This is a genomic window from Marinobacter sp. F4216 (assembly GCF_019931195.1).
Lineage (GTDB): Bacteria > Pseudomonadota > Gammaproteobacteria > Pseudomonadales > Oleiphilaceae > Marinobacter > Marinobacter suaedae.
Genome location: NZ_JAIOUO010000002.1, coordinates 861179 through 1071357, shown reverse-complemented (window position 1 = coordinate 1071357; position 210179 = coordinate 861179). Strand labels below are relative to the sequence as shown.

Sequence of the window (210179 nt, the reverse complement as noted above, 5' to 3'; positions counted from 1 at the left end):
GCCATGGGAATACCTGGCGAAACACCAACGGGCGGAAAACTCTAATCAGCGGTGCAACTGAAACAGGGGTGTTTACATTATGGCTTCAATCCGTTTGATGTTCTGCTCTTTGGTTTTCGATGAGGTGTTTTCCTTCCAGCGAATTCGAAGAACAATGTTACCGACATCCATTAGTACCCTCCAATGTAGGATGATCAAGCGTGGTAACGTCCGTGGCCCCAAGTAGGCGCGCCACTATCTCTCGGGCAATCCGATCAAGCACGCGATCACCGATCGGCCCTCTGAGTGGGGACTTGCCCCGAACAATTGCTTCTTAAACGTCCTTTGCAAAGCCGGCGCTGAGTTCACGGAAACAGGGGATTCCGCACTTTCGGAGAATCCGCCGGCAGCGATTATGTTCTGTTCTGTAGAAGCCAATCACCGTGTCCGTTTTCGACAGCAGGCAAGGGCTCCCTTCAGGCAGGGCGGCTGGAGCAAACTCCAGTGCTTCGAGTTTTGCGGCCTGCAAAAAACAACACTATGATGGGCCATTTCTCTTGCGGAAGGGGGCAAACGCTTTATTTGCCGGGTTGCTGAATAGCGTTGGAAGGTTAGCTTGAGCTACCTCGTGCCTGTCGAATGTCGACGGCAATTATTAATCTTGCTGTTTCATCAAGCGAGCCAGCTACACGCCCAGACTATGCCTGGATTATGAGGCTAGTATCAAAAACTGATTTGGTGATGTCCAGTTGTCTAAACGCGGATTTTTGGCAATTTGACCGAGAAATGATGGGAGGGGTGTTGTGACGCAATTTTCCTCTTAGAGCAGGATAAGTCTGCTGAGCGTTTTGATTTCATACCTCCTTGGAGGGGCGTATGTGAACCAACACCGGGTTTTGATAAATGCTTGGGGCTTTGGGCGGTTTAGGAGAAATGCGCTGCTAAGATTCATCTAATAGGGAAATTGGATCGTGCTGAGTGTGGATTATTGTGGGCTACCTTTTCTTGGTTTTGTTCGTGGCTGCATTTTTTTTGGTGGCTCGACATTCGATTCTAGCCGCAATTTTTGCGGTGTTTTTTTCAGTAATTGGTTTTCGATTTGGTTGGCCTGGTTTGCTTTTGGGATTTTTTTTGGGGGGCGCTGTTGGGAGTTCTCTTTCCTCGAAGAAAGCTGAAAGTATTAATAGTATACAAATACCAAAAAATCTAGATGCGCCGCTCGAAGCCAATACAAGAAAGATTGCTTACATTGAGTTTTTTATTTTTGCTATTGGGGTTATTTCGTTATTAACGGTGGCTTTTTATTTTGGGCGGTTAGTTTTTGCTTTTTCACTCCTTTTTTGCATCTGGTTTTTTTTATTAATTTTACGGTCCGATCTGGGACCGCTAGATACGCTTAAACGTGTATTTATGAAAATAGTTAGGTATATGTTGGCGTCGGTGCTTTTTTTGGCTTTGTTGTATGGGTGGGTTTCGCACAGCATGAAGCCGAAAGAGTACGATTATTCGAAAATCATCGATATTGTTAGGTATGTGGATCACCCGCTTAAAATTGTATTAAAGAGCATTAAGAGAAGTAGAAAGGGTAAAGATGAGAAAAAAGAATAGTCTAAGGTGACTCTATATAATGTGCTATTGGATTTCTTACGATTGATTGATCACTAGAGTACAGGGGTGAAAAAAGGTTGGTCAGAATGAGTACCTGCCGGTACGTTGATTCGTATCAGGTGTTTTTTAAATGGGCTATATGGAGCTAACGGTATTGGTTGGGTTGATCTTCCTCGTTCTTGGGTGGCGGCGTCATTTTGAGTTGGAGCAGGGAGGATTTCAGCTTGATTTAGTGCTGGTATTGGGTGGCCGAGGGTGGGGTATTTCAATCATGAATTTGGGGCAAGATTGGGGCGAATCTTCGTCCAAAAAGGTCCGACCGGTTCCAGTTTCCTGATTTTAAGGTTCTGAAATTACTAGCTATTCCTTTTCTTTCCTTCCGTCCTGTAGGGTTCGAATCCCTCCGTATCCGCCAATACAAAAACCCCGTCAGAAATGACGGGGTTTTTTATTGCCCAAACGAGAGGCAGGGGCACATTTCCGAACAAAACAGCTTCAGCTCACAACCATTGACTATGGCCACCGACTACCAAGGCAAGGGAAGTGAATGCTCTTCGGCTATCGTCGATAACTGGTCCAAAAGCCACGGCTCCAGCTCAATACCTTGTTCCGTCAGGGCCCCATAGGTTTGCCATCGAAGCTCGCCGGGGACTCGCCCACCGGCCTGATGAATCTCACCAATCACTCCTTCAAGACGTGCATAAAAGCAATCGAGGCTCATCAATCTTTCGATATGGATAGCCATCATCAAATGGCCGTTTCCGGCAGGGCCAGACATGTCGTTATGCATCGAACGCAGTTCGTGAGTGATTCCGGCGCCTGTGATCAGGGCGCTCAGTAATTCCACCGCAAAGCCAAGAGCAAAACCTTTGCCGCCCGCCATGGGGCTGGTGCCACCCGGGGGAAAAGGATCAGGCTGCAGGGTGCTTCCACGATTTCCCTTTCCGCCACTGTGTTGGGCTGCCTGTTCTGCCTTGGTCATAGTTGAGCCGGCTGTGGCTGCCGTGGCCATATCAATCAAAACATGCTGGCCATTCTGTCGTGGACAGCCAATAGCAAGGGGATTGGTGCCCCATACTTTCCCGGTTCCGCCGGGAGGCACCACCCTGGGAATGGAGTTACTGAAACACAGCCCCACCATCTGTCGCTCGGCGGCTTGAAAAACATAATAACCCGCAGCACCAAGATGGCTGCTGTTCGCCACAGCCACGCACCCAATGCCCTGGGAAGCAGCCAGGTCGATAGCTTTATCCATGGCTTGTGTGGCGACCACATAGCCAAGGCCTGCCTGACCATCGACCCTGCACAAAGACGGCGCCACTTCCTCGAATTCGAGCGACACAGGCGTAGTATGTAACCCGTTCTGCAGTCGCTCCACCATCATGGGCAACCGCCAGACGCCCTGCGTATCCCGGCCCATGGCGTCGCTCCAGACCATGATATCAGCCTGCGTTTCAGCTTCTTGCCAATCGGCACCGGCGGTCACCAGGGCATCGACAATAAAGCTACGTAGGGCGCGGGTGGATACTGTCATTAACGAGCGGGCCTGCTGGTAAAAATTCTGGAAAAGCGGGGCATTACGTTCTTTTTGAACATAAACAGGAAGGGCGGAAGATCGACCCAGGACCAGTAGGGAAACACTTTGGGATGTTGCCAGCTACGAAACCATTCAAAAAACGTTATCTCACCGGATTTTCTCAGGTCCCTGTACGCATCAAAATCATCATCCCAGTACCAGTAATACAAGTGCTCACGGTACCCCTCAATCTCCTGGCATTCCTGCCCCGTCCGGTGTCGGTATATTAACTCGGCAATGTCGACGCCGCTTTGAAGGACGTGTTCCTGAGCGGCGGTGAACCGGGCGTTGCACTCGATGATTTTCAGTTTGCCGTCACGGGGATCCCGCTTGAACTCGACATTACCCAGCCCTTTGAAATTGATACCCCGGAAAAAGCGCTGGCCGGCTTCAGCCGTTTCAGGTAACCACTGGGTTGCATGCAGGGAGCCCCGGCCAAAGTTTTTGGGTGAACGTCTGATGATTCGCTTGGTGAAGGCAAAGTACTCTTTCGAGTCGTCGTCAATATAAGTGTAATAACTGCTCAGCAAGCTATCGGGGCCCGGAATGTGCTCGCACAACATGAAGGCGATGCCGGCAGAGAGAACTCGTTCAGCCTGCCTGAACAGCTCTTTTGGTCCATTCACAAGAAGAAGTTTTACGCGAAACTCTGATTCGAATTTATGGGAGTGTATGGGTTTGATCAGCACTGGAAAGGTAATCGAAGTAATGTGCCGCTCAATATCCGAGATTGTTTCGATGTGCCAGTAGGCGGGAATGTCGCAGCCGGCTTCCTTGGCCATAGCCAGTGTTGTTTGCTTGTCCAGCAGGGAGTTGTGGAGCTCGGGCGGCGTAATCTCCAGTTCAAACCGATTTTTTAATTCATTCTGAAAGTGAGCGACAAACGTGATGGCTCGGTCGCTGCAGGTGAAAACAAGGGCGTTCGACAGCTCCGTGGGAATGTGACTCTCAAGCAATTGCTGCCGATAAAAATCTTCCTCAATCGTTCCCTCGGGGACAACCCAGCTTTTTCTGCAGTATCGTGAATAGTGCGCTGCGCAGTTTTTCGGCGCCATCACATAGACAGGAACCCCTTTTTTCCCGAGGCTTCTCGTCACCGACAGGGTGTTTTCCCGGCCACCGAGCAACAGTAGTGGCTTGTTGATTCGCAGCGCAGGTAGCGCCGACACGTTTCTCACAACTGTTACTCCCTTAGACAGTTGCTGCTGTCGAGGACCTGGTCGACCCACTCATTGTTAAATTCACCACGTCGGACACTGGCCTCGTATTCTGCACGCTGTTCCCTGGAGTGCTCCAGATGGGCGAGCAGGTCGCCTGCGAATTCTTGCCGGACAATAACAACACCGGCCATGTCGGCGACCACAATATCCCCTGGATTGACAACAATGCCGCCACAGCTGATCGCGTAATTGACTTCACCGGGGCCTCTCTGGAGAGGGCCAATGGGTGAGATGCCCTTGCCGAACACAGGCAACCCGACTTCTTTTAATCCCTTGATGTCTCGAACCAGGCCGTCGACAACAACGCCGGCTGCACCTCTGTGTTTTGCCTTGGAGGCAATCAAATCGCCAATGACTGCATTGCTGTCGGAGCCGCCTGCGTCGATCACTAACACGTCGCCGGGCTGAATGAGATCCAGTGCCTTGTGCAGCATCAGGTTGTCACCCGGGAACACCTTGATCGTTATGGCTGGCCCGGCAAAGCCAAGGTCATTGACCAGATTGTGAATGTCATGAGACAGGGTATACAGGCGATTGAGCTGGTCGGAAATATCGGCCGTTTCAAACTCACCCAACTTCTGGCTGATATCTCGCCGTGGACGGGATGGGTATTCACGAATGCGAAATCCGGGACCCAGGTGCATCGCTGCTGAGGCTGGCTTCTCCGTCATGATAAATCCCTTTACCTAATGCTTCCTTCCTATGCCGTTTTAAGTGTAGCAGGGATAAACATTTCCACTCGGGTTATAAGTGGCTGGAGAAGGCCTGGCTAGGCCAGTAACTAAGCGAGAGGAGTTCGTTGTTGAGAGCGGATGGGGTTCGGGGCAAGCGACTTCGATGCGCGTTTCATGCATTGTCGAAGCCTGTTCAACTAATGCCGGATTCCAAAGCCAGAAAACTCCCCGGTTGCGGCCAGCTTGTCAATTTCTATGTCGTCGACTCTGGCCGCTGGCGGACCTTGCTCGCACCACTCACGCAGCTTTGTAAGTTGCTCCTCGGTACCTTCTGCAACGACTTCAACCCGGCCATCTGGCAGATTCCGGGCGAAACCGGAAACTCCAATCTCGTTTGCAGTGGACTCTGTCGAGGCACGGTAATAGACACCCTGAACTTTGCCCGAAATAATCAAGTGCCAGCGCTTGCGTGCCATAGTTTGTCCCTCCAGGCGGTGGATGTCAGTCTATAAAACGACTGTAGTTCGCTCAGGTTAGTGACTCAAGGAGGCAGGACGTAATGGCGGAGCGACACCTGAAGATTAATACCACCGGTTATGCGGATGCCTTGCTGTGCGAGGCAGAAGGACTGGAAAGCCTTCGCTCGGCCCTCACACAGGCTGGCGTTTCGACGGTTCGGATTCCTGACGTCTTTTCTGTGAGTGAGAGAGGGCTTGAGATGGCGGAGATAAGTCCTTGTCCTGCTAAGGAACGCACACTGGCGCTTCTGGCCGAGGGATTAGCGTCGCTGCATAGTGTTGAGCAGTCCCGGTTCGGCTGGGAGAGTGATAACTACATTGGCTTGTCACCTCAACCCAATGGTTGGCATGAAACCTGGGGGGATTTTTTCGTTGGTCGTCGTCTCAAGTACCAGGTGGATAAGATCCGGGATACCAATCTTAAGCGACGATTCAGCCATCGGCTTGCCGAATACGGTCCCGGGCTGGCGGACTGGCTGGATGCCCATTGCTCGCATCCCAGCCTGCTGCATGGTGATCTATGGAACGGTAACGTCCTGTTTGATGATGCCGGCGCCTGGCTGATCGATCCGGCGGTCTATCACGGGGACCGTGAGGCGGACGTGGCCATGACGGAAATGTTCGGGGGCTTCGGAGAGGCGTTTTACCGCGCCTACGATCGGTGTTTGCCACGCACGGCTGTCTACGACCAGAAGCGGGCGATTTACAACCTGTACCATTACCTCAATCACTATAATCTGTTCGGACCCGGCTATCTGTCCGGATGTGAATGCGGGTTTGCCGCGATTGAGGAGCTGGGCGTCTAGATCACGCCGGCACTTCGAAGCGCAAATACCCCAAGGGTCACGGTTACACTGGCCATCAGGGTCGTCAGGGCAATGATGTTGGCAGCGAGCTTTTCGTTGCCGCCAAGTGCCTTCACCATCACAAAGCTTGCGGCAGCGGTTGGACTGGCAAAGAAGGTAAACATCAGCCCGAGCTGCTCGCCACGGAAACCCAAAAGCCAGGCGGCCCCGGTGCAGAGTACTGGCAAAATGATCATCTTCATCATGCTGCTGCTGGCGGCGGTTGCCGTATCCGCCCGGATGGAAGTGAGTGAAATGGTCGCGCCCACACACAACAAGGCCAGAGGCAGGGTAAGGGAAGCGAAGTAGTCACCGGAGGTCAGCACCCAGCTGGGTAGCTGCACCTCGAACCAGGCGAACGGGATGGCTACTACCACGGACAGGATGAGCGGATTTCTGGCGATATCCCGAAGGATCTTCTTCCAGCTCGCGGACTGTCCCGGACGATAGGCGGTGAGTACGATCACCGAGAGAACGTTGTAAGCCACGATCACCAGTCCGAGCAGCAGGGCCCCGGCGGAGAGCCCGTAATCGCCGTAAAGGCTGGCGGCCAGAGCCAGGCCGACAATACCGCAGTTCCCGCGAAACGCACCCTGAACATACACGCCACGATCTTCCGGCCGAACGCGCCAGAGCGCCCACAGCCAGGCAAACCCGAACCCGGCCAGGGTGGCAAGGGCGTAAAACAGCAATAATCCGGGGTTGAGGGTGGTCTGAAGGTCGGCCCGGATTATTCCGAGAAATACCAGTGTTGGCAGGGTTCCCTTGAACACCAGCCCGGAAGCCGTATTTACGAAGGCACCGTCGATCCATCCGATCCGGCGTAAGCCGATGCCAATGAATACCATCACGAACACGGGCAGGGTGGTTTCGAGGGTCTGAAGGAAAATGGTTGACAGGTTCATGCCGGTGACGGGTGCGTGTGAATGGAGGTCAGCGACATAGTTTACAGCTCAGCTAGGTAGCAAGCTATCGTAAGAAAGAAAAAGCAGGGGCCTTGCGGCCCCGGGTAGATCGACGAAACGTTTCTCAAGCCTTCAACTGATCTCCCACCGGCAAGCTTCGGATTCGCTTACCGGTTGCAGCATAGATGGCATTCACCAGGGCCGGCGCAACCGGTGGCAGGCCCGGCTCACCAACCCCGCCCATGGGTACATCTGGGTTATCAACCAGATGAACGCGCACTTCCCGGGGTGCTTCCGTCATTCGGGGGAGCAGATAGCGATCGAAGTTGGATTGTTGAGCCACGCCGTCCTGGAACGAGATTTCGTTCTGTAGCGCAATGCCAATCCCCATCACGCATGCCCCTTCCATTTGGGAACGAATCCGCTCGGGATTGGCCTGCGGCCCACAGTCGAAAGCGATATCCGCGCGATGAATAATCAGTTCGCCGGCGTCATCCACCTCGACATCGAAAACGACCGCTGTGTAGGACACAAAGCTGTGGTGGAACGCGAGCCCCATACCTCGACCCTTGGGCAGCTCTTTTCCCCAGCGGGCTTCGTCCGTTGCCCGCTCGATTACCCCTCTCATTCTCCCGGTATTAATGGTGTAAATGTCCGGATCTTCGCCGTAGTTCCAGGTGTCACCCACCGAAGGATTGGGGATTTTTCGATCCTCTCCGAGCAGTTCAAGCAGATAGTCCCGGTGATCACGTCCTGCGGCTACTGAAAGCTCGTGGGCAAAGCTCTGGATAGCCCAGGCATGGGGCAGGTTGTACACGGCCCTGAACCAGCCGATACGAACGTGCGCAGAGGCCGGCGGATTCTCCAGCTGCAAGGCAGGGATATTGAATGGCGTGGTGTTCAGGCCCATGCCCAGCTCAAAATCGACCTTGTGTTCCGGATCGGGCGCGAACAGTGAGCTGATACTGGGGGAGAGGGAACGGTGCAGCCAGCCTATGGTCTTGCCATTCTCATCGAGACCGGCTTCCAGATGGTCTACCGACACGGTGTGGAAGTAACTGTGCTGAAGGTCGTCTTCCCGCGTCCATTGCAGGGTTACTGGCTGGCCTTCAAAGGTTTGGGCAATGCTTGCCGCTTCTATGGCAAAGTCTGGCTTGGACTTGCGGCCAAAACCGCCTCCGAGCAGGGTGACGTTCACGATGACGTTGGCCGGGTCGAAGCCGAGTCTTTCGGCAACGGTGTTGCGGGTGGCTTCGGGGTTCTGTACCGGAGCCCACACTTCGGCCCTGTCTTTCTCGATACGAACGGTGGCGTTCGGGGGTTCCATGGGGGCCTGCGCCATGTGCGGCATGTAATAGGTCGCAGATACTTTCTGGGCCGCGGATTCCATAGCCTTGGCAAGGTCGCCTTCTTCCCGGATGACCTTGCCGGGAGATTGGGACCGTTTTTCGAGCGCCTCACGGTATGAGCCGGATGTGTAGGCGCTGTTATCCTCGGCCGGGCCGTTGTCCCAGTCGATGCTCAGTGCTTCACGCCCTTTTATTGCAGCCCAGGTGTTAGTGGCTACCACAGCCACGCCTCCGAGTGGCTTGAAAGCGGCCGGTTGGCCGGTGCCCTCAATGGACATGACCTTTTTCACGCCTGGCACCTTCAGTGCAGCGGCATCGTCAAAGTTCTTCAGCGTGGCGCCATAAACCGGGGGGCGGGCAATCACCGCGTAAAGGCGGTCACCCACGTCAACGTCTGCGCCGAATACGGCTTTTCCGGAAACAATATCCTCACCATCAATCGCCTTCGGAAAGGCGGATTTCAGCTCTCCGTTGATGATTCCCGTTTCCTTACCCAGGAATCTCAGATCGCCATCGGATTTCAGTTTCAGGCTGGTGTGATCAGGTACTTCCAGTCCCCTGGCGGCTTCTGCCAGTTCACCGAAGCCGAGCGTACGGCCGGATGGTTCGTGGACGACCTCGTGAACACCGGCCCTGACCTCCTCGACTGGCACCAGCCACTGGTTTGCGGCGGACTGTTCGAGCATCTGGCGCGCAGCCGCTGCAGCTCGCCTCAGAGGACCGTACCAGTGCCGCATACTGCGGGAACCGTCGGTATTCTGGTTTCCGTAGCGGCTGTGATCGCCAACGGCTTGCTGCACTTTGACCTGATCCCAGTTGGCGCCCAGTTCGTCCGCCATGACCATTGCGACACTGGTGCGGATACCCTGGCCCATCTCGGAACGGTGATTAACAAGCGTAACGGTGCCGTCGGCATCAATCTGGATGAACACATTCGGATCGTCGGTCCAGCCACCAGGCATGCCGGCTGCACCATATTTCTGTTCTTCCTCAGTGTTGGCGTGTGCCCAGTCCCACCGGGCGGCAAGGACCAGTGCGGATCCGCCGGCCACCCCCAACATAAACCGGCGGCGGCTGACGTTGGCAAGGAGCACCGGGTCTTTGGTATCAACAGTCATGCCTGTTCCTCCCCGCCGGCTGCGCGTTCGATCGCAACGAGAATGCGATTGTAGGTGCCGCAACGGCAAAGGTTGCCGGCCATGGCATTGATAATCTCGTCTTTACTGGGTGCGGAATTCTGCTTGAGGAGGGAGGTGGCGTTCATAATCTGGCCGCCCTGGCAGTAGCCGCACTGGGCGACACCCAGGTCAAGCCACGCCTGCTGGACCCGTTTCCCAACCGGGTCCTGCTCCATGGCTTCAATGGTTGTGATTTCACCAGCCGCGGCGGAAACGGGAGTGGTGCAAGATCGGATCGCGGTGCCATCCATGTGAACGGTGCAGGCGCCGCACTGGGCGATGCCGCATCCGAATTTTGTTCCTTTTAACCCAACGACATCCCGGATTGCCCAGAGCAAGGGCATGTCATCGGGAACATCCAGTTCGTATTGCTCGCCATTGATGTTGAGGGTAACCATAGAGCTTCTCGACGGTTGAACGGTTAGCGGATTTGATCACCTTCAATGTAGTTGCGAGCCCGGCAAACGCCAATGACGAAAAACGTGAAGAACCAGCAAGAGATGTCTACGGGAACGTAGGATAGGGAACCGGGGGGCGGGCCGAAAAAGGCTTAACCCTTGAGCTGATCTCCAACGGGCAGTCTTCGGATTCGCTTGCCGGTCGCGGCGTAGATCGCGTTAACCAGGGCCGGCGCAACGGGAGGTAAACCGGGTTCACCAACACCGCCCATGGGTTCATCCGGATTCTCCACCAGATGGATTCGGATCTCTCTGGGGGCGTTGTTCATCCTCGGTATCCGGTAGCGATCGAAATTGTCTTGCTGGGCGACGCCATTCTCGAAGCTGACTTCGTTAAGAAGCGCGACACCAATACCCATGATGCATGCGCCCTCCAGTTGCGACCGAATCCGCTCAGGATTGGCCTGGGGCCCGCAATCGAAGGCAATGTCAGCCCGGTGAATGGTCAATGAGCCTCCCTCGCTCACTTCAACATCAAACACGACCGCAGCGTAGGAGCCAAAGCTGTGATGGAAGGCGAGACCGAGCCCGCGTCCCCGGGGCATCTCCTTGCCCCAGCCCGACTCGGCTGCAACACGGTCAATCACGCCCCGAATGCGTCCGGTGTCGATGAAATAGATCGCGGGGTCTTCGTCGTAGTTGTAGGTGTCACCCACCGAACGGTTGGAGATTTTTCGGTCTTCCCCCAGCATCTCAAGGAGGAATGCCCTGTGGTCCTTGCCAGCGGCTATGGCCAGCTCATGGGCAAAGCTTTGAATAGCCCAGGCGTGGGGCAGGTTGTATACGGAGCGAATCCAGCCAATACGGACATGAGCGGTCGCAGGAGGGTTCTCAAGAAGAATGGCGGGGATATCGAAAGGAGTGGTGTTAAACCCCATGCCCTGTTCAACTTTGGACTTGTGCTCGAAATCCGCTTTCAACAGGGACATGGTGCTGGGCGACAATGAGCGGTGCAGCCACGCAGTCGCACGGCCACGCTCATCCAGGCCTGCTTCAAGGTGGTCCAGGGATACCGTCTGGTAGTAGCCGTGTTGCAGATCATCTTCGCGTGTCCACTGCAAGGTTACCGGCCGGCCCTCAAACCATTGGGCAATGGCAGCGGCTTCAATCGCAAAGTCCGGTTTTGCCTTGCGGCCAAACGCGCCCCCGAGCAGGGTAACGTTGACGGTCACATTGGTCACATCCAGCCCTAATCGTTCCGCCACCTTGGTGCGAGTGGCCTGTGGGTTCTGTGTGGGGGCCCAGATTTCCGCGTTCCCCTTCTGGACTCGAGCGGTGGCTACAGGGGGCTCCATCGGCGTCTGAGCCAGATGGGGCATGTAGTAGGTGGCTGAGATGCGTTGGTGGGCGCCTTCCATTGCCTTGCTGAAATTGCCTTCCTTCCGGATTACCTCTCCTGGAATCTGAGCACGCGCCTCAAGTATTTCCCGGTAGGCGGAGGACGTGTATGAGCGGTTGTCCTCCGCAGGGCCATAGTCCCAGTGTATCTTCAGGGCTTTCCGGCCCTGCATGGCAGCCCAGGTATTCGTCGCCACCACCGCTAGCCCGCCCAGAGGATTGAACGCCGCAGGCAATCCCGCGCCCTCGATCCGCACGACCTTCAGCACTCCGGGAACGTTCAGCGCGTCGCTTTCATGGAATCTTCCCAGCTCTGCTCCGTACACAGGAGGGCGAGCAATAACTGCGTACAGGGGGTTATCAAACGGGACATCGGCGCCGTAGACTGCAGTGCCTGAGACAATGCCCTCTCCATCAATGGCTTTGGGACGGGACGTTTCAAGCACGCCGTTGATCAGGCCGCTTTCCCTGCCAATAAAGCGAAGTTCGTGATCTTCCCTGAGAATCAGCGAGGCAGGATCGGGTACCTCCAGAGTGCGGGCGGCTTCTGCCAGCTCGCCGAACCCAAGTTTTCTCCCTGATTGTTCATGCCAGACCTCGTGGACACCGGTCTTTACCTCACTGAGGCGGACCTGCCACCGATCTGCTGCCGCCTGTTCAAGCATTTGTCGCGCGGCGGCGCCGGCCCGGCGTAATGGGTCGAACCATTGGCGCATGCTTCGGGAAGCTTCCGTGTACTGATTGCCGTAAACGCTGTGATCGCCCTCGGCCTGCTTAACCCTGACCCGATCCCAGTCAGCCCCGAGTTCATCCGCAATAACCATGGCATTGCTGGTACGAATTCCCTGGCCCATTTCGGAGCGGTGATTGACGACGGTGACTGTGCCATCGGGATCGATGTGAATGAACACGTTCGGGTTGTCGGTATAGCCACCGGGCATACCTTCGGCACCGTATTTCCGTTTTTCGGCGGTTTCTACCAGGTCCCATCGGGCGGCTATCACGAGCGCTGCTGCTCCAGCGAGGCCAGTGAGGAACCGTCGGCGGCTGACGTTGGCAATTTGTAGCCGGTCCTTCGGCCCAGATTCCATTCGGTTTCCCCTTGTCCCTATGCCCGCTGGATCGCAGCAATGATTCGATTATAGGTACCACATCGGCACAGATTGCCCGACATGGCATGGATGATTTCATCCCTGCCAGGCGCCGGGTTTTGCCTGAGGAGAGATACGGCATTCATGATCTGACCGCTCTGACAGAAGCCGCACTGCGGCACGCCAAGGTCAAGCCAGGCCTTCTGAAGCCGTTGCCCGATCGGGTCGTTTCCAATCGCTTCGATGGTGGTGATTTCGCCAATGGCACCAGATACTGGCGTTGTGCAGGAGCGGATGGCCACACCATCCAGATGCACTGTGCAGGCTCCACATTGCGCTTTTCCGCAGCCGAACTTGGTTCCTTTTAAGCCAAGAACGTCCCGGATGACCCAGAGCAGGGGCATCTGATCGGGAACATCGAGCTGGTATTCCTTACCGTTGATGTTCAGGGAAGCCATGTTTTTTTGCTTTTTTAAGTTATTGGAAGCGGATGTTTGTAATTTCACTTTAGCTGTACTAGCAGGAAACGCCAGCAATTCAACCGCCTGAGAGCCTGTAAGAAAGGTAATAAAAACGGTTTGTACCGAAGGGCCTTGGCTGGGCTATAGTGACAAGCCGTAAAACAAGAGAATAAGAGGAACCGGATGAGCGCCCTGAATGCCTGCCCCCAACCACTTCAGAAAGTGCTTGCAGAAACCCCCAAAGACCAGCCCATTGTCATGCTCGACCCCAAGCGTTTTGCCGACCACAAACGTCAGAGTAGTTATCCCGAGCGGACGGCACCGCCTCCAGTCCAGACTGATATCCAGAAAGCCGCAGACTGTGTCAAAACGGTCGGTGCCGAGGTGGTTTGGTGGGGAAGTGGGTGTGAGGCTTTGATTGCGCCCCCTGACGATCCTTCGGATCAGGTAGTTCTGGTGCGCTATCCGTCGATTGCCGCTTATATGGCAATGATCGAACAGCCGGCGCTTTGATCGGCTTTGCCCAACGTGCTCAGCGCTTCGGCGAGGACATCCGACCTCGAGTTTTGCGAACTAACGAAGCCGTTAACTTCTGCAAAATCTCTTCTCTGATTGGGTCACAGCCCCTACCATGCTGTTGTATAAAGGAGGGGTTATGACCGACCAACGTGATGCAGGACAACCGGATCCCCGACAGCAACCGTTTGTCGTGGACACCGAACTGCTGAGTGAGGATCAGATCAGTGGCCTGGTGGATGAGTATTGCACCCGGTATCACGGCCTGAACGAATCGGAAAGCCCGCTGGGCGAACGGAATCGGGTGCTCGCTGCTGTCAGGCGAGGGGAGCTGGTCGTCTGGTTTGATCCCGTGGAGAACACCGCTGGTCTTGGAGCGCCGGCGTAGAGAGCTTTACCCGTCATAAGGATTTCGGGTTTTACTTATAACAATGGTATGGTTACGGTTAAAATGCCACTGTTTTAGCGTAGTCCGTGTGCGAGGTGAAATTTGATCAGGGTATTGGTTGTTGATGACCATGAGCTGGTGCGTTCCGGAATAACCCGGATGCTCGCGGATAACCCCGATCTCGAGGTTATCGGTCAGGCGTCTTCCGGAGAAGACGCTATCGAATTTGTCCGAAAAGAGCGTCCGGACATTGTCCTGATGGACATCCGGATGCCGGGTATCGGCGGGCTTGAGGCGACGCGCCGGATTCTTCGAATTGATGACAGCGTCCGCGTTATCGTGGTAACTGCCTGCGCGGATGATCCCTATCCCACGCGCGTGATGCAGAGCGGGGCCACGGCCTACATCACCAAGGGCGCGGACATCAAAGAGATGGTTCGTGCCATCCGCATGGCCCACTCTGGCCAGCGTTACATCAGTCCTGAAATTGCCCAGAAAATGGCGCTCAAACAGCTTAGTGGCGACCATGACGAGGGCGCGCTATCCCTGTTCGAACGGCTTTCCGAGCGTGAAATGCAGATCGCCATGATGGTTGTGGATTGCCAGAAGGTTCAGGATATTTCCGACAAACTCTGCCTGAGCCCGAAAACCGTCAACAGTTACCGCTATCGAATTTTTGAGAAGCTGGAAATTTCCAGCGACGTGGAACTGGCCTTGATGGCTGTTCGGGTCGGATTGCTGGATGCCGACAAAGTCTGACTCTGATTCACTCCCCGCTGAGTTCGACAGCGCACATTTCCTCAAACAGCTCACCGAAAGGCCCGGCGTCTACAGGATGTACGACCGGGTCGGTGACGTTCTTTACGTGGGCAAAGCCCGCAATCTCAAAAAACGAGTCAGCAGCTATTTTCGTAAAAGCGGCCTCGCACCAAAAACCGAGGCCCTGGTTGGCAAGATTGCGGCGATTGAAGTAACCATCACCGGCAGTGAAACCGAAGCGTTGCTGCTGGAACAAAACCTGATCAAGTCGTTACGCCCGCCCTACAACATCCTGCTCAGGGACGATAAGTCCTACCCCTATATCTACCTCTCATCCCACAGCGATTACCCTTCGCTGACGTTTCGTCGGGGGCGGACGAAAAAGGGCGGCGGAACCTGGTTCGGCCCTTTCCCGAGTTCGGGTGCGGTCAAGGAAAGCCTTAATGTTCTTCAAAAGGTTTTCCGCATAAGAAATTGTAATGAAAGCTATTTTAGAAACCGTACGCGTCCCTGTCTGCAGTATCAGATTAATCGCTGCACCGCGCCATGCGTGGGCTACATCACCCCCGAGCAGTATCAGGAGGATATCCGTCACGCGACCATGTTCCTCGAGGGCAAGAATCCCGCAATTATTCGCGATCTGATGGATGCGATGGAAAAAGCCTCACAAAATCTGGAGTTCGAAAAAGCGGCGGGCTATCGCGACCAGATTAACCATCTTCGCCATGTTCAGGAACAGCAGTCCGTGGAAGGGGGCTCCGGCGATGCCGATGTGGTTGCTATTGCTCAGGACGCCGGTGTGGTGTGTGTTGTGGTGATCGTGGTGAGAGGCGGTCGTGTGCTCGGTACCAAAAATTACTTCCCCAGGTTCTCCATTGAGCAGACCGAGGGGGAACTGCTGGGCGCGTTCCTTGGGCAGTACTATCTGGGCGGAGACGCGCATCGGGAGATTCCAAAAGACATCCTGGTGCCCGTCGAGGTTGATGGGCAGGCCCTGATCTCTGAGGCTCTGTCAGAAGCGGCCGGACGGGAAACGCGAATCCGGGGCAATGTGCGGGGCGAGCGCCGGGGATGGCTTGAGCTGGCCATGACGAATGCCCGCCAGACCCTGCTGACTCACCTGGCCAGCAAGGAAACGGTTTACCGACGCCTTCTGGCGCTGAGGGATTTGCTCGAGCTGCCCGAAACACCAGCACGCATGGAATGTTTCGATATCAGCCACAGCCATGGTGAAAATACCGTCGCATCTTGCGTCGTTTTTGACGAGAATGGCCCCCTGAAAAGCGATTACCGTCTATACAACATTGAGGGCATCACTGGCGGGGACGACTACGCCGCGATGCGTCAGGTATTGGGGCGCCGATATAAACGCATGGTGTCCGACCAAGGTAAGCGACCGGATCTGGTGTTTATTGACGGGGGTAAGGGTCAGCTCAACATAGCCCGGGAAGTATTTGACGAGCTGGGGATTTCAGATATCCCACTGATTGGCGTTGCCAAGGGTGTGACTCGCCGGGCTGGTATGGAACAATTGATCGACGCCATGACCGGGGACATCTTCCGCGTGCCGGCGGATTCACCCGCACTGCATCTCATTCAGCATATCCGGGACGAGTCACACCGGTTTGCCATTACCGGGCACCGGGCCAGGCGAGACAAGAAGCGTCGGCAGTCTACCCTTGAGGGCATTGAGGGGGTAGGCCCTAAACGTCGGCGGGAATTGATTCGCTACTTCGGTGGAATACAGGAAATCCGCAAAGCCAGTGTGGATGAGATCGCCAAGGTTCAGGGGGTCAGCAAGTCACTGGCGGAAAATATCTACGCTGCACTTCATAACGAGTAAGGAAACGATGAACTTACCCAATATCCTCACCCTGTCACGGATCATCATGATCCCCGTTTTTGTGGTGATTTTTTACCTGCCGGTGGATTGGAGCTATCTGGTGAGTGCTTGCATCTTTGCACTGGCGGGAATGACCGATTGGCTGGATGGGTATTTGGCCCGGAAGCTCAACCAGAGCACGCCGTTCGGCGCCTTCCTGGACCCGGTGGCGGATAAGTTGATGGTGGCAGTAGCCCTGGCGGTGCTGATTGAAGAACACGCCAATTTCATACTGACCCTTCCGGCATCGGTCATTATTGGTCGGGAAATCGTGATTTCCGCATTGCGTGAATGGATGGCGGAGATCGGTAGTCGGGCCAGTGTGGCGGTGTCTTACATCGGGAAAATCAAAACCACAGCCCAGATGGCGTCCATTGTTGGTTTGCTGGCGTTCCCTCCGGGCAATGTCTGGTCGAACGTATCCATTGCGTTACTCTATGTGGCTGCGGTGCTGACCTTGTGGTCCATGGTGCTCTACCTTAGGGCTGCCTGGCCGGATCTGTTTCCGTCTGAAGAATCCGCAGACTCTCCACAGTGAACAGCCCAGTCGGCAACTTCGCCTGCAATGGCTGCGCCCGCCTGGTTGAAGGTCTGGACGATGGCCTCAATATCGCCGGCTGGTGAAATTTCGACCACGCTGAAGGTGCGGGTACAGAGCTTTTCCCTTGAGCGGTTTGCCACAAGCTGGCTGTGCAATTCGATCATGATGGCCGGGGTGGGCCGGCCGTTTTCCGTATGAAACGCACTCAGTTCGCTGATCAGGGTCCAGTCGGTATCTACCGGATTGGTTTCACCGACCACGGACTCGAACGCGTTGGCCGATCGAAGTGTCTGAACCAGTAAGTCCCGCACGATGACTGGAATGGTATCCCGCCAGCGAACGTCTTCGTATATGCGGAACTCCCAGGGCGTAGGCTTGGCAAGAATACGGCTGCCATTGAACGGATCAGACGCGTAGGGCGTGTCGACACGCAGACTGTAGGGTCTCTTTTCGGCCGCGCGGAAATCGACCGTAGCGGCGGAAAAATCCATTACCCGGCGAGCCTCCGGATTCGGAAAGACACTACACCCGTGCAAGAACGCCAGTACACCGGCGCACAGGGTTAATTTCCTTATCACTCTGAATACTCCTTCATCGATTCACCGCCCCAGATGGCTCGGGTCGGATCTTCGCTGACACGGCGCGTAATCTGATTCAGGTTACGCAGGGTGGAACGCAACTCCCGAAGCGCTGGCGCGAGCTCGCCCATTCCCTGCAGGCCGGACGCAAGCGCACCTTCGTTTTCAATCGTCAGTCGATCGACTCGATTGGCCGTGGTCTGTATGGTTTTCAGGGCGCTGTCTAATGCCTCCAGCACACTTAGCCCCTGATTGTTGAGAATGGAACTGGCGTTATCGGATACCTCCGATACCTTGACTGCGGCTTCGCGGGCACTGAGAGCGGCGATCTCCATGCTTTCAAGAAGATTACTCAACTGTTCCCGTTGCTCCATCAGACCGCTGGTCATTTCCCGGGTATTGGCCAGTATGACGGTCAGGTTTTCTGCATTCCGGTCCGAGAAGGCCCGATTGGCGTTGGAAAGCAAGCTGTCAGCTTTGCTGAGGAGATCCTGACCGCTGGAAAGTAAAGAATCGAACGGAGATGGCTGGGCCATGATCAGGGGCGGGGACTCCCTGCTTCCCCGAAGTTGTGGGCTGTCCGGAGTGCCCCCCGTAAACTGGATGCTCATGCTGCCGGTAATGTTAGCGAGCACCAGGCCGGCTTCGGTGTTCTCGCGAATGGGTATATTGTCATCCACCCGGATCAGGACCCGCACGTGGCTTGGGTTGTTGGTGTCGAGGGTCATGTCCACGACATCGCCCACCTGAACGCCACTGTAGAGTACTGGATTGCCGCGTGACAGTCCGCTCACCGGATGGTCAAAACCAATATGGTAATAAGCCCAGTCCCGATCGGTGGCGGATTTTGTCAGCCAGAGTGCGAAGCCTAGCGCGGCTGCAAATGCTGTGAGCGTGAACAGGCCAATAATCACGTGATGAGCTTTGGGTTCCATGGTGTTACTCCTGGCCGTGTTCCGGATGAGCCGCTGGTGTGGCGGCCGCTGCGCGACCTCTCGGGCCATTGAAATAGTTTTGTATCCACGGATCCTGTGTGGCGGCGACCTTTTCCAAACGGTCTGCCACAAGGACCTTCTTCCTGGACAGGACAGCAATCCGGTCGCAGCTTGAGTGGAGCGTATCGAGGTCGTGGGTGACCAGAAAAACAGTCAGTCCGAGGGCGTCACGAAGCGTTACGATCAACTCGTCGAAGCCTGCCGCGCTGATGGGATCGAGTCCTGCTGTTGGTTCGTCCAAAAACAAAATCTCAGGATCCAGGGCCAGCGCCCTCGCTAATCCTGCCCGTTTGACCATGCCGCCTGAAAGCTCTGACGGGAATTTTAACGCGGCATCGGACGGCAGGCCGGTGAGCGCGAGTTTCATGCGGGCGAGGTGATGCGCGTCTTTTCGGGTAAGCCCCGCGTGCTCTATCAGGGGAACGGCCACGTTGTCCTGCAAATTCAGAGAGGAAAACAAGGCGCCACCCTGAAACAGAACGCCCACGCGCTGCTTCACTCGTGACCGTTGTTCAGCGGACAGCTCTTCGAGGTTTTTACCAAACAGACGAATCTGGCCTCCGGCGGGTTTGTTCAGACCAACGATGGTTCGGAGCAGGACCGTTTTTCCGGTTCCCGATCCGCCCACAACACCGAGTATTTCACCGGTTTGCAGGTCCAGGTCCAGCTGGTCGTGGACCACCTGAGTGCCAAATCGGTTGCACAGTTTTCTCACCTCGATAACAGTCTTGCCAAGGGAGTCGGGGTGGGGTTCCAGATGGTGATGTCTGACCATGGTTACCACCCCATTTCCATAAAAAACAAAGCGGCTATGGAGTCGAACAGTATCACCGTGAAAATGGACTGAACCACGCTGGATGTCGTGTGCTCGCCCACAGACTGGGCGCTGCCACTGACCTTGAACCCTTCCAGACACCCAATGACGGCAATCAGGAACGCAAACAAGGGAGCTTTGGAAAGTCCCACAAGGAAATGGCGAAGCTCAATATCTCGCTCAACGATGGCAATAAACTGAGGGGGATAGATGTCCAGCGTAAGGGCGCACACCGCAGCACCGCCAACCATGCCGGCCATCATGCCGACGAAAGTGAGGATCGGCAGACTGACCATCATCGCCAGCACCCTGGGTATGACCAGAAGCTCAATCGGGTTCAGGCCCAGGGTTCGGATCGCATCGATCTCCTGATTCACTTTCATCGCGCCGATGTGAGCCGTAAAGGAACTGGCGGTGCGTCCGGCGAGCAGTATGGCGGCCAGAAGCACACCAAATTCACGGAGGAAGGAGAAGGCCACCAAGTTTACGGTGTAAATGGTCGCACCGAAGTCCTGCAGCACGGTAGCGCCAAGGAAGGCAACAACAGCACCAACCAGAAATGTGAGCAAGGCTACGATGGGCAGCGCGTTTAGCCCGGTGTCCTGAATGGCCGACACAAAGGGTGTCAGGCGCCAGCGCCAGGGACGGGGGAGTAACCAGAAAATAGCCGCCAGTGTTTGCCCAATGAACGCATTAAGCTCCTTGAGTAACTGGAAGAGGCTATCTGTACGCTGGCCAACTTCAGATAAAAAGCGCAGGGGCGCGACCAGTTTCAGTACCGGAGGCGTCGGCTCTTGCTCCAGCGCCTTGCATACGGCCGCCAGAAGCGCGGACTTCTCTTCCGGTAAGGTTTTTGCGAGGGTTCGGAGGCGCGTTGCGCCAAGAAGTGAGGCGAGTTGGGCCGCGCCGGCGGTGTCAACGTGTCCCAGTTCGGATATGTCGACGGTCAGTTGATCAGGGTTCCGTGGAGATGCCCGGCTAACTTCCTGTTGCAGTGATGCGTAATCGGCAAGTGTCCAGTCACCCCGAATCGTCATGGAGTTCCCGGATATCACGGCTTCGCCAGGTTTTGGCCTATGCGCCGCGAACACCGGCTTTTCATCGCTGGCATGGCTGGTCACGTCTTGGGTTCAGTCCGTTGTTTTAGTGTTGTCCTTCCTCTAGCTTATAAACTCAATTGCTTATCTGCCAGTATGGTTCGGTCCTCTTGATCGTGGCTCGCCAGAATCAGTGTGACTCCCTTCGCTTTTTGGGCCAATAGCAACTCGCGAACGGTGCTGCGGGTGACGATATCCAGCCCGGTCATGGGTTCATCCAGCAACAGAATGGGCTGTTCGCGGAGAATGGACCGTACGATGGCCACTCTCTGGCGCTGTCCCCCAGATAACTCCCCCGGCATTCGTGTTCCCAACCCTGAAAGCCCAACCCGTTCCAGATATTCTCCAATGGACTTTCGCTGCTTGACCGACAGCTTCAGCCCCGGGTGAATGCCGAGACCGATATTGGTTTCAATATTGAGGTGTTCAAACAGATTGTGTTCCTGGAAAACGCTGGTCATGGGGCGGTCCCAGGGCTGGAGCCTGCTGATCGAGACGTTGTTCCAGCGGATGTCGCCGGACGACGGCTCGAGAAACCCGGCAAGTAACGCCAGCAGCGTTGATTTTCCGGATCCGCTTGGCCCGTCTATCGCCAGGCATTCACCCGTGTGGACCCGAAAATCGAATTGCCACAGGCGGCTCTCGGAGTTGTAGGCAAACTGGATGCTCTCAACATCAAGCACGGGCGGACTCCATTGCCTGGTCGGTTTTGGACACATTTTTGGGCGAACGTGTAATAAGGCCAGTGACTAAAAACAGACCGAGTAAAAGGACCAGTAGCCACAGGCCGGTGGTCGCAGCAGCTTGCATCTGGTAGCTGCCCAGCTGCTGGTAGAGCAAGACCGGAATGGTAGGCTCATTAGGCGTTCCAAACAGGGCTATAACGCCAAAGTCACCCAGGGACAGACCTGCACCATAGGCAATGCCAAGGCCCAGAGGGCGACGAAGGCGGGGCCAATACAGCAGCCGCCAGCGATACCAGCCACGGATATTCAGTTGGTCGGCCTGGCGCAGGGACATGGCATCCATCGAATCCAGCGGAGCCCGAATAATCTGAATCACGAATGGAAGCGCCATCAACGCATTGACCAGGGCAACCAGACCAAACGCTTCCACGTTCATGCCCAGCTTGGGCCGAATGGCCAGAAACAAACCGGTACCAAGTACCAGCGGTGGAATGAATAAAGGCACATGAGCCAGCGTGGCTGGCATACGGGCCAACCAACGGTTCCTGGTGGTCCGATAACCACCAAGTATCAACAGCGAAGCGGCGACCGAAACAAAGCCGGCGGGAAGAGCAATGACCAGGCTGCGAAGCGTGGCTTTCAGTAACGCCGAGTCTGCCAGGGGGAGGAGGGAGTCAGGTAAGCCCGGAAGGCCCCTGAACACGACGAAGGCCAGCGGAAAAAGGAGAAAGCTGGCGAACAGTGTGATCAGCACCGAATCTCCATAGCGGCTGATGCCCCGGCTATCCTTCCGTTTTGGTGCGAAGGACAGCTGGCGCCCGGGAACCAGGGCACTGTCCATGCCTCGATGGAGCGCGAGATACCAGAGCGTGCCACAAATGACCAGCTGAACGATCGCCAGCATGGCTGCCCTGGATGAATCAAATTCGAACCTTAATGCTTGATAGATTGCCACTTCCAGCGTGGTGGCCCCGGGGCCGCCTCCGAGGGTCATCACAATTGCGAAGCTGGTGAAGCATAGCGTAAAAACCAGGGTGGCAACGCCGGGCAAAACATTTTTTATGGCGGGCCATTCCAGTGCGCGCCAGAGCCAGAGGGATCCGAGACCCAACTGGCTGGCAATTCGTCGTTGGGGAGCCGGTACGCGATCAAACGCCATGAGCAGGATGCGAGCAGCCATTGGCGCATTGAAGAAGACGTGAGCCAGAACGATACCGTTGAGACCGTAGAGCGACCAGCCAGCATCCAAGCCTGCTGCCTGAAGCCACTGGGTAAGCCAGCCCTGGCGGCCGTAGATACCTACCAGGCCGGAAACCGCCACGATAGTCGGAATGACCAGACTCAATTCCATCAGGCGCAGCAGAAGGGAGCGCCCCGGAAATTGGCGGTGGCGGACCAGTGCTCGCGCGACAGGGATTGCCAGCAAGATGCTGAGCAGTGTTGATAGCACAGCTTGCCATACGGTGAAATGAAGGACGTTTCGTAGGTAGGCGCTTTGCCATAAGTCCGGCAATGGCAGGTTCGGCGATTGCCAGAGCAGGGCACCGACGCCGCCGAAGGCCAAAACAAGGATTCCCGCGCCCACCATGAGACCGGGCCAGCGAAGCCAGTTAGGGTTACTCAGGGGTGGGGTGGTTTTCAATTCCAAAGCTCGCATCCGCCAGCGTCAGCGCGTCATGGCATCCAGCCATTCGTCCACCCAGGCCCGCCGGTTTGCGGAGACGGTGGCGGGCTGGAAATACCGTGTGGTGCCGGGATTGATTAGTTTATCGAAGACCTCTGGCATGGCGTCGCCCAGTTCGATTGCCGGATACATGACATTTTTGAGCGGGATATGAGACTGAAATTCCGGGGTCAGCATAAAGGCCAGGAATTCTCTCGCCAATTCCTTCTGATCCGATGCTGCGACCAGGGCTGCAACCTCCACTTGCAGGTAGTGGCCCTCTTGAAATTTTGCGGCCTGATAGCGATCGGTCTTGTCGATTGCCATATGGTAGGCCGGTGACGTGCTGTAGGAGAGAATCAGGGGGGCCTCACCGTTCATGAACAGCGAAAAATAGCCATCGCTCCAGCTCTTGGTGGTGGTGAGAATCTTATTACTGAGTAACTGCCACTTCTGCGGCGCCTGTTCGCCGTAGATGTGGCGCATCCAGAGCAGCAAACCCAAACCCGGTGTGCTGGTTCGCGGGTCCTGGATAATGATTTTCAGGTCTTCCGGCGCGTTTACCAGTTCCTCCATGCTTTGAGGTGGCTCGGACAGCTGTTCTGTGTCGTAAACAAAGGCGAAATAACCCCAGTCATAGGGCACGAACAGCTCATCCTGCCATTCAATTGGCAGACTTAAGGGAGCAAGGTCGGTGTTGTGAGGGGCGAGCAGACCGGTTTTTCGGGCAGCCTCCATGGTCCCGGTGTCCAGGCCGAGCACCAGGTCCGCCTCGGTGGTGTCGCCCTCGAGGCGAAGGCGCTGATGGATGTCGCCACTGCTGCCCAGTGCAATGAAATTCAAATCACACTGACAGGTTTCTTCAAACGCTTTCTCAATGGCTGGGCCGGGCCCCCATTCTGCATCGAAGGATGGGTAGGTATAGATATTCAGAGTAGCTGTCTGAGCGGTGGGCGAATATAAAAATGACGTAGCCAGAACAAGGCTCAGTGCGCGAATGACCATACCTCAAACCCTCCAGATACTTGGTGGGGTATGACCATACAGCGTGTTTCAGCCTTAAAGCGGTACTCAATCCCTTCGCCGGCATGACCCGGATCAGGTTCCGCGGGTATGGTCTCAGCCCTACGTTTAAAGTTCGGGCACCCCGTTGAGAAAAACAAAGTCTAACATGGCTTTAGGGGGAGTGGTGGTTATTCCTCCTGCACTCATATCGGCCCGGCAGGACGAAAATTAGGCAAAGTCGAAGACGGAATAAAAACTTCAAAAAAGTGGTTGACGCGTTCGGCCGAATCCGTAGAATACGCCCACGTTGTCGAGCGGGAATAGCTCAGTTGGTAGAGCACAACCTTGCCAAGGTTGGGGTCGCGAGTTCGAATCTCGTTTCCCGCTCCAATTTTTCTCCGGCCAGGCTGGTAGAAAATGAACGGCGACAACCAAGTCTCTCACAGCCCACCTGAGAGCAGCTAAGCCTAAATCCTTCAGGCTTTTCCCCGGCGCGGTGGCAGAGTGGTTATGCAGCGGACTGCAACTCCGTGTACGCCGGTTCGATTCCGACCCGCGCCTCCATTACTCCCCTTTGTAGTGAGTCTCATCAAGCAAGACTTCATCGAGTGTCGTAACATCCGGCATGAGGTTTAGTAAGGATCCAGCGGTCTCATTCTTCTAATATGGCAATGACGTGGATTAGTGCTTACCTCGTCGCAAGCAGGTGGTGATCCACCAAATCCGCTAGCTCTTCGGTCCTATCCTAAATTCATTTGATATTTCAGGCAGTAGTTCCTCACTTTTCCTTTATTTGCTAAAGTTCGAACCTTTGGTGGCGCCTCTGGCGCTGCGCACGCTTGCGGGAGAGATCGGTCCATGTAAACAGGGGATCGGCGCCGAAGGAGCAACTGCCCCGGAAACTCTCAGGCAAAAGGACCGCTCGCGTGAAGAACTTTCCGAAGAGTTGCCGGCGACTGCGTCATCCGGCACACCGAAGGAGCAAGCGGGCCACGCTGTTATTGGTGGCGCGTGAATCTCTCAGGTCCCGTGACGGAAGGGGTGCTTTCTGCCTAACTTGAGGACGGCAGAGAGGGAACCCTGGGCGCGTCATGGAGACTTTAATGAAACGTATTGCTGTTATTGGTGGTGGTATCACGGGTATCACTACGGCTTATTCTCTCGCCAAGCGCGGGCTCGACGTTACCGTTTACGAAAAACACCGCTACGCCGCGATGGAAACGTCTTTCGCAAACGGTGGCCAGCTGTCTGCCTCGAATGCCGAGGTATGGAACAACTGGGGTACGGTCATGAAAGGCATCAAGTGGATGTCCCGCCGTGACGCCCCGTTGCTGGTAAACCCCAAGCCGTCCTGGCACAAAATGAGCTGGTTTGCAGAATTCATCGCTGCCATTCCCCAGTACGAAAAGAACACCACTGAAACAGCTCGCCTTGCGATTGCGGCACGCGATCATTTGTTTGCCTGGGCAGAGGAAGAGGGCATCGATTTCGATCTCAAGAAGCAGGGCATTCTTCATATTTATCGCAATAAGGAAGGGTTCGATCACGCTGCCAATGTTTCCCGACTTCTTGCGGCGGGCGGACTTGAGCGTCGCCCGGTAACTCCGGAAGAAATGCGCTCTATTGAGCCAACGCTGGCGGGCACCTATTACGGCGGCTTCTACACCGAGAGTGACTCTACGGGTGACATTCACAAGTTCACCAATGGTCTTGCAGATGCCATCAAGCGCTTGGGCGTGAAAACTAACTACGGCCACGATGTGATTGAAGTCAGCGCGGATGAAAAGAACGTCTGGATTACCGCGCACGATGGCACCGAGCAGACCCGCGATACTTTCGATGGCGTGGTTATCTGCGGTGGTGTCGGCAGTCGTGCACTTGCCGCCAAGCTTGGCGACCGCGTCAACATCTATCCGGTTAAGGGTTATTCGATCACTGTCGAGCTTGATGATGAGGCTTCAAAAAAGGCGGCTCCGACGGTTAGTTTGCTTGATGACGAAACCAAGATCGTGACCAGCCGTCTTGGCGATGGTCGATTCCGGGTAGCGGGAACGGCTGAGTTCAGCGGATATAACCGCGACATTCGTGACGACCGAATCCGCCCGCTGACCCGCTGGGTCGAGGAATGCTTCCCCGGAGTTTGTACTCGCAAGGTGGTTCCATGGGCAGGTCTTCGCCCGATGCTGCCTAACATGATGCCCCGGGTAGGCGGTGGCAAGCTGCCGACCGTGTTTTACAACACCGGTCACGGACACCTCGGCTGGACCCTTTCTGCCATCACCGCCCATATGATTGCTGATGAGGTGGAGAAGAAAAAGGCGTAATCCCTTGAGGGATTGAATGTTCGCACCAAGACTCCGGCCCGCCCCTCGGGCCGGAGTGGTTTTGAATCGATTACTGCCCCTCAGAAGGCGTAAGTGACTGCGCCAAACCCCTTTAAAACCCGGTCATCTGCCACGATTGGGCTGTCAGTGATGTCGTCACCCAGTTCTTCCACCCCCAGATTCAGGACAACGCGCCAGCTTTCGGTGATCTCATAAAAAGCCCTGACGCCAACTTCCGTTGTAAACGTGTTTCCGACATCGTAGCCATTGAGGCCTGCTCTTGACGCACCGGTTGCGACACCGAAATCGTGATTAGCCAGGTCTGCGCTAATCCAATTAATGCCCAATTCCGGTGTCAGGCGCAGGTTGCCAATCTGGAAGCCGCGGGACACACTGGCGGACGCGGCGCCACCACCAATTCGATCCAGCACATCGTGTTCGTAGCCCAGATTAAACTCCAGCCCATAGGCCCATTCATAAATAAGCCCGAAGCCAGCCATCAGGGTGCTGTCACGATCACCCAGCCCCGCCAGAACCGGGCTGTCTTTCTCTTCATACGCGCCAACCCGATAAGAGGCTGTCAGGGCCAGTCGCAGGTCGTCGCTACCCAGGATGCCGAATCTCAGTTCGGGCCCAATCCATTGCAGACGTTCGCCAAAGTACGTGATGGCAGGGATAGGCTGAATCACGTTGGCATCTGAACCCACGTAGGGACTGCTGCGACCAATCACGCCGAGACCCAAACCCCATTGCCCGAATTCCCCCAGTACCCGATATAGCTCAATATCCAGATTGGCGGTGCCGGCTTCTTGCAGCGCAAAACTGGCCTGACGGAACGTTGGAGGGCCTTTCGGCTGGTAGTTGTTTGAAAGCCCGACTGGCTCGCGGGGAATGCCAATAAAATTCCTGTCGAGTGCCCCGTTTTTGTTCTCATCCAGGTAAACCAGAACCGCGACTTCTCCAGCTGGTGTATCTGGGATCAGAAAGGTCCTCGCATCCTGAATTGGGTAGCGAACTTCCCTGGCCGGGTTTCGAAAATCGCCAAAGGCGTCCGCATCATCGTATACCTGCAGTACAACCGTGCCTTCGTCCGGCAGGCCGCTCACCGTAACAGAAATGTCTGCACCAGAACTTGCGGACGCAAAGAGCAGGGCGCAGAGCCCGCAAAATCCGGAAAGGTGTTTTGCGCAAGGGGATCCGGTTCGCCTGGCGCAAGGCTTTGCCTGTATGGAGGGCATCTTAACCAAAATGGAAGAAAGCCAGTTTGTTGCCATCAGGGTCCCGGACATAGGCGCCGTAGAACTGTCCTGGAATCCGCTGACCGGGTTCCCCATCGCAGGTTGCGCCCAGCTCAATGGCTTTCCGGTAGTGCGCGTCAACGGCATCTTTCCCGGGGAGCTGAATCGAAAACATGTTGCCGTTGCCCGGGTGGTTTGGTTCCTGATTGTAGGGGATGCACACGGCCAGCATCGGGGAGCCCATGTTTTTTCCAAGGAACGCGATGCGATCCATGTCGAGCAGAACCTTGGCGCCAATGTCGCTCAGCAGCTCCGTATAAAAGGCCTTCGCACGAGCCATATCACTGACGCCAATGGTGACGTATCCAATCATTTTTGTTTTCTCCAGACTATTTACGGGGTTTGTTCTATCTACGAGCGACTTTATAAAAAGATCCCTTCGCAAATAATTCGCGATGAGGGGGCGCTCCAACTAGGATTTTCTAAATCGCGTCAGCAATGTAACAGGAAGAAGACAATGCATAAACGTGCTGCTTTTGTTTTGCTAGCGGTGTTGTTCGCCGGATGCTCGACAATGGGAGAGGATGCTGAAACAGGAGTCGATGAAGCCATGACTGCCGACCTCAATGAAAACGAAGTGGTGTACTGGGTGAATAGTTTGAAGAAGGAGTGCGTGGGTGTTGGCCCCATGCAGTGCCTTCAGATTCAGAAAGGAGAAGACCTGGAGCCCGGTGGCTGGTCGTTGTTTTACGACAATATTGCCGGCTTTGAGTACGAGCCCGGCTACATTTACCGCCTCATTGTTCGTGAGGACGAAATACCGCCTGAGCAGCGCCCGGCAGATACCTCGTCCATCCGCTACACACTGGTGAGCGTCCTCGACAAAGAACCAGACACCAAGCTGAGGCTCAATGACCTTTGGGTCCTGGAGCGCGTCGGCGGCGAAACGCTGGTGCTGGAAAACGAACGGATGCGTCCCCGCATGGAATTGAACCTGCACGACATGGCCGTTATGGGGTTCGATGGCTGCAACAATTATCGAGGAGCCATTCAGCGGGTTGACGCTTCAGAACTGGTATTCGGACCTCTTGCGAGCACCAGGAAAGCCTGTATCGATATGCGCATTCCGGCGCAGTTCGGCGCAAATCTGGACCAGGTTCGCAGCTACACCATTAAAGGCACGCAGCTGTCTTTGAACGATGGCGAGGGTCGTGAGCTCCTTGGCTTCCAGAAAACCGATTAGTCAGGGCGGGGCGACGCTCCTGTACGGCGGGGTTTCGTAGTGGCCTTCACGGAAGACGAACCTGCGTAAAAAATGGATAATGGCCGCCCTGTTTTTCGAACCCCGCCAAATTCTCCAAACCGGGTGCCCTCGCCATGGAAATCAAAGTTAACTTTCTCGACAATCTCAGGCTTGAAGCCAAGTTTGACGACTTCACCGTCATTACGGATCAGCCCATTCGCTACAAGGGCGACGGCTCAGCTCCCAGCCCCTTTGATTATTTCCTGGCATCGTCGGCTCTGTGTGCCGCCTACTTCGTGCGGGTGTATTGCCTCGCTCGGGACATCCCGACGGAAAATATCCGCCTGTCCCAGAACAACATCGTTGATCCGGACAATCGCTATAACCAGATTTTCCGGATCCAGGTGGAGTTGCCAGAGGATATTTCCGAGAAAGATCGGCAGGGAATTCTTCGCTCAATAGATCGCTGCACCGTCAAAAAGGTTGTTCAGACCGGGCCTGATTTCCAGATTGAGGTGGTTGAGAGCCTGGATGAAGACGCCCAGGCACTGCTGATGGTTGAGCCAGACGGTGAACACCGCACGTTTATCGAGGGTAAGGACCTGCCGCTGGAGCAGACCATTGCCAACATGACGAAGATTCTCGAAGACCTGGGGATGAAAATCGAGATTGCGTCCTGGCGGAATATTGTTCCCCACGTCTGGTCCCTGCACATCCGGGACGCGGCTTCACCAATGTGTTTTACCAACGGCAAGGGCGCCACCAAGGAAAGCGCCTTGTGCTCCGCGCTCGGGGAATTCATCGAGCGCCTGAACTGCAACTTCTTCTACAACGACCAGTATTTCGGGGAAGAGATTGCCAATGCTCCGTTTGTTCATTACCCCGACGAACGCTGGTTCCAGCCGGGCCCCGATGACGAACTGCCGGACGGGATATTGGACGACTACTGTCTGCCGATTTACAACCCGGATGGTGAGTTGGGCGGGTCAAACCTGATCGACACCAATTCAGGCAATACCGAGCGCGGGATCTGTGCACTTCCGTTCACGCGACGTTCTGACGGTGAGACGGTGTATTTCCCCTCCAACTTGATTGAGAACCTGTTTCTCAGCAACGGCATGAGCGCGGGCAACACGGTGTACGAAGCGCAGGTTCAGTGTCTGTCCGAGATTTTTGAACGCGCCGTGAAGCGTCAGATTATTGAAGAGGAAATCGCACTGCCGGACGTGCCACAGGAGGTGCTGGATAAATACCCCGATCTGGTGGAAGGTATTCGCGCACTGGAGGCCCAAGGATTCCCCGTATTGGTGAAGGATGCGTCGCTGGGTGGCCAGTTCCCGGTTGCCTGCGTAACGCTTATGAATCCGCGTACGGGCGGTGTGTTTGCCTCGTTCGGGGCGCACCCCAGCATGGCGGTTGCCCTCGAGAGAAGCCTGACTGAATTGCTTCAGGGGCGAAGCTTCGAGGGCCTCAACGATGTTCCGCCGCCCACGTTCAACAGCCTGGCGATTTCGGAACCCAATAACTTCGTGGAGCACTTTATTGATTCCACCGGCGTGGTGTCGTGGCGGTTTTTCAGTGCGAAATCCGACTATGAATTCAGCGAGTGGGATTTCTCCGGGACCAATGAAGAAGAAGCGGAAACCTTGTTCTCTATCCTGAGTGAGCAGGGTAAGGAAGCGTACGTTGCAGTTTACGAAGAGCTGGGGGCGCCCGCCTGCCGGATACTGGTTCCGGGGTATTCCGAAGTTTACCCGGTTGAAGACCTGGTTTGGGACAACACCAACAAGGCACTGGATTACCGGGCTGACATTCTCAATCTGCATTCTCTGGCGGACGATCAGCTGCAAGGGCTGCTCGATCGTCTGGAGGAAAGCCAGATTGACGACTACACCGATATCATCACCCTGATTGGCATTGAGTTCGACGAGAACACCGTGTGGGGGCAGCTGACGGTTCTTGAGCTGAAACTGTTGATAAATCTGGCGCTGAAACAGCATGAGGAAGCACTGGAACGGGTAGAAGCGTTCTTGCAATTCAACGACAACACCGTCGAGCGAGGCCTGTTCTACCAGGCCATGAATGCGATTCTCGAAATCGTCCTCGATGAGGACTTGAAGCTGGAGGATTACGAAGCCAATCTGCGTCGAATGTTTGGTGATGAGAAGCTTGACGCCGCTATTGGCTCTGTGACAGGCGATGTCCGCTTTTACGGGCTGACACCAACCAACCTGCGCCTGGAAGGGCTGGAAAAACACCTCCGGCTGGTTGAGAGCTATAAAAAACTGCACACGGCTCGTGCCAGGCTGGCGGGTGTGAGCCTCTAGGGGCAGAGCTGGCTGGGAGTTGAATGAGGTGGCGGGGCAGATGTGTGGTCAATGGGGAGGCGGCAAACCTGCTCCAACTCCGAGTCGTCAGAGATTCAGCGATTCCGTCAGCCGCTCATTCAGCGCCTGCCACCGCTTGAGTTTTTCCGGCTCACCAATTCGTTCGTCACCGCCTGACTTGGTGAGCCAGAGACCATCGCCGTTAAAGCTGTAAACGGGTTCCAGATCAGACCGTTGTGACGCAGGTTTGATGTCGTTTATCAGATTGTCGAGAATCAGCGGATCGCTGTCTGGCTGTTCGTACCAGGCTAGCACCATGTGGGCCTGGTTCAGCTCAAGTGCCTTAACGTAGACGATTCTGAGCTGGTCATCCGGTACCCCCAGGGCTTTGAGGGTCAGGTATTTTGCGATTGAAAAGTCCTCACAATCCCCGCCGTTTGTGGCCAGCAACTCGATAGGCGTGGCCCAGTAGTCTTCCTCGCCCCAGTGGTGAATGTCACTGACAAATTTCACCCGGTTAAAAAAAGTATTCACCAGCTTTAGCTGTCGCTTAACCGGTGCATTCTGGGCGAGGGTGTTCAATCGCTGCCAGTTCTCCAGGCGCTCTGCTGCCTCGTCACCAAATTCTTCCTGTACGTAATTTACTAAACGGGTAGTGATTTCGATGGCACTGGCCAGTGCTGCGAACAGCATAAGCACGGGCAATAGTCTGGCACGGCGGGGCGCTTGCAACGCGGCCGTGCTCATCTCTGGCCTCAGTTACTGTTGTTCCGCAGCCGTTCCCGTAACTGCTCCAGACGGCGCCGGATTTCTTCACGCCGTTGCTGGTCGTTTTGGTTATTGCTCGGCTGTGACGTGGATTGTGTGGGAGATGGTTGCGAGTTTTGGGTGGATGAGCGAGAGGGCGGCGCACTGTTGTTGGACGCGACAGACAGGCCGGAACGGTTATCGTCTTCAGGGAAAAAGAGGTTCTCGAGTTTTCCAGAACGTTCGATGATTACCCGGTTCGGGTGGACGGAACGCAGGCTGGCGTTCCCGGGCAGCTCATCGCCAACCAGATAGGCGTCCGTATTGCCTTTTGAGTCTTCAATCAGAGCGCTTCCCGGGAACTCGCCATCGGCGGCCAGGACACCACGAAGAAACAGGCGAAGGTTTGTTTTGGGCAGGTTTTCGGTGTCGACCGCTTTGATTTCACCCTCTTTGGAGGCCGTCCCGAATAGCTCCAGTGAGGCCAGGTTGACTTCCGGTGGTTCACGACGCTCCTGAGACGAGTTCATGCTGTCTTGCCCGGATGGATCGACTATCTCCTGCTGGGTTGATTGCCAGAAACTATATCCTTGCCAGGCGGTCACACCAAGCATGGCGCCACCCGCTAAAATGGCTAACAGGAGCGGGAGTCGTTCGTTTTGTACGGGCATTGATTATCCTGATGTTAATGCGGTGAGCCTGTAAAAGGCTCACAGGTTATCAAACTGCAAACCATAAATCGCAGTATAGTGTATAGAGTTGTTCAGCGGTTCCCATTCCTGTGGTAGCCTTTCTGAATTCTTTGAATCCCATAAGAATTTTATACCGGGAAAGACCTTGACTACAGAAACCGACACCCAGCAGCAGGAGGCTCCTCTCGGCCGTCTTCCTTTCACCTTTGCCAAACGCAACGGTGTCATTCTTACCCGCTCAGAGGAAGGTGAGGCAGTCATACTCGTGCGTCCCGGTGCATCTCATTCTGCGCTGGCCGAGGCCAATCGGGTAAGCGGTGGTCGGGCAAAATTCTCGACGATCGATCCAGATCACTTTGATCACGCCCTCAATGCGGCGTACCAGAACGATTCCGCGGAAGCCATGCAAATGGTGGAGGGTATCGGTGATGATATGGATCTGGCGTCCCTCGCCGAGTCGGTGCCTGAAACCGAGGATCTGCTTGAGCAGGAAGACGATGCCCCTATTATCCGCCTGATCAATGCCATCCTGACCGAGGCGGTGAAATCCAGCGCGTCGGACGTTCACATCGAGACCTACGAAAAGCGCCTGGTCGTTCGTTTCCGGGTTGATGGCGTGCTTCGCGAGGTGGTTCAGCCAAAGCGCGCACTCGCTCCATTGCTGGTCTCGCGCATCAAGGTTATGGCGAAACTCGATATTGCCGAAAAGCGGGTTCCCCAGGACGGGCGTATCGCCTTGCGTGTCGCTGGCCGGGAGGTGGATATCCGGGTATCCACCATGCCCTCATCAAATGGCGAGCGGGTAGTGCTACGTCTGCTGGATAAGCAGGCGGGCGCGATTCGCCTCGAGTCGCTGGGTATGACCGGCGACGATCTGAAAGTCCTGCGTAAACTGATCAAGCGACCTTACGGCATCTTGCTGGTCACCGGTCCCACGGGTTCCGGTAAATCCACCACACTGTATGCGTCGCTTCAGGAAATTAATGACCGCACCCGCAACATCCTGACGGTCGAGGATCCCATCGAGTACGACCTGCCGGGCATTGGTCAGACCCAGGTTAACGCCAAGGTGGACATGACCTTCGCCAGAGGACTTCGGGCCATTCTGCGGCAAGATCCGGATGTGGTGATGATCGGTGAGATCCGTGACCTGGAGACCGGTGAAATTGCTGTGCAGGCCAGTCTGACGGGACACCTGGTACTGTCGACCCTGCACACAAACTCCGCCGTTGGCGCGATCACGCGGTTGATGGACATGGGCATTGAACCCTTCCTGATTTCCTCCTCTCTGGTAGGCATCGTCGCCCAGCGCCTGGTTCGGGTACTTTGCAAGGAATGTCGGGAACCCTACACGCCGACCCGTGAGCATTGCGAGTTTTTGCAATTGGATCCGGAGCTTCCCCCGACCATTTACAAATCCAAGGGCTGCGAGCATTGCAATGATCTCGGGTACCGGGGGCGTATTGGTATCTACGAACTGGTAGAAGTGACCGAAGAGATTCGGGCACTCATCCATAGGCGGGCTGGGGAGCTTGAGCTTGAACACGAAGCCCGCCGGCGCGGGCCCAGCATTCACGCCGATGGCGTGAGAAAGATTCTGGATGGTGTGACCACCGTGGAAGAGGTTTTGCGCGTTACCCACCGGAGCCAATAAGCCATGCCCGCATACGAATACAAGGCCCTGGATTCCCGAGGAAAACAAAGGCAGGGTGTGCTGGAAGGTGATGCAGCAAGGGCTGTTCGCCAGCAACTTCGTGAAAAAGGACTCACCCCGCTATCGGTAGAGCCTGCAGCCCAAAAGCAGGCCCGCTCGAACCCTCTCAGTAGCCGGGGTGGTTTGGCAGCGGCTGATCTTGCCCTCGTTACCCGTCAACTGGCAACGCTGATTCAGTCTGGCATCCCCATTGAACAGGCACTGTCGGCTGCGGCTCAGCAATCCACCAAACCGCGCATTCGCAGTATGCTCATTGCCATACGGGCAAAGGTTATGGAGGGCTATAGCCTGGCGGACAGCCTGGGGGAGTTTCCCCGCGCCTTTCCGCGCCTTTACCGCTCTACGGTTGCGGCAGGTGAGCACGCCGGGCACCTGGACCTGGTGTTGAACCGGCTGGCGGATTACACAGAAGGGCGCCAGGAAGCCCGGCAGAAAATTCAGCTGGCGGCTATTTACCCCATCATTCTGAGCATCGTGGCGATCGCCATCGTCGTGTTCCTTCTGACATACGTTGTGCCGGACATCATTGACGTATTTCTCAAGCAGGGACAGGAGTTGCCGGCGCTGACGATGGCCATGCTTTCGGTGTCTGAGTTTCTGGCTGACTACGGCATTTACCTTCTGATTTTGCTGATCATTGCCTTCATCGCCTTTCGGGTGGCGCTTCGAAAACCCGCTTTCCGGGAACGTTTTCATAAGAGCCTGCTCCATATGCCTTTGTTCTCGGGCATGGTGAGGGGCGTGAATACGGCCCGGTACGCCAGTACCCTCAGCATTCTGACAACGAGCGGGGTCCCCCTGGTTGAGGCCATGCGCATTGCCGGCGAGGTGCTTTCCAACGATTTCCTCCGGGGGGAACTCCGCTCAGCGGCAAAATCGGTTAGCGAGGGCGGCTCACTGCATCGATCACTGGATCAGACCGGGTATTTCCCGCCCATGATGCTACACATGATTGCCAGCGGAGAGGCCAGCGGGGAACTCGATGATATGCTGGAGCGGACCGCCAGGATGCAGGAGAACACACTTCAGTCCAAAATAGCGGCCATTGTCGGCCTCTTCGAGCCGCTGATGCTTTTGGTTATGGGCGTGGTGGTTTTGATCATCGTACTGGCCATCATGCTGCCAATACTTAATATGAGTAATCTGGTGGGTTAGGCCTTGCGGAGGCTGACTCAACAGACAGAAAGAGAAAGGACCGTAAACCAATGACGAGTAAAACAGTGATGACCGGAAAAGGAACTGCACGATCAGCCCGACAGCAGGGCTTTACGCTTATTGAAATCATGGTGGTCATGGTCATTCTTGGTCTTCTGGTGGCCATCGTCGCCCCGAACATCATGGGCCGTAGTGACCAGGCCAAAGTAACGGTTGCTGAAACGCAACTCAGCAATATTGCTAATGCACTGGATCTTTACCGGCTGGATAACAGCCAATACCCCTCCACCCAGCAGGGCCTCGAAGCACTGGTCACCAAACCTAGTGGCAGCCCCGAACCCAAAAACTGGAATCCTGACGGTTACCTGAAGAGCGTGCCGGAAGACCCCTGGGGTGCCGAGTACCAGTACGTGAGCCCGGGCACTGAAGGCCCATACGACCTTTACTCCTACGGTGCAGACGGCCAGGAAGGCGGTGAGGGCGATGCCGCCGACATCACCGTGTGGGAAACCAAGGAATAATCGATTGTGCCGCCGGGGAAACGTCATTACGGCTTCACGTTAATAGAGATACTGGTTGTCCTGGTTGTTGTCGGGCTTCTGGCCTCTCTGGCCGTAATGACACTTGGCGGTGGCTCTCAGCAGAGGGAACTTGAGGGGGAAGTTCGGGAACTGTACCTGTTGATGCAGACGGCGTCCGAACAGGCGATCCTGAATAACGCGGAACTTGGTCTTCAAATCGAGTCAGAGGGATACCAGTTTTTCCTGTATGACGACGAAAAAGATGAATGGACGCCTTCAGATGAACGCCTATTCCGGGCTCGCACCTTCCCCGACTGGATGGTCGTAACCCGGTTCAGCGAAAACGAGGCCTCATCCCTATCTTCCGATAATGACACGATCCAGCCAGATTTGATGTTTTTCTCAAGCGGCGAGTCGACCCCGTTCGAGCTGGAATTTAACATCGGCAGGGATTCGGATTACGTGCACGTACTTGCCTCAGACGGATTCTCCGATGTTGAATGGCGCAAACCGGGCGATGAGGACGAACTGTGAAGCGAGAGGCCGGTTTCACGCTTATCGAAGTTCTCGTGGCCCTGCTGGTATTTGCCCTGATTGCGACCGCAGCCGCCGACGTAGGCAGCCAATACATCAGTAGTTATGAACGGGTGAGGGATAAAACCCTGGCCGCATGGCTTGCTGACAACCGTATCAATCAGTTGCGCCTCCAGGAAGAGCTTCCCGGCGTTTCTGAGAATTCACAAGATCTGGATTATGGTCCCCATCGCTGGCGAGTCACGACGAAAGTGATCGGCACAGGAAATCCCTACTTTCTCCGCGTCGAGGTTGATGTCGAACTCTACCGCGGGGCCGGCGAAAAGCCGAGGCAGGTACACACTTTGTCTGCATTCCTGGGAGGATACTGATGAGTTCCTCCTTCCGTACCGGCTCGCATCAGCTTGGCTTTACCCTGATGGAAGTTCTGATTGCCGTGACCATCACTTCCGTGATCGGGCTTGGCGTCTGGCAGATTTTAAGTGGCATCATGACATCCAGAGAACGAGTCGACGTGCTCGCTGAAAGTTTTGACGACCTCCAGCGGGCCATGCTGATGCTCGAAAGGGACCTGACGCAGGCAGTGAACCGGCCGGCGAGAGACATCTACGGTGATTTCCAGTTCTCGCTCACGAGCCGTGAAGACGACTTCGCTCTGATTTTGACGCGCCAGGGTTGGCGCATCCCTCCCATTGACACAGGAACAACCCGAAGTACGCTGCAACGGGTCGCCTGGGAGTTCACCGGCGACGAACTCCGGCGCCGCTTCTGGCCGCTTGTAGATCAAGGCTACGAAGATAACAGCACAGAAATACTACTCTTGGAAGACGTGCTCGCGTTTGACATCCGCTTCCTCGGAGACGAAAACGCCTGGCAATCTGCCTGGCCACCTGACCAGGTACTCGCGAACCTTAATCCAATGGCACGGCCCGATGTTCCGCTGCCGGCAGGCGTAGAGATTACTCTTGAACACGAAAGATTTGGCAAACTCGTTCGCACCTTTGTGCTGCCCGACTTTGAGCCGGAAGCTGCTCAGGCCATGCTGAACCAGACCAATCAGGCGGCGGAGCAGGCGGATGAAGAAACGCCGGAGCCAGAGGAAGGTGCTCCTGAGGGCACGGAGCAGCCAGGTGGAGCCGGGTAATGAGCGTACCGTTGTTTCGCCAGAAAGGTATTGCGTTGATCATGGTGCTGCTTGCCATGGCGCTTGTCGTGATGCTTGCGACCGGAATGACAAAACAGCAGACGATTCGGGTTTTCAAAGCCGGGCACTTTTTGTCACAACAGCAAGGAACCAGTATCGCCCTCGGTGCTGAGGCCTATGCCCGGGTTCAGTTATTTACCGACCATGAGAACGATCAGGAAGACAGCAGTCTGGTCGACACCCCGTTTGAGGATTGGGCGGGGAACTCGGCCATCCTTCCCCTCGATGACGGGCTGGGGGTTGCCCAGGCGCAGATTGACGATTTGGGTGGGCGCATCAACCTGAATGATCTGGTAAACGAGAATGGGGAAGTTGACGTTCTCACGCAACAGCGATTGGAGCGTCTGCTCATTGCACTGGATATAGATTCGATTGAAGTGGCGAAGTTAATCGACTGGATAGACAGCAACGACCAGCCCGTAATTCTTGAAGGCGGGTATGGGGCAGAGGATGGACAGTATCTATCACAGGAGCCCGGATATCGGACCGGAAATCAACCCTTTGCCAACGTATCAGAACTCCTGCTGATCGAGGGTGTGGAGCCGGAGGATGTTGCTGCTCTCCGGGAACATGTTACCGCGCTGCCGGTAACCGGATTGGGAATCAACGTTAATTTTGCGTCTCCGGAAGTGTTGCAGTCACTCCATGAAGACCTGACCCCAGGTCATATAGCAGATATAGAAGAGGCGCTGGAAGAAAACCAAGGTTTTGACGACCTTCAGGAATTCCTTGCCCTGAATCCGTTTGCGGGCCTCGGTCTCAACCGACAAGGTCTCTCAGTCCGCACTCATTTTTTTGAGGTTGCCGCGCGTATTACATACGATAACCGTATTGTTTATTTGCACAGTACCATTTATAGAAATGGCGAAGGGGAGATGCAGACGGTTTCCCGTGACTTCGGCAGGAAGATCAAGGATGACGATTTCAAAGATCCCGTGAATTTTTCAGAAGGATAATCATGTCTTATCGCCTTTATGTGCGGCCCGTCGCTCCCCTGGCGGACCTGAGACAGAACCCTGAGGCCCAGCTGTTCAGTTGGGCATTGCTGGATGCCAGTGGCGATACTCAGGCTCGGGGAACCGCTGATACCCGCGAAACCATTGAGCACACACTTGCCCAGAATGCCCTCGACAATGTTCTGCTGGTGGGCCTGCTACCCGGTGAGGAAGCCTTGTTCTGCGTGGCGGACATTCCCGCCAAGCAGAGCCGCTTCATCCATCAGGCTCTCCCGTTTGCAGTCGAAGAGCAGATTGCGCAGGACATCGACTCGGTGCACCTGGCGCTCGGCAGGCGGAGCGAGGCAGGGTATCGCGTCGCGGCGATTGATGAAGAACGTATGGATCAGTGGGTGGCGCTGTTCACCGGGTGGGATCATTCAAGGCTGGACGCGATTTATCCCGATGCCTCTTTGCTCCCTGTGACGGAGGGTGGCTGGTCTATTTGTCTGGATGGCGAAACCGCGCTTCTGATGAATGAGCGGGAAGAGTGGTTCAGCATACAGTCGTCCAACCTGGCCATTTTCGCCAAGACACTGGCTCTTCCGCCCACGGAAGACGTGGTCGCGGAAGTGCCGGTGGCGCTCTATGGAAGTGAAGATGACTTCAGTTTCCAGCAAGCGGTGATAGGCGAACTCAAAGCAGAAGGCCGCATTGCGGTCCGTCAGGAAACCCTCGAAGTAACGCCGCTCGAACTGCTGGCGCACAGTCTCCACCATCACCTCTCGCACCCTATCAATCTGTGCCAGGGCAGCTTCAGCCCGTCGTCCGGAAAATCCAGTGCCTTCAAGCCCTGGAAGCCTTTGATTGCGGTTGCTGCCGTTTGGTTTGGTATACAGGTCGCCATGGAAGTAGGCATGGGTATCTATCATGAGCAGGAAGCGGACAAACTCAAAGAGCAGGCGATGGGCATCTACCGCGAGGCTTTCCCCGGGGATCGGCGAACCCATTCAGGTAACGTTCGCCGAGTTATAGCTGGCCAGTTAAGAACCGCCGGTGCCGAGGGGCCAGAGCTCGATTTCATCACGCTGATGAAATACACCGGCCAGGAATACTCCGAATTGCCGGGCACCAATTCCGTTCAATTCAATTCGGTGAACTTCAGTCGCTCCCGAGGCGAACTGATCGTCGACGTCAGGGCGGACAGCTATGACCGGCTGAGCGCACTGCGAAATGGCCTGTCCAACCAGGGCCTGGAAGCGCAGATTGGATCTGTTGTGAACGAATCCGATGGCGCTCGCGGTCGGCTCACGGTTTCGGGAGGTTAACCCATGTTTAAAAAACTGAAAGAACAGCCGGCCGTAGGCAAGCTCATTGCCCAGTATGATCAGCTGCCTCGCCGGGACCAGCAGGCACTGACGGTTATGGCGATCGCCATTCTGCTGGGGTTGTTGTATTTCATGGTCTGGCGTCCGGTGTCAGACTTCCACGATCGGGCGGTCGCCGATCACGAGAATTCCGCCGACCTTCTCGCCTGGATGGAGGCCAACGAAGCCACCATTATGCGTCTTGGAGGAGCTGACGGCGACACCGGGGAAGCAGCGGTCGCCGTTGCCGATGGTCGCGCCTTGATGGCGCTCGTTACAAGGTCCGCCCGGGAGGCCGGACTGTCGTTGCAGCGCTTTGAACCCAGTGGCCAGAACGCCATTCGGGTCTGGCTTGAAGATGCCGCGTTTGCGGAAGTGGCAGCCTGGCTTGAGCGACTGAATAGTGGCCATGGCGTTATAGTGGATCAGGCAGCCATGGACCGGTCCCGGGAACCTGGGCGGGTATCGGTTCGACTGACGTTAACCATCTGATGCTGATCGATTGAAGGGGCATCGCTGTAGCCGAGAAAAGGATAATCCAATGCGCAAGAACAGAGCAGACACTCCCACAACAGAGCCTGCCGTTGTTCGGCTGGATGTGACCGCCTCCAACGAGGCTCGCTCCATTCTCTTTCACGCCTATCGGGATGAGCCCACGTTTCAGTACCTTTTCAATCATCGACGCCCCGGATACGAACAGCGGGTGAGGGCAACCATTCGCGAACTGATCGACCTCTACTTCAGCCTTGATCAGGAAGCCGTTGGTGTGATGGTCGACGATGTTCTGGTGGCGGTGGCTTTTATCGGCGATCCCGAACTTCGCATGAACCTGACCGATCAGTTAAGCTGGCGCATTCGCATGGTACTGACCGCCGGTTTTAAGGCCACTCGCCGTTATCTGGATTACCATGAAAAAATTCGGGAAATGCTGCCACAACCCCTCGCTCACCAACTTCCCCTGATGGGAGTCAATCCCAAGTACCAGAACCGTGGCTACGGCCGGCTCCTGCTTAAAGCGGTCGAAAAGCTCTGCGCCGAGAACCCTCGTGGCAGTGGATTGGTTCTCGATACGGGGAATAGCCGGTATCTGCCATTCTATGAATCGGAAGGCTTCCGGAGTCTGGGCAAGATACAGCTGGGGAGTTTCGAGGATCACGTCCTGTTTCGGGAAGTGCATCCGGTAGTGAAGGATGCGACGGCCCAGCAATAACTTTGACTAACAGCAACCAGTACGGGAGAAGTCGTGTCTGACAATCAGCAGTTTGACCTCATTGTTATCGGAGCCGGATCCGGAGGCGTTCGGCTTGCGCGCATGTCAGCTCAGCGTGGCGCGCGAGTGGCCGTTGTCGAGTCCCGGTACCTTGGTGGCACGTGCGTCAATGTGGGATGTGTACCCAAAAAGCTGTTCGTCTACGGTTCCCACGTCCACGACGAAATGGAGGATGCCGCCGGTTATGGTTGGCGCATCCCCATGGAGAATGTTGAGTTTGACTGGCCAACGCTCGTCGCCAACAAGAATACCGAGATCGAACGGCTGAACGGCATTTATGGGCGGATGCTCACGAATGCGGGTGTGTCCATTATTGAGGGGACGGCCAGACTGACAAGTGCGAATACCGTTGTCGTTGGCGACCAGACCTATACAGCGAAATACATTACGATCGCAACCGGGAGCTGGCCGGTGATTCCCGAGATTCCGGGAAAAGACTGCATCCTTACGTCCAACGACATGTTCTATCTGCCCCAGCTGCCGAAACACGCGGTCGTTTGGGGCGGTGGCTACATTGCGGTAGAGTTCGCCGGCATCCTTGCCGGGCTGGGGGTGGAAACGACGTTGATTTATCGCGGTGAACTGTTCCTGCGTGGATTCGACGACGATATTCGTCGGTTCGTACACCAGGAAATGTCCAAGAAGGGCATTAACCTGCGGTTTGGTGTCACGATCGACTCGGTTGAGACTTCGGGCACCCACTACCGGGTGAACCTCAGTGACGGTAACAGTCTGGAAACCGGTCTGGTCATGGCCGCCACAGGCCGCAGGGCGTTAACGGAAGGCCTGGGTCTTGCCGAGCTGGGTGTTCAGTTTGATGACGCTGGCAACATTGCCGTCAATGATCATTTTGAAACTTCGGTTCCGGGCATTACCGCCCTTGGGGATGTGATTGGAACGCCCCAGCTAACGCCTGTTGCGCTGGGCCAGGGGATGGTGCTATCCCGCCGCCTGTTTGGTGACGGTCAGGGGGAAATGGACTATTCCGCCATTCCAACGGCCGTGTTCTGCCACCCCAACATCGGCACGGTGGGCCTGAACGAGGCCGAGGCAAAAGACGCTGGACATACCCTGAGCATTTTCCGCTCCGAATTTCGCCCCATGCGGCACACCTTGAGCGGACGGAATGAGCGCTGCCTGATGAAGTTGGTTGTCGATGCTGACACGGACCGCGTGCTGGGAGCGCACATGGTAGGACCGGATGCCGGGGAGATCATCCAGGGTATGGCGGTGGCCATCAAAGCGGGCGCAACGAAAGCGCAGTTCGACGCAACCCTGGGTATTCATCCCACCTCGGCGGAAGAGTTTGTCACCATGCGTGAGCCGGTCGCCTGACGGCCGTTGAGCGAAACCCGAGTCGCCAGTGGTTCTCAGGCTTCGAGCTCGAACCACTGGCTGAGAACTTTTTCCAGTCGTTCACGCTTTACCGGCTTGGCCAGGTAATCGTTCATTCCGCTCTTCAGACAGTTGTCCCGCGTTTCTGGCAGCACATCCGCGGTCAAGGCGACGATAGGAACACCGTGTTGCCCCACGTCTTTCTCCCAGCTTCGTATTTGCCGGGTCGTTTCGTAACCGTCCATCACCGGCATATGGCAATCCATCAGAATGACGTCGTAGCCAGTGTGATTCCGCCGAATCTTTTCCAGGGCTTCATTGCCGTTGTTCGCGGCGTCGGTTTCGAACCCTAGACGCCTCAGCATAGCGCAAGCCACTTTCTGGTTTACCGGGTTATCCTCGACGACCAGAGCATGAATAAGTTGCCCGTTCGGGGTTGTTGTAGGCCGCACGGGTTGTGGCTTTACAGGTGACGCCAGTTCAAATGGCAGCTCGAAACGGAACGATGAACCCTCGCCGATATTCGTATCGACCTGTATGTGCCCTCCCATTAACTCAACCAGTCGTTGGGTAATCGACAGACCGAGCCCGGTACCGGCGTGTTTGCGGGTATTGCCATAATCCAGTTGCTCGAAGGAATTGAAAATATTCGTCAGCTGATCACTGGGTATGCCAGTTCCTGAATCCGTCACCGAACAACTGAAGATCATGTTGCTTGGTTCATTAACGAAACAGTTTGCCTGAATATTGATGAAGCCATCAGCGGTAAATTTGATGGCATTATCCACCAGCCCTGCCAGAGCTTGTCGCAATCGTGGCGCATCACCCATGACCATGGCATGAGGTGGCCAGTCACCGTTGAAACTCAGATTCAGCGTGAGACCCTGCTGCTCGGCGACGAAACGAAAAGTTGAGACGCAATTGCTGATCAGCTTTGGCAGGTCAAACGCCTGGTGATCAAGCTTGACGCTCCCGCCATCAATCTTTGAGTAATCCAGAATATCGCCAATGACTGTGAGCAAGTCTTCGGTGGATTGCCTTGCCGTCGACAGGTAGTCCTGCTGCCGGGCCGTCAGAGATTCATCCTGTATAAGCTCAATCATTCCCAGTACCCCATTAAGTGGCGTACGCAGTTCGTGGCTCATGGTTGCCAGGAATTCAGACTTTGCCTGATTGGCGCTATCCGCTCGATCCCGGGCTGCTTCAGCCGCCGTCAGGTTCTGTTCGTGCAGGCGTCGTAAATCACCAAGCTGGGCGGCCAGTTCATTGATGTGCTCTTCAATCTGCACCACTTCCCGCGAATTTGGAGCCCGCTTTACAGGCTGCTCGGAGTAGTCGCCCTGAATCAAGCGGGCAACCCGGTCCGACAGCTGGCGAATGGGCGAAAGAATGGTACTCAAATAGTGATGGGCAATGAGCAAGGTAAACAGAAGGATGACTAGACCGACGGCGATCGATGTCCAGAGAATGTCCTGGCGACGGTGATCGAATACCGCTGTATCTACGCCAACCTCGATCGTTCCCACGCGAAGGGCACCAGCGCCAAAGCCGTACTCAGGCGCAAACCAGACCTGAGTATCGTCGGAATTCAGCTCCAGGGGTTGCTGGAGAATTTCGGCCTCGTAAACCAGGTACTGATCTGAATCGAAAGGCGAATTCAGAGTGCCATTGGAGGCAAAGCCGAGCTGCTCACCCACAACGTCGGTCACACGAATCCAGGTCGCCGAGCTGTGACGCAGGGATTCACTGAGGACGCTTTGCAGTGCTTCATTATTTCCCGCCACCACCGCGTATTCCAGGGCCGGGGAGAGGCTGTCTGCCAGTAACTGGCCGTTGGTGGACAGCTCCCGGCGAGCATCGTCAATTCGCGCCGTCGTGAAAAACACAATCAGGACAAAAAACATCACCGTTGCCGGCAGAGCTCCAAGAATCAGAAGCTTGCGTACCAAAGGTGCCGGCATCGATCTGGTCTTACTGCTCACTCTGTCGTCCTCCCTCGCCATTCAGGGCGTCATTCACGGACTGACGAATGTACTCATTTTCAGGAACCGGAATATTGAGTGACCGTGCGACCTGGTTGTTGACTTCGACCGCAAAGGTTTCCGGGTATGCCGGAGCCGGGAAAGCTCCTGTTTCAAAAAATGTCTGCAAAAACTGGGCCCCAAGATCCGCCATGGTCGGGAAGGGGGCATAGCTGGACGCCAGCGCACCCGCTCTCACATAAGCCTGACTGGGCCCAATGACAATTCGATTGCGGCGGTAGGCGGTCAGCAGGATGTGCTTTATGGTGCGCGGGTTATAAATATCTTCGTCGGGAGTGGCCAGGAGGAAATCACCATAACTGAGCGCACGCACCAGTGCGGGGATCAACTCCTCTTCGCTGGATACAATAAAGAACCTGGCTTTCATGCCATAGTCCATCAGTTGATCAGCAACGGGCTCATAAAGCGCGACCGATTCGGGTGTTGCCAGCAGGGATACGGTGTTGGCATGGGGCAAAATCGCTTTTCCGGTCAACGCCTGTCGAAGTAACGGGACATCAAAATACACGCCGGAGACCTGGCCGGACGACTTGAAGTCATCAAGAAAATCTTTTTCGACCAGCAACGCCAGAATGGCCGCATTACGGTTATCCTGCCAAACCCTGGTGAATGCGGAGGGGCCAACAGCAATAACCGGTGCATTGTTCAGGGAGGAAATACTGGAATCGGTGACGGGATGAAGCACCACAGACTCGCCGAGCCGGGCCCGCAGAAGCTCCTGAACATGTTGATCGAGAGCGGGGTTGCCCGAGCCGACAAAGTGCACAACCCGCGATGACTCAGTTTGAGCAAGCGTGGAATGGGCCGGTAGCAGGACACTGAGTAGGAAAAGCAACCAGACAAGACAAGCAGAACGGTCACGCTGTCCGCCTGCCTGGGGATGTCTGAATCGTTTTTTACCGTCCTGGGTCACACAGTTTCCCTACATGATGATGCTCAGAATCTTACGCCGGCCTCGACGAAGTACTGGTTATGGTCGTCAATAATGTTGTCGGGGCTGATCCAGGGATCCCGCTCCAGGTAATGCTGGAGTGTTAGAGCCAGCACATAACTGTAGTCGTTCTGGTCAACTTGGCGGGCCAAACGGAAATCCGCCCGCTTGAAGCGCGTGTTTCGGACTTCTTCTGCGAAGTAGAAAGCGGCAGATGAGGTCAGTTGCAACGGGAGTTCCTGAATCCAGGCAACGCTTCCCGAATGGCGGGCCGAAAGTCGGCCGAGGAGATCAACGGCTTTCCTGAAAAACCGCTCCGGATCGCCGGTGTAACGCCCTTCCTGATCCAGATAGCCATAGGTGGCTCGAAGCATAGTACCGGAAACCTGCAGCGCCGTTTCCAGTTCAACACCTTCCTGTTCCAGCGCAACGTTATTATCGAGATTCCATTCATCAGCGCTTATGAAGCCGCTGATCATGTCCCGAAGATAGTCGTTGAAGTAACGCACTTCAACGCTCATGAGAGCACGGTCGAGGTGAAACTGTCCGAAATAACTAACTTCGCGGGAGGTGATTTTTTCCTCTTCCAGGGATTCACCGAGCGTTGAAACGTCTGGGTCCACGAAATCCGCCACCGACAGGCGCAGCCCTTCCAGATCTTCATAGGGCGCACGGACATTGTGGAAACGATAAGACCACTCCTGGTCCTGTTCGAACGCATCGGGGGTGCGAACCGCGCGGGAGAAGACGAATCGCACCGCGTGGTTGTCATCGAGAATAAAGTTGGAGGCCACACGTGGCGAGAAATAACCTTCGTCGGTGGTCGTGGTTTTCTCCCAGTTACCACCGGCATTCAGCGTAAGCCAATCGAACGGCGAATACTCAGCGTTGGCAAAGACACGAGTCTGGTAATTGCTGCCTTTGCCGTTGAAGAAGGTTTCGGATTCGTAGCTGTCCTTGCGGTATCCCAAACCCGATACCAGCTTCAGTGAGGAACCCAGAATCAGCGTGTCCTGTATCTCGAATTCCTGCCGGGACTCCCTGGAATTCTCGTTCAGCTCGGCTACGAAGACCTCATCCCCCAACAGGGCCCGGAGTGGATCCGGGAACTCCTCGTCGGCACTGGAGATAATCCAGTCCTGCCGGCGCTTCTGGTTCTGGAAGCTGGCCTGGACGTAGTAGAAGTGGGCGTTTGAAGTGGCGCCGTTAAACCGGGCCTGCAGGTAGTAATTGTCCTGCTCAATATCGGGATTGGTGATCGCACCGAAATTGCCGCTCTTCAGGCGATCCTCCTCGTTGGTGCCGTCCAGGACCCCGGTTCGAATCTCCACGGAGTGCAGGTCGCCCAGGTTAACGATTCCGTCCAGGTTCACGTTGTTGACGTTGAAGCCGTCGTGAAAGGGCTGTCGCTCTCCACCGTCGACCTGTGCATCGAATCCGTCGGACTTGCGCTTTTCGTAGGACAGGCGCCAGCTACCGTCACGACCGGCATCGCCTACCGAGGTGAATGCCCGCAGATGGCCGCGGGTACCCGCCGAGGTGTAGAGTTCAACGCCAGCGGAATTCTCAGGGGATCGGGTGATAATGTTGATGCTGCCAAGAAAAGCGTTGATCCCGTAAGCCGCGGAATTCGGCCCACGACTGACCTCAATTCGCTCTATGTTCTCCAGAGCAACCGGCATGGCAATCCAGTCGACATCGGCAAGACTGGCGCGATAAGCCGTTCGACCATCCACCTGAACCTGAAGCCGCCGTTGTTCGTACTGAGACGTACCATGATAGCTCGTAACCGGGTTGTTACTGCCGTATTCACCAACAACCATGCCTGGCACCAGCCTGAACACCTCCACCAGATTCATGATGCCGAGCTGCCGAATCATGTCGCCATTGATCACGGTTGTTGTGCCGGGAACCTTCAGCTTGGACTGGCGAAGGCGAGTGGTGGTCAGCACCTCCGAGGGCACTGCGAACTCGCCATCGGCAGTAATAAGGCCAGGATAGAGTGGCTCTGAATTTTCGTCAGCCCATGCCGGCGAAGAGGAAAGTCCACAGGCTAATGCGATGAAAAAGATGGAACCCTTTAAACGCGCGGAGCGTGTATTTATTTGGTCAGTCATGCGAATAGTTACAATCTGCCGAACGGAAGCTTGAAATTATTTTTAATGTCCTCGATATCTTAATGAAAGGCAAGGATTTTGTCTTTGGAAATATTGCAAGAAAACGACAACGCACGGAGTAGCGGAATCCATGAATTGCTGGGAAATACTGGGCATCGAACCAACCGGTGACCACCAACGAATCCGCGAGGCCTACAATCAGCAAATGAAGTTTGCCTCGAAAGAGGAAGCTGAGCGGCTGGAACAGGCTTTTCGTGAAGCGACGGGCGAACAGGCGGCTCCGGACCCTTCTGTCAGCGACAATGCGGTGTCGAATCTCGAGCCCTCGGGTGATCCGGCACCGGTCGGCCTGGAGGAGTCATCCGAACACCGGGCTTTGAGTGCGACAGAGGAACAGGTCGTCCGTGAAGTGATCATCCAGGTGAAAGCCCTGCTGAATGATCATCGAAGAGCGCAGGACCCCGGTGTGTGGAAGGCAATTGTCTGCGAGCCTCCGGCGGACCAGGCCGCCTTGCGAAGGGAAGTGGCCCAGCGACTTGAATCACAACTGCGCCCCCTGGCGGAGAATGGCAATTTCCCGATTCCGGTTACCCGATTTATCGGTGACTGGTTTGGCTGGTTCAGCCTGGCGGAAACCGCTGAGCAACAGAGCAGCCAGCAGGAAGATGAGACCGAACAGGAAGTGGAGCAGGCCGGACAGCCCCGGCACACGAGCAACTTCTGGCCGGCCGTGATCGGCTGGATTATCGTGCTGGTTGTCCTGACCAGTCTGTTTGGTGGTCTGGGCGGAGGTGGCTAACCGCGTTCCGCCGCATCAATTTTTGCGCGGTATTTTTGCGCGAGTATGGCACCGACAATAACCTGAATCTGGTTGTAGCACATGATTGGCAGCACGATCATGCCAAAGCCAGGGTGGCCGGAAAACAGCACCTTTGCCATCGGCAGTCCCGATGCCAGGCTTTTTTTGGAGCCACAGAACACCACTGCCGCCTCATCCTGAAGACTGAATCCGAAACGGCGCACGAGAAAGCGCGCCAGCACCATAAACAGCCCAAGCAAACCAAGGCACAACGCGACCGTCAGCACGATGGCTTTGACCGGCAGCGTCTCCCAAAGACCGCTTTCCACCGAATGGGAAAAGGCCGAGTATACAATCAGCCAGATCACGCACTGATCATAGCGAGCCATCAAACTCTCGTTTCTGGCCAGATAACCGCCAAGCCAGGGCCGGCAGGCGTGGCCAAGCGCAAAGGGCAGCAACAGTTGCAGCACAATGTCCTTGAGTGCCTCTGCGACCGAAAAATCACCAGTGCCAGATGTGCTTACCAGCAAGAGTAACAGGAAGGGGGTGAGCATCATGCCAAAGACATTGGAGGCTGCCGCGCTGCAGATTGCAGCGGGCACATTGCCTCGGGCCATGGCGGTATAGGCTATGGATGAGGAAACGGCTGATGGCAGTACGCCAAGATAAAGAAAGCCGATCCCCAGATCCTGCGGCATCCAGGAGGGGGCTATTTTGCTCAACTCATTGATAGGAAGAACCATTAGAGGGAAGAGCACAAAGGTGAGGGCAGTGATCACAATATGAAGACGCCAGTGCGTCGCACCCGCAACGATCTGCTCCCTCGATAATGCCGCGCCATGAAAAAAGAACAACAGTGCGACGGCCACGCTCCCGCTCACACTGACCCAATCTGCGGCCTGACCGGTTACTGGCAGGAAAGAGGCCAGCACTATCGCCCCGATCAGCAACAAGGTAAAACGATCCAGCCGCACGCTCATTGACCGGAGACTCCACTACGAAGCTTGATCAAGCTCGGCTTTAACAGCTTGTCGGCGAGTTTCTTTGCTTTTGCCGCATCGCCCCGGCGAATGGCGGCCAGGAGCAGCTCATGGTCTTCCTGGGAAGGTTCCGGCAAATCCGGATCCGTTTCCGTACGACGGATGGTTTGAGCAATGGCGCCGGAAAACACGCCGTAGAGCTCGCTAAGTGCTGCGTTGTGGGCCGACCTTACAAGGGCGACGTGAAAGGCTTCGTCATGACGAACTCGTTGATCGATATTCTCCCCGGCTCGCGCCCGAGCATCCAAAGCGTCGGCCATCGCCTGCAGATCCTGGGATGTTCGGCGTTCCGCCGCCAGTGCTGCCGCTCCGGACTCAAGCAGTGTTCGCACTTCCAGTTGATCGGCAAGGGCAGAGGCAGAGATTCGCTTGAGGGCATCGCCATCGTCCCGGGTTGCGCGAACGTAAGTGCCATCACCCTGGCGGGTCTCAAGCATGCCGCCATGAGCCAGGACGCGCACCGCTTCACGAACCGTGTTCCGGCTAACGCCCAGCTTTTCTGCCAGGTCCGACTCCACTGGAAGCTTTTCGCCCAGAGCCCATTGGCCTGTCTCGATCGTCTGTCTAAGCCGGTCAATGGTTGCCTGAACAAGGGAACCTTTTTTGATAGGTTTCAACATAGAATTATCCTGTGATCGGACGTCCAATCATCCTATGTTTGTGGTGAGAGCGCAAGATTAGCCAATTCGGCGTTCCGGTTGGGGGCTGTCGCGATTCGATCAGTTTCGATTGGGAAACCGGTAAAAAGAATAGTTGTCAGGGTCTACCCGGCGGGTAGACCAGCGATACGTAAACGTAAAACCTGGCCAGTTGACGGTATTTTTGCCGCTGGCGTCGAGATACCAGGAATGACAGCCGGAGGACCAGACGCTGCCTTCAAGGCCACTTTGAATTTCCGATACGTACTGGTTCTGTCGATCCCCTGCGACCTCCATTACCATCCCGGGATCTTTTGCCAGTAGTTTGACGGCGTCCAGCACATAGCTGAACTGGGATTCCAGCATGTAAATAATCGAGTTATGAGCCAGATTCGTGTTGGGGCCGTACAGCATGAAAAAATTTGGAAATCCGTTGACGGTAATTCCCTTGAATGCCGATGCACCGTTTGCCCAGGTTTCATCCAGACTTCTGCCGTTTTTGCCGATGATGGATATAGGCGACAGAAATTCCGATGCCCTGAAGCCAGTTCCGTAAATGATCACGTCAACCGGATAGTGGGCGCCGTCTTTGGTGACCACGGCATACTGATCCATGTGATCAATGTCCTCGGTAACGAGCGTCACATTGGGACGATTCAGGGCGCGATACCAGTCGTTCGAGATTAAGACTCGCTTGCAGCCAATTTGATAATCCGGGATGACATGTTTGAACTTTTCCGGATCGGTGACCTGCTTTCGCGCTTCCCGTTTGCCCTGCCAGGCGTAAATGTCCAGCAGCCGGTTAAACCGGGTAAACGCCAGCGCGCGACTTTCATTTTTCCAATAGATCAACCAGCGGTACAGGCGGTCCCAGGGTGGCAGGACCTTGAACAAGGCCTGTTCCCAGTGGCGAAAGGGTCGATCCGGTTTGCGAAGCACCCAGGGAGCAGAGCGCTGAAACAGCACCAGTGATTTCACTTTGCCAGCGATTTCTGGGACAAACTGAATGGCACTGGCACCGGTGCCAATCACCGCAACCCGCTTGTCCGCAAGATTACATTCATGATTCCAGCGGGCGGAATGAAACTGCTCGCCGGAAAAATGGTCCATTCCGGGTATGTTGGGCAGGGCAGGAAGGTTGAGTTGTCCGGTGGCGCTGATCAGCACATCGGCAGACAGGGAGCCGCCATTTTTAAGCTGGATAATCCATTGGCTGCTCTGCCCATCAAATTTTGCCTCGGAAATTTCGCTATCAAATTTCAGGTGCCCTGCAAGGTCATACTTGCGGACGCAATGCCGCAGGTAATCGAGAATCTCGGCCTGCAAGCCGAATTTCCGGCTCCAGTCGTGTTTTGGCTCAAAGGAATAGGAGTACAGGTGGGATTGGATGTCGCATGCGGCACCGGGGTAGGTGTTGTCGCGCCAGGTCCCGCCAATATCGGAGGCCTTCTCCAGAATCTGAAAGTTATGGAAGCCGGCCTTTTTCAGGGTGATGGCCATTCCAAGGCCGCCGAATCCAGTACCAATGATCAGTATGGAAGGTGCGTCGCCGCTGCTGGTTTCTGGCATAAGCTCTGTTCCGAGTCGTTGTTTTTTTGGAACTAACAGAACCGAGTATAAAACACGCCTGCCACACCTGGATTGGCTGCCATGGCAGGCGTTTCCTATAAAGAGAAGAGAAGCGGGCAAAAGCCCTGCTATGAAAAGGGGATCACTCCGGGCTGGTGTTCAGGAGATCGGGCTTTTTCAGGGCCTTCTGGAAAAGATCGCGTTCTTCGGCAATCGCCATAGCACAGGCCTCAGCGTGTTCTTCACTCAAGCCTTCCACTTTCTTGGTCAGAAAGATCTGTATTTCCTCTGCCAGTTCAAGAATGCGATCCCGGGCATCCGCCTCGGCTTTGGACGCAAAAAGCATGGTGTCAGGATGTTTTAGTGCCATATCCAGGCCGTCCCTATCGGAAAAATAGACTGCTTGTACCGCCATGGTGATTCCCCGCAGTGAGCGAATTTATCTGTATAAAAATACAGTATACGGAACAAGCAGTAACCCTGACAACCGGGTTGCTAGCTAATTAATAACGGATGAGGGCAGAGCCCCAGGTGAATCCTCCGCCAAATGCCTCAAGGAGTAATACCTGCCCGCGCTGGATACGACCATCGCGAACCGCCACATCCAGAGCAAGCGGGATCGACGCTGCTGACGTGTTACCGTGCTTGTTAACGGTAACGACAACCTGATCCATGGACATGTTCAGCTTCTTCGCGGTCGCTGAAATGATTCTCAGGTTTGCCTGATGGGGAACCAGCCAGTCGACGTCCGATTTCGCCATCTGGCTGGCCTCGAGAGTTTCATCCACGATTTTACCCAAGGTGTTCACGGCCACTTTGAATACTTCGTTACCCTTCATTTCCACGAAGGCGCGTCCGGCTTTCACCTGTTCGTATTCGTGAGAGATACCGCAGGGCACCTGGAGAAGATCCGAATACCGTCCGTCCGCATGGAGGTGAGTGGAAAGCACCCCGCATTCATCGCTGGCTTCAAGGACGACGGCACCGGCGCCATCTCCAAACAACACGCAGGTGGTACGGTCATCCCAGTTCAGAATGCGTGAGAACACCTCGGCGCCAATCACCAGGGCCTTTTTGCTGCTTCCTGACCGGATGAACTTCTCTGCTGTCGCCAGAGCGTAGATAAAACCGCTGCAAACAGCCTGGACGTCGAAGGCAGGGCAACCATGAGCGCCGAGCCTGGCCTGAAGAAGACAGGCGCAGCTCGGAAAGATTTTGTCCGGTGTAGTGGTTGCTACGATGATCAAATCCAGTTCGTCGGGGCTGATGCCGGCGGCCTCAAGAGCATTCCTGGCTGCCGGTTCGGCGAGATCGACTGTACTTTGCCCATCTGCGGCGATGTGACGCTGCTCAATGCCTGTGCGCTCTCGGATCCACTGATCGGTAGTATCCACCTGCCGTTCGAGGTCTTTGTTAGTGACTATCTTTTCCGGCAGGTAGGAACCAGTACCGGTAATTCGTGCAAACGTCATTGGTGCGCTACTCATAGTCTGACTGTGTCTTGAGCAGTCATGCTATACCGGTGCCGGCCCGGGTGTTATTAGCGGTTTGTCAAAGAACCCCTTAGTTTGCGAGGCTCGTCTATTATGAATAGTCCGGCAGTTCGTCACTCAGAAAATCGCAGGAGGACAAATCAATGGGCATATCCAGCCATGAACTTCAGAAAGAATTTCCTCAGTTCAGTGACCTGATCAAAGAACTTAAAACCACCGACACTAAGTTTGGCGAAAGCCTGAAACGTTATACAGAACTTGATCAGGAAATTGAGGGGCTCGAACGGCGGGATTCGCCAATAGGTGACGACAAGCTTCATCGTCTGAAGCAACAAAGGGTGGAACTAAAAGATCAACTCTACCAAACGCTGGTGCAGAGCGGGGGTTCCATATAAGGGTATTTTTCTACGTGGTTTCAGGTATTTAGTCGTTCGCTTTACGTCAATACAATAACTGCATATTGATTAAGGGAGCTCAGACATCCGGTTTGAGCTTTCCGGTCCGGCAGAAACTGGAGGTAAAACGTGAAGCGGGCGGCGACACTCTATAAAGGATGGCGAATGAAGCGCAATTTTGTCCATATGGTCATGACCATGGATCGGCACATGCTGAATGACGTTGGGTTTTCTCCCGATGTGATTCACCAGAGACTCTCAACTCCGTTCTGGAAGTTCTGAGTTTCAAGCTAAGCCCGGGGTTATCTTTCGGTGGCTCTCGCAAGCCCCGGGCTGAAAGTTCTTCCCTGCCCCCCCGTCACCGTTCTCGTGACTCCCGTCTTTCCCTGACGCTCATCAGGCTTTCAGCACGTCTTTAAGCACTTTCCGTAACCACACTCCTGTTCACCGTGCGCGCCCACGAAAGCGTGAGCCCGGGAGTGTTTCAAACGTCTGTAAATTGAGTTTCCCGGCCAGCATGACTGTATCTTTGCCGAATCCGGGGACCGGCACTATGATCAAGCAACAATTGCTATTGCCTGGCGAGACGGTTAAATCTTTCCTTGAAGATGCGTGCCAACTCCAGCTTAACCCGTTCCAGAAGCCAGCAATCCCAAATCAGGTGGGTTATTTCGGGAACAGAAACACCAGGTTAACCCGCGCACCCCAGCCTTCGGGGCCGTTATCCGGGCTTTCGACGTAATAACGGGGGCCTGCACCGATTTGCATGATCTGATTCCCCGCCTTGAATACCTGGGAAACGAAAACCCCAACGGGAACAGTCCAGTCTTTAGTGTCCCAGTTGTAGGTGGAGTCAGCAGTGAACGTCAGCGTTGTCGCTGTCGGCGTGTTGTAGGAAAAAAAGGGTTGGATGAACGACTGGTTGATATCGGGCCGATCGTTATCGCCAGCCACAGACCAGATATGGTTTACCAAGCCACCGTTGGTCCAGGCCCCTGACTGTTTCAGGGCGACAGCTGTGGGCCCAAGCCCCCATTGATCAGTTCCCAGAAGGTCATCGGAAGCCGTCGGCAACAGAAAAACCGGACCCGCACCCCAGATCCAGCCGTTTGATGTTGGTTGGACAGGGGAGAAAAACAGGCTTTGCACCGTATCTCCAATTCCTGACTGACTTCCCGCTCCGGGGAAAATATCGCTCTGATCAACGACCGGTAATATCGTTCTGCTTATCAAATTCCAATCTTCGTTGAGGGAAAACGGGATGACCGGTTGCACGTTGAGCGTGAACCTGTCCCCGCGGTCGCCCGGCCCGATATTCCGGTCAAAATTAGCCTGAAAAGGCACAGAAACCAGGCTGGCGATCGGATTCGACAACTGCTTGGCCAAGGAGGAGGCATCGTCCTGAGCCCAAGATGGGCTACTGAGGAGCGCTAGCGTCACAAAACCGAGGGTCAGTTTACAGCCGGCTTTCATGTCTAACCTGTTCATGTGTTGCGGTCCTCAGGGGAGCGGGGAAGCTAAACGCGATCAATCATCAAAGATAGAAGGCGCCAGTCACAGCCGCAAGAAAGAAGGCGCAACCATCAAACAAGGTGACGAAGATCCAGGCTCAGAATGGTAGGGCAAACAAGTACAAAAAAGCTTTGTCAGAGTTACCCGACAAAGCTAAAGACGCAAAGCAAAGGTAATAGCTGGCTGTTACACGATCCAGCCGAACAAGAAGTCAAACAAATTGGAAAAGAACCCGGAAATTCCGGGGTTGGCCGTCGAATTTTCACCCTGTTCGTCAGCCAGTTGCGCATCACCGTCCTCACTAGCTCGCTGAGCCTGCGGCGATTCGTTTGTTGCCGGTGCCACCGGGTTGCCGGTTATTGCACCCAGCTTCTCCAGGGAGGACTGGGTTCCGTCGGCCTTCAGTTCATACCGGCTCCTGGACGCAACGCTGATGCTTTTTTCCGATGCAGGAGTTGGCTCAGCGGCCTCAACAGTCGAAACCTGTTTTACATCCGGTTCAGGCTGCCCGGGCTTTGACATCTCGGGTTTGGCTACGATCGGTTTCGGTTCAGGGGGCGGGGTAACGGTCGGCTTTTGCTGTGCCTTCGCGGTTTTCTGAGGTTTCGGTGCATCTGGTTTCCGTGATGTCAAAGCAGGAGCGGCTTTTATTTCTGGGGTCGCGACGGTCTCAGCCACCGGCGCGGGCCTGGGCTTTGCCACCAGGTCTTTTTTCTTCGGCTCAACTTTGGGTTGCTTGGCAGGTTTTACGGAAGGGGAAGTGGTCGCCGGACTTTTTTTACTAGCTTTGGAGAAACCCAATTCCGCCTGGGCAAGAGCGGGTGATGCGACGTCGTTACCGGAAATGGACGTGCTCGGAGGTACAGAAACGCCAAGAGCCTTGAGCGTTTGGGCATCAAGCACACCGGTTGACGTCAGTCTCTGACTTTGACCCTGAAAACGACTGATTGCTGCGCGCAGGGTATTGTCCATCCAGCCATCCGCTTTTCCGATATCGTAACCGGAGCCGTACAGCGCATTCTCAGCCGCGAATATGATCCGGGCATCGCCGCCGTTGGCAAGCGCACTGGCGGAAATTGCCAAAGAAAAAACAACACTGTTTCTGAACATGCCGGAGTACAGGCAGCCCATGAGATTCCCTCCCTGGTTATTGTTGTCGAGTCCTATCAACCATGATTAGGAATCCAACATATCAGCATTCCTAACAAAACCCCTTGATCGAGTTAACACAATGGGGCTCGGTTCCAGATTTCAGGCCAGTTATCAAAAAGCTAGTGCAGTCCGCTGTTTTAACGGATATTTAGGTTCCATTCTCAGGAATTCAGGTGGGCACTACTGAAGATAAAATGGAGGGGCCCTGAACGATTGAACGATGGAACCGAGTGCCCCTGCCAGATACTGGAGGAAACTGGAGAACAGACGCCAGTCCCGGGTTCGGGACGGCTGATAGTGGCCACGACAGGCCCAGCCAGAGAAGGAGAACGGCAGGGTCACCCTCCGCCACTTACAATTCGTTGGATTCCGACCAGACCCTGAGATCGTCCAGCACCTTGAGGGCACTCCTGCCGAAATCTGTGAGCTCATAACTCACAGCCACCGGGCGGTCACTGATGACCTTTCGGAGCACCATGCCCCGGGATTCAAGCTCCTTCAGCCGTTGGTCAATCATCTTTTTGCTGGCACCGCCAAGCCGCAACCCTGACCCAGATGGCGGACGAGATCCTCACAGCCATGGGCCACAGCACCCGAATCGTTGAAATTGACGCTGGCTGGAGTGTCGATGCCGAATTGGAGAACCACCAGTGGGCCGACATCGTTCTGCTGCAGACCCCGGTTAACTGGATGGGCGTCCCCTGGACCTTCAAAAAGTACATGGATGAGGTGTACACCGCCGGCATGGGCGGTGCCTTGTGCAATGGCGACGGTCGACGCGAAGATGCACCGAAGGAAAATTACGGCGCCGGGGGCACGCTTACGGGCAAGAAGTACATGATGTCTCTGACCTTCAACGCTCCCGAGGAAGCGTTTAACGACGCCAACGAATATCTTTTCCAGGGCAAGAGCGTGGATGATCTATTCTTCCCAATGCACATGAACTTCCGGTTCTTTGCCATGGACGCAATGCCAACCTTCGCCTGCTACGACGTTATGAAGAACGCCGAGCCAGAGCTTGATTTCGAGCGGTTTCAGGCTCATCTCAACGAGCATTTCTGAACCAGACACCTAGCTGCGGCGCAGGGAGCGCGCCCGGTTTCCTCCGGCATCAAGAGGACAAACTTATGAGTGAACAGCACAAAGTCCATTGCGATTGCGGAGCCGTTGAAGTGACCATGACCGGCGAACCCAGGGTTCACGGGTATTGCCACTGCGATGACTGCCGGGAACTCTTGCAGGTGCCCTACCATTCGGTATTGGCCTGCGATGGGGATCGCGTCACGATCACACGTGGCGAGCAGGACACCACGGAATTCAAACATCCTCACAAAAACATGACGCGGGTGTTTTGCCGACACTGCGGCGATGTTCTTTACAACACCAACGCCATGGGCTGGAAGATTGTGTCGCAGCTGATGTTCAGAAAATGCAATGACGATCGGCTACCGGAAGGCTTTGAATCCACCAGCCACTTTTTTTACGGACGGCGAGTGATCGACATCGGCGACAACCTTCCGAAGAAAGGCTGAGGCGCACTTTCAGTTTTTCATGTGAACATCGCGCTGGGGATAGGGGATGGATATCCCGGCGTCGTCAAAGGCTTCCTTCATCTGGTGCGTGAGGTCCCAGTAGACGTCCCAGTAGTCGGCGGACTTTACCCAGGGGCGGCAAATGACGTTCACCGAACTTTCAGCAAGTTGATGAACGCGCAGGGTAGGCTGCGGCTTGTTAAGAATGGCCGGGTGATTTTTAACGACCCGCTCCATGACCTCCAGGGCCGCGGGGATCGAGTCTTTATAGGAAATGCCAAACACCAGATCCACCCGGCGAACCTTGCTGGCCGTGACGTTGGTGATCACATTGCCCCAGACATTTTTGTTGGGAATCACGATGATCTGGTTGTCGGGTGTGGCGATGGTCGTTGCCACGATGCTGACGGACTTCACCGTGCCCCCAACGCCGCCAACCTCGACGTAGTCGCCCTCGTCGAACGGCTGATTGATCATGATCATCAGACCACTGGCCAGGTTCCCCAGGGTATCCTGCAGCGCAAAGGCGAGAATGAATGAGGCGCCACCAATCATGGCGAAGATAGGCGCGATGTTGACGCCCAGACCGGCTAGAACCAGCAACAGGCCAAGCGTGAGCACCAGCCAGAACACTACGCCCACAAGGAAGGTCTCCAGCAATTTGGAAATAGTTGGCACCCGCCCAATCCACTTGCACGCCGCCGCACTGAACGTACGTGCAACCGCCAGCAGCCCCATGGCCGCCAGAATAACAATACCCATGTCTTTCAGAACCGCGATGCCACCGTCCATGCGGGTGGCCCAGTCGACAATGGCGAGAAAAATGGCTTTGGGGCTGGCCAGACTGGTTTCATCCAGAATGATCGCATCCCGATAGGTCCTAAGATCGGCCACCAATTCCGGATCGCCGCCTTTGCGCTCGTACGCATCCACGACCATGGCGTATCGCTCCAGCACAGGCATCCTGGCTTCCGTCATCCGGGCTATCTCCTGATTAACCTCCTTCCTTTGCTCATCCGGCGCCTCGAAAACACTGACCTTTTTCTCCGCAATGGATCGAGTTTCCGCCTGAACAATATCCCTCCAGGCAAGGGCCAGAGGTTTGAGCTCGTCTTTGGTCATGGGGACAAGGCGATGGGAGAGAACCTCGACGGCTATCTGAGGACTGGCGAGATCTTCATTCGGAGCCTGGCTTTTGGCACCTTCCTCTTGAGCAAGCACAGGCGCTGCCAGGGTGATCATGCACACGAGGGATAACAGTAAGGCTTGAACGATGCAGAGAGACAGGAAATGGTTCCGCGTCTCCTTGAGACGCTGACCGATGCAGCGTTTCGCAACGCTGCGGGACGGATTCGCGGTATTTCTGAAGGCGGTGCTGTTCGGGATGAAAAGGGCGTCGGTCTGAACACTGCTGCCAAGCGGTGGCATCGAATTCTCCTTTTGGACAACTTCGAAGTCTGACGCCCGTAAAGTCTAGTCGATAGTTTATCGGCCGGCCTGAAGCAAGCGCGGTGTATGACCGCCTAAGGAGACGCAACAGGCCCATTAACGTGCCTTTAGTGATCATCATCGCGAATGATTCCGGGCGTAAGGCCCTGACCCGGAACTCTGTCCGGATGATCCCGTTCGTTGAATTTCCTCAGCCCCTCGAACATTCTTGCCCTGGCCTCGACGGAGACAGTCACCCGGTTAAAGCATTCGGCTTCGATGCGAAGGCCTTCCGACAGTGGTTGCCCAAATCCGCGCACGGCGGCTTCCTTATCATTGCGCATTGCATCCTGGGGCAGGGTGGACATGAACTCCGCCAGCTCCAGGGCGCGTTGCAGGCTCTGTCCCTTGCCAACCACTTCATTCACCAGACCAATTCGGTAGGCCTCGTCGGCATCGATGACTTTGCCGGTCAGGATCAGTTCCATCGCGCGGCCCATACCAACGATACGAGGCAATCTTTGCGTTCCGCCATCGGCCAGGCCAATGTTCCAGCGCCGGCAAGTCACACCGAAAGACGCATGTTCTTCGGCAATCCTCATGTCGGCAAAGCAGGCCCACTCAAGACCGCCCGCGTACGCGACACCGTTAACGGCAGCAATGACCGGCTTGTAGATGTCTGTCCAGCGGGTTGGGCCGATGCATCCGGGTGCTTCGCCACGGTTGTGTCTGGCGATGTCTTCCGGCGTTACCGGGATGGGAGGGCGACCCGCAAAGGCAGCCTTCAGATCTCCTCCCGCACAGAAGGCCGACTCGCCTGCTCCGGTAAGCACGGCCACCCTGGCTTCGTCATCCACCCGGAACTGATCGAACGCATGACAGAGTTCTTCGGCGGTCTCAATGTCGATGCAATTCCTCACCTCTGGCCGGTTGAAAGTGATCACCCGAACCGGACCGTGCACTTCATACAAAATGTTGGAATAGTTCATAGCGCTGTTCCTTTCTTGTTCTAGTTACCATTAAACGCTTAACCCTGATCTACATCCAGGTGTTCCACGCTGGATACGAGCGAAGCGTGAGCCAAATCTGAGGCAATTACTTGAGGGCGCAGCCCCAAGATTGCACCCGTTTTGCTACCGCTGCCTACCCCTTTGGGGATATGGCGCTGACCTGGGCCGGGGGATAGCCTCTAGCCATCCATGTATTCACCAGGTAGCGCGCGACATGAAGACAAAAGCGGAATGGCAATCTCTGAGCGACAGCCTCACTTTCAGGAACCAGGCCTATGTTGGCGGGCGTTTTCAGCCGGCGGTTTCCGGTGAGACGTTTTCGTCCATCAATCCGGCCAACGAACAGGTCCTCACCGAAGTGGCGAGTTGCGATCAGGAGGATGTGGATCTGGCAGTATCGGTCGCCAGGCAAACGTTTAATTCCGGTGCCTGGTCCGGCAAATCCCCCGCCGAGCGTAAGGCGGTATTGCTCCGGCTGGCGGACCTGATGGACCGCCACCGGGATGAGCTGGCGCTCACCGATACCCTCGACATGGGCAAGTCGATCCACGAGACCGTGAATATCGACCTGCCCGATTCCATCGACTGCTTCCGCTGGACCGCTGAGTCCATCGACAAGGTGTACGGTGAAATTGCTCCCACCGGCAACGATACCCTCGGGCTGATCAGCCATGAACCGGTGGGCGTGGTTGCCGCCATCACTCCCTGGAATTACCCGCTGATGATGGCGAGCTGGAAGCTGGCGCCGGCGCTGGCGGCGGGCAACTCGGTCATTCTCAAGCCGTCTGAGAAAAGCCCTTTGAGTGTACTGCGACTGGCAGAACTGGCGACCGAAGCGGGCCTGCCTGATGGCGTGCTGAACGTGGTTCCAGGGTATGGGCATACCGCGGGTAAGGCGCTGGCCCTGCACAAGGACGTCAACGTACTGGCCTTCACCGGTTCCAGCCGGGTGGGGGGCATGCTGATGGAATACGCGGGGCAGTCCAACCTAAAGAAGGTCTGGCTGGAAGCGGGCGGGAAATCGCCGATGGTGGTTTTCGACGATTACAGCGACATAAGAAAGGCCGCTCAGACCGCCGCCGCGGCTATTTTCTCCAATCAGGGTGAGGTCTGCATCGCGTGCTCGCGGCTGTACCTCCAGCGCTCGATCAAGGATCAATTCCTTGCCGAACTCAAAGAGGCTGCGAAGACCTACCAGGGCGGCGACCCCCTGGATCCGGATACGCGAATGGGAGCGCTGGTCGACAAGGCGCAACTGGATACGGTGTCCCGTTATATCCAGTCTGCGATCGATGACGGTGCAACCGTCCTGACCGGAGGTGTGCCGGATTACCTGGAGGGCCGGGGTTATTTTGTCGAGCCGACCATCATGGATGGCGCCAACAATGACATGCGGTTTGTGCAGGAAGAGATTTTCGGGCCCGTACTCGCGGTCTGCGAGTTCGGCGATGAAGACCAGGCGATTGAGCTGGCCAACGACAATCCCTACGGACTGGGCGCTTCAGTCTGGACCGACAACCTGTCACGGGCCCATCGGGTAAGCCGGAAGATCCAGAGCGGGATGGTCTGGGTGAACGGCTGGGGCGGGGGTGACTCCACCATGCCGTTCGGTGGTGTGAAAGCCTCCGGCAATGGCCGGGACAAGTCGCTGCATTCAATCGAGAAATACACCGATCTGAAAACCGTCTGGATCAGTCTCTAGGGTATTTACACGCAAACCGGCCCGCCAAGGGCCGGTGATCAGTCAATCATCCAGACTGTTCAGGTGTGAAATAAACTGGGTGAATATCTCGGCCTGTGTCGAGGTGTTCAGCCGGTTGTGAATGTTCTTTCGATGCACCTTCACCGTCCCGACACTGATCTTGAGATGATCTGCAATCGCCTGAGAGGAGTACCCTCGCAGTATCAGGTCGGTAATCTCCCGTTCCCGCTGAGTCAGCACCCCGCTGGCAAACGTTCGCAGCGCACGTTTCATGGGGCCATCCGACCGTCCGTATTGCAGATACTCGCGTGACTGGGACAGCCAGAATTGCCGCACGAGCGCGCTGAGGATCGGATAGAAATCGCTCAGGGCTTTGAGTTCATTGCGGGATATGCTGTCCAGTGCGGCCTTGCGGCCCAGTGTCAGGGTGCAGGTCACTTCGTCATCCAGCTGGATGATCAGATTGATTTCATCCACCAGGCCAAAGTCCTGGTAACAGGTCTGGAAATACTCGGTATCCCGGAACGAGTCGGGCATGATATCCGCGAGCCGGACCACCCCAGGGGCAACGCCGGATTTGATGGCATGGAAGAGCGGATCAAGCACATAGGCGTGGTTGATATACAGCTTCAGGGTGTCGCTTTGCTCTTCCGGTGCAGTGGGATACAGCAGGATAGGGCGCAACGATGCCTTGTACGCCATCATGATGAAAGTGTCGTAAAAACAGAGCGTTGAAAGAAACTCTTCAAGCACCGCCGGAAAGTTTCGAAGCCGCTGATGCTCGATCAGAACCGACACATTTTTCTGCCAGCTATCGCTGGCATTGATTCGACTGACTCGTTCTTTCATACCTGTCGGAACTGGCACCTCTTAACGCTGCTGATAAAGGCCATGACTCTGTAGGCTCGACACGCAACCCGATCATTAAGCGCGCAATCATCGCGGCAAATGGTTTGAACATCAACCACTGATTTCGACAACATTCCCTGAACCTGAATCCGATCAGGCAGGGGTAAAAGATGCCGCCCATCTACCCCCAGGGAGATAGTTACAGAGATAGGGCCGTGCTTTAGTGTTGGAACCTGAAATGAGCGAAAGCCTGAGCTGGAGAATCGGAATGACGTTAAAGATTGGCATCCTGGCCACCGGCATCACGCCGGACCCACTCATCAGCGAGTTCGGCTCGTTCGGTGATATGTTCGAGCGCCTGTTCGACAAGGCTGGCCATACCTTTGATTACGTCCATTTCGACGTGCGGGACGGGGAGTTTCCCGAGTCTTCAACCGTCTGCGACGGCTGGATCATCAGCGGGTCCAAGTCCAACGTATACGAAAATCTGCCGTGGATGCAGAAGCTCAAGGTGCTCATCCGTGAAATCTACCAGGCCGACAGGCCCATGCTGGGCATCTGCTTTGGCCACCAGATCATCGCCGACGCTTTTGGTGCCCACGTCCACAGATATCCTGGAGGATGGGGCGTGGGGCTTCACGAGTACTCCTTAACCAAAGACGTGCAGGGGCTGGGCCTGGCAGCCTCCAAGTTCACACTGAGCGTCATGCACCAGGATCAGGTTCTGGAAAAACCGGAGGCGGCTGAAATTGTTGCGGAATCCTCTTTCTGCCCCTTCGCCGTACTCCAGTACGACAACCGCATCCTTACCTTCCAGGCGCATCCGGAATTCGATATCACGTTCGAAACCCGCCTGGTGCAACACCTGCGCGGCCAGTCTGTTCCGGAAAGTGATGCAGACAAGGCACTTGAAGGGCTGACCGTGTCAGGAGCGTCCACCGACTCTCTGGCCATCGCACACTGGATGGCAGGATTCCTTCTCCGCAACCAGACAAAACCGGAAACCGAAAGCTCAAAAGGAGCGGTCGCTCACACCGGTTAAACCAGCGAGGGGTAGTCTCTCGCACGAAGCCGCCTCTTTGAGTTTCGCCATTTCGGTCCAATCGTATCCCGACGAGACCGCTAGTGAGGGCGAATATTCTGGTTCACACGGAACAGGTTCTCAGGGTCGTACTTGTTCTTTACCTCCACCAGTCGCTCGTAGGCAGCACCGTAGGCAAACTCAACCCGGTCCGTCTCATCCTGGGACAAAAAGTTTATGTAAGCGCCACTGCTGGCGTAAGGCTTGGCCGCCTCGAAGAATGCGCGCGCCCACCCCCGGCAGCGATCATCTTCCTCGGGCTTTTCCCAGCGGCCATGCACATTCATCACGTAGTTTGCGTCGCGACTTGAATAGGCCATGGCGTCGGCCGCTACCCGGCCTGTTGCTCCGCCAAGGGAACCTATGAAAATCTCGCAGTGAGGTGAGGGCAGTTTGCTACCGTACTCAATCAACACCTCAAGCACCTCATCCGTCAGTTTCACAAAGTTATGGGACTTCCAGTAATTCCGGGCCCCCTCCGTCAACAGCGGATCGAACGCCTGCTGCCAGTCGGCAAAGGGCTGCACCCCGACATGCTCACCGTGCGCGTCGCCAAATGAACGCAGCGGCTCAATCAGCTTCTGCCCAACGGCGGGATCACCCGCATAGCAAATAGCCAGAGCGACAATACGCTCACCATGGACCGACTCGGGCAGGAAGGGAAGCGGCGGAGCATGGCGCATCACCATCCATACATTGAGCTCATCCGGCATGGTTTCGGTGAATCTCGCAAACTGCGTCAGAACCGACTTGGCCTGGCCAAAGGGAAACACCATCAGCCCACTCAACAAATCCGGTCCCACCGGGTGCAACTTAAACTCGAAGCTGGTAACGATTCCGAAGTTACCTCCACCTCCTCGCAAACCCCAGAACAAATCCGGATTCTCTGAATCACTGGCGAGAATCATGCGCCCATCGGCGGTGACCACGTCAGCGGAAATCAGGTTATCAATAGTCATCCCGAACTTGCGACTAAGCCAGCCGAAGCCACCGCCCAGGGTCAGGCCGGCTACGCCGGTTGTGGAGTTAATACCCAGGGGCGTAGCCAGTCCATGAGACTGGGCCGCTGCGTCAAAATCTGCCAGCGTGCAGCCCGGGCCTACCAGGGCACGCCGGTTATCAGCATCGATCTCAACATCTTTCATTTGCGACAAATCGATCATAAGCCCGTCGTCGCAAACAGCGTTGCCTGCAATGTTGTGGCCACCGCCCTTGACCGACACCAGCATGCGCTGTTCCCGCCCAAAATTAACCGCCGCCACCACATCCTCGGCTGACTTACACCGGGCGATCAGCGCCGGTTTCCGATCAATCATCGCGTTCCAGATCTGGCGCGCATCGTCGTAACCGGAATCCGCCGGTTCGAGCACAGAGCCTCCGAACAGCCCCCTGAAGGCGTCAATGGTTGTTTGTTGTAGTTCAGACATGACCTTCTCCTTCCCCGAAAGGACGTTGGTGTTGATTGTGTACCCATCCTGGGGAAACGCCAGCGAGGCATTAGACTGATTCAGACTTATGGGGGAATCATTAAACGGTTTCCGTCAAATGGACGGGAAACGCGGGAGGCGGTCGTTCTTTTTCAGGCGCAACAAGGACAAATACGCCCCGACCCCTCTTACAACTCGTATTTACTGTGGCGCAAACGACTATTGTTAGTATTAGAGGATGGATTCAGGCGGACGGTTCATCCGCAGGTAATGGGCTGCCACCCTTGGCTTGCGGGTTATTAGGGTGCCTTGAAGGGAAGAGATCGAATCATGCCCATCGCAAACTGCGTCGTGAACGAGGATTCTGGGGGTGCCATCCCGAACCTTGTGGAACTGTGGGCTCAGGCCTCCGGTGTCGATTCGAAGGAAATGACCCTCAATGTGATTCGGGCCGATGCCCAGGTTGGCCGCCACTATAGCGTAATGGCAACCTTATACCTGCCCTCGGCCTGGCCAGAGGACAGGGTGATTTCGCTTCAGACCGGTCTGGCTGTCGCCTTATCCGATGGGCTCGGGCAACCACTGGAGAAGATTCATGTGTTGACACTCATTGTTGGATCCGGCCACGTGGTCGAAGATGGAAAGGTGCAAAACTGGGATTCGTGAGCGCTTTTGCTCTCTGGATCAACCGACCGGGCGTGCCCCGTGAAGCCAGTGCCCATACCGGGTTGCGACGCTGGCGTGTTCCGGGCGGCGAAAAAATTTTCAGCAGAAAGGTGAATGATGAACCCCAAACTGACGTCCGAGATAACCTGTCCGGAGTGCGGGCACCGGGAAGTGGAAACCATGCCAGAAGATGCCTGCCAGTATTTCTATGAATGCAAACACTGCAAAGCACTGATCAAGCCCAAGCAGGGCGATTGTTGTGTGTTTTGCTCCTATGGCGACACCCCGTGCCCGCCCATTCAGCTTGATCAATCCTGCTGCTGATTCGCAGCCTCGAATCATTGACGACGCAAGCCAACGAGTGATTGAAGAGCGTCCGGCTGCACTTGTCAGTGAGATTCCGAGCTTCCTGCAGGGCACATCAGGGCGCTAAATCATTGGCAAAAGGCACGGCCGAACTGAGGAGCAAGCTGTTTTAAACGGATTGGTTTATGAATCCACACAGTGATGAGCGAATCGTCGACTCCTGGGAGAAGAACGCAACCCAGTGGGCTGCGACGGTGCGAAACAGGAAAGTCGAAAGCCGGAAGCTGGTTACCGACAAAGCCATTGTCGAATCCATACTGAGTCATTCACCCGAATCGGTTATGGATGTTGGCTGTGGAGAGGGATGGCTCATCCGAGAGCTTGCGCCGGGGGTACCCCACCTGGTTGGAGTCGATGTGGTGCCTGAACTCATCGAGCTGGCCAGAACGGCTGGTGGAGGAAGCTTTCTGGCCGCCTCATACGAGGAGGTTGCGGCCGGACGGATTGAAGGCGCGTTTGACGTGGTCGTCTGCAATTTTTCCCTCCTCGGCAAGGAGTCGGTAGAGGCCTTGTTTGGTGCTGTACCCGGGTATCTGAAATCAGGTGGGGTATTCATTGTGCAAACGCTGCACCCTGTCGTCGCAAACGATCAGGCCTACGTTGACGGCTGGCGGGAAGGTTCCTGGGATGGCTTTGGGTCAGAATTTGTTGATCCAGCCCCCTGGTATTTCCGAACCCTCGAAAGCTGGGTGGCGCTGTTTTCAGACAACGGCTTAAGGCTGGCTTCGATGAGGGAGCCGCTGCACCCCGACACAGGCAAGCCGGCATCGGTCATCTTTACCGGCGAGGTCATACCCCCATCGAACTTCTGAGGTAGGTGTCGAGAATAAGGAGGCTGCGTGAAGTATTTTGCTTATGGTTCGAATATGTCACTCCCCAGACTGAAACAACGGGTTCCCAGTGCCCAACGCATAGGGATGTTTACCCTTGTTGAGCACTCGCTGCGGTTTCACAAGCACAGCAAAATAGACGGGTCTGCGAAGTGCGACGCACTGTTTACCGGAAATCCGGATGACTCCGTCATTGGCGCCGTGTTCGACATACTGGAGCACGAGAAGGGCAGGCTCGACCTGGTTGAAGGTTTGGGTTTCGGCTATCAGGAAAAGCAGGTAACGGTAACCGATGCGCAGGGGTATTCCCTTGAAGCGTTTACCTATTATGCGACGAGCACAGATTCATCCCTGCTGCCGCACTCCTGGTATGTACACCATGTGGTGCAAGGCGCCATCGAAACCGGGGTTCCCGCCGCATACCTCAATGCCATCACAGCAATCGAAAGTCAGGAGGATCCGGATAGAGGCAGAGACGCCAGGGAGCGAGCCATTCACGGTAAATGATCAAAAAGGAAGGGAAGATTTGCCAGACAGAGCCGACCCCTGCCTGGCAAGAAGGAGCGCGATCAGGCGACCGCGTATCCGAGGATAAGAAGGGTAATGAAGGCCATGGCTGCGCCAATCAGCGCGTACGGAATCTGTGTCAGACCGTGTTGCATCGGTGTACAGCCAGAGCCGGTGGACGACAGAACCGTGGAGTCACTGAAGAAGCAGGCATGGCTTCCAAACGCGGAGGCAGACAGCAAAGCACCTACGGTCAGCGGCATCGACACGCCCATCGCCATGGCCATCGGAATCACGATGGGCAGGGAAACCACGAACACACCCCAGCTGGACCCCGTTGCGAACACAACTGCAGCCATGGACACGAACACCATTGCCGGCAACAGAGCCGGGGAAAGGTACGGCGTGATGGTGTCGATGATGTAGGTGGTCATACCCAGCTGGTCGTTAATCTCCTTGACCATAAAGCCCGCTGCCACCACGGCGATCGGGTGCAACATCACCTTGAAGCCATCCAGCATGGCATCGGCCAGCTGGCCAAAGCTCATCAGGCGCTGCCAGAAATACAGGACCATGGTGAAGCCTGAAGCGACCAGCGCGCCCAGCAGCAGATCAATCTCGTAGTAAATGCTGGCCGTTACCAGCACGGCCATTGGCAGAATGAAGTTCATCATGCCAACCAGCACCGGCGGGCGCTTCACGTGAGAGGTGTCAAAACCGATGGATTCCACGCCATCCGGAATGGGCTGACCCTTCTGAGCACGGAGTTCCGCTGCTTTCATGGGGCCAATATCCTTCAGCTTGCCGGTAGCGACCAGCAGAACCACGATCAGTGCCGCCCAGCCGTAGGCCATGTAAGGAATGGCTTCGATGTAGAGGGACATACCCTGGCCCTCGGCCACCGCACCGTTTTCTTCCAGCAGGGCACCGAAGTAAACCGCCCAGGTGGACAGCGGAACCAGAATGCAGACCGGCGCCGCGGTGGAATCCACCAGGAACGCCAGCTTTTCCCGGGAAATGCGGAAGCGGTCGGTGAGGTTTTTCATGGATGCCGATACGGCCAGGGAGTTCAGGTAATCGTCAATGAACACGGCCAGCCCGAGGAAGGATGTGGTCAGCATGGTCCCGCGCTTGGTCTTAACCCGCTTGGCGAGGAATTCACCAAAGCTAAGCACGCTGCCGCCGCGCTCCAGGATGTTGATCAATCCACCCATCATCCCGCACACCAACACAATCCAGGCGATAGTTTCGTTCTGCACCACACCCATGGACAGATCGCCCAGACTGGTGATCAGTGTCGTTGGCTCGAGCAGGAGCAGGCCGGCAATGATACCGGCAAAAATGGATTCCAGAGGCTTCTTGGTCTTGATCGCGACGAGCACGATCAACAATGACGGCAACAAACTCACAAAGCCGTAGGACTCGCCATCGGCATACTGTGAGGACAGATAGGCGAAACCGGCCATGATGGAGCCGTATGCGAGAATGGAGGACAGAGGGCCCTTCTGGCGAGATTCCTCCGCCTGATCTTCGATCGGAGGGTATCCGCTGAGGGTTTGCGAAGCGTCATGTGTCATTTCTGTACCCATGGTTTGTTTTTTTAGGGAATTGCGGCGATTTGCTCGCCGCAGTGACTACAGGTCATGGCGGTGCGTCGGGCCCCGGGGGTGGCCCGTTTTCACGTCCGTACCTTAAACACCCAGTTGGTCGCGCAGGTTGTAGTACCAGGCACCCATTGCCGTGAATGGAATCCTGAACAGGCGACCACCAGGGAAGCTGTATTGGGGCAGGCCAGCGAACACATCAAAGCGCTCAGCCTGACCGCGGATGGCATCGCTGATGACCTTGCCAGCGAGGTGTGAACAGGTCACACCGTGGCCGCTGTAGCCCTGGGCGTAATAGACATTGCTGCCAATTCGCCCGAACTGCGGCAGGCGCATCAGAGTCAGAAGGAAGTTGCCGGTCCAGGCGAAGTCAACCTTGGTTCCCTTCAGTTCAGGGAAGGTCTTCAGCATGTTGGGAACGATCAGAGACTCGATCTTGCTGGGTTCCCGGGCTCCGTAGGTCACGCCACCGCCATAGATGAGGCGTCCGTCACCGGACAGGCGGTAGTAGTCCAGCAGATAGTTGCAGTCCTCGACGCAGTTGTCCTTCGGCAGGAGCTTTTTCTGAACCGATTCAGGCAGCGGTTCGGTGGTAATCACCTGGGTACCGCAGGGCATCGCCTTGGCTTCCAGCTTAGGCAGCAGGCCATTGAGGTAGGCATTGCCAGCCACCAACACGTAATCGGCAGTCACACTGCCCGATTCAGTCTTCACTACGGCCATGGAACCTTCCTGAACCTCCAGCGCCGGCGTACCTTCGTAAATGGTGCCACCCAGCGATTCCAGTGCAGCGGCTTCGCCCAGCACCAGGTTCAGCGGATGGAAATGTCCACCGGTGTTATCCAGCAATCCGCCGGCATAGCGGTCAGAGCCGACATGCGCCTTGATCTGCTCTGCGTCCAGCAACTCCAGACCTTTGTGTCCATGGGACTCCCAGAGCGCCTTCTTTTCCTCAAGCTCTCTGAACTGGCGCTTATTGCAGGCTGCAAAAACACCACCTTCCTTCAGATCACACTGGATGTTGTAGTCCTTGACGAAACGGCGAAGAATCCGGCCGCCTTCAAAGGCCATCTGACCCATTTCCTTACCAACATGCTTGCCGTAGTGCTTCTCGATGAAGTCGATGTCACGGCTGTAGCTGTTCACGATCTGACCACCGTTACGGCCCGACGCACCAAAGCCGATACGACTGGCTTCGAGCACCACCACACGGTAGCCCGCTTCGGCCAGATGCAGGGCGGTCGACATGCCGGTATAACCAGCACCGATAATGCAAATATCGGTCTTGATATGGTCTTTGAGGGACGGGCGCATCCGGGTGTCATTGGCGGAGGCCGCGTAATAGGAACTGGTATGAGAAATAACTGTCACGATGTTGCTCCCGAAACCGCAGGGCATTGTAGAGTTTTCCGAGGGCACGACAGTGCGGTGTCGTGTTCTCGGCTGCATTTCCCACAACGTTACGAGTTCGGCGTCATCGCCTATATACCCCCCAGGGTATATTTTTGAGGAATTCGGGGTTTTCTTGGCCCCTCACAACGAAAAACGCCACCCCGAAGGGTGGCGCCGTTGACCGAAAGTGATCAGCTGAGTGCGCTGAAACAGCGGTCGAGGATATCCATTCCCTCATCGATCAGATCGTCGGAGATGGTCAGTGCAGGCAGGAACCGCACCACGTTTCCGCGAATACCACAAGACAGCAGAATCAGCCCCTGACTGGCCGCCTCGGTGATGAGCGCCTTGGTCAGCTCCGGATCCGGCTTGTTAACGTCGCCATCAACCACCAGCTCCATGGCGATCATTGAGCCCAGATTCCGAACATCGCCGATGCGCGCGGGGAACCGCGCCTGCAACTGCTGCAGGCGACCAACCATGCGCTGGCCAATTTCCAGGGCCCGCTCGCACAGCTTTTCTTCCTCGATGACATCCAGCACAGCCAGGGCTGCCGCACAACCAATGGGCGAACCACCGTAGGTGCCACCAAGACCGCCCGGGGCGGGCTGGTCCATGATCTCAGCCTTGCCCACCACGGCGGCAATCGGGAAGCCGCCGGCGATGCCTTTTGCCATGGTCATCAGGTCCGGCTCCACGCCGGAATACTCGGTCGCAAACATGCGGCCGGTCCGTGCGAAACCAGTCTGGATTTCATCGGCGATCAACAGAATACCGTGCTCGTCACAGCGCTTGCGCAGTGCCTGCATGAACTCGGCTGGTGCCGGGTAGAAGCCACCTTCGCCCTGGACAGGTTCGATGATAATGGCAGCAACTCGGCTAGGCTCGATGTCGCACAGGAACAAGTCGTCCAGAGCGGCCAGTGATTCCTCTACGGATACGCCGTGATAAGCGTTGGGGTAGGGCGCGTGGAAAATCTCAGCCGGGAACGGACCAAAACCCGCTTTGTACGGCTTGACCTTGCCGGTCAGCCCCATGGTCAGGTTGGTGCGTCCGTGGAAGCCACCCTTGAACGCAATAACCCCGGAACGACCGGTGTAGGAGCGAGCGATTTTTACGCAGTTCTCAACAGCTTCTGCGCCAGTGGTCACGAACATGGCTTTCTTCGGAGTAGAGCCCGGGGCGATCTCGGTCAGCTTCTCAGCCAGTTCAACCGCCGATTCGTAGGGTGTCACCATCAGACAGGTGTGGCTGAAGCGCTCAACCTGGCCCTGTACGGCGGCCTGGACCTTCGGGTGGTTGTGGCCAGTGTTGGTGACGGCAATGCCGGCACCCAGGTCAATGAACCGCTTGCCCTCTACGTCCCAGATTTCAGCATTGCGCGCCTTGTCGACGTAAACAGGGTGAAGGGCACCCTGTCCCTGGGCCATGGCGGCAGCACGACGTTCGTGAAGAGTTTGATTGGACATAAACACAGTCTCCTTAATTCGTCATCAGTGGGTCAGTCAATGCCGCCCATGCACAGGTATTTGATTTCGACAAAGTCATCGATGCCGTAGCGGGAACCCTCGCGTCCGATACCGGACTCTTTCATGCCGCCAAACGGTGCCACTTCGGTGGAAATGAGCCCCTCGTTAATCCCAACCATGCCGTATTCGAGCGCTTCTGCCACGCGCCAGACGCGGCCGATGTCACGGCTGTAGAAATAAGCTGCCAGGCCAAAGGGCGTGTCATTGGCCATGGCAATGGCTTCAGACTCTTCGGTGAACCGGAACACCGTCGCCACCGGGCCAAAGATTTCCTCACGGGCAATGGCCATGTTGGGCGTAACGCCGGCCAGAACCGTTGGCGGGTAGAAGTTAGGGTTATCCGGTGTGCTGCCGTGCTCGAATGTGACGCGGGCGCCATCAGCGATAGCATCGTCGACAAGGCCACGTACCTTGGATACAGCCTTGTCGTTGACCAGCGGGCCGATGGTTACGCCATCCGCAAAGCCATCGCCCACGCTCAGGGCCGCGACCGCAGCGTTGAGTTTTTCAACAAACACATCGTGAATACCGGCCTGAACCAGAATCCGGTTGGTGCATACACAGGTCTGGCCGGCATTGCGGAATTTCGATGCCATCAGTCCGGCGATCGCTGCATCCACATCCGCGTCATCAAACACGATGAAGGGGGCGTTGCCACCAAGCTCCAGCGAGACTTTCTTGACGGTATCCGCGCACTGGCGCATCAGCAGCTTGCCAACCGGGGTGGAGCCGGTAAAAGACAGCTTGCGAACGCGTGAATCTTCACACAAGGTACGCCCGACCTCGGGCGCCTGCAGGGTCGTCACGACATTCACCACGCCTGCCGGAATGCCTGCCTGACGGCTCAGTTCCGCCAGAGCCAGCGCACACAGCGGGGTATCCTCGCCAGGTTTGATGACCACGGTGCAGCCAGCCGCCAGGGCCGGTGCGACCTTCCGGGTGATCATGGCGATCGGGAAATTCCACGGCGTGATCGCAGCCACAACACCGATAGGTTGCTTGATGGTCACGATGCGCTTGTCTGGCCCGTGGGCAGGAATGACGTCGCCGTAGATTCGCTTCGCTTCTTCGGCGAACCATTCGACGAAGTTCGCACCGTAGGCCACTTCACCCTTGGCCTCGGCCAGTGGCTTGCCCTGTTCACTAGTCATGATGCGGGCCAGGTCTTCCTGGTGGCGCATGATCAGGTCGAACCAGCGGCGCAAAAAGCTCCCCCGTTCTTTGGCTGTTAACGCTTGCCACGGGGCCAGCGCAGCCTCGGCGGCGTCAATCGCGTTGCGGGTTTCTTCTGCGCCCAGATCCGGGACATGAGCCAGGGTTTCACCCGTGCTCGGGTTAAACACCGGGAACTTGTGTGCCTTGGCGGCAGAAACCCATTCACCGTTGATAAAGGCAAGCTCCCGGAACAGGCCGGGCTCATTCAGCTTGAGTGACATAAACGACTCCATAAACGACGAAAATTCAGTGTCCTTGGTTTTCCGGGATGGTAAGTTCGGGAGTAAGTGTGATAAATGTCATTCTTTCGATGTAAACGTTGAGGGCCATCAAACAATGAAGAAAGACCTCAAGGTCAGCCTCGGGCAGGTCGGCGACTACGAGATCCGATTGCTTAAAGTGTTCGAGGCGGTGGTGGAAAGCGGCGGGTTCTCGGCCGCCGAGAGCGAACTGAGCATAGGTCGCTCGACCATCAGCACTCATATTGCCAAGCTGGAAGACCGGCTGAACCTGAGACTCTGCCGGCGAGGGCGGGGCGGCTTTTCCCTCACTGAGGAGGGCATCGAGGTCTATGAGCTGATGAAAGGACTGTTTTCGGCGATGGAATCGTTCCGGTCCGGCGTGAACGCTTTGCATGTCCGCCTGACCGGGGAGCTGCGCATCATTGCCAGCGACGCCATCTATATGGACCCGCAATCCAAACTGCCGGAGGCTATTGCCCGGTTTTCAGAGGCGGCACCGGATGTGAACGTCCTGCTGGATGTAAAAGCGCTTAGCGACATCGAGCGCATGGTATTGAATGATGAAGCCGATATCGGACTGATCCCGTTCCATAGGGAACTGACCGGCCTTGAATACACCCAGTTGTACGCCGACCACTTTCACCTGTACTGTAGCCGCGCTCATCCGTTGTATGACACCTTGCCCGAAGAGCTTTCGCTCGAAGCCGTTCTGGCGAGCAAGGTGGTACACGCGGGCATCCATACCAGCCCGGAAGTAGGCGCGCAGCTGGCTGACATGAACAAGGCGGCTATTTCCTATTTCTACGAAGCTCGCCTCGCCATGATCCTGTCCGGGGCCTACATCGGCTTTATGCCGGATACCTATGTCGAGCCTTATGTGGCTGCGGGGGAGTTGAGGGCACTGGTCCCTGAGATTAAACAGTACTCCCTGGGCGTCGCCGCGATCACGCGCACCCACGGACGGACGAACCGGGCACGGGAGCTGTTTCTCAGCATCCTCAATGAGACCGACCCAAACACGTCGACCTGACGACAGAGGCGCATCATAGCTACTGCGGCGAAAGAAATTACGCACAAAACGGAGTATTTAAATCTACACTGAACCAAGGAGCCCTTGCGTCGAGCCGGGCCCCACAACCGATAGACCTATCGGGTGACCCTATGTCTGTATCCGTATTCGATCTGTTCAAAATAGGGATTGGCCCGTCAAGCTCACACACCGTGGGCCCAATGATCGCGGCCGAAAGATTTGCCAGGCAAATCGAAAGCGAGGGCGCTATTGGGAAGGTGAAACACCTCCAGGTAGACCTGCTTGGCTCGCTGAGCGCTACCGGGATTGGGCATGGTACCGATCTGGCCGTTGTCATGGGCCTGATGGGGCAGCGCCCGGACACCATTGACCCCGGCATCATTCGCCCAACCGTCGATAAACTCAAAGAAAACGAAACGCTCCACCTCCTCGGCCAGCACCCAATCCCGTTCGAATGGAACCGGGATCTGCGCTTTCTTGACGAAACCCTGCCATATCACCCGAACGCCCTTCGTTTTCGTGCCCTTGATGAGCAAAACCGGACCCTGAGCGCCAAGACCTTCTATTCAATTGGGGGCGGCTTTGTACTGGAGGAAAGTGAAGCGCGGGAGGGAAGCTCACTGGTACCTGAAACCAAGGTGCCATACGCCTTCAGCCGGTGCACGGAATTACTGGACCTGTGTGAGAAACATCACTTACGAATCAGCCAGCTGGTCATGGAAAACGAGAAGACCTGGCGCTCCGAGCATGACATTCGCAAAGGACTTGCGACCATCTGGGCGGCCATGAAGGACTGCATTGAAACCGGTCTTACCAGGGAAGGTCCTCTGCCCGGGGGATTAGCCATCGAGCGGCGGGCAAAGGGGCTTTACCGGGCGCTGCAAAGCAGTGAACAGCCCAACGTTATCAGCTCCACCCTGGGTGCGATGGATTGGGTCAATCTCTACGCGTTAGCGGTGAACGAGGAAAACGCCTGTGGTGGACGGATGGTTACCGCCCCCACAAATGGTGCCGCTGGCATCATCCCGGCAGTATTGATGTACTACATGGAGTTTGAGCCCAAGGCCTCCGAAAAACACGTTGTCGACTACTTCCTGGCCGCAACCGCTATTGGTACGCTGTGCAAGGAAAACGCCTCCATTTCCGGGGCCGAGGTAGGGTGCCAGGGCGAAGTCGGCTCGGCCTGCGCCATGGCGGCAGCCGGTTTGTGCGAGGTACTGGGTGGTTCGCCTGAACAGGTAGAAAACGCCGCCGAGATCGGACTGGAACACAATTTGGGCCTGACCTGCGACCCGGTGGGCGGCCTGGTTCAGGTACCCTGTATAGAGCGAAACGCAATCGCCGCGGTGAAGGCGATCAATGCCGCACAAATGGCTTTAAGAGGTAGCGGCAAGCACTTCATATCACTGGATAAAGTGATAAACACAATGCGGGAAACAGGCAAGGACATGCAGGACAAATACAAGGAAACCTCCCGCGGCGGGCTTGCGGTCAACACGACCGAATGCTGACACTCACTACCCCAATCCACGCAATACCCTGAACCGAAAAAGCGAGACAACGTTATGAACGTGATCATCATTGGCGCGGGCATTATGGGAACCACATTCGCCACGCTGGCCAAAGAGATGGCACCGAACCTGGACGTCACGATTCTGGAGAGGCTGGATGGTCCCGGAGCGGGAAATTCCTGGGTCTTCAACAATGCCGGCACCGGACATGAAGCGAACTGCGAACTGAACTACACCCCCGTGGACGAAGAGGTGATTTCCGTTGAAAAGGCGCTGAAAATTCACGCCCAGTTCAATGTCGCCAAGCAATTCTGGGCCTACCTGATCGAAAAAGGCGCCATCAAAGATCCGTCAACGTTTATCAACCGCACCAAACACTGCACCATCGTTTCCGAAACGGCCATTAACGAACTACGCCTTCGATTCAAGGAAATGTCGGCCCATCACTTCTTTGAGGAGATGCGCTATTCAGAGGATTTCGACGAGATTAAGAGCTGGATTCCTTACACGATGGAACACCGGCCTCGCCATGAAAAAATGGCCGCTACCAGCATCGAAACCGGCACCGACGTGAATTTCGGCGCGCTCACCGAACAAATGGCAACGTACGCTGAAAACGAGCTTGGGGTAAGAATCGAATACGGCACCCATGTGAGGCGCGTGCACCGCAGCCCTTCGGGGAGCTGGCTTATTGAGACCGACAGCAGGGGAGAGTCGGTGCAGTACAAGGCTGATGTCCTGTTTGTGGGGGCAGGCGGAGGCGCCTTCCCACTGCTGAAGAAAAGCCATCAGCCATTTGGACGCAGATTTACAGGATTCCCCGTAGGTGGCCGGTTCCTGCAGGCGCCGATTACCGCCGAGCAGGCCGAACATTACCGCGCAAAAACCTATGGCAAGGCGAAAGTCGGGGCACCCCCCATGTCTGTGCCGCACCTGGACTTGCGGGTCGCTAACGGCCGGCATTATCTGCTGTTTGGGCCATTTGCCTCGTTCAAGCCCGTCCTTGAAAAAGGACGCGGCTTTTTCGATTACCTCAAATCGATGCGCCTCCACGACATTCCGGGCCTGCTGAACGTCACCTTCGAACACTTCCCCCTGGTCAAATACCTGGTATCCGAAACCTTCAAGGGCGAAAAGAGCATGCTGGAGGAGCTGGAAAATTTCGCGCCCGGCATCAGCAAGCAGTTTGACTGGAAGCCGGTTGAAGCCGGGCAGCGGGTTCAGATCATCAAAGACGGGGACCTCCAGATGGGCACTGAGATCATCGTGTCCAGCGACAAAAGCTACGGGACATTATTGGGTGCCTCACCGGGCGCTTCCGTTTCGCCGGAGGTAATGTTGCGCGCGCTCGAACGCATGCTGCCCCAGCTTGTATTGAAGGACGACGCAAAGAAAAAGCTGCACGAAATATTTCCTGAGGCCGACCTGGACACGCTCATCAACAACCCGGCCCGATACAGGAAGATCCGGGATTCGGTCAACGAACGGCTTGGAATAACGGTAGCGGCGACCGAAGCGGAGGCTGCGACGTCCTGACGCTCGCAAACCTTTGCGACGCGCCCGGAACCAGGTCAGGGAAAGCACTAATTCAAGAATGGACAACCATGAATAAACCGAGCCATGCGGCCATCCTTTGCTTGCTCGCATTGACAGGCTGCGGGTCCACCAACAACGTACCGCCGTCGGGCATCGAGTTCAGGCTAGACGGCTGCCCACCGCTTCTGAATTGTGTTTCCAGCGAGTCTGATGTGAGCCGGTATCAGGTGGACCCCATCAAACTCACCGAACCATTGACGCCTTCATCCTGGCAACGCATCCAGGAAGTTGCGCTGGCGTTGCCGGGAGCGTCGCTTCAGGAGTCCCGGTACGGATACCTAAGCATTACCTGCTACAGCGAACTGTTCGGATTTCCGGATTACCTGGAGATTCTCGCCAGCCAGGATCAAAAAACTCTCAACGTTCGGTCCCAGTCGCTGCTTGGCATCTACGATATGGGCGTTAATCGAAAGCGGGTGAGCCTGCTGAGAGAGAGCCTCTCCAAGAGAGGACTGGCCGCAGAATAGATCCTGCACACGGAATGAGTTGCTGCGATTAGCGTTCTGAGCCTGAATAAAGCTCACTCGTATCTGAACTGCCTCCACCCCCCCCCGGAAAAGGGGAATAGCGATCTGTGACAGCAGCGCCGTACCCCAGATCAGGTTGCCGATCACCGAGGGCACGTGGGGCACAATATAAAAGCAACTTATGGCAATAACTATTCCCATGAGACGCACGTCGCCGCGCCCGAACTCCGAGGCAACCCGGTGCTCGACGACAGAGCTGAGCACCCAGAGCATGGCAATGTAACCCGCCAACCCAAAGCATCCGATGGCTGAATATTCGGTCGGGTAGGGCTCCCAGAAACCCACCTTCACCTGGGCAGCCAGCGCAACGCCGACCATAACGCCGCAGAGCATCAGCGCAAGATGCCCGAGCCACCATTTGACCAGCGTAGCTGGCCTTTCGTCCCTGGTTTTACCGTTGCCGATGAAGTCAAAGTAAAGCCAGCACATCACGAACATCGCGATGCCACCCCATACGAAATTGAACAAAACGTCGGGTGAAACTTTATAAATACCTTTTTCCGAGAGGGTCACACTCAGTGGCCTCCGGGTGCCCACCGATTTCGTGAAGGCGCTTGCCCTCGGGGCTGATGCGGTAGCCATAGCAAACAGTGCGATGCAGTCCATTGGCTGCGTTGCTGCAAGAATCTGCAACACCAATAACTGTCCCGCAGGCATAGCGACGCAGAAAGCCGATTTGCGACAGCGCCTGAACGTCGATCGTTCCTCTGTACAGCTCAGGAATTTCCTGGAGGCCTCGACTGCATTGATGAAAGTTCTTGCCAGAGCCTGCGGCCACGATTCGCTGGAGAAGTTCACGAGATCCGACCTGACCACATGGAAACGGGATATGGCATTTTTATCCGGTGTCCGTTTTGCGGGGGTGGTAGCACCAGATTAACCCAGAGCTTTTAAGAAAGAGGGGGATGCATGTATTGCATGTTAATCTGGCACCCGGCAGTTTGATGGCGAATGTCGGCGGATATGTGCGACCGTAGCCACCCGGCGCCATTGCTATTGTGCAGGCGTTCTGGTGAAACTCATTACCGGGCAGCCCACAAACGTGCCCCAAACAAATTTCAAAAGGACAGGACGCTCGACCGTGAATGAAAGCCCCTCAAAAACCAAAACCAGTTTTTACAGGCGCCTGTATATTTCCTGGTTGATCAGCTCGGGAACCAACAGCATTCCTGCGATTATTGAGGCCACGGGCATGCCCCGCCGAACGGCACAGGACACGATTAACGCGCTTCATGAAATCGATGTCCATATAGAGCACGTGGGGTCCACGAAGGCCGGGCATTATGAAGTGAAAGATTGGGGGGCCATAAATCCGGAGTGGCTCGCGACCAACGTCGAGCGCCTGCGGGAAACGCTGGGTTATCCGCCGCTGGCCAGCTAACTCTGCCAGAAGGGCATTACCGACGAACAGTGTCCGCCTATGCACCCGGATTTATGGTAATAGGATCGTGCGAAGTTACTCGTACGTCGCTCTGAATTTTACTTATCGGCGAGCTTGCCAAAGGCGAAACGCAGCGCGAGCGCTAAAGCAAAAAAACCAGTCAGACCACCGAACAAGGTAACAACCGGAATCAGGTTTGCCATGAGCTTGTAAGCCTCCATTGATTAAGTGTGAGCAGCATCCACTCAAGTGATTAGCTTGCAACATGTGAATAACCTAAGTTTACTGAAAAATGCACAAAATTGGTATGAGATAACCAGTACGCGCCGAACTAACTCTTCATCTCCGCCTATCTAAAATTCATCCCAATACGGCGGATCGCCAAAATAACCATCGATGAAATCTATAAAACTGCGAACCTTGCTGGCCAGCAGCTGACGGTGCGCATAAACCGCGTAGAGCGCCATGGGTTCAGGCTCATAGTCTGGCAGAACCACCTGTAGCTGTGCTTTTCGTATGGCAGCACCCGCGATAAACGTTGGCTGCAGAGCAATGCCTGCGCCAGACATGGCTGCAGCCACGAGCACATCACCGTTATTACTGACCATGCTCAAAGGCTGCCGGTTACGCTGCAAACACTTGAGGGCAGAGCCGCCGAGACCGGGATCCATGTAGCTGTAGTGAAGATAATGATGGTCGATCAGATCCATGGGTTGCTCCGGCGTGCCATGACGTTGCAGGTAGTCCGGAGAGGCGCACAACACGACTCGCACAGGTGCAATGCGTTTGGCGATGAGCGACGAGCTTCTCAAGTGCCCTATGCGCAGAGCAATGTCGAACCCTTCCTCAACGATATCCACTTTTCGATCGTTTAATTGCAGATCTACCTTAACCCCGGGATGGGCTTGCTGAAACGCACTCAACAGGGGAGCCATATGGTGAATGGCAAAGGAAACCGGCGCGCTGATCCTGAGGGTGCCCCGGGCATCTGCCTGCAGGTCACCGAGCTGGCTCTCCATATCCTCAATATCGGCGAGCACCTGCAGGGCGCTCTGGTAATAGCCTTCGCCAGCTTCAGTGAGGTTGACGCGGCGGGTCGTGCGGTTCAGCAACCGAACACCCAGTCGCTGCTCCAACTGGGAAACGTATTTGCTAACCAGCTGAGGCGAAGTGTCCAGCCGGTTCGCCGCCTGGGTAAAGCTGCCTTCCTGCACAACCTGCACGAACGCCCGCATGGCGTCGATCCGATCCATAACGGCTTACTCCTTGGTGAACTCGACTGCACTATTAACATCGGTATGTTGATAATAACTCAACAGAGGAGATCTTATTCTTTGTTTTTAATGACAGTAAAGTGGCTGCATCAATCGGGAACAAGTCCCGGCGACAAGAAACTGGAATAACCTGATACGAGGTGACCACGATGAACGCAACATTTTTTAAAGCACTCCTTCAATCCAATGCGGGGCTTGCGGGCCTTATCCTTCGAGTACCGGTCGGTGTCATTCTGGCCGCGCACGGGGCACAGAAACTGTTCGGATGGTTCGGCGGTTATGGCCTGGAGGGCACTGGCCAGTGGATGGCCAGTATTGGCCTGGAACCCGGCTACCTGATGGCGCTGCTCGCCGGCGGCGCGGAATTCTTTGGCGGACTCGCTCTTGCCCTCGGCTTCCTGACTCGGCCAGCGGCCCTTGCGAATGCCGTCGCGATGCTCGTCGCCATCTTCGCGGTACACATCGATAACGGCCTGTTCATGTCGAACAACGGCTATGAGTACGCTCTGACGCTGTTTGTTGTCAGTGTTGCCGTACTGATTCAGGGCGGGGGTCGCTTTGCCATCGACAACACCTTGCTCGCCAGCCTTGGCGGAGGCAGCGGGCGCCGGACAGCACTTGCCTGAGCCCCGCTGTTATCGGCACTGATCACATTCGCGCACAGCCACTCCATGCGTTGCGGGGTGGCTGTTTCCTCGTCAGATTGACAGGGAGCATCCATGCCAAGACACATCGACACTCTGTTTATTTCCCACGGGGGAGGGCCGCTGCCACTTCTGGGCGACCCGGAACACCATGAGCTGGTCGTGCAGCTCACAGCTCTTGGCAAGTCGCTAAACCCACCTTCAGCGATACTGGTGATCAGCGCTCATTGGGAAGCACCCGTTGCAACCATCACTGCGGGCGCCAATCCCTCACTGATCTACGATTATTACGGTTTTCCAGCGGAATCCTACGCCATTGAATACCCGTGCCCCGGTGCACCGAACCTTGCACGACAGGTGCATGACGCGCTCAAAAAGGCAGGTTTGCCGACGTCGCTGGACGAAGAAAGAGGTTTTGATCACGGACTTTTTGTACCTCTGAAACTGATGTTTCCGCAGGCAGACATCCCGTGCATTCAGCTGTCTCTCATGAATCCCCTGGATGCCGGCACTCACATAGAGATTGGACGAGCTCTACAGACCCTCGACGTTGACCGCCTCCTCGTGATTGGCTCAGGCTTTTCGTTCCACAACATGCGGGAGTTCTTCAACCACTCTGACCCGGAATCAAATATCCGCAATGAGGCCTTCGAAAAATGGCTGGAGGATACCGTCTGCAACCCGGACCTGACCGAGGCTGACCGCACGAAGCGTCTGATTCATTGGGACCAGGCACCCAGCGCGAGATTCTGCCATCCGAGAGAGGAACATCTGGTGCCACTGTTCGTGTGCTACGGACTCAATGAGCGACCGGGCACTCAACACCTGTCGGCAAGGATTCTGGGCAAGAAAACGGGAACGTTCATCTGGAGCGGCAGCAAAGGAATGCTGAATCTCAACGCCCACACCTCCCGGTGTCGCATGCCGGAATAAACCTTTTGCTCAGATGCAGTGATCAATCGGCGCCATGCTTTCCGGATCGCTTGCAATGCTCTGGCCCATTTCTCGAATGCCTCAAGCAGTGACTTGCCAAATTGTTCGTGATGCTCATTGAGCACAAAGGTCCTGCTGCCATTCAACGAACTCCACGACATAGGGAAATGACGGTGGCGAACAAATGAACGGGAACTTGTCGCTGTTGCATGCCCGGCACAGTAGGACACGTCAATGCGTCAGAATCCTTTACATATAGCGCCACCGACCACATCACCGGCTTTTGCAACCCCATAAAGTTAATCCGTTATTTTTTCATGGCATGCATATGGCTTATTTTTACGCTGGTCAAAAAGGCCACGCAACTCAGGTCCGAGGGAATTATGTAGTCGTCGAGACAATGATAAAAAAATAAAGAAAGGGAAGACGCACTATGAAGCAACCAAAAGCGTTCACGCCTGGTTTGGCAATCATTTCAACCTTTATGGCATTCTCGGTTTTAGCAACACCACCACCGCTGGTTAGCGACGACCCCCACGAAGAAACCCACGACGAATCTCAACCTCTACTCGGCATTTCTGACGGCCACGTTCGTTCCGATCCGAGCGCCCCTCTCATGGAACACGATGCCGCAGTAGCCGGCATCATCAGTGATGCGCCGTTCGCCAAGGTTACCAAGAACCTGGCCGAAGCCGGTCGCGGCGAACGGCTTTCTCCAAACTCTACAACCGACGTTTGGGCGCTGGGCAACTATGCGTACACCGGAACTTTTAATAGTCCGTGTGGCGGCGACCCGGAGGCGGGCATCTGGATATGGGATGTGCGCAACAAAACCAATCCAGAACGTGTCGGGATCATTCAGTCTCCAACCGGCAGCCGCACTAACGATGTCAGGGTCGCATCGATGGGTTCCGGGGACATCCTGGTGCATTCGAACGAATCGTGCGCTGGAGGACCTGGCGGCTACGAGATTTATAACGTCGACGACCCCTCAAATCCCGTCCACTTGGCGAGCGTACAGACCGACGACGTCAACCTGTTTCTGCGTGACAACTTTGGCTTTACCGATTTCGGCGTGCACAACCTGTGGCTTTTTACCCAGGGCGCCAAGGACTATGTCGCCGCAACGGTTGAGTCCGAGATAGGCAACTTCCAGATATTCGACATTACCGATCCGACTAACCCCACCCTGGTGGGTTTCTGGGGCGCAGAGCAACTGCATCTTCCCGACATAACTGATTGGGTTAATTTAAGTGACTTTGGCGTCATTCTAGATGCGGATGCTTATCTGTTCAGTGGCTTCGGCGCTTCGCAAAACCGTTTTCTACATGACGTCACCATCACCGCCGACGGCACCAGAGCTTATCTTGCCAATTGGGATGCGGGCCTGGTTTTGCTGGACATCAGCGATCCGGCTAATCCCCAGGTCGTTTCGGTCGCCCTGGATCCAGCCAATGGCTCACTCGATGGCGAGGTCAACAGCCACTCAGTCTGGCCTAGTGAGGACGGCACGATCGTGGTCGAAGGTGAGGAGGACTTCAGCGCCTGGGAGGCCACGATTGCCCCTGGCAATGTGACGTTCGGCAACGGCAACCCCATTCCGGGTGTAATCGCGGCAACCTCGACAGGTGATGCATTTGAAGCAAGCCAGACAGGTAACGCCGGATTCATAACGGCATCCAGCGTGGAAGTCACAAGTGGGCCGCTGACCGACTCGGTCTTCGGGGCCAATGAATTCAGCGGAAACAACTTCCCGCTTGGTGCAGGCTCGTACTCAGGTAACTTCGTTTGGATAGGCCAGGCTTGTAATGGCGACCCGATTCTCAATCCGCTCGGGGCCGGTGATATTGCTGTCGTTCGCCGCGGTGCCTGCACATTTGCGGAGAAGTCTGTGAACGCGTCAAACGCAGGAGCTGGCGCAATCGTCGTGACCAACAACAATTCAAACTCGACACCTTGGAGCGGACTTCGTATCTGGAACTATTCTGACCCTGCCAATCCCATACTGGCCTCGATTTTCGACACCGAGTGTTCAGCCTCGACTGCACCTGGTGGCAATTGCGACGCCCGGGGAACCTATTCGAGCCACAATGTCCTGGTTGAGACCAGTGATGGAAGGGTGAAAGCGTATATTTCCTGGTATAGCGATGGCGTAGTGGTATTGGATGTCACCAATCCGTACGATCCTGTTGAAGTTGCTCGATACCATCGCGCCGGCACTGAGTTCGAAGCTGAAAACGGCGGCATCCAGGATATCTGGGGAATTTACAAGGTTCCCAATGAGCCATGGATTTATGCATCTGACCGTAACGGAGGACTTTATATTCTGAAGGAGTACGGCTCGGGCTCTGCCAAGAACGGCAGAGACTAACCAACCAACAGGTGACATTCGGTAACGGAGGCGGTGCCAGGCACCGCCTCTTTCTTTAGTACTTCCCGTGGGTGTCCATCTCAGGAGCCGGTTTTTCCCAAATCTGGCTGGGACTAATGCGAGGGGAAGGCTTTGAATCAGGGAGGCTCGTTTCTACCATGGATATTCGCCTTGGAGATTTCTACGAAACCGGAAAGCGGGTGAACGAAGACCCCCTGATTGTGGTCTTCGAGGACTTTCTCAAGCCCAGGGAAGTCGAACAGCTGGTCAGCGCCGCACAATCCAAAATGAAGCAGGCCCTGGTCAGTGCTGCAGAATCCGGAGTCGAAAGCTCTGGACGGACCGGCAGTAATTGCTGGATACCCCATGGCTACAACGCAATTGTCGAGAGTCTGGCCCAGCGTGTTGCCGATGTCGTTGGCTTGCCGCTTCAGCACGCTGAATCCCTGCAAGTCGTTCACTATGATGAAGGTCAGCAGTACGCGCCTCATTATGATGCATGGGATGCAGGCACTGAACGTGGCCAGCGTTGCATGGCCCGGGGTGGCCAACGCCTGATTACCTGCCTGATGTACCTCAATAATCCGCAGCAGGGTGGTGGTACTTCCTTTCCCAATCTGGACATGGAAATCAGGGCCCGAAAAGGCCGCATGGTCCTGTTTCACAATTGTCAGCGGGGCAGCAATGTCCGCCATCCCGATAGTCTGCATGGCGGTATGCCGGTACTGAGCGGGGAAAAATGGGCCTGTAATTTCTGGTTTCGTGAGCGGCCTTATCAAACAGCACCGACCACGTCGCGCAAATCCACACCAACTCCGAAATTCAAGCGTGTTATCTAGGAGTGTATGGCGGCAGGCGTGCGCGGGAAATTTAGTACTTTGTGGTCTCGTTTTTTGGTCCGTTTTCGCTCACTGCGGGGTACCTCATGAGTCCTGTTTTGATCGTAGGCTGCCAGCCAAAAACCACCCAAAAATGGTGTTTTGACACTGCCACCGACACCCTCCAAAAAGTTGTTCATTTACACAGCTATAATGAAAAACTCTCGAATTAAGCTCGATTCCTGCGGCTTTATTTTCAGGCCGTGCAAGCTTTTCCCAGAGCGCTTTCTGTATCCCTATGTTTTTACCTGATGAAAATTCCGAGTGCTCGATTTGAACTTGCACGAGCTTGCACGATTAGCTCGGTGCACATTTTTCGCAGGAAAGAGCGCCGAAAATTCCGTGTTGATGCCCCCCTGTCTGTATGAATTAGATTGGGAATTGGTGCTGTGATCTCGGTTTGGACGGGAGGCTGAGATTGAGGTTTAATGCGAATTCAAACTAATAAGCTGTTATGTGGTAGTGCTATGAATCGTCGTTACGATGTCTTCGATTTTATTATGGTGGTCGGTTTTGTTCTGATCGTCGTGGCGATCGGAATAGCTTTTCTAATTCAGGCTGCTGATAACTCTGAAGCTTTGGCCATCGCGGGAGTGTGGGTTATTGCCTCGTTTTGTTTATCGGTTTATTTGCACGGCATCCTGCAAGGAGTTTCGAGGCTTGAGATCAAGGTACCCAAAAGGCTTGCGGTGCTGGCCTTCGGCATCAGTGGGATCCTATTCGTTTCGGCCTGGATGGTTAACGGCACATAACCAGGCGCTTAAATACGTTACGGCCACAAAGGGCGTGGCCTCCACCGGACAGCCACTGCTTCGCAGTGCCTGCCGTTTAGCTTGGCGTTATGCGCACAGTTAGTTTGGAGTTTTGGCCGTGAGTAAAGTGAAGATGTCACAAACATTGTCTCAGTCTATTGAAGCTGGTGATTGGCAGAAAATAGAAAGGTATTTTAACGACTCAGATTTTGCCAAGGCTCTAGGAATCATTGTCAATTTGGATGATCCGGCCAATCCTCGATGTGAAGTGAACGAGATAAAAGATTTACATATTGGCGGTGTTGGTCAGTCGTATATAAACGGTGCTGTAATTTCAGCGATATTTGATCTGGTGATTGGTTTGTCAGCCCTGGGATATGCATCTGAGGGAAATTTCGCTACATCAAATGTGAAGATACGGTTTGTAAAGCCGGTTGAAAGAAATAGGTTTTATGCAACTTCAAAAGTCCTAAGAAAGATCGGCAATATTATATTTTCCGAGGCTACACTGTTCAATTTTCATGGAGAGCCCTGTGGGCAAGCGCATGGTGAAATACGTGTTGGCATTAAGTGAAACGCATAACAAGGCGCATCACCGGGCTGGACCTCGCTCCGCGAGGCCGGTGTGCTTGGCGTTAAGGGTTTTTATATTGCCTGCACTAATAGCGCGTTCGGTGGCCGCCCTGGAGCCCGACCATCAGGATCGCCACAGGCATAGAACAGGTCAGTCCTTCGATAAATTCAGGCTTATGGTGCAGGTTTTAAGCCTGCAGAGATGTACCCGGCTGAAAACGGCCCGGGCATCAGTTTAAAAAGCTACCCATGTCAATCTCTCCGGCCGCCGTTTCACCGCTGGTTCTGTTTACCAGTCGGGAAACGCCGCGCACATGGCAGGCCGTTGGCGGTGTGAGGTTCTCGACCGTGACCGAATACACCGCCTGTTCGGGAGTATCAGAGCAAGGACGTAGCTGGTCGTTCCGCCGGTTCATAAACGCCTTGATGAAGGGGACTCGGGCGCTGGCATACTCACCGTCGCCCAGCGAGAACGACTGAACGATGTCCTCGCACTCGCCGCTCACCTCATGAAAACGCACGTCGAAGGCGACGCGGGCAGCCGGGCCAGACTCTTCCGTGGGGGAGGGACACTGCGCTGAAAACGCGTACTCAAAGTCTTCATTCGTGTCGCCGGTCACCACAAAGGACCACAACGGCCGCCGGATCAGTCCACGGCTTACCAGGGCGGTACCGGGACCACCTACGGTTGCGTCCCCTTCAACGAGTTCGTACGCCGAGGCGACGCCCGTGGTGTGTCCGGTGGCGGTGCTGCTGAGCCGACTGAAGGCGGAGACGTGACACGCGCCGGTTGTGAGGACGTTCTGAAACGCTATGCGGACCGGAACACCCTCGCCTGACACTCCGAAATCGTCCAGTCGGATCTGCACTTGCTGGAAGGCGCCGTCTGTCAGCGTGACTGGCGTCGTCTGGGGTGCGGCCAGTCCGGTCGGCTCCGATGCCACTACCTCAAACCGGATTGCCGGCTCCTCTGGCGCCACATAGGGATTGTCATCACGGTTTCGGTCGCGGCAACGTCCAAGCAGGGAGAGCTCGACGATTTCAGAGGCGACAAAGTACATCATGCCGTTTCGGCGTAAATCCACAACGGCTTCCCCGGCATGTTGGGCAAGGGCGGCCCCTCCCGCTATCGACAGAGGAAGGGTCAAGGCGCAAGAGAGTGAAAGTGGCCAGTGTTTTTTCATATGGAATGTTCCGGGAACTGTTCAACCGCGATGCAACGCGGGGACACCCCAATGGCGTACCAGCCAACCGGCTGCCTGCCGCTTGCCCGGACGCGCTGGGCCGATCTGTCCGCTCCCGCACTGACTGCGTGTTCCGAAGACCCCGCAACGTTGCGGAGCAGGTGGGGACGACGTCGGCCCCACCGGGAAACGCACGGGCAGCAGGGTAGATTTATTCATTGTAGTCCGTGAATGGACGACCATAGAAAGCACTAAATTTCCGAAACAGAATATCAGTAACCTACCCGCCAAATTCCACACAAAGCACTAAACAAACTTAAAGTAGATTCTAGAGTAGGGCGTTGATTTTGATTTCCACACAAAGTGCTTAATTCGGCGTCCAACTCCGAGGTAAAAACTGTCAGCTGAAAACGAGGAAGGCATAGAATGGGGGAAGGCATCTATCCGAAGGGAAGCTCCTAAACAAAAGTGAACATTTGCCACGGCCGAGGTTTTCGACTGTGATAGCTTTTCTCACACTCGCAGTAAACTGCTCTCAGTAAAAGACGAAATCATGTAAATAGAGCGATTTCATTTTTGCGTGGGGATTTGCGTAGCTTTCAGGGCTGTATAGCTTATTTTCATTCGACTGAAGGAATGACTTGGCTTTTTGCGCTTGGCTTTATTTGACCCGTTAATTTATGAGCCTGCTGAAGTGAGCGAAAAAGGATATGCGGTATTTTTTTCAAGTGCGAGGGTTACCGTTGATGGCTCTTTTTAGGTTTTGAAACCTCAATCAGAGCCGGTAACCCCCGATAATCCGTCTCGGCTTAGCGAAAACCCAGGAACGAGAGAATCGCTATAACGATAACGACTGCACCAACGATATAAACGATATTGTTCATAAGTGATGACCTATTCTAGAACCCGCAAATTTGGTTGCGCCGCATTCCCTGCGGCGGATGATGCAACTCCCTGTACTGGCTGATCCATTGCCACATCGGGGTTTAGATTGAGGTATCAGGGTTTCCGGGTCTGTACGGTAGCCCACAGAGCGCAGAAAAAAAGGGTGGTAGGTAAGGTCTGGCAGTTTAAATGCTGCCTACGAAACAATCCCGCAGGCAGCCAAATCAGAGTTAGGTGAGGGTTTGTCAATTTTTGCGGATTTTTTCGAAGTCATTGATCTGCTTTTCTGCTTCCTCTCTGGTGACGCCATAGGCCTGTTGGATCTCGCCAGCCAGCTGTTCACGCCGGCCAGCAATCTCATCGAGGCGGTCATCCGTTAACTTACCCCATTGCTCTTTCAACTTGCCCTTCAGTTCTTTCCAGTTACCTTCGATGGTGTCCTTGTTCATGTCAGCTCCTTTGGCTCTCTGGCCAGATAATAGGTTCATGTAACGGCGGCCCATTTTCAGACAGAACCAGTGCCACCGGTGTTTCATCGTGTGCTGAAACCGAGTCACGGTCTGTGCGTTAACAAACACAGATGTGTTCACGTGGGATAGCGCACAGAGGCGTACCCGCTTCTCGGGCAAATTAGTTCGCAGGAACAAGCTTTTGAACCCTTATGAGCCTGAGGCTGTCATTTGGCCAACTCCGTCTGGTTTATCGCGATCGGAACTCTGCTGATTCTCATGGGGACGCGCCCGCCGGTGCTCCAGCGTCTGAATCTGACACCGTCTATGGTCTATTTGAGCGTTGGCGTGCTTCTGGGCCCGCTGATGTTCGGCGTGTTTCATTTTAACCCGCTGAAACAGGCGCATTTCCTGGAAGTGCTTGCCGAGCTTGCGGTGTTGTTGTCGTTGTTTATAGCAGGCACGAAGATGCCGGTGCCGTTCAGATGGAAAGCATGGCGCGTACCTATGCGCCTGGCATTTATCTCCATGACTATCAGTGTCGTGCTGACGGCTGTCTTCGGTTACTACCTGCTTGGACTTCCTTTGGGGGCGGCGATTTTGCTGGGAGCCATACTGGCGCCCACCGACCCTGTATTGGCAACGGAAGTTCAGGTCCGACACATGGGTGATACTGACCCTCTGCGGTTCACACTGACCAGTGAAGCGGGAATGAATGATGGCAGCGCTTTTCCTTTCGTAATGTTGGGGCTGCTGTTACTTGGTTCCCCGCTCAGTGACGAGCTGCTTGGAAGATGGGTTTTTAAGGACATCTTGTGGTCAACAGCGTCGGCCATTGCGGTCGGCCTTGTGACGGGGCGGTTGCTGGCTCAGATTGTGCGAGGGCAGCGATCTCTCGAAAGAACGGTCCCGTTGTTGGACGATTTCCTTGGTCTTGGACTCATTGGCCTGACCTACGGCGTATGCCTGCTGATCGATGGCTGGGGGTTTTTGGGCGTTTTTGTTACTGCCATTTCGCTGCGGCAATCCGAAATGACGCTGGCTCAGGCTGAGAAGCCTGACAAAGTCACGGTGACAGCTGTGACCTCTTCCGATCAGCCGGGTGAAACCGTCTGGCATCTTCCTACCGAGGTGTCGAAAGGTTCGTTGATGTTCAAGGAGTCCCTTGAACGCTTATCCGAACTGGTATTGGTGGTGCTGCTGGGCGGCATGTTGTTTACCGACTCCTGGAGTTTTCGGGCCGTTGGTCTCGGGTTATTCCTGTTTGTCGTTGTTCGGCCGGTCAGCGTACTTCTTGGTTTAATCGGGTCTGGGGCGCCCTGGCGGCTGCAGATGCTGGTGGGTTGGTTCGGGGTTCGGGGAATCGGTTCTATCTACTATTTGATGTTTGCCGTTGTCTTCGGCCTGCCGGAAGAACTGGCGCTGGAGCTGATTCACCTGACGTTGGTGGTTGTGGTGCTCTCGATCATCATTCACGGACTGACCGTCAAACCGATGATGACGCGGTGGTGGGGCCCGTGAAACTCTTTCGTCGCCCTATGTGTGCTTGCGAACAGACAGCACAAAGGCCCAACCCTGATTCTGGAAAGGTGGTCTTGCACCGAATCGAATGACCCTAATTCGCTGCGCCACGACCTGCGCCCAATATTCATTGGTGCGCAATTGGAATGCACTCTGAACAATGTGAGCGAGGAGCTTGTCATGATCAGAATCAAGACTGCGGCGATCACTTTCTGCCTGCTAGGAGCTTTGCCCCTGGCTGCATCCGCACAATCTGCTGAGTTTGGCCCGATCGAGGGCGATCGTGAATTCTCCCTTTCGGGAACCGGCAGCAATGACCGAAATTTCAACAGCGGCAGCTTCGGCGTGACCGGTGATCTGGGCTGGTATCTGCAGAGTAATGTGGTGGCTGGTATTCGTCAGAGCATCAATTACGCCGATATTGAAGGCCAGGGCGTCACCGATGATTTCTGGAACGGCTCGACCCGGGGGTACCTCGACTATCAATTCCTTGACGATCGTGCGCGACCCTTTGTTGGTGCGAGTCTGGGCGGAATTTATGGAGATGGCGTTAAGGACAGTGCCTTTGCCGGACTGGAGACAGGATTAAAGTACTATGTTCAGACCAAGACCTACTTCCTGGCACGTGCGGAGTACCAGTTCCTGTTCTCCGACAGTAGTGACGCGACGGATGCGTTTCAGGATGATGGCATTTGGGCCTATACCGTCGGTCTGGGTTATAACTTCTGAACGTCGTTAGAGTGATGACTCAGTACGACCCGAGTCGCTGCTGTTGGCCAGTTGATTATCGCTGGCCCGATGTCCGTATAGATGTCGAATGCCGCGAAGATCACCTGGCTGCAGCTCGGGGAAGTTCTCGGTGTAGCGAAAACCCATGACCTGCCCGGAAGGGCCGGGGTGGTCCAGGCCGATGGCGTGGCCGATTTCATGAATCAGCGTATAGCGAATATCGTAGGTCTCCGTGTCGCCATCAAAGCCGATTTTCCATTTCTGTTCTGGGTTCAGGCAGACCAACGACTGGCTGATGGCGCGCACACCGTCTTTCTCCCTGGGTGCAAAGGTGACGTTGGCGAATGCACGCCGATGCGGCTGGCCCTGGGCACCCAGGATTATGTCTGCATCTCGAGCATTGGCAACCCGGTAGAACGAAAGGTCAGCTGCACGCTCCCAAACCCGGAACGCGGCGGCAGCTTCCTTGACCAGCATCTCAAAGCTCAGATCCCGGTTGGACAAAGCTCTCATCGGCGCCAAAACGCCACAATTGCGGGCGTTTTCAAAGTCCAGCGTTTCATCCGCGAAGGCGTAGCTGATCCTTGCACCTGTGCCCAATTGCTGCTCGCCCCATTTCACCAAGTACCCTTCAAGCTTAAGCAGCCGGTAGCCATCCTGTTGTTCTGAGGCAAACAAGGGCAGCGACAGGAGCACACAGGCGAAGACTGTCAGGATATGACTGCACCGCAAGAAGCGGTCGCTCGGCAGCGAAACACGGTTCATGGGAAAAGATTAAGGGTAACGGCCGAAGATGTCGATGATGATTTGGTCAGCGAAGGCTGATGAGAGCTGATTGTTCAGCTTCAGAATTCCTGCAACGGACGGTTGTAATGATTCAACTGCTATGTGCATTGGCGTACCGAAGACTTGGCTCTTGTTTACTAAGCTTTAAGCATACAAACCGTTTTCGAACTTTCCGGTTCGTAACGGAAAGCGCCCATAAAAGAGGCTATAGAGCCATGAAAGCTATGACAGAAACAGTATTGGTCTACTATGACATGCGGATGCTCGGCCACAATCCACATGGATGGGACCCCAACAACCCCGCCTGGACAGAGGCGGTCAAGGCTATGATTAACCTGCAATATCCCGGCAGCAACTTAGAAACCTATACTCACCCGGAACGCCCGGAACGACTGACAACGATCGTTGACCGGCTGATGCTGGAACCAGTTGAAGGGGTGCGCTGGATGCTGCCGACGGCGGTCACCACGGATCAACTGGCGCGGGTTCATGACAAGGACTATGTCGCTCACATTGAGTCGTTGAAAGGTGACTCCTGCTGGCTGTCCAAAGACACCACGGCGGTATCGCCAGGCAGTGTGGAAGCGGCTGACCTTTCTGCTGGAGCGGGAATCAGTGCAGTCGAGGCCATCTCAGCGGGTGAGGCCCGCCGGGCGTTTTGTGTGCTACGACCACCTGGCCATCACGCCCATTCCGACCATGCCTCGGGCTTCTGTTTATATAACAACATCGCCGTTACCGCTGCCCATGCGCGCGAAAGCCTGGGCTATCAGCGAGTCATGATCTGGGACTGGGATATGCACCACGGTAACGGCACACAGGAGATCTTCTATTCCGATCCTTCCGTGCTGGTGATTGATAGCCACTGTGCGGCGCCCTTTTATCCAGGCAGTGGTTTGGAGAGTGAGACGGGGGCCGGAGCCGGAATCGGCTATCAACTCAATGTTCCGCTGCCACCGGGTATCGGCAATGCGACACTGCTACAGGTGTTCGATGAGGTGGTAGAGCCTGCGGCAAGGGGATTTCAGCCTGATATTCTGCTGGTGTCTTCAGGCTTTGATTGCCATTACCTCGACATGATCTGCACCATGGATGAAATGGGCTTTGCGATGCTTACCCAGCGCATGACCGACCTGGCAGATGAGCTATGCGACGGCCGTCTGGTGCTTTTGCTTGAGGGTGGTTACAACGCCCAGGCCCTGGCTGATAGTGCTCATGCTGTGGTGACGGTGCTGGCGGGTAATCGGGTGAATACCTCAAAAGCCACCCCGTTATCAAAAAAAGAGTCGGTTTTTTAACTTTTAGAGCCCCATAAAAAAGGACAAGGCCTGTTCAGCCTTGCCAAAGTACGCTCCGAGATTGTGAACATGAATCAGGTGGCGTCAATGTCGACCTGCTCAGGTTTACTTCTGAGGCTCAAAATCCGGCGCCGACATCAAGGTTTCGCGGGACTGGTCGATCTTCAATTCCAGATCCTCGGCCTTGCCGGCTCTCTGCACTTCATCCCATGCGATGGCGACATCCTTTTCACCCATTCCAAGGAACCCGCCAACGCCGATGACGACGCCGACAACCTGTCCATCCTTGTTAATGATGAGATCATTTACTTCGCCGACTTCTTCGTCGCCGGAGGTACTCACTGTGACACCCATCAAATTACTCGCCTGCAGGCCGTTGGCAGGGGCGTTAGCCATGTAGCCACGACTCTTTGTGTAGGACTGATCTGTTTGAGGTTCCTTGGATGCGGATTTCATATCACCCTGTTTTTTTTGCGCATCAGGCTGTGACTGCTCAACCTGCTGGCCGGTGGATTCCTGTGCGAGAACGGCGCCGGATCCCAAGGCGATAGCTGGCGTGGCCAGTGCATAAAACGCGTATGAACGCATATTTTTCATTGATTTCTCCGTATTCCTCATCAGGACTTAGTCCCCGCCAGCGTCATTGCCGAGCGCGGTCTGAATTACTGCCTTACATCGAATTCAGGATGAGGTCCTAATCTACGTCGAGCCAGGCGCCCGGTCTGTTCGCTAGACCACCAACGCAGTAGATTTGCGTAGAGAAAACTACTCCGATTGAGCCGGCAGCGCTGAGTCTTGTCGCAAGCTCGATTCCAGCGCTTTCGCGTCTGTTATATCGACCATGGTGACAACCACGCCGTCGATCACATTGTCCAGCCGACGATAGGGCATGATGCGGATGGAGAACCAACGGTCTTCGTTTGTTTTTATCTGTTTTTCACTGACTATCAGGGTATCGAGTGTTTGCCGAGCATCATCCTCCAGGTCGGGATATTCCAGTTTTGTGGTCAGCTCGCTGAGCGGCCGCCCCACATCGCTTTCCCTCAGGCTGATGATGTTGGCGGCGCGGGCGGTGTAGCGGCGGACGTTCAGATGCTGGTCCATAAACAGGATGGCAATTTCGGTGCTGTTCAGCACGTTTTGCATGTCGCTCTGTGCCAACGCCAGATCGTCCAGTTTGGTTTGCAATTCCGTGTTGATGGTTTGCAGCTCTTCGTTCATGGACTGCATTTCTTCCTTGGAGGATGTAAGCTCCTCATTCGCAGACTGAAGCTCTTCGTTGGTGGATTGCAACTCTTCATTGGAGGCTTGAAGCTCTTCGCTGGAAAGCCGAGCCTCTTCGCTCAACTGTTCAATGGCCTGCTGATAACGCAAGATTTCATCGGACTGGTCGGTGACCATCTCGACGTCGCGCTTCGAGCGTTTGCGCCGGGTAACGACAGGGTGGTCCCGAAACACCACCATGGTCATACCCTTTAAGGCCAGTGGTTCATTGAGTGACTGCACGGTCACGTCCACCTGTTGTACACCGGCGCCGGTTTCCACGGCCAGGTTGTTTAACTCAATCGGGTCTCGCTGTGTGGCGGCCTGTTTCAATGCCGTGTACAGCGGCGTGCGCAAACCTTCCCTTGCCATGGCATGGATGTTCCAGTTGGCTTTGCCAGCGGCCGGTTCGAGGTATTTTCCGGTGCGCCCACTGATGTAGACGATATCCGCATCCTGGTTTAGCACCACGGCGGCCGGTGAATACCTCTGCAATAAGAGGTGATCTGCGGCATTCTGCAGATTCTCGCCGTCCCTGATGGGATAGATAGGCGCCGGCATGGGTTGCTCCCTGGTCAGATTGGAAAGGGGTGGGAAGGATTTCAGCAGAAAACTGGGGCCGTTGATGGCGTCCTGGGGCAGCCTTTCATAAAGCCTTAGCCCTTGCTTGAGTGGCTTAAACAGGTGGTTCAGCCTGCCCACGGTCTCTGAACTGCCCAACACCAGTAGGCCATTGTTCCGCAAACTGTAATGGAACAGCGGCAGCAGTCGACGCTGCAGCATGGGGTCAAAGTAGATCAGGAGGTTGCGGCAGGCCAGCAGGTCGAGCTTGGTGAACGGCGGATCCAGAATGACATCGTGTTGGGCGAACAGGATCTTGTCGCGAATAGCCTGGCTTATCCGGTAATGATGGTCGCCTTTTGTGAAAAACCGGGTCAGACGCTGCTCGGACACCTGACTCTCAATCATCGTGGGATACCGACCCGCCCGGGCCACGGTGATGGCATCCAGGCTGAGATCCGAGGCGAAAATCTGAAAGTTGGCCTGCCTTTCAGGGTGGAGTCGTTCCAGAGTTTCAGTAAAGATCATGGCCAAGGAATAGGCCTCCTCACCGGTTGAACATCCCACCACCCAAGCCCTCAGGTTTTCGCCGGGCTCAAGCTGTCCGATCAGTGGTTCAAGGGCGTAATCGCACAGGTAATCCCAGGTATCGGCATCGCGGAAAAAAGAAGTCACACCAATCAGCATTTCCCTGAAAAGCAACTGCACTTCCTGGTCGTTGTTCTCCAGGTATCGTGCATAGTCTGGCACAGTGGCAACACTATGAATCGCCATACGGCGCTCGATTCGGCGCAGGAGAGTGCTGGGCTTGTACAGGGAAAAGTCGTGCCTGGTGTGTTGCTGCAATATGGAGATGATGGCTTTGATCGGCTCCACCAGTTTTGCCGGTGGCCCAGCCTGTTTGGGCTCGGTGACACGTTCGTTGTAGGCAAGTATGCGGCCGGGTAATTCGCTGACCGGGGCAATAATATCCGCGCACCCGGTGGCAATGGCGTTTCGAGGCATGGCGTCGAATTCGGCCGAACTGGGGTCCTGCACAACGGCCAGGCCGCCCACGGCGTGAATGGCTTGCAGACCCAGCGTGCCATCCGAGCCCATACCTGAAAGCACCACCGCAATTGCCCGTTCATTGCGAGCGCTGGCCAAAGACGAAAACAACACGTTGATAGGCAGACGCATGCCCCGGGGTTCCCGGGGCTGATCCAGCTTCAACCGATCATTCTCAACGGTCAGTTCCGCGTTCGACGGGATGACATAGACACAGTTGGGTAGAATTTCTGTGCCTTGCAGGGCCTCTTGCACGGGCATGGCGGTTGCCCGCTGCAACAACTCTGGCAGCAGGGCCTTCTGGGTCGGATCCAGATGCTGAACCACGATAAAGGCCAGGCCGGTATCGGTTGGTGTATGGCGCAGAAATACTTCAAGTGCCGCCAGACCACCGGCAGAAGCTCCGATTCCGACAATGCGCATCAGGAGCGAGCAGGATGAGTGTGCGGAGCCGGGTAGGGGGCCACCACTATCATGATCAGGTCGCCGCTCGCAATGAAGCTCGCGCTGATCGACAGCTCAAAGCTATCGTTAGCGGCAAGCCAGGCCCTGCAAGTTGCCACGGCCCCGGGCGTCTTAAGGTTCTCTAACATATCAGCCACATCGCCGCGGCCCGGCGGCGCCAGATATTGGGTCAGCCTCTGTTCCTCCGAGCGCTCAGGCGTGCACCCCAGCAGAGCGACCGCAGCAGCGTTGCTTTCAATCACCCGCCCATCTCGGGATACCACCAGGCAGGCCGCTGGCGCGAATCTATACAGCGCCTGATAATAGGCCAACTCTTCAGTAAGCTCGGCTTCACTGGCCTGAAGTTGTTCAAGCAGCAGATCAAGCTCCACCTGGTGGGTTTGCAGCTCGTGCAGCAGCTTTAGTGCATCGGCAGCAAAGTCGGGATCACTGGCCCGACGGTATAAGAGGGCCAGTGCTTCAACCCCAAGGGCGCCACCCCCGATATTAGCAACCTTGTCGGCGCCGTCACGAATCAGGTCTTCAGCCTGTAGACGAAGTTGGGCGCGCTCTTCTGCCCATGAAAGTCCTTTATTGGCTGTCATTATCGCTTCCCTCGCAGCTATCCGCTGTTACCACTCCCATACTACTCCTGGGAGTCCGCCTTAGACAGCTGCCATGCCACGTTTGCTCAACATAGTGGCCTGCGTGCGTTAGCGAACCGAACCCCTGACCGGTAATTGTTAACTTGGATCCAATAAGGAGAGTCCGCGAACCGTTCCGGTTTGTGAGTGCCTGAATCTTGATGGGTTCTGGCAGCTCCGGATTAACAGGGGCCAGGTTATGAAACTTTCTCTTGCAGGCAATGCAAACCACCGAATTTCTCTATTTTTCACTCTTGCTCTGACGACATTACTGATTGCGTGCGCCTCGGCGCCCTTACCACCGACCGAGTCGCTGAACGTGGCCAGAGACACCATTGCCAGAGCTGAACAGGCAGATGCGCGGCAATACGCCGGTGCAGAGCTGGAAGAAGCACGCGCACAGTTGGTTATGGCCGAGAAGGCTGTGGTTGAAGAGTCCATGACAAAGGCGGACCAGTTGGCCAAACAGGCCAGTGCGGCTGCCAGGCTGGCGATGGCAAGAACAGAAACCGCCAAAGCGGCGGAAATCAATCGTGAAATGGGGCGCGGCGCCGATGCTCTGGATGTGGAAATGGGGCGCCAGGGAGAGCAGAAATGAAAACTGTATCGCTATTGAAAAAACCGTTCGTTGGCAAAACCAGTGCCATTGTTCTGCTTTCTTCGTTGTTGCTGAACGCCTGCGCCATGGCGCCTGAAACCTCGACTGAGGCGCTGGATGCGCGACAGAAGCTGACAGAGCTGCAGCGCAATCCGGCGATGGCCAATAACGCCCGTATTGAATTGCGTGATGCGGAAACTGCCGTACAACTTGCCGAACAGCCTCTTGACAGCGATGAAGCCACACTGGCGGACCACCGGATCTATATGGCCGACCGTTTGGTGGAAATCGCCAGAGCCACGGGCACTACCCGCCAGATGGAAGCCGACCGTAAACGCCTGGGAGAAAGGCGTGATGCCGCCAGGCTGGCAGCCCGTACCCTCGAGGCAGACAAAGCGCGTGCTGACGCAGATACTGCCCGCAGCTCTGAGATGGAGGCTGCAGCCGTGTCCGCAAAAGCCGCCCAAGAGATGCAAAGCCAGATCGACGAGCTTGAGGCAGAAGCAACAGAACGTGGTCTGGTGCTGACGCTGGGCGACGTATTGTTTGCCACTGGCAGCGCAGAACTGCAGGGCGGGCCTAATCGCAACCTGGAAAAGCTGGTGGACTTTCTCAAAACCTATCCGGACCGGAACGTACTGATCGAAGGCCACACCGACAACATCGGCAGCGCACAATTCAACCAGACCCTGTCGCTGAAGAGAGCTGATTCGGTCCGCCGTTACTTAACGGATCATGGCGTACAAAGCCGCAGGCTTACGGTGTCCGGTCTGGGGATTGAACGCCCTGTGGCCGGCAACGAGTCCGCCATGGGGCGCCAGCAAAACCGGCGCGTTGAAGTGATTATTGAAAACTAGGCGGCTGGATTTGGCTGAAGGTTTTTAGGCTGTTTTATTGGCTTCGGCAATCCATAGGAAGGATTTCACTATGAATACATTAATTCGAATCGTAGTCATCGCGGCTGCAGTTGGTGCCTCTGGCCTTACCCACGCGACCTTCATAGGCACTGTCCCCAACCCGGGTGGAGTGTTAATGCCCGTTTCTGGCGAAAATAGTTACGCTGTTCGTGACAGAGGCGCGTTTTCATCAAACCATTCCAGGGTGTACAACACCGCCTCTTCCGCACCCGGTAAGGCATTTAGCGATTTTTATTTGGCAGGCCCTGGAAAACTCGACTCTCGGTTTTCGTCTGTGACGCCCGCTGGAGCCGCTGCCGGTTTGGTGACGAACCTTCGCGAAGCCAACCAGGTTCCCTTTTATAACTACTCCATTTTCCAGGGTCGACTCGACCATAGTTTTCTGGGCCAGGACGACAATAATCGAGTCGATGATGATCATGGCGACATGCTCGTTATGATGAAAGCATTCGATGTCCCGGTTCCTGAGCCGGGCACACTGGCGCTATTCGGGATCGGATTGGTAGCTCTGATCTGCGCTCGCAAGAGTCCATTTAAGCGAAAAGTCACCTTTGAAAACTAGGAGGTCTCGATTATGTTGAGCCCCTCCCGAGCCTTTCATCTCTCACCTATGCCGACGAGGATTGGCCAACGGAAGCGCTTGAAGCCCAAATCCGTCAGGAAAAAGAAAGATCCTAAGGATGAGACTGCGCTGGCTCACACCATGCTGGACTTCGTTGGCGATGCGGTGCTGGCAACGGATACTGACGCGAATATTACCTACATGAACACGGCGGCGGAGACCCTGACTGGCTTCAGCCGGAAGGAAGCGCTGGGCCGACCACTGGAAGAGGTCTTTCGGGTGATTGACGTAACCACTCGGGTGACGAGGGCCAACCTGGCGCAACATGTCATGGAAGTCGGCACGCCCGTTGAACTGCATAGCAGTGTGCTGTTGAAAGCGAGCGACGATCGCGAACTGGCCATTGAAAATGCCGCATCACCATTGCGCAATGCAAAAGCTGAAATCACCGGCGCGGTGGTCAAATTCCACGATTCCCGCTATTCGGCGGAAACCACCGCCAGAATGGCTTATAGGGCGCAGCACGATTCACTGACGGGCCTGCTCAATCGCTATGCTTTTGAAGACCGCTTCAAGCAGGCCGCTGCACTGGCCCGACGCCATGAAAAGAAAATGGTGATGCTGTTCATTGATCTCAATAACTTTAAGGAAGTGAACGATACCTTGGGCCACGCCGCTGGCGACGAAATTTTACAGGCGTTGGGCCCGAGACTATTGGGCTGTGTGCGCGCGACGGATCACGTATGCCGTCACGGCGGTGACGAATTTGTTGTGCTGCTAAGCGACCTTGCAGAACATGAACAGGCATTTGCGGTGGTCGAAAAAGTACGGGAATCTGCCGCTGAATTGCTGCGAGAGCAAGGTCACTGGGCGACGCTTACGGTTAGCGTGGGTATCAGCCTGTTTCCAAACGACGGCGAAACTCTGGAGGCTTTATTGCCCCACGCGGATGCAGCCATGTATCGGGTCAAGACGGAAGCAAAGCGAGGGTTGCCGGGTCTTAAGCGTTAAATCTCTAAACCTTTGGACTCAAGGCGGAGATTCTCTCGTCTGACCACGGCGTAGCATTCGCAACTAAGGGATTCCAGTTGCGGGCGATCGAGCACGGTGATGTGGCCGCGTCGATACTCAATCACTCCCAGTTTCTGCAGCTTGCCTGCGGCTTCGGTGACACCCTCACGGCGGACACCCAGCATATTGGCTATCAGCTCCTGGGTCATATTGAGTTGATTGTTGCCTAGCCGATCCAGTGACAACAATAGCCATCGACACAACTGCTGGTCGATGGTGTGATGGCGGTTGCAGACCGCAGTCTGAGACATCTGGGTGATCAAGGCTTGCGTAAAGCGCAGGGTGATAATGCGAATCTCGGAGTGGGTGTTGAACTCTTTTTTCAGGTCTTCGGCGCGCATTCGGTAGGCCTGGCCGCTGCTCTGCACAATAAACCGGTTAGGCGTGCTTTCTCCCCCCATAATAACGGCAACACCGGCCATGCCTTCGTTGCCGACCACCGAAATTTCAGCAGAAGAACCGTTCACCATCACATAGAGTAGAGAAATGATGCAGTCCAAAGGGAAATAGACGTATTTAATGGATTGGCCTGATTCGTAGATCACGTCCCCAAGGGACATTTCGATTAATTTCAGTCTCGGGAAAATACGCGCGCGAGCATCATCAGACAGGGCGGCAAGAAGCTTGTTTTGCAGTGGACCGGGTGTGTCAGTCATTTGAATCCATTCCAGAGCACGATGGTTAGCGAGAACACTACCTGTCTGGCGACTGCATTAAATACCGGACGCTATAACTTGTAACCATCCAAAAAATCAGAGGTTGTGATTTTCTTGTCAATATTACCGGTCAGGTTTAGAGCAGCGTCCCTGAATCAAAACACGTTAAGCGTAAACCAAGACCGTAAAATTTGCTGTGTTTTCACAGAAGAGACTTCCTGTCGTGAAAAGAGTGTACTCCGTGAGCACTCGGACCATCAACAACGATTCTGCCTTAAAGGCTTTAAGAGCGACTGGTACCCACGGCAGTCATCGCTAGGCAATGAAACTTTTTTCTCAGTGGCTCCCAGGTGCCTACCAGGGCCCGCCTCGAGTGCCAGAGAACATGACTTAGTGCGTTACCGAACCGACTGCCTGGCTACTCTGGAGTAGTGTAAAAGCTCATCCTGAATTTGAGATCAAGCAGTATTTCAGTTGCCTTCCCGACAACGACGCAAGGGAAGGAAGCCCTGATGAGGCGGCTAACAAGGACATCTTGTCCGACTTGCATATCCGATTCCAGGGAGAATCCTATGAAAAAGTTACACTCTTTAGCATTTTACGCAATGGTGGCACCGGCCCTGACTCTGGGTTCTGGCGCCCTGCTTGCTCAGGACTCATCCAATTCGAGCGCCAGCGGCGAAAGCCAGGCGACCGAAAGCGGCTATGAGTCCAACAAGTCTTCCGATACCAAGCTTCAGCCTGGCCAGAAAGACCCCAGCCACTCAGGCACGAAAGGTGGGAATTACATGAGCGCTGCGCCTGCCGAGGGCATGCAGGCGACAGATCTGATTGGTACCGATGTTAAAACCACCGGCGGTGAAGAAGTAGGCGCGATCAGCGATCTGATTATTGACCAGGACGGTCAGGTGGTCGCCATAGTTGTAGGTGTTGGCGGATTCCTGGGTATGGGCGAGAAGAACGTCGCCATTAGCTGGGATCAGGTCACTAAATCAGCCACTGCCGACGAGCGCACACTGAGAATTAATCAGACCCGTGAAGGGCTGAAGTCTGCGCCAGAATACAAAGGGCAGAAGTAAATCCCGGTTCACGGGCGTTTAGTGTAAGGAGCAATGGCAGGGGCACGAGCCTCTGCCATTTGCCCCATAAAATGGCGCCCCGGTGCGCCGGAATTAATGGAGAAATACCATGGGCATAATCGTATGGCTCGTAATGGGTGGCCTGGTCGGTTGGGTTGCCAGCCTGATCATGGGCACGGACGGACAACAGGGGATTATCCTCAATATTGTGGTTGGCATCGTCGGCGCGTTGATTGGTGGATGGCTGATCGGGCCGTTGCTGGGCGCAGGCTCGATTAATGAGGGCATCACGGTCATGAGCTTCGTTGTATCGTTGATCGGTGCAGTAATACTGCTTGGTATCCTTAGCCTGTTCCAGCGTCGCTCTGCGCGCTGAGTAAGGCCTCCAGCCGCACGGATTTTCCTTGTGGCTGGATCACCTGACCAGTCCCTATCTGGTGAAAATTATCCTGATCATACTGGCCCTGTCAGTAGTGATAATGACGGGCTTACCGCTGCTGCGTTTTAATCAGTGGTGGATTCGCATTCTCGATTTCCCAAGAGGGCAGATTGCGATCGCAGGCGTCCTGGTCAGTGGCGCCTGTCCTTTTTTTCTTAACTTCTCAAACCGTTATGAAGCTGCTCTGCTAGGCGTGCTGCTGCTGGCTGTGGGCTATCAGATTGTGAGAATTTCCCCCTACACGCGACTGAAGCGAAAGCAGGTCTTTCCTGCACAATCACGCTCGAGCATGAAAAGCCTCAGCCTGCTAGTGGCAAACGTGCTGATGGACAACCGGAAATCAGAATCCTTCCTTGACGTTGTGCGCATGTATGACCCGGATGTGATCCTCACCGTAGAGGCAGATCGGTGGTGGCAGCAAGCCCTAGTGGCGCTGGAAGAGAGTTATCCTTACACGTTGAAAAAACCTCTGGATAATACCTATGGCATGCTGGTGTTTAGCCGCCTGAAGCTGGTGGATACCGAGATCCGGTTCCTTCTGAAAGACAGCATTCCGTCAATGCACATGAGATTGATATTGCGATCCGGCGATCCGGTCTATCTGCATTTTGTTCATCCTGATCCACCCAACCCCGTGTATGCCACCGAGACCACCGGGAGGGATGCCGAGCTGCTCATCGTGGGTCGGGAGGTCAAAAAACGGGGCAAGCCCACCATTGTTGCCGGGGACTTCAACGATGTCGCCTGGTCCCGCACCACCAGTCTGTTCCAGAAAACCAGCGGCCTGCTCGACCCTCGCGTCGGGCGCGGGATGTACAACACCTTTAACGCCAAGAATCTGCTTCTACGCTGGCCGCTTGATCACGTGTTTCATTCCGACCATTTCAAGCTCGTCAGAATGGAGAGAGGCCCCGCCTGGGGATCAGACCATTTTCCTGTGTTTATCCAACTGAACCTGGAAGCCGGCGCAGAAGCCGAGCAGGAGGAACCGGATACAAGCCCGGCGGAGAGTCGACAGGTCGAGGAAAAAATTGAAGAGGGGAGGCAAGAGGCATGAAAACTGATATGAGACTAGCGGATTTTATCCAGGCTGAGATCCATGGGGCAGAACCCTGCTGCAATAGACACCGCATCGATATCGTCCTGAAGCGACAGGGCCTTTTCCGCCCGTGCCAGTGCCATCCGTGAATGTTTCCGGGCGGCAGCGACTATGGCGGCGTCGTCTGTTTCCGCCAGTGCACTGAACGCTTTCTGCAGGCGGATGGCTACCTCAACCATACCTGCACCATCGCGGGCGATTGCGGTAAAGGCATCGTCGAACAAATCTTCGGTCACAAGCCTGGGAACAGACACACGATCGTAGCTGACCGGTTTTAATCGGTCCTGCTCCAGTGGTGATTGCCAGAGCGTAAACAGGCGCACGTGTGTGCCGATGACGTTGATGGCCGTTCCCGGATCATTGATGCCGGGCGACAATGCCTTACCGGCGATCTCAGACAGTGCCAGAAGTCCGAAGCGGGGGTCATCTTCAAAGGTACGGTTGGAACTGATGGTGAACGCCCGGGAAAGCTCTGTTATAGCGGATGCTTCCTGCTGATCAGACCAGCCCATAACGTAAAGCAGTGGGCGGCGCGTGCCGACAAACGCACCCGGCAGTGCCGCCACAACCAGACGGCAATCGAGCGCTTCTGCGCTGGACTGCAAGTTCTCCAGATCAATATGCTGGACGTAACCAACCGTCGACGAGTACACGGAGATCCCAGTGTCACGGTAATGTTCCTGGTTTAGGGGACTTTCCAGGGCGCCCAGCGTGGGCGAATGGCGTCGGCGATCCAGGGAATCACCGGCAGCCTTTTCCGCTTTTTCAATGATGTTTACCACTCGGCCCAGCCGGGCAATCCTGTCTACCCAACGCACGAACGTAATCACCACAATGGCAAATACCAGAAGGGTGAGTGCAAAGATTGAGAATAGGCCCGCAAACTGGAACAGATCGCTTTTGACTGCAACCAGGGCAACATTACTGAAGATGAAGGCGCCGATGAATGCAGACAATGCGTTCTGGGTAACGTCGTCTGCAATCACTAGCGGGATGGAACGCGGGGTAGCGCCGGCACTAGCGGAGGCATAGGCGGCCACCATGGAGCCGACGGCAAACGTTGCAATAACCAGCATGCTGGACGCCATGACCGTCAGCAGGGACTCAACAGAATCCAGGTTGATTTCAGGTGCCAGGCTGGAAAAACTCAGATTGTCCGCCAGCCTGGCCACGAATATCGCGCCGACAGAGAGCACACAGAGGGCAAGCGGCCTGACCCACAAGCGCTCTCTGAGACGGCTGACAAAGAAACGGAAGCGACAGGGGCTCAGCATGGGGAACTCCGCCCACAGGATCGCCGTCGTCCATCGACGTCAAACAGGCTCGAGCCGGCGCTGCTCCGGCCACGGCTCACAATGAGTGTCCGCATCAGTTCTTCCCAGCTGTTGAAAAACATTAGAAAACTCCTCAGGGTCAGGCAGCAAGCGATTTGGGTGTGTCAAAAAATCTCTGGAAGGCCAGTGCCACAGACTGGGGGCATTCATGGTGCGGAAAATGGCCACAACCTTTAAAGATTTTCAGTAACGTGCCATCAACCGCTTCAACCAGTGCGCGGGCGTGTTCGACCGGAATAATCCTGTCGTGGTCTCCCCAGAACAGCCCCATGGGTGGCATATCCGGAATTTCATGGGCATGTTGAAAGAAATTCCGGGTCTGGCCTCGCCAGTTGATCACGTCGGCTACGGTCCGGGCAAAGGCGCGAGCGGAACCGCGCTGTGAATTGATTCTGCTCAATTCAGCAATGTGATCTCTGCGCAAGGAATTGCCCGGGTGCCAGAGCACAAGTAGGGTTCCCTTCGACATGAAGGGTTGCCCAAGCTTTTCGATTAGCCAGGGAATTGACGCCAGTCGCAGTCCGATAGCCACCTCGCGGCCGAGCCCTCCGGATGATAGAAGAGCCAGCCTGCGGATGCGGTGCCGACACTCCCGAATCAGCATTTGCGCCACCCCACCACCAAAAGAGTGACCGACGAAGTCTGCCTGCTGAATATCGAGTAGATCGAGCCATTGCGCCATGATCGAGGCGTACCATTGAAGTTCATAGCTAGCGTCTGGACGTCCCGAGTACCCGTGGCCGGGCAGGTCGGGACTCAGTACCCGACGGTCTTTCGACATTTCAAAAGTGATTTGCTTCCACGTGATGTAACAGTCATTCAGACCATGCAGGAGAATGAGCGGAGGGTTGGCATCCGAATTCCCGACCTCAAGCCAGTGTAAATTAACGCCGCCCACATCCGCATAGCGATGCTTTGCCGACGGGTAGATGGATGTGGGGTGAAGAACATTGTTCATAGATCAACCAGCTTCGCGACGATGTTGTTGGTTCTGAGCACGCCATCGTTTACCTGATCTTTGCTGCGGGACGAGCGTGCGGGGCTCCTTTCTTTTGCCATGATGCTTCTCCGTACGGTGGAGCTGTGATCTCAATTTATTTTCATGAATCCGGTGGGAGCCAGTCTGTTCGGTAACCAACGCTTGTCCTTCGTGTGGTAGCGTACCGACGCAACCATCGCCGCTGGGCGAACCTGAACCAAACACACTCCGCTCTGACGCGAATGGAGGTGAAAGCATGGCAACCACGAGCCGTCGAAGGCCTGGCCCGCCCCTCGCTGCACTGAGGTTGGTGGAGATCACAATTTCAATGAGCGTGGCCATGGCGGTAGGGGTGACGCTTGGATTGGCGGCACTGGTCATCCTGGTCTGGATGCCAACCGATGACCAGGCACTGGCACCATTCGTAAGCACGGTGATGGCGGTTGTCATTGCGCTTGCCGTAAGCCAACTGGTGGACGTGGGGACCTTTGCCCTTCAGGAGCGTTGGGATACCGCGACGGCACACGAGGTTATGGTTCATGTAGAGCGCCTGCGAATCCCGGCTTCCCGAGATCCGGAGTCGCCCGGCATCTGATTCAGGTGCTTCACCAGGTTCGAGAAGTGGCGAAGGATCGCCAGGCTTTTTCGGTAATCACAGAGGTCGATTTTCAGGAGGACATGGTGCTCGCGTTGGCAAACGCCAGCGGAATGCTTGCCAGAGACCGTCAGGGGCTGAAGCAGGAAGCCGATTCAGTCGTTAAATAAGTCATCAGGAATGGCCTGTGGATTTTGCCCACTGCGACCGCCTGTATTACGCCAGCAACCCTGCTGATCACTCTCGCCCGGCGGAGGAAATCCAATGGCGGGAAACATTCGGCTTTCCGGTTCGATGGTTGAGCCGGTCAGATCGTTTGCTACTCATCTTGATACTCAGGAGCAGAAATACATGGAGCTGATACCTGATTTGGACTGGAACATCGTTGCCTTCCACATACGTGACCTGCTCTACGCTTACATTCTGGCGCTGCCAATTGGCTGGGATCGCGAAAGGCATGAACGCTCCGCGGGGCTGCGCACCTTCCCCCTGGTTGCGGTTGCCGCCTGCGCCTATATGTTGGTGGGGCTTCAGGTGCTGGATTCTTCGGGTGCCGAAGCACGGGTTATGGAAGGCATCATTACGGGCATCGGTTTCATTGGTGGCGGCGCCATTCTCAAGAATGTTGTCAATGGTGACAGCCACGTTTCCGGCACCGCAACGGCGGCGAGCCTTTGGCTGACCGGAGCAATCGGTATATCTGTAGCCACGGGTAGGTTGGAAATTGCGTTGGTTCTCAGTGTGATAACTTTCTTGACGCTGCGACTGGTTAGATCTATGGGCTCCCAGAGTAAAACGCTCGACTGAAGCTCTGTAAGCAGAACCAAACCACCGACGGTTGAGCTGTGACGTACCATTCCAGAAGTCGTCCTCGGCGGCTTCAGCGGTGCCTATCTGTGCGCCAGATGATCGAAAGGCAAGGAGCTTTCCGTCATTTCATCAATATGGAGGGGCTGGGTCTGGTACCGCACAGACAACAGCCCAGCATAAGCAGACGATGACATGGAAGATTTGCGCAGCTCTTAGTCGTGCGCAATTCCGTTTAACTAAACCATGATCTCTGGCCGAATAGGTCGCAGGAGGAACAAATGAACAAGGACACCATTGAAGGCAACTGGAAAGAACTCAGAGGCAAAGTGAAAGAACAGTGGGGGAAACTGACCGATGATCGGCTCGATGAAATTGGCGGCCGCCGTGACCAACTGGCGGGCGAAATCCAGCAAGCCTACGGCGTAACCAGGGACGAAGCCGACAAGCAGGTCAAGGAATTCGAAGAGGCCAGCCGGCGCTGATACCTCGTGACTGCCCAACAGACTCCGCCTACCAATCAGTAGCGTAGGTGGGGTCTGGTAATTCCCTCAGGGTGCTGCCAGCGCCGCTATCCACTGGACAATCGTTTCCCTTTTGCGAAATGCCACTCCAGCCTGGGTGAAGTCCGGCGCTGTGTCGGTTCGCCAGCGCCCGCAGATCCGCTTTTCCGCGATTAGTTGCTTTGTGTTAGGCAGCGTACCGACCTGACGCCGAGAGTGGATTAGCGTGAAATGGTCACGCTGAAAGAGCACTCCCAGAGTGGGCGTCGGAAACAGAACTTTCATCTGGAGATCAGTGCATGAACAGGAAACCGAATGAGAGTAGTAAGAGCCAAGAGCAGGGCAGTGAAAAGGTTGCCCAGGACCGGCCGGTGACAGATAAGCCTGACGCGGAAAATCGCCGGGAAAACAGCGAAGAGCCGGGAGAGCCGGGAGAGCCGGGAGAAAAGGATGGTAGTGTGTTGGGAAAGATCAATGACTAGCAAAACCGACACATGCCATGGCTAGATCCGGGCAAGGGCCGAGAGCGCCTCAGCGCAGCCAGGCATTTTTGCACAACCGTCTGTTCAATGCCGTCGAACTGCGCCTGTTTCGCTGTACAGCAGTGCTGCTATCCCTGGTTGTCCTGACGGCGCTTCTCGGGTTTGTGTTGTGGGCGTTCGGCTGGATCGTTGGCGCTTTCGATAACCTGGTTCTATCACTTTGCCTGTCAGGCATCCTGGCTCTGGTGCTTTACCCGGTTGTTGATTTTCTCGAGAGGCGCTGCCATTTCCCACATCTGCTTGCGGTTCTGTCGTTGATGCTTGTTTTTTTTGGTGGAATTGGCGCCCTGGTGCTGATTCTGCTGCCAACCCTGATCAGCCAGTTGGTTGAATTGATGACTCTAGTGCCCCAGACACTGGCAGGCTGGGAAGAACATTTTTCGATTTATTTTCCTGAACTAACGTCCATGGTATCCGATACCATGCAAAGCAGTGAAGAAGAGAGCAAGAAGCCTGTCATTGAGGCACCTGGCGAGACCATCATGTCCTATCTTGGGCTTCTCGCCGGGCTCAGCTTCGTCCCGCTTTTTCTGTTTTTTACCCTGCTTTCCGGTGATCTCCTGCGAGGTCAGGCGAACGAGATTCTGTCTATATTTCGTGAGCCTACCCAGCAGAAGGTCATGTACTTTTCCGATGTATTCTTGGAATACGTCACCGCCTTTTTTCAAGGGCAGCTGCTGATCGCTCTATGCATGGGAATTCTTTATGCACTGGGCTTTGCGTCGATAGGGCTGGAATACGGGGTACTTGTCGGGCTGGCACTGGGCTTTTTAAATATCGTGCCTTTCCTGGGCTCCCTGATTGGTCTGCTGGTGGTACTGCCAATAGCCTATCTGCAGCCAGACGGGGGAGCTGAACTGCTGGTTCCGGCCGTGATCATTTTCGCCGTGGTTCAGGTGATCGAAAGCTGGTTGCTGACACCCAGAATCATGGCCAACCGTTCCGGCCTTCACCCGGCATTGGTTATCATTTCCCTGTTCTTTTGGGGCACTGTTCTGGGGGGTATCACCGGCATGGTGCTGGCGGTGCCGCTGACCGCGTTTTTCGTGGCTATCTGGCGTGAAATTAAGGCCAGCCTGACCCACGCACTCGGTAACGAGTACCACGAAACGTAGCAACAAGTGGTGAGCGATCATGATTCAGCACAGTATTTGATTTATGCGCGGTGTTTGTCGTCCACATGAAGCACGAAACCTGCTAACGATAAATCAACTAGTTAGCGGCTAATTTCCACGCAAAACGCTCAACAAACCTAAAGCAAGCTCTACAACAGCGATCCGATTTCAGTTTCCACACAAAGTGCAAAATTCGTCATCCAACTCAATGATGGGAGTTTTTGGGTTAGGAATGGTTATGCCAGATGGGGGCAGGTCACAACCTTAATAGTTCCTGATATTTCTTTAAACACTACCCCCTTCCTTTTCGCTGAGAGGCCGTGCTTTTCTTAAGCGCGTTAGCGAACCGACTATTCACTCCCCTTCGAGTAAGTTAGACCTTCACCTGACGTTGATATGCCGTGGTATCACAGTCTCCTTCCCTGAGAAGGACGCCCTGATGAGGCGGCTAACAAGGGCATCCCGCCCGACATGCACATGTGATTCCAGGAGAATCCTATGAAAAAGTTACACACACTCGCATTTTATGCACTGATCACGCCGGCCATAACTTTGGGTTCGGGTGTTTTACTCGCGACGCAGGGCGGTAGCGAGACCCCTGATCTGGGAGAGCAGAGCATGGGACAGGACGCTGCACCCGAAACGCAGGATATTGAGCAAGGCAAGACCGTCACCAAGTCCAAATACAATACTGGTGGGGCTGCCGGGCTAACTGATCAAAAGTCGGGCGACCAGCCAGGAATGGAAAACCGGGGCTATATGACTTCCATCCCGACTAATGGAACACGCGCGAGCAAACTGATTGGTACTGACGTAAAAACCGCCCGTGATGAGAAAGTGGGGTCGGTGAACGACCTGCTTATTGACCAGGAGGGTCAAATCGTCGCTGTCGTTGTTGGCGTCGGTGGTTTCCTGGCTATGGGTGAAAAGAATGTCGCCATTAGCTGGGACAAGGTAACCAAGTCAGGTGCTGCTGATGAGCAGCAACTGAGGATTGACCAGACCCGAGAGGAACTGGAGTCTGCGCCTGATTACGAAAAGCAGAAGTAACAGCCCGCACCCACTAAAAGGGAGGGGCTGGCAAAGGTGACATGATCGCCTCCAACTTCATCAGAAAGGAAAAGAACTATGAACATTTACAAAACCATGTTGGCCGTCTTGTTTGTGGGTGGTCTCACAATCACGCTGTCTGCTTGTGAACAGCAGGGGCCTCTAGAGGAAGCTGGCGAAGAAATTGATGATTCGGTCGAAGATACGGGCGATGCCATCGAAGATAAAACAGATGGCTAGTGGTTCGGGGATTGTCGAAAAATCCCGGTGGCTTAGGGTTTGACCGAGATAGACCCAAGCCGGTCCGCTTCACGTTTAACAACGGCGTAGCACTCGCAGCACAGTGTTTCGAGCTCGGCGTGATCAACTGCGGCAATGTGGCTGCGCCTGCACTGGATAATACCCGATCTCTGCAGTCTGCCTGCGGCTTCAGTCACGCCTGACGCCTGACGCCTGACGCCTGACGCCTGACGCCTGACGCCTGACGCCTGACGCCTGACGCCTGACGCCAAGCATATTGGCAATCAGTTCCTAGGCAATATTAAGTTCGTTGCCATGCAAACGGTCGAGTGACAAAACAGCCACCGGCAGGCAACAGGCAACCCCATTGCTTTGAACGACTGACCGCTATTTTCGCCGACACCCCATTAATGCGGTTTGTGAGCTAGAAGCGAATACAAATATGTTTGTGACGTGACATATATGCCTTTTCTCTATAGCTCAGGCCGTCGTTTTCACTGTCAAAACTTTGCCCTGACTGTGTTCGATAGCGTACCGACTGGAAAGAAAGACTTTGCCTAACCTCGAAGGCTGACCTTTAGCGCAGTGGGGCAGAGCGAGAAGAACGTACAAAGCAATCCTCCGGAGAGCAAGCAATGAACGAGAATCAAGGCAACCAGAGCGCAAACCAAAAGGAAGGCGTTGAGAAAGCGCCCGTCGAGAGAGGGGCCATCAATGGCGACAATCACTACCATTAATCCCGCGACGGAAAAAGAAGTCCATACCTACGACGTCATGACCGAAAAGCAAGCGACAGATCGGCTTGAATCCTGCCATACGGCGTTTCTGCAATGGCGCGAACTGACTCATCATGAACGGGCCCCCTATCTCAGGAAGATCGGCCAAAAATTGCGCGACAACGCCGATGAATTGGCCGCCTTGATGACCAACGAAACCGGCAAGCTCCTGAAGGACGGATACGTTGAAGTCGAACTCTGTGCAGCGATCTTTGATTACACCGCTGAAAACGGCCCCGACGCGCTAGCCGAAGAGGAGCGTGAGCAGGGGCTCAACGGTAAACGCGGCGTTGTCAGTTATCAGCCCATCGGCGTCATCTATTCAATCCAACCCTGGAACTTTCCGATCTACCAGCCGGTTCGTGTGCTGGCATCCAATCTGATGGCAGGTAACGGCTGCATTCTGAAGCACGCCAGTATCTGCACGGGGTCCGGTCTTCGTTTGCGTGAATTGTGCATTGAGGCCGGCTTGCCCGAGGACCTGTTCCAGGTTTTGGTGATCGATCACGACACCAGCGACAAGCTGATAGCCCACCCTATGGTCCGTGGTGTCACGCTGACCGGCAGCGACGGGGCAGGGCGACACGTCGGCGCTGTGGCCGCCAAAGCACTGAAAAAGACCGTGCTTGAACTGGGGTCGAATGACGCTTACCTGGTGCTTCAGGATGCCGATATTGAAACCGCCGTGAAATTTTCGGTTATGGGCCGACTTTATAACAACGGAGAGACCTGCGTTTCCGCCAAGCGGTTCATCGTGACCGACAAGGTCTATGACGCCTTTGTCGAGGCTTTCGTCGCGCAAATGCAGGACATCAACATGGGCGACCCCAGCGATGACAATACCCAGCTTGGCCCGCTTTCGAGCCAGGCGCAGTTCGACACCGTCAAGGAGCAGGTGGACGCCAGCGTCGCCAAGGGTGCCAAAATCCTCTGCGGTGGCAAAGTGCCCGACCAAACGGGTGCCTACTATCCCTCCACGGTGCTGGCAGACCTCAAGCCCGGAATGCCCGCCTACGACGATGAAATCTTCGGCCCCGTCGCGTCGATCATCCGCGCCAGGGATGACGAGGACGCCATGCGGCTGGCAAATGAAAGCCGCTATGGACTGGGCGGTGGAATCTTTTCAAGGGACGAGGAACATGCCTTGAAGCTGGCCCGTGATTACTTCGACACGGGCATGATCCGCATCAATTCGTTTGGTGCGGCTGATCCAAATATGCCCTTTGGTGGGGTCAAGGATTCCGGGTACGGACGTGAACACGGTGGCTTTGGTATGAAGGAATTCGTCAACGTAAAGTCGATTTTCCTGGCGTAACCGGGCTTTGGCTTTCGAGCCTCATTCTTTAAGTGAAAAATTTAAAGCACAGGAGAAAAAAACCATGTCAGAAATTAATGGCAAAGTTGTCATCATTACCGGGGCCAGCAGTGGTCTCGGTAAAGCAACAGCCCAACGTCTGGCCAAGGGCGGCGCCAAACTGGTGCTTGCTGCCCGCCGGGAGGAACGCCTTGTGGAGCTGCGCGACACGATCAGGGAGCAGGGTGGTGACGCTATTTACCAGGTTACCGACGTCACTGACCGCGCTCAGGTGGAGTCCCTCGCCAGGGCGGCGAAGGAAGCGTATGGCCGTATCGACGTGCTGATCAACAACGCTGGCCTGATGCCGCTGTCACCCCTGGATGAACTCAAGGTCGACGAGTGGGAGAAGATGGTTGACGTCAATATCAAGGGCGTGCTGTTCGGCATTGCCGCGGTACTGCCAATAATGCGCGAGCAGCACGTCGGCCACATCATCAATCTCTCCTCGATAGCCGGGCATAAGGTCTTTCCCGCGTCCGCCGTCTATTCCGCAACCAAATATGCCGTGAGGGCACTATCAGAAGGCCTTCGCCAGGAAGGCGATGGGGAAATCCGATCCACCAATATTTCGCCTGGGGCTGTGGCCACCGAGCTGACCAGTAAAATAAGCGACCCTGAGACTGCCAAGGGTGTCGATGAAATGTACGAGATGGCCATTGACCCTGATGCAATCGCCCGGGCGATTGCTTACGCCATCGAACAGCCGGCGGATGTCGATGTCAACGAGATTATCATCCGCCCAACCAGACAGCCTCTTTAGTCAAATCGATATTCGATCGCATCCAAATACCCAGCCCCCTGAGCGCTGCCCTGATACTCATGGCATTCGTCGGCGCGCTCGCCGCCGCAAGCCTTCCGCTGAAGCAGGAAACCATGGCCATGCTGGACATTCCCCACGGGCTCAAGCGACATTTGGTGTGCAACCGAACAGACAGACTTCTGTCAGTCCTTCAAAGTTGATAACAATGCACTGCGATTGCAGTGGCAAATTCGATGGATCCAGGGTCAGGTCTTGCCTTTTGCTTCCTACAGCAGAGGCAAAAGGCAAGACCTGACCCCGGGTAATCGATTAGGTTCGGGAGGGCGTCATGATCGGTTTAACTCAGGTATCGCAGAGCAATTATTTACCGACAGAGGGGATGAAGGAGCTTTTGCGGCGGTGGTTTTATCTGAAATTCGATCAGAAGATGAGCACCATTGAATTGATGGCCACAGCCTCCGATCTTCGAAATAAAAGCGCGTTGAGCATTGTGGCGCTGCTGGACGTCGACGAGCAAATGATATCTCACGTGGTGGGCAAGAAAAGGCTCATTTTTGTTCAGAACTGCCATGCGTACCTAAAGGACTCAGTAATCCATGCGGGGTTGGATTCCGACTTTTCAAACGACTGATATCTAAAACTGCCTAGTTTTTGTAGCCTGGCACCCAAGAAATGGAGATGAAGTATTCACTGTGTTCATTGCAACAAACGCACACGCTACTGCGCATAATGTATATTATGTTAAATTGCATATATTTTTCCCATACCAGTCAGGCAAACAATAACACTCTGTTTAACAACGCCCGCTTCACACACCGCCCCTTGCGGGCAAACGAAAAAGGCAGCCATCAGCTGCCCCTTTCCAAATCACATGATTTCTGCCTCGCGCAACATCCGATTGCGTATCGGCCAATCAATCTTTGCCGCCAATTCCATGGCAGGCTTTGCTCCCGCTTGCCCACTGCTGGATTGCATCGTATACCGGCCGGTAATTGGTCCCGGTATAGACATCGATCCGCGTCTGTTCCTCGTCATCTCGGGTGATATTGGCCGCCAGGATATAGACTCCACCGTCGGGCTGCCCCCAGTATGCGTTATTGAACTGCTGCAATGTCAGCTCCGCGCGTTCGTCGCTTACTTTGTTGAACTGCACGTTATTGCGTTCCAGCGTTGTAGAACCAGCGGTGAAATGGGCGCCGACCCTAACTTCTTCCAGATCTGTCGAAATGCAGCTGCCGACTTGGGATTGAAGATTCGCCACGGCATCTTCAAACGGCGTTGCTACCGACGTCGACTCGATGAGCGCCAAAGACTTGAACATGCCATCATAATTGGCAACTTCATCAATGTAGGCGTCACGGGACTGTGGGTACATCGCGGCACAACCAGAAAGAGTGACTGCCGCTCCTAGCGCGATTACAGACTGCTTTTTAATCATTATTTTCCCTGTACATTCCTTTATCCGAATTAACCTTGCTTCGCAAGACTACTGAAAAAATTAACAAAATCGGAGAAAGAAAGACGCGGAAAGCAGCCGGGACATTGTAGGCATTTGTAACCAGGGGAATCAGCAAGCCCGCGCCGCACCGGCGAGCCAACCAAAAAAACACAGTTAAACCACCTACTACTGAGACTCTGAAGGAACACGAAATCCTTGAACCTGTATGCCAGTCCCTCAATTTCGCGCCGCCAAACGTCCAGGTCTCACCTCAACCAGATCAAGCTACATCAAGCCACTTTACGTTTTTAGGTTTTGGACCTGCGCCTGAATCCAAGAGCAGCGAGACCCAGGCCAAGCAGAACCAGCGTTGCAGGCTCAGGGACAGTCGTCGAGGGACGCTTAACCGATCCAGCCTGGATAAACACGCCGGAATCCCAAACTGCGTCCCCTATATCCGCAATCGCCAGCTTCATTTTATGGGTACCGGCACTTAGTCCCACAATCGATGCGGTTAAGACACCAGTGAATGCACTGTACTCAACGTCAAATGTACCAGGATTGTTTTTAACCAACGCGCAATGATTATCAGCGCTACCAAAAGGATTCCCGCAATTAACGGTGTTAATTGAAATGGGATCGCCACCAATCGTCGCAACGTTAACGCCATTTATAAAGAAACCAAAAACATCATTGAACGTGCTGCCCACATAGTCGTTGTACTCTTCCGAGCCAAATACATAGCTGAACAAGAGGTCGCCACCATCTGATGAAAAATCAAACGCCAATACATTAGCGTCATTAGCTATTCCGCCTGCCAATGCCGCCAGATCTCCGTCACCAGGAGTCCCCAGCGAAAGACCTGCTGAGCCACTTATATTGGGGCCTTCAGCCAATGCGGCCTGTCCGGTGGTAAGCAAAATGCCGCTTTCAATGCCGAGCCCCGACGCCAAGCCACCAAAAAACAAGCCGGCCTGCCCGGACGCGCCGATGTACGAAATACTACCGGCATCAATGGCTATTCCAGATCCTGCGATAGCATTACCCAGCTCCTCTCCATTTGAGGTTGCTGTTACGGTAATCGCGGCGGCATTTGCACTGACAAACAATGCGCTGGCAGCCAGTGACGCTCCTGAGTGAGTTCTATTTATCATCATCACGGTCTTCTTTTTTCTTTTCTTATGGAATCTCGAAGACATCTCCATTCGTTCCATAATCATCCAGCAACGCGCCGGATTTCAGAATCCCCCGTACGGGGGGAATATCATGTCGGATGGGCATGTTAATGTTGCTGATGTGAAAAATAGATATAGGGTGCCGCACCCTTCCCTGTTTTCTTCAACATCGGCATATGGCATTGTTAAGCGGCAGTCTTGCGGTCCCATGTAACTTTCAGGCTCACAAAACACTGTAGCCTGAAGACACCCCGTCCCAAGTTTGCCTTTTCAGGATGGATCCGTTTTTCCAGCAAGGAGAAGCCGTTTTGTCCAATGAAGCCGCTCCATTTAATTACTCGCCCGATTATCACGACCTGGTGGGCCTTATTTACGATGCCATCAGTCACTCAAAGGGTTTTTTCCCTTTTATTCATAGGTTTACTCGCGTTTTTAATGGTGACAGCGCGTGCTTTGGCATATATGACCTTAGCACCGGCTCTGTCGTGGGTGCGTGGGCCGTCAACATAGCGGACGAGGCCCTTAAATTTTATGCGGAACACATAGCGGATTCGGATCCGCTATTGAAGGCGGCCCTGGAAGCCGATGAGGAAGGAAATCCAAGTTTTGTCGCAAGCAATTTGGATATCGAAAACGTAGATGCAATTCGGTCCCAAACGCCCATAGGGGAATTTATGGATCTTCTCCATGCGCATGACGCAGCGGGCGCTATTGTTTACCGTGATAAAAGTTACGTCGTCTTTTTCGCGATGCAAAGATCGAGCAATCGCCCCTCATTTCAAAAGGAGGAATTGGCCGAGTTCAACGTTTTCCTGCCTCACATGAGTCGCGCTGCGCGCCTGTACACCAAACTATCCAGCCTGGTCGACACCGCCCCACCTGCCGAACGGGCAGTCTTACAGGATCTAAATCGCGGAATATTGATAGTTGATGCAAGCTTTCGGGTTGTTTTTAGAAACGCCCATGCAGGCACCATAATTGCCAACACCGCCAATATTGAAATAAATAGCCAGGGTCTGGTTTCATTCAGCTCCGGAGCGCTGGCAAGATCCGTAATGGTCTCGCTCTCGAATGCCATCCGCGCCTCCGCCGAAGGCCGCGAGATGCCCGACACCATATTGTCCGTGCCGGACATTGACCGCACCATAACGGTTACTATTTCCCCGCTGCTCACTTCGAGGATTGAGCCTTCCGAAGGCGACCACGATCATAAGGCAGGAGCCATTGTAGGCTTGTATGATTGGTCTATCAGACCTCGCATTGATCCAGATATCCTCGAGACGGTTTTTAACCTGACGCCCTGTGAGGCAAAGGTGGCGGCAATGCTTGCTAACGGTGGCACCCTATCGGACATCGCCTCTAAGACTTATCGCACAAAGGAAACCGTTAAATCACACCTTAAATCGGTATTTCGAAAGACCAATACCTGTCGGCAGGCGGAGTTGGTAGCCATACTGGCCGCGAGCAGCGAGCTGGCCCAAATTACGCCATCCTGTCCGCATGACATGCCAGCACGGCAACCAAGAAAACATATTTAGGAAAGGGCTGACGAGCCAGGCAACATGCCATGACTCGCCAGAAATTCAGAGTCAGAACGCGATTCGCGCACCGACGACCGCAAACCAGTCTTCGGTGCTACCACCTTCGGCTCTGGCCAGGTCGGCGGTATCACCGTACTTGCGCTCATGAACCACACCAACGTACGGGGATAGGGAGCGATCCACGAGGTCATAGCTCAGCCTGAGCCCCGTTTCGGTAGAAACGAGCCCTTTTCCGACACCAATTTCCTCGTCCTCACTGAATGCGACCGTTGCATCGAACGCAGCGGCCAGAATCCAATAGTTGGTCAACAGCAATTCATACTCGGCGTCGAGCTCGGCTGAGGTATCGCCTTCGTCACTCACGTAGAAATTGGCATCAATTTCAAACCACTGTGGCGCCAGGCCCGTCACACCCAAAACTCCATAGGTTCGGTTCGGCCCTTCCGGCGTATCAAAGCGAACCCCTGCCTTGGCGTCGAAGAAGGTTGAGACTGGAATCTGCCCCACCAGCTGGTTTTCAAGCGTTTCGTAGGCCTTTTCCTCGATGGAGTACTCTCCTTTCGTCAGCCACCGGAGCTTGAACTCGTCCGTGCCGTAAAAGAAGTCGCCACTCCAGACGCCTAGTTCCTCATCGTCATCGCTGTAGCGATATTCCAGCTCTTCGAACTGCACGCCCCACAGCGTCAGAGGTTTTTTACGATCTGTGGTGTCGACCATCATCTCTTCCGCCGCGACAGCGGCCGGCGCCAGCAGTGAGCCCAGCACGCCTGCCGACACAAGAGACCGGATATAACTCATGCATCACCTCCTGCGTTGGCCGCGATATCCTGGTTCGCCTTCGTTGAATCCGGGCCTCCCTCAACAATCACCTTACGGAACATCCCTGCAGCTGCGTGGTAGGACAGGTGACAATGGAAAGCCCACTGCCCCGGTTCATCCACTTCCGTCTCCATGTAGACCGTCGTTCCCGGCTGAACACTCACCGTGTGCTTGATCGGGTTCCACTGCCCCGCTCCCACGTCCAGAATCGACCACATGCCGTGCAGGTGCATGGGGTGTGTCATCATGGTTTCATTCACGAATTTGAAACGAACCCGCTCGCCATATTTGAGACGGATAGGATCAGCATCTTCGTATTTAACACCGTTAATGCTCCAGCTGTAGCGCTCCATGTTGCCGGTCAGGCGGAGTTCAATTTCCCGGGTAGGTTCACGGAGTTCGTACAACGGATCCTGGGCCTTCAGGTCAGCGTAGGACAGGAACTTGCCACCATTCGCCGCCACCGGCATCAGTCCACTACCTGCGGCATAGAACGGATCACTGGAGTCACCCATGGCCATGGCGCTGTGATCCATGCCTTCCATAGAAGAGTGATCCATGCCAGCCATATCGTCGGGTTCACCCATATCCATATCACCGTGGTCCATGTCGCCATGATCCATACCGTGCATGCCACCCATGTCGGCCATGGTCAGACGGGACGCTTCCCGCATTTCGGGCACCTCGGCTTCCATCCCTTCTTCCGGTGCCAGGGTCGCCCGGGCATAGCCTGAGCGCCCCATGGATTCGGCAAAAATCGTGTAGGCCTTTTCATCCCGGGGCCGAACGATCACGTCATAGGTCTCAGCGACGCCGATACGGAATTCATCGACCGTTACCGGCTGAACGTTATTGCCATCCGCCTGCACCACCGTCATTTCCAGACCGGGAATGCGGATATCGAAGTAGGTCATAGCGGATGAGTTGATGAAACGAAGCCGGATGCGCTCACCGGGCTCGAAGATGCCGGTCCAGTTCTGCTCTGGCCCCTTACCATTGATCAGGCCAGTAAAGCCCTGAACATCCTCGACGTCCGCCTTCATCATGCGCATATCACCCCAGGCCATCCGGTCCTTGAGGGTGTCCATGAAGCCGTGCTCCGATGAATCCGAGAAAAATTCACCGACAGTTTGCTGCTGACGGTTGTAATAGTCCGGCATCATTTTCAGATTTCGCATGATGCGATCACCGGAATGCGGGTGTTTATCAGTCAGCTGAACCACGTATTCCCGGTTGTAGCGGAAGGGCTCACGCTTTTCCGGCTCGATCACGATAGCACCATAGGCTCCATCAGGCTCCTGGAAACCGGAGTGGCTGTGAAACCAGTAGGTTCCTGCCTGCTGAACAGGAAATTCGTAGGTAAAGGTTTCACCCGGCTGGATACCTGGAAAACTGATTCCCGGCACGCCGTCCTGCTGGAAAGGCAGTATCAGCCCGTGCCAGTGGATGGACGTCATTTCGTCCAGATTATTGGTCACATTGATAGTGACGGTTTCGCCTTCCTTGAAGCGCAATACCGGCCCGGGTGACGCCCCGTTGTAGCCGATGCCTTCCTTCACAAAATCGCCGGTATCAATCATGACCCGATCGACCGTCAGGTTGTATTCGCCAGCCATACCAAGCGCTGGCATCAAGAGGCCCAGCAGCCCCGCAACCATAGGTGTTTTCATGAACCACTACTCCTGCTTTAAGGCCGGGCCGTTTTACTGCTCAGCCAACCCCCTGGTGAAATTTACGTCGCCGTACATGCCGGCCTGGTAATGCCCAGGCACATTGCAGGCAAACTCGATACTGGACTGCTCGGTAAACTTCCAGACGATTTCCTTACTTTCGCCGGGCTCCAGCAACACGCTGTTGGGATCATCATGCTTCATGGAGTGGCCGTCACCCATGTCCATCTCCATCATGGCCCGATTCAACTTTCCACCTTGAATCACGCCATGCTCAACCATCATCTTCATTTCGTCCTGGTGAGCCTCATGCATGCCGGGCGTGCCAATGTTGAATTCGTGGACGAGATTGCCTTTATTCTCTACAACAAACCGAACAGTCTCACCCGGCTCAACGTCGATTTCCTCCGGCTCATAGTAATTGTCGAACATTTCTACATTGACGGTTCGACTGGCCTCGGAAGCGTTGCCCGGTTCGCCACTACTTGCACCATGACTGCCACCATGTGTGCCTGCGGAAAATGCCGTTGACGAAACCGACATTGCTGCTGCCAGAACCAAAACCTTTGATCCATTCATTCGATCTTCTCCTATGGAATAATTTTCAATCAGACGTCAGTCAGTACATTCGGGATGCTAGGCATTCCAAGAAATCGGTTGATACCATCGCGCATTAACCTGAATTCTTTCTGAAAATACGTAACTAATTCCCTTTCAGGTTGGATTCAGGTTCGTCGGTAACACTGTACGCGGCGAAAATTCCAGAAGGAACAAGTCCATGCGCCTACTACTCGTTGAAGATGACCGATTACTAGCTGACGGGCTGACTCGCCAGCTTGAAAAGGCCGGATTCAGCATCGATGTAACCCATACTGCCCGGGAAGCCAGCCTCCTGGGCGAGCAGGAAGAGTACCGAGCGGTTGTGCTGGACCTGGGATTACCTGACGGAAATGGCCTGGACGTACTCAGGAAATGGCGAGCCAGCCGTGTCAGCTGGCCCGTACTTATCCTGACCGCCAGAGGCGACTGGCAGGACAAGGTGAATGGCCTGAAGGCAGGCGCAGACGATTACCTCGCCAAACCATTCCAGACGGAGGAGTTGATTGCCCGCCTGCAGGCCATCGTTCGCCGAACCGATGGCAGAATTCATGCGGTGTTGAAAGCCGGGCGTTTCGAACTGGACGAAAATCGCCAGTGCCTCACCCTGGATGACGGAACTGAGCGCAGCCTGACCGGCACAGAGTTTCGCTTGCTCCGATGCCTGATGAGCCGGCCCGGCCATGTTTTCTCCAAGGAGCAGCTGATGGAACAGCTCTATAACCTGAACGACACCCCAAGCGACAACATCATCGAAGCCTATATCCGGCGTCTGAGAAAACTCGTGGGCAACGAAACCATCTCCACACGCCGCGGCCAGGGCTATCTGTTCAATGACGCTGATTAACCGCCCTGCGTCCGTCAAAGGCACCCTCCTTGCAGTGTTGCTGCCTGCCGGCATCGCACTGATGGCTGTCGCGTGGCTGATCCACGGCCTGCTGCTCGATCGAATGTCACGGGATTTCGTGGAAAGTCGATTGCAGGACGAAGTCGCCTTTCTGGAACACCAGATCCGGGAAGCCGGCGGCCGAGTCGAGGCCCTTCATACTGGCGATTATTTTGAAGACGTCTTTCATCATGCCTTTGCGATACATACACCAGAGAAAACCATTATTTCCCCCGAGTCATGGACCCCACTGCTCACGCCCCTGATCCAGTCCGGCCAGGATGGAACGCTTCAGGTTCGTGACGACAGCGCACCCGACGCCCCGGAAGAAATTCTCGCCTACCGCAATTCCTTTATTGTCGATGACACACCTGTGATTGCGATTGTTGCGGAAGACCTCGGAGCGCTTAAGGGAAGCCAGGCGGAACTGCACGCCTGGACCGCGATCGTTTCCGCACTATTGATCTTGCTATTGGTCGGCGTCATCTGGATGGGCATCACACTCTCCATGCGGCCTATGGTGTCCCTGAAATTGGCATTGAAACGCCTCCAGGAAGGCGAAATCTCCAGAATTGACGTGCAGTCGCCGGAGGAGTTCAAGCCGCTCGTTCAGCAACTCAACCATCTGCTCGATTCCCTGGATCAGCGCCTTGAACGCTCAAGAGACGCTCTGGCCAATCTGTCCCACAGTGTCAAAACCCCGATCGCCGCCGTCCGGCAGGTTCTCGAGGATGAAAGCCGCTCACTCGACAGTGACATGAGACGCCAGATGGCAACCCGGCTCGATGACATCGACAAACAACTGGAAGCGGAAATGCGGCGCAGTCGATTTGCCGGCCCCCAGGTCGGGAAAAGCGCTTACCCCATGAAACAGGCCCGAGATCTATTGTGGATGCTGGGACGCCTGTACCCGGACAAATCTTTTGAACTGTCTACCGAGCTGACCGAAGAATCCCGGTGGCCCGTCGAAGAGCAGGATTTGAATGAAATCCTGGGAAATCTGCTCGATAACGCCGGTAAATGGTCAAAAAACTTCGTTGAACTTCAACTAAACCAGACGAGCCATTCCGCAAGAATCGTCGTGACCGATGACGGCCCGGGCGTCGGTGAGAGCGAGCTGGGAAATCTGGGGCAGCGCGGGCTGCGCCTTGACGAGCAAACGCCAGGCCACGGCCTGGGGCTGGCGATCGTTGGCGACATCATTGAGCGCTACGCCGGTCAACTGACTTTCAGCGCCGCCTCCAGCGGGGGGTTACAGGTCACGATCGACATTCCTAATTGACTATACATTCGCGAGAAAAGCGGCAGGTGCCACACCAAAAAAACTGCACCTGTGGCTTTTTAGACCGAATTTCATGAGCTAAGCAGCGTTGAGGGCGAGATGAATGATCTATACAATCAAAGCATCTGGCCACATACATCTGGAGCTCCAGTTTGCCCCCCAAGCCCCGCTACCAACAGATCAAAAGTTTTATTCTCGACGGCATTGAACAGGGGGAATTTGAGCCTGGCAGCCGAATTCCCTCTGAACATCAGCTTGCCGATCAGTTCAGCGTGAGTCGTATGACGGTCAACAAAGCGATACGGGATCTGGTGCAGGAAAACCGACTGGTTCGATACCCCGGCCTCGGAACCTTTATTACCGACGCCAAGGCAGAGTCTCCGCTCGGTGAGATCCGGAATATTGCGGACGAAGTCCGGCAAAGAGGCCACACCTACAGCTGTCAGGTTATACATCTGGAACAAGTGTCTGCCAATGAAACCGTAGCCATGCAGATGGGCTCGCCTATTGGGACCCAGGTGTATCACTCTGTGATTGTCCACCAGGAGAACGATCACGCCATTCAGCTCGAAGACCGCTATGTATCAGCCGATCTTGTTCCGGATTACATCAATCAGAACTTCGGGCAGATTACCCCGAACGAATATTTGTCCAAGAATTGCCCGATTTCGAGCGTGGAGCACGTTGTTGAAGCGGTGTTGCCAACGGAGCGCCAGCAGGAATTGCTGAGCATCAGTGGACACACGCCATGCATTCAGGTCACCCGGCGCACCTGGTCGGACGGCCGACTGGCCTCCTTTGCCACCCTGACCCACCCCGGATCACGCTATAAGCTGCGCTCCATCACCAACCTCCAGGGCTGATTGTCCAGCCACATCGAATCTGATACTTCCCCTGCCCCGGATTTAAGATCTGCACCACCTCCGCTAAAACGAAAAAGGCTCCGACACTCCTCCCCCCAAATCCGGGCAGGAGCGACGGAGCCTCAGCCAGTTTCTTGGCTTTAGCGAACGCGACCGATTACAGAATCACGGCAGCAGCCCAGCCAAAGACCAGCAACGGCAGGTTGTAGTGCAGGAAGGTCGGAACAACCGTATCCCACATGTGGTTGTGCTGACCGTCAACGTTCAGACCAGCAGTGGGCCCAAGCGTGGTGTCAGACGCCGGGGAGCCTGCGTCACCGAGCGCACCGGCTGTACCAACCAGCGCAACAATCGCCATCGGGGAGAACCCAAGCTGATCCGCAAGCGGAACGAAGATGGCCGCAATAATGGGCACGGTAGAGAAGGAAGAGCCAATACCCATAGTGATCAGCAGGCCAACCACCAGCATGGCGAAGGCAGCCAGGGCACGGTTGCCTTCAACCGCCTGAGCAGCAACGGTAACCAGCGAGTTGATATCACCGGTTTCGCGGAGAACTTCCGCGAACCCGCTGGCCGCGATCATGATGAAACCCACCATGGCCATCAGCTTCATGCCCTGGGTGAAAACGTCTTCGTCTTCATCCCACTTCAGGATGCCGGACAACATGAACACCAGGAAGCCAACCAGACCACCAAAGATCATGGAGCCGGTGTAAAGCTGGGTGGCAAACGCCAGAACCAGAGCAGTCACCGCCATGATCAGGGTGCGCGGAGAGTATTTGGCGTCGTTGTTTTCAACGCGTGCAATACGCTCCTTGTCGTAGGTGCGCTTGCCACGATAGGTAAAGAAAACAGCGATCAGCAGACCAACCAGCATGCCCAGCGCGGGAATAATCATCGCCTTGAACGGGCTCAGGCCAGCAGTCTCCACACCACTTTTTTGAATGCTGCCGAGCAGAATGTCGTTCAGGTAGATGGCACCGAAACCCACCGGGAACAGCATGTAGGTGTTCACCAGACCAAACGCCAGCACACACGCCACCAGACGACGGTCCAGCTGCAGCTCAGCCATCACATACAGCAGAGGCGGAATCAGCAGCGGAATAAACGCGATGTGAATCGGTACGATGTTCTGGGAAGAGACGGCTGCCGCGATCAGTGCTGCGATCAGGCCGTACTTGATCATGCCAACCTGACGTTCGTCATGCTGACGATTGATCATCGATGCGACCTTATCAGCCAGCATGTGCGGAATGCCAGATTTGGAAATCGCAACCGCAAAAGCGCCCAGCAGCGCGTAGCTCAGGGCAATCTTGGCGCCACCCTGCAAGCCATTATTGAAGGAGTTGATTGTGTCCTCGATGGACAACCCACTCATGGAACCGGCCAGCAAAGCGGCGGTAATGAGGGAAATAACCACATGGACACGCATCAGACTCAGCCCGATCATGACCAGTACACTCACCAGTACAGAGTTCAGTCCCAGTGATACTGAAGTGAACGCCTTCATCAGCAGGTATGCCGCAATCACCAAAAAGGAGATCAGGACAAACTTCGATACGGTGGACCCCTCGGAACCACCAGCCGTTATTTCTTTACTCATGGAAGATCTCGCCTAGCTTTTTATAGTTGTTCGAGTACTTTCCTTGCACTTCCCCTCCCTGAACTGACGAACAGAGCAGGGAGGCGAGAAAGTGCAAGCCTCGTGCGGGCTTCCTGCCCCTTTTCTTCTCCCGAATAAGGTTGTCGCTTAGCGCGACACGCTCGGCAGCATTCCGGCCGGCATGTGCGCATTAAAGGCTGCCGACTGAATCAATGCTTGAGCTTTTTCGATATCAGGCGCGAAGTACCGGTCCTTGTCATAGAAAGGAACGATCTCACGCAACTGAGCCTTGCAGGTTTCCACACGATCCGACGCCCTCAACGGGGCACGGAAATCCAGGCCCTGACAGCCGGCCAGAAGCTCAACAGCCAGAACACCCGAGGTGTTTTCAGCCATATCCCGAAGGCGACGGGACGCGAAAGTCGCCATGGACACGTGGTCTTCCTGGTTCGCGGAGGTGGGCATACTATCCACTGAGCCTGGATGTGCAAGGGTTTTGTTCTCGGACGCCAGTGCCGCCGCAGTAACCTGAGCAATCATGAAGCCCGAGTTAACCCCGCCATTGTTCACCAGGAACGGCGGCAGCTTGCTCAGGTTGGTGTCAATCAACAGCGCCATACGACGCTCGGACAGCGCGCCAATTTCAGCAATGGCAAGTGCCAGGTTGTCGGCAGCCATCGCCACCGGCTCGGCGTGGAAGTTGCCACCGGAGATGAAGTCGTTTTCGTCAGCAAATACCAGCGGGTTATCGGAAACCGCGTTCGCCTCGACCAGCAGAACCTCGGCGGCCTGACGGATTTGCTGCAAGCACGCCCCCATAACCTGAGGCTGGCAACGCAGGGAATATGGATCCTGAACCTTTTCGCAATCCTCGTGGGACTGGCCGATTTCAGACGTCTCACCCAGCAGGTGACGGTAAGCCGCAGCTGCATCGATCTGACCAATCTGACCACGAACGGCGTGAACGCGCGGATCGAACGGACGACGGCTACCCAGAGCCGCTTCCACGGAAACAGCTCCGGCCACGGTGGCCGCAGCGTATACGTCTTCGGCCGCGAACAGGCCCTGCAGAGCAAATGCGGTAGAAGCCTGAGTGCCGTTCAGCAGCGCCAGACCTTCTTTCGGCGCCAGGGTGATCGGTTCAAGACCCGCAATGCGCAGACCTTCAGCGCCGGACATGCGCTCACCCTTGTAGGTGACTTCGCCTTCGCCCAGCAGCACAGTGCTCATGTGAGCCAGGGGGGCCAGGTCGCCAGAAGCACCGACAGACCCTTTTTCAGGCACGCACGGGTAAACCTCGGCGTTAACCAGCTGGATCAGCGCTTCGATCACGGACAAGCGAATACCGGAGAATCCGCGCGCCAGGGAGTTGATCTTCAGCACCATCATCAGGCGGACAGTGTGATCGCTCATCATCCGGCCAATACCGGCAGCGTGAGACAGAACGATGCTGCGCTGCAGCAATTCCAGGTCTTCCGGTGCAATACGGGTGTTGGCGAGCAGACCAAAGCCGGTGTTGATGCCGTAAACCACTCGACCTTCGTCGATGGCTCCCTTCACCGCCGCACTGCTCTTGTGAATTGCCTCGTGGCTGGCGGGATCAAGATCCAGCTTTACTGGAGCGTTGTTGACTTGGCGAAGTTCCGCGAGAGTCATCTCTCCCGGACGAATAGTCAGATTAGTCATCTGTGATGTACCGCGTTATTCAAAGAGTTGGAAACCGACCCGCACCTTATACAGCGGGTCGGCGCCTATACCTAGCCGGGGAACTACTGATCCAGCATCGGCAGATCGAGGCCCTGTTCCTTGGCACACTTGATAGCAATGTCGTAACCAGCATCCGCATGGCGCATAACACCCATCGCCGGGTCGTTACGCAGAACGCGACCCAAGCGCTTGTCAGCCGCTTCGGTACCGTCCGCGACGATAACCACACCGGCGTGCTGGCTGAAGCCCATGCCTACGCCACCACCGTGGTGCAGGGACACCCAGGTTGCACCGCCCGCAGTATTCACCAGGGCATTCAGCAGGGACCAGTCAGATACGGCGTCTGAACCGTCCTTCATGGCTTCGGTTTCGCGGTTCGGGCTGGTGACGGAACCGGAATCCAGGTGGTCACGACCGATAACAATCGGGCCCTTCAGCTCGCCGTTGCGAACCATTTCGTTGAACGCCTGCCCCAGACGGGCACGATCCTTCAGACCCACCCAGCAGATACGGGCCGGCAGACCCTGGAACGCGATGCGCTCGCGGGCCATGTCCAGCCAGTTGTGCAGCTTGGGATCGTCCGGGATCAGTTCTTTAACTTTCTGGTCGGTCTTGTAGATGTCTTCCGGATCGCCAGACAGGGCAACCCAGCGGAAGGGACCAATGCCTTCACAGAACAGCGGGCGGATGTAGGCAGGAACGAAGCCCGGGAAATCGAAGGCATTCTCAACGCCCTTCTCTTTCGCCATCTGGCGGATGTTGTTGCCGTAGTCAGTTGTCGCAGCCCCACGCTTCTGGAGTTCGAGCATGGCGCGAACCTGAATGGCCATGGACTCTTTTGCAGCATCAACCACCGCAGCTTCGTCCTTCAGGCGCATCTCTGCGGCATCCTTCAGGGTCCAGCCCTTCGGCAGGTAGCCGTTCAGAGGGTCATGGGCGGACGTCTGGTCAGTTACAACGTCCGGCACAATTCCGCGCTCAACGATTTCCGGGAAGATATCGGCGCAGTTGCCCAGCAGGCCAACAGAAACCGGCTTACCTTCAGCCTTGGCCTCTTCGATCATGCCCAGCGCTTCGTCCAGGGTGTAGGCCTTCTGGTCAACGTAGCGGGTACGCAGACGGAAATCGATACGAGTCTCATCGCACTCAACCGTGAGACAGGAGAAGCCGGCCATGGTAGCGGCCAGTGGCTGAGCACCACCCATGCCGCCAAGACCACCGGTCAGAACCCAACGGCCAGACGCATCACCACCGAAGTGCTGCTGAGCCATCGCGGCGAAGGTCTCATAAGTGCCCTGAACGATGCCCTGGGAACCGATGTAGATCCAGGATCCGGCCGTCATCTGGCCGTACATCATCAGGCCTTTCTTATCCAGCTCGTTGAAATGCTCCCAGTTGGCCCAGTTCGGCACCAGGTTGGAGTTGGCAATCAGAACACGCGGCGAGTCCGGGTGGGTCTTGAAAACGCCGACCGGCTTACCGGACTGAACCAGCAGGGTTTCGTCGTCTTCCAGACGCTCCAGAACTTCAATGATCTTGTCGTAGCACTCCCAGTTACGGGCGGCGCGGCCGATCCCGCCGTAAACCACGAGGTCTTCCGGGCGCTCAGCAACATCCGGGTGCAGGTTGTTCATCAGCATGCGCTTGACCGCTTCGGTCAGCCAGCTCTTGCAGGTTTTCTCAGAACCAGTCGGAGCCTTGATAACGCGGCTCGGATCGTGACGAGTGTTAGACATTGTTTTAGGCCTCACTTAACAATTGAGTAGACGAGACGCGCCGCAGCACGGGCAGTCCAGTTATCGATATCGTATTCAGGGTTGTATTCAGCGATGTCAGCCACCTTTAGCTTGCCGTCCTGCCGAATCACCGAGATCAGCGGCTCCAGGACATCAAGCCCTACACCACGCGGGGCCGGCGCACTCACGCCAGGGGCCACGGAAGCGGGCAGCACATCAAGATCAATGGTCAGATACAGAACGTCGCAGCCATCTATGAACTGCTGGAGCTGATCCTTAATTTCATCAAGTTGATGAAGATTCATGTCGGCGTCTTTGCGATACAAAACGCCCAGCTCATCGGCACGCTTAAACAACGCCGGCGTATTGGACAGTTCGCTGACTCCCAGGCAGCAATACTTGAACTCGGCGCCTTTTTCTTCGCAGCACCTGGCGATCTGATAGAACGGCGTGCCGGAGCTGCACCCGTTGGTATCAAGGCGCAGATCAAAGTGGGCATCAAAGTTGATAATGCCGATACGAGTATTGTCGCCGACCGAATCCAGATAATTGTCCAGCCCCAGCCAGGTGCCGAATGCCACTTCATGGCCGCCACCCAATACCAGGGGAAAATGACCCGCTGAGAGGCAGGCCTTTACGCGGTCTGCCAAGGCACGATGAGCAGCTTCAAGCTCCTGACCTTCACACGTCACATTGCCGGCATCGTAGGCATGACGATCAAAGGGCCAGGGAAGGTTTGCCAACGCACGGCGCAGCAAATCCGGAGCCTGACGAGCACCGATCCGGCCCTGATTGCGACGAACACCTTCATCACTGCAAAAGCCGATCAGTGCCGTACCAGCAGCACCCTCTTCCAACGGTTTAATCACCTGATGAAGACGGCTCGCCAGGTCAGCCTGTTCTTCCGGATCAACGCGACCCTGCCAGATTTCTTTGAAGTCCAGCTCAGACATTCGCCACCTCCCCACCAACGATGCGCTGACGAATCGGATTGACACCGAACTGATAGGCCAGTTCCGCCGGGCTCTCGATGTCCCACAGCAGCAGGTCGGCCTTCATGCCCGGGCGAATCTGACCAAGCTCCTCACCCTGCCCCAGCGCCATCGCGCCGTGACGGGTAACGCCAGCAAGAACCTCTTCAGGCGTCATCCGGAAGAAGGTGCAGGCCATATTCAGCGCCAGACGCAGGGACGCCAGAGGTGAAGAACCCGGATTGAGATCGGTTGCCACGGCCATAGGCACCTTGTGTTTGCGCAGCAATTCAATCGGCGGCAGCTTGGTTTCACGCAGGAAGTAGAAGGCACCGGGCAGCAAGGTCGCGACCGTGCCCGCTTTCGCCATGGCCTCTACACCCTCTTCATCAAGCCATTCCAGATGATCGACGGACCAGGCATCGTAACGGGCAGCCAGTGCTGCACCGTGTTGGTTGGATAGTTGCTCAACGTGAGCCCGGATGCCCAGGCCATGCTCCTTCGCAGCTTTAAACACCCGCTCACACTGATTGGCGGAAAAGGCGATGGTCTCGCAGAACACATCGACGGCGTCAGCCAGCCCTTCTTCTGCGGCAGCGGGGATGATCTCGCTGCAAATCAGATCGATGTAGGCGTCCGAATCGTCTTTGTACTCAGGCGGAATAGCATGGGCGGCCAGCAGAGAGGTGGACACTCGAACCGGGTAACGACGCCCCAGCTCGCGGGCAGCGCGGAGCATGTTCAGCTCTGCTTCCGGGTTCAGGCCATAACCGGATTTGATTTCGACGCTGGTCACACCTTCACGCATCAATGCTTCAAGGCGAGGCACGGCCAGCTCAACAAGTTCATCAACCGTTGCAGCACGAGTGGCCTTGACGGTTGACAGAATACCGCCACCTTCCTGGGCGATCTGCTGGTAGCTGGCGCCTTCAAGACGAAGTTCAAACTCACGCGCACGGTTGCCGGCGAACACAAGGTGGGTATGGGCATCAATCATGCCCGGGGTCATCCACCCGCCGCGACCGTCAATCAACTCGGCGCTCGCCGGCAAGTTGTCCAACTGTTCCATTGCCTTGATATCAACGATCTGATCGCCACGGACAAAGATCGCCTGATTGAGGCGGGCGCCGTAGGGGGCGGCCTCACTCCGGTCGAAGGTGGCCAGATTGACATTAATCCAGATGCGTTCGACAGATTCGCTCACGAAAAACTCCGGCTAAACTAAATGTATATACAACCATATACCAGTTTATTTACGGAGCGCAACGAATTCACCCAAACACGCGTAGTGGTTTTCCTCTATTCCCATGCATACAGTCAGGGTTTTCGCCGGGGCGAAGCCGCCAATCAAGATCCACCTACCACATCGAGCGCGAGTTCTTTTTCTGCTCATGCAAATCTTCGGCGCTAACCCGATCCCAGAACCGCCCGCCGATCATCTGCTCCGCGTCATAGGTGCTCACCAGGTAATTGGCGAGCTCGCCCTGGAGCGATTCATTCTTCACTTCAAAGGTCCAGAGCGAGAGTCTTCCCCGCCGGTCCTCGACAAGAATGCGCAGGCTTCAAGAATGTCGCCCCGATCATTCAGCTCCCGGATGGCAAACTCAAGGCGCCGCCACATGTGGCGATTAAAGCCTGGCTGCTGGGGCGACATATTCGATAGCAAGAAAGTCTCGCTGTTCTGAATCTCCTGAATATCCTGATTGGCACTGGCCACCAGATGCCCGCGATCGTACCCACTCCCCTTGTATGCACCCAGCCCGGCCCTGAAGCGCGTCGGCACCCGGGTATCTGCCCGAAAATCGTCAAACCGCTCTGCTTCGGTCAACAGGTGCTCGTTTCTGTTAATGATTTCCAGAGTCCACTTGGCTTGCCGAAAGTAATACGAGTAACCAATAGTGAAGTGCCTGCCGGTCAGGACCTCATCGCAAACAGGCGCGCCATACCGCAATTCCGGCTGTATTTGAAACGGATCGTTCATGACGAAACCTCCCGCGCGAAGGGGCCTTAAAAGTACAGAGGGGAGCTTTTACTTTAGCGGGTTTTCTGCCGGTAACCTGCGCGGCCAGAGAAGGCGAAGGGCACCGCAAAGCGCCTGGAGAAAATGGCAGATAAAAAGGCAGCAGCCCTGACCATAAAACGCCAGAGCTGGCTAAAAATGATACTCAACTAAAAATGCGAAAAAAAGAGCCGGAAGGATACGAATCAAAGCGCCTGATGCAACAAATCCAACTGGGAATCATCCACCAGCGTCCGCTCTCGCTCAAACTGCAACCAGGTGCGCACCCTGCTCTCAATCATCAACCTGTTTCGACAGGCCCAGACATACTGTCCAGCCGTATTTAGCTGGCACTCCATCTGCGCACCATGTTTTCGTGCCGTCGCCATATGTCGCTTGAAGGTTCTGTCCGGCATATCGCCAAAGCTCTTGCGAAGCTCTTCCGACGTGAGATTTCGGGTGTCGAGGACAGCGGAGATGATTTCGAGGGTGGTTTTAAAATCGCGGTACATGACTACTGCCGATGCCAGGTTTTGGCGCGCCATTATAGCGATGCCAGTTTCCGGCACAAGCCTTACCCTGTGTCAGATTTTGGCGCACCGCCTTCGGGGGCCGAATTTCCGGACAAAGTAGCCATACAGTCTCGCCTGAAAGGTGGCGAAGCCAGTTTCTGGCACCAGTAATTCCCGATGTCAAAAACTGGCACCCGTCTTCCAGAGCACCAATTATATTCGCAGAGTTTTACTCTGAAACCAGGTAGATAACCTTAAGGCCGGGATGATCTGGGGGCGCGCCGAGATAGCTGATAGCGCTCTTGTCTTCCGCAACCACCTCCTTCAACTCCTGATCACCCTCAACTTTTTCCAGTGGAAGCATTCGTCCTGCAAAGACCAGGCGAGCCCAGAACGCATCTACCTGGCTCAATCCCATTCCGGCGACGTGCTGATAGAACTGTGAGCGGAGATCAGCGTTTCCCTTTCGGTCGTAAATCGAGGCAAACTGACCGTTGGGCAACGCTCTGGCCCGACCGAGATAGAGATCCCTCAAAGCCTCCTTCGAGATCGCCTCAATCGGACTGTCCGCGTGCGTCACGACATAGATATCCGCCACAGAAAGACTGCTCAGCCAAATTAGTAAGACGCCACTCAGTATTTGTTTCATTCCCACCACCTCAGAATATGAAGTTCAGTGAGAGGGACAGAACGTCGACCGTGGAGCCGCGCTCTTCACGATCATTGTCATAAGCCCACAAACCGTAGGAATCAGCCTCCACCGTCGAGCGATCCCATTGACCCTTCAATGCCAGGCGATCACCAAAATCCCAGCGTACACCGAGCGAGGTTGTATATTGGTTAACAAAGGAATTGTTCAAAATGTCCAGGGCGACTCCTTTAACCACTTCCCCCTGGGGCAGAGCCGACCAATCGGCCGAACTGGTAATGATCTCCTTGTCTGGATCAAATCCAGAGTAGACGACGTAAGGAGTGAATGCATTTATGCGGTAACCCAGACTCACGTATCCGGCATTTCCTGTTGGCAGAACGCACGACATTGACGTCAGCCGGGCAATCTCAGCGTCAAACACCAGGGCGCCGTCGTCGTAACCCAGCCCTAATTGATAGTATTCAACGTCCGCATTGGATGTGTGACTGAGGCGGTGGTAAAGGTGTCGCGCATCATTGCCAATAGGGCCGGGAATTTGCCCTATGGCCTGAATGGCATCAAACAGTTCCCGGGTCCGACCCTCGACGGTGGCGGTAGAAAACTGGGCATAGCTCAGTCGAGCCGACCAGAAATCGTATTCTCCGGTTAAGGACACAACGAAGAGGTCATTGAATTCCGTCTGGAACTCCTGCTCTCCATCAGGCGACTGTATTTTGGGGTTGGTTGCCCCGTATTGGAGCTTGGCTCGCAAAAAAGCTGGGCCGATAGCAAAGGATTTTGCGATATCCGCGCCATCCAGAGCATAAGGAATGATCCAGCCGTACAACTCGCTTGGCGGGCGAACCCAGAGAGAGGCATAGTCAATGCGGCGAACCTCGGAAAGACGAAACAGATCTGCAGCAACCCGGCCGGCACGCAGATCAAGCCCGGGGGCGGGCGTGTAACCGACAAATGCCCACTCGGTTATGGCATCCAGATCGTAATCTGGCTTATCCGCGAGAACAAACTGGGCCGTTGCATGAAATCTTGACTCAAAGCTGTAGGAAAGCTGAACCCCAAGTTGCGAATCCGGCTTAAGAGACCAGTCTTGATCGGGGCGCTTGTTCTGGGTGTTCTCCCGGAAAAAACCAAGGTCCTCCTCTCCTTCATAGCTCAGGCCAAGGGTCCCGTAACCGGAAACCCGAAAGTCGTGATCGGCCCTTGCCCCCAGAGACGCCACCAACAACAATCCGAACACGAGACACTTCGCTGTTCCAGAACTCCGGACACAATACTTCATGAAAAAGAACCACCTACAGCGCGAAATTGTAATTATTTTTTCCATCCATTTTGACCTGATACATAGCCTGGTCAGCGGCATCCAATGCTGCCTCGAAGTTTTCCGACTGCCCCGAATAGGCAATACCAATACTGACCCCGACGGACACCGACACGTTTTCGCCAAACACGACTGGCCGGGACACTTCGCCTATGATCTTATTGGCAATGCGAGCCATATCCTCTTTGCTGCTGCGCCCTGACTCGATCACGACAACAAATTCATCACCACCAAGCCGGCCAACCAGATCAATATTGGAGCGAACGCAGGCCTGAAGGCGCTCTGCGATAACCTGCAAGATGTGATCGCCGGCTGCATGTCCCAGGGAGTCGTTGATGGGCTTGAAACCGTCGAGATCCAGAAGCATCACTGCCAGCTCGGGTACCCAGCCAACCTGCTCCTTTTTGCGATCAAAATATTGCTGGCATCCGCGCCGGTTTTTCAGCCCGGTAAGCGGATCTTCCTCGGCCATTTTCTGCACCTGAGCGCTGGCCTGCACACGGGAGGTGACGTCATAGACAACGGCCTCGATGAGTCGCTCCTGGCCCTGGCCCTGGCCCGCGCCGGAGATAAGGCAATGAACCCAGACCGGCGATTCACCGGATAACCCCAGCTCGAAATCGGCGCTTACGGTGTCTCCATGCTTTCGAGCCCTTGCTACCAGACTCCAGGCAGAATCCGGATTCCTGAACGCCACTTCAAAAAAGCTCTCACTCAGCAATCGTTTTCGCTCACTCTCAGTGACACGAACAATTCTTTCCAGCAACACGGGGTTGCTGTGAAGCAGCACGCCATTCTCGTCCAGCACCATGATGCCGACGTTCGTAGAGGCAAAAATATTCTGATAGTGGCGGTCCAGCCTTTCGATCTGGCGCCGAAGGCTGCGCTCTGTCTCAAGGGCTTCTCGCGTGACATTCAAAAAGTTATTGACGCTTCTGGCCACCAGCCCTATCTCGTCACCCTGATTGGCCTTATCAACCTCAATCTCCAGCTCAGATCCTGGCTCGCTTATGGAGACCTGCCGGGCCAACTCCCTTAGCGGAGAACCCACAAGTTTGTTGGCGGTATGAATGGAAACCAGCGTAAACAAAAGCGACATAATGATAAGCCAGGCCAGATTTTCCTTTACTGAGCCAATGGCCCGCTCGGTAATCAAGCCGTCATTTGACCAGACAAGCAGGCTTCCAATCTGGTCTGAGTCATCAATCGGGGAATAAAGCGGGTAATCTGTTGGCTTGTCTGTCGTGATCCGTTCATCGGTGATTGAAACGCCGGACTCAACCTCAAAGCGTTCCGCGCCTTCGAGTCGGACGTGCAGGATTTCGTCATCCAGCAGAAGCCCGCTAATCACATCATCGGCGATCTCCCGGTTCTTGACGTAAGCGGAGATGGAGGCGGATGACGTAACCGCACCCACAAGCCGGGATTGCTGCTTGCTGGCGCTGTCTTTGTGCTGGATGTAACTGAAGTAGCCGGTGATGGGCGCAGAAATGAGAAGAAAGCAGAAGGCCGATATCGCCATGATAGCGACCAGTTTCGACCTGATGCTCCGGGTGACTTCCATAACGCCGTACTGCCCTTAGTCTCCCGATACCATCTAGCGCGAATTCTCGCGCTATGGACGGTAATCCCTGGGAAATTAGTTGTTATTCATCTGATCCTATCGCCTTTTACTACACCCTTCTGTAACAAATTGTTGGGTTCCACTGTGCCTTTTGTTCATTGCAGCAACACGCCAGCAGTCAGTATTTGCTATTCTTTTGGCTTACATTAGCTCTCCATTACCATCATCAAGGAAGATACAGGCGTGGCTGGCTCAAACTCTCCGCACAATCGTCAACAGATTCCGATAAACCCAGGCACCCTTTCGGATGCCGAACCCGCTGAAGAAGTGGTGGTGTACTATTGGGGGCGCATCTTTTCTGCCCTCGCCATTCTGGCTTTGCTGGCCGGCAGCATTGCCTGGGGAGCCATGGTGCTCATGGGGCCGGATGAACCGGCGCCAGTGAGCAATGCTGGCCAATTGTCGGATGAACTTGCATCAGTTCAGCGCTCGAATGACGTTGATCAACAGGATTCGCCAGACCAGCGGGAACCGATCTTTGCCGATGAGCTTGAGGGTAGCGACGAACCCGGCGCCGCCCAGATGTCTGCAACTAACTCCATAACTCTTCCGACAACAGCAGCCCAGCCGAACGACCTGCCTGATGAGCCCACCGCGGCGGGTCCGACAGTCGAAATCAGTCAAGAACCTGAAGAATCATTATCCGATATCGGTGGGGATTCAGCTGCAGCGCCTCTGGAAACCGCATCGGGCACGACCACCAGCCCCGAATCAGCGCCTGCAATCGATACCGGCACCGCTTCGGGCTCTTCCCCCGTCCGGATACTGTCCGAGCATTTAACGAGGGCGCAGTTGAGTTCGGGACTTGAGGACAAAGAACCCATTGATCAGCTGCCGGATACCCTCGCGATGGAGGAGGACGGGCTCATCCGCGTGTTCCTGTTTACGGAAATTCAGGGCATGCAGGACGAAACCCACTACCACGACTGGTATCTGGAAGATGAGAGAGTGGCGCGAGTCTCCATCACACCGTTCGTAGACCCGATGCGGGCGTCTTCGGCCAAGTTTATCGACCGCCATATGCTGGGCGAATGGAGAGTTGAGGTCGTAACAGCCGAGGGAGAGCCGCTGGCGGTTGGCGAATTCACCGTGCAATAGGAATGCAATCAGCTCCCGGCTTTGGCGCGATTCCAGGGCGGACACATGCACCGGGGGTCGCGAATCAGAAGAAATCGAACTCCAGATCCTGGTAGACCCGTCCAGCGTTTTTCGCCGCCAGCTCTTCAAAGGTATCCAGATAAGACCACTGGGATTGGTCCAGGGCATAGGCGTCATCCAACCCGCCGCCGCGCTCAAGGATCTCGATCACCGAATCTCGCAAAAACACCAGATAGCCTTTGGTTTCCTTTTCCACCACGTCTATGGTCGTGGGTTCGCCATGACCCGGTATCACGATGACAGGGTCCAGTTGCTCCGTCATCTTGTCGAAAGAGTCAATCCAGGCGCCAACCGCTGTGTCCTCGAACACAGCCAGCAAGCGCTGGTGGAAACCAAGGTCACCCGTGATCAGTAACTTTTCTTCGGGCACCCACAGCGCAATGTCGCCGGGTGCGTGGCCCGCACCAAAATACAGTAACTCAACGGCCAGGCCCCCAAGGTCCAGCTCATACCTGTCGGTAAAGCTGATATCGGGAACGGCCACATAAGTGCCCTCACCCTTATCCTTATTGCGGGCCTTCATCCGGGCCAGCTTTGCCTCCCCGTGGTGGGCGAACTCGTCCACGGCAAAGTCCTGGGCAATGATCGGCACCCCCTGATCCCGCCAGTAGCTGTTGCCCAGCATCGAATGCCCCTGGGCGTTTTCATTGGCCACGTACTTTACCGGCTTGTCGGTAATGCTTTTGATGGCGTTATGAAAGGACTGTGCAAGCTTGTAATTATCGCCCCCGTTAAAAACGACCACACCCTCCTCCCCGACAATAAAGCTCAGGTTGTTGTTGTGACCGTGGTTTTCGTAAGTGCCGGGGGCGGTGGCACCGATGGCGGAATACACCCGATCGGTTACCTTCACCAGCTCCAGTTTTTCCGGAATGGGCTCAGCTGATACCGGCAATACCAACAGTGTCAGCGCAAGCACGGCGACAAGTCTGCTCAGGCTCATGGTTAATCCTCCGCTCCATTGGCACGAAAAACCGATTCAGCCAGCGCCGAGTCATCCGGCAAGCCATCGATTCTTTGAACTGCACCGCTTCTGTCACGATAGAACACCGTCGGCGTCACAGACGCACCCAATTCCTGCATTAGCTTGTGATTGGCGAGGATTTGCCCCCGCACGTCGCCGGGAATATTGTCGTTCGACACCAGCCAGGCATCCGGAAACTCGGTCTCGTGAAAATCCAACTGGCTAACGGGATCCGAGGCGCTGATTACCCCCGCAGACTTGGCGAGGCTCGAGGGCTGAATAATACCCACCATAATGTGGCGAAGCTGGATACCCTCTTGCAGAAACTCCTGGGCTTTGCGGCGCAGAACCAGGCAGTAGCCACAGTTCGGGTCGGTAAAGGCATAGACGATACGATCTGCGTCAGAAGGACCTTCAGCCACCCAGGTCGCGTTTTCGAGCTTTGCCCAGGCCTCTGTCAGGTCGGTTGCCGGTAACCAGGTGCGAATATGCTCCGCGCTCAGATTTCGGCCGAACCCATCGACCATCTCGCCGATGATCACATGCTCCCCATCGGCCAGCAGATACAGGGTAACGGCCTGACCATCCTTGCGCCCAACAAAGCCCTTGACGCCACCGGGCGCATCAAAGCTGGCCTCAGGTTTGAGACCTTGATCGATGAATACCTGCAGTGCATCCGGATATTGCGCGCCCGCAAATGACGACCAGAACAAACCGCTAAAAACAAGGCAAAGAACGCCTCGTAACCTGATGTTTCGTTGCACTTTTATTGTCCCGCCAATCAGAAGGGCGCCATCTCAAGATCCATTTCCACGGCGGCCACACCCGCCTGGGCGCAACTTTCATCTATTTGTCCTGAGGGAGCGCCACTGACACCAACACCACCAATGGTTTCACCGCTTGCCTGAACCGGCAGGCCGCCGGCCGACAACAACACCTTGTCGAGCTTCCCGACCGAGAAGGGTCCGGTGAAACGATCCTCCAGGGCGGATGTTGCACTGGTAAAGGTCATTGCGGTGTACGCTTTGCGATAGCTCACATCCAGTGCCAGATCCATGGCCAGCACGTCCCGCAACACCACTTGCGGATGACCGCCCCGATCCACAACGGTCACCGCAACCTGAACCCCCTGCTCCCGGCAGTGATCAATCGCCGTCTTGGCAATGTTCAGGGCAACATCCATCGACATCCGCCGGATCTCAACCAGTAAAGGCTGGTCTGACTCCTGGGCTGCCGCAAGCGGCGTAAGCGCTACGGAGGCAGAAAGCAGGATGGCTTTGAGTCCTTTGTTCTTCATGCTGATCTCCATTCCGTCATCGCCTGGCTATGGGCGAACGAGTACATAGCCTTTTTCAACCTGATCCAGAATGTGGGCCACGCCCACCTGAACCCGATTGCTGTCCGGGTGCAGTTCCGGCAAACTGCCGGTATTGCGCTCGATCGTATCTATGGTGTTCATGCACACACTGAACCGAACGCCTTGCGCCATCAGGCTGTCGATCAGCTCGGTGCGACTATTACCCTTTACCAGCAACTCAACACCCGGACCAAACGTGGTGATTTCAATGTCAATGCTGTCTGGGCCGTAGTGTTGAAGCAGGTTGGCGGCAACGCTCAACACCATATTCTGCTTTTCTGGCTGGTCGTCACTCAGTTGCAGCAGCAGGAACTTCTCTGCAAAGGGTTTTTCCTCGTTCAGGGGCTCACCCAGTCCAGTGATGCTCCAGCCGGCCAGCAAGATTGCCAGGGTAAGGATACGGCCAAGCCCCCGCCAACTAGCCGGCATAGTCTTCAAGTCCCGGGTTGCCTGCAACATTCTTCAGCTTCGGAGTGTTGAACTTGTCGATCTTCACGGTTTTTTCGGATCTCAGATAGTCCCCAACCACATCCCAGATCGGTTTGCCTGGCGCCCGGGAATTAACGGTTGCCCAGCCCGCGACCTTGTACACCTTGTTCGCCTCAATGGGGTCGCCATTATCCAGGCGCATGTCAGTAATCCGTCCGTTCATGTTTGCGTTGGGATCGCAGGTGTAATCCATGCCTCCGACACGAACCATGTCGCCACCCTGCTGGTAGTACGGATCTTTGTTGAACAGGTTATCCGCGACATCTTCCATGATCAGCTTCAGATCCGCGCCGGACATTTCCCGCACGTAGGTCTCCGGATAGGTGATCGCCGTGGCATTCATGACATCGTCCATGGTGATGGCTTCACCCGGCAGGATACTGGTGCCCCAGCGAAAACCCGGTGACAGGGCAATCTGCGCATCGAGCACCTTGCGCTGGGCGTCGCAGATCAGCTGGTCGAGGGTGCCATTGAAGTTTCCCCTCCGGTACAGGAGCTCGTCCGTCACCGCCAGCTCCTCTGCCAGCTTGTCGGCGTACGGGGCGCGAACCGTCTCAATGAAATCCACCATAGCGGCATCCGCCTGGATCAGGTCGGAAAACACAGGCAGCAATTTGTATTCATAGCCACGGACCCCGTTATCACCGATATCCAGGTCCAGAACGGCCACGTACTTGCCATTGGTGCCTGCATTACTCACCAGGGTTTTGCCACCCGGGTTTGTGACGACGGTCGGCTGGGGAACCGCATCGTGGGTATGCCCCCCCAGAATGGCGTCAATGCCGGTAACCCGGCTGGCCATTTTCAGATCGACATCCATACCGTTGTGGGACAGCACCACTACGGCGTGAACCTGTTCGTTCTCACGAATTTCGTTGACCAGTTGCTGCATTTCCGATTCGCGAATGCCGAAGCGCCAGTCCGGAATAAAGTAGGACGGGTTCGCGATCGGCGTATACGGGAATGCCTGACCGATGACCGCGACGCGCTTGCCGCCCAGTTCCCGGACTGTATAGGGTTTGAACACGCGGCCACTGAATTCATCAAAGGCCTCAGCACCCATAAACATGGCTTCCTCTGACAGGAACACATTCTGCGCCAGGAACTCTCCGTTGAAACCTTCAATATTTTTCCGGATTTGAGCCTCAGGATAAGTAAACTCCCAGTGGCCGGTCATAATGTCGATCCCCAGCAGATTGCTGGCCTCGACCATATCCTCGCCCTGAGTCCAGAAAGCCGTCCCCGACCCCTGCCAGAGATCGCCGCCGTCCAGTAAGAGTGAATTGCCCGCGCCGGCCTGATCCCGGAGCTGACTGATCAGTGTTTTAAGGTGAGCGAAACCACCCATGCGGCCATACTCTTGCGCCGCTTCGGTGTAGTTCAGATAAGTAAAAGCGTGGGCCCGGGGCGAGCCCGAAGCGACGCCGAAGTGATCCAGAAAGTGCTTTCCCACTACATGAGGCACTTTGCCGTTGCTGGGACCAATCCCGAGATTTACGTTCGGTTCCCTGAAATGAACCGGTTGAAGCTGGGCATGGATATCGGTCAGGTGGAGCAGGCGGACATTCCCGAATGCAGGCGCGTCGTAAAGCTTCTCACCACTCTTTGCCAGTGCCAGGCGTGGCGCGAGCCCTGCCATCGCGGCTGCCTGCATGGCAAACAGGAAATCTCTGCGGGAAATCGACACGGGTTTCTCCTATCCGTTATATCTGGAAGGCATCGGCCCCCTGTTTCGGGGGCCGTTTGGTTGGAGGTCTTTAGTTGCCAATGGCAACAGCGGGCCATTTTTCTTGTTGCTGTTTTCGCTGTTCAAGCGATTGCTCGGCGTACTTCAACGCCTGCTCGGCCATCTCCAGCGCCTTTTCATAGTCGCCACTGTCGGCGGCTTCCTTGGCGGCTTTTAACTGATTGGCCGTGGTCGTCCACTGGTAAGTTCCAGCCTGATTATGAGTACTTTCAACTTTCGAATAGACTTCGTTGAAGTCTTCCTTTGCCCCGGCCTGCGACAGAGCAGGCAATGACAGGGCTAGCGAGGCAGTAAGGATCAATAATGGCTTGTACACGACAATTCCCCCTTATCCCTGATCGGTTATGGCCGGGTAGCCGGGCCGACGACCGGAAGGCCGTTGTTCAAGTAAGTCATGAAATACTCGAGATTCCGGTATTCCTCGCCCTGAGCCTCCAAAGGCACTGCCCGCACGTTTCTGTTGCAACCTGTGAACCGGCGGTGAAGCGTACCCATTTCCCCCCACTTGGCCCGATGGACCGGGAAGTTGGCGACCTGCCCCAGCATCGGCGACAGCAGATCCGCCCGAATCCAGTTGCCAGGATTCTGAACGTGGCAGCTTGCGCATGAGAAATTCAGTTGCCCCCGGCGGGTGTAATAGAACTCTTTGCCAGCCTGGTAGGCGGCAAGCGCGTCGTCATTGGGAACCTCGATGTCGAACTTTTTGCCCGCTGAAGTAGACGCCATGTATGCGGAAATCGAGGCAATCGGACCTTTTTTCCATTTAAGGGGCTCTTCGCCGTTGGCTTCCCGGCAACGGTTGATCGCCAACTCGAGGGTAATCACCTCTTTCTTTTCAGTGTCAAAGTACGGGTAGTTCTGACGCACCCCGATACCATCATTTTCGAAACAGCTCGCGTAGGTTTTGCCATTAGCGAATGGCGTTTCGAACATTTCCTGGCCTTCTGCAACAGCAAACTCAAACGGCGGGAAGTCACTCATCGACTCCCACTGTTTGCGGCGGTCTTCATCCAGTGCATATTGCCCATTCACGAACTCTTCCAGTGGAACGTCCGGGAATTTCTGCTGGAAATACTCCACCGTTTCTTTACGGTCCTCCTCCGGGGTGTCACCGGCCAGCGCCAGTGGCGCCGTCAGTGTCGCCCCGACTGCGACCAGAATGACCTTTGCTATACGCATGTCTTATCCTCCTGTGCGCCGGGGCGCGCGCCCCGTCTCGCCCAACCTCTAGCCGATTTTTGCTGTTGTTGAGTCGCTTTTGCCTTTGTTGTCGACCCAGCTGATCGTGACCTCATCTCCTTTCTTGGCGCCCTTGAAACGGCACTCAAGGAACGGATCCTTGGAGACAGCCGGACCCCAGTGCGCGACGAATACTTCCTTGCCCTGATGGGTGATGGTCAGCAGCTGGATAAAATAAGCCGGGATCACATTGCCTGAGGAATCCTTCGCGAAGCCGGAATCCATCGGGTGCCGGACCAAGGCCTTGAGGGAGGTGATGCCACCGCTTTCAACGGCTCGAACTCTGATACTGGATGCCATGATGATTCTCCTGTCCGGTCAAAAATCAGCCGCCGCAGCCGCCAACGGTAACTTTCACGTTCTGGGTTGCCTTGTAGGCCTTTCCGTCTGAAATCACCACTGCCACCACATCGGTGGTTTCAGCCATCTTCAGGCGGTTAGACACGAACGGTACCGTTCCTTCAGGGATATCGAACGCCGCCGCCAGAGCATTTGGATTCTTGGCAACCAGAAGAGCGATGGCGGTGACATTCGGCAACGCGGTTTCCACGCTCACCGGCACAACGGCGCCATTCTGGGCGATGGTGGGAAGATCCAATGAGATCTGGTCGGACTCGCTTGCTTCCATCCCGTAAAGTTCGGCGATGGTTTCGTCGACGCCCGGAGTCTTGAAGGCCTTTTCCGGCCAATCAGCCACATCGGTGGCTGCCTGTGCCCGCAGCGGAATCAGTCCGGAGCCAACAGTCAGGCCAACAACACTGGCCCCCAATACACCTTTCAGGAATCCTCTACGCCTTTGGTCAATCACGGTTATTCCTCCTCGGCCTCTTACAGCGTGTACAGGTAATCGATGATTCGATTGATTTGTTCTTCGTTCAGAATCATGTTCCTTCCAAATGGCGGCATCACCGTCACCGGATTGAATTGGGTTTCATCCCATATCCGCTTGAAAAGAATCTCCCGATCCGGGTAGCGGCTCTTCATGTCCGCCAGTGCAGGGCCAACCGTGCCGGTCAGCTTCCCATCATCAATTTTGTGGCAGGCCAGGCAATTACCGTCCTTCCGACTGAAGGCCAGCTCCTTGCCCCGATCGATATCCGCCTGCGTGGGTTCGGCATACACCGGCGGCATGGCCGTCAGCGCAAGTGTGGTCAAGCACACTGAAACCAGTCCCTTTCGCATTTCACAATCCTCCTGGGCTGTGTTTAAGCAACGAAGCTCGTGTTTCGATGCCGTTTATTATTCGACTAGCCCTTCATCAAGCGGGCCCGTGGTTCTGGGGGTAAGGTTTTTTCCTTCCGAGGAATCGGCTACGTTCACCTCATCCTTGCAGTCGGACATGCAGCGTTCGTTTTCAACGTCCGGCCGAGGATCTTCCCAGACAAAATTGCCGCTGTTGGGCATTTCCACCTTGGGTAGCGTTTCCTTGTTGGCGACAAAGTCACCGTCGACGATGTAGTTCAGGTTCAGAACATAGGCAGTAACCGCGTAGACCTGGTCATCGGTCAGGGACTGGGGCGCAAAGAACGGCATGGCCCGGTGAATGTAGTCCCAAAGAGTGGACGCATAAGGCCAGTAGCTGCCAACGGTCTTTTCAGGGCGGTCTTCGGCCAGGGTGCCCTCACCTCCGCTCAGCTTCGGATAGCGCCCCATTCCTTCACCGAAGGCACCGTGACAGGAAGCGCAGTAGGTTTCATAAACTGCCATGCCCTCATCCACACTGCCGCTGCCCTCTGGCAGGCCGGTACCATCGGGACGGATATCGATATCCCACGCGGCGATCTGTTCTTCCGTGGGGGTCTCGCCGACTCCGTAATAGCCTGCTGATTCAGCAACGGCGCTTGACGCCAGCGGAAGCATGAGGGCTCCGGAGCACACCAGGGCTAGTTTTAGGGAGCACTTACGAAAGCTGAACATTGACCACACTCCCGTCTGCGTTGACTTTCCAGGTCTGGATGGCGTTCTTGTGATAGATCGAATTCGTGCCACGGGCTTCGCGCAGCTGTCCCAAAGTTGGCTGCACGTAACCGGTCTCATCAATGACTCGTGATTGCAGGAGCGCGGGATTGCCGTCCCACTTCCACTCCAGAACAAACCGGGTCAGCGACTTGGACAAAACCGGCTCCCTGAGCTGTGCCTGCTGCCAGTTCATGCCGCCATCGACGGACACGTCCACCGCTTTGACCTTACCTTTACCGCTCCAGGCCAGGCCTTCAATTTGATAAACACCCTTTTCCTTGAGCGGCATTTCCGGACAAGGGGAAGTAATGACCGACTTGGCCTCCATCACCCAGGTAAAGCCACGGGCGGTGCCATCACCCAACAGGTCGGTGTACTTGGAGGTTTCCTCGCGCTGCATCCAGGGCTTGTCGCCCACTTCAAGACGACGCAACCACTTCACATGGGTGTTGCCTTCCCAGCCTGGCACGACCAGCCGGATCGGGTACCCCTGTTCCCTACGCAACGCCTCACCATTCTGGGCGTAGGCGACGATCACATCGTCCAGCGCCTTCTCCATCGGGATGCTTCGGGTCATGGCAGCGCCATCCGCGCCCTCGGCCAGCACCCACTTACCTTCCGGCTTCATGCCGACTTCCTGGAGCAAGGTCGACAGCCGCACACCGGTCCACTCGGCGCAGCTCACCATACCGTGCAGGAACTGAAGTGAATTGAGTTGCGCACCCCGCCATTCCATGCCGCCGTTGGCCGGACACTCAATAAAGTTAATCTGTGACACGCTGGGCAAACGCTGAAGGTCCTCCATCGAAAGAATGATGGGGCGATCGACCAACCCATGAATCATCAGGCGATGTTGCTGGGGATCAACCTCCGGGCGGCCCGCGTGGTGGCGTTCGAAGAACAGCCCATTTGGAGTGATGATGCCCTTCAGGTGCTGCAGCGGGGTGAAACTGATGGACGACACCTTGTCAGCAGTAAGCCACGGCACATTCCGGCGAATTACCTCTTTTTCAAACGGTGACGGCATCCCATAAGGATCGGCAACAACGCCGGGGCCGAGGGACAGTGTCCAGGATGGATTTTCGGGAGGGTATTGGGTTTTCGCGAGTGCCCCTGGGGCCAGGCCGGCGAATGCACCGCCAACCATCGCGCCGCCGGCAGTGAAAAGACCATTCCTTAGAAAGTGTCGGCGCTCCGACGATGGTAACTTCTGGGATTCTTCAAGTGCCGTTTTCGGCACATCGAGACTGAGCCGGCGAAGCTTGCCGAACATGCGTTGTCCTCCTTCGATGCCTGAGGCAGTCGGCCGCAATCAGTTCAGGACTGAATGTCGGTCTTGTTGTAAAAGTTATAAGGATATTCTTAATTTATAGACAATATTTCAGAGACTGCAAAAATCTTCTGAATGAATGTTCACTTTTTTCGTCAGGGAGCTGGATTGCCCACTACCCTGTAGGCATATGGCGCCTGGGATTTTAAGGAGGAAATATGGCCAGACGAGAAAAGCACGCAGTGGCGAAAGGTGTTGTCAGATTGATTGCCGGGATGATGCTTGGCTCTCAATCGATAGTAACCCTTGCCGAAAGCTTTCCTGACATCTCTATTCCGTTTGAGGCCGAGTCAGTGGGTGGGGCCGGCGTCTATTACTTTCAGGGGATTTCTGGTGTGCCTGATAGCCAGAACGAGGGATTTACAGCGAATGCCGGTTTCGTCGTAACCGGGGAAAGCGTTGTGGTGTTCGATGCGTTAGGCACCCCTAGCCTGGGTGTGGCGATGATCAAGGCCATTCAGGAAAAAACCGACTTACCCATATCCCATGTCGTGATCAGTCATTACCACGCTGACCACATCTACGGACTGCAGGCATTTAGAGCAATGACGGATGCACAGATTCTGGCCCACCAAAGCGGAGCCGGTTATGTGGACAGCCTTGCCGCCCAACAACGCCTGAGTCAGCGCCGGGAAGCACTTTCACCCTGGGTGAATGAAGACACGCGCTTAATTGCTCCGGACAAAACCTTCGAATCCGACGTCTCCCTGGAATTGGGCGATTACCGCTTCAGCATTGTGCACGCCGGCCCGGCACACGCACCGGACGACACGCTGATGATGGTTGAGCCGGCCGGGGTATTGTTCTCGGGCGACATTATCCAGAGTGGCCGCATCCCCTACCTTGCCAGCTCTACAGTGAATTCCGAGAACTGGATGAAGGCCATCGAACAGGTCCGAGAGTTATCGCCCCGGTATTTGGTTCCCGGTCATGGCGCTGCGTCTGAAAATGCGATAGAGGCGCTGAATTTCACCTTTAACTACCTGTCTTACGTTCGGGAAGCCATGGGGGAAGCCGTGGAAAACTGGCTACCGTTTGAAGAAGCGTATGCTCAAACCGATTGGTCCCGCTATGAGGGGCTTCCTGCCTTTGACGCGTCAAACAGGGCCAACGCCTATCGGGTGTTCCTGGAAATGGAGCAGGCAGCCCTCGGCGGGTCATGAGCTTGCCCTTTCATCAAATCCCTTAGCCCCTCAGGCTGGGGCACCCAATTACAATGCTGTCAGATACCCACACACGCGCTTCCAGGCACCCTTTTCTGGCTAAACTTAGGGGTTCCAGCGTGAGGGCTTTATCCGTGAAGAAGTGGCACCACCTCTTTCTAACATGTTTTGCCATGGTCCTTTGGGCCGGGATCGTCCATGCCGATGACGTGGTGGCGGCACTGGATGATCTGCTCCCTCCCGTTCAGACGGAAACAGAGCAGGTCCTGCCGGCGGAAGAGACCGAGGAAGAAAGCGAGGACAGTGGCCAAAACGATGAAAAGACCGGCGAGGACAAAGACGCCAAGGAAGTTGACGAAGAAGAGGTAGACGAAGAGGAAGAACCGGAACCAGAACCCGAGCCGGTCAAGCCTGAAATAGAAGCACCGGACGAGCCTCTCGTCAGTACACTGCCAACCCCGCAAACCGCCGATATTCAACAACAGATTCAGAAGCTTCGGGAGGCACTGGACAATCGCCAGCACGTCCTTGATCTGAGTGAACAGCGGCTCGCGTTTGCGGAATCACTGCTGGCTCGACTGGATAACGAATACGAGAGTTTCGAGCTCAGGCTGGAAAAAGCTGGCCTTAACCTGACCGATGACTACGCAAACCTCCTTCGACAACGCCTGGACCGGCTGCGCAGCCAGACCATTGCGTCCGGGCTTACCCAGGGCATCAGCGCACAGCTTTCCGCTGCACGGGAGGAGCAGCTTCGCCTGGAGGAGTTCGAGGCAGTTATCGAGCCGGACGACGAAGCACTGGGCAGAATGGAAGCGAAGCGGACCCAGCTGCTTCGCCAGCTACACACCACGGTTACCAAGCACATTGAAGTGCTCAACGAATACTACAGTGTGGTCATCAAACTCCTGCGCCGACTTGAGCAATACCAGGAGTTGCTTCAGCAGCGCCTTTTCTGGCTACCCAGCACAGAAGCGGTGGATTCCAGTCACCTGGGTGATTTGTATCGCGGGGCCACCTGGTTTATTTCCTCCCTGAAATGGAAATCCATCAAACGGGCTGTCGAGCGTTCCATGGAGGAGCGCTGGCCGCTGATTTTTCTCTTCATCATTATCCTGGGCTGGCTGTGGGTGCGGCGCCGCAAAATCCGGCGTGCCCTCATTGCCTCGGGACATCCGGTTGGCAATGTTCGACAAGACCGATGGCAACTCACTTTCTGGGCTTTGCTGCTGAGTCTGCTGCTGGCACTTCCCGGTGTGATATTACTTGGCCTCGCTCACCTGTTACTGGAAAGTGGAAACAGCTTCCTGAATGCGCTGTCTCGAGGTTTTTTCAATGCGGCCATCTCGGCTTTGCTTCTGCGGGGAGTCTACACGGTCGCTTACACCAAGGGGCTCGGAGAGCGCCACTTCCAGTGGAACAAAAACACCCTCACCGCCCTGCGCAAGTACATTCCTGTGCTGCTTGCCGTACTGATCCCGATTCTCATCATTATGCCGACCATGAACACCACCAAGGGCTCTCCGTATAGCGACAGTTTGGGGCGACTCCTGTTCGCCATTGCCTCCATTGCGCTTGCCTATTTCGCTCAAAAGTTCATGTCAGCCGTGCGCAAAGACCAGCCAGGCAGCCGAACGCTGATACTGGTGCACATCGCGTCGGTGGCAACGCCGCTGATCCTCACCGTCGTGTCACTGTGGGGATACCACTACACGGCAGTACAGTTCGAGGGCCTGATATTCATCAGCATTTGCTGGGTTGCCCTGGTCATCCTGATCCACTACCTGGGATTGCGGGGGCTGGCAGTTCGCGAACGGCGCATTGCGCTGAAGCAGGCGATCGAGCAGCGGGAGGCCGAGCGCAAGCACGCCGAACACCGGGAGGCAGCAGAAATATCAGGTGACGGTCTCCCACCTATGCTGGAGTCACCACAGCGAGACATTCACGACATCAGCCAGCAGAGTGAAGCCCTGCTTAAGATCGTCTCGGTGATACTCGCCGGCGTTGGGCTCTTTATGCTTTGGGAAAATATTTTCCCTGCCCTTAAGATCTTTGATGAGGTCACCCTCTGGACCATTCAAACCGGTGCCGAGGGTGAGCCCCCTATTCCGATTAACCTCTGGGACGTGATGCTGGCGCTGGGCATTGGCGTAGCCACCTTCCTGGCGGCGCGAAACCTTCCCGGAACCCTCGAAATTACCATGTTGAGCCGGATGAATCTTGAGCCGGGGGTTGGCTACGCCATTACCACGCTGGCCACCTACATCATCGTCTTCATCGGTATCGCAGCAACCCTGGCAGGCCTGGGTTTTCAATGGTCGAAATTGCAGTGGCTGGTGGCGGCCCTCGGAGTGGGGCTGGGTTTTGGTTTGCAGGAAATCGTGGCCAATTTCGTGTCCGGCATTATCCTGCTGTTCGAGCGCCCGATACGGGTGGGCGATACGGTTTCCATCGGCGGAATTACCGGCACCGTCTCGCGAATTCGCATCCGTGCCACCACGCTGGTGGACTGGGACCGAAAGGAGCAGATCATTCCCAACAAGTCTTTCGTCACCCAGGACCTCACCAACTGGACCCTTTCCGACCCCATCACCCGTCTTATTGTCCGGGTCGGCGTTGCCTATGGTTCGGATGTGGACAAGGTGCAGGACCTTCTGCAACAGGTGGCGGTTGAGAACGAGCGAGTGGTGGACGACCCTGCACCCGCCGTATTTTGCGTAGAGCTGGGTGAAAGCAGCATTGATTTTGAAATACGGGCGTTTGTTCGTGACATCCTTGATCTGATGCCCCTGTCACACGAGCTGCATTCTGCGATTACCAGGATCCTTCGGGCAAATGACATCGAAATCCCGTTTCCACAACGAGATATTCATATCCGCAGCGAATTCGCACCTCGAGGCCCGGCTGAATAGCAGTTCCAACCAACGGTTCCCCGCAGCCGGGCGGGAACTGGCAGGAATGCTGATCCACTGACATACTCAATGAGCGAACAAGGCCCGTGGCGTGCAGTAAGAACCACGCAACCAGACAGCCTCACTGTGGATACTGCTGTCCCGCTGATGAGGGATCACTCGGGACGCGCCCATGATCTCCCTGAGAATGCCAAGCGGTTTCTACCGGCAGGAATTACAGCGCACCATTCAGGCGGCCACCAGCTATGAGCAATGGCATGAAGCGGCCGTTTCGATCGATAAGCTTTCCGGCGCAGAAAGATGGCGCCAGAAAGACGAATCCGAGTACTACGACTACTGCGATATTCGCGCCCGCTACGAACAGCTGCGAACCCTCCTGAACGAGAATAACCACGAAGAACTACTGTACGTCCTCAATGAAGGCATCCATGGCAATATGAGCGGCATGGGTCGCCCGATCCTCTACAATTACGCGCTCACCGGCACCAAGCAGGTCATCGATGATTATGTCAGTGCCATTGCTGAAGCATTGCGGGTTTTGGCAAACGCGCCCGCCCGTAAGATCTCAATCCAGCAAAAGGTCGACTTCTTCCGTCGGGCCAGTCATTGCTACGGCCGGTCCTCCCTGATGCTCAGTGGCGGAGCCGGCCTGATTTATTTTCATCACGGTGTTGTCCAGACACTCATCGATCACGACCTTCTGCCCCATGTCATTTCGGGCGCCAGTGCCGGTGCCTGGGTATCGGCACTTCTGACCAAGTACACCGATGAAGAATTGAAATCCGGGATACTCGAGCGCTATCGCTACGAGATGCCAGTGCTGCTGAACCCGTTGAAAGTACTGGCGGGCATCGAGCCGGGAGTGACACCGCTGACCGTAAAGCAGAGTGCGATGGATGGTATTGATAATGATATGACCTTTCAGGAAGCATACGAGCACACCGGGCGCTACATCAATATCTCCATCGCGCCAGCGGAAAAGCATCAGAATTCGAGGCTGATGAACGCCATTACCTCGCCTAACGTCTATATCCGCTCCGCCATTGATGCTTCAGGGAGCATTCCCGGCGTCGTGCCTCCCGTCACGCTGTATGCCAAGGGTGCAAACGGCCGACCCAAACCCTATTTGCCAACCCGCAAATGGGTGGATGGTTCGTTTGCAGAAGATCTGCCAGCCAAGCGATTGTCCCGGCTGTTTGGTGTGAATCACTACGTGGTTAGTATGATCAACCCCATAGCTGTGCCGTTCGTCAGCGATCCCAAAATCCGGTCGCCGTCCGCGCTGCGCGCCCTCGGGGGCGGGCTGATGGTCGACGGTGCCGCTGACTTGCTGGCCCAACTGGAAAAATATCTCACCCGTTTCGGGGCATCTTTTATCAGTCCTGCCGTCCTGCTCGCCCACGGCGTTCTTACCCAGACCTATACCGGCGATGTAAACATCATCCTGGACAAGAAGCATTTCCTATGGCGCAACGTGTTGTTCAGTTATCACACCGATGAGGAGATTGAGCGCCTTATTCTGGCGGGAAAGCGCAGCACGTGGCCACGACTCGCCATGATTCGTAACGCGGCCCTGATTGGGAGGGAATTGGACGATATCCTGGAAATGCTGGATGCCCGGGAATTTGGAGAAACGGACACCGGACGGCCTCGCCGGCATTTGACGTTGCCATCCGTGTCCTTCTAGCGTTTTACTGCACTTTGACTTCGGCTTCCTCGATGTCCAGCTTCGCTATCTCTTCAAGCGTGCTGTATTCGCACTCTTTCTGTGCGATGAAGCTATTGGCGGAATCCGTCAGGATATTGTCATCCCGCATGAAACGACGACCCAGCAGCACCGGGTAGGAAAAGTTGCCCCTGTCGGTCAACGAAAACTGGGTTTCATGAATGGTTCCTGCAATGCAGAAGTCCATCCGAACGACATGGCGCCGCTGAGATTCTGCGCCCTTGCGCTTGATTCGAATGGTTCGGTGAATCGGCCGCTCGAATTCAAGCACCACTTCATCATGCTCGATTTTTCCCTTGGTTGGCTGATCTTCATGATCTCCAAGGGGTAGCTGAAAGCGAACCCACTTTTCGTCGTTGCGGGTGAATTCCTCTACATTGGTGGCGTGGAGGGAGGAGGTCTTGGCGCCCGTGTCCAGGCGGGCCTTCAGCCGCACGCCTGTATCATTCATGACCACCCACTCGACGAAACCGAGGGTTTCGGGGATGCGCTCTGGAGACTGCTTGCTTTCCTCGGCGTGCACATACGCCATCGGGGCAGTGCCCAGAAGCAATGATGACAGAATAGCCAGAACTTTCATTCAAATTCTCCTGCAATACGTTGTAATTCAGGGAAAAAAATGAGAAATCGTGACTCAAGCTCCGTCTCGTTTGCCTTGATTTCTTCAATCACTCCACTGAAACGGTTCGGGAAACGTATACGCTCCGAAATCCGATCCAGTGCATAACCTATGCGATCCAGATCCCGATACGCACCGAACCAATCCTGTCTGACCATTCGTTCGGTAACGGCGCGCATGGACGCTGGCATCACTTCCCCGTGAGATTCCAGCTCACGATACACGCGGGCAATAAAGCTATCAGGATCGTCCTCACTGAAACATTGCCAGTGTCTTAACAGAAAGTGATCGTACAGCACGTCCAGAGCAATGCCGGCGAACCGTCGTCGCATTGGCGAAAAGCAGCGTTTGCTCGCCCGCACTTCGGTATGCTGGTCCGTATAGGCGTCCACCCTCAGATGGTGGCGAACGCCCCGGTGGACCTCGTCCGGCAGCTTCGCCAGATCGATGCCCTGAGCAAAATCACCGAGAATGCTACCGACCCGCGCCTCCGGCGAGTCCGGGGCCAAAAACAAGTGGGCCAGATGGTTCACGCTCGCTCCAGACGGACGAACCGGCCTCAGAAACTGAACTGAAATCCAAGCCCCAATCCGTCCACGGTTACATCGTTATCGTCATAATAACGCATATACTCCAGGTTTCCGGATAAGTAAGAGGCGAAATCCACATTGAGTCCGACACCGTAGGATACGTCGCTTTCATCTTCGGTCGAGGTGCCCAGCGGCCCATCCGCCTCTATTTCCACCCGCGTAAAGCCGATGGCGGCATAAGGCGTTAATGGCGATTCGTTGGCCATCTGGAAGGTGCCATAGGCACCGTAGAAGTTGTCGAGGGAATAATCGAACAGCCCAACCCGATCGTCATCCACCCCGAAACCGGCCCGGGCCTCAAAGCCAATAAAAGGGGTAAGCATTGCGCCGGCCTTGCCTGACAAGGTGCCCACATCGGCATCGGCAGAGCCAACATCCAGACCCACAAAGGTGTAATTGAGCCCGGCAAAAACACTTCCACCTCCGGACTTGTATATGTCCTGAGCGCTTGCCTGGCTGGCCATAAGGCCGCCGACCAAGGCGATAACGAAAAACCGAGAACCGTTCATGGCGTGATCTCCGCTGAAGAGGATTTACTGCCACAATGTACGTTGCACCAAGCCAGGATGGAATTCCAGCCTTGTTTGCCGGGCTGGCGATGAAATTTTGCTCATCTAATGAGAGGTTTATCTCCCGATTCCGGGAGCGGCTTCCTTGCGGATCCACGCACCCACAGGTATTCTGACGCCGTCTCTCGTTGCGGCTGGCTTGAGCGTTCCTTGAAAAACCTGAATCCCGTCATTTTTATACTTAGCGTCATGTTCGTGCTGCTCAGCATTTTCATGACCTTGCCCGTATTCCTGCTGCTTGGCTCGGGAGCCCCGAACTCTCTGGCTTTCGTCGAATCTGCGGCCATCGTTTGTGGGTTGGGTGTCCTCGGCATCGTCAGCACCTATCGCCAGTCGAGGGACCTCAAGCCCAGATACATGTTCGTACTGACGGTCTCCAGCTGGTTCATTATCGCCCTGTTTTCCTCCCTGCCGTTCTACCTCAGCGACGCCGGAATATCCGCAGCCGATGCGTTTTTCGAAGGTACGTCCGGTATCACAACCACCGGGGCCACAGTGCTGAGCGGGCTGGACTCCATGGACCGGGATCTACTTCTCTGGCGCTCAATCCTGCAGTGGATCGGAGGTATCGGGATCATCGGCATGTTCGTTGCCGTGCTGCCACTGTTGCGGGTGGGCGGTATGCGGCTCTTCGCCACCGAATCCTCGGAGTGGACGGACAAGGCCCTTCCGCGAATGAAAACCCTCAGCCGGGGCCTTCTTTTCGTCTACGTTCTGTTTTCCGTGATAGCGGTGGTTACCTACTGGCTCTCTGGCATGACCCTGTTTGATGCGTTCAACCACGGGCTTACCAGTATCGCCACCGGGGGCTTCTCCACGTCTGACCAGTCAATGGGGAAATTCAGTGATTTGATCCTCATGGAAGCCACGCTCTTCATGGTGATCGGTAGCCTGCCATTCTTCCTGTTCGTACGAGAAATGCATGGCCAGCGCGGGGTCCTGTTCCGGGATCAGCAGGTGCGGCTATTCCTGACGATTCTTATGGTGGTGCCGGCAGCCATGACACTTTACCGGTGGGCTGTCTCGCCGGTACCGTTTGACCCTCTGCACAACTACGCAGCCACCCTGTTCAACATCACATCGATTGTGACCACCACAGGTTACGCGTCCGAGGATTATTCGGCCTGGGGCCCGTTGGCGTTCGTTATGTTCTTCTTCCTGATGTTTGTTGGAGGATGTTCCGGCTCCACCGCCGGTGGCATGAAGATTTTCCGCTTCCAGTTGTCTCTGATTGTTCTGCGCGAGCAGTTCATGCGCCTGCTTCACCCGCGCGCGGTTTTGACGCGCAACTACAACGGCCGGACGGTCAGCGATGAAATCATTTCGTCCATGATCGCCTACACCTTCATCTTCCTGCTGTGTCTGCTGCTGATCACCGTCGCGCTCGCCGCCATGCAACTGGACTTTGTGACCGCATTGTCCGGAGCACTGTCTTCGCTAACGAACGTAGGTCCGGGACTGGGTGACATCATCGGACCCGCCGGCAACTTCGGCCCTCTGCCCGATGCAGCCAAATGGGTGCTGTCCGTTGGTATGCTGATGGGGCGACTGGAAATACTGAGCGTAATTATCGTGCTTTCACCCACATTCTGGCGTAGCTAGATAGGCGCAGTATCCTCCGGCAAAGGCAGGTCCGAAGGTCAGTTGAAATGCTGGCGCAGGACGGAAAAGTAGGCGCTGGGTAAGTGGTGCTGCTGGAGCCATTTGAGCAGGTAGGGAATGGTAAAAGTGTCGTTGCCGGCACTCTCAAATTCTACACCAAGTCCCTTGTCTGTTTTTCGCACCACCCGGGCCACAAGGCGCCGAAAAGACCGCTCGTCCCGCTTGGGAAACCTGAATTCCAGCTCGACGGTTTCATCAATATCGGCTCCAGCGTACTCCGTAGCCAGGAAAAGGCCACTTCTGGAGGCATCCCGAATCTGCCCAGTTGCCACGGGCATTCCCCGCTTATACAACAGTGATCCGAGCCTGCCCGGTACGCGCTTGCTGAGCCTGTGCTCCATGTGTTCCCCCTGTGTACTGACAAGTAACGCTTATACCGCTATTTTTGTCGGCAGTCGTTGCCTGCCTCTTTATCGCACAGCCCGATACTGATCAAAAAACACACTCTCGTCATCTTAATCTTCGTTAAAGTGGCTGCCAAGCCTTTTGATGCCCGGCTGGAGTGTCGGGGAATCCTGCAAATTGCTGCGGCGGAGGACTTACGCGAGCAGTGCATGACTCCGGATAAATCGTCCAATATCCTGCACTTCCTCAAGGCACACACTGTGCTCCATGGGATAGGTTTTGTATTCCGGCTCGAACCCCATCGCCTTAAACGTCTCTACCGCCTTAACGCCAAGTGACTCAGGAACCACCGGGTCAAAGGTGCCGTGATAGACGTTGATCGGGATATTGCAGTTCGCGTCAGACGGCTGGATGCTTTTCGCGGTGGCAAAATAGGTGGAAAGGCCCAGAACACCTGCCAGCCGCTCCGGGAATGTCAGTGCGACCTGATAGGCCACCGCCCCACCCTGGGAAAATCCGGCAATCACAATCTTGCTGGCGGGAATGCCCCGATCAATTTCACGATTCACCAGTTCGCCAACCGCTTCTGCCGAAGCGAGTAATTGCTCGGTGTCGATAACCCGGTCGATATCCATGGCCTTGATATCGTACCAGGCGGGCATCACCATTCCACCATTCACGGTCACCGGAATAGCTGGTGCATGGGGAAAAATAAACCGAACAGCCGCCCCGTCCGGCAATCCCAACTCCGGAATCACAGGCTCAAAGTCGTGCCCGCTTGCACCCAGCCCATGAAGCCAGATGACCGAAACGGTAGGCTCCGGAGCCGTTTCGATTTCAAGATACTCAAGTGCTGACATCAAACGTCTCCAAAATCGGGTTTCAAGTGCGTTTAACTGGTCTCGTGTATCCCGGCCGCTGCGACCAGCGCCTTGCTTACCGGGTTGGCATACATGTCCAGGAGATAGGGCTGAATGGCCGGGTCCGCAGCCTCGATCCGACGCTCCATTTCCGCTTGGGCGGCCTCCATATCGGCCGGGGACCACGCGTCTGCCGTTACCACCTCCTCGCTGACCTTGCCCGGCGTTTCGTGTGTCTGCGGATGAATTCCCCGCTTCTGGTACGCCACCAGATTGGACGGATGCAGGTGGTAATTGGCGTGCATTTCACGATCGATGCGTGCGGCAAGTTCCTTCGGCGTGTCCGGCGAATCCTGGATGGGGCTGCCAAAATGCACATGCACGTGCCCCTTGTAACCGGTAAGCCCTTTCATAATCTGTTCGGTGTCTTCCCCTTCAGCTTTGGTATAGCTGCCGGTTCTCGCCCGGATTTCCAGAGTGCGCGCCTTATCTGCATCGCACGGATCGTATTCATAGGCAATGGAAACAGGAACAATGTGAAGACGGTTCATGGCGTCAGCAAAAGACTGCCCGCTTTTCTTTTTGCTCATGTAGAACATCTTGATAATGGCCGGATCCGTAAGATCCAGCCCATCCTTGGCCCGTCCTTCTCTCTGGGCAATCCAGATGCTGTGATTGGTATCAATGCTGTGGTTGATAAAGCCAGAGAGTGTCAGGTAGGCGTCCCGCATCTCCCGCGGGCTGCTGACGCCACGGCGGACCACAAAGCTCTTGTTCAGTCGCATCATTTCCGCAAACACGCGGTTGGACAGCAGGTTGTCGCCAATGGCGATACGAGTGGTGTGAAAGCCGTTTTGATAAAGAAGGTAGTTGACCACCATCGGGTCAAACACAATATCCCGGTGGTTGGAAATGAACAAATGCGCAGAATTCTTGCTGAGATTCTCCAGGCCGCTTACGGTCACGCGGCTGGTGGTTCCATGGACCAGCTCGTCCACGTATTTCGCAAGAGCCACCTGAAGGTCGTCAATCCGTCTGAAATGACCGAAATGACTGGACAGCCAGCGACGGGTAAAAATCCTCAATACCGCTGGCGCCAAGCGTGCAAATGTCGGTGCCTTGAATCGTCCGATCATGTCCAGGAAGCCGGAATCACTGATCAGGCGCTGGATGGCGGGCCCCGCCTCCTCGTCAGAATAGGGGCGGATGGCGTCAAATTCCTGCATGCAAACCCTGTTATTGTTAGTCGCTTACCGAAAAAGCACTCGCGCGTCACTCAGTTGCCACGCGCAAAATGGCCCGTATTGTAGCCTTTCCCGGGCATTTTTGTCTCTCCGTGAAGATGCTCCGTAAGTCGGTAGTGGTCAATTCTGGTATGATTCGTCGCCGTCGCACCCGCGATGGCTCACAGCAGAGATTATCCACGCCCGGAAACTGGCCGCACCCTTGGTTACCATATGCAATATCACACGCCCTTTGAACAGCTTTCTGATCAGCGTCCTTCACCACTGAGGTCTGATCCGGAAAAAGTGCTCAGGGATGTGTTTGGTTATGAGGCATTTCGCCCACTACAGGGCGACATCATAGCCGAGGTCGTAGCCGGCAGGGATGCTCTGGTGCTGATGCCCACCGGCGGCGGAAAATCCCTCTGCTACCAGGTCCCGGCGCTCGTCCGGCCCGGCACGGCGATCGTCATCTCTCCGTTGATTGCGCTGATGCAGGATCAGGTGGCTGCCCTGGAAGAGCTTGGCGTGAAGGCCGCCTTCCTCAACTCCACCATGGACTTTGAACAGGCACGCGCCACTGAACAGGCGCTACTGACCGGCGAACTGGATTTGCTTTACTGCGCTCCGGAGCGGCTGACCCAGCCCCGGACACTGGATTTGTTGCACAAGGCCAAGCTTTCCCTGTTTGCGATCGACGAGGCCCACTGTGTGTCCCAGTGGGGGCATGATTTCCGGTCAGACTACCTTCAGCTCGGCCTGCTGGCCGAAGAGTTCCCGGATGTCCCACGCATTGCCCTGACAGCGACCGCAGACGAACGAACCCGAACGGAAATTGCAGAGCGCCTGTCGCTGACAGAAGCCCGGCACTTCGTAAGCGGATTCGATCGCCCGAACATTCAGTACCGGATCACCGCAAAAACAAACGCCAACAAACAGTTATTGGACTTCATCAAAGCGGAACATGAAGGCGACTGCGGCATTGTCTACTGCCTGTCCCGCAACAAAGTGGAGGCAACCGCGCGCCTGCTTACCGATCAGGGGTTTACCGCGCTGCCCTACCACGCCGGCCTGTCGCCAGAAGATCGCGCGCACCATCAAGACCGGTTTCTGCGGGAAGACGGCATCATCATCGTGGCGACCATTGCCTTCGGCATGGGTATCGACAAGCCCGATGTACGGTTTGTCGCCCACCTTGATCTACCGAAAAGCCTTGAAGCCTACTACCAGGAAACCGGTCGCGCAGGACGTGATGGTAAACCCTCCACCGCGTGGATGGTTTACGGATTGCAGGACGTCATCAAGCTCCGGCAGATGCTCGAGGCCTCACAGGGCAATGATCATTTCAAGCGGGTTGAGCGCCAGAAACTGGATGCGATGCTGGGTCTCTGCGAGGTCACGAAGTGCCGCCGACAGGTTCTGCTGAGTTATTTTGGCGACCAACTGGAAGAGCCCTGCGGCAACTGCGATACCTGCCTGACCCCTCCCGAAACCTGGGATGGTACCGTCGCGGTACAAAAGGCCCTGTCATGCGTGTACCGCACCGGCCAGCGATACGGTGTCACCTACCTGATCGATGTACTGCGCGGTTCAGACAACGAACGCCTTCGACAGTCGGGCCATCACGCCATTTCCACCTTCGGAATCGGTACCGACTTGTCCGCCAACGACTGGAAATCGGTCTTCCGCCAACTGGTAGCCAACGGTTTCCTGAGGGCCGACCCAGAAGGCTTCGGCTCCCTCCAGCTGACCGAGCAATGCCGGCCGCTTCTCAAAGGCGAGCAGGCCATCAGGCTGCGCAAAGATCCGGTGTTGAAAAAAGTCCGTTCCCGGGCGGCCTCCTCCCGTCGTTCCGCGGCCCTGGATTCAATCTCCGACCAAACAGGCTGGGAAGCACTGCGGGCGTGCCGGAAATCACTTGCCGAGCAGCAAGGGGTGCCGCCCTACGTCATCTTCCACGACGCCACCTTGCTGGAAATGCTGGAACGGAAGCCAGACTCACTGGAGGCAATGGCGGACGTCCAGGGTGTCGGGGCTGCCAAGCTTGAAAAATACGGAGCAGCATTCCTCCAAGCCCTGAAAGAGGCTCAATCCAGCTGAGCCTGGTGAGGCCAACTCTCAATCCGCCGGACTGAAGCCTTTCTTTTTGACCCGATAGTGAGCCACCGAGGTAGCCACGTGGTTGCCCTGCTCATCGTGCATGTGCCCTTCCAGCGTAAATTTGGCCCTGCCCGTCGCATCCGCGTCGGACAGGATGGACTGCAAGGTCTCGGGTGGCAGGGAGAACTCCACCGTCACATCGGAATTGGCGGGCTTCAGAAACTGAAGAGTCATTTCCTTGAGAATGGGTGTGTAGGCAGGGCCAAGATCGAACAGGGTAAGCACGCCTCCCGGTATTTCCGCCACCACGAAGTAGGCACCGGCGTACAGGCTGCCAAAATGGTTTTTGTTGCCTTTGAGACGGATCTTCGCTCGAACGTAGCCCGGTCCCAACTCCTCCACGCTGAAGCGGTTACGGGTAGCAAACGGGATAAGCGTGCCGATCAGTTTGTTAACCGCAGCATAGCTGCCGGTCTTTCGCACCCAGGCTAAGGGGCTCGCGAGGGTTGCACTGGCATCGGTTTTTACAATCCACTTGCCAGTGGTTTCAATAAAAGAGTCAATCATGGCCATTACGTTATTCCCGTCTATCGATCTTATGTGCTCAGCTGGAACTGTGGCGTGTGGGCAGAATAAGGTCATTTGAAAAAGGCGGCAACCGTGTGTTCCTCGCGTACAGTGCCACACGATATCCTTTACGATACGCCTTTTAGTGCTTACGCCCAGGCTCCTGTTTCTCAATCGGGCGAAGTCTCCAGGCTTGTCTGTTAGACTTTTCTAGCCTATGAGAAAAGTAGCTTTCAACCATCCACCCAAAAGCGGACACGGGAGCTGTACCGAATGGCGCATGAAGAGCTTCACCTCAACTTACGCAACCTTGCCGTAGAGGACTACGACCAGCTTCGGGCACTGATGGACAGCATCTACGATGACATCGGTGGTGCCTGGCCGAAGGACACGATAAAAGCACTGGTTGAACAGTTCCCCGATGGCCAGATCTGCATTGAAGACAGCGGCCAGCTCATTGCGGTAGCCCTGACGGTGTGCGTCAAATACGAGCGTTTCAGTAACCCCCACACCTACGACGACCTGATCCTGCGCAACGAGAAAATCCTGCATAACCCGAAAGGCGATTCCCTGTACGGACTGGATGTGTTTATCCATCCCAAATACCGGGGCTATCGTCTGGGGCGAAGGCTTTACGAGGCTCGGAAGGAATTGTGTCGCTCAATGAATCTGCGGGCGATTCTGGCAGGTGGCAGAATCCCGAATTACTACAAGTACTCGGATCAATATACGCCTGCCGAATACATCCAACGGGTGGATCGGAAGGAAATCTACGATCCTATCCTGACATTCCAGCTCTCAAACGATTTCCAGGTTACCCGGCTCATGCACAAGTATCTGCCGGAGGATAAGAAATCCCTTGGCTACGCCACACTGTTGGAATGGCGGAATATACTTTACACCCCACCGTCGGCGGTACTGGACACCAAAAAAACACAGGTGCGATTGGGCGCTGTTCAGTGGCAAATGCGTGAATTCAGCTCGGTCGAAGAAGTGCTTAAGCAGGTCGAGTACTTCGTGGACGCGCTTTCCGACTACAAGAGCGACTTCGCCCTGTTTCCGGAATTCTTCAACGCGCCGCTCATGGGGCTGACGGACCAGATGGACCAGACCCGCGCCATTCGCTTCCTCGCTGGTTTCACCGATCAGTTCCGGGAGCAAATGTCCGAAATGGCGGTGAGTCACAACATCAATATCATCACCGGCTCCATGCCCCTGCTGGAGGACGAGCGTCTCTACAACGTCTCCTATCTCTGTCATCGGGATGGCCGGGTTGATGAGCAACGCAAGATCCACATCACGCCCCATGAACGCCGGGACTGGGTTATCGAGGGTGGTAACGACTTCCAGGTATTCGAAAGCGACGCAGGCCGGGTGGCGATCATGATTTGCTACGACATCGAGTTTCCCGAACTGGGGCGCATCGCAGCCAGCCAGGGTGTCGACATCATCATGGTGCCCTTCTGGACAGATACCAAAAACGGTTACCTTCGTGTCCGTCAGTGCGCCCAGGCCCGGGCCATCGAAAACGAGTGCTATGTGGTCATTACCGGCAGCGTGGGCAACCTGCCCAAGGTAGAAAATCTGGATGTTCAGTACGCCCAGTCCTCCGTGTTCTCGCCTTCGGACTTTGCCTTCCCCCACGATGCGGTCATGGCAGAAACGACCCCGAACACGGAAATGATCATGTTCTCTGACATGGATCTGGAGAAGCTCAAACTGGTTCGGGCCGAAGGCTCAGTAACCAACCTCAAGGACCGGCGGGTTGATCTGTACGAACTGCTGAAGAAATAAGTCAGACACCAGGCACCGGCGGCCTCAGGTAACAAATCGCCTGAGGGCGCCGCGCTAGGCTACTGAAGAAATTGCCAAACATGTCTTCAATGGCTATTGTTTAGGCAAGCTCGCCCGAATGCCCCCGGCGTTAGGCTGTAGTCGATAGGGATATCACCAGAGATCAATATTCATGAGCGAACCTCTACCAGACCTCATCGCACGATTCCAGATAAAGCAAGGCTTCTTCCGTAAGGAACTGGTCGAGGCCGGCGTGTATAGCCTGGATTCGTATGGATGCGTGATGAAAACAGACAAGATATTCAATCCGGGCGATACCCTTGTGCTTGATCTGGTCATGGATATGCCGTTTGACGAGATTCGTGCAGAAGGCATCACGGGCCTGATCACCGAAAAAAGAAAGCACTGTAGCAATTTCTTCTATTCAATTGATTTTTCAGGACCTGTTACGGACGATAGCTCGCCGACCTCCGAAAAGCTCCGCCGTATTCGCGATGTACTTTCCAAGAAGCAATCTCTTAAATCCAGGCGTTCGCCCGGATCGGTGTCGGGTGTGCGTCAATCAGCCTGAACCTCTCTTAATCATAACTTTCTCATGTGCAAGGAGACTCTGAATGGGCAAGAAAGCCAAGCCGAGCGTCGACAAGGTCGTTAACAAGGTCAACAAGGAATTCGAGAAAGCCTCATCCCAGATCGAGGACCTGTTTAATGACGCCCTCAAGCAGTTTGATAACCTGCAACAGCAAGTGCAGGAGCCAGTGCGCAAACTGCTGAAAGAAGCGGAAGAACTCCGTGAACGGGAAATGAAGCGGGTCTACGAAGAATTCGACCGTCGCCTGAATGAGTTCCGGGAGATGCAGGACGCGATCATGGAACGCTTTGGTGTCGCCTCGAAAAAGGCAGAGAAGAAAGCCAAAGCCGGGAAAAAGGAACTTGAGTCCGCAGCGAAGAAGGCCACCAAGCAGGCCAAGGGTAAGCCGGCAGCTTCGCCGAAGAAACCTGCCCCCGCCAAGAAGCCTGCGCGGAGTAAAGCACCAGCCAAGCCAGCGGCCGCCAAGCCCAAGCCAGTCAACAAGAGCGATCTGACGGCCATCAAGGGGATTGGCCCTGCCACCGCCAAGAAAATGAAGGATGCAGGTATCACCTCCATTGAGCAGATTGCGAATCCGAGCGCGGCAGATCAGGAAAAGCTTCAGGCATTTTCCAGCATAAAAGGTTTTGACCAGTTCGGTGCTGAAGCCAAGAAACTGCTCTGATGCGTACAGCCGACCAACCTGTCCTGCGGGATATTGTCCTGGTAGGCGGTGGGCACAGTCACGTCGGTGTTCTGAAGCGGTTCGCCATGAACCCGGTTCCCGGCGTGCGTCTCACCCTCATCTGCCGGGACACCCATACGCCCTATTCCGGAATGTTGCCCGGCTACGTGGCGGGCCATTACACCTACGATGACGTTCATATTGATCTGAGCCGACTTGCGGAATACGCCGGCGCTCGCTTTTACCGGGATGAAGCCATTGGTATCGACCGGGACCAACAGCTGGTCATCTGCAAAAACCGGCCGGACGTCCCCTACGACATCCTTTCGATCAACATCGGTTCGTCGCCCCGGGTTCAGGATGTTGAGGGCGCTTCGGAGCATGCAGTTCCCGTGAAGCCCATCACCGGCTTTAACAACCGGTGGCTGAGCCTCCTGTCCCGAATCGAAAATCACGATGGGCCGCTGACCGTGTCGGTTGTGGGCGCAGGCGCCGGAGGGGTGGAACTGACTCTGGCGATGCAGTTCCGGCTGAGGCAGGAACTCCGTCAGAGGGGCAAGGATCCGGCCGAATTGCACTTCCACCTCTTCGACGCCAACCAGGAAATATTACCCACCCACAACCCGAAAGTACGTGCGGTGTTTGAGCGAACACTGTCAGAACGAGGGATAAAAACCCATCTCGGGTCCCCGGTTGAACGCCTGTCGGAGGGCGTACTGGTAACCGGTTCCGGCGAAACACTGCAGGTGGATGAGGTGCTCTGGGTAACCCGTGCCTCCGGCCCGCATTGGCTTGAGAGCACCGGCCTTGCTCTGGATGAAGGCCTGTTTATCCGGGTCCGCGATACCCTTCAGACTGAAAACGATGACAACATCTTTGCGGTGGGTGACATTGCCAATGTCGTTAACCACCCCCGAGAAAAGGCCGGTGTCTTCGCCGTTCGCCAGGGCCCTCCTTTGGCCGAAAATCTTAAGCGACTGGCGCTGGGTAAAGCACCCAAGCCATTCAGGCCCCAGAAAAAATGGCTCGCGTTGATCAGTACGGGTGATAAGTTCGCGGTTGCTTCCCGGGGGGGCACCGAGTTGCACGGACGCTTGGTATGGCGCTGGAAGGACTGGATCGATCGCCGGTTCATGAAGAAGTTCAACGATCTGCCCCGGATGGCGGAAGACACTGCCTTGCCCGACACCTCGGCTGCCCAGAACCCCGAAGAAGCCTCCCAGGCCATCTCGGCCGTGGCCATGCGTTGCGGCGGTTGCGGCGCCAAGGTCGGGAGTACCGTGCTCTCGCAAGCCCTCGGTGAGCTTCGCCCCATCGAGCGGGACGATATCCTCGTTGGGCTCCATGCGCCGGATGATGCCGCCGTTCTGAACGTCCCGCCCGGCAAGGCCGTTGTGCACACCGTCGATTTTTTCAGGGCTTTTATCGACGACCCTTATGTCTTTGGTCGCGTGGCAGCCAATCACAGTCTTGGCGACGTATTCGCCATGGGGGCCGAGGCCCAGAGCGCGACGGCCGTGGCAACCGTACCTTACGGCATAGAATCAAAAGTTAAGGACGTGGTTTTTCAGATGATGTCCGGCGCGGTGGAGGTTCTTAACGAAGCCGGCTGTGCGCTGGTTGGCGGCCATACCGGTGAAGGCAAGGAGCTGGCTCTGGGCTTTGCCGTCAACGGCCTGATCGACCCGGAAAAGGTCATGAGCAAGGGCGGACTTCAGGTCGGGGATGCACTGATACTCACCAAACCGATCGGAACCGGCACCCTGTTTGCAGCCCACATGCGGCTGGCCGCCAAAGGTCGCTGGATCGACAGTGCGCTTGCCTCCATGATGCACTCCAACAAGGCGGCCGCAGAATGCCTTCAGCGTTATGGGTCTCGGGCGTGTACCGACGTAACCGGGTTTGGACTGTTGGGACACCTGATTGAAATGACCCGGCCGTCTGGAGTGGATGCGGAACTGAACCTTTCATCCCTGCCCATCCTTCCGGGCGCAGAGGAAACCGCTGCTGCAGGCATTCTCAGCTCCCTTCAGCCAGCCAATATCCGGCTGCGCCGGGGTATCCGGGATCAGGAGACGTGGGTGAAACACCCCCGCTATCCACTGGTTTTCGACCCGCAAACAGCAGGCGGACTTCTGGCCAGTGTGGCGGCGGATCAGGCGGAGGCTTGTGTGCGGGAATTGCGGGCCTTGGGCTACCCCCAAACCGCCATTATCGGCCGCGTTCTCCCCCAGGACCCGGAAGGTCCTCTCGAGCCGATTACCCTCCGGGAATAAATCGAACTGCAGTGGGTTTACTCGCCGAGGGCTTTGCGGCGCCGGACAGCGACGTCCAGCGCCTGCAGCAAGCCTGCCTGTTCTCGCTCGGGGGTAAATGTTGGGGACACCTGCGCCACCTGCTCGGTCAGCCGTTGCAGGTACGCGGGGTCGTTTTCCGCTCGCTCTAGAAGCTGTGCCAGAGCACGTTCATCCTTCGGAGCGAAGTAGCCCTCATAGCCGTCCCCGAGCAGGCCCCGGTTGCCAGGGATATCAGAGGCGAGGATCGGCAAGCCCGCGCGACACGCCTCCGACACCACATTGGCACCACCTTCCATCACGGAACTGATGACCATGATATCTGCGGTCCTTAACAGGTCTGCCGTTTCGTTTCGTCCCAGCTCCCCAAGCCAGCGAAAGCGCGGATTCGCTTGCATCTCGCCTTCGGCGTCGGCCTGCCATGCTTTGTTGTGGGGTTTCCCGGCACACAGAATCTGAACCCGGGATGCCGAAGGTAACAACCTTGCGGCCTTCGCAGCCCTCAGCGAATCCTTTTCGTCCCGGAGGTGTCCGAGGACGCAGGCTGTGAAGTGCCCGTTCGTAACTGGCGCTTTCGATCGTTCAATTTTGTCTGCAGACTGGTAGACAGTGACTAGCTTCGACCTGAATGGTTCGGGGATGTCCTGGTAAACGAGATGATGCAGGCCAATAAGTACGTCCGAGGCTGCCATCGATGCCCTTGAGGGAATCGGAAATTCGTGCTGATGGTGATAAATGTCGGTTCCGGTCAGGGCCAGAATCAGCGGCACTTCGGGCCTCATGCGCCGGAGTACTTGTATCGCTTCGTGGCTCCGCCAGGCATGCAGGGCGATACACACATCACAGCGCTCCCCGTTGTAATCAGTGGCTATCCTCACGTTGTGGCCTGCGCATTGAAGGAGCCGGGTCCAGCGTTCAGCCGTGGCCCGATTACCCGCCCGCGAGCCAGGCGGCGCTGGCGTGATCACGATGATGTCCATCAAACCCTCATCTCACAGTTCAATGCAAATCTCTGAAATGGCTGGGGTTGAGCCAATGGCAGACGAGCCCCGTATAGCTGTTCAGAGTCGTATTTAATCAAGGTATCCTATGCGGGCCGGGATGTCTTGCGCTATGGTTGTTTTTGATCCATCCACACCTAACACAGGGAATTCAAATGACTTTTAAGCCAATAAGGACGTTGCTTTCGTCGGTCGCCCTCACCCTTGCCTTCAACACCGCCTCCGCTGAAACGTTTGTTTTTACAGCCATTCCGGATGAGGATGAAACCAAACTGGTCGAACGCTTCGAGGGTATTGCGAACTACCTGTCCGAGGAGCTCGATGCCGACGTCAGGTACATACCGGTCAAATCCTATGCCGCAGCCGTTTCGGCGTTCCGTAACAACCAGGTCCAATTGGCGTGGTTCGGTGGCTTGTCGGGAGTTCAGGCGAGATCACTCGTACCCGGTTCGCAGGCAATCGCGCAAGGTACTGAAGACCAGGCCTTTTATGTCTATTTTGTTGCCCATTCGAGCACTGGCCTGGAGCGTGAAGACCGCCTGCCAGAAGAAGTTCGAGGCAAGACCTTCACCTTCGGATCAAAAGGCTCAACGTCTGGCCGATTGATTCCTGAGTACCATATCCGGGAAACCTTTGGAGAGGCACCAGAGGAGGTCTTTTCCCGGGTCGGCTACAGCGGCAACCATACTCGCACCCTTCGCCTGGTCGAGTCCGGTACCTATGAAGTGGGCGCAATGAACTTCGCGGTCTGGGAAAAAGAGCTCGAGGATGGAAACATTGATACCGACGCGGTGAAGGTCATCTGGAAAACACCTGGTTTCCCCAATTACCAGTGGAGCATCCGTGGCGACGTGGATGAAAACTACGGCGAAGGATTTACCGACCGGGTCCGTGAGGCCCTTCTTGCACTCGATGACCCTGAGTTGCTTGAGAGCTTCCCACGCTCTGCATTTATTCCCGCTTCAAACGATGACTATGAGCCGATTCGCAGCGTAGCAAAAGAAATCGGAATCATTGATTGATGGCAGGCTTTGACCTCTCAGGCCTGACGGCCTCTTTTGGGGGTGAGCGGGTTATCGGCCCCCTCACCCTCAACGTTAAGGAAGGAGATCAGGTCGCTCTCGTTGGAAAAAGCGGGGCAGGAAAATCCACGTTGATCCGGCTCATCCACCAGAGGGTGGATCGGGAGTCGTCTCTGGTACCCCAGGACCTGGGCCTGGTGAATGCGCTTCCGGTTTTCCATAACGTGTTTATGGGCCAGCTGGACAAGCATGCCACCTGGTACAACACCGTCACGCTTGTAAGACCGTTCAAACAGGATCGAAAACAGGTTCTGGAACTGCTGGACGCTCTGAGAATGTCAGAGAAACTCTGGATACCCACAGCATCGCTATCTGGCGGACAGCGCCAACGTGTGGCCATCGCCAGAGCCCTGTATCGCAACGCCCCCGTTTTACTTGCTGATGAGCCCATTTCTGCACTGGACGGCCCCATGGCACATCTTGTCATGCAATTGCTGACAGACCGCTTCAACACCAGTGTTATCGCCATGCACGATGTAAACATGGCAATGAAGTACTGCAACCGGATAGTTGGCATCCAGGATGGGCAGATTGCCCTGGACGAGCCTGCGGACCAGTTGGTTGCTTCAGACATTATGTCGCTGTACTAGGACTCATCCCGCGATGCTCTCGTACCCTACGGTTCGCACCAGCCTTATTTTTCTCGCGATCGCGCTTGTAGGCCTCCTGTTTGCGGATATTGCTATCACTGCAAACAACCCGTGGAGGGATCTCGGCAACTTTTTCCTGGGCATACTCACGCCGAACTTTTTCAGCAGCGAAGGGCTTCTTACCGCATTGTTGCGAACCGTGGCCTTCGCCTTTGTCGGGGTGACGGTTGGGGGTATCTGCGGATTTCTTCTGGCCCTGATCTACCGGTTTCTGCCGGTGCGGATTTTTTGCGCGTTCATCAGGGCTATTCACGAGCTATTCTGGGCCCTCATTTTTCTGCAGTTTTTCGGTTTCCACCCGCTGACGGGTGTGCTTGCAATCGCGATACCCTATTCCGGCATCTTCGCCAAGGTGTACTCCGAGATTCTCGAGGAAGCCGATCCGGAACCAGGCCGGCTCCTGCCGCCGGGCACAGGAACCATCGCGGCATTCCTGTACACCAAAATCCCTGATTGCTGGGCTCAGTTAAGAACCTATACCGCTTATCGTCTTGAATGCGGGCTTCGCTCGAGCGCCATTCTTGGCTTCGTAGGTCTGCCTACTCTGGGGTTCTATCTTGAAACGTCTTTTTCGCAGGGTATGTACTCCGATGCCGGTGCGATGCTTATCCTGTTTTATGTGCTGATCGCCACGATCCCTCTCTGGGTCCGGCCAAAACTCCTGCCCATCTACGTGCTGGGCGCACCGTTTTTCCTTGGCGATGGTCTGCCCATTGTCTGGGGCAATGTAGAGCGCTTCTTTACCGAGGACATCATTCCCAGCCCTATTCGCGATGGAGAGGGTTTGGCTGGCCTTATGCCCTGGCTCGAAGAGCTCTTTGCCAATGAAGCTCTGCCGGGAATATGGAATACCATTGTCCTCACGCAGATCGCATTGGTTGCCACGGGCATCCTCGCGCTTTTGTCCTTTCCACTGATATCCAACCATTTCGGCGGACCGATACGGCGGACCGCAGGGCACGTCTTCCTCGTTATTGCCCGTTCGACGCCGGAATACATCCTGGCCTACATTCTTCTCCAGCTCTGGGGGCCATCCATGCTCCCTGGAGCAGTAGCCCTGGCACTCCACAATGGAGCGATCATCGGCCATTTGATTGGTCGACAAACCAATACTATTACCCTGCGCTCAGACGCCGTAACCGGGTTCAAGCGTTACACATGGGAACTGGTACCAAGGGTCTACCGCTCTTTTCTCGCGTTTCTGTTCTATCGGTGGGAAATTATCATGCGGGAAACAGCCATCTTGGGGATTCTGGGGATTTATACCCTGGGATTTTATGTCGACAGTGCGATACAGCACATTCAGTTTGACCGGGCCATGGTCCTGATCCTGATCACCGCTTTACTGAATATTGGTGTAGACGCTTTGGGCCGTTTCATTCGCCGGAAACTTGCGTTACAAACCATGCCGACCTGTTGAGCCGACAAAAGCGCTCATGGTGCTCTCCGGCCATGTCCCCTGGACTCACTACACTTCGTCTAGCCACATTCACTCAAAGAAAAACCTCGCGCAGAAGCGACCTCGTTAAAACTCCTCCCCATAGAGACTCTCTCTTAAAGTTTTCATTTGACCAACATCACAGAAACATAAAACCCATCAACAACTTGGCGTAAACTGCTAATTTTATTGAGCCGAATTAAATTACATTTCGTTGCGGTGCGCGTGTACTCTGAATCAACTTGAGGAAGTCAACGGAATGACTGGTAGCGTAATTGTTGTAACCGAAATAGCGCTGGTAGCACTGCTACTGCTGATGACCTTTCGTATGCTTGCTCTGGTGCGTTCAGCTCCAGTCGCAGAGTCGGCCTTGACCAACGAGATTTTCCACAACGCTCCCTACTCCTTGCCGCTCAGTAAGCAGCCTTTGATGGCGGCTGACCGTGCCGATCTTACCTCCAAGCTGCACGTCCTGGCGGCCCTGCAGAATCGTGATAGCAGAATCAAAGCGTTATCAATAAAGGATGCACCAGCCATGGTCCGAGGTTTCGCTGCTTCGTGGCTATACGGCGCAGCGATTTCACTCTGTGAGCCCAGGGTGCGTTATTCGGATGAACTGATTGATCTGGTGGCCCACATTGGAGAGCTGAAGTTTGGAATTGAGGAGCAGGAGACCTACAAGGCAGTGGCAACGCTGACCGAGAGCGGTACTGCCCTCGCCTGCTATCGTGGAGGGTTGGAAGGAGCAAAGTTCTGGCAACGCCATCATTACGTGTCACCAGAATTCAGCCTTTACGGAGTATTGACGAACAACGCGTTCATCTAAGCGGGTTGGGAGGATTTGGCTTCCAGAATCCATTCGGCGCCGAGTGAAACCGGCTGTACGCTGTCCGGGGTTTCTGCGGGGGCGCCCGTGATCACCGGCTTGGTGAATCCCCCGTCCTCTGAATGCTTCATGGTGTCCACATCAACTGAGCGCACCACGTAGATCTTATCACCGCAAATGACCCGCGCCCGATGGGTCAGACCGAACACAAAGCGGCAATAATCCAGTTTCAACTGGAGTAAATCCTGCTCTGCCTTGTAGATCTTTCTTAACAGAACCTGCTGAACGCTCTTCCCATAGTCCATAGTGTCTTCCTTGGCTGAGTAAATGCTCAGCAAATCTTACAGAATAAAGACGTGATGTCAGCCTGACAGTACACAATTCCCGCAACTCAGGTGTTTTCGCCCTGAAACACCATTTTCGGAGTCTGAATTTCTTCCGGAGCGGTGCTGGCCCTAAGCGCCAATCGCCATCGCATGCGATCCCCGGTGCTGCAGAATGGGGGGGTAAAGATCGCCTCGTAGCGGCCACTCCCTCTGCCTTCGAGGGGAACGGGGTACTCGCCCATGTACATGCTCTCGCCGGTCAAGGTCGCCAGCAAGTTTCCGGATCCTTCCGGTGCCTGGACCGTCAACTGATATGCACCTGGGTGATTGCTATCTGGTACGGGCTTCAATTCCACAGCCCACTGTCCGAACGCGCCATCCCATTGGCAGACCGTTTCGATCAATTCACACTCGGGCAAATTCACGGCAGACTCACCACTGCCCTCGGTCCTGAGGGCTCTTGGGCCGAATACGAGCACAACCAATACAGCTAGAATTAAACCTGCAACCAACAATGCCCGTACCATGATCACCCCTTAAGCCGAATGGGCGGGATTATGACGGTTATCCCCACACCGTCCAAGCGTTCTCATTGAACCCGAGTCGTGACAGAATACGCGGCTTCCAAGCACTTGATCATTAAGGCGGGACGGACTGTGCAAACGGACATTTCCGTTAGACACCTCTACAAAACATACGGTGATGGTTTCCAGGCCCTGAAAGACATCAACCTGGAGATCTACCGTGGTGAAATCTTCGCCCTCCTCGGTCCCAACGGTGCGGGCAAGACCACGCTCATCAGCATTATCTGCGGCATCGTTAATCTCTCCGATGGCGAGGTTGAAGCCGCTGGTTTTGACATCAAGAGGCAATACCGGCAGGCCCGGCAGGCCATCGGCCTGGTGCCCCAAGAGCTGAACACCGACTCCTTTGAGACCGTATGGAATGCGGTATCCTTCAGTCGCGGCCTGTTTGGTAAAGCCCCCAACCCCGATCACATCGAAAAAATACTGAAGGCGCTTTCGCTGTGGGACAAGCGTAACAATCGAATCATGTCGCTGTCGGGCGGCATGAAGCGCCGGGTCATGATTGCCAAAGCCCTGTCCCATGAACCGCAAATCCTGTTCCTGGATGAGCCCACCGCCGGCGTGGATGTGGAGCTTCGCAGGGACATGTGGGAGATGGTCCGCCAACTGCGGGAAAGCGGCGTAACCATCATTCTGACCACCCACTATATTGAAGAGGCCGAGGAAATGGCCGACCGCATCGGCGTGATCCGTCAGGGGGAGATTATCCTCGTCGAGGAAAAGGACCTGTTGATGAGCAAACTGGGCAAAAAGGAATTGCGTCTGCAGCTCCAGCACACACTGGAGAAGCTCCCCGGCGAGTTGACGCTCGAACCGATTGAGCTGTCCGAAGACGGTCACGAACTCATCTACACCTTTGACTCCCAGCAGGAACAGGCAGGCGTTGCACGGCTGCTTCGAACGCTTGGTGATCTTGGTATTGAATACCGGGACATTCAGACCCGGGAGAGCTCCCTCGAAGACATCTTTGTCGGCCTGGTTCACGAATAACACGAATCCGTTAACGAGACTTCAACATGAATTTCTACGGCGTTCGCGCGATTTATAATTTCGAGATGGCCCGCATGAAGCGCACACTCATGCAAAGTGTGCTGTCACCGGTAATTTCCACCTGCCTGTATTTCGTGGTGTTCGGCTCTGCCATTGGTACGCGCATGGGCGACATCGATGGCATTGATTATGGCGCCTACATCATTCCTGGCCTGGTGATGCTGTCGCTGCTGATGCAAAGCATCTCCAACGCGGCTTTTGGCATTTATATGCCGAAGTTCTCCGGCACCATCTACGAGGTGCTCTCCGCGCCCGTCTCCTATTTTGAAGTGGTGCTCGGATACGTGGGTGCGGCCGCCAGTAAATCGGTGATTCTCGGGCTCATCATCCTAGCCACGGCTCGCCTGTTCGTTGACTACACCGTACTACACCCCTTCTGGATGCTATCGTTTCTGGTGCTGACGTCCGTCACGTTCAGCCTGTTCGGGTTCATCATCGGCATATGGGCAGACGGCTTCGAAAAGCTTCAGATTGTACCCATGATGATCGTCACTCCCCTGGTTTTCCTGGGCGGCACCTTTTACTCCATCGATATGCTGCCGCCGATCTGGCAAACCATCAGCTTGTTCAACCCGGTGGTGTACCTGATCAGCGGATTCCGCTGGGCATTTTACGGCGTATCCGATGTTCATATTGCCATCAGCATTGGGATGACATTGGTCTTTCTTATCGCCTGCATGGTGACCATCTGGTACATCTTCCGCACCGGCTATCGGCTGCGTTCATGACGTTTCGTTTTCGCCTTCCTGCCATGGGTTTCCTGCTGTTCGCCTCGGTCTCCGGGTGTGCGGCCAATTCGGGGATTCCCCAACCGGAGTTGCCCACCAAGCAGGCCTGCTTTGTCGGTGCCGGGGAGTCGGTGCCAGTCATGCTGGAGGTTGCACGCAAGCCAGAGCACCGGCAGAAAGGGTTGATGGGCAGGCAAGAACTGTCTGAATACCACGGCATGCTCTTTGTGTACCCGGAACCTCAGAAACCAGAGCGCGGCTTCTGGATGCGCAACACCCTCCTAACACTGGACATTGCCTACATCAGCAAAGCAGGCGTCATTGGCTCGATACGTCGAATGGAGCCCTGCAGTGCTAATGATGCCGCCAGTTGCCCCACCTATCCCGCCGGCGTGCCCTTCACCTACGCCATTGAAATGAACGCGGGGTTCTTTGAGGAAAACGGCCTGAAGGTCGGTGACAAGTTGATGGTCGGTGAAGAACAGTGCGGCCCACAACAAACGCTCTAACAAGAGTTCGTCAATCATGAGCACCCCCAAACGGATCTATCTGGCTGGCCCCGAGGTGTTCCTGCCACAAACGGAACACGCAAGTATATTGAAACAGAAACTCACCCTGCTTCAGCAGGCGGGATTTGAAGGTGTGGACCCTCTGGATACCAAGCTTGAATTTGGTGCCAGCGAAGCGCCCAGGGAGCGCGGATTTCGAATCTACCGGGCAAACCAGCACCTGATGGACAGCTGCGACGCAATCATCGCCAACCTGACTCCATTCCGGGGTATCAGCGCAGATCCGGGTACGGTCTTCGAAGTGGGTTACATGATCGGGCAAGGCAAACCTGCCTGTGGTTTTACCGGCGATGCGCGCCGTTACTACCAGCGAGCGGGCTCTACCGACTATGACCAACACGGCCATGCCATTGAAAACTTTGACCTGGAAGACAATCTCATGATTTCATGCGGCATCGTCGAAGCCGGGGGTGTGGTGGCCATTGGAAATTCCGCCCCGGAGCACCCTTTCTTCTGCTCCCAGGCATTCAAACAATGCCTTGAAGCGCTCAGGAAACAGTTCCGGTAAACATCGCTTCCAGTTCACCTATTTTTTTATGAGACGGCCCGTTGGACACCACCCGCATTAAAGGACTAACGATTGCCGCGCTTGGGGTTCTGTTCATCACCCCGGACGCACTGTTGGTGAAAATCACCTCCGTCGATCCCATTGTGTTTCTGTTTTGGCGTGGGCTCTTTCTCGCGGTCAGTTTTCTCGTTATCAGTTGGGGGCGGTACCGGGCCAATCTCTGGCAGGAAGTCCACCGTTGCGGCTGGAAGGGATGGTTCTGCGCTTTCGCCTTTTCGCTGAGCACGCTGGGGTTTGTGGTCGGCATGAAAAACACCGCTGCCGGCAATGTTCTCGTGATACTGAATACTGCCCCGATGATCGCCGCCCTGATCGCCCGGATCGTCTGGAAAGAAAGCTTGCCGCTGAGGACCTGGGCTATGATTGCGGTGTGCGTCAGCGGAGCTAGCCTGATGGCGATCAGCGAAATGGGGCGCGGTGAGCCAATAGGCTTGCTGATGGCAGCCCTGGCAGCAACGGCGCTCGCATCCAACCTGAACGTCGCCCGTTCCCGCCCGGAAGCCGATATGAGCGTGATGCTGATGTTCGGCGCTGCCCTGGTGGCCATCGTTGCCGCGCTGTTCGGCGGCGCTCAGCTTCCCAGCCTGAGGGACACCCTGTTCATTGCCCTGCTCGGCCTGTTTTTTCTTCCAATCGCCAGCGTGCTTATCCAGATCGGCCCCCGCTATATACCAGCCGCCGAGGTAAGCCTCATGCTGCTGCTCGAAACGGTCATTGGCTCCTTCCTGGTGTGGCTGTTTCTGGATGAAGTTCCTTCTTTGTTGAGTATGTGCGGCGGCGCCATTGTTCTGTGCGCCCTGGTCACTCATGGCTGGATCGAGGTCCGCCGCTATCGGCGAGCAACAGGAGGCTGAGCGCCGAGCCAGCCTTTCGGTACAACATGGCGTTGTACGACCGATCAGCAGCCCTCGCAGTCCTCTGGTTTTGGTCTAAACTTTTGCTCGTCCTCGACGATGCGAGGGCTTTGAGCCATCACCGCTGTGTGCCTGTCCTTTTGCACGCGCGAAACGAACAAGGAACGACCTTCCGTAGTTTGGTGCCGCAACGCCCCTTCAAGGCTCAGTTCAGATGCCGATGGGCCCAACCGTCGAAGAGCCGAAAACAAGACCAAGCGGAGGAATACGCCGTGAAAAAACTACTGATGGTTTCATTGCTGTTGTTTTCATTTGGAGTGGCTGCCGACGAAGTAATCGTCACCTTCAAGGGGGGAACACTCACTTGTAACTGGGGTGAACTAACTGCAGATGATGCGGATACCATGGGCGAACATGCATCGGATCCGTCCGGCGATGGTAAAGGCCCTAATGATTCAGATCAGCCACGGGCTGGCCTGGCGAATGTGGTTGATAAAGGAAATCTGGAGGCGACCTGCGCCTTTATTCGCAGCTTATTGGGCGGATAAAACCGAGAGACCTCTCAAGGTTCAGCCGGCTGGGCACGGCCGGCTGATTTTTCAGGTTTGTGGTGTTTAAGCGTAATACCGCATCTCATCCAGCCTTGGTGCTAAAACAGTCCTCAGGGCGTTTGCTGTTCCATGGACGTCCAGTGCTCGGGAAACTCAACCCACGAGTGTTTCGATCGAGTCCAGACAGCCATGGTCGGCTCAGGAATGTCGGGGCTGGGAAAGCATCCTGCGGCTACTCCGGTCATTCCTTTAAACGCTTCAGCCTTGAAAAACACCGTCGAGCCACACTCCGGGCAGAAATGTGTGGTATTGGTTCTTCCCGAATCGCTCTGGAACTGGAATTTCTTAAACTCACCCTTTTGCTCCAGCACCTGATCATCCTTGAAATAGGCCAGGGTTCCGAACGACGATCCTGTTCTTCTCTGGCAATTGATGCAGTTACAAGCGATAGAAAACGACGGATTCCCGCTAACCCAGATGGTTAGCGAGCCACAAAGGCATCTGGCTTCTCTCTCCACGTTATTCTCCCTGCGCGAGTTTTCAAACCAACGAGACCCTGAAAAATCGTGAGCCACCCGAGCGCTCTTGGAGCGCACTTTAAACTTAGCATTCGCTCCCAGGGCCGCCACCCGCAGCGAAGTTACCAAAACGGATCAGGCTTACCAGTATCGGGCATCGTTGAAGGGTTCAACGCAACGGACGTTTCCCAAGGGAAGGTCTAGTCGGCCGCCATTGAGGGGCTGAGCCAGCCCTCCGGATGAGAGAGCTCAAAAGGTGCCCGGACAATCTGTTGCGAGATTTGCTGGAAGCCGACTTTCGAGTAATAGTTCGGATCACCGTACGTCAAGACCAGTTCTACCCCCAGCTCCTCCATATGCCGGATGCCCTGGTTAATCAGTTCCTGGCCAACGCCTGTACCCTGGTAATCGGGAGAAACCGCGACCGGCGACAGCATGAAAGCGTTAGCCGGGGTGTCGAAAGACAAACGCGTGAACAGGATGCAGCCAACGATTTCCCCGTGTTCAGTCGCCACAACCCCCAGCAACGATTCGGGCGGCACCTGCTCCAGTATTTGATGAACCAACGCGCCAATACGCGCCCCTTCGGACTGCCCTTCTGAATCCGAGAACGTGCGGGCATACAGCGCTTCTATGGCCTGCCGATCGAACCGGTCATACGACTCGAGTTTCATTCATCCTTCCCTCTATCTGGTCACAGCTTTTGGAAAGAATGATTGTAGTCGCCCACTATGATCGCAGTAACGAGGGGAAGACAGGCACAGGAAATTGATTTTATTGGTGCCCGGAGCCGGAATCGAACCGGCACGACCGTGAGGTCGAGAGATTTTAAGTTATTTGTGTGTTTCTTTGACGAAATTGGAAAATCTTGGAATACGCATTACACAACAGGATCTTACAGATCTTTTCTCGAAAACGTCGTTTGCCGTTGTTTGAAGAAATCCGCTAGAATTTGACCGATTCTGTCTACATAGTGTCTACATGAGGACGCGAGAGACTTTCTGACGAATTCGAGTGGAGCCTACCCCTTGAGGATCACCAAGAGCTTTGTCGATAAAGTTCCCCTCCCTGCAATTGCTCCGGATGGGAAATCCACCCAAGCCTTTTATCGGGATTCGGTCATTGCCGGTTTCGGTCTAAGGGTCACAAGCGGAGGCGCGAAATCGTTCATCGTCGAAAAACGCGTCGATGGCCGAGTCAAACGGAAAACGCTGGGACGCTATGGCAACCTAACCGTCGAACAGGCACGAAAAGAAGCGCAAAAATTTCTGGGGGAAGTCGCTCAGGGTCGCGACCCGATTCGCGAGGCGCAAGAAAAACGCGCCAGACGCATCACCCTGAACGAGGCCTTTCAGGACTATTTGGCCACCCGCAAAACCCTCAAACCCAACACCCTCAAAGACTACCATCGCTCGATGAGCGAAATGTTCAAGGACTGGCAGACCAAGGCCCTCAGCGATATCTCCCGGGACATGGTCCTGAGCCGTCACGCGGAGTACGGAGTCCGCAGCCCCGCCCGCGCCGATAACGGCATGCGCATTCTGCGCGCCATCTTCAACCACGCCTTGCAGCGCTATCAGGATGCCTCCGGCAAACCGTTCCTCGTAGCGAATCCTGTGGATGTGCTCAGTCACCAGCGGGCCTGGTACAAAGTGGAGCGGCGGCAGACGCTGATCAAGGACCATCAACTGAAGGCGTGGTACGAAGCCACCCTGCAACTCAACAACCAGACCACACGGGATTACCTGCATCTGGTATTGTTGACCGGCCTAAGGCGCAGTGAAGCGGCCACCCTCACCTGGGATCAGATCGACTTTACCGAGAAAACGCTAACCATCACGGTGACCAAAAACAATCGGATTCACCGTCTGCCATTCAGCGATGCGATCGAGACGCTGCTCACCCGCCGCTTTGAAGAACGATCGAGTCCGTTTGTGTTTCCGAGTGATGCTGAGCGCGGCCACCTGTCCGAACCCAGGACAGCCATTGCCCGAGTCGCCAAGCTATCCGGGGTCATTTTTACGCTCCACGACCTGCGAAGAACGTTCATTACCGCAGCCGAACGGCTGGACATTCCCGCCTATGCGCTAAAGCGTCTTATTAACCACAAAGACCCCAATGATGTGACCGAAGGCTACATCATCTTCGACGTCGAGCGATTGCGCGGGCCAATGCAAAAGATCACCGACTTTTTCATGACAAGATTTGAGGTTAAACCGTGTTAGACCACCAGCTAGCCAAATCCGTAGACCTTCTCGCTGACCCAGCCCGGGTTATCGAATCGATTAATCCCAGCATGGCGCACAGCCTCGATCACGAGTACGTTATTCGTAACGCAAAAGAACGACTCCGGGGGCGCTCTCAACAAGAGCTGGAAATCGGAATTCAGCATGCAAATCGATTAATTGAGTCGGCTGAACGAAAAGCACATCAATCGGCCAAAGCGAAATTGCGTCAGGTCGGAGGGCCAATTTTCACAAACGATGCCATTTCCTTTATCGAACTTTTCGAGCAGCTTGACCTGGAAGATCAGGAGGACTTTCCAAACGCCGACCCCATAACTTACTTTGCTTTGATTGCCTATGTTTACGCGCTTGAATCCTTGGATTCGGGTCGCAAAGCGGATGACTCTTCACCGGATGCGTTCGAACAGGCTTTGAAAGATCACTTCGCTCAGTTCGCCAGAGAGAGAATAACTGAAGCCCGCGAAATGATGGCATTCATCCACGGAATGGAGTTTGAAGCCGTGTTCCGGCGAAAAAGCTCTTTAAAAGCAAATACAGCAAAGCACCTGGACTACAACCAGCTCAAACGCCGCATTTTCAAATTTGTCGACTCAGAGTGCGACGAGCTGTCAAATCGAAAGGCAGCAATAGCCACAGCGAGTAGGTTTGAAGCGGAAATTTCCAGCACCATGCGATCCGATGATCCGACGCATCAAATCGCCAAATGGATCGGCAGTCATCGGAAACAGAAAAACAAAACATCATGAATGAACCAGACCCAAAGACCCTAGACGAACTCCGGGGCGAAATCTCTGCGTTAATGGGGCGCTGCATCCTGAAGCTTCAAGCTTATGAATTAGCCCTGAAAGAATGTTTGGCCACTTCCAGTTTTAAAGGCGCCGACGGAAGACCGCTCGAACCCCGCTCGAGACACAAATACACGAAAATGACCCTTGGCCAGCTGATCAACGAACTTACAGGGACCTATGTCACCCCAGAGTCGGCTGGCGAGCCTGAGGATGAGGAGTTTTCTCCCTCTCATGTCCATCTAAAGATTTCCGTGCAACTGAGTGACGACCAATACGCCGCTCTGAAAGAAAGCCTCCGAATACTCTTAGGCCTCCGGAACGAACTGGTTCATCACTTCCTTTCCGCCCACCCGCTCCACGATGTATCCAGCTGCCTCTCCGCCAAAGAACACCTCACCGAATCGCTTTCCATAATCGACACTCGTACGAGCTTGTTACGCGCTGTTTTCCAGGCCCGAATAAATGCTGGCAAACATCTACTAGAGTTGAGCCGCTCAGGGGAATTGGACCATCTCATCACATACGGGTTTATTCCAGGGCAACCGGTCGACTGGCGCAACACCCGAGTCGTAGAGCTTCTTCAAGCGGCTGAATCCAAATTTCAACGCAATGGATGGACCGACCTTTCGTTGGCGATCGATTGGATTAGATCTGAAGCCCCCCAAATATTCCCTGAGGCCTATGGCTGCTCGAATTGGCAAGCAGTACTAAATACCTCTTCTCTGTTCGATATTTGCGAGCAGGCAGAGGAAGGCACAACGACACGGAGCTTCTATCGCAGCGTATAAATAATACCTGTCCGGCGGAAAAGTATACCTCTCCGGCGGACAGGTATACCGCTCCGCCGGAGGCGCATTCTCGAGCGCAACCCAATGCCGTAAAACGAGAGCCATATCAACTGGAGTACAGATATGGCTATCACAGAAAAACTACTTACCACGAAAGAAGCTGCGGACGTCCTTGGCGTCAGTAAAGCATTCCTCGAACGGGACCGCTGGGCCGGAGCCCGAATTCCCTTTATTAAGGTAGGGAGTCGCTCCGTTCGGTATCGGCTAAGCGACTTAACCGACTTCATCGAGAAGCAGATTCGCACCTCAACCTCTCAGGTCGCGTGATGGATCTGCAGACCGTTCGGTTAACCCTCAAAGAGACCGTTAACGGACCGAAAACCGGACCGAATAGACCTAACTCCGTTAACGGTTTCGGACCCGCGGGATATTCGTTAACAGAAACCTCTCCCCAATACAGGGGTCGGTTCGCTTCGTTAGCCAACATGAACCCCTCCCTTAAGGTACGTGTACCCCGATTGCACCCCGGCATTTCCAGAGGTTCAGACGGGTACAGACCTTATAGGTTCAGGTTCGCTCATCCGCCTTACCCGCTCGCCCAAAGAGTGGGTTTCGCTCTATCAAACATCGCCAATCCCCGGCATGGTCTGCCCGAGGGAAGACCATGAGTACACCTCTTCCAGTCGGCCCATTTAATTGGTTAAAGGGCGAAGGTCGCCCTTATGCACTCGGCGATATTCGGTCTAGAAAAATGTTGCGGACCGTCGAGGAGAGGCACCCCTATCTCAAAGAGCGAATCTTTAGCCGATATCTTCGGATCGCAGACAGTTCGACCTACCACCAAGCGGACATGTGGCTCGAAGGTTTACTGGATCGCCTTCACCTGAATGACGACTTTGGCGGACTAAAAGCCGACTCCCCTTTTGAGCTGTTTCGTTCGTTTTCTGAAAAAGTTTCTCAACGTCTTGAACGCGAATTTACCGGTCACGCGCGCGCCGTTAATGGGAAGGAAGCACTCCACCTTTTAATTCGGGAAACCACGAAAGCGGGGATGCCTTTTCCGGTTGATCAAAACGATCTCACCGACAAGGAGAAAGTCATTCCCGGCGTGGCGCGCGTCTTTGATCCTGCTTGGTGGCGACGAAAGCTCAGGACCAAAGCCTACCGAAATTCAGAAAGCATTTACCGGGAGCTCGGACTGGTTTCCAAAGCCAAGAACCTCTACATCAGCGAATACAACTTCCGACGTTACCTTGCCGCCCAAGCGAGCAACGCCGAGCTGTTAGAGCTTCTCACCGCAGAAAACCAATTCGGCTACACAGCCACCCTAGCCTCCTTAAAGGAAAAGTCCGTCAGCAACCCTAGAAACCGTCGGAACGAGACGATGATGAGGATTGGAGGGCTGGAAGACTACGCGGATGAAAATGGTCACGTTGGGGTGTTTTATACGCTGACTTGTCCGTCGAAGTATCACGCCACCCACCAAAGCGGTCACGCGAACGGCAAATTCGATGGTTCCTCACCTCTCGAAGCACAAAAATACCTGACAAAAGTCTGGGGCCGCGTCCGTGCTGCCTTCAAGAGAACAGGAATCGAGGTATACGGAATCCGAACTGTCGAACCTCATCACGACGGGACGCCCCATTGGCATCTCCTTTTGTTCATGGCCAGAGAGTTTCTTCCCGAAGCTAACCGAATATTTCGAGAACATGCACTTAAAGAAGATGGAGACGAAAGCGGCGCTGAAGCAAACCGTTTTGTCATCGAAGAGATCGACCCGGAGAAAGGTCGGGCAACTGGTTATGTCGCCAAATATGTATCCAAGTGCATCGACGGGTATGAGGTTGGCGAGGACTCCTACGGAAATGATGCAGTTGAGTCAGCCGCTCGCATTAGAGCCTGGGCCAGTATTTGGGGCATTCGCCAGTTTCAATTTACGGGCGACCCGGGTGTTACGGTTTATAGAGAGCTCCGGCGCCTCAAGAACATTGAAGGGAGCCGTGAAGGCCTACTCCAGGAGCTCGAGATTGCGGCAGATAACGGGGACTGGAAACGTTACGTCGAGCTTATGGGCGGAACTTGTACCCACCTAAAAGATCGGCCACTGCGAGCCCTTATGGTTCCCAAGCCTACGGCTTCCAAATACCACGAAACTGTTGAAAAGCTGAAAGGTTTGGTTGGTTCAGCCGGGCGAGTCGTTACCAGGATTTATGACTGGACGATCAGTCGAACCCGACCAGCGGACGATGATCTTCAATGTTCCGATTCATGTGAGGTGGTAGTTAGAGGCGCGAACGCGCCTCCTTGGAGTTCTGTCAATAACTGTACCCGACTCAAAAGCCTTTAATTGTCGGGTTATGAACAACATCAAAGCCTATATCCAGTGATTCGATACTCTCAAGATCATGATTTTCGGTAACCTCGAGCTTCCCGAATTTTAAGCGCTTGCTATTCCCTTTAATCGGCACGAGCGCATCGTATTCCACGGTCTGAACACAGCTTCTAATAGTTTGAAGTTGTGGAGGATGAAATGCGTATTTTCGGAAATTTTCGGCAGCCTCATCCTCATCACCATACAGCCTAGCTCCCAAACGATGCTTTGTACCAGTAGGGCCAGATTCGGAAAACATTGGAATAATTGGAGTTCTTAGATATGCGGATAAAAGCAAATCGTCCAAGATCGGGACTTCTTCAAAACTAAAGCCTGCAAAGGTATAGTTGCTAACCAAAACAATTGGCTGAACGGTAACTTCAGAGCTGTCTATATCACCCCAGCCATTTGATGAAAGAAAATAACTTATATTATCTATTACAAAATCTCGTTTTCTTTTAATCTGAGCGATCGCCTCATAAACTCGCGCCTTTGAATTTCTATAAGATGAGGGCCCATCAACTGTAACGATGCATTTGACCTCACCGATTACTACAAGATCACCCACCCTGAGAACAAGATCTATCTCTTCCTCTGATCCGGAAAACTTGAATTTAGACTTGTTTGAGACCTCAGACTTAATTAAGAGATCATTCCGCTTGATGCTTTCAGATATATGTTCTTGCAAATATTTTTCATAACCGAATCCCTTCTCAGCTCTGTCGAGACCAAGTTGCATAGCCCAAATTTCGGAATTGCGAAGGAGTGATGCACCAAGAAATGGGGCAAGGAGCAAAAGCAACCTGTTCTCATTTCGCTCAATCAGCGGATTCGCCCAAAGGTCCTTTTTTAGGTCACCAGAGAACTTCAAAATATTCAATATTTCAGAGGCTTTTTCATAATCATGATTAAAATGCCTAGAAAAAGCTCTGCAAATTTTATCAAAATCAACCTCTACACTGAAAGCCTTTAGGGCACCTGGCTTAAAAACAGCGGTATCGTCAGGCAGTGAATTAAATCTTGCGATCGAAATTAATTTAAGCGCATGGAAATAATCAATAACCTCGCTTACGGATATTCCCAGCTTTCCTCCTTTTGCCCCTACTACCTTTTCAGACAATGCCTCCTCAACCATTCCTTTTTCAGCAATAGAGCCCAAATTTGCGAACTGGATTTCTTCTGATTGACTGGAGATTGGCGCTGAAACGTATTTCCAGCCCTTTTCTGTTCGCTTCTCGAAAATTGAATTACCTTTTCCAGCCCCCTCCTTATTTTTGTATATCGAGTATAGAATCTGTTGTTTCTGCATATTGTGTCGAGAGCGCCGATGAAACGATGCAGACTTTGCTAGATTTTCGTCATTAATCAATGGGTACAGATTAATGACAGCCCCATCATCACGAAATCCAACCTCCTCCGAAATTAAACAGTTCCAATAATCTTCATAAATTCCATATACTGATGACAACTGTTCGTGAGCCATAAGATATCTTATGACATTTGTTTTCTCACTTTCTTTTATTGGTTTTCGGCTCTTATTTTCAATGACTTCTGGAGCTTGATGGAGGGCGCGAAAAACGCAAGTGAAGTTATCGACTATTTGGTGGGCCGAGTCGTCTAAACTCAGTACTCCTCCACCAGCCAACGCGGCACCGGCAATGTTATGTAGATGGTCTGCGTAGAAGGTACCGTCGGTCGACTCCCTCATAAGCTCGTTGACCTGCTTATGCGCGTTTTCAACCAAAACCTTTCTATGCCTATTAGATAGTCCACACAAATAGGCCCGCATGTCTGACTGAGAAATGTATACGGGTTTGTTCTTCTCAACGAGGGAAAGGCTCTCTCGCAGCGCTTCGAATACCTCAAAAAAGAAGATTCCCGCCTTGAATATTTCTTGGGAACGAAGGCTGTCGAACTGATACACATCTTGATGCGCCAACCACCCGTCGACAGAAAACTTACGCTGAGTCGGAAATTTCACGTCTTTCCGCCGCTGGCGTATTGCTTCGATAAACTCCAAAACACCTCTCCCTATTCGTGTAACTGACACGTCAAGCGTCTACATATTGTCTACACGGGAGATTATTCAATTTGTCGAGAAAAAATCAATCTTGTAACGTTTTGATTTTTATGGTGCCCGGAGCCGGAATCGAACCGGCACGACCGTGAGGTCGAGAGATTTTAAGTCTCTTGTGTCTACCAATTTCACCATCCGGGCATCGGAAGGGAGGCGTTGCGGGAGGCATTGTATAAGCGCTGGTTCGGTAACGCAATTCGGTCTGGGTCTGCCGGCCGGATAAGGTCGTTTCAGGCTATGACGGCCCGCCCTTTGTAGATATAACCGGCAATTTTCGGCGTTTTCGGGAGGTAGAGGTTTTCCATCTCCTGAATCCGGAAGCCACTCCCCTTGATCAGTTCCGCGATGGGTCTATCCAGATGGCAGCCGCCGGCGAACTTCTTCCAGGTTGGCGTGATTCGGTGCTGCCATTTGCAGACGCTGGCATCCGCCGATTCGCCGTGCTCCAGAAAAAGCAATTCCCCCTCTGGCTTCAGCACGCGCTTCATTTGCTGGAGCGCCGCCGACCAGTCCGGGATGGTGCACAGCGTGAAGGTTAGCAATACCGTATCCACGCTGTTATCGGCCAGGGGAATCTGTTCCCCGGGCAACCCCAACCACTCCACGGGTACCGGTGACCGCTCAAGATTGCCCTGCGCCTTGCGCCGCATGCCTTCTGATGGCTCCAGCCCGTACACCAGATCAACCGTTTCGGGATCATAAAACTCCAGATTAATGGCAGATCCCATGCCAACCTCAAGCACCGTGCCTTTGGCATGGGGGACAACCTGGCTGCGAAGTTTCATCACATGCCCTTCGGAGCAGGCCCAGTTAATCACATGCGGTAGAATGCGTTCTTCGTAAAAGCTCACTGGACCTCCTCCATTTCGGGCGTGTTGACCTTACCGGGTTTCGACAACCTCGAAGGTAAGACCGGCTTTACTGGTCAGTCGTTCCAGCAGGTCGCCATCGAGCAAGGTGGATGGGGTCCAGAAACCGCCTTCCTTTTCCCTGGGTACGTCGAACGCCAGGCACATGCCGGCCTCTCCCAGCATTTTACCGGTGGAGCCGTAACCCGGGTCCCGGTCGCCAGTCACTTTGGTGATCATGGTTTTGCCATCGGGCGTCCGCCCCACGAAACGCAGGTCGTAAAACCCGTTTTCCTGCTCTTCCGGGCTGGGCCCTTCCCCCGGCTGGGGTACAAACTTGTTCACCAGCCAGCTGGTTGGCTTGAAGGCCGAGGCGGTAAAGAAACTCGCAAGGGCTGCGGTCATGCCATAGGCAGTGAACCGGCCCTTATTGCCTTTACCCGTGATCATCGCCTCATCGTAGGTAAACTCCTTGCCATACCGCGTCGACTGCAGGGCGTTGGAGCGATGCACGATTCGGGTGTTGATGGCGCCCATAACAAACGGGGCCAGCCAGGCGTTGAAGGTCTTGTCGAACTCGGCGCCCTTCAGACTCGGCTGCCGTGTTTCCGAGCGGTGATCGGGCGGGCACAGGGAGAACGGGTTGGCCAGCTCCTTGCGCAGTTTGGGGTCCGCTGCGGCTTCCCGGGCGATGTTCATCATGGAAGCGACGGTCCCACCGGACATACCGCCTTTTGCGGCTTTCACGCGCATGCGAACATCCTGGCAGGGCGCGCCGAAGGTTTCTTCCGCCTTGCTCTGCAGGAACCATACGCCCATATCGGACGGGATTGAGTCAAACCCGCAGCAGTGGACAATGCGTGCGCCCGAGGCTTTGGCCTGCTCCTCATAGGTCTGGATCATGCGACGAATCCACTGAACCTCACCGGTCAGGTCACAGTAATCGGTGCCGGTTTCAACACAGGCTTTTACCAGTGGCTCGCCATAGAGCGCATAGGGGCCAACAGTGGAGATCACCACGCGGGTCTGCTCGCACAGGTTACGAAGAGCCGCCTCATCCGAAGCGTCAGCAACGATGACCGGCAGGTTCTCGCCGTTCTTGCCCAGGTCCGATTTGAGGCTCTTAAGCTTGCTTTCCGAGCGCCCCGCCAGAGCCCATTTGACATCCTTCCCTTCGCCGTAGTTGTCCAGCAGGTATTTAGTGAGAATCTGGCCGACGAAACTGGTCGCACCAAAGACTACGAGGTCATAAGTCGCGTTCTTTGAAGTTGTCATTGTCTGTCCTTTGTTTTTCGCGCGAATGGAATTTAGTCAGAACTCTGCAGCGATTGCCCGCCGCCCGTCATTTTCATGAAAATGGCCACACCAAGGCCCCAGAATCCGTTGAGCAAAAGCCCCCCGACCCACGTGGTCGAGGTGACATCCAGCCCCTTCATCGGGAACACCACCAGCATCGCCACGGCCGTTGGCCCCAGTGCCCCGATCACGATGTGGCCGATCCAGTAACTGGCTGAAGCCAGTCGCCCGGCCAGAAACCAGATGACGATGCCCCACAATCCGCCAAAGAAACTGAGGGAAATCACAGAGGGAACGCCCAGTGGAGGCACCGGCGCGAGATTGTAGGGTGGAACGGGCGTCATACCTGCCAGATGCAGCAGTGCAAACAGTCCCTGATGGAATATCAGCGTCGACAGAAAACCGGCGATAAAAGCCTTGAGCCAGATCATGATCGGGTCCCTCGATCCTTAGGGTTATTTAACTAATTGATTTTGCATGCTGAAGGCGACGAGTGCAATTCATCGTAACAGGTACCCCATCCGGCTTTCTTTCACCCTTGCGCTGATATCGGTGTCTTCAAGGTCAATCGATTGTCATAATTGATGCGGCAAACTGTCAGGGATTACTCCAAGCTGCCAAGGAGGCGTTAATTGGCTACCTTTCTCATCATTCTCACCCTGTTGCTCGTTCTGTTCAGCGCGTTCCTGTGCTGGCAACTGATCATGCAGCAGCAATTGATTACCCGCATGCTGAAGAGCAATGAACTCACCGGGTCCACGCAGGAGCCTGAGCTGGTCCTGACCCTGCGGGTGATTGATCCGATCGGCCTGGCAAAACGTGAATCCAAATCCGCCCGCGTTCTTGCCGACAAGCTGCCCATCATGGTGCGCAAAATTGTCTATCAGGAAGTGATGAAGGAACTCGAGCAGGAAATGTCGGAACGAAACATTCCGGTTCAAATGCACATTGAGTACCGGTAGGAGGCAGACTCATGCCCCCATATGCCATTGCCACACTCGCTCTCCAGCTCCTGGCGCTTTGCGGCCTGGTCTACGTATTCTCTGGCATCCGACGAACCAAAAAACAGCTACGCCTGTTGAACAGTCATCAGATTTCAGCCCAGAGCGCTATCCAGAAAGCCCGGCTTGATATGCTGGAATTGCGCAATCGCACCCGGTTGCTCGAAGACGCCGTCACTGGCGGGACAACGGCCGTGGAAAAGGTACACAAGGCCATTTCCAACACCACCTTCGGGCTGATTGATCTGTTCTCCAAAGACGAAGACTTCAAGGTCAGTGCCCGCCAGGCCAAGAGCAGCCACGATGAAACCAGCGAAAGCTTTTACAGCGCGGTGCGAACCACTAACCGTGCGCTGCGGAGCCTGGCCGATGTGATCGTCGTGAACAAAAGTGAAAAAAAGATATCCGCCGGGAAAGACTCGCCGAAAAAAATGTCCAGCAAGGGTTCCTCGGACCACTGATCAAACCTTCTCGCCTTATCAGAGGGTTAGCACGCTACCCTCGCCCTGCCCCGGGTTTCTGAAATCCGTCGCCCCAGCCGTTTCTGGCGCGGCCGGCGACTTCTACTACACTCTTTGAAGTCCCTAATCTGCCAAACGCGCCCGCATCAACGACCACCGCAGCGCCGATGAACGCTTTTTCCTTTGGGTCGTGTCTGCCGCGCAATTCTGATGAGACCCGTCATGACCCAGCAAACAGACCCGCAAAGCGAGAAACGAGCAGAGCGCAACACCTTCATTTTCCTGGCGGTGTTTCTCGCGCCCATCCTGACGGTGGCGATTGTCGGCACCTATGGCTTCATCATCTGGTTCAGTCAGCTGATCTTTGGCCCTCCCGGAGTCAGTTAATCGATGGCAGGAGCAAAACCTGTCGTGGACAGGTCAAGACGCAACCTCCTGTTGGGCAAACCCCTGCAAGTGGCTCCGCCACTCCGGTTGCCGTGGGTCATCAGTGAAGCCGTTTTCGCGGAAGGGTGTACTCAGTGCGGTGACTGCCTGTCGGCGTGCCCGGAGGACATTCTGGTACGGGGTGGGGATGGCAGCATTCGCGTGGACTTCAGCGGTGGCGAGTGTACGTTCTGCCACAAATGCGTTGATGCCTGCGCCGAGCCTCTGTTTCGGGCCGCGGACGAGCCGGCCTGGTTGGCCGCCCTGCACATCAAGGACAACTGTCTGGCCAAAAACAGTATCTACTGTCAGAGCTGCAAGGATGTTTGCGATGCCCAGGCCATCGAATTCCGCTACGACAGTGCCATTCCCACACCCCGCATCCGGCAGTCACTTTGCACCAACTGCGGGGCCTGTGTTGGCACCTGCCCCAGTCAATCCCTTGAACTCATCCCGTTGCTGGAGCCCGACTATGTCCAATAGCAAAGAATACCATGTGGCCAGTTTTATCAGCCTGATTGATGTAAGCCGGAAGGATGCCGTATTGGACTCGATTCGAGCGACACCCGGCGCAGAAGTTCATGTCACCAACGAGCAGGGAAAGGTCGTTTTCACCATTGAAGCTGAGCAGCAAGGCGTGATTGGTCAACGTGCCGACCAGCTCAAGCTCATTCCCGGCATGTTAAGCCTGTCGCCGGTTTATCACCAATATATTGAAGAATAGGACGCGACCATGAACATGAACCGTCGTGAGTTTATTAAAGCGAATGCTGTAGCGGTAGCGGCAGCCACTGCGGGGGTCGCACTACCTGCCGGCGCATCCAACCTGATCACCAGTTCCGATATCACCAAACTGAAATGGGACAAAGCACCCTGCCGGTTTTGCGGTACCGGGTGCAGCGTCAACGTCGCAACACTGGATGGCAAGGTCGTTGCCACCCACGGCGACATCAAGTCGCCGGTGAACCGAGGCCTGAACTGCGTCAAAGGCTATTTCCTGTCGAAGATCATGTACGGCGAAGACCGCCTGACCCAGCCGCTGCTGCGCATGAAAGATGGCCAGTACGACAAGGACGGTGATTTCACGCCCATTGAATGGGATGAGGCGTTCGACCTCATGGCGGAAAAGGCCAAGGCCGCCCTGGAGAAACACGGCCCGAATGGCGTCGGGATGTTTGGTTCCGGCCAGTGGACCATCATGGAGGGCTACGCGGCGTCAAAGCTGTACAAGGCTGGCTTCCGATCCAACAATATTGATCCGAACGCCCGCCACTGCATGGCGTCGGCGGTTGTCGGGTTCATGCGCACCTTTGGTATCGACGAGCCCATGGGCTGTTACGACGACATCGAAAATGCCGATGCGTTTGTGCTCTGGGGCTCCAATATGGCGGAGATGCACCCGATCCTCTGGACACGGGTTACCGACCGCCGCCTGAGCGCGCCCCATGTCAAGGTGGCGGTGCTGTCAACCTTCGAGCATCGCAGTTTTGAACTGGCGGATAACGGGATCGTTTTCACGCCCCAAACCGACCTCGCGATCCTCAATTACATTGCCAACTACATTATCGAGAATGATCGGGTTAACAAGGACTTCGTCGACAAGCACACCAACTTCAAGCTCGGCAACACCGACATCGGCTATGGTTTGCGGCCCGAACACCCGCTTCAGAAAAAGGCCAAGCATGCGGACGACGCAGGTGCGGCCAGCCCGATTACGTTTGAGGAGTATGCGGACTTTGTCAGCGAGTACACCGCCGACTATGTGTCGGAACTGTCCGGTGTTTCAAAGGAAAAACTCGAGCAGCTAGCGGAGCTTTATGCCGATCCGGACACCAAAGTCATGTCTTTCTGGACCATGGGCTTCAATCAGCACACCCGGGGCGTATGGGCCAACAATCTGGTCTATAACATCCATCTGCTGACCGGGAAAATTGCCACTCCGGGCAACAGCCCATTCTCCCTGACCGGCCAGCCCTCCGCCTGCGGAACCGCCCGTGAAGTGGGCACCTTTGCCCACCGTCTGCCCGCCGATATGGTGGTAATGAACCCGGACCATCGCAAGAAGGCCGAAAAAATCTGGAAACTCCCCGAGGGTACCATCAACCCCGAACAGGGATATCACGCCGTGCTGCAGAACCGCATGCTAAAGGATGGCAAGACCAACTTTTACTGGGTTCAGGTGAATAACAACATGCAGGCGGCCGCCAACGTGAACGAGGAGGGCTTTCCGGGCTATCGCAATCCGGATAACTTCATCGTCGTCTCGGACGCCTACCCCACGGTAACGGCCCAGGCCGCCGATTTGATTCTGCCTGCGGCCATGTGGGTCGAGAAAGAAGGCGGTTACGGAAACGCCGAACGCCGGACGCAGCTCTGGTACCAGCAGGTTTCAGCGCCCGAAGGTGCTTATTCCGACTTGTGGCAACTGGTCGAGTTTTCGAAGCGCTTCAAGGTCAGCGAAGTGTGGCCCCAGGAGCTCATCGACAAAGCCCCCGAGTACAAGGACAAAACCCTTTATGAGGTGCTGTTTACCAACGGCCAGGTGGACCAGTTCTCCCTCGATGAAATTCCGGAGGATCGCCTCAATCAGGAAGCCCGTCATTTTGGCTTTTACATCCAGAAAGGCCTATTTGAGGAATACGCCGCGTTTGGCCGCGGAAAAGCCCATGACCTGGCCCCCTTTGACAGGTACCACGAGGTGCGTGGATTGCGGTGGCCGGTCGTGGACGGCGCAGAGACCTTGTGGCGTTTCCGTGAGGGCAGCGACCCCTACGTTGAAGAAGGCACCGGCTTCCAGTTTTACGGCCACGAGGACAACCGGGCGGTCATCTTCGCCCTCCCCTATGAACCACCAGCCGAGTCCCCCGATGAAGAATATGACCTGTGGTTGTCGACCGGGCGCGTTCTGGAACACTGGCATTCAGGGTCGATGACCCAGCGGGTTCCTGAACTCTACAAGTCCATTCCCGATGCGGTCGTCTACATGCATCCGGATGACGCGAGGAGCCGGGACCTTCGCCGGGGCGATCTCGTCAAAATCGTTTCAAGACGAGGCGAGGTGCAGACCAGGGTGGAAACCCGGGGGCGAAACAAACCTCCCGTTGGCCTGGTGTTTATGGCGTGGTTTGACGCAAGCCGGTTAGTGAACAAGGTAACCCTGGACGCAACCGACCCCATGTCAAAACAAACCGACTTCAAAAAATGTGCTGTACGCATAGAGAAGGCTTAGGGGGCAGCATGAAACTTTCCATAGTACCTCTCCTCGTAGCAAGCATCTTACTTGGGATCGTTTCGCTGGTGGTGTCTGCCGATGACATCGCCACCTTGCGCAATGCAACGGCTATCGACACCCAGAAGGAGCCCGAAGCCATCCCGAAAGTGAATAACGATGACGTCAGGCGCAGCCGGGCCTATCCCATGCAGCCGCCGCTGATTCCACACAAGATCGACAACTACCAGGTCGATCTGAATGCCAACAAATGCATGTCCTGCCATTCCAGAGACCGTATTGAAGAGTCGCAGGCTCCGATGGTCAGCGTCACCCACTACATGGACAGGGACGGTAATTTCCTGGCAGAAATATCCCCTCGCCGCTATTTCTGCAACCAGTGTCATGTGGTTCAGCACGACGCCAAGGAGCTCGTCTCAAACCAGTTTGTGGACATGTACCAACTCATGAATCAAAAACAACAAGAATCCGGAAATCAGCCTGCTGAAAGCAGTGACTGAGGAGGTGCTATGAAAAATACCATCAAGCGTATTTGGCACACTCTCAGGCGCCCGAGTGTCCATTACAGTCTGGGAACGCTGGTGATTGGCGGCTTCGTTGCCGGCATCATTTTCTGGGGCGGTTTTAACACTGCCCTGGAGGTCACCAATACGGAAGCTTTCTGCACCGGCTGCCATGAAATGCGGGACAACGTGTTCGAGGAGCTTAAAACCACCATTCACTACACCAATCGATCGGGCGTCCGCGCGACCTGCCCGGACTGCCATGTCCCCCATGACTGGACGGACAAGATCGCCCGGAAAATGCAGGCCTCCAAGGAAGTCTGGGGGAAGATATTTGGCACCATCAATACGCGGGAAAAATTCCTCGCCAAGCGCCGCGAGCTGGCAGAGCATGAGTGGGCTCGCCTGAAGGCGAACGATTCCCTCGAGTGTCGCAACTGCCATAACTTTGAATACATGGATTACACCGCCCAGAGCGGGCGAGCGGCCCAGCAGCATTCAACGAACCTGGCCAGCGGCGAAAAAACCTGCATTGATTGCCACAAGGGGATCGCCCACGAATTACCGGATATGTCCGGCATTGAGGGGTGGTGATGACATTCGGTTGATGGGGCAGGCAGTGGCTCTGACGTCGATGGCCACTGCTGGGACCCAGATAGCTTGCTCCATCAGCCTTCGGTCTGCATCTCCTGTTCCTTTTTCCTGAAGGCCTGGATTACGGCGTCGACCGTCACAGTCAACGAGTCCAGCGCTTCCGCCCTCGCCTTTCCCTCAGCGCTCGCCCGATACAGGTGCGGCGTCATGGCCAGCAGATCCTGAATGTCCTCCCGGTTATCCAGGGTCATCTGATAGGTCACCCGGATTTCATCCAGGCTTTCAAAGCCGGCAGGGACCGCCCGTTTATCGGCTGGCGGCTTCAACTCGGGGTAAATAATCTCGCGCAGTTCCCGCAAGTGATCAGGCCCGGCATCCACCTGAACCAGTAAACCACCTTCCTTCAGAACCCGGTAAAACTCGCTGTAAACCGGAAAGCCAAACAGACTCAGCACACAGTCGAGGGTGTCCGACTCGACGGGCAGATTCGCGTTGCTGGCAACCACCCAACGAACAGCGCGCCGATCCTGCTGAGCAGCCTTCAAGACGGCCCATTTGGAAATATCGTTGCCGATCAGTTCGCAATCACGATCATCCGGTAGCGTTTGTGCCAGTTGGCGGAGGTAATAGCCCTCTCCACACCCGGCGTCGAGGCAGCGGAATGGGTTGGCGCTCTCAATTCCAGTGCGAACCGCCTCGCTTATCCCTTCTGAAATAGGCCTGTAGAACCCTTTCTGCAAAAATCGTTGCCGGGCAGCAACCATCTCCTTACTGTCGCCGGGGTCCCGGGATTTCTTTTTCTGAACCGGCAGCAGGTGAATATAGCCCTGTCGCGCAACATCGAAGCTGTGGCCGTTGGCGCACCGCCAGGATGATTCCTGCTGGTTCAGGGGTTCGCCATCAAGAGGGCAAGTCAGTGCAGTAAAGGGAATTGAAAGCACAGGTGTCAGAATCCAGGTTGGAGAGAAGAAACCACTGAGACAGTTTAGGACCCATAAACGAAAAAAGGCACCCGCGTGGGATGCCTTTTTTCTGAGCGGAACCGAAAGTTACAAAACTTTCTTCAGCTCTTCTTCCAGCTGCGGCACCGCTTCGAACAGGTCGGCAACCAGTCCGTAGTCAGCTACCTGGAAGATCGGTGCTTCTTCGTCCTTGTTGATCGCAACGATCACCTTGGAGTCAGACATACCGGCCAGGTGCTGGATGGCACCGGAGATGCCGACGGCAATGTACAGCTGCGGAGCAACGATCTTACCGGTCTGGCCAACCTGCATGTCGTTGGGAACGAAGCCGGCATCAACCGCTGCACGGGAAGCACCGACCGCTGCGCCCAGCAGGTCAGCAACGCTTTCCAGCATCTTGAAGTTGTCGCCGTTCTGCATACCGCGACCGCCGGAAACAACGATGCCGGCGCTACCCAGATCAGGACGATCGGATTCTGCCAGCTCTTCGCTGACGAATACGGACAGGCCTGCATCCTTAACAACGTTCAGCTGCTCAACCGCGGCGGAGCCACCTTCTGCGGCTACGGGATCAAACGCGGTCGGACGAACAGTGATCACCTTGATGCTGTCGCTGGACTTAACCGTCGCGATGGCATTACCTGCGTAGATCGGACGAACGAAAGTGTCGTCGGACTCAACGCGGATGATGTCGGATACCTGGGCAACGTCCAGCAGCGCAGCAACGCGCGGCATGAAATCTTTACCTGTAGTACCGGCGGCGGCCAGGATGTGGCTGTAGCCTTTGCCAACTTCGGCAACCAGCTCACCGAGGTTTTCGGCAAGGAAGTGCCCGTAAGCGGCGTTGTCGGCAACCAGTACCTTGTTTACGCCTTCTGCCTTGGCAGCAGACTCAGCGACGGCACCGCAGTTTTCACCGGCAACCAGAACGTCAACGTCACCACCGATGGCTTTGGCAGCCGCTACCACATTCAGGGTAGCCTGCTTCAGGCTGCTGTTGTCGTGTTCAGCAATTACCAGGATGCTCATTTAGATCACCTTCGCTTCGTTCTTCAGTTTATCGACCAGCTCAGCTACGTCAGCCACCTTAACACCAGCCTGGCGAGAGGCAGGCGCTTCTACTTTCAGGGTGGACAGGCGCGGTGAAATATCGACACCCAGATCTGCCGGAGAGGTCGCGTCCAGCGGCTTCTTCTTGGCCTTCATGATGTTCGGCAGAGAAGCGTAACGCGGCTCGTTCAGACGCAGGTCAGTGGTAACAACCGCAGGCAGATTCAGGCCAACAGTGATCAGACCACCGTCAACTTCACGGGTCACGTTGACCTTGTCGCCATCAACAACCACTTCGGAAGCAAACGTGCCCTGACCCATACCGGTCAGCGCGGCCAGCATCTGGCCAGTCTGGTTGTTGTCGGAGTCGATGGACTGCTTGCCGAGGATAACCAGCTTGGGTTCTTCTTTCTCGACAACGGCCTTCAGCAACTTGGCGGCTTCGAGGGACTGAACCTCTTCGTCGGTCTCGACGTGGATACCGCGGTCAGCGCCCAGCGCCAGAGCGGTACGGATTTGCTCCTGGGCAGTCTTCGGGCCAATGGAAACCACAACGATTTCACTGGCAACGCCCTTCTCTTTCAGGCGAACCGCTTCTTCAACTGCGATTTCGCAGAACGGGTTCATTGCCATCTTCACGTTGGCGAGATCAACACCGGTGTTGTCCGGCTTGACGCGGACCTTTACGTTGTAGTCGATTACTCGTTTTACAGCGACCAGAACCTTCATAGATTCCTCGTTCTTCTACGATGGGTTTAAAGACGTCATCAGGAAAAATCGTTAGTCGGCCGGATTGGCGGCCAATGAAGCGATCCTGATGCCTGTCAGATCAGCGTGAAACCGAAATTATGGGTATCCACACCAAAGGTTACAAACAGCTAGCTGGGCGGCCCCGCTGTCATGGCGGACTAATACTGCAGTCAAAGTAAAGGCGGGTCAATAGGCCCGACTTACCGACTTCCCGCGTTACCAGAGCCAACCCGGCCTTAAGTCTCAACGCTCGCAAACCGGTTGATCCGGTAACTACCCGGTTTCGAGAGTGTTTCGGAGAGTACGTACCATGCCAAAGACTCGGCAGAATTTCAAACAAACGTTTGTTTGACTCACCAAATGCGATATCCTCGGGAAACGAAAACTCGGGGCAAACCGCGATGGCCGGTCGTCTGTACGCAGTTTTACCGGTATGATATCGCCCTTTCATTAGCCTGCGGGCACACTATCCATTAAAGAAGTTGAGGAGACCAACGTGGAACGCGAATCGATGGAATTTGATGTTCTTATCGTCGGCGGTGGCCCTGCGGGCCTGTCGGCAGCCTGCCGTGTCATGCAGTTGGCGCAGGAAGCTGGCGAGGAACTTACCGTATGTGTGGTTGAAAAAGGGTCTGAAATCGGCGCTCACATTTTGGCCGGCACCGTTTTCGAACCAACAGCCCTCAATGAATTGTTCCCGGACTGGAAAGAAAAAGGCGCTCCCCTGAACACGCCGGTCACACGGGACGACATTTTCCTGCTGAAGAACCAGGAAACAGCCACCAAGATTCCGAATGGTTTCGTGCCCAAGAATATGCACAACCACGGCAACTACATCATCAGCCTGGGCAACCTGTGCCGCTGGCTGGCCGAGCAGGCCGAGCAGTTGGGCGTAGAAGTCTACCCCGGCTTTGCGGCAGCCGAGACCATCATTGAAGACGGCCAGGTAAAAGGCATCATTACCGGTGACATGGGTGTTGCCCGTGATGGCTCTGAGAAAGACGGCTTCATGCCCGGCATGGAACTGCGGGCCAAGTACACCCTGTTCACCGAGGGTTGTCGCGGACACCTGGGCAAACGCCTGATCGAGGAATACAAGCTTGATGAAGGCAAGGATCCGCAGCATTACGGCATCGGCATCAAGGAACTGTGGGACATCGACCCGGCCAAACACGAGCCTGGCCTGGTTGTGCACACCACTGGCTGGCCTCTGAACGAGAGCGGCTCCACCGGCGGCTCCTTCCTCTATCATCTGGAAAACGGCCAGGTATACGTGGGCCTGATCACCGATCTGAGCTACAGCAACCCCCACCTGAGCCCGTTCGAGGAGTTCCAGCGCCTGAAGCTGCATCCGGAAATCCGCAAATACCTGGAAGGCGGCAAGCGCGTATCCTACGGTGCCCGTGCCATTGCCAAGGGCGGTTACAACGCCCTGCCGAAGATGAGCTTCCCGGGCGGCCTGCTGCTGGGCTGCGATGCCGGCACCCTGAACAGCTCCAAGATCAAAGGTTCCCACACGGCCATGAAGTCCGGCCTGCTCGGAGCTGAAGCGGTGTTCGAAGCGCTGAAAGACGGCAAGGCGGGTGAAGAAATCACCAGCTTCCAGAAGCGCTTTGAAGACAGCTGGTTGTACAAGGAGCTTTACGCCGAGCGTAACTTTGGACCAGCCATGCACAAGTTCGGTAACGTTGTTGGTGGCGCAATTGCCTTCTTCGAGCAGAACATTCTGCGTGGCAGCCTGCCGTTCACCTTCCATGACACCACTCCGGACTACGCCACTCTGAAGCCAGCGTCGGAAGCCAAGAAGATCGATTACCCGAAGCCGGATAACACGCTGACGTTCGATCGCCTGTCATCGGTGTTTATTTCCAACACCAACCACGAGGAAGACCAGCCGGTTCACCTGAAGCTGACCGATCCGGACATTCCGCTCAAGGAGAACCTGCCGAAGTTCAACGAACCTGCCCAGCGCTACTGCCCGGCCGGCGTATACGAAGTGGTTGACAGCGACGATGGCAGCGGCCAGCGCTTCCAGATCAATGCCCAGAACTGTGTTCACTGCAAGACCTGCGACATCAAGGATCCTGCTCAGAACATTACCTGGGTTACTCCGGAAGGCGGCGGTGGCCCCAACTACCCGAACATGTAACCGGGTGTTCACCTGAATAAAAAGCGGCCCTCATCGGGCCGTTTTTTATTGCCAATAATAGTCATCTGAGCATCAGCCTTTTCAGGGCACAAAAAAAACGGCTCCCGAGGGAGCCGTTTCAGCGAAGGCTATTCGGAAAAGCTTAGTGCACGTGACCGTGCTCTTGCTCTTCGTCAGTTGCTTCACGGGCTTCAACGATTTCTACGTCGAAGTGCAGAGTCTGACCAGCCAGCGGATGGTTGGCGTCGATGGTCACAGTCTCTTCAGCCACTTCAACGACGCGAACAACCTGAGGACCGCCCGGAGTCTGCGCCTGGAACTGCATGCCCGGCTCGATGGTGTCTACGCCTTCAAAAGCGGAGCGCGGTACAGGCTGAATGAGCTCTTCGTTCACCTCGCCGTAGCCTTCTGCCGGCTCTACGGATACTTTCAGCTGCTCGCCAGCCTGCTTTTCCTGCAGCGCGTTCTCGAGTCCGCCGATGATGTTTTGTGCACCTTCCAGGTACGACAGAGGCTCACGACCTTCTACACGGGAGGAGTCAAGCTGCTCTCCCTCATCGTTGGTGAGCGTGTAATGGATGGTGACAACACGAGGTTGGGCCATGGGATCTCCTTGCGGGTCGTAATGACTGTTTAAGTATGTTTGGGTAATCGAATCGGATCTTGAACAGCCTCACTGAACAGAGGACCTAACGACCACCAGGCCTCGTTATAAAATCTCATAACAAGTTAGAAAGCACAGTGTAACAATGGACACTTCGCATTTTCTACCGTTTACCATGGGGCCTCGGTAAGGGTTTTCAACCACCGCGGGCAATTTCGAAGAAGACGCCATCACTCAACACCCCGAGCACCTCACCGCTTACCTCTTTCCGCTCAAGGACATAACCCGCCAGATCATAGAACGCCGAAGTGACCAGTCGCGCCTCAACTCCGTGACGGACAGTCACTACCGGTCGAGGTTCGTCGGAATCACCGTAAGTGCCGACGACGAGAGTATGAGCGGAACCCAGCGTAAGCGTTTCGCCAGTATTGGTCTCTACAGTAAGGACTTGTTCTTCACCCTCACCTTTCGCTCTCAGCGAATGAGCCAGCAAAGGGGTGTCTTCCACCTGAATGCGCCACTTTTCAACGGGCGTGACCAGATAAAATTCCCCATCGTCCTCACGACGAAGAATGCTCGCAAAGAGCCTCACGATGGACTCTCGTTTGATGGGCTCCCCCTTGTAAACCCACTCACCATTGCGGGCGATGCGCATGTCCATCTCGCCAGAGAGCGGAGGATGCCACTTCTCCAGCGGTGGGCGCCCCGGGTCGCGGATGGCGTCTTTAACCCGTTCTGCCAGATCATTAGAGTGTTTGCTCATAGCCGCTCTGCCGCCTTACAGTTACAGACCACGCATCCATTCAGCCCGTAACGGCACCGCGCCCGGGCTATTGATTGCCAGGTCCACCTGATCGAGCATCGTTTGCTTGTCACGCCCCAGCACGCCCTTGAGGACAAGGTAGTTGGACGCGTGATCGCTCCGGAAGATCGTATTCTCCAGTTCCAGGTGCTCAAGGAACAGTTTTATCTCCTCAAACAAACCGGATTGAGACAAAGGCTCGAAGTCATCGCCGAACCCCTCCCGGAAGCGCTCCTCCCCCTGGGGGAAGCTGACAACCAGTGTTGAGAGATAGTCCGGCTGGGTTTCGTTGCACAAAGTGGCGGTATTGATGGCGTGTTGCCGGGATAGAGCTTGCCCACCCAGCCCGTTGAGCACCATCACTGAGCTGGTGAGTCCGGCTTCACGAATCTTCTCCAGTGCCGAGCGGGTTGACTCCCAGGTTTCGCCCTTGTTGACCCGGCGCAACACTTCGTCGTCACCAGACTCCATGCCCACGTAAAGAATTTCCAGGCCGGCTTGCCTTAGTTGAGCCAGTTCGTCCACGGTCTTCTTTGCCAGATTCCGGGGCAGGCAGTAACTGGACACCCGCTCCAGTTCCGGAAAAGCAGACCGAAGATCGGCAAGAATTTCCAGAAGCCGGCGCGTCGGCAGCACCATGGCATCACCGTCTGCCAGAAACACTCGTCTTACGCCCTTCAGGGAACGGGCCGCCTTGCCGATGTCAGCCCGAATGTCTTCGGGTTTGCGAGCGCGGAACTTCTTTTGCGGCTGAGTATACATTTCGCAGAAAGTGCATTTATTCCACGAGCAACCGTTGGTTACCGGCAAAATAAGTGACTTGGCCTCACTCGGCGGACGAAACACCGGCTCAATGTAATCAATGGGAAAACTGTACATAGGGCTGCAACGTTGTTAGCTGAGTGTTATCCCTTAAACGTCAGGGTAGAAATTGGTCTTTCAAGTCAGCACATCCCGGCCCGACGACCGGCACATCCAAAAGAACCGCCTGGGAGGTCATAAACGGTATGCCGTGTCTGTGGCCATCGACCAGAAGGGTTGAGAGGCTGCCAACAAAGGGCATGTGAGACACCAGCATCAGGGGCCATTCCTGTGCTTCGAGCAGCGCGTCCAGGCACGCCCCCGGATCGTCGTCCGGAGTCAGGAATTCCCGTTCATCAACCGGGCAATTCAGAATTTCAGACACGATCGCGGCCGTCTGGCGGGCCCGTACGTAGGGGCTGCACCAGATAAGCTCCGGACGCCATTCGGACTCGGCAACCTGGGCCGCCACCGCGGCCACCTGGTGCCGCCCGATTTCAGTCAGCTCCCGCTGCTGATCGATGGTGTTCCAGCCAGCCTCTCCGTGACGCATGACAAACAGATGCATTAGGCCTCCACAAGCCGCTCAGTGGGCAATGGTGCGCGGCAGGATGAACTCCACATCAGAATTCTGAACCGCCATCATCAGGCTGTTGATCACCGCACTGATGGAAGCCGAACCATAGAGGATTTCAAACAGGCCCCGCACCAGTGGCATGTAAATACCAACCCCTTCAGCTTTCTCCTTGACCAGCTCGAGGGTATAGATACCTTCTGCCACCTGGCCAAGCTCGCTGACAGCTTCATCCAGTGTCTTGCCCTTGCCTACCGCGTAACCTACCCGGAAATTCCGGCTCTTGGAGGAGGTGCAGGTCACGATAAGGTCGCCAACACCCGCCAGCCCCATGAACGTCATGGGATTGGCCCCGAGGCTGACTGCAAATCGGCTCATTTCGGCCAACCCTCGGGTCATCAGCATGGCACGGGCGTTTTCCCCCATCTCGAGCGCATCCGCCAGGCCTGCAACGATGGCGTAGATGTTCTTCAGCGCCCCGGCCAACTCAACGCCGTACACATCCACATTGGCATAGACCCGGAAATAGGAACATCCAAGCAGATCCTGGACAGTCCGGCGCACGTCCGGATCCTTGGCGGCAATCACTGTTGCAGTGAGATCCCGGGCGGCAATCTCGCTCGCCAGGTTTGGGCCGCTCAGTACCCCAATCCGGCACCGGGGAATTTCCTCCTGGAGCACTTCGGACATCAGTTTGAAGCCGTCACGCTCAATACCTTTGGTCAGGCTGATAACGATCTGGCCATCCCTGAACTCGGACCTGTGCTGGCTGATCACTGAGCGAAACGCTTTGCTGGGAATAGCGACAAACACGATCTCAGCGTTTGCGATAGCGCCCGCCATGTCTGTGGTCGGCTGAATATCGCCAGTGAGCTCTACTCCGGGCATGTAGCGACTATTTATGCGGGTATTTTCGATCTCTGCGGCCTGGTCCGGGTCGCGCATCCAGAAATGAACCGTGTGACCGTTTTCGCCAAGCACTTTTGCCATGGCAGTACCGAAGCTACCGCCACCCAATACGGCAACATCGTGTGCTGCTTCGCTTGCCCCAGTTTTTTTCTGGGACGTGTTAGTTTCCGGCATAGCTGATCCGTGTTTTTTATGATTTCGGAGGACACCCGGCCCGGGTCAGGCAGCGACCGCCGCCTATCAACCTGGCTCTTCGCACTCCAGCGCCTGCACCAGATTCTTGAACTCTTCTCTGTTACGGCTATTGAGCCCCATCAGGACCTTGTGGGCGTCCAGTACCTTGTCGCGAACCTGTTGTTCGCTGGCTTTCAGAACGGGAATTTCCTCAAGCTCTTCGATTCGGGAAGCGGGCTCCCGAACAATAATGAAGATCTTATCGAAACCCATGGAGGTGATGATACGGGTAATATCAGGATTGGTGGAGATAAGGGTGGGCAGGAAGTGACTTTGTTGCTGAGCGGCCATGGCGATTTTGGCAAGCAGGCCAAGGGTCGTGCTGTCGATAACCTCGGTTTCGGTCAGATCGATCACCACGGTCTTGAATTCCGGATCCCGGGTGATGGACTCAACCAGATTGTCCAGCGTTGAACAGAGGTTCAGCCGGATTTCCCCGATAAACTTCAGGACATAAATGCCCTGTTTTTCAGCCTGCAGGATTTTATAACCAGCCATCATGCTTCACACGGTTACTCGTTTAACGACGGGAATCTGACTCATTGGCCGTGTCCGTAACCGACACAATAGCTATATCGTCAGGTAATTCCGTGATGTCGTCGAGATTAAGGGCCTCGCTCAAGGAGGCGATAGTGTGCCGCCCACTGGATACGAGTTCAAGTAACGTCTTTTCCTTATCATCAAGGCTTTTGGCCCGGATGACCTCCAGAATGCCATCGGAAAACAGTATCAGTCGGAAGGGTTTGTCCAGCGAAGCTTCGTACACATCCCATTCAGGGTCCTCGAACAAGCCTACCGGAAGACCTCTGCCCTCGAGAAAAGCCGTTGAACCTTCTTCAAACGACAGAATTGGCATCGGGAAATGGGCGCCAACGGCGTACCGTAATTTACGTTCGCTCAGCGTGATGATGCCAACGAAGACAGTAACGTGCTTGCCTAACCCGGTGTCCAGTAATTCCGAATTGATCCTTTGCAAGAACCGTTCGGGATACAGAATGTCGTCGCTGGACCCGCGACGCAGGTTGCGCTGAAGCCGGTTCGTCAGGTTTTTGAGCAAAACGGTGACGAAAGCCGAACTGGCGCCATGCCCCGAAACATCCGCAATATAGACCAACACCTGATTCTCAGTGATCGGGAAATAATCCAGAAAATCGCCGCTCAGGTAAAGCGAGGGCTTGATCAGGTGCTCGACGTGTAAGCCTTCAATATCCTGCTCCCGATCTGGCAGCATCTTGAGCTGTACCTTGCGCCCTGCCCTCTGGTCTGCCCGCAACTCAGCTATACCGTTGCGTAATTCCCGGTTGGCCTCTTCCAGTTCTTGCCGGTAGAGCTGATTCAGGCGATTGACTCTGACCCGGTCAAACAGTTTCTCGATGACATCATCCAGCGCAGCTTTGTCATCGTTACAGGGCTTGAGCAGAAAATCCGCGGCACCGGCCCTGAGAGCCGCCACGACATCCGCGCTGGAGCTGCTCTCCGAGCAGCATACGATGGGCGTGAGGCTTTCCGACTCTTCAATTATTCTGGCCAACTCACGAATCGTGGCCGGAGGAACATCGACAAAAATAACGTCTGGAATGCCTTCACTGAACACCGTCTGAGCTGCGCCGAAATCGGCGCATCCAGTGACATAGAAGCCACGGGCCTCCAGATAGCGGGCAAGTTCCGTCCGGGCATGTTGGTCGGCGTCGATAATCAGGATGCGCTCAGTGCGCGAGGTCATGGCGGTTGCCCTAAACTACCAGCGATAAACGAGAAATTGGCGATACTAAGCCTATTCTGGCACGCCTCTGTGATATAACAAGGGCAGTTTCGCCAAATTGGGAGATTCAGCGATATGAGACGTGCAGTGAACGACTTGCTCGGCGCGTATGACAAACTGATCATGGACCCGGTTCATGGCGGCATCCCACTCTACCGACATGAAATTCAGGTGATTGACCATCCCCTGTTCCAGCGACTCCGGAATATTTGTCAGAACGACATACTCAGCCTGGTTTTTCCTGGCGCGACCCACTCCCGGTTTCTCCACAGCATCGGTGTTCTGCATGTCGGCACACGCATGTTCCGCTCGATGATCGATGCCTACCTCCGGGAACGAAAGCTGAGCGAATGCACTGACCTGAGCCTCAGCCAGTTGGACGCCATCGATTACCTGGCGAAGATCATTCGCCTGGGGTGCCTGCTTCACGACAGTGGCCACTCCAGTTTCTCTCACCAGTTTACCAAGGCCCGCCGGATACGGGAGTTGATGTCACGCCCCGGACGATTCGCCGATCTCTGGGCGGGTATGGATTTCTCCGACTATCACAGCGAAGAGCCCGAAGAACTTGAGCACGAGCATTATTCGGTTCGGGTTGCTCACGAGGTCCTGTCGGCTGTCGACCTGGAGGACGCCGGGATCTGTGCCCGGGACGTCATCGGCATTATGGAAACCACGGAAACGGCGCCCAGCGAGACCTTCCGCCAGCATGCCCATACGTTCTGGGAGTTCATCGCAGGTTCCGAAGCGCGCTCAAGTGCCATGAGCGGAACCGACATACCACGCCTGGTGCGGGACCTGCTGAAATCGGTGGTATCCGGGGAAATCGATGCTGACCGCGCCGACTACATGCTGCGGGACGGCTTCCATTCCTCCGTCACCATCGGCGGCTTCAACCTGGACCATCTGCTGAGCAACCTGAGATTCGGCTGGGATGTGTCTGAACCGTGGCTGGGCCTTGCCATCACCCAGAAAGGCCTCGGGGCCCTCGAGGATTTCGTGTACAGCCGCCACCAGATGTACCGTAAGGTCTATGCCCATAAAACCGCCCTGGGTTTCGACTGGCTACTCCGGGAGGCCATTAACGAAGTTCTGGAAGATCCGGACAACTTTGCATGGGTGGATACCTGCCTGAGTAATATGGAGTACTTCGCCGAGCTTACGGACAATTTCTTCTGGGAGGCGTTCCGCAAGGAAGCCCGGCGCAACCCGGCCAGTTACTCCCGCTGTATTGTCAATCGCGTCAAACTGAATCATCTGGATACCCGCGAGGACCTCACGGACGAACAGGTCCGGCAGCACAGCACCTGGCTTGGCGAGGAACTGGACCTCGACCCCGACAGCGTGGTCACCTGTTCCATGCGGGCGCGGTTCTCCAAAATCCAGGAGAATTTCGATGGCATCAAGGTGCTGATTCGCGACCCGATCGACCGCTCCCGCTCACTCAAACAAATCACCGAAGTCAGTGCCTTCTTCAGTAAATTCCGGGATGGAACCATCACCCATTTCTATACCCCACCGGACAAGCCAACGAAGCAGATCACTGCGCCGCTGATTGAGTGATGCGGCCCGATTCAGGCGCCGGAAGGCATGGCCTGGACCAGTTGGCTCGCACTGTCGAACGCCCCTTCCACACGCCCACCGCGTAGCCAGTCACCAGCCAGGCCGATTTTCTGCTCGTCGAACCACAGGTGCCCCGGCTGTGCGTCGCAGGCAGAGCGGGCGTACAGCCATCGATGCGCTATCACCTCGCCAGGATCCTCCGCAAAGCCCACCAGATCCCGAAACGCCTCGACCAACAGAGCCGCAACCTGCTCCGGTGGCGTATCGACGTGGGACTGACTCCACGCAGGATCGGCGTGTAATACCCACCACTCTCCCTCATCTTTCCGATCAGGCTTGCTGGAGTTATTGGCAAGCCAATACAGGACCGGGTGTTCCACACGCATACCCTGGTGGTGCGCGCAGGGTGTTTCATTGAAGTGCGCAGCCACTGCCCAGCATGGCTGTATGCCAGCGACATAGTCCTCGAGCATTACGGCTTCCGCTTCAAGTCCACTGTCCACCAGTAAGTCGCGACTCTGGGCGGGCGGTGCGGTCAGAATGATCTGGTCGAAGCTGCCGAGTGAACTATCCTCAATATCATAAAGAGTCCACTGTTCCCCATACCGGCTGAACCGCTTAACCCGGGTTTCCGGCACCACATCGAGGTGATGGGACAGAGCTCTCGTGATCGCGGTCATCCGTGGTGTGCCCACGTAACGGTGCTCCTCAGGGAAGGGGCTCCACTGGCCAGTCGCGCTCCTGAAGCCGAATTCGCCCTGCCAGGGGGCAAAGGTGGAGTCACCAGCGTAATGACGGAGAAAGGGAAGGAAATCCGGGTTACGAGCCGTGAAATACTGCGCACCGATATCGGCGGAGCCCCCCGGTACCCGCTTGGCAGCCAACCTGCCCCCCGGCCCCCGACTCTTCTCGAATACGACCACTTTGTGTCCCTGCTGTTGCAACAGGATTGCTGCAGTAAGACCTGACAGGCCTGAACCAACAATGGCAATACGGCGTACCGGCAGTGAAACTGATTTTTCGTTCGGCATTTAATTAAGTGCATCCAAAATGAAGGGTTTAAACGTACAACCATCTAAACAGGCAACCAGACGCTGTTCCAGTAACGCTCTGGCGACAAAGAATTTTTCAGAGGAAGGCAAATCGGGTATGTCCCCCACGAATAACTGGCGCTTGAACATTCTGAGGTGGTTCGATTCCGAAGCCGGTTCAGATCACATAGATACCACCTCCAAGCACTTCAACGTTCTCCGTGTGGTGCCTTTTCTGCTGCTCCATCTGGCGTGCTTCCTGGCCTTTTTCACCGGAGTCAGCACCTTTGCGGTGGTGTTTGCGCTGGCGTTTTTTCTGGTCCGGATGTTTGCCATTACAGGGTTTTACCATCGGTATTTTGCCCACAAAACGTTCAAGACCAGCCGGCCCGCCCAGTTTGCCTTTGCCGTGCTGGGCGCGAGCGCTGCCCAGCGGGGGCCGCTCTGGTGGGCGGCCCACCATCGACATCACCATCAACACTCCGACCAGGAACAGGATCTGCATTCTCCCCAACAGCGCGGATTCTGGTGGTCCCACATTGGCTGGTTCACCTGCGATGCGGGCTTCGCCACCGATGAGCGCCGGGTTCGGGACTGGGCAAAATATCCGGAACTGCGCTGGTTGAACCGGTTCGACGCTGCCATTCCCGCCATCGCTGCCGTACTCATATTCGGCATCGGCGAGACACTTGCAGCTTGGGCGCCTCACCTGGGTACCGACGGCTTCCAGTTACTGGTTTGGGGCTTCTTTATCTCAACCGTCGCGCTGTTTCATTCCACCGTAACCATCAACTCCCTTTGCCATGTTTGGGGCAAGCGCCGTTTTGACACCTCTGATGACAGCCGCAACAACTTCTGGCTGGCACTGGTAACGCTGGGCGAAGGTTGGCACAACAATCACCACCGCTGGCCCCAGTCCGTTCGCCAGGGATTCCGCTGGTACGAAATCGATATGACCTGGTATGGACTCTGGCTGCTTGCGCGCCTCGGTATCATCTGGGATCTGAACCCTATACCGGAACATATTCAAGAGGAAACCCGGAAACTGGATAACATGAGGAGGAGCCGCTCATGAAAGCCGCCCCAGCAGTCGAGGTTGGAGCGCCGGACGCTGCCGTTCCCGCGACCCTCGACAAGTTCAAGAGCCTCTTTAATGAGCTGGACAAAGGCAATCTGAATCGTCTGGCAGAGCTCTACAGCGAAGACATTTATTTCCAGGACCCGCTCAGTTCGGCGCAGGGCCTGGACGACCTGACGCACTACTTTGCCAGTGCATACGCGAACGCCATCAGCTGTCGGTTTGAGTTTTCTCACCCGGTGGTGGACGAGAACAGGATCGCCATTCCGTGGGTCATGCACCTCCGGCACAAGCGGATCAACAAAGGCGGGTTAATTCAGGTTCAGGGAATAAGTCACCTTGCCGTTCGCAAGGGCAAGGTGTATTACCACCGAGATTATTTCGACGCAGGTCAGTTGCTGTACGAAAACCTTCCGGTGATGGGCAAAGTCATTCGCTGGGTGAAGGGATACGCGGGATGAGTCATCGCCTTGAGTCACCGTCCAACATCTGGATAACCGGAGCAGGGAGTGGTATCGGCGAGGCCCTGACCCGGGCATTGGTCCGGGGTAACCATCGTCTGATATTGACCGGCAGGCGTTCAGAGCCACTGGAGGAACTGTGCCGGGTGGCGCCAGAGAAAATGCTCAGTGCGCCGGGTGACACGACCAACCAGGAAGATCTCAGGCAAATTGCCCAGGTACTCGAAGACCAGGGCGACCTTCATATGGTCATTCTTAACGCCGGTACCTGCCAGTATCTTGATGTGGCCGATTACGACAGCCGGATCATCGAACAGAACGTCCACACCAACGTGATCGGTACTGCCCGCTGTCTTGATATCGCCCTACCCGCACTGCGACGCACCCGGGCCAAAGGTCTGCCGGCAACGCTGGTCATCGTCAGCTCGTCGGCATGGTGGTTTCCGTTTGGCCGGGCGGAAGGCTACGGCGCCTCAAAAGCGGCGCTGACCTACTTCGCCCACTCGCTGCGCGCCGACCTCGCCCACGAAGGCATTGATGTGGTGGTGGTCTCGCCAGGATTCGTAAAGACGCCCCTGACTGACCGCAATGACTTTCCCATGCCCTTCCTCGTCACCGCGGAAGACGCCGCAGAGCGCATCGTAAGCGGGCTGGCCAAGGGCAAGAACGAGATTGACTTCCCCAAACGATTCACCTGGACGCTGAGACTCCTTGGCGCCCTTCCCCAGGGGCTGGTTGACCGGATGGCCGCCAATATGGCGCGTAAAGGCACCTAACAACAGGACTTCATTGGATGAGTGACCATCGTCAGCGTATTGCTGTCATTGGGGCCGGCGTTTCCGGCCTGACCGCCGCATGGCTGTTAGCGAAACATTACGACGTAGAGCTGTTCGAAGCCGGCGACTATGCCGGCGGCCACACCAACACCGAGCATGTCGAAGCCGGTGGCCGTACCTGGCCGGTAAACACGGGATTCATTGTGTTCAATGACTGGACCTACCCGAACTTCATGCGGCTGATGGACCTGCTTGGCGTGCCATCCGAAGTCAGCGATATGAGCTTCAGTGTGGAGTGCAGTCACAGTGGACTCCAGTACAACGGCACCAACCTCAACAAGCTGTTCGCCCAGCGCCGCAATCTTCTCCGCCCCTCGTTTCTTCGGATGATCCACGAGATCCTAAGATTCAACCGTGAAA

Annotated in this window: 212 protein-coding genes, 3 tRNA genes, 1 pseudogene and 2 riboswitches (1 of these 218 cut by a window edge); of the genes and pseudogenes, 109 read left to right on the top strand and 107 right to left on the bottom strand. The window is 55.4% G+C overall.

Annotation, left to right across the window (positions count from 1 at the left end):
- Positions 1–957: 957 nt before the first annotated feature.
- Complete coding sequence (locus tag K8I84_RS05495) at positions 958–1587, top strand: hypothetical protein (protein ID WP_223793700.1); 630 nt, start codon at positions 958–960, stop codon at positions 1585–1587.
- Between the two features lie 526 nt (positions 1588–2113).
- Here the strand turns inward: K8I84_RS05495 and K8I84_RS05490 are convergent.
- From K8I84_RS05490 to K8I84_RS05475, 4 genes are all read right to left on the bottom strand, one after another.
- On the bottom strand, positions 2114–3121 hold the full coding sequence (locus tag K8I84_RS05490; RefSeq protein ID WP_223793699.1) for an Ldh family oxidoreductase: 1008 nt from the start codon (positions 3119–3121) through the stop codon (positions 2114–2116).
- Positions 3121–4341 carry a hypothetical protein gene (locus K8I84_RS05485; RefSeq protein ID WP_223793698.1) on the bottom strand — a complete coding sequence of 407 codons (1221 nt, stop codon included), beginning with the start codon at positions 4339–4341 and terminating at the stop codon, positions 3121–3123. The genes K8I84_RS05490 and K8I84_RS05485 overlap by 1 nt, the downstream gene beginning before the upstream one ends.
- Before the next feature lie 5 nt (positions 4342–4346).
- Positions 4347–5054, bottom strand: a complete 708-nt coding sequence (locus tag K8I84_RS05480) for an RraA family protein (RefSeq protein ID WP_223793697.1) — start codon at positions 5052–5054, stop codon at positions 4347–4349.
- Positions 5055–5254: 200 nt separating this feature from the next.
- Entirely contained in the window at positions 5255–5533 is a 279-nt protein-coding gene (locus tag K8I84_RS05475; protein ID WP_223793696.1) for an acylphosphatase, read from the bottom strand.
- Between the two features lie 83 nt (positions 5534–5616).
- On the opposite strand from K8I84_RS05475, the gene K8I84_RS05470 reads away from it, so the two are divergent.
- Entirely contained in the window at positions 5617–6381 is a 765-nt protein-coding gene (locus K8I84_RS05470; RefSeq protein ID WP_223793695.1) for a fructosamine kinase family protein, read from the top strand.
- Here the strand turns inward: K8I84_RS05470 and K8I84_RS05465 are convergent.
- From K8I84_RS05465 to K8I84_RS05445, 5 genes are all read right to left on the bottom strand, one after another.
- Positions 6378–7325: an AEC family transporter gene (locus tag K8I84_RS05465; protein ID WP_223793694.1), complete on the bottom strand. Its 948-nt coding sequence runs from the start codon at positions 7323–7325 to the stop codon at positions 6378–6380. The two genes, K8I84_RS05470 and K8I84_RS05465, sit on opposite strands and share 4 nt — an antisense overlap.
- A 124-nt stretch (positions 7326–7449) precedes the next feature.
- On the bottom strand, positions 7450–9792 hold the full coding sequence (locus tag K8I84_RS05460) for a xanthine dehydrogenase family protein molybdopterin-binding subunit (RefSeq protein ID WP_223793693.1): 2343 nt from the start codon (positions 9790–9792) through the stop codon (positions 7450–7452).
- Positions 9789–10250 carry a (2Fe-2S)-binding protein gene (locus tag K8I84_RS05455; RefSeq protein ID WP_223793692.1) on the bottom strand — a complete coding sequence of 154 codons (462 nt, stop codon included), beginning with the start codon at positions 10248–10250 and terminating at the stop codon, positions 9789–9791. The genes K8I84_RS05460 and K8I84_RS05455 overlap by 4 nt, the downstream gene beginning before the upstream one ends.
- Before the next feature lie 152 nt (positions 10251–10402).
- Complete coding sequence (locus K8I84_RS05450; protein ID WP_223793691.1) at positions 10403–12739, bottom strand: xanthine dehydrogenase family protein molybdopterin-binding subunit; 2337 nt, start codon at positions 12737–12739, stop codon at positions 10403–10405.
- A 17-nt stretch (positions 12740–12756) separates the two neighbouring features.
- On the bottom strand, positions 12757–13197 hold the full coding sequence (locus tag K8I84_RS05445; RefSeq protein WP_223793690.1) for a (2Fe-2S)-binding protein: 441 nt from the start codon (positions 13195–13197) through the stop codon (positions 12757–12759).
- Positions 13198–13383: 186 nt separating this feature from the next.
- Here K8I84_RS05445 and K8I84_RS05440 point away from each other — a divergent pair, with 186 nt between their 5' ends.
- From K8I84_RS05440 to pgsA, 5 genes are all read left to right on the top strand, one after another.
- Positions 13384–13713, top strand: a complete 330-nt coding sequence (locus K8I84_RS05440) for a DUF1330 domain-containing protein (protein ID WP_223793689.1) — start codon at positions 13384–13386, stop codon at positions 13711–13713.
- Between the two features lie 142 nt (positions 13714–13855).
- A complete protein-coding gene (locus K8I84_RS05435) occupies positions 13856–14104 on the top strand; it encodes a hypothetical protein (protein ID WP_223793688.1) in 249 nt (82 codons plus the stop codon).
- A gap of 102 nt (positions 14105–14206) precedes the next feature.
- Positions 14207–14863: a UvrY/SirA/GacA family response regulator transcription factor gene (gene uvrY / locus K8I84_RS05430; protein ID WP_223793687.1), complete on the top strand. Its 657-nt coding sequence runs from the start codon at positions 14207–14209 to the stop codon at positions 14861–14863.
- Positions 14847–16706 carry an excinuclease ABC subunit UvrC gene (uvrC, locus tag K8I84_RS05425; RefSeq protein ID WP_223793686.1) on the top strand — a complete coding sequence of 620 codons (1860 nt, stop codon included), beginning with the start codon at positions 14847–14849 and terminating at the stop codon, positions 16704–16706. The genes uvrY and uvrC overlap by 17 nt, the downstream gene beginning before the upstream one ends.
- A gap of 7 nt (positions 16707–16713) precedes the next feature.
- Entirely contained in the window at positions 16714–17283 is a 570-nt protein-coding gene (gene pgsA / locus K8I84_RS05420; RefSeq protein ID WP_223793685.1) for a CDP-diacylglycerol--glycerol-3-phosphate 3-phosphatidyltransferase, read from the top strand.
- Here pgsA and K8I84_RS05415 read toward each other — a convergent pair.
- The 7 genes from K8I84_RS05415 to thiB all read right to left on the bottom strand — a co-directional run bounded on the left by K8I84_RS05415 (position 17220) and on the right by thiB (position 24124).
- Positions 17220–17864 carry an ABC-type transport auxiliary lipoprotein family protein gene (locus K8I84_RS05415; protein WP_223793684.1) on the bottom strand — a complete coding sequence of 215 codons (645 nt, stop codon included), beginning with the start codon at positions 17862–17864 and terminating at the stop codon, positions 17220–17222. The genes pgsA and K8I84_RS05415 overlap by 64 nt on opposite strands.
- Entirely contained in the window at positions 17861–18799 is a 939-nt protein-coding gene (locus K8I84_RS05410) for an MlaD family protein (protein WP_223793683.1), read from the bottom strand. Before K8I84_RS05410 ends, K8I84_RS05415 begins: the two co-directional genes overlap by 4 nt.
- Positions 18800–18803: 4 nt before the next feature.
- Entirely contained in the window at positions 18804–19634 is an 831-nt protein-coding gene (locus K8I84_RS05405; RefSeq protein WP_223793682.1) for an ABC transporter ATP-binding protein, read from the bottom strand.
- 2 nt (positions 19635–19636) lie between these two features.
- Entirely contained in the window at positions 19637–20710 is a 1074-nt protein-coding gene (locus tag K8I84_RS05400) for an MlaE family ABC transporter permease (protein ID WP_223793681.1), read from the bottom strand.
- A gap of 128 nt (positions 20711–20838) precedes the next feature.
- Positions 20839–21453: an ATP-binding cassette domain-containing protein gene (locus K8I84_RS05395; RefSeq protein WP_223793680.1), complete on the bottom strand. Its 615-nt coding sequence runs from the start codon at positions 21451–21453 to the stop codon at positions 20839–20841.
- Complete coding sequence (thiP, locus tag K8I84_RS05390) at positions 21446–23104, bottom strand: thiamine/thiamine pyrophosphate ABC transporter permease (RefSeq protein WP_223793679.1); 1659 nt, start codon at positions 23102–23104, stop codon at positions 21446–21448. Before thiP ends, K8I84_RS05395 begins: the two co-directional genes overlap by 8 nt.
- 18 nt (positions 23105–23122) lie before the next feature.
- A complete protein-coding gene (gene thiB / locus K8I84_RS05385; protein WP_223793678.1) occupies positions 23123–24124 on the bottom strand; it encodes a thiamine ABC transporter substrate binding subunit in 1002 nt (333 codons plus the stop codon).
- Positions 24125–24177: 53 nt separating this feature from the next.
- Positions 24178–24279, bottom strand: a riboswitch (TPP riboswitch).
- Positions 24280–24438: 159 nt separating this feature from the next.
- Between thiB and K8I84_RS05380 the strand changes: the two genes are divergently transcribed.
- The 3 genes from K8I84_RS05380 (at position 24439) to K8I84_RS05370 (ending at position 26448) form a co-directional block, all read left to right on the top strand.
- Positions 24439–24514 (top strand) — tRNA-Gly (locus K8I84_RS05380).
- A gap of 100 nt (positions 24515–24614) precedes the next feature.
- Positions 24615–24688 (top strand) — tRNA-Cys (locus tag K8I84_RS05375).
- A gap of 268 nt (positions 24689–24956) precedes the next feature.
- Positions 24957–25055, top strand: a riboswitch (glycine riboswitch).
- 172 nt (positions 25056–25227) lie between these two features.
- Entirely contained in the window at positions 25228–26448 is a 1221-nt protein-coding gene (locus K8I84_RS05370) for a D-amino acid dehydrogenase (protein WP_223793677.1), read from the top strand.
- An 80-nt stretch (positions 26449–26528) separates the two neighbouring features.
- Here the strand turns inward: K8I84_RS05370 and K8I84_RS05365 are convergent, their stop codons facing one another.
- Together K8I84_RS05365 and K8I84_RS05360 are read right to left on the bottom strand one after the other, a co-directional pair.
- Positions 26529–27554, bottom strand: coding sequence for a MipA/OmpV family protein (locus tag K8I84_RS05365; protein WP_317848201.1), 1026 nt, complete (start codon positions 27552–27554; stop codon positions 26529–26531).
- A gap of 133 nt (positions 27555–27687) precedes the next feature.
- Positions 27688–28059: a VOC family protein gene (locus K8I84_RS05360; protein WP_223793676.1), complete on the bottom strand. Its 372-nt coding sequence runs from the start codon at positions 28057–28059 to the stop codon at positions 27688–27690.
- A 237-nt stretch (positions 28060–28296) separates the two neighbouring features.
- Between K8I84_RS05360 and K8I84_RS05355 the strand changes: the two genes are divergently transcribed.
- Positions 28297–28929 carry a DUF4377 domain-containing protein gene (locus tag K8I84_RS05355; RefSeq protein WP_223793675.1) on the top strand — a complete coding sequence of 211 codons (633 nt, stop codon included), beginning with the start codon at positions 28297–28299 and terminating at the stop codon, positions 28927–28929.
- 134 nt (positions 28930–29063) lie between these two features.
- Positions 29064–31256, top strand: a complete 2193-nt coding sequence (locus tag K8I84_RS05350) for an OsmC domain/YcaO domain-containing protein (RefSeq protein ID WP_223793674.1) — start codon at positions 29064–29066, stop codon at positions 31254–31256.
- A gap of 87 nt (positions 31257–31343) precedes the next feature.
- Here the strand turns inward: K8I84_RS05350 and K8I84_RS05345 are convergent, their stop codons facing one another.
- Positions 31344–32003 (bottom strand): transglutaminase-like cysteine peptidase, encoded by a 660-nt coding sequence (locus K8I84_RS05345; RefSeq protein ID WP_223793673.1) that lies wholly within the window; start codon positions 32001–32003, stop codon positions 31344–31346.
- 8 nt (positions 32004–32011) lie between these two features.
- Positions 32012–32674, bottom strand: a complete 663-nt coding sequence (locus K8I84_RS05340; RefSeq protein ID WP_223793672.1) for a type II secretion system protein N — start codon at positions 32672–32674, stop codon at positions 32012–32014.
- A 166-nt stretch (positions 32675–32840) separates the two neighbouring features.
- Here K8I84_RS05340 and gspE point away from each other — a divergent pair, with 166 nt between their 5' ends.
- Genes gspE through gorA form a run of 11 tightly spaced genes read left to right on the top strand, consistent with a single transcriptional unit; the run spans position 32841 to position 42730 of the window.
- The gene (gene gspE, locus K8I84_RS05335) at positions 32841–34349 is read left to right on the top strand and encodes a type II secretion system ATPase GspE (RefSeq protein WP_223793671.1); all 1509 of its coding nucleotides are present in this window, start codon (positions 32841–32843) and stop codon (positions 34347–34349) included.
- Between the two features lie 3 nt (positions 34350–34352).
- Positions 34353–35564 carry a type II secretion system inner membrane protein GspF gene (gspF, locus tag K8I84_RS05330; protein ID WP_223793670.1) on the top strand — a complete coding sequence of 404 codons (1212 nt, stop codon included), beginning with the start codon at positions 34353–34355 and terminating at the stop codon, positions 35562–35564.
- A gap of 50 nt (positions 35565–35614) precedes the next feature.
- Positions 35615–36085 carry a type II secretion system major pseudopilin GspG gene (gene gspG / locus K8I84_RS05325; protein WP_317848200.1) on the top strand — a complete coding sequence of 157 codons (471 nt, stop codon included), beginning with the start codon at positions 35615–35617 and terminating at the stop codon, positions 36083–36085.
- Between the two features lie 6 nt (positions 36086–36091).
- Entirely contained in the window at positions 36092–36619 is a 528-nt protein-coding gene (gene gspH, locus K8I84_RS05320) for a type II secretion system minor pseudopilin GspH (RefSeq protein WP_223793669.1), read from the top strand.
- Positions 36616–36990, top strand: a complete 375-nt coding sequence (gene gspI, locus K8I84_RS05315) for a type II secretion system minor pseudopilin GspI (RefSeq protein ID WP_223793668.1) — start codon at positions 36616–36618, stop codon at positions 36988–36990. The genes gspH and gspI overlap by 4 nt, the downstream gene beginning before the upstream one ends.
- Positions 36990–37763 (top strand): type II secretion system minor pseudopilin GspJ, encoded by a 774-nt coding sequence (gspJ, locus tag K8I84_RS05310; RefSeq protein WP_223793667.1) that lies wholly within the window; start codon positions 36990–36992, stop codon positions 37761–37763. The genes gspI and gspJ overlap by 1 nt, the downstream gene beginning before the upstream one ends.
- Positions 37763–38779 carry a type II secretion system minor pseudopilin GspK gene (gene gspK / locus K8I84_RS05305; RefSeq protein ID WP_223793666.1) on the top strand — a complete coding sequence of 339 codons (1017 nt, stop codon included), beginning with the start codon at positions 37763–37765 and terminating at the stop codon, positions 38777–38779. Before gspJ ends, gspK begins: the two co-directional genes overlap by 1 nt.
- Before the next feature lie 2 nt (positions 38780–38781).
- Complete coding sequence (gspL, locus tag K8I84_RS05300; protein ID WP_223793665.1) at positions 38782–40086, top strand: type II secretion system protein GspL; 1305 nt, start codon at positions 38782–38784, stop codon at positions 40084–40086.
- 3 nt (positions 40087–40089) lie between these two features.
- The gene (gspM, locus tag K8I84_RS05295; RefSeq protein ID WP_223793664.1) at positions 40090–40617 is read left to right on the top strand and encodes a type II secretion system protein GspM; all 528 of its coding nucleotides are present in this window, start codon (positions 40090–40092) and stop codon (positions 40615–40617) included.
- Between the two features lie 49 nt (positions 40618–40666).
- On the top strand, positions 40667–41335 hold the full coding sequence (locus tag K8I84_RS05290; protein ID WP_223793663.1) for a GNAT family N-acetyltransferase: 669 nt from the start codon (positions 40667–40669) through the stop codon (positions 41333–41335).
- Positions 41336–41368: 33 nt separating this feature from the next.
- Positions 41369–42730: a glutathione-disulfide reductase gene (gene gorA, locus K8I84_RS05285; protein ID WP_223793662.1), complete on the top strand. Its 1362-nt coding sequence runs from the start codon at positions 41369–41371 to the stop codon at positions 42728–42730.
- 35 nt (positions 42731–42765) lie between these two features.
- On the opposite strand, the gene K8I84_RS05280 is transcribed toward gorA, so the two are convergent.
- The 3 genes from K8I84_RS05280 to K8I84_RS05270 form a co-directional block, all read right to left on the bottom strand.
- Positions 42766–44712 carry a response regulator gene (locus K8I84_RS05280; RefSeq protein ID WP_223793661.1) on the bottom strand — a complete coding sequence of 649 codons (1947 nt, stop codon included), beginning with the start codon at positions 44710–44712 and terminating at the stop codon, positions 42766–42768.
- The gene (locus K8I84_RS05275) at positions 44702–45538 is read right to left on the bottom strand and encodes an ABC transporter substrate-binding protein (RefSeq protein ID WP_223793660.1); all 837 of its coding nucleotides are present in this window, start codon (positions 45536–45538) and stop codon (positions 44702–44704) included. Before K8I84_RS05275 ends, K8I84_RS05280 begins: the two co-directional genes overlap by 11 nt.
- Positions 45539–45708: 170 nt before the next feature.
- Complete coding sequence (locus tag K8I84_RS05270) at positions 45709–47667, bottom strand: TonB-dependent receptor plug domain-containing protein (protein ID WP_223793659.1); 1959 nt, start codon at positions 47665–47667, stop codon at positions 45709–45711.
- 283 nt (positions 47668–47950) lie between these two features.
- On the opposite strand from K8I84_RS05270, the gene K8I84_RS05265 reads away from it, so the two are divergent.
- A complete protein-coding gene (locus tag K8I84_RS05265) occupies positions 47951–48619 on the top strand; it encodes a J domain-containing protein (RefSeq protein ID WP_223793658.1) in 669 nt (222 codons plus the stop codon).
- Here the strand turns inward: K8I84_RS05265 and K8I84_RS05260 are convergent.
- The 5 genes from K8I84_RS05260 to K8I84_RS05240 all read right to left on the bottom strand — a co-directional run bounded on the left by K8I84_RS05260 (position 48616) and on the right by K8I84_RS05240 (position 53341).
- Complete coding sequence (locus tag K8I84_RS05260) at positions 48616–49602, bottom strand: bile acid:sodium symporter family protein (protein WP_223793657.1); 987 nt, start codon at positions 49600–49602, stop codon at positions 48616–48618. The genes K8I84_RS05265 and K8I84_RS05260 overlap by 4 nt on opposite strands.
- Positions 49599–50282: a FadR/GntR family transcriptional regulator gene (locus K8I84_RS05255; protein ID WP_223793656.1), complete on the bottom strand. Its 684-nt coding sequence runs from the start codon at positions 50280–50282 to the stop codon at positions 49599–49601. Before K8I84_RS05255 ends, K8I84_RS05260 begins: the two co-directional genes overlap by 4 nt.
- Positions 50283–50381: 99 nt before the next feature.
- Positions 50382–51869 (bottom strand): flavin-containing monooxygenase, encoded by a 1488-nt coding sequence (locus K8I84_RS05250; RefSeq protein ID WP_223793655.1) that lies wholly within the window; start codon positions 51867–51869, stop codon positions 50382–50384.
- A gap of 142 nt (positions 51870–52011) precedes the next feature.
- On the bottom strand, positions 52012–52284 hold the full coding sequence (locus K8I84_RS05245; RefSeq protein ID WP_223793654.1) for a YebG family protein: 273 nt from the start codon (positions 52282–52284) through the stop codon (positions 52012–52014).
- Between the two features lie 88 nt (positions 52285–52372).
- A complete protein-coding gene (locus tag K8I84_RS05240; protein ID WP_223793734.1) occupies positions 52373–53341 on the bottom strand; it encodes a beta-ketoacyl-ACP synthase III in 969 nt (322 codons plus the stop codon).
- A gap of 164 nt (positions 53342–53505) precedes the next feature.
- Between K8I84_RS05240 and K8I84_RS05235 the strand changes: the two genes are divergently transcribed.
- Positions 53506–53757: a YdcH family protein gene (locus K8I84_RS05235; RefSeq protein ID WP_223793653.1), complete on the top strand. Its 252-nt coding sequence runs from the start codon at positions 53506–53508 to the stop codon at positions 53755–53757.
- Between the two features lie 666 nt (positions 53758–54423).
- On the opposite strand, the gene K8I84_RS05230 is transcribed toward K8I84_RS05235, so the two are convergent.
- The 3 genes from K8I84_RS05230 to K8I84_RS05220 form a co-directional block, all read right to left on the bottom strand.
- Positions 54424–55245, bottom strand: a complete 822-nt coding sequence (locus K8I84_RS05230; RefSeq protein WP_223793652.1) for a transporter — start codon at positions 55243–55245, stop codon at positions 54424–54426.
- Positions 55246–55455: 210 nt separating this feature from the next.
- Positions 55456–56400, bottom strand: coding sequence for a peptidoglycan-binding domain-containing protein (locus tag K8I84_RS05225; RefSeq protein WP_223793651.1), 945 nt, complete (start codon positions 56398–56400; stop codon positions 55456–55458).
- A gap of 373 nt (positions 56401–56773) precedes the next feature.
- Positions 56774–56965 carry a winged helix-turn-helix transcriptional regulator gene (locus tag K8I84_RS05220; protein ID WP_263282934.1) on the bottom strand — a complete coding sequence of 64 codons (192 nt, stop codon included), beginning with the start codon at positions 56963–56965 and terminating at the stop codon, positions 56774–56776.
- Positions 56966–56976: 11 nt separating this feature from the next.
- Here K8I84_RS05220 and K8I84_RS05215 point away from each other — a divergent pair, with 11 nt between their 5' ends.
- Positions 56977–57483, top strand: a complete 507-nt coding sequence (locus K8I84_RS05215; RefSeq protein ID WP_223793650.1) for an NAD(P)H-dependent oxidoreductase — start codon at positions 56977–56979, stop codon at positions 57481–57483.
- A 65-nt stretch (positions 57484–57548) separates the two neighbouring features.
- A complete protein-coding gene (locus K8I84_RS05210) occupies positions 57549–57953 on the top strand; it encodes a GFA family protein (protein ID WP_223793649.1) in 405 nt (134 codons plus the stop codon).
- 9 nt (positions 57954–57962) lie between these two features.
- Here the strand turns inward: K8I84_RS05210 and K8I84_RS05205 are convergent, their stop codons facing one another.
- Complete coding sequence (locus tag K8I84_RS05205) at positions 57963–59381, bottom strand: mechanosensitive ion channel family protein (protein ID WP_223793648.1); 1419 nt, start codon at positions 59379–59381, stop codon at positions 57963–57965.
- A gap of 128 nt (positions 59382–59509) precedes the next feature.
- The gene (locus K8I84_RS05200) at positions 59510–60370 is read right to left on the bottom strand and encodes an enoyl-CoA hydratase-related protein (RefSeq protein WP_223793647.1); all 861 of its coding nucleotides are present in this window, start codon (positions 60368–60370) and stop codon (positions 59510–59512) included.
- A 235-nt stretch (positions 60371–60605) separates the two neighbouring features.
- Here K8I84_RS05200 and K8I84_RS05195 point away from each other — a divergent pair, with 235 nt between their 5' ends.
- Positions 60606–62093 (top strand): aldehyde dehydrogenase, encoded by a 1488-nt coding sequence (locus tag K8I84_RS05195; protein ID WP_223793646.1) that lies wholly within the window; start codon positions 60606–60608, stop codon positions 62091–62093.
- A gap of 42 nt (positions 62094–62135) precedes the next feature.
- Here the strand turns inward: K8I84_RS05195 and K8I84_RS05190 are convergent, their stop codons facing one another.
- On the bottom strand, positions 62136–62942 hold the full coding sequence (locus K8I84_RS05190) for a helix-turn-helix domain-containing protein (protein WP_223793645.1): 807 nt from the start codon (positions 62940–62942) through the stop codon (positions 62136–62138).
- 268 nt (positions 62943–63210) lie between these two features.
- Between K8I84_RS05190 and K8I84_RS05185 the strand changes: the two genes are divergently transcribed.
- Positions 63211–63984, top strand: a complete 774-nt coding sequence (locus K8I84_RS05185) for a glutamine amidotransferase-related protein (RefSeq protein ID WP_223793644.1) — start codon at positions 63211–63213, stop codon at positions 63982–63984.
- An 80-nt stretch (positions 63985–64064) separates the two neighbouring features.
- Here the strand turns inward: K8I84_RS05185 and K8I84_RS05180 are convergent, their stop codons facing one another.
- Positions 64065–65450 (bottom strand): FAD-binding oxidoreductase, encoded by a 1386-nt coding sequence (locus K8I84_RS05180; protein WP_223793643.1) that lies wholly within the window; start codon positions 65448–65450, stop codon positions 64065–64067.
- 330 nt (positions 65451–65780) lie between these two features.
- On the opposite strand from K8I84_RS05180, the gene K8I84_RS05175 reads away from it, so the two are divergent.
- The 4 genes from K8I84_RS05175 to K8I84_RS05160 all read left to right on the top strand — a co-directional run bounded on the left by K8I84_RS05175 (position 65781) and on the right by K8I84_RS05160 (position 67819).
- Complete coding sequence (locus K8I84_RS05175) at positions 65781–66116, top strand: hypothetical protein (RefSeq protein ID WP_223793642.1); 336 nt, start codon at positions 65781–65783, stop codon at positions 66114–66116.
- 117 nt (positions 66117–66233) lie between these two features.
- Positions 66234–66440, top strand: coding sequence for a GDCCVxC domain-containing (seleno)protein (locus K8I84_RS05170; protein ID WP_411722659.1), 207 nt, complete (start codon positions 66234–66236; stop codon positions 66438–66440).
- Positions 66441–66607: 167 nt separating this feature from the next.
- Entirely contained in the window at positions 66608–67294 is a 687-nt protein-coding gene (locus K8I84_RS05165) for a class I SAM-dependent methyltransferase (RefSeq protein ID WP_223793640.1), read from the top strand.
- 27 nt (positions 67295–67321) lie between these two features.
- On the top strand, positions 67322–67819 hold the full coding sequence (locus K8I84_RS05160) for a gamma-glutamylcyclotransferase family protein (RefSeq protein WP_223793639.1): 498 nt from the start codon (positions 67322–67324) through the stop codon (positions 67817–67819).
- A gap of 62 nt (positions 67820–67881) precedes the next feature.
- Here K8I84_RS05160 and K8I84_RS05155 read toward each other — a convergent pair whose 3' ends face one another.
- The 4 genes from K8I84_RS05155 to K8I84_RS05140 form a co-directional block, all read right to left on the bottom strand.
- On the bottom strand, positions 67882–69396 hold the full coding sequence (locus K8I84_RS05155) for a Na+/H+ antiporter NhaC family protein (protein ID WP_223793638.1): 1515 nt from the start codon (positions 69394–69396) through the stop codon (positions 67882–67884).
- A gap of 114 nt (positions 69397–69510) precedes the next feature.
- Positions 69511–70785 carry an NAD(P)/FAD-dependent oxidoreductase gene (locus K8I84_RS05150; RefSeq protein ID WP_411722658.1) on the bottom strand — a complete coding sequence of 425 codons (1275 nt, stop codon included), beginning with the start codon at positions 70783–70785 and terminating at the stop codon, positions 69511–69513.
- A 221-nt stretch (positions 70786–71006) separates the two neighbouring features.
- Positions 71007–72290 carry a 4-aminobutyrate--2-oxoglutarate transaminase gene (gabT, locus tag K8I84_RS05145; protein WP_317848199.1) on the bottom strand — a complete coding sequence of 428 codons (1284 nt, stop codon included), beginning with the start codon at positions 72288–72290 and terminating at the stop codon, positions 71007–71009.
- A gap of 26 nt (positions 72291–72316) precedes the next feature.
- Positions 72317–73780 (bottom strand): NAD-dependent succinate-semialdehyde dehydrogenase, encoded by a 1464-nt coding sequence (locus tag K8I84_RS05140; RefSeq protein WP_223793635.1) that lies wholly within the window; start codon positions 73778–73780, stop codon positions 72317–72319.
- Positions 73781–73895: 115 nt separating this feature from the next.
- Between K8I84_RS05140 and K8I84_RS05135 the strand changes: the two genes are divergently transcribed.
- The 6 genes from K8I84_RS05135 (at position 73896) to K8I84_RS05110 (ending at position 79846) form a co-directional block, all read left to right on the top strand.
- Complete coding sequence (locus K8I84_RS05135) at positions 73896–74831, top strand: LysR family transcriptional regulator (protein ID WP_223793634.1); 936 nt, start codon at positions 73896–73898, stop codon at positions 74829–74831.
- A 131-nt stretch (positions 74832–74962) separates the two neighbouring features.
- Positions 74963–76342 carry an L-serine ammonia-lyase gene (locus K8I84_RS05130; RefSeq protein WP_223793633.1) on the top strand — a complete coding sequence of 460 codons (1380 nt, stop codon included), beginning with the start codon at positions 74963–74965 and terminating at the stop codon, positions 76340–76342.
- A 54-nt stretch (positions 76343–76396) separates the two neighbouring features.
- Complete coding sequence (locus tag K8I84_RS05125) at positions 76397–77878, top strand: malate:quinone oxidoreductase (RefSeq protein ID WP_223793632.1); 1482 nt, start codon at positions 76397–76399, stop codon at positions 77876–77878.
- 68 nt (positions 77879–77946) lie between these two features.
- Positions 77947–78405 carry a DUF1499 domain-containing protein gene (locus K8I84_RS05120; protein WP_223793631.1) on the top strand — a complete coding sequence of 153 codons (459 nt, stop codon included), beginning with the start codon at positions 77947–77949 and terminating at the stop codon, positions 78403–78405.
- Between the two features lie 589 nt (positions 78406–78994).
- Positions 78995–79345, top strand: coding sequence for a glutamate synthase-related protein (locus tag K8I84_RS05115; RefSeq protein WP_317848198.1), 351 nt, complete (start codon positions 78995–78997; stop codon positions 79343–79345).
- A 201-nt stretch (positions 79346–79546) separates the two neighbouring features.
- Entirely contained in the window at positions 79547–79846 is a 300-nt protein-coding gene (locus tag K8I84_RS05110) for a helix-turn-helix domain-containing protein (RefSeq protein WP_317848202.1), read from the top strand.
- Positions 79847–80199: 353 nt separating this feature from the next.
- Here K8I84_RS05110 and K8I84_RS05105 read toward each other — a convergent pair whose 3' ends face one another.
- On the bottom strand, positions 80200–81099 hold the full coding sequence (locus K8I84_RS05105; RefSeq protein WP_223793629.1) for a LysR family transcriptional regulator: 900 nt from the start codon (positions 81097–81099) through the stop codon (positions 80200–80202).
- A 170-nt stretch (positions 81100–81269) separates the two neighbouring features.
- Here K8I84_RS05105 and K8I84_RS05100 point away from each other — a divergent pair, with 170 nt between their 5' ends.
- The 6 genes from K8I84_RS05100 to K8I84_RS05075 all read left to right on the top strand — a co-directional run bounded on the left by K8I84_RS05100 (position 81270) and on the right by K8I84_RS05075 (position 87272).
- Positions 81270–81746 (top strand): DoxX family protein, encoded by a 477-nt coding sequence (locus K8I84_RS05100; protein WP_223793628.1) that lies wholly within the window; start codon positions 81270–81272, stop codon positions 81744–81746.
- Positions 81747–81839: 93 nt separating this feature from the next.
- Entirely contained in the window at positions 81840–82697 is an 858-nt protein-coding gene (locus K8I84_RS05095; RefSeq protein WP_223793627.1) for a DODA-type extradiol aromatic ring-opening family dioxygenase, read from the top strand.
- 433 nt (positions 82698–83130) lie between these two features.
- Entirely contained in the window at positions 83131–85068 is a 1938-nt protein-coding gene (locus tag K8I84_RS05090; protein WP_223793626.1) for a PA domain-containing protein, read from the top strand.
- A 158-nt stretch (positions 85069–85226) separates the two neighbouring features.
- Complete coding sequence (locus K8I84_RS05085; RefSeq protein WP_223793625.1) at positions 85227–85907, top strand: prolyl hydroxylase family protein; 681 nt, start codon at positions 85227–85229, stop codon at positions 85905–85907.
- Positions 85908–86413: 506 nt separating this feature from the next.
- A complete protein-coding gene (locus K8I84_RS05080) occupies positions 86414–86698 on the top strand; it encodes a hypothetical protein (RefSeq protein ID WP_223793624.1) in 285 nt (94 codons plus the stop codon).
- Between the two features lie 118 nt (positions 86699–86816).
- Entirely contained in the window at positions 86817–87272 is a 456-nt protein-coding gene (locus K8I84_RS05075; RefSeq protein WP_223793623.1) for a PaaI family thioesterase, read from the top strand.
- Between the two features lie 229 nt (positions 87273–87501).
- Here K8I84_RS05075 and K8I84_RS05070 read toward each other — a convergent pair whose 3' ends face one another.
- Positions 87502–88356: a hypothetical protein gene (locus K8I84_RS05070; RefSeq protein WP_223793622.1), complete on the bottom strand. Its 855-nt coding sequence runs from the start codon at positions 88354–88356 to the stop codon at positions 87502–87504.
- Between the two features lie 1229 nt (positions 88357–89585).
- Positions 89586–89789 (bottom strand): CsbD family protein, encoded by a 204-nt coding sequence (locus K8I84_RS05065; protein WP_223793621.1) that lies wholly within the window; start codon positions 89787–89789, stop codon positions 89586–89588.
- 231 nt (positions 89790–90020) lie between these two features.
- Between K8I84_RS05065 and K8I84_RS05060 the strand changes: the two genes are divergently transcribed.
- On the top strand, positions 90021–91310 hold the full coding sequence (locus tag K8I84_RS05060; RefSeq protein WP_223793620.1) for a cation:proton antiporter: 1290 nt from the start codon (positions 90021–90023) through the stop codon (positions 91308–91310).
- 180 nt (positions 91311–91490) lie between these two features.
- The gene (locus K8I84_RS05055; protein WP_223793619.1) at positions 91491–92039 is read left to right on the top strand and encodes a porin family protein; all 549 of its coding nucleotides are present in this window, start codon (positions 91491–91493) and stop codon (positions 92037–92039) included.
- A gap of 6 nt (positions 92040–92045) precedes the next feature.
- Here the strand turns inward: K8I84_RS05055 and K8I84_RS05050 are convergent, their stop codons facing one another.
- Positions 92046–92804 carry a matrixin family metalloprotease gene (locus K8I84_RS05050; RefSeq protein WP_223793618.1) on the bottom strand — a complete coding sequence of 253 codons (759 nt, stop codon included), beginning with the start codon at positions 92802–92804 and terminating at the stop codon, positions 92046–92048.
- 236 nt (positions 92805–93040) lie between these two features.
- Here K8I84_RS05050 and K8I84_RS05045 point away from each other — a divergent pair, with 236 nt between their 5' ends.
- The gene (locus K8I84_RS05045; RefSeq protein WP_223793617.1) at positions 93041–94123 is read left to right on the top strand and encodes a histone deacetylase; all 1083 of its coding nucleotides are present in this window, start codon (positions 93041–93043) and stop codon (positions 94121–94123) included.
- A gap of 105 nt (positions 94124–94228) precedes the next feature.
- On the opposite strand, the gene K8I84_RS05040 is transcribed toward K8I84_RS05045, so the two are convergent.
- The 3 genes from K8I84_RS05040 to K8I84_RS05030 form a co-directional block, all read right to left on the bottom strand.
- Positions 94229–94720, bottom strand: a complete 492-nt coding sequence (locus K8I84_RS05040; RefSeq protein ID WP_223793616.1) for a PRC-barrel domain-containing protein — start codon at positions 94718–94720, stop codon at positions 94229–94231.
- 168 nt (positions 94721–94888) lie between these two features.
- Entirely contained in the window at positions 94889–97417 is a 2529-nt protein-coding gene (locus tag K8I84_RS05035; protein ID WP_223793615.1) for a chemotaxis protein CheB, read from the bottom strand.
- Positions 97417–98043 (bottom strand): PAS domain-containing protein, encoded by a 627-nt coding sequence (locus K8I84_RS05030; protein ID WP_223793614.1) that lies wholly within the window; start codon positions 98041–98043, stop codon positions 97417–97419. The genes K8I84_RS05035 and K8I84_RS05030 overlap by 1 nt, the downstream gene beginning before the upstream one ends.
- 238 nt (positions 98044–98281) lie before the next feature.
- Between K8I84_RS05030 and K8I84_RS05025 the strand changes: the two genes are divergently transcribed.
- From K8I84_RS05025 to K8I84_RS05010, 4 genes are all read left to right on the top strand, one after another.
- A complete protein-coding gene (locus K8I84_RS05025) occupies positions 98282–98680 on the top strand; it encodes a DUF4398 domain-containing protein (protein ID WP_223793613.1) in 399 nt (132 codons plus the stop codon).
- Positions 98677–99537 (top strand): OmpA family protein, encoded by an 861-nt coding sequence (locus K8I84_RS05020; protein WP_223793612.1) that lies wholly within the window; start codon positions 98677–98679, stop codon positions 99535–99537. Before K8I84_RS05025 ends, K8I84_RS05020 begins: the two co-directional genes overlap by 4 nt.
- Positions 99538–99607: 70 nt before the next feature.
- Positions 99608–100159, top strand: coding sequence for a PEP-CTERM sorting domain-containing protein (locus K8I84_RS05015; protein WP_223793611.1), 552 nt, complete (start codon positions 99608–99610; stop codon positions 100157–100159).
- Positions 100160–100237: 78 nt separating this feature from the next.
- A complete protein-coding gene (locus K8I84_RS05010; protein ID WP_223793610.1) occupies positions 100238–101170 on the top strand; it encodes a diguanylate cyclase domain-containing protein in 933 nt (310 codons plus the stop codon).
- Here the strand turns inward: K8I84_RS05010 and K8I84_RS05005 are convergent.
- A complete protein-coding gene (locus K8I84_RS05005) occupies positions 101167–101886 on the bottom strand; it encodes a Crp/Fnr family transcriptional regulator (protein ID WP_223793609.1) in 720 nt (239 codons plus the stop codon). The two genes, K8I84_RS05010 and K8I84_RS05005, sit on opposite strands and share 4 nt — an antisense overlap.
- Before the next feature lie 572 nt (positions 101887–102458).
- Here K8I84_RS05005 and K8I84_RS05000 point away from each other — a divergent pair.
- The 3 genes from K8I84_RS05000 to K8I84_RS04990 all read left to right on the top strand — a co-directional run bounded on the left by K8I84_RS05000 (position 102459) and on the right by K8I84_RS04990 (position 104461).
- Positions 102459–102965 carry a PRC-barrel domain-containing protein gene (locus K8I84_RS05000; RefSeq protein ID WP_223793608.1) on the top strand — a complete coding sequence of 169 codons (507 nt, stop codon included), beginning with the start codon at positions 102459–102461 and terminating at the stop codon, positions 102963–102965.
- Positions 102966–103074: 109 nt separating this feature from the next.
- Positions 103075–103341, top strand: coding sequence for a GlsB/YeaQ/YmgE family stress response membrane protein (locus tag K8I84_RS04995; protein ID WP_223793607.1), 267 nt, complete (start codon positions 103075–103077; stop codon positions 103339–103341).
- Positions 103342–103369: 28 nt separating this feature from the next.
- Positions 103370–104461 carry an endonuclease/exonuclease/phosphatase family protein gene (locus K8I84_RS04990; protein WP_223793606.1) on the top strand — a complete coding sequence of 364 codons (1092 nt, stop codon included), beginning with the start codon at positions 103370–103372 and terminating at the stop codon, positions 104459–104461.
- Positions 104462–104475: 14 nt separating this feature from the next.
- Here the strand turns inward: K8I84_RS04990 and K8I84_RS04985 are convergent, their stop codons facing one another.
- Positions 104476–105777, bottom strand: coding sequence for a DUF2254 domain-containing protein (locus K8I84_RS04985; protein ID WP_223793605.1), 1302 nt, complete (start codon positions 105775–105777; stop codon positions 104476–104478).
- 139 nt (positions 105778–105916) lie between these two features.
- Complete coding sequence (locus K8I84_RS04980; RefSeq protein ID WP_223793604.1) at positions 105917–106795, bottom strand: alpha/beta fold hydrolase; 879 nt, start codon at positions 106793–106795, stop codon at positions 105917–105919.
- 277 nt (positions 106796–107072) lie between these two features.
- Here K8I84_RS04980 and K8I84_RS04975 point away from each other — a divergent pair, with 277 nt between their 5' ends.
- From K8I84_RS04975 to K8I84_RS04940, 8 genes are all read left to right on the top strand, one after another.
- Positions 107073–107411: a hypothetical protein gene (locus K8I84_RS04975; RefSeq protein ID WP_223793603.1), complete on the top strand. Its 339-nt coding sequence runs from the start codon at positions 107073–107075 to the stop codon at positions 107409–107411.
- Positions 107412–107437: 26 nt separating this feature from the next.
- The gene (locus K8I84_RS04970; RefSeq protein ID WP_223793602.1) at positions 107438–107581 is read left to right on the top strand and encodes a hypothetical protein; all 144 of its coding nucleotides are present in this window, start codon (positions 107438–107440) and stop codon (positions 107579–107581) included.
- Positions 107582–107675: 94 nt separating this feature from the next.
- A complete protein-coding gene (locus K8I84_RS04965) occupies positions 107676–108218 on the top strand; it encodes an MgtC/SapB family protein (RefSeq protein ID WP_263282933.1) in 543 nt (180 codons plus the stop codon).
- A 281-nt stretch (positions 108219–108499) separates the two neighbouring features.
- The gene (locus K8I84_RS04960) at positions 108500–108703 is read left to right on the top strand and encodes a CsbD family protein (RefSeq protein WP_223793601.1); all 204 of its coding nucleotides are present in this window, start codon (positions 108500–108502) and stop codon (positions 108701–108703) included.
- Positions 108704–109020: 317 nt separating this feature from the next.
- On the top strand, positions 109021–109203 hold the full coding sequence (locus tag K8I84_RS04955; protein ID WP_223793600.1) for a hypothetical protein: 183 nt from the start codon (positions 109021–109023) through the stop codon (positions 109201–109203).
- Between the two features lie 17 nt (positions 109204–109220).
- A complete protein-coding gene (locus tag K8I84_RS04950) occupies positions 109221–110378 on the top strand; it encodes an AI-2E family transporter (protein ID WP_223793599.1) in 1158 nt (385 codons plus the stop codon).
- Positions 110379–110876: 498 nt separating this feature from the next.
- Entirely contained in the window at positions 110877–111428 is a 552-nt protein-coding gene (locus K8I84_RS04945) for a PRC-barrel domain-containing protein (RefSeq protein ID WP_223793598.1), read from the top strand.
- A 78-nt stretch (positions 111429–111506) separates the two neighbouring features.
- The gene (locus tag K8I84_RS04940) at positions 111507–111668 is read left to right on the top strand and encodes a hypothetical protein (protein WP_223793597.1); all 162 of its coding nucleotides are present in this window, start codon (positions 111507–111509) and stop codon (positions 111666–111668) included.
- Between the two features lie 32 nt (positions 111669–111700).
- Here the strand turns inward: K8I84_RS04940 and K8I84_RS16900 are convergent.
- Positions 111701–112018, bottom strand: a pseudogene (locus K8I84_RS16900) (hypothetical protein); the annotation flags it as partial.
- A 364-nt stretch (positions 112019–112382) separates the two neighbouring features.
- Here K8I84_RS16900 and K8I84_RS04935 point away from each other — a divergent pair.
- On the top strand, positions 112383–113759 hold the full coding sequence (locus K8I84_RS04935; RefSeq protein ID WP_223793596.1) for an NAD-dependent succinate-semialdehyde dehydrogenase: 1377 nt from the start codon (positions 112383–112385) through the stop codon (positions 113757–113759).
- Between the two features lie 64 nt (positions 113760–113823).
- Positions 113824–114561, top strand: coding sequence for an SDR family oxidoreductase (locus K8I84_RS04930; RefSeq protein WP_223793595.1), 738 nt, complete (start codon positions 113824–113826; stop codon positions 114559–114561).
- Here K8I84_RS04930 and K8I84_RS04925 read toward each other — a convergent pair.
- Positions 114558–114713: a hypothetical protein gene (locus K8I84_RS04925; RefSeq protein WP_223793594.1), complete on the bottom strand. Its 156-nt coding sequence runs from the start codon at positions 114711–114713 to the stop codon at positions 114558–114560. The two genes, K8I84_RS04930 and K8I84_RS04925, sit on opposite strands and share 4 nt — an antisense overlap.
- Before the next feature lie 176 nt (positions 114714–114889).
- On the opposite strand from K8I84_RS04925, the gene K8I84_RS04920 reads away from it, so the two are divergent.
- Positions 114890–115192: a hypothetical protein gene (locus K8I84_RS04920; protein WP_223793593.1), complete on the top strand. Its 303-nt coding sequence runs from the start codon at positions 114890–114892 to the stop codon at positions 115190–115192.
- 282 nt (positions 115193–115474) lie between these two features.
- On the opposite strand, the gene K8I84_RS04915 is transcribed toward K8I84_RS04920, so the two are convergent.
- Both K8I84_RS04915 and K8I84_RS04910 read right to left on the bottom strand, forming a co-directional pair.
- Positions 115475–115999, bottom strand: a complete 525-nt coding sequence (locus K8I84_RS04915; protein ID WP_223793592.1) for a hypothetical protein — start codon at positions 115997–115999, stop codon at positions 115475–115477.
- 308 nt (positions 116000–116307) lie between these two features.
- Entirely contained in the window at positions 116308–117156 is an 849-nt protein-coding gene (locus tag K8I84_RS04910; RefSeq protein WP_411722657.1) for a choice-of-anchor L domain-containing protein, read from the bottom strand.
- Positions 117157–117482: 326 nt separating this feature from the next.
- On the opposite strand from K8I84_RS04910, the gene K8I84_RS04905 reads away from it, so the two are divergent.
- Positions 117483–118712 (top strand): helix-turn-helix transcriptional regulator, encoded by a 1230-nt coding sequence (locus tag K8I84_RS04905; protein ID WP_223793590.1) that lies wholly within the window; start codon positions 117483–117485, stop codon positions 118710–118712.
- Between the two features lie 51 nt (positions 118713–118763).
- Here the strand turns inward: K8I84_RS04905 and K8I84_RS04900 are convergent, their stop codons facing one another.
- Genes K8I84_RS04900 through K8I84_RS04890 form a run of 3 tightly spaced genes read right to left on the bottom strand, consistent with a single transcriptional unit; the run spans position 118764 to position 121783 of the window.
- Positions 118764–119513, bottom strand: coding sequence for a copper resistance protein B (locus K8I84_RS04900; protein WP_223793589.1), 750 nt, complete (start codon positions 119511–119513; stop codon positions 118764–118766).
- Positions 119510–121204: a copper resistance system multicopper oxidase gene (locus K8I84_RS04895; RefSeq protein ID WP_223793588.1), complete on the bottom strand. Its 1695-nt coding sequence runs from the start codon at positions 121202–121204 to the stop codon at positions 119510–119512. The genes K8I84_RS04900 and K8I84_RS04895 overlap by 4 nt, the downstream gene beginning before the upstream one ends.
- Before the next feature lie 33 nt (positions 121205–121237).
- Positions 121238–121783, bottom strand: a complete 546-nt coding sequence (locus K8I84_RS04890; protein ID WP_223793587.1) for a plastocyanin/azurin family copper-binding protein — start codon at positions 121781–121783, stop codon at positions 121238–121240.
- Positions 121784–121982: 199 nt separating this feature from the next.
- On the opposite strand from K8I84_RS04890, the gene K8I84_RS04885 reads away from it, so the two are divergent.
- The 3 genes from K8I84_RS04885 (at position 121983) to hutC (ending at position 124832) form a co-directional block, all read left to right on the top strand.
- Positions 121983–122648, top strand: coding sequence for a response regulator transcription factor (locus tag K8I84_RS04885; RefSeq protein ID WP_223793586.1), 666 nt, complete (start codon positions 121983–121985; stop codon positions 122646–122648).
- Complete coding sequence (locus K8I84_RS04880) at positions 122635–123969, top strand: sensor histidine kinase (RefSeq protein ID WP_223793585.1); 1335 nt, start codon at positions 122635–122637, stop codon at positions 123967–123969. Before K8I84_RS04885 ends, K8I84_RS04880 begins: the two co-directional genes overlap by 14 nt.
- A gap of 152 nt (positions 123970–124121) precedes the next feature.
- On the top strand, positions 124122–124832 hold the full coding sequence (gene hutC / locus K8I84_RS04875) for a histidine utilization repressor (protein ID WP_223793584.1): 711 nt from the start codon (positions 124122–124124) through the stop codon (positions 124830–124832).
- A 157-nt stretch (positions 124833–124989) separates the two neighbouring features.
- Here hutC and K8I84_RS04870 read toward each other — a convergent pair whose 3' ends face one another.
- The 11 genes from K8I84_RS04870 to K8I84_RS04820 form a co-directional block, all read right to left on the bottom strand.
- Complete coding sequence (locus K8I84_RS04870; protein ID WP_223793732.1) at positions 124990–126312, bottom strand: Na+/H+ antiporter family protein; 1323 nt, start codon at positions 126310–126312, stop codon at positions 124990–124992.
- 270 nt (positions 126313–126582) lie between these two features.
- On the bottom strand, positions 126583–128121 hold the full coding sequence (gene hutH / locus K8I84_RS04865) for a histidine ammonia-lyase (protein ID WP_223793583.1): 1539 nt from the start codon (positions 128119–128121) through the stop codon (positions 126583–126585).
- Between the two features lie 83 nt (positions 128122–128204).
- Complete coding sequence (gene hutU / locus K8I84_RS04860) at positions 128205–129878, bottom strand: urocanate hydratase (protein WP_223793582.1); 1674 nt, start codon at positions 129876–129878, stop codon at positions 128205–128207.
- A gap of 11 nt (positions 129879–129889) precedes the next feature.
- Positions 129890–130831 (bottom strand): formimidoylglutamase, encoded by a 942-nt coding sequence (gene hutG / locus K8I84_RS04855; protein WP_223793581.1) that lies wholly within the window; start codon positions 130829–130831, stop codon positions 129890–129892.
- Positions 130824–132053, bottom strand: coding sequence for an imidazolonepropionase (gene hutI / locus K8I84_RS04850; RefSeq protein WP_223793580.1), 1230 nt, complete (start codon positions 132051–132053; stop codon positions 130824–130826). The genes hutG and hutI overlap by 8 nt, the downstream gene beginning before the upstream one ends.
- Before the next feature lie 154 nt (positions 132054–132207).
- Positions 132208–132354, bottom strand: coding sequence for a hypothetical protein (locus K8I84_RS04845; protein WP_223793579.1), 147 nt, complete (start codon positions 132352–132354; stop codon positions 132208–132210).
- Positions 132351–132830 (bottom strand): DNA/RNA non-specific endonuclease, encoded by a 480-nt coding sequence (locus K8I84_RS04840; protein ID WP_223793578.1) that lies wholly within the window; start codon positions 132828–132830, stop codon positions 132351–132353. Before K8I84_RS04840 ends, K8I84_RS04845 begins: the two co-directional genes overlap by 4 nt.
- 224 nt (positions 132831–133054) lie before the next feature.
- Positions 133055–133360 carry a hypothetical protein gene (locus K8I84_RS04835; protein ID WP_223793577.1) on the bottom strand — a complete coding sequence of 102 codons (306 nt, stop codon included), beginning with the start codon at positions 133358–133360 and terminating at the stop codon, positions 133055–133057.
- A 229-nt stretch (positions 133361–133589) separates the two neighbouring features.
- Positions 133590–134009: a hypothetical protein gene (locus K8I84_RS04830; RefSeq protein ID WP_223793576.1), complete on the bottom strand. Its 420-nt coding sequence runs from the start codon at positions 134007–134009 to the stop codon at positions 133590–133592.
- A 10-nt stretch (positions 134010–134019) separates the two neighbouring features.
- Positions 134020–135291 (bottom strand): hypothetical protein, encoded by a 1272-nt coding sequence (locus tag K8I84_RS04825; protein WP_223793575.1) that lies wholly within the window; start codon positions 135289–135291, stop codon positions 134020–134022.
- Between the two features lie 13 nt (positions 135292–135304).
- Positions 135305–136894, bottom strand: a complete 1590-nt coding sequence (locus K8I84_RS04820) for a sensor domain-containing diguanylate cyclase (protein WP_223793574.1) — start codon at positions 136892–136894, stop codon at positions 135305–135307.
- A gap of 243 nt (positions 136895–137137) precedes the next feature.
- On the opposite strand from K8I84_RS04820, the gene K8I84_RS16985 reads away from it, so the two are divergent.
- On the top strand, positions 137138–138052 hold the full coding sequence (locus tag K8I84_RS16985) for a DUF2914 domain-containing protein (RefSeq protein WP_223793573.1): 915 nt from the start codon (positions 137138–137140) through the stop codon (positions 138050–138052).
- A gap of 64 nt (positions 138053–138116) precedes the next feature.
- Here K8I84_RS16985 and K8I84_RS04810 read toward each other — a convergent pair whose 3' ends face one another.
- The 12 genes from K8I84_RS04810 to soxC all read right to left on the bottom strand — a co-directional run bounded on the left by K8I84_RS04810 (position 138117) and on the right by soxC (position 147140).
- Positions 138117–139055, bottom strand: a complete 939-nt coding sequence (locus K8I84_RS04810) for an MBL fold metallo-hydrolase (protein ID WP_223793572.1) — start codon at positions 139053–139055, stop codon at positions 138117–138119.
- Between the two features lie 2 nt (positions 139056–139057).
- Positions 139058–139840, bottom strand: a complete 783-nt coding sequence (gene dsbG / locus K8I84_RS04805; protein ID WP_223793571.1) for a thiol:disulfide interchange protein DsbG — start codon at positions 139838–139840, stop codon at positions 139058–139060.
- Between the two features lie 17 nt (positions 139841–139857).
- A complete protein-coding gene (locus K8I84_RS04800; protein WP_223793570.1) occupies positions 139858–140373 on the bottom strand; it encodes a GlcG/HbpS family heme-binding protein in 516 nt (171 codons plus the stop codon).
- 27 nt (positions 140374–140400) lie between these two features.
- Entirely contained in the window at positions 140401–140862 is a 462-nt protein-coding gene (locus K8I84_RS04795; protein ID WP_223793569.1) for a hypothetical protein, read from the bottom strand.
- The gene (gene soxB, locus K8I84_RS04790; protein ID WP_223793568.1) at positions 140852–142609 is read right to left on the bottom strand and encodes a thiosulfohydrolase SoxB; all 1758 of its coding nucleotides are present in this window, start codon (positions 142607–142609) and stop codon (positions 140852–140854) included. Before soxB ends, K8I84_RS04795 begins: the two co-directional genes overlap by 11 nt.
- A 70-nt stretch (positions 142610–142679) precedes the next feature.
- On the bottom strand, positions 142680–142985 hold the full coding sequence (locus tag K8I84_RS04785; protein ID WP_223793567.1) for a hypothetical protein: 306 nt from the start codon (positions 142983–142985) through the stop codon (positions 142680–142682).
- Positions 142986–143011: 26 nt separating this feature from the next.
- Positions 143012–143848 (bottom strand): sulfur oxidation c-type cytochrome SoxA, encoded by an 837-nt coding sequence (gene soxA / locus K8I84_RS04780; RefSeq protein WP_223793566.1) that lies wholly within the window; start codon positions 143846–143848, stop codon positions 143012–143014.
- A 48-nt stretch (positions 143849–143896) separates the two neighbouring features.
- Positions 143897–144208, bottom strand: a complete 312-nt coding sequence (gene soxZ, locus K8I84_RS04775; protein ID WP_223793565.1) for a thiosulfate oxidation carrier complex protein SoxZ — start codon at positions 144206–144208, stop codon at positions 143897–143899.
- A gap of 25 nt (positions 144209–144233) precedes the next feature.
- Positions 144234–144716, bottom strand: a complete 483-nt coding sequence (soxY, locus tag K8I84_RS04770) for a thiosulfate oxidation carrier protein SoxY (protein ID WP_223793564.1) — start codon at positions 144714–144716, stop codon at positions 144234–144236.
- Positions 144717–144736: 20 nt separating this feature from the next.
- Positions 144737–145090: a sulfur oxidation c-type cytochrome SoxX gene (gene soxX, locus K8I84_RS04765; protein ID WP_223793563.1), complete on the bottom strand. Its 354-nt coding sequence runs from the start codon at positions 145088–145090 to the stop codon at positions 144737–144739.
- A 57-nt stretch (positions 145091–145147) separates the two neighbouring features.
- Positions 145148–145768 carry a c-type cytochrome gene (locus tag K8I84_RS04760; RefSeq protein ID WP_223793562.1) on the bottom strand — a complete coding sequence of 207 codons (621 nt, stop codon included), beginning with the start codon at positions 145766–145768 and terminating at the stop codon, positions 145148–145150.
- Positions 145769–145808: 40 nt separating this feature from the next.
- On the bottom strand, positions 145809–147140 hold the full coding sequence (gene soxC / locus K8I84_RS04755; RefSeq protein ID WP_223793561.1) for a sulfite dehydrogenase: 1332 nt from the start codon (positions 147138–147140) through the stop codon (positions 145809–145811).
- A gap of 215 nt (positions 147141–147355) precedes the next feature.
- Between soxC and K8I84_RS04750 the strand changes: the two genes are divergently transcribed.
- From K8I84_RS04750 to K8I84_RS04740, 3 genes are all read left to right on the top strand, one after another.
- Positions 147356–148360, top strand: coding sequence for an MBL fold metallo-hydrolase (locus tag K8I84_RS04750; RefSeq protein ID WP_223793560.1), 1005 nt, complete (start codon positions 147356–147358; stop codon positions 148358–148360).
- Positions 148361–148533: 173 nt separating this feature from the next.
- Positions 148534–151272 carry a mechanosensitive ion channel domain-containing protein gene (locus tag K8I84_RS04745; protein ID WP_223793559.1) on the top strand — a complete coding sequence of 913 codons (2739 nt, stop codon included), beginning with the start codon at positions 148534–148536 and terminating at the stop codon, positions 151270–151272.
- Positions 151273–151444: 172 nt separating this feature from the next.
- Positions 151445–152959: a DUF3336 domain-containing protein gene (locus K8I84_RS04740; protein WP_223793558.1), complete on the top strand. Its 1515-nt coding sequence runs from the start codon at positions 151445–151447 to the stop codon at positions 152957–152959.
- A gap of 4 nt (positions 152960–152963) precedes the next feature.
- Here K8I84_RS04740 and K8I84_RS04735 read toward each other — a convergent pair whose 3' ends face one another.
- The 3 genes from K8I84_RS04735 to K8I84_RS04725 are packed head-to-tail and all read right to left on the bottom strand — an operon-like array spanning position 152964 to position 154716.
- Positions 152964–153530, bottom strand: coding sequence for an ATP-dependent zinc protease (locus K8I84_RS04735; RefSeq protein WP_411722656.1), 567 nt, complete (start codon positions 153528–153530; stop codon positions 152964–152966).
- Positions 153531–153574: 44 nt separating this feature from the next.
- Positions 153575–154150 (bottom strand): ACP phosphodiesterase, encoded by a 576-nt coding sequence (locus K8I84_RS04730; protein WP_223793556.1) that lies wholly within the window; start codon positions 154148–154150, stop codon positions 153575–153577.
- A 26-nt stretch (positions 154151–154176) separates the two neighbouring features.
- Entirely contained in the window at positions 154177–154716 is a 540-nt protein-coding gene (locus K8I84_RS04725; protein WP_223793555.1) for an outer membrane beta-barrel protein, read from the bottom strand.
- 249 nt (positions 154717–154965) lie between these two features.
- On the opposite strand from K8I84_RS04725, the gene K8I84_RS04720 reads away from it, so the two are divergent.
- On the top strand, positions 154966–156378 hold the full coding sequence (locus K8I84_RS04720) for a TrkH family potassium uptake protein (protein WP_223793731.1): 1413 nt from the start codon (positions 154966–154968) through the stop codon (positions 156376–156378).
- A gap of 38 nt (positions 156379–156416) precedes the next feature.
- Here K8I84_RS04720 and K8I84_RS04715 read toward each other — a convergent pair whose 3' ends face one another.
- From K8I84_RS04715 to K8I84_RS04705, 3 genes are all read right to left on the bottom strand, one after another.
- Positions 156417–156779 (bottom strand): PilZ domain-containing protein, encoded by a 363-nt coding sequence (locus K8I84_RS04715; protein WP_223793554.1) that lies wholly within the window; start codon positions 156777–156779, stop codon positions 156417–156419.
- Between the two features lie 198 nt (positions 156780–156977).
- On the bottom strand, positions 156978–157643 hold the full coding sequence (locus K8I84_RS04710; protein WP_223793553.1) for an alpha/beta hydrolase: 666 nt from the start codon (positions 157641–157643) through the stop codon (positions 156978–156980).
- 32 nt (positions 157644–157675) lie between these two features.
- Positions 157676–158869 (bottom strand): lysophospholipid acyltransferase family protein, encoded by a 1194-nt coding sequence (locus tag K8I84_RS04705; protein WP_223793552.1) that lies wholly within the window; start codon positions 158867–158869, stop codon positions 157676–157678.
- Positions 158870–159100: 231 nt separating this feature from the next.
- On the opposite strand from K8I84_RS04705, the gene recQ reads away from it, so the two are divergent.
- Positions 159101–160966, top strand: a complete 1866-nt coding sequence (recQ, locus tag K8I84_RS04700) for a DNA helicase RecQ (RefSeq protein WP_223793551.1) — start codon at positions 159101–159103, stop codon at positions 160964–160966.
- Between the two features lie 18 nt (positions 160967–160984).
- Here the strand turns inward: recQ and K8I84_RS04695 are convergent, their stop codons facing one another.
- Complete coding sequence (locus K8I84_RS04695) at positions 160985–161539, bottom strand: PaaI family thioesterase (RefSeq protein ID WP_223793550.1); 555 nt, start codon at positions 161537–161539, stop codon at positions 160985–160987.
- A gap of 267 nt (positions 161540–161806) precedes the next feature.
- Here K8I84_RS04695 and K8I84_RS04690 point away from each other — a divergent pair, with 267 nt between their 5' ends.
- The 4 genes from K8I84_RS04690 to selD all read left to right on the top strand — a co-directional run bounded on the left by K8I84_RS04690 (position 161807) and on the right by selD (position 166859).
- Positions 161807–163327 carry a bifunctional GNAT family N-acetyltransferase/carbon-nitrogen hydrolase family protein gene (locus tag K8I84_RS04690; protein WP_223793549.1) on the top strand — a complete coding sequence of 507 codons (1521 nt, stop codon included), beginning with the start codon at positions 161807–161809 and terminating at the stop codon, positions 163325–163327.
- A 172-nt stretch (positions 163328–163499) separates the two neighbouring features.
- Positions 163500–163898, top strand: a complete 399-nt coding sequence (locus K8I84_RS04685) for a hypothetical protein (RefSeq protein WP_223793548.1) — start codon at positions 163500–163502, stop codon at positions 163896–163898.
- Between the two features lie 43 nt (positions 163899–163941).
- Positions 163942–164583, top strand: a complete 642-nt coding sequence (locus K8I84_RS04680; protein ID WP_223793547.1) for a helix-hairpin-helix domain-containing protein — start codon at positions 163942–163944, stop codon at positions 164581–164583.
- Positions 164583–166859 carry a selenide, water dikinase SelD gene (selD, locus tag K8I84_RS04675; RefSeq protein WP_223793546.1) on the top strand — a complete coding sequence of 759 codons (2277 nt, stop codon included), beginning with the start codon at positions 164583–164585 and terminating at the stop codon, positions 166857–166859. The genes K8I84_RS04680 and selD overlap by 1 nt, the downstream gene beginning before the upstream one ends.
- 17 nt (positions 166860–166876) lie before the next feature.
- On the opposite strand, the gene senB is transcribed toward selD, so the two are convergent.
- A complete protein-coding gene (senB, locus tag K8I84_RS04670; protein WP_223793545.1) occupies positions 166877–167857 on the bottom strand; it encodes a selenoneine biosynthesis selenosugar synthase SenB in 981 nt (326 codons plus the stop codon).
- A 176-nt stretch (positions 167858–168033) separates the two neighbouring features.
- Here senB and K8I84_RS04665 point away from each other — a divergent pair, with 176 nt between their 5' ends.
- From K8I84_RS04665 to K8I84_RS04650, 4 genes are all read left to right on the top strand, one after another.
- Positions 168034–168900, top strand: a complete 867-nt coding sequence (locus tag K8I84_RS04665) for a putative selenate ABC transporter substrate-binding protein (protein WP_223793544.1) — start codon at positions 168034–168036, stop codon at positions 168898–168900.
- Positions 168900–169550: an ATP-binding cassette domain-containing protein gene (locus K8I84_RS04660; protein ID WP_223793543.1), complete on the top strand. Its 651-nt coding sequence runs from the start codon at positions 168900–168902 to the stop codon at positions 169548–169550. Before K8I84_RS04665 ends, K8I84_RS04660 begins: the two co-directional genes overlap by 1 nt.
- Before the next feature lie 13 nt (positions 169551–169563).
- Positions 169564–171030 carry a PhnE/PtxC family ABC transporter permease gene (locus K8I84_RS04655; protein ID WP_223793542.1) on the top strand — a complete coding sequence of 489 codons (1467 nt, stop codon included), beginning with the start codon at positions 169564–169566 and terminating at the stop codon, positions 171028–171030.
- A gap of 277 nt (positions 171031–171307) precedes the next feature.
- The gene (locus K8I84_RS04650) at positions 171308–171874 is read left to right on the top strand and encodes a hypothetical protein (protein WP_223793541.1); all 567 of its coding nucleotides are present in this window, start codon (positions 171308–171310) and stop codon (positions 171872–171874) included.
- Here the strand turns inward: K8I84_RS04650 and K8I84_RS04645 are convergent.
- Positions 171871–172179 carry a hypothetical protein gene (locus K8I84_RS04645; protein WP_223793540.1) on the bottom strand — a complete coding sequence of 103 codons (309 nt, stop codon included), beginning with the start codon at positions 172177–172179 and terminating at the stop codon, positions 171871–171873. The two genes, K8I84_RS04650 and K8I84_RS04645, sit on opposite strands and share 4 nt — an antisense overlap.
- Positions 172180–172265: 86 nt before the next feature.
- A complete protein-coding gene (locus tag K8I84_RS04640; protein ID WP_223793539.1) occupies positions 172266–172679 on the bottom strand; it encodes a hypothetical protein in 414 nt (137 codons plus the stop codon).
- 177 nt (positions 172680–172856) lie between these two features.
- On the opposite strand from K8I84_RS04640, the gene K8I84_RS04635 reads away from it, so the two are divergent.
- The 6 genes from K8I84_RS04635 to K8I84_RS04610 all read left to right on the top strand — a co-directional run bounded on the left by K8I84_RS04635 (position 172857) and on the right by K8I84_RS04610 (position 177104).
- On the top strand, positions 172857–173777 hold the full coding sequence (locus tag K8I84_RS04635; RefSeq protein ID WP_223793538.1) for an ABC transporter ATP-binding protein: 921 nt from the start codon (positions 172857–172859) through the stop codon (positions 173775–173777).
- Between the two features lie 26 nt (positions 173778–173803).
- The gene (locus K8I84_RS04630) at positions 173804–174565 is read left to right on the top strand and encodes an ABC transporter permease (RefSeq protein WP_223793537.1); all 762 of its coding nucleotides are present in this window, start codon (positions 173804–173806) and stop codon (positions 174563–174565) included.
- On the top strand, positions 174562–175074 hold the full coding sequence (locus K8I84_RS04625; protein WP_223793536.1) for a DUF192 domain-containing protein: 513 nt from the start codon (positions 174562–174564) through the stop codon (positions 175072–175074). Before K8I84_RS04630 ends, K8I84_RS04625 begins: the two co-directional genes overlap by 4 nt.
- A gap of 16 nt (positions 175075–175090) precedes the next feature.
- Positions 175091–175642 (top strand): nucleoside 2-deoxyribosyltransferase, encoded by a 552-nt coding sequence (locus K8I84_RS04620; protein WP_223793535.1) that lies wholly within the window; start codon positions 175091–175093, stop codon positions 175640–175642.
- Between the two features lie 41 nt (positions 175643–175683).
- Positions 175684–176556 carry a DMT family transporter gene (locus tag K8I84_RS04615; protein ID WP_223793534.1) on the top strand — a complete coding sequence of 291 codons (873 nt, stop codon included), beginning with the start codon at positions 175684–175686 and terminating at the stop codon, positions 176554–176556.
- A 272-nt stretch (positions 176557–176828) separates the two neighbouring features.
- Positions 176829–177104, top strand: coding sequence for a hypothetical protein (locus tag K8I84_RS04610; RefSeq protein WP_223793533.1), 276 nt, complete (start codon positions 176829–176831; stop codon positions 177102–177104).
- Positions 177105–177217: 113 nt separating this feature from the next.
- Here K8I84_RS04610 and K8I84_RS04605 read toward each other — a convergent pair whose 3' ends face one another.
- Both K8I84_RS04605 and K8I84_RS04600 read right to left on the bottom strand, forming a co-directional pair.
- The gene (locus tag K8I84_RS04605) at positions 177218–177625 is read right to left on the bottom strand and encodes a GFA family protein (RefSeq protein WP_223793532.1); all 408 of its coding nucleotides are present in this window, start codon (positions 177623–177625) and stop codon (positions 177218–177220) included.
- Between the two features lie 200 nt (positions 177626–177825).
- A complete protein-coding gene (locus K8I84_RS04600; RefSeq protein WP_223793531.1) occupies positions 177826–178299 on the bottom strand; it encodes a GNAT family N-acetyltransferase in 474 nt (157 codons plus the stop codon).
- A gap of 354 nt (positions 178300–178653) precedes the next feature.
- On the opposite strand from K8I84_RS04600, the gene K8I84_RS04595 reads away from it, so the two are divergent.
- The 5 genes from K8I84_RS04595 to K8I84_RS04575 all read left to right on the top strand — a co-directional run bounded on the left by K8I84_RS04595 (position 178654) and on the right by K8I84_RS04575 (position 183794).
- Positions 178654–179850 (top strand): tyrosine-type recombinase/integrase, encoded by a 1197-nt coding sequence (locus tag K8I84_RS04595; RefSeq protein ID WP_223793530.1) that lies wholly within the window; start codon positions 178654–178656, stop codon positions 179848–179850.
- Positions 179844–180617, top strand: a complete 774-nt coding sequence (locus tag K8I84_RS04590; RefSeq protein ID WP_223793529.1) for a hypothetical protein — start codon at positions 179844–179846, stop codon at positions 180615–180617. Before K8I84_RS04595 ends, K8I84_RS04590 begins: the two co-directional genes overlap by 7 nt.
- A complete protein-coding gene (locus tag K8I84_RS04585) occupies positions 180614–181447 on the top strand; it encodes a hypothetical protein (protein ID WP_223793528.1) in 834 nt (277 codons plus the stop codon). The genes K8I84_RS04590 and K8I84_RS04585 overlap by 4 nt, the downstream gene beginning before the upstream one ends.
- A 123-nt stretch (positions 181448–181570) precedes the next feature.
- Positions 181571–181774, top strand: a complete 204-nt coding sequence (locus tag K8I84_RS04580; protein WP_223793527.1) for a helix-turn-helix transcriptional regulator — start codon at positions 181571–181573, stop codon at positions 181772–181774.
- Positions 181775–182111: 337 nt separating this feature from the next.
- Complete coding sequence (locus tag K8I84_RS04575; RefSeq protein ID WP_223793526.1) at positions 182112–183794, top strand: replication endonuclease; 1683 nt, start codon at positions 182112–182114, stop codon at positions 183792–183794.
- Here the strand turns inward: K8I84_RS04575 and K8I84_RS04570 are convergent.
- The 5 genes from K8I84_RS04570 to K8I84_RS04550 all read right to left on the bottom strand — a co-directional run bounded on the left by K8I84_RS04570 (position 183781) and on the right by K8I84_RS04550 (position 188470).
- A complete protein-coding gene (locus tag K8I84_RS04570) occupies positions 183781–185838 on the bottom strand; it encodes a hypothetical protein (protein ID WP_223793525.1) in 2058 nt (685 codons plus the stop codon). The genes K8I84_RS04575 and K8I84_RS04570 overlap by 14 nt on opposite strands.
- 111 nt (positions 185839–185949) lie before the next feature.
- Positions 185950–186036, bottom strand: a tRNA-Leu gene (locus K8I84_RS04565).
- Positions 186037–186125: 89 nt separating this feature from the next.
- The gene (locus K8I84_RS04560; RefSeq protein WP_223793524.1) at positions 186126–186746 is read right to left on the bottom strand and encodes a class I SAM-dependent methyltransferase; all 621 of its coding nucleotides are present in this window, start codon (positions 186744–186746) and stop codon (positions 186126–186128) included.
- A 30-nt stretch (positions 186747–186776) separates the two neighbouring features.
- Positions 186777–188018, bottom strand: a complete 1242-nt coding sequence (locus tag K8I84_RS04555; protein ID WP_223793523.1) for a saccharopine dehydrogenase family protein — start codon at positions 188016–188018, stop codon at positions 186777–186779.
- Positions 188019–188050: 32 nt separating this feature from the next.
- Entirely contained in the window at positions 188051–188470 is a 420-nt protein-coding gene (locus K8I84_RS04550) for a hypothetical protein (protein ID WP_223793522.1), read from the bottom strand.
- 201 nt (positions 188471–188671) lie between these two features.
- Here K8I84_RS04550 and K8I84_RS04545 point away from each other — a divergent pair, with 201 nt between their 5' ends.
- The 8 genes from K8I84_RS04545 to K8I84_RS04510 all read left to right on the top strand — a co-directional run bounded on the left by K8I84_RS04545 (position 188672) and on the right by K8I84_RS04510 (position 194253).
- On the top strand, positions 188672–189001 hold the full coding sequence (locus K8I84_RS04545) for a hypothetical protein (protein WP_223793521.1): 330 nt from the start codon (positions 188672–188674) through the stop codon (positions 188999–189001).
- Between the two features lie 11 nt (positions 189002–189012).
- Entirely contained in the window at positions 189013–189501 is a 489-nt protein-coding gene (locus K8I84_RS04540; protein WP_223793520.1) for a hypothetical protein, read from the top strand.
- A gap of 222 nt (positions 189502–189723) precedes the next feature.
- A complete protein-coding gene (gene napE, locus K8I84_RS04535; protein WP_223793519.1) occupies positions 189724–189888 on the top strand; it encodes a periplasmic nitrate reductase, NapE protein in 165 nt (54 codons plus the stop codon).
- 24 nt (positions 189889–189912) lie between these two features.
- Positions 189913–190410, top strand: coding sequence for a ferredoxin-type protein NapF (gene napF / locus K8I84_RS04530; RefSeq protein WP_223793518.1), 498 nt, complete (start codon positions 189913–189915; stop codon positions 190408–190410).
- Positions 190400–190651: a chaperone NapD gene (locus K8I84_RS04525; protein ID WP_223793517.1), complete on the top strand. Its 252-nt coding sequence runs from the start codon at positions 190400–190402 to the stop codon at positions 190649–190651. Before napF ends, K8I84_RS04525 begins: the two co-directional genes overlap by 11 nt.
- 9 nt (positions 190652–190660) lie before the next feature.
- Positions 190661–193156: a periplasmic nitrate reductase subunit alpha gene (gene napA / locus K8I84_RS04520; RefSeq protein WP_223793516.1), complete on the top strand. Its 2496-nt coding sequence runs from the start codon at positions 190661–190663 to the stop codon at positions 193154–193156.
- Positions 193157–193164: 8 nt separating this feature from the next.
- Positions 193165–193656 carry a nitrate reductase cytochrome c-type subunit gene (locus K8I84_RS04515; RefSeq protein ID WP_223793515.1) on the top strand — a complete coding sequence of 164 codons (492 nt, stop codon included), beginning with the start codon at positions 193165–193167 and terminating at the stop codon, positions 193654–193656.
- A 9-nt stretch (positions 193657–193665) separates the two neighbouring features.
- Entirely contained in the window at positions 193666–194253 is a 588-nt protein-coding gene (locus tag K8I84_RS04510) for a cytochrome c3 family protein (protein ID WP_223793514.1), read from the top strand.
- Positions 194254–194327: 74 nt separating this feature from the next.
- Here K8I84_RS04510 and K8I84_RS04505 read toward each other — a convergent pair whose 3' ends face one another.
- The 3 genes from K8I84_RS04505 to K8I84_RS04495 all read right to left on the bottom strand — a co-directional run bounded on the left by K8I84_RS04505 (position 194328) and on the right by K8I84_RS04495 (position 196994).
- Positions 194328–195194 carry a putative RNA methyltransferase gene (locus K8I84_RS04505; protein ID WP_223793513.1) on the bottom strand — a complete coding sequence of 289 codons (867 nt, stop codon included), beginning with the start codon at positions 195192–195194 and terminating at the stop codon, positions 194328–194330.
- 108 nt (positions 195195–195302) lie between these two features.
- Positions 195303–196244 (bottom strand): electron transfer flavoprotein subunit alpha/FixB family protein, encoded by a 942-nt coding sequence (locus K8I84_RS04500; RefSeq protein WP_223793512.1) that lies wholly within the window; start codon positions 196242–196244, stop codon positions 195303–195305.
- Complete coding sequence (locus K8I84_RS04495) at positions 196245–196994, bottom strand: electron transfer flavoprotein subunit beta/FixA family protein (RefSeq protein ID WP_223793511.1); 750 nt, start codon at positions 196992–196994, stop codon at positions 196245–196247.
- Between the two features lie 517 nt (positions 196995–197511).
- On the opposite strand from K8I84_RS04495, the gene K8I84_RS04490 reads away from it, so the two are divergent.
- Complete coding sequence (locus K8I84_RS04490) at positions 197512–199164, top strand: electron transfer flavoprotein-ubiquinone oxidoreductase (protein ID WP_223793510.1); 1653 nt, start codon at positions 197512–197514, stop codon at positions 199162–199164.
- A gap of 142 nt (positions 199165–199306) precedes the next feature.
- On the opposite strand, the gene K8I84_RS04485 is transcribed toward K8I84_RS04490, so the two are convergent.
- The 7 genes from K8I84_RS04485 to K8I84_RS04455 form a co-directional block, all read right to left on the bottom strand.
- Positions 199307–199768 (bottom strand): peptidylprolyl isomerase, encoded by a 462-nt coding sequence (locus tag K8I84_RS04485; protein WP_223793509.1) that lies wholly within the window; start codon positions 199766–199768, stop codon positions 199307–199309.
- 196 nt (positions 199769–199964) lie between these two features.
- Positions 199965–200531 carry a DUF1285 domain-containing protein gene (locus K8I84_RS04480; RefSeq protein WP_223793508.1) on the bottom strand — a complete coding sequence of 189 codons (567 nt, stop codon included), beginning with the start codon at positions 200529–200531 and terminating at the stop codon, positions 199965–199967.
- A 21-nt stretch (positions 200532–200552) separates the two neighbouring features.
- Complete coding sequence (locus K8I84_RS04475) at positions 200553–201449, bottom strand: radical SAM protein (protein ID WP_223793507.1); 897 nt, start codon at positions 201447–201449, stop codon at positions 200553–200555.
- A gap of 40 nt (positions 201450–201489) precedes the next feature.
- The gene (gene sixA / locus K8I84_RS04470; RefSeq protein WP_223793506.1) at positions 201490–201939 is read right to left on the bottom strand and encodes a phosphohistidine phosphatase SixA; all 450 of its coding nucleotides are present in this window, start codon (positions 201937–201939) and stop codon (positions 201490–201492) included.
- An 18-nt stretch (positions 201940–201957) separates the two neighbouring features.
- A complete protein-coding gene (locus tag K8I84_RS04465; protein ID WP_223793505.1) occupies positions 201958–203028 on the bottom strand; it encodes an NAD(P)H-dependent glycerol-3-phosphate dehydrogenase in 1071 nt (356 codons plus the stop codon).
- A gap of 66 nt (positions 203029–203094) precedes the next feature.
- Entirely contained in the window at positions 203095–203586 is a 492-nt protein-coding gene (locus K8I84_RS04460; protein WP_223793504.1) for an STAS domain-containing protein, read from the bottom strand.
- Between the two features lie 22 nt (positions 203587–203608).
- On the bottom strand, positions 203609–204811 hold the full coding sequence (locus K8I84_RS04455) for a PP2C family protein-serine/threonine phosphatase (RefSeq protein ID WP_223793503.1): 1203 nt from the start codon (positions 204809–204811) through the stop codon (positions 203609–203611).
- 114 nt (positions 204812–204925) lie between these two features.
- Here K8I84_RS04455 and K8I84_RS04450 point away from each other — a divergent pair, with 114 nt between their 5' ends.
- A complete protein-coding gene (locus tag K8I84_RS04450) occupies positions 204926–206413 on the top strand; it encodes an HD domain-containing protein (RefSeq protein WP_223793502.1) in 1488 nt (495 codons plus the stop codon).
- An 11-nt stretch (positions 206414–206424) separates the two neighbouring features.
- On the opposite strand, the gene K8I84_RS04445 is transcribed toward K8I84_RS04450, so the two are convergent.
- Positions 206425–207444, bottom strand: coding sequence for an NAD(P)/FAD-dependent oxidoreductase (locus K8I84_RS04445; RefSeq protein WP_223793501.1), 1020 nt, complete (start codon positions 207442–207444; stop codon positions 206425–206427).
- A gap of 118 nt (positions 207445–207562) precedes the next feature.
- On the opposite strand from K8I84_RS04445, the gene K8I84_RS04440 reads away from it, so the two are divergent.
- The 4 genes in view from K8I84_RS04440 to K8I84_RS04425 are tightly spaced (at most 17 nt apart) and all read left to right on the top strand, a layout consistent with a single transcriptional unit that may run on beyond the window.
- Positions 207563–208519, top strand: coding sequence for an acyl-CoA desaturase (locus K8I84_RS04440; protein WP_223793500.1), 957 nt, complete (start codon positions 207563–207565; stop codon positions 208517–208519).
- The gene (locus tag K8I84_RS04435) at positions 208516–208983 is read left to right on the top strand and encodes a nuclear transport factor 2 family protein (protein ID WP_223793499.1); all 468 of its coding nucleotides are present in this window, start codon (positions 208516–208518) and stop codon (positions 208981–208983) included. Before K8I84_RS04440 ends, K8I84_RS04435 begins: the two co-directional genes overlap by 4 nt.
- Positions 208980–209759: an SDR family NAD(P)-dependent oxidoreductase gene (locus tag K8I84_RS04430; protein WP_223793498.1), complete on the top strand. Its 780-nt coding sequence runs from the start codon at positions 208980–208982 to the stop codon at positions 209757–209759. Before K8I84_RS04435 ends, K8I84_RS04430 begins: the two co-directional genes overlap by 4 nt.
- A gap of 17 nt (positions 209760–209776) precedes the next feature.
- Positions 209777–210179, top strand: partial view of an NAD(P)/FAD-dependent oxidoreductase gene (locus K8I84_RS04425; protein ID WP_223793497.1) — the beginning only. The gene runs 872 nt beyond the window's last position; only the first 403 of its 1275 coding nucleotides appear in the window; it begins with the start codon at positions 209777–209779; the stop codon falls past the right edge of the window.

Coding starts and splice junctions, on each gene's coding strand:
- K8I84_RS05490 (WP_223793699.1), bottom strand. CDS start 3,121: ATGACAGTATCCACCCGCGCCCTACGTAGCTTTATTGTCGATGCCCTG.
- K8I84_RS05480 (WP_223793697.1), bottom strand. CDS start 5,054: ATGACGGAGAAGCCAGCCTCAGCAGCGATGCACCTGGGTCCCGGATTT.
- K8I84_RS05475 (WP_223793696.1), bottom strand. CDS start 5,533: ATGGCACGCAAGCGCTGGCACTTGATTATTTCGGGCAAAGTTCAGGGT.
- K8I84_RS05470 (WP_223793695.1), top strand. CDS start 5,617: ATGGCGGAGCGACACCTGAAGATTAATACCACCGGTTATGCGGATGCC.
- K8I84_RS05465 (WP_223793694.1), bottom strand. CDS start 7,325: ATGAACCTGTCAACCATTTTCCTTCAGACCCTCGAAACCACCCTGCCC.
- K8I84_RS05460 (WP_223793693.1), bottom strand. CDS start 9,792: ATGACTGTTGATACCAAAGACCCGGTGCTCCTTGCCAACGTCAGCCGC.
- K8I84_RS05455 (WP_223793692.1), bottom strand. CDS start 10,250: ATGGTTACCCTCAACATCAATGGCGAGCAATACGAACTGGATGTTCCC.
- K8I84_RS05450 (WP_223793691.1), bottom strand. CDS start 12,739: ATGGAATCTGGGCCGAAGGACCGGCTACAAATTGCCAACGTCAGCCGC.
- K8I84_RS05445 (WP_223793690.1), bottom strand. CDS start 13,197: ATGGCTTCCCTGAACATCAACGGTAAGGAATACCAGCTCGATGTTCCC.
- K8I84_RS05440 (WP_223793689.1), top strand. CDS start 13,384: ATGAGCGCCCTGAATGCCTGCCCCCAACCACTTCAGAAAGTGCTTGCA.
- K8I84_RS05435 (WP_223793688.1), top strand. CDS start 13,856: ATGACCGACCAACGTGATGCAGGACAACCGGATCCCCGACAGCAACCG.
- uvrC (WP_223793686.1), top strand. CDS start 14,847: ATGCCGACAAAGTCTGACTCTGATTCACTCCCCGCTGAGTTCGACAGC.
- pgsA (WP_223793685.1), top strand. CDS start 16,714: ATGAACTTACCCAATATCCTCACCCTGTCACGGATCATCATGATCCCC.
- K8I84_RS05410 (WP_223793683.1), bottom strand. CDS start 18,799: ATGGAACCCAAAGCTCATCACGTGATTATTGGCCTGTTCACGCTCACA.
- K8I84_RS05405 (WP_223793682.1), bottom strand. CDS start 19,634: ATGGTCAGACATCACCATCTGGAACCCCACCCCGACTCCCTTGGCAAG.
- K8I84_RS05400 (WP_223793681.1), bottom strand. CDS start 20,710: ATGACGATTCGGGGTGACTGGACACTTGCCGATTACGCATCACTGCAA.
- thiB (WP_223793678.1), bottom strand. CDS start 24,124: ATGGTCATTCGCGCACTGAGCCTTGTTCTGGCTACGTCATTTTTATAT.
- K8I84_RS05370 (WP_223793677.1), top strand. CDS start 25,228: ATGAAACGTATTGCTGTTATTGGTGGTGGTATCACGGGTATCACTACG.
- K8I84_RS05360 (WP_223793676.1), bottom strand. CDS start 28,059: ATGATTGGATACGTCACCATTGGCGTCAGTGATATGGCTCGTGCGAAG.
- K8I84_RS05355 (WP_223793675.1), top strand. CDS start 28,297: ATGACTGCCGACCTCAATGAAAACGAAGTGGTGTACTGGGTGAATAGT.
- K8I84_RS05350 (WP_223793674.1), top strand. CDS start 29,064: ATGGAAATCAAAGTTAACTTTCTCGACAATCTCAGGCTTGAAGCCAAG.
- K8I84_RS05345 (WP_223793673.1), bottom strand. CDS start 32,003: ATGAGCACGGCCGCGTTGCAAGCGCCCCGCCGTGCCAGACTATTGCCC.
- K8I84_RS05340 (WP_223793672.1), bottom strand. CDS start 32,674: ATGCCCGTACAAAACGAACGACTCCCGCTCCTGTTAGCCATTTTAGCG.
- gspF (WP_223793670.1), top strand. CDS start 34,353: ATGCCCGCATACGAATACAAGGCCCTGGATTCCCGAGGAAAACAAAGG.
- gspG (WP_317848200.1), top strand. CDS start 35,615: ATGACGAGTAAAACAGTGATGACCGGAAAAGGAACTGCACGATCAGCC.
- gspJ (WP_223793667.1), top strand. CDS start 36,990: ATGAGTTCCTCCTTCCGTACCGGCTCGCATCAGCTTGGCTTTACCCTG.
- gspK (WP_223793666.1), top strand. CDS start 37,763: ATGAGCGTACCGTTGTTTCGCCAGAAAGGTATTGCGTTGATCATGGTG.
- gspL (WP_223793665.1), top strand. CDS start 38,782: ATGTCTTATCGCCTTTATGTGCGGCCCGTCGCTCCCCTGGCGGACCTG.
- gspM (WP_223793664.1), top strand. CDS start 40,090: ATGTTTAAAAAACTGAAAGAACAGCCGGCCGTAGGCAAGCTCATTGCC.
- K8I84_RS05290 (WP_223793663.1), top strand. CDS start 40,667: ATGCGCAAGAACAGAGCAGACACTCCCACAACAGAGCCTGCCGTTGTT.
- K8I84_RS05265 (WP_223793658.1), top strand. CDS start 47,951: ATGAATTGCTGGGAAATACTGGGCATCGAACCAACCGGTGACCACCAA.
- K8I84_RS05260 (WP_223793657.1), bottom strand. CDS start 49,602: ATGAGCGTGCGGCTGGATCGTTTTACCTTGTTGCTGATCGGGGCGATA.
- K8I84_RS05255 (WP_223793656.1), bottom strand. CDS start 50,282: ATGTTGAAACCTATCAAAAAAGGTTCCCTTGTTCAGGCAACCATTGAC.
- K8I84_RS05250 (WP_223793655.1), bottom strand. CDS start 51,869: ATGCCAGAAACCAGCAGCGGCGACGCACCTTCCATACTGATCATTGGT.
- K8I84_RS05245 (WP_223793654.1), bottom strand. CDS start 52,284: ATGGCGGTACAAGCAGTCTATTTTTCCGATAGGGACGGCCTGGATATG.
- K8I84_RS05240 (WP_223793734.1), bottom strand. CDS start 53,341: ATGACGTTTGCACGAATTACCGGTACTGGTTCCTACCTGCCGGAAAAG.
- K8I84_RS05235 (WP_223793653.1), top strand. CDS start 53,506: ATGGGCATATCCAGCCATGAACTTCAGAAAGAATTTCCTCAGTTCAGT.
- K8I84_RS05230 (WP_223793652.1), bottom strand. CDS start 55,245: ATGAACAGGTTAGACATGAAAGCCGGCTGTAAACTGACCCTCGGTTTT.
- K8I84_RS05225 (WP_223793651.1), bottom strand. CDS start 56,400: ATGGGCTGCCTGTACTCCGGCATGTTCAGAAACAGTGTTGTTTTTTCT.
- K8I84_RS05215 (WP_223793650.1), top strand. CDS start 56,977: ATGGCGGACGAGATCCTCACAGCCATGGGCCACAGCACCCGAATCGTT.
- K8I84_RS05210 (WP_223793649.1), top strand. CDS start 57,549: ATGAGTGAACAGCACAAAGTCCATTGCGATTGCGGAGCCGTTGAAGTG.
- K8I84_RS05205 (WP_223793648.1), bottom strand. CDS start 59,381: ATGCCACCGCTTGGCAGCAGTGTTCAGACCGACGCCCTTTTCATCCCG.
- K8I84_RS05200 (WP_223793647.1), bottom strand. CDS start 60,370: ATGAACTATTCCAACATTTTGTATGAAGTGCACGGTCCGGTTCGGGTG.
- K8I84_RS05195 (WP_223793646.1), top strand. CDS start 60,606: ATGAAGACAAAAGCGGAATGGCAATCTCTGAGCGACAGCCTCACTTTC.
- K8I84_RS05190 (WP_223793645.1), bottom strand. CDS start 62,942: ATGAAAGAACGAGTCAGTCGAATCAATGCCAGCGATAGCTGGCAGAAA.
- K8I84_RS05185 (WP_223793644.1), top strand. CDS start 63,211: ATGACGTTAAAGATTGGCATCCTGGCCACCGGCATCACGCCGGACCCA.
- K8I84_RS05180 (WP_223793643.1), bottom strand. CDS start 65,450: ATGTCTGAACTACAACAAACAACCATTGACGCCTTCAGGGGGCTGTTC.
- K8I84_RS05175 (WP_223793642.1), top strand. CDS start 65,781: ATGCCCATCGCAAACTGCGTCGTGAACGAGGATTCTGGGGGTGCCATC.
- K8I84_RS05170 (WP_411722659.1), top strand. CDS start 66,234: ATGAACCCCAAACTGACGTCCGAGATAACCTGTCCGGAGTGCGGGCAC.
- K8I84_RS05165 (WP_223793640.1), top strand. CDS start 66,608: ATGAATCCACACAGTGATGAGCGAATCGTCGACTCCTGGGAGAAGAAC.
- K8I84_RS05155 (WP_223793638.1), bottom strand. CDS start 69,396: ATGACACATGACGCTTCGCAAACCCTCAGCGGATACCCTCCGATCGAA.
- K8I84_RS05140 (WP_223793635.1), bottom strand. CDS start 73,780: ATGTCACTCAAGCTGAATGAGCCCGGCCTGTTCCGGGAGCTTGCCTTT.
- K8I84_RS05135 (WP_223793634.1), top strand. CDS start 73,896: ATGAAGAAAGACCTCAAGGTCAGCCTCGGGCAGGTCGGCGACTACGAG.
- K8I84_RS05130 (WP_223793633.1), top strand. CDS start 74,963: ATGTCTGTATCCGTATTCGATCTGTTCAAAATAGGGATTGGCCCGTCA.
- K8I84_RS05125 (WP_223793632.1), top strand. CDS start 76,397: ATGAACGTGATCATCATTGGCGCGGGCATTATGGGAACCACATTCGCC.
- K8I84_RS05120 (WP_223793631.1), top strand. CDS start 77,947: ATGAATAAACCGAGCCATGCGGCCATCCTTTGCTTGCTCGCATTGACA.
- K8I84_RS05105 (WP_223793629.1), bottom strand. CDS start 81,099: ATGGATCGGATCGACGCCATGCGGGCGTTCGTGCAGGTTGTGCAGGAA.
- K8I84_RS05100 (WP_223793628.1), top strand. CDS start 81,270: ATGAACGCAACATTTTTTAAAGCACTCCTTCAATCCAATGCGGGGCTT.
- K8I84_RS05095 (WP_223793627.1), top strand. CDS start 81,840: ATGCCAAGACACATCGACACTCTGTTTATTTCCCACGGGGGAGGGCCG.
- K8I84_RS05090 (WP_223793626.1), top strand. CDS start 83,131: ATGAAGCAACCAAAAGCGTTCACGCCTGGTTTGGCAATCATTTCAACC.
- K8I84_RS05085 (WP_223793625.1), top strand. CDS start 85,227: ATGGATATTCGCCTTGGAGATTTCTACGAAACCGGAAAGCGGGTGAAC.
- K8I84_RS05080 (WP_223793624.1), top strand. CDS start 86,414: ATGAATCGTCGTTACGATGTCTTCGATTTTATTATGGTGGTCGGTTTT.
- K8I84_RS05065 (WP_223793621.1), bottom strand. CDS start 89,789: ATGAACAAGGACACCATCGAAGGTAACTGGAAAGAACTGAAGGGCAAG.
- K8I84_RS05055 (WP_223793619.1), top strand. CDS start 91,491: ATGATCAGAATCAAGACTGCGGCGATCACTTTCTGCCTGCTAGGAGCT.
- K8I84_RS05050 (WP_223793618.1), bottom strand. CDS start 92,804: ATGAACCGTGTTTCGCTGCCGAGCGACCGCTTCTTGCGGTGCAGTCAT.
- K8I84_RS05045 (WP_223793617.1), top strand. CDS start 93,041: ATGAAAGCTATGACAGAAACAGTATTGGTCTACTATGACATGCGGATG.
- K8I84_RS05040 (WP_223793616.1), bottom strand. CDS start 94,720: ATGAAAAATATGCGTTCATACGCGTTTTATGCACTGGCCACGCCAGCT.
- K8I84_RS05035 (WP_223793615.1), bottom strand. CDS start 97,417: ATGCGCATTGTCGGAATCGGAGCTTCTGCCGGTGGTCTGGCGGCACTT.
- K8I84_RS05030 (WP_223793614.1), bottom strand. CDS start 98,043: ATGACAGCCAATAAAGGACTTTCATGGGCAGAAGAGCGCGCCCAACTT.
- K8I84_RS05025 (WP_223793613.1), top strand. CDS start 98,282: ATGAAACTTTCTCTTGCAGGCAATGCAAACCACCGAATTTCTCTATTT.
- K8I84_RS05020 (WP_223793612.1), top strand. CDS start 98,677: ATGAAAACTGTATCGCTATTGAAAAAACCGTTCGTTGGCAAAACCAGT.
- K8I84_RS05015 (WP_223793611.1), top strand. CDS start 99,608: ATGAATACATTAATTCGAATCGTAGTCATCGCGGCTGCAGTTGGTGCC.
- K8I84_RS05005 (WP_223793609.1), bottom strand. CDS start 101,886: ATGACTGACACACCCGGTCCACTGCAAAACAAGCTTCTTGCCGCCCTG.
- K8I84_RS05000 (WP_223793608.1), top strand. CDS start 102,459: ATGAAAAAGTTACACTCTTTAGCATTTTACGCAATGGTGGCACCGGCC.
- K8I84_RS04995 (WP_223793607.1), top strand. CDS start 103,075: ATGGGCATAATCGTATGGCTCGTAATGGGTGGCCTGGTCGGTTGGGTT.
- K8I84_RS04985 (WP_223793605.1), bottom strand. CDS start 105,777: ATGCTGAGCCCCTGTCGCTTCCGTTTCTTTGTCAGCCGTCTCAGAGAG.
- K8I84_RS04980 (WP_223793604.1), bottom strand. CDS start 106,795: ATGAACAATGTTCTTCACCCCACATCCATCTACCCGTCGGCAAAGCAT.
- K8I84_RS04975 (WP_223793603.1), top strand. CDS start 107,073: ATGGCAACCACGAGCCGTCGAAGGCCTGGCCCGCCCCTCGCTGCACTG.
- K8I84_RS04965 (WP_263282933.1), top strand. CDS start 107,676: ATGGCGGGAAACATTCGGCTTTCCGGTTCGATGGTTGAGCCGGTCAGA.
- K8I84_RS04960 (WP_223793601.1), top strand. CDS start 108,500: ATGAACAAGGACACCATTGAAGGCAACTGGAAAGAACTCAGAGGCAAA.
- K8I84_RS04955 (WP_223793600.1), top strand. CDS start 109,021: ATGAACAGGAAACCGAATGAGAGTAGTAAGAGCCAAGAGCAGGGCAGT.
- K8I84_RS04950 (WP_223793599.1), top strand. CDS start 109,221: ATGGCTAGATCCGGGCAAGGGCCGAGAGCGCCTCAGCGCAGCCAGGCA.
- K8I84_RS04945 (WP_223793598.1), top strand. CDS start 110,877: ATGAAAAAGTTACACACACTCGCATTTTATGCACTGATCACGCCGGCC.
- K8I84_RS04940 (WP_223793597.1), top strand. CDS start 111,507: ATGAACATTTACAAAACCATGTTGGCCGTCTTGTTTGTGGGTGGTCTC.
- K8I84_RS04935 (WP_223793596.1), top strand. CDS start 112,383: ATGGCGACAATCACTACCATTAATCCCGCGACGGAAAAAGAAGTCCAT.
- K8I84_RS04930 (WP_223793595.1), top strand. CDS start 113,824: ATGTCAGAAATTAATGGCAAAGTTGTCATCATTACCGGGGCCAGCAGT.
- K8I84_RS04925 (WP_223793594.1), bottom strand. CDS start 114,713: ATGTCGCTTGAGCCCGTGGGGAATGTCCAGCATGGCCATGGTTTCCTG.
- K8I84_RS04920 (WP_223793593.1), top strand. CDS start 114,890: ATGATCGGTTTAACTCAGGTATCGCAGAGCAATTATTTACCGACAGAG.
- K8I84_RS04915 (WP_223793592.1), bottom strand. CDS start 115,999: ATGATTAAAAAGCAGTCTGTAATCGCGCTAGGAGCGGCAGTCACTCTT.
- K8I84_RS04910 (WP_411722657.1), bottom strand. CDS start 117,156: ATGATGATAAATAGAACTCACTCAGGAGCGTCACTGGCTGCCAGCGCA.
- K8I84_RS04900 (WP_223793589.1), bottom strand. CDS start 119,513: ATGAGTTATATCCGGTCTCTTGTGTCGGCAGGCGTGCTGGGCTCACTG.
- K8I84_RS04895 (WP_223793588.1), bottom strand. CDS start 121,204: ATGAAAACACCTATGGTTGCGGGGCTGCTGGGCCTCTTGATGCCAGCG.
- K8I84_RS04890 (WP_223793587.1), bottom strand. CDS start 121,783: ATGAATGGATCAAAGGTTTTGGTTCTGGCAGCAGCAATGTCGGTTTCG.
- K8I84_RS04885 (WP_223793586.1), top strand. CDS start 121,983: ATGCGCCTACTACTCGTTGAAGATGACCGATTACTAGCTGACGGGCTG.
- K8I84_RS04880 (WP_223793585.1), top strand. CDS start 122,635: ATGACGCTGATTAACCGCCCTGCGTCCGTCAAAGGCACCCTCCTTGCA.
- hutH (WP_223793583.1), bottom strand. CDS start 128,121: ATGACTAATCTGACTATTCGTCCGGGAGAGATGACTCTCGCGGAACTT.
- hutU (WP_223793582.1), bottom strand. CDS start 129,878: ATGTCTAACACTCGTCACGATCCGAGCCGCGTTATCAAGGCTCCGACT.
- hutG (WP_223793581.1), bottom strand. CDS start 130,831: ATGTCTGAGCTGGACTTCAAAGAAATCTGGCAGGGTCGCGTTGATCCG.
- K8I84_RS04840 (WP_223793578.1), bottom strand. CDS start 132,830: ATGAACGATCCGTTTCAAATACAGCCGGAATTGCGGTATGGCGCGCCT.
- K8I84_RS04835 (WP_223793577.1), bottom strand. CDS start 133,360: ATGTACCGCGATTTTAAAACCACCCTCGAAATCATCTCCGCTGTCCTC.
- K8I84_RS04830 (WP_223793576.1), bottom strand. CDS start 134,009: ATGAAACAAATACTGAGTGGCGTCTTACTAATTTGGCTGAGCAGTCTT.
- K8I84_RS04825 (WP_223793575.1), bottom strand. CDS start 135,291: ATGAAGTATTGTGTCCGGAGTTCTGGAACAGCGAAGTGTCTCGTGTTC.
- K8I84_RS04820 (WP_223793574.1), bottom strand. CDS start 136,894: ATGGAAGTCACCCGGAGCATCAGGTCGAAACTGGTCGCTATCATGGCG.
- K8I84_RS04810 (WP_223793572.1), bottom strand. CDS start 139,055: ATGAGCCTGAGCAGACTTGTCGCCGTGCTTGCGCTGACACTGTTGGTA.
- K8I84_RS04800 (WP_223793570.1), bottom strand. CDS start 140,373: ATGAAGAACAAAGGACTCAAAGCCATCCTGCTTTCTGCCTCCGTAGCG.
- K8I84_RS04795 (WP_223793569.1), bottom strand. CDS start 140,862: ATGCCGGCTAGTTGGCGGGGGCTTGGCCGTATCCTTACCCTGGCAATC.
- soxA (WP_223793566.1), bottom strand. CDS start 143,848: ATGCGTATAGCAAAGGTCATTCTGGTCGCAGTCGGGGCGACACTGACG.
- soxZ (WP_223793565.1), bottom strand. CDS start 144,208: ATGGCATCCAGTATCAGAGTTCGAGCCGTTGAAAGCGGTGGCATCACC.
- soxX (WP_223793563.1), bottom strand. CDS start 145,090: ATGCGAAAGGGACTGGTTTCAGTGTGCTTGACCACACTTGCGCTGACG.
- K8I84_RS04760 (WP_223793562.1), bottom strand. CDS start 145,768: ATGCTTCCGCTGGCGTCAAGCGCCGTTGCTGAATCAGCAGGCTATTAC.
- soxC (WP_223793561.1), bottom strand. CDS start 147,140: ATGTTCGGCAAGCTTCGCCGGCTCAGTCTCGATGTGCCGAAAACGGCA.
- K8I84_RS04750 (WP_223793560.1), top strand. CDS start 147,356: ATGGCCAGACGAGAAAAGCACGCAGTGGCGAAAGGTGTTGTCAGATTG.
- K8I84_RS04745 (WP_223793559.1), top strand. CDS start 148,534: ATGGTCCTTTGGGCCGGGATCGTCCATGCCGATGACGTGGTGGCGGCA.
- K8I84_RS04740 (WP_223793558.1), top strand. CDS start 151,445: ATGATCTCCCTGAGAATGCCAAGCGGTTTCTACCGGCAGGAATTACAG.
- K8I84_RS04735 (WP_411722656.1), bottom strand. CDS start 153,530: ATGGCGTATGTGCACGCCGAGGAAAGCAAGCAGTCTCCAGAGCGCATC.
- K8I84_RS04725 (WP_223793555.1), bottom strand. CDS start 154,716: ATGAACGGTTCTCGGTTTTTCGTTATCGCCTTGGTCGGCGGCCTTATG.
- K8I84_RS04720 (WP_223793731.1), top strand. CDS start 154,966: ATGTTCGTGCTGCTCAGCATTTTCATGACCTTGCCCGTATTCCTGCTG.
- K8I84_RS04715 (WP_223793554.1), bottom strand. CDS start 156,779: ATGGAGCACAGGCTCAGCAAGCGCGTACCGGGCAGGCTCGGATCACTG.
- K8I84_RS04710 (WP_223793553.1), bottom strand. CDS start 157,643: ATGTCAGCACTTGAGTATCTTGAAATCGAAACGGCTCCGGAGCCTACC.
- K8I84_RS04705 (WP_223793552.1), bottom strand. CDS start 158,869: ATGCAGGAATTTGACGCCATCCGCCCCTATTCTGACGAGGAGGCGGGG.
- recQ (WP_223793551.1), top strand. CDS start 159,101: ATGCAATATCACACGCCCTTTGAACAGCTTTCTGATCAGCGTCCTTCA.
- K8I84_RS04695 (WP_223793550.1), bottom strand. CDS start 161,539: ATGGCCATGATTGACTCTTTTATTGAAACCACTGGCAAGTGGATTGTA.
- K8I84_RS04690 (WP_223793549.1), top strand. CDS start 161,807: ATGGCGCATGAAGAGCTTCACCTCAACTTACGCAACCTTGCCGTAGAG.
- K8I84_RS04685 (WP_223793548.1), top strand. CDS start 163,500: ATGAGCGAACCTCTACCAGACCTCATCGCACGATTCCAGATAAAGCAA.
- K8I84_RS04680 (WP_223793547.1), top strand. CDS start 163,942: ATGGGCAAGAAAGCCAAGCCGAGCGTCGACAAGGTCGTTAACAAGGTC.
- selD (WP_223793546.1), top strand. CDS start 164,583: ATGCGTACAGCCGACCAACCTGTCCTGCGGGATATTGTCCTGGTAGGC.
- senB (WP_223793545.1), bottom strand. CDS start 167,857: ATGGACATCATCGTGATCACGCCAGCGCCGCCTGGCTCGCGGGCGGGT.
- K8I84_RS04665 (WP_223793544.1), top strand. CDS start 168,034: ATGACTTTTAAGCCAATAAGGACGTTGCTTTCGTCGGTCGCCCTCACC.
- K8I84_RS04660 (WP_223793543.1), top strand. CDS start 168,900: ATGGCAGGCTTTGACCTCTCAGGCCTGACGGCCTCTTTTGGGGGTGAG.
- K8I84_RS04655 (WP_223793542.1), top strand. CDS start 169,564: ATGCTCTCGTACCCTACGGTTCGCACCAGCCTTATTTTTCTCGCGATC.
- K8I84_RS04650 (WP_223793541.1), top strand. CDS start 171,308: ATGACTGGTAGCGTAATTGTTGTAACCGAAATAGCGCTGGTAGCACTG.
- K8I84_RS04645 (WP_223793540.1), bottom strand. CDS start 172,179: ATGGACTATGGGAAGAGCGTTCAGCAGGTTCTGTTAAGAAAGATCTAC.
- K8I84_RS04630 (WP_223793537.1), top strand. CDS start 173,804: ATGAATTTCTACGGCGTTCGCGCGATTTATAATTTCGAGATGGCCCGC.
- K8I84_RS04625 (WP_223793536.1), top strand. CDS start 174,562: ATGACGTTTCGTTTTCGCCTTCCTGCCATGGGTTTCCTGCTGTTCGCC.
- K8I84_RS04620 (WP_223793535.1), top strand. CDS start 175,091: ATGAGCACCCCCAAACGGATCTATCTGGCTGGCCCCGAGGTGTTCCTG.
- K8I84_RS04600 (WP_223793531.1), bottom strand. CDS start 178,299: ATGAAACTCGAGTCGTATGACCGGTTCGATCGGCAGGCCATAGAAGCG.
- K8I84_RS04585 (WP_223793528.1), top strand. CDS start 180,614: ATGAATGAACCAGACCCAAAGACCCTAGACGAACTCCGGGGCGAAATC.
- K8I84_RS04580 (WP_223793527.1), top strand. CDS start 181,571: ATGGCTATCACAGAAAAACTACTTACCACGAAAGAAGCTGCGGACGTC.
- K8I84_RS04575 (WP_223793526.1), top strand. CDS start 182,112: ATGAGTACACCTCTTCCAGTCGGCCCATTTAATTGGTTAAAGGGCGAA.
- K8I84_RS04555 (WP_223793523.1), bottom strand. CDS start 188,018: ATGACAACTTCAAAGAACGCGACTTATGACCTCGTAGTCTTTGGTGCG.
- K8I84_RS04550 (WP_223793522.1), bottom strand. CDS start 188,470: ATGATCTGGCTCAAGGCTTTTATCGCCGGTTTTCTGTCGACGCTGATA.
- K8I84_RS04540 (WP_223793520.1), top strand. CDS start 189,013: ATGCCCCCATATGCCATTGCCACACTCGCTCTCCAGCTCCTGGCGCTT.
- napE (WP_223793519.1), top strand. CDS start 189,724: ATGACCCAGCAAACAGACCCGCAAAGCGAGAAACGAGCAGAGCGCAAC.
- K8I84_RS04525 (WP_223793517.1), top strand. CDS start 190,400: ATGTCCAATAGCAAAGAATACCATGTGGCCAGTTTTATCAGCCTGATT.
- napA (WP_223793516.1), top strand. CDS start 190,661: ATGAACATGAACCGTCGTGAGTTTATTAAAGCGAATGCTGTAGCGGTA.
- K8I84_RS04515 (WP_223793515.1), top strand. CDS start 193,165: ATGAAACTTTCCATAGTACCTCTCCTCGTAGCAAGCATCTTACTTGGG.
- K8I84_RS04510 (WP_223793514.1), top strand. CDS start 193,666: ATGAAAAATACCATCAAGCGTATTTGGCACACTCTCAGGCGCCCGAGT.
- K8I84_RS04500 (WP_223793512.1), bottom strand. CDS start 196,244: ATGAGCATCCTGGTAATTGCTGAACACGACAACAGCAGCCTGAAGCAG.
- K8I84_RS04495 (WP_223793511.1), bottom strand. CDS start 196,994: ATGAAGGTTCTGGTCGCTGTAAAACGAGTAATCGACTACAACGTAAAG.
- K8I84_RS04485 (WP_223793509.1), bottom strand. CDS start 199,768: ATGGCCCAACCTCGTGTTGTCACCATCCATTACACGCTCACCAACGAT.
- K8I84_RS04480 (WP_223793508.1), bottom strand. CDS start 200,531: ATGAGCAAACACTCTAATGATCTGGCAGAACGGGTTAAAGACGCCATC.
- K8I84_RS04475 (WP_223793507.1), bottom strand. CDS start 201,449: ATGTACAGTTTTCCCATTGATTACATTGAGCCGGTGTTTCGTCCGCCG.
- sixA (WP_223793506.1), bottom strand. CDS start 201,939: ATGCATCTGTTTGTCATGCGTCACGGAGAGGCTGGCTGGAACACCATC.
- K8I84_RS04465 (WP_223793505.1), bottom strand. CDS start 203,028: ATGCCGGAAACTAACACGTCCCAGAAAAAAACTGGGGCAAGCGAAGCA.
- K8I84_RS04460 (WP_223793504.1), bottom strand. CDS start 203,586: ATGGCTGGTTATAAAATCCTGCAGGCTGAAAAACAGGGCATTTATGTC.
- K8I84_RS04455 (WP_223793503.1), bottom strand. CDS start 204,811: ATGACCTCGCGCACTGAGCGCATCCTGATTATCGACGCCGACCAACAT.
- K8I84_RS04450 (WP_223793502.1), top strand. CDS start 204,926: ATGAGACGTGCAGTGAACGACTTGCTCGGCGCGTATGACAAACTGATC.
- K8I84_RS04445 (WP_223793501.1), bottom strand. CDS start 207,444: ATGCCGAACGAAAAATCAGTTTCACTGCCGGTACGCCGTATTGCCATT.
- K8I84_RS04440 (WP_223793500.1), top strand. CDS start 207,563: ATGTCCCCCACGAATAACTGGCGCTTGAACATTCTGAGGTGGTTCGAT.
- K8I84_RS04435 (WP_223793499.1), top strand. CDS start 208,516: ATGAAAGCCGCCCCAGCAGTCGAGGTTGGAGCGCCGGACGCTGCCGTT.
- K8I84_RS04430 (WP_223793498.1), top strand. CDS start 208,980: ATGAGTCATCGCCTTGAGTCACCGTCCAACATCTGGATAACCGGAGCA.